Raw genomic sequence first — 230,686 nt, 5'->3', positions numbered from 1 at the left:
GTATGTCGGACGTGCCCTCATAGATCTGGCAGACACGGACATCGCGGTAGATTTTGGCGAGCCCGAATTCCTCCAGATAGCCATAGCCGCCCAGCGTCTGGATCGCACCCGACACCACCGCCTCGGCAGTTTCGGACGCAAAGAGCTTCGCCATGGACGCGGCCTGCAAAGCGGGAAGCCCCGCGTCCTTCAGTGCGGCAGCATGCAGGACCATCTGGCGCGCGGCCTCCAGCCGGGTGGCGAGGTCGGCCAGACGGAAGCCGACCGCCTGATGCTCGACGATCGGCTTGCCGAAGCTCTTGCGGTCACGAGCATAGGCGATAGCGATGTCCAGCGCGCCCTGCGCCATGCCGACCGACTGGGCCGCAATGCCGATCCGCCCGGACTCCAGGTTGGCGAGCGCTATCGCATAGCCGCGCCCCTCCTCGCCGAACAGGGCGTCGGCACCGACCCGGCAATCCTCGAAGCGCAGGCCGCAAGTGTCGGACGCGCCCTGCCCCAACTTGTGCTCGACCTTGTCCACGGCATAGCCGGGCGCGTCGGTGGGCACGAGGAAGGCGGACATGCCCTTGCGTCCCGCCGCCGGGTCGGTGACCGCGATCACCATCGCCACCGAGGCGATCCTGCCCGACGTGATGAACTGCTTCGCCCCGTCGATACGCCAGCCGTCCTGCGTCCGCTGCGCCCGCGTGCGGATGGCGGCAGCGTCGGACCCGGCATCGGCCTCCGTCAAGGCAAAGGCGCCGATGGCCAAGCCATTGACCAGATCCGGCAGCCAGCGTTCGCGCTGTGCCGGTGAACCGAAGGCAATCAGGCCGTTGACCATGATCGAATTCTGGATCGATACGATGGTCGACAGCGCGCCGTCCGCCGCCGCGACCTCGATCAGCGCCAGCGTATAGGAAACATAGTCGGCCCCCGCCCCTCCCAGTTCGGCGGGCGCGGTCATGCCCATGAGGCCCATTTCGCCCAACGCGCGGAACAGCTCGGGAGGATAGCCGCCCGCCGCCTCGAACGCCGCCGAATTGGGGCGGATACGTTCCTGCGCGAAATCACGGACGGTGTCGCGGATCGCGACCTGATCGTTGGTCAGAACCAAAGGGCCTCTCCCATGCTCCCGTTCGCCGGGATGCCTGTTGCCCCATGGATAGCCGACAAAGCCGCGACAGGCTTTGCCCGGCATCGGCGCGCTTTTTCACATTTCTTGCGCGCCCGTTGCCGAGCGGGCGGCGACCGTGGTTCGCAAGGCACCATAAGATATAAGGAGAGGCCCGATGCACCCGGCAAACCATGCCGCACGCCATCCCGACAAGCCTGCCATCATCATGGGAGGGAGTGGCGAATCGATCAGTTTCGCCGAGCTCGACGCCGCCTCGAACCGCAGCGCGCACCTGCTCAGGGCGCTGGGGCTGAAACGCGGCGATGTCGTCGCCACGGTCTTCGCCAATGCGCCCGAGGCCTTCATCCTCGGCTGGGCGGCGCAGCGATCGGGGCTCTACCAGACCGCGATCTCGTGCAAGCTGAGTGCGCGCGACATGGCTTATATCCTGCGGGACTCCGGGGCCAAATTGCTGGTCGTGTCACCCGCTTATGCCGATTTGGCGCGGGAGGCCGTGGCGCATTTACCAACTCTGCTGACCTATCGCTGGACGGCATCGGATACCCGGTTCGCCGATTGGAGCCTTGCTGCCAGCGGCTATCCGGCAACGCCGATCGCGGACGAAAGCGCGGGGACCGATCTGCTCTACTCGTCGGGGACGACCGGGCGGCCCAAGGGCGTGATGCCGCCATTGCCGACCGGGCCGATCGATGCGCCGACGCCGCTGATGCGGATGGGGCAGACGCTCTACGGCATGGGCCCGGACATGATTTATCTTTCCAGCTCGCCGCTCTACCATGCCGCGCCGTTGCGCTGGGCGATGGCGGCGCAGCAGCTGGGCGGGACGGTCGTCGTCATGGAGCGGTTCGAGCCGCAGGCGGCGCTGGTCCTGATCGAGCGTTACCGGGTCACCCATGCGACATTCGTGCCCACGCATTTCGTGCGGATGCTCAAGCTTCCCGATGCCGAACGGCTGGGCCATGACCTGTCCTCGCTGCGCGCGGTGGTCCATGCCGCCGCGCCCTGCCCCGTGCCCGTCAAGCAGGCGATGATCGACTGGCTGGGTCCGATCGTGCACGAATATTATTCAGGCACCGAATGCTGCGGGATCACCGCACTCAGCAGCGAGGAATGGCTGCACCGGCCGGGATCGGTCGGGCGGGCCGTTCTGGGCACGTTGCACATTCTGGACGATCAGGGCCGGGAGTTGGCGGCCGGAGAGACGGGGAATGTCTTTTTCAGCGACGGCCCGACCTTTTCCTACCTCAACGACCCGGCCAAGACCGCCGAGGCCCATAACGCACAAGGCTGGGCGACGCTGGGCGATATCGGGCGGGTCGATGACGATGGCTATCTGTATTTGTCAGACCGCAAGAGCTTCATGATCATCTCGGGCGGCGTAAATATCTATCCGCAGGAGATCGAGAATTTGCTCGTCACCCACCCGAAGGTCGCGGACGCGGCGGTGATCGGCGTGCCGTGCGAAGAGATGGGCGAATTGGTCATGGCCATCGTCCAGCCCGCCGCCGGGCTCACCGGCGACGAGACGCTGGCCGACGATCTCCAAGCCTTTGCCCGACGCGAACTGGGCGGGGTAAAGACGCCGCGCCGGTTCGCATTCCTGGACGAACTGCCCCGCGAACCGACCGGCAAGCTGTTCAAGCGGCTGCTGCGCGACCGCTATGCTGCGTCAGGCTGAGAGGAGGTCTTTCAGCGGCCTTCGGGCGTCGGCCAGGACTTCCGGTGCGATCGTCGCCCCGGCCTGTACCAGTGCTCGGCCCTGGACATAATCCTTGACCGCATTCACCGCGTCGATCGCGATCACCTTTCCTTGCTTCAGATAAACGACCGAAAAGCTGCGCGCCGCCGGATCTCCCCGCAGCACCGCCGCGTCATGCCCGGTCGACAGGCCCACGGTCTGCAGCTTCAGGTCATATTGATTGGACCAGAACCAGGGCACCGCGTCATAGGGGACCGGCCGCCCGACAATATCGCGCGCTGCCGTCACGGCCTGGTCATTGGCGTTCTGGACCGATTCCAACCGGATCATCGCGCCGTCGGCATAGCGGTTGGCATGTGCGGCACAGTCACCAATGGCGTGAATATGCGGCAGACTCGTCCGGCAATAGCCATCGACGACCACGCCATTGCCCGCCTCCGCCCCAGCCAGCACCAACGGTTCGACGGCGGGGATGATGCCGATGCCGACGATCACCATGTCCGCAGGCAGCAGCGCGCCGTCGTCTAGGCGGACGCCGGTCACCCAGTCCTCGCCCTCGATACAGGATATGCCGACGCCCAGCATCAGCGTGACGCCATGCGCCCGGTGCTCCGCCTCGTAAAAGCGGGACAGCGGCTCGCCCGCGACTCGCGCCAGCACCCGGTCCTGCGCCTCGACCAGCGTCACGCTCTTGCCGAACTTCGTAAGCGCGGCCGAAGCCTCCAGCCCGATATAGCCCCCGCCGATCACGACGATCCGCTCCGCTTCGGCCAGTGCGCCCAGCATCCGGTCGACATCGGCCCGCGTGCGAACGGCGTGGATCCCCGCCAGATCATGCCCGGCACAGGTCAGGCGTCGCGGCTCGCCGCCGGTCGCCCAGACCAGCTCGCCGTAATCGATGGACCGGCCGCTCTTGGTTCGAACCGACCGGGCGACGGGATCGACCGATTCCACCGTCTCGCCCAGCACCAGCGAGACGCCGCGTTCGGCCCAGAACGTCTCGGGACGGATGAGAATACGTTCGAACGGCTTTGTCCCGGCCAGATATTCCTTGGACAGGGGCGGACGTTCGTAGGGCGGGTGTGGCTCGGTTCCCAGGATGGCGATGGAGCCATCAAATTTTTCCTGCCGCAACGCCACCGCCGCCTGCGCCCCAGCATGACCGCCGCCGACGATCAGGACATCATAGTGCACAGCGCTCACGGGATCAGCACCACCTTGACGCAATCGCCGCGCTTCTGCGCCTCAATCGCCGCGTTGATCTCCGTCAGCGGGAAGGTCTGGACCAGCTTGTCGAAGGGGAATTGTCCGTCACGATGCGCCGCGATCAGTTCGGGGATGAAGCTCTGCGGATCGCTGTCGCCTTCCATGATGCCGACGACGCGCTGGCCATAGGTGATCATGCCCGCGATGTTGATGCTCAACGCCGCATCGGCCTTGCCCGGCACGCCGACCAGCCCCAGCATCCCGCGCGGGGTCAGCGCGGCCAGCACCGCCTCCATCATCTCGACACGGCCGCTGGTGTCGAAGGCGTAATCCACGCCCTCGGCCACGATCTCGCGGATGGCGGCGGGCACGTCACCCGCCATCGGGTCGATCACATGGGTCGCGCCCAGTTCGCGTCCCAGTTCGCGGCGCTTCTCGACCGGCTCGACCAGGATGATCGTCGCGCAGCCCCGGATCTTCGCCCCCATCACGGCCGCCAGCCCGACGGGCCCGCCGCCGACTATCACGATCGACGACCCCGCACGGCAAGCCATGGATCGCATCACGCCCCCCGCCCCGGTCTGGAACCCACAACCCAGCGGTCCCAAAATCGCCAGCGGTGCGGCCGGATCATCGACCTTCACCACATTGCGCGCCCGGACGATGGCATGGGCGGCAAAGCTCGACTGGCCAAAAAAGTGCGAGGAGATCGCCTCGCCGTCCTTGGAATAGGCCTTCGACCCGTCCTCCAGCCGCATTCCCGCGTAGTTGAGCGGCGGAAAGTCGCGGCAATAGCTGGGCAGATGCTCGTCGCACCGCGAGCAATGCCCGCAGCTTGAAAAGCCTAGCACCACCGCATCGCCGACCGTCAGCCCCTCGACGTCCGGCCCCAGCGCTTCGATAACCCCCGCGCCCTCGTGACCCAGTACGGCGGGCAGCGGATAGGGTACGAACTGGTCGCGAAAGATCAGGTCGGTGTGACAAAGGCCGACCCCCGCGATCCTGACCCGTACCTCGCCCGCACGGGGCGCCTCGACTTCGACCGTCTCCAGGGTGAAATCGCCCTTTGGCTCGCGCGCGACGGCGGCAATGGTCTGCATATATGGCCTCGATCTATTGAATGGTGTGGCGCCAACCGCTGGGCGTGTCCCCGGCATATTGGCGAAAGGCGCGGGTGAAGTGGCTCTGGCTGGTGAAGCCGGTCATCTCCGCCACCTGCGCGATGGAAAGGTCAGACTGGCCCAGCAAGTCGCGGGCGCGATCCAGCCTGGCCTTCATCACATACTGATGCGGCGTCACGCCCGTCGCCCGCTTGAACACGCGACAGAAATGCGAGGGCGTCAGCCCCGCCTGCGCCGCCAGCGTCTCCAGGCTGTGATCCTCCTCGGGGCGCCCGAGAATATCGTTCATGATCTGGTGGATGCGATAGGCGGAGAAGTCCGCGCTGGGGAACGCGCCCTCGCTGCTCGGCGGCGAGCTGCGCAGCGTGTGCATCTTCAGCGCGTCGAGCAGCGTACCGATATAGGCGGTCCGCTCGACCGTCTGCGCCGCATAGAGCTCGCTGAGGATCTGCCGCGTCAGCGCGATGCCCAGTGGATCAGCAAAGGCGAAGCGCATTTCCCGAAACCGCGCGACCGCGCGCTGGTCCTGCAACTGGTCCATCGGGATCGAGACGGTGACGACGTCCAGCTCCCCGTCGATCCGCCATCCCGTACTGCACCCGGCGGGGACGATGGTCGCGCAGCCCGGAATGGATCGCGACTGGCTCCACTGATCGGCTTCCCACAGCCGCGTGTCGGGCTTGCCGCCGACATGGACGACGAAGACGGGATCGACGAGGGCGGGCAATTCATAGCTGCCGATGAACTGCCGCCACCGCGCGAACTGCCAGGAGCCCAGGTTGACGCTGCGGTCCGGCGCGCGGCCGAGCGTGTTGGCGATGATCTTCTCGTTGCTGGGCGAAAGCTCTGCCACGTCCATCTCTCCTCATACAGCCCGCAAAATGACGTCGAGGTTCTTGAGGCCGTTGATGAAGTTCGACCGGAACCGTCGCGGCGGTGCTTGCACCTCGAAAGATGTAACACGATCCGCCAACAAGTCGAACGCGACGCGCAGCTGCATTTCCGCCAGCCGCGAGCCGACGCAGACATGCTGTCCCGACCCGAAACCGACATGCTGCGCGCCCTTGCGGGTGACGAGGAAACGGTTGGCCTCGGGAAACACGCCCTCGTCGCGATTGGCGGAGATGTACCAGAGGACGACCTTGTCGCCCTTGGCGATACGCTGGCCACCGATGACTGTATCGTCCATCGCGGTACGGCGCATATGCATGACCGGGCTGGCATAGCGCACCATCTCCGGCGTCGCGGTCTTCAGCACGTCCCGGTTCTCGCGGATGGTCTCCCACTGGTCCGGGTTCTGGGACAGGGCGACGATGCTATGGCTGAGCGAGTTGCGCGTCGTCTCGTTGCCGCCGACCAGCACCAGGATCAGGTTACCGATGAAGTCGCGGAACGGCACCGCCTGCCCATCGATCTCCGCATTGGCGAGGAGCGAGGCGATGTCGGGGGTCGGCTCCGCGCGCCGCGCCTCGAACAGCTCCTGTCCGAAGGCGAAGAACTCGCCCAGGGTCGCCGCCATCGCCTCGGGGCTCTGGCGGAACTCGGGGTCGTCCTCGCCGACGAACGCATTGGTCCAGTCGTAGAGTTTGGGCCAGAGGTCGATCGACACGCCCAGCAATTCGGCCAGCGTCATCAGCGGCAGTGGAGCCGACAGCAGCGGCACGATATTCACCGCTTCGTTCAGCGGGATCGCGTCGATCAACCTTGTCGCCCGCTCGCGGATGCGCGTTTCGATATCGCCCAGCCGCCCCGGCGACAGCGCGGGCATGATGAACTTGCGATAGCGGGTATGGACCGGCGGATCGCGTGAAATGAAGGGGACGCCGATGGCGGACTCGCCCGCGCCCGTCAGCCCGACTTCATTTTCGTTGAAGATGCGGTGGCCGCCATTCTCGTGCGCCGAGGAGAATAGCAGCGGCTGGCGCGATACCTCCACGATATCGGCATGGCGCATCACGGACCAGAAGCCCGCGCCATCCGTCTCCGGGTTCCAGTGCACCGGATCGTCGCGGCGCAGCGCCGCGAATAGATCCCAGGGAACCCCCGCCTCATAGAGGCCGGGGTCCTTCAGGTCAGGGGTCGTGATCGTCGCCATCTCAGAATGCCACCCGGACAGAGCCGCCGAAGGTGCGCGGTGCGGCGGGAACAAGGAAATTGTAAGGGAAGCCCGCCCCGCGCAGGTCGAGCCCGTAAGCATAGGTCTTGGCGTTCAGCAGGTTGGTGGCGAACGCCTTGATGGTGAAGCGGCCGGTGGTCAGCGCGGCGGTCAGGTTGACCTTGGCGAAGCCCTTTTGCTGCAACTCGCTGTTCTGCTGGCCGGTGCCGACCGCGTTGATGTCGTTGAACGGCGAGAAATACTGGCGCGAGAAATAGGCGACGCTGGGTGATACGGTCAGCCCGTTATTGCCGACCTTGAACAAGGTCAGGTCCACCCCGCCCTGCGCGGTAAAGCGCGGCGCGAAAGGCAGGTCGTTGCCGTCCAGCCGGGTATTCTGGAGCGTCAGTTCCTTGTAGGTCGCATGGAGATAGCCCGCCGACGCGTTGATCGTCACCGCCGGGGTCAGCCGCCACCGCGCCTCGCCTTCGACGCCGTAAACCTCGGCCTTCGGCGCGTTGACCAGGAAGGATACGGGGCCCGGCCGGGTATCCTGTACCTGCTGGTTGATATAGTCGTAATAGAAGCCCGACATGGTGAGGGTCAGGGCATTGTTGAAATAGCGTCCCTTCAGCCCGACTTCATAGGCGTTGACCCGCTCGGGCGCGATATAGTTGATCCCGGCCGACGAGGTGTAACCCCCGCCATTGAACGCGCCCGAACGATAGCCGCGATTATAGCTGGCATAGACCAGTGTACCGCCCTCGAACGTATAGTTCAGGGACACCCGCCCGGTCAGCGCATTGTTGCGGCCGTCCAGCACAAAGCGAGCATTGGAGTTGTACGGGCAGGTGCCGGGCACCCCCGCACAGGGCACGGTGGTCGCCAGTGGCGTCTCCGGGCCGCCGATGTCGCCCGCAAACAGATAGGCATAGCCGTCGCGATACTGGCTGCGATCCCAGGTGTAGCGGGCACCCAACGTCAGGCTCAATCGCTCGGTGAGGTCGTAATCGCCCTGCGCGAAGACGGCATAGGAACGGCGGACCTGGCGATAATGCTGGAAGAAGCCGCCATTGACCGACGGGGCGATCGCTTGGCCGATGTTGAACCGGTTGTCGGTAATCACCTCGTCCCAGCCGTAAAAGCCGCCACCCACCAGTTTCAGCCGGGTGCCATTATAATTGAACCTCGCCTCCTCGCTGAACTGCTGGAAGCTCGACCGCCAGTTGATGTCGAGAATGTCCAGCGGCGATCCGTCCGCCGCCTGCTGTAGATTCTGCTTACCCCCATCGCGCGAGGTAATCGATGTGAAGACGACGGTCGGTGACACGTCATAGGCGATGGTCGCCGATCCGCCATAGGCCTCGGTCCGGTTCAGCCCGATCCGGTTCTCATTGGTCTCGAAGAAGCCGAGGCCGGTACGAAACGCGCCCAGGCCATGGATCGCCGCCTGCGTGCCCTGGTCACGCCCGCCATAGACTTTCAGCTTGATGTCGAGCGGGCCATTGCCGGGCCGCAGCCGCAGCGACACCCGCCCCTGCAACGTGTCCTGCGAATTGCCGTCGCGGCCACCGGGATAGACGTTGTGGATCTGCCCATCGCCCTTGGCGTAGTTTCCGGCGATGCGGACGCCCAGCTGGTCCTCGACCATCGTCGCCTCGACCGCGCCTTGCGCGGTGAGGGTGTTGAAATTGCCGTAGCCCGCTTCGGCATAGCCTTCATTGCCATGCAGGCTCGGCGCCTTGGTGATGAAGTTGATCGCGCCGCCCGTCGTGTTTCGGCCGAAAAGCGTACCCTGCGGCCCGCGAAGCACCTCCACCCGGTCCAGGTCGAACAGACCCATGCCATGCGCGGTGCGGCTGGCGAGATAGACGTCGTCGATATAAACGCCGATCGGCGACGCTTGGTTGGAATTGTACTCGTTCGCGACGCTGATCCCACGCAGCGAGAAATTCGGCTGGGTCTGGCCATATGGGCTGCTGACTTGCAGGTTGGGCACCGCGACCGCCAGATTGGCCGAATTGGTAATGCCCTTCGTCACCAGCGCATCGCCGCCGATCGCGGAAATGGCGATGGGAACGGTGAGGATCGACTGGGCGCGCCGCTGCGCGGTCACGATGATGTCACCCGATGATACGCCGTCCTGTATGGGCGTGGCGGCATCCGCCTGGGGCGTTGCATCGGTGGTGGGGGGCGTGCCCTGCCCCGCGTCGGCGCTTTGCGCCTGTGCCGCGAACGGAAACACGCATGCCGCGCCGACAAGCAGCGCCGCGCTGATCCTGGCCCTCATAGACCTCTCCTTTTTCCGCAGAGACTCTGTGACGGCCTCTTGCTGGATTATGTGTAGATCAGGTCCGGGCGGGCGGCTTTGCATGGACCTGTCGCGCTTTTTGACATTTCTTGCGGAGGCCATGCGTTCCTTGCGCACGATCTGATAGCGCCGGTTTCACGACAGAGCAGGCCGCAATGGATGGCACCGCCGGATATGGAGAGCGAGATGGACTTCGATACGTCGTTCCACATGACGATCGGCGGCAAGCCGGTGTCCTCGGATAGTCTGTTCGATGTGCTCAACCCCGCGACCGAGCAGGTGCTGGCCCAGGCCCCGGACGCCACCCGTGACCAGCTCGACTCCGCCGTGGCCGCCGCCCGTGCCGCCTTTCCCGGCTGGGCCACCACGCCCATCGCCGAGCGCTGCGCGCTGATCGACAAGCTCGGTGACGCGGTGATCGCCCATGCCGAGGACTTCAAGCGCCTTCTCACCGCCGAGCAGGGCAAACCCCATGCCGATGCCTTTAACGAGGTGATGGGGGCCGGGTTCTGGCTGAAAGGCGCTGCCACGCTCGACCTGCCGGTAACGGTCAACGAGGATTCCGCAGACCGCTATAGCGAGACGCGCCGCGTTCCGATCGGCGTGGTCGGGGCCATCGCGCCGTGGAATTTTCCCTTGATCCTGGCCATGTTCAAGGTGGGGCCTGCACTGCTGGCGGGCAACACGATGGTCCTCAAGCCCTCCCCCTTCACGCCGCTGACGACGCTGAAGTTCGGCGAACTGGCGGCGACCATCCTGCCCCCCGGCGTGCTGAACGTCGTGACCGGCGGGGACAGCCTCGGCCCCTGGCTGACCGAGCATCCCGGCATTGACAAGGTCAGCTTTACCGGTTCGACCGCGACCGGACGGCGGGTGATGCAGAGCGCTTCCGCCACGCTGAAGCGGGTGACTCTGGAACTGGGCGGCAACGACGCGGCGATCGTGTTGCCCGATGCGGATGTCGAGGCACTGGCGGAACAGCTGTTCTGGGCAGCGTTCACGAACAACGGCCAGATCTGCATCGCGACGAAGCGCATGTATGTCCACCGCGACGTCTATGACCCCCTGAAAGACGCGCTGGTTGCCTATGCCCGGACCGTGCAGATCGGCGACGGAGCGCAACAGGGCGTGCGGCTCGGCCCTATCAATAACAGCCTGCAATATAAGCGCGTCCTGGACCTGATCCGAGACGCGCGCGACAAGGGCTATCGCTTCCTGCTCGGTGGCGAGGCGGCCGACACACCCGGATATTTCGTCCCCATCACCATCCTCGACAATCCGCCCGAGCACAGCCGTATCGTGCAGGAAGAGCAATTCGGCCCGATCCTTCCCCTGCTCCGCTTCGATGATGTCGATGAGGTGATCGAGCGGGTGAACGCCAGCGAATATGGCCTCGGCGCCTCGATCTGGACCGGCGATCCCGACGCCGCCATGGACCTCGCGGCCCGGATCGCCAGCGGCACCGTCTGGATCAACGAGACCCAGCACCTCACCCCCCTCGCCGCTTTTGGAGGCATGAAGCAATCCGGGCTGGGCGTCGAAGGCGGCACCGAAGGCCTGATGGAATATACCAACGCTCAGACCATCACCCGGCGGCGCTGAGATGGGATTCCCGTCGATCGAACTGGAACGCCGCCGCACGGCCGCGCGGGCCGGTGGTGGCGAGAAGCGCGTCGCCGCGCAGCATGCCAAGGGCAAGCTGACCGCGCGCGAGCGGCTCGACGTGTTGCTGGACGAGGGGAGCTTCGAGGAGCTCGACATGTTCGTCGAGCATAACTGCACCGACTTCGGCATGACCGAACAGATCGTCCCCGGCGACGGCGTGGTGACCGGCAGCGGCACCATCAACGGGCGGCTGGTCTTCGTCTTCAGCCAGGACTTCACCGTCTTCGGCGGCTCGCTGTCGGAGCGCCATGCCCAGAAGATCTGCAAGATCATGGACATGGCGATGAAGGTCGGCGCGCCCGTCATCGGCCTGAACGATAGCGGCGGCGCGCGCATCCAGGAGGGCGTGGCATCGCTGGGTGGCTATGCCGAGGTGTTCCAGCGCAATGTGCTGGCCAGCGGCGTGGTGCCGCAGCTTTCGCTCATCATGGGCCCCTGCGCGGGCGGCGCGGTATACTCGCCGGCGATGACCGACTTCATCTTCATGGTGAAGGATTCGAGCTACATGTTCGTCACCGGCCCCGATGTGGTGAAGACGGTGACCAACGAGGTCGTGACCCAGGAAGCGCTGGGCGGCGCGGTGACCCACACGACCAAGACCGGCGTCGCCGACGTCGCGTTCGAGGACGATATCGAGGCGCTGCTGGCGGCGCGCGACTTCATCGACTTCCTGCCTGCCAACAACCGCGAGGGCGTGCCCGAACGGCCGACGGCGGACGCCTGGGACCGCATCGAGGAAAGCCTCGACACGCTGATCCCCGCCAGCGCCAACCAGCCCTATGACATGCACGAGCTGATCGCCAAGGTCGTGGACGAAGGCGATTTCTTCGAGGTCCAGCCCGCCCACGGCGCCAACATCATCACCGGCTTCGGCCGGATCGAGGGGCGCACGGTCGGTTTCGTCGCCAACCAGCCGATGGTGCTGGCGGGGGTGCTCGACATCAATGCCAGCCGCAAGGCGGCGCGCTTCGTGCGCTTCTGCGATGCGTTCGAGATTCCGATCGTGACCTTTGTCGACGTACCGGGCTTCCTGCCCGGCACGGCACAGGAGCATAACGGCATCATCAAGCATGGCGCCAAGTTGCTCTTCGCCTATGCCGAGGCGACGGTCCCGAAGATCACCGTCATCACGCGGAAAGCCTATGGCGGCGCCTATGACGTGATGGCCTCCAAGCACTTACGCGGCGACCTCAACTATGCCTGGCCCACCGCCGAGATCGCGGTGATGGGCGCGAAGGGCGCGGTGGAGATCATCTTCCGGGGGCGGACGCCGGAAGAAATCGCCGAGCGGACGGCCGAATATGAGGCGCGCTTCGCCAATCCGTTCGTGGCGGCGTCAAAGGGCTTCGTCGACGAGGTGATCCAGCCGCATTCGACCCGCCGCCGCATCGCGCTGGGCCTGCGCAAGCTGCGCAACAAGGACCTGGCCAACCCGTGGAAGAAGCATGACAACCTGCCGCTCTGAGATGGTCGCGAATGGGGTAGCCCTCCCCCATCCCCTCCCGCTTGCGGGAGGGGCGTGCCTGGGGCCAGCGCTCGCCCAGAGCCTCTCCCCTCCCGCGGGCGGGAGGGGCCGAGGGAGGGCTGGCGTTCTCCAGTTGCAAACCGGCTGGAGGCGCGCATGACCACCCTATCCGACTGGGAAGCCCTTGCCACGCGCGAGGTGAAGGGGCGCGACCTCGACTGGCAGACGCCGGAGGGGATCACGGTCAAGCCGCTCTATACCGCCGAGGATGTGCGCGAAGACCCCGGCCTGCCGGGCTTTGCGCCGTTCACGCGGGGCGTGCGGGCGAGCATGTATGCGGGCCGCCCCTGGACGATCCGGCAATATGCGGGCTTTTCGACCGCCGAGGAATCGAACGCCTTCTACCGCCGCAACCTGACGGCGGGGCAGAAGGGGCTGTCGGTCGCCTTCGATCTGGCAACCCACCGGGGTTATGACAGCGACCACCCGCGCGTGACCGGCGATGTCGGCAAGGCTGGCGTCGCGATCGACACGGTCGAGGATATGAAGATCCTGTTCGACGGCATCCCGCTGGATGCCATGTCGGTCAGCATGACGATGAACGGCGCGGTGATCCCGGTGCTGGCCTTCTTCATCGTCGCGGCCGAGGAACAGGGGGTTCACCGATCGAAACTGGAAGGGACCATCCAGAACGACATCCTCAAGGAGTTCATGGTTCGCAACACCTATATCTACCCGCCTGAGCCGAGCATGCGGATCATCTCGGACATCTTCGCCTACACATCCGCCGAGATGCCCAAGTTCAACAGCATCTCGATCAGCGGCTATCACATGCAGGAGGCAGGGGCCACGCAGCTCCAGGAGTTGGCCTTCACCATCGCCGACGGCATGGAATATGTGAAATATGGCGTGGCCTCGGGCCTCGACATCGATAAGTTTGCGGGCCGCCTGTCCTTCTTCTTCGCGATCGGCATGAACTTCTTCATGGAGGTCGCCAAGCTGCGCGCCGCGCGCGTGCTGTGGCACCGGGCGATGACGCAGCTGGGGGCGAAGGACGAGCGCTCCAAGATGCTGCGCACGCACTGCCAGACGTCGGGCGTGTCGCTGACCGAGCAGGACCCGTATAACAACGTCATCCGCACCACCATCGAGGCGATGGCGGCGATGCTGGGCGGCACCCAGTCGCTCCACACCAACGCGCTGGACGAGGCGATCGCGCTGCCCACCGACTTCTCCGCCCGGATCGCACGCAACACGCAGATCGTGTTGCAGGAAGAAACGGGGATGACGAAGGTCGTCGATCCCCTGGGCGGCAGTTACTATGTCGAGAGCCTGACCCAGTCGCTGGTCGACGGCGCATGGGCGCTGATCGAGCGGATCGAGGCCGAAGGCGGCATGGCCAAGGCGGTCGCGGCAGGCTGGCCCAAGGCGATGATCGAGGAGGCGTCGGCCGCCCGCGCCGCCAGGGTCGACCGGGGCGAGGATGTGATCGTCGGGGTCAACACATACCGGCTGGCCGACGAGGCGCCGGTCGAGATCCTCGACATCGACAATCACGCGGTGCGCGGGGCCCAGGTCGCGCGGATCGCAGCGGTCAAGGCCGCGCGCGATGAGGCGGCGTGCCGGGCAGCGCTGGATGCCCTGCGCAACGCAGCCAAAATTCCTCCCCTGCAAGGGGAGGTGGCATCGCGCAGCGATGACGGAGGGGTGTCGACGCTCGAGAGGGGGAACACCCCTCCGTCAGCGGCTGACGCCGCTGCCACCTCCCCCGCTGGGGCAGGAATGGACCGCAACCTCCTCGCGCTCGCTGTCGAAGCCGCGCGAGCACGGGCGACGTTGGGCGAGATTTCCGCCGCGCTGGAGGATGCGTTCGGCCGCTATGGCACGCAGCCGACCCCGGTGTCGGGCGTCTATGGCGGCGCCTACGCCGAGGACGAACGCTGGGCCCGCCTGATCCGAGGCGTCGAGGCGGTCGAGCGCCGTCTGGGACGCCGCCCCCGGCTGTTCGTCGCCAAGATGGGTCAGGATGGGCATGACCGGGGTGCCAATCTCGTGTCGTCCATGTTCGGCGATCTGGGTTTCGAGGTGGTGCCGGGCGCGCTGTTCCAGACACCGCAAGAAGCCGCGCAGGTCGCACTGGCCCGCGATGTCGATGTCGTCGGCGCCTCCAGCCTGGCGGCGGGCCACAAGACGCTGATCCCCGAACTGATCGGCCACCTCCGCGACGCGGGCCGCGCCGATATCAAGGTCATCGCGGGTGGCGTTATTCCCGCGCAGGATTATCAGGCGCTCTACGATGCCGGGGTGCAGGCGATTTTCGGCCCCGGCACCAATCTTGTGAAGGCGGCCGAGGATGTGCTGAGGCTGCTGGGCCATAACATGCCGCCGGAAACGGGCGAATGACAGGACGACACGTGATGACGACGACCACCGCGCTGAGCGCCGAGACGGCAACCCCGCGCACCGACTGGACCCGCGCCGAGATCGCCGCACTGTTCGACCTGCCCTTCACCGAGCTGCTGTTCCGCGCCGCCGAGGTGCACCGCGCGCATCATGCTGCCGATCAGGTTCAGTTGTCGACGCTGCTGTCGATCAAGACCGGCGGCTGCCCCGAGGATTGCGGCTATTGCAGCCAGTCGGCGCATGCCGATACCGGGCTGAAGGCGACCAAGCTGATGGACCCGCGCGCCGTGCTGCAGGCGGCGGCGCAGGCAAAGGATCACGGCTCGACGCGCTTTTGCATGGGCGCGGCCTGGCGCAATCCCAAGGACCGCGACATGCCCGCCATCGTCGAGATGGTGAAGGGCGTGCGCGCCATGGGCATGGAAACCTGCATGACGCTGGGCATGCTCACCGATGCGCAGGCGCAGACGCTGGCCGAGGCGGGGCTCGACTATTACAACCACAATATCGACACCTCGCCCGAGCGTTACGGCGACGTCATCACCACGCGCAGCTTCGGCGAGCGGTTGGAGACGCTGGAGCATGTCCGCGACGCCGGCATCAACGTGTGTTGCGGCGGCATCGTCGGCATGGGCGAGACGCGCGGCGACCGGGTCGGCTTCATCCATGCGCTCGCCACCCTGCCGGTGCATCCGGGCAGCGTGCCGGTGAACGCGCTGGTGCCGGTCAAGGGCACGGTGCTGGGCGATATGCTGGCCGACACGCCACTCGCCAAGATCGACGATATCGAATTCGTTCGCACCGTTGCGGTCGCGCGCATCACCATGCCGCATTCGATGGTCCGGCTGTCGGCGGGGCGCGAGAGCATGTCGGATGCGACCCAGGCTTTGTGCTTCCTGGCGGGGGCCAATTCGATCTTCACCGGCGACAAGCTGCTGACCGCGGGCAATGCGGGCGACGACAAGGATGCCGCACTCTTCGCCCGGCTGGGGCTCACCCCCATGGCGGCGGAGTGCAAGGTGGAATTGGAAGCGGCGGAGTGAGGCTTCCACCGCCCTGTTCCGCGGCGAAGGCCGGGGCCCAGCGGCGGTGAACCATCGATGGCGCGTGGCAGAGGCCTCCCCCCGAGGCGGCACGGCGCGCCATCAGCGTCTTGGAAACTGGACCCCGGCCTTTGCCGGGGAACAGGCGACACGGACCAACGACATAAAAGGAGAGGTATCCCCGTGTTCCAGAAAATCCTGATCGCCAATCGCGGGGAAATCGCGTGCCGGGTGATCCGTACCGCACGGGCCATGGGCATCGCGACGGTCGCGGTTTATTCCGACGCCGATGCGGGCGCGCCGCATGTCCGGCTGGCCGATGAATCGGTGCGCCTCGGCCCCGCCCCCGCCGCCGAGAGCTATCTCAAGGCCGAGCTGATCCTCGCCGCCGCCAAGGCGACGGGCGCGGATGCCATCCATCCCGGCTACGGCTTCCTGTCCGAGCGCGAGAGCTTCGCGCGCGCCTGTGCCGGGGCGGGCGTCGCGTTCATCGGCCCGCCGCCGAACGCCATCGCCGCGATGGGCGACAAGATCGAATCGAAGAAGCTCGCCAAGGCGGCGGGCGTCAATGTCGTCCCCGGCTATCTGGGCGAGATCGCCGATACCGAGGAGGCGGTTCGCATCGCCACCGACATCGGCTTCCCCGTCATGATGAAGGCGTCGGCCGGTGGCGGCGGCAAGGGCATGCGGCTCGCCTGGTCGGAAGCGGACGTGCGCGAGGGCTTCGAGGCGACCAAGCGCGAGGGGCTGGCCAGCTTCGGCGACGACCGCGTCTTCATCGAGAAGTTCATCGAGTCCCCCCGCCATATCGAGATCCAGGTTCTGGGCGACCAGCACGGCAATATCGTCTATCTCGGCGAGCGCGAATGCTCGGTCCAGCGCCGCCACCAGAAGGTGGTCGAGGAGGCCCCGTCGCCCTTCGTCACCCCCGCGATGCGCCGGGCGATGGGCGAGCAGGCGGTCGCGCTGGCCCGCGCGGTCGGCTATTATTCGGCAGGCACCGTCGAGCTGATCGTGTCGGGCGCGGACCCCACAGGCGAGAGCTTCTACTTCCTGGAGATGAACACCCGGCTCCAGGTCGAGCATCCCGTCACCGAGGAGATCACCGGGCTCGATCTGGTCGAGCAGATGATCCGCGTTGCGGCAGGCGAGCCGCTGGCGTTTGGTCAGGACGATGTGACGCTGACCGGCTGGGCGATCGAGAACCGGGTCTATGCCGAGGACCCGTATCGCGGCTTCCTCCCCTCGACCGGGCGGCTGGTGCGCTACAATCCGCCCGCCGAACATTCCGATGAGTCGGTGCGCGTCCGCGTCGATGACGGCGTCGCCGAGGGCGGCGAGGTCAGTATGTTCTACGACCCGATGATCGCCAAGCTCGTCACCTGGGCCCCCACCCGCGAGGCCGCGATCGACGCGCAGATCGCAGCCCTCGACGCGTTCGAGATCGTCGGACCGGGGACGAATATCGACTTCGTCTCCGCGCTGATGCAGCATCCGCGTTTTCGTGCGGGCGCGCTCACGACCGGGTTCATCGCCGAGGAATATCCCGAAGGCTTCCACGGCGCACCCGCGAGCGCTGACCTGACCCGTACGCTCGCCGCCGTCGCCGCCTTCGCCGCCACCGCCGAGGCGGACCGCGCGCGGCGGATCGACGGGCAGCTCGGCCACCGGCTGCAACCGCCAGCCGACTGGACGGTGCGGATCGGGGGCAAGGACCATGCGGTCCACGTCGCGACCGACGGGCTCCGCGTCGACGGCGCGGAGCTCGACCTCGCCATCGCCTATACGCCGGGCAACCGGATGATCGCGGTCGAAGACGAAGCGGGCGAAACCCTCCACGTCCGGATCGCCAGGACCCGCACCGGCTTTCGCCTGACCACACGCGGGGCCAGCCACATTATCCGCGTCCTCCCCGCCCGCGCGGCGCCTTACGCCCGGCACCTGATCGAGAAGGTCCCGCCCGACCTGTCCAGGTTCCTGATCGCGCCGATGCCCGGCCTGCTCGTCCGCCTCGACGTGGCCGAGGGCGACAAGGTCGAGGCGGGCCAGCCGCTCGCCGTCGTCGAGGCGATGAAGATGGAAAACATCCTGCGCGCCGCCAAGACCGGCACCGTCAAGACCATCACCGCCAGGACCGGTGACAGCCTGGCGGTGGATGCCGTCATCCTCGAACTGGAGTGAAATTCAGCACCGATAAGAAGACAGGATTCCTGACCTATTTCTTCCGCGCGCTAAGTCATTGATTTTACGTCACCGTGCAACCCGTCTGTCAGCGAGTTGCGCAGTGAGGGGTACAGTAGGGCGTACAAAGGCGCAAGTCGGTAGCCCTACGTGGGCGCCGCAGGCATCGCTAATTGGCCTCGCTATCCCGTGTCCTATGCGGCTGGCCATCAGTCTGGCCGCTGCCAGCGGCCGCCAAGGCACAGTCGCCTGTCAAAGCTTAAGCAAACTTTTCGCCAACTGGTCAGTTTTCTCGAACAAATCCACCGCGTCTGTTACGCAGTTTGATTTCTTCAGAGCTTGAAGCAATGCTCCCGATGCCATCGTAAGAATTGCGGACGCGGCTGCTCTCCAACCCGCGTCGGCACGATCGCCTGCCCGCTCGTGTTAATGATCGATCGGATGCTGTCCGGATCGTTGGCCTGTCGGGAAACTAGGATGCGCATGTCGTCGCTTAGGCCGATGAGGCCGCGGTCGAACATCCAGTGCGCCGTACCGGACAGCGCCAGGCCGTTGCTAAGGATGTCCGGTCCATCGGCTTCGACTGGTCGGATGTGTGCCGCTTCCACCTCCGCGCGGCCGCCGCCGTTGATCAGCTTCAGGCCAGTGACGGCGCAGCGCTCGTCATATGCCCGCAGGACGATCCGCCGGAAGACGCGATCGCGGACCACGCGCGATACCAGCATGTCGACTCGCTCGCGAACTTCGTCGAAGCCGAACGGCGTGCGCTCTTCGCGGACGACGGACGCCGTTTCCTCGATTCCGATGCGAGGCAGTAGCGGATCCGACTCGGCCAGTCCCGCCTCGACGATACGGTTGAAGTCAGATGGCGACAGGCCGCGGACGGCAGCCTGGGCACGGCCGGAGATGCGGCCGGCCTCGTTGAGCACACCCTGCTCGATCACCGCGCCGTCAGCATCGGCGAACGGGACCGGGTTCGCTAAATCGAGATAGCTGCCGGGCTCGATCAGGGCGAGATACATGCCCGGCGCGCTGGGATCGGGGACGATGCGTTCCACCCGCGCCACAGCGAAATACCCGCGCGTGTTCGGCACTTTGCGCGGTTCGTAATAGACGATCCAGTCGCCGATGCAGGCGCGGGCACGGCTGAGATATTGGGGCGGGAACTGGTACCGCTCGGCCGGCGTGTCGTCGTAAATCGAATCCGAGCGGTGGATAAAAACGCCAAAAGCCATGGATATCCCTTATCGGCCCGCCGGACCCGCATTCGGCAGGTCATCGAGGAATTCCGAGCCCGGCGTCACGCCGGACAGCATCAGCCGGTCCCGCCCGCGGGTCGCCGCAACATACAGAAGGTGCCGCTCCGCATCCTGGATCGCTTCCAGATCGGCAAGGTCACCAATGCCGGTCAGTCGCTCGGCATCGGGCAACACATCCTCGTCCAGCGCCATTACTGCGACCGCGCGAAACTCCAGGCCCTTGGCGTCGTGCATCGCAATAACGGGTGCGGCCACGCCCGCTGCCTTCGCCGCAGCCCGGCCCCGCGCCACCTGCGCTTCACCGCGGACTAGGATCGCCAGTTCGTCTTCTGCCATCCCCTCGGCCACGAGCCCCGACAGCCAAGCCGCCACCGCACCTGTCTCCGCATCGGGGTCGTCGAACAGCTGTACGATCGGCTCCGGTCCATCGAACACCGAGACGGTGCCGCGCCGGCTTTCCTCGATGCCATCCTGATCCGCGATGTCCGGGGCGAGCAGACGATCGGCCGCGCGGCGGATCTGGTGCGAGGTGCGGTAGCAGACTTTGAGTACCTGCGCCCGGCCGCGTACGTCGAGGCCCAGCTTTGCCCAGGAGAAGGGCAGATGGAAGATGCGCTGGCCCAGATCCCCGGTGAAGAACAGCGCATCGCCGCTGCCCGCCTGCCCTACAGCCGCTAGAAAGCGCGCCTGCGCAACCGACAGATCCTGCGCCTCGTCCACCACTACATGGGTGAAAGGCAGCGCGCCGCCTTCGGCGACCCAGCGGGTCAGCCGGAGATAGACATCGGCGGTCGTCACGACGCCGCGCGCTACCAGCCGATCGCGAACGTAGGCGAACACCGCCCAGGCGCTTTCGCGCTGCTTCGGGCCCAGCCGGGTGCGGCGGCCGATCCGGGGAACCGCGGCATAGGCTTCGGCGTCGTGCAGCCCCCAAGCGTCGACCAGCTCGTCCCATTCCTCGTACAAGAACGCCGGGCTGTGCCCGCTGCTATGCCCGGCATCGACCGCCGCCTTAATCGCGGCGCGGACCTGGCTCGCGGTCGCCAGGTTCGGCTGCTGGCCGAAGGCGTTGGCGTACAGCTCGTACGCCGCCTGATCGATCGCGTGCACAAACAGCCGCTGGCGCAGCGCCGGGCGCGCCTCTGTCATCAGCGCGGCCTTGTCGGCAAGGCTCGCGGCTAGCAGCTTCGAGAAGGTGGTGAGCAGCACCCGTGCCTCGGCCCGCTCGGCCAGATGCACCGCGCGGTGCAGGGCGACGATCGTCTTGCCGGTGCCCGCCGAGCCGGAGATCCGTGCCGGCCCCTTCCAGTCGCGCGTCACCGGCGCCCGCTGCGCCGGATGGAGGAACACCGCCCATTGCGCGAAGGGCGCATCGAGCGCGGCCTTAAGCTCCTCCAGCCCGTCCACCGCACGGAAGCGCCGCTGCGCGTCCGGATGCGCGAAGGGATCGGCGCCCGGCAGCGCCCGCATCGCGACATGGTCCTGCAGCCGCCCGCCGGTGGCATGGTCGAGCAGCGCCTCTGCCGCTTCGTCCGGCAGCGCGGCGAACAGGCCGTCGACGCTCGCCTCGTCCGCCGCGCGCACCGCCTCCAGCCAGTCGCGCGGCACGCCGACGTTGAGTAGATCGTCGTCGGAGAGCATGGCGAAGGGGCGATGCGCCGCGGCGGGCGCAGGAGCGGCATCGTCAGCCCTCTCAGTGTAAACGAGACGCTCTTCGGCGCGCTCGACAAGTTCGACCAGCTGCATCGCCCCGGTGCGTTCATGCGGCACCAGTCGCCGCCGCTCGGCCCAGCGATAGGCATCGTCATGATGCCCCACCCAGGCGAGCAGCGTCCGCTCGCCTTCCTTGTGCAGGACGATGCGGATGTCCTGGCTGACGCGAGCGGTCCAAAAGCCGGGGGCTGCCTCCACACGGTGCAATTGCAGCCCGTTTCCGCCTTCGTCGTGCGCAAGGTCGAAGGCGGTGATCTTCACCTGCTTCTGCTCGGCAGCGGTCAAGCGATCGAGTGCCTTTGTGAAGGTGGATGCGTAGAGAAGCATTTACAACCGCGCCACAATGCAGTCGATGCGCCTTTTTCCAAAATTCATTCTGCGCTGCAGATCGCGCTCATACTTCCTGGAGAGCTTCTTTCCATAAGCAATACGCCGCTTCAAAGATTTCATGCTTGGCGAAACAAGTTGATATAGCTCTGCAGCTTTACACGAAAAATACTTGTTTATAACGGCAGGGTGACCCGCTAGGCAGTCCGAGCTCTTGAGGTGACCGTCTTTTGCATTACAGTCAGAGCAAATTGCACAAGTGCGAAACCTCATGTAACGAAAAGCAAATTTCACAAACGATTCAATGACTATTTGAGTGTCTCGGTGCGAAAGATTTAGAGAATTGATGTAGTCTCGAAAGTAATTCAATACGTGATCGTGATGGTAGCCGTGGCCTTCATCAAGCGCAGCGTTGCAGCTGAAGCATCTTTTTCCCTCTAAATACGGGATTTTTCTGCCGAAAGGAATGCTGCTCATTCTCTAAGCCCCCACCACCTTCATCACCTCGTCCCCGAGGTGGTTGATCACCTTCACCGCGACACGCCCGCCCTTCGGCCGTGGGAAGGGCCGCGAGCGGGTGCGCTTCAGGCTTTCCCAGGCGTCGCTATCGATCTCCGCCTTCAGCGTGGTCTTCAGCGCCTTGTAGGGATCGTTGGCGCCCGGGAAATAGGCGTGACGGACGAAGAAGCTCTCGTAGTTATAGTCCGTATCGATGAACCACACGGCGATGTCGTCCGGGTCGCTCGCGACGATCTCGCCGCCCTTGTACATGTCGACGCCGGCCAGCTCGACGCTGATGCAGCCATCGTCCTCGTCATGCACCTGGATGTCCGGTTCGCCGAACACGGTGAACAGGTTGCCGGCACCGGTATTGGCAAGGTCCGGCATGTGCAAATCCGGGTTGATCCGCGCCTGGAGGACGGTGAGCGCGCCCATTCGATCGAACTCGCTGGCATGGGCGTCGAAGTTGAACGAGGCGGCGATCAGCAGGTCGAAGCCCGCCTCCATCGCCTCGCGCGCGGCGGCGGTGAGGTCGGCGCGGGCAACCGTGCCATATTCCGGGCCGACCAGGATGGCGGCGCGGCGCTTGGGACTGTCAGCCAGCGTATCGCCCTCGCCCTCGCTAGCCTGGCGCACCGCGCCCTCAGCGCAGACGAACTTGCCCGGCCAAGGCTTGAGCGAGGAGAAGACCAGCCGATCGGCCTTGTGCGCCTGCTGCACGCCGGAGCGCTTGAGGTTCTCCAGCACCATCTCGGCGAAGTCGGCACTTTCCTCGGCGGCGGCATTCTTCTGGCGGCGGCCCTCGGCGGCCTCCAGCTCGTCGAACAGGCTGTCGTCGACATCGACGGCAGGGACGCGGTGCGGCGACAGGCTCTCGACCGTGAACGGCCCAGCAACGCGCACGCGGGTCTTGTCCTCATAGGGTTGGTCGTAGAGATATTCCGTGTCCGCCTTAGCAGAAATCGAGGCGTCGATCTCTTTCTGACGGGCGATGCGCAGCGCCCACCAGGTGGCGTGGAGCCCGGTGGGGGTATTCGGCGGTGTCCGTGGTTGCAACCGCGTCGAAATATGAGCGTGAGCGTGCTCCCATGCCTCGGCAAGCGTGAACGGCAGACTTTCGATGGTCGCAGTCGATGCGTCCTGCTGCTCGTTCAAGTTGCGCGGGATTTCCCACTCCTGCCAGCTGGTGCCGAGCGCGGCGTTGATCGCTTCGCGCAGCGGTTCCAGCTTTTCCTGATAGGCGGCCCAAATCGTGTCGATCTCGGCATTGTTGGCGATCGACTTCAGGGTGATGTGCGGCACGCGCTTGTAGACGAAGCCCTGGCGGATGCGGCCATAGGTGGGCGTTTCGCGCGGGACGCTCCGGGTGACCTCGGCCTCCTTCAACTGCCCGTCGCGGCTGTCGGCGAGCAGATACCAGGGATAGCGCGCGCCCATGATACGCGCACGGGCCAGCGCCAACGCGACGCGGCTGGTATCCATGGTGATCCAGCGGCGGCCCCATTGTTCGGCGACATAGGCGGTGGTGCCCGATCCGCAGGTGGGATCGAGGACGAGGTCGCCGGGATCGGTAGCCATCAGGATGCAGCGTTCGACAGCCCGCGGCATTGTCTGGACGACATAGATTTTAGGATCAGCGAACCCACTCGTAACAGTATCGTTCCAAGCGGCATCAAGGGGCATTGCTGCGAAGTCATCGAAACGTCGGATATAGCTAAGCGTATTCCCCAACCCAGCAAGCCGGCTTGCTTTCGACAATCGCTCCATCCCGCTTAAGTTTGTCTTCCAGCCGCCCTTCTTGGGGGTGGCAAAAGTCTTTCCGTGAAGTGAGAATGGGAAGAGCGTCGTGGCGCTTGCCGATTGCGAGGTCATATCCCCATATCTAAAAGCTATTGCGTCCGGCGATCTTTCGATACGGTTACCTGATGCATCCATGAAGTATCGGTATTGGCCACCTCCGAGGCCGTCCAAGTCCTTTTGCTGCAGAATACGCCGAAATTTTAGTCGCTCTTTATGCCGAGCATACCAAACGATGTAGTCGTAAGGATCGTCTAAAAAAGCACCACCAAGGGACGATGTTTTTCGATACTTGATGATGCTTACTGCGTTATCATCCCCAAACACCTCATCCATCAGCGCCCGCACGCGATGAACATTCTCATCGCCGATCTGGACGAACACGCTCCCACTTTCGGTCAGCAGGTCGCGCGCCACGGTCAGCCGGTCGCGCAGATAGGTCAGGTAGCTATGGATGCCATCCGTCCAGGTGTCGCGGAACGCCTTCACCTGTTCGGGCTCGCGGCTGAAATGATCGGCCTTGCCGTCCTTCACGTCGCGGCTGGTGGTGCTCCACTGGAAGTTCGAGTTGAATTTGATGCCATAGGGTGGATCGATATAGATGCACTGTACCTGGCCCTTCAGCCCCTCGCGCTCGGCTAGGCTCGCCATCACCTTCAGCCCGTCGCCCAGGATCATCCGGTTCGACCAGTGCTGATCGTGTTCGTAGAATTCGGTGCGCTGGTCCGGCTCGATGCCGTTGAAATCGGCGAACAGGTCCGGCGCCGTCTCGGGCTCGCGGCGGCGTGTCGACGCGCGTTTCAGATCCTCGATCAGCGCCTTGGGGTGGATCTTCTCCTGGATGTAGAGCGGCGGCGCCTCGACGATCAGATCGGACCAGTCCGCCACATCCTTGCCGCGCCACACCAGCTGCGGGTCGAGATCCGGGTTGCGGCGTTCATAGGCGGCGCGGATCGGCGTCTTCACCGCGGGCGGCACGAACGCCTCCAGCTCCGCCGTCGGCGCATTCTTGCGCGACGCCTCGTCATGGGTCAGCGTCTCGACGGTAAGCGGCTTCTTGACCATTATTCGGCAGTCCCGTTCTTTGAAACAGCCTGCCACTGCAGGCAATCGAATTGAAAACACTCTTCCAACTGATCGAAATCGAAGTATTTGATCCCTCGCCGCTCCGGATCGAGTGCCGAAGTAACAAGGGCCAAGCGCCACCGCCGAAGATCGCCGGCCTTTTCTTCCGCCAGCATATCGCATCCTACCTTGCGCTCAGTTCGAGTTATGAAAAACACATCCCTCGATCCGCCCGTGCCCTTCACCTCAATGCACCAGATTTCCCCGGATCCTTTATCTTCGAATTCCAGATCGTAGCCCGTACCGGGAACTTTTTGCTTGTCGATAAAATTATAATTTAGACCAAAATCTTCCTTAATCGCTGCAACTGCAGCCTCCTCAACCTGCTTTCGCAATTCGGGGTCTGTTGAAAAGACGTTCCTGCCCTTTAACGGTTGACCTGACGTCCCAATTAGCACCCTTTGCCTGTAGCGGAGTAACAGTTGGATCAATGCCTCACGCGAATCTACGTCTTCACCATCTGCACGGACGAAGGCAAACGACCGCAAGCTGCGCCCCTTGGGCAATACACAGTCTCTCGCTGCCGCTGGTATGCAAACGGCTGATTTTGCCATGGCCGAGTAAGAGAAAGGGTGCTCGTCGGATCGTGTTGGCAGGCGCTTGACGTCTGGTCTCGTATGGGATACTACTATAGTAGCACCTTCGTACCAGCCGACTACAACTGCCGGCTCATCCCTTCTCGGTCGTGCAACAAAGAAGATCAACCACTTTGATGACCCCTTGTTCGTGGGAAAATTGTAACCATTGGGTGGAAAGTATCCGTAGTAAACGCCCTTGCTCGGAAGAAAATTATACCGCTCATGGCCCGCTTCACCATGGCGCCCGGACAGAGCGCCTCCCGTATAATCATCTGACCAGTCAATCGTGACAACGGCGATATTTCTTGGGCTCGTCATTGGCCAACCTCGTCCAGCCACGCCGCGACCTTTGCGGCAAATTCGGTCGCTATCGTCCACACATCAGTAAACTCAGCGAAGGCCCAGCGGCCATGATCGCCCAGTGCGTTGACTCCTGGGACCCACAGGGTGCGCATCGTTTCCGCCTTGTCCTTATCGTCCTCGTCGCGCGCGCCCTTAATCTCGACAACCAGGTTGAGCGGGTCGTCCGGCCCATGGCCGTCGTCGATACGCAGGATGAAGTCTGGGCGATATCGGCGCGCCTCGCCGCCAGCACTGTATGGCACCTCGAAGCCGAGATTGTGGTTCTTCACCCAGGCGAGCACGCGGGTATGCTGATCGGCAACGCGGCAGAACTCCGCCTCCCAATCGCTGTCGATCACTGCATAGTTGATATGACATCGCCCGCTGGTCGCATACCGGTCCTTGCTCGTCATGAAGCTGACGTGCCGGGTACTGCCCTCGCGATTATAGGGATCGAGCATCGCGATCACGCGACCACCACCCTCCTGCCCCCGCGTAATTGCAGACATAAGACGGTCGGCGACGCGGTCAGCAATGTTGTAATAGAGCAGTTGCGCAGGCTGTGTGCCGCCCGCCAGCACAAGGTGGTCGGTCATCCATTGCCGGACGATCGACTTGGCCTGGAGGATCAGGCCGACATTGGGTCGATCGCCGGCATTGGTCATCCTGCGCTTTACTAACCATTCCGCAAGCTTGAGGTGGATCGTCGCGGCGCGGGTATCAGCTAAGTGGGCTATAGTCAGGTCAGCAGATTCGCCGATGATGCCGGAATTGACCGTCTCGGTCGCGCCGACCAACTCGGGCGTGAGTTCCAGCGTCGAATCAGCGGTAAAACTGGCAGTCAGCTTTTCACTAGGTAGTTCGGTGCGATATCCTTCAACGCGTGGATAGCGGATTTCGGATGCGTCGCGCGCCGGGCTGATCGCATGGACACGCTCCATATTTTCCGGAGGCGAGGGCTTCGACACGACCGGCTGGGCAGTGAAGTCGAACGGAATGCCGAGGACGTCGGCATATTCCACGCGGAACTTACCCGCGTCCGGTCCTTCTGTCTGGAGCTGATAGGATTGGCGCCGCAGCGCGCGGCCAATAACCTGTTCACACAGCAACTGGGTGCCGAAGGCTCGGATGCCGAGCACGTGAGTGACGGTATTAGCGTCCCAGCCTTCGGTCAGCATCGACACCGAAACCACGCAGCGGATGCCTTCGCCGAGCTGCCCCTTTCGGCCAACGGTGTTCATCACTTCTCGAAGGATGGCAGCGTCATCGACCTTTTCGGCTGCGGCACGGTCACCAGTCCGCTGGATCATTTCGTCCTTGAAGCGGGCTATCTCCTCGCTGGCGGCATCGCGAAAATCGGTGCTGATCGCCTCGCCGCTTTCCAATTGCTGGCTGTCGATCAACAACGTGCGCATACGCGGCAGCGCGGACCCTTCTGGATCAAAATTCCAGAACAACGGGCATTTGCCCTTGATCGCGGTCACATTACCGTCCGCATCCTCGATCGTGTAACCCGCGATATAATCGTGGACTAGCTTCGAGGTCGCCGTGTTGTTGCATACCACGATGAAGACTGGGTCGACACCGACACCAGCTTCCTTCCAGATCGCATATGTCTTGGCATAGTGACCGTATAGCGCGTCGATTGCCGTCAACAGCTCATTGGGCAGCTTCTGCGGATCCAGGCCCTTTGCGTTGCCGCGTCCCTTCTTCGGCAGGTGCTTCCCGACATAGTCCCACAGGTTACGAAACATCGGCGTATCGCCGCCAGGAACATTATCCATCACCGGTACGCGTGGCAGTTTAACGATGCCGCACTCGATTGCGTCCATTAGGCTAAAGTCGGATATCACCCAGCCGAAGAGCGACCCCTCGCGATAGCCCGAGCCGCGTAGGAAGAAGGGTGTTGCGGACAGGTCATAAACCATCGATACGCCCAGTTCGCGCTTCACCGCCTCGATGCCTGAAATCCAAAGGCGCGCGGCTTCATTGGCTTCCTTGGCGGCAACGAGCTCGTCGCCCTTCAGCAACTTTTGCTCTTCCGCCGTCAGCGGACGTTCGCGATAGCAGTGATGCGCTTCGTCATTGAGGACGACGATGTTTTTGAGACCCATCAACTCGCCCGCGACACGGCGGATCATCGCGCCGTCGCTTTCGGGCTTCGGGCGGGTACGCAGCGCGGCCTGCTGGACCTTATTAAGCGGCACCTCGTCCTTCTTCTTAAAGGCGTGATAGTTGGTAATCACGATCTTGGCACGGCCAAGGTCAAGCAGCATGTCCTCGGGTACAATCTCGCGACTTTTGTAATAGCTATCTGGATCATTGGGCTGGAGAACGCGCAGGCGGTCCTTGATCGTTATGCCCGGCGCGACGACCAGAAACCCTTTCGAGAAACGCTTCGCATTAGGGTGGCGGACTGCGTTTAACGTCTGCCACGCGATCAGCATCGCCATCACCGTCGTCTTGCCAGCGCCGGTGGCGAGCTTCAGCGCCATGCGCATCAACTCTGGATTTGATGAGAGGTTAGCGGCTTCCAAATGGGTCCAAAAACGTCGGCCCTGGGAGGATGATCGAGGCGCGACCTCGGTCAGCCAGATCACCGTTTCCACTGCCTCGACTTGACAGAAAAAAGGACGCTGATTGGCAAAATCATGTGCTCGCCAGTGGCGGAGGAGACGTGCAGTCGTGGGCGTGACTTGCCATTGACTCTCGTGCAGCTTGCGCCAGCTATCCACTGCCGAGCGAATACCGTTGATTACTTCAGTAGGATTATACTCCTGGCCGCTCTCGTCTGAGAGTAAATCCGGTTGAACGGCTCTACCGCGTACCGTTCGCGCCTTGGGAATAGGGGAGATCAGCGCGCTTTGCCGACGACGCGGCACAATGATGCTGGTCGGCTGACCGCTATCATCCAATTCCCAATGTTTACTTGGTTCGTCGTACGGCGAATTGAGGATCGGCGATTGAAAAAAAATGTCACTCATTTTGCCGTCACCCGTATCGCTTTTCGGTATGCCCCGTGATCACTCTTGCATGGTTCCACTTGCGGGCCGGCGTCAAGGTCTTGACGCCACAAACCAATAGGTTGAGCGATCATCAGCGCGAGCTTAATTATTTGGCATCATCAGATCGGGTTCCAATCTCCATGCTGCAAGGCCTGTCTACCCCATCTAAGAGTCCGTTTGAGAATGGATCTGATCTGGCCCCCGTTTCACCGGACGGATTCAGGCGGTTGCAGAAACCAGTGCGCGATGTTCGCGCGGTGAACGCATTTTGAGCCCTGAATGGGGGTGGTTGTCGTTGTAGTCCTCGATCCATCCGGCAAGCGATGTCAACGCGGTGGGAGCATCAGGCAGCGGCGAGACGCGGACGTAATCGCGCTTGAGGGTATGAACGAAGGCCTCCGAGATGCCGTTGGACTGCGGGCTGCGAACGGGCGTGAAGCAGGGTTTGAGGCCCAGCTGCCGGGCAAAGGTGCGTGTTTCGCGGGCAGTATAGGCCGAGCCGTTATCGGACAGCATCTCGACCGGCACGGGCGCGCGCATACCGCCGAAGCGGGTTTCCACGGCTTCCAGCATGATGTCGCGCACGTCCGAGCCGCTGATGCCCGCATTGGCGATCGCGCGCCAGGCGATGATCTCGCGGTCATGGGCGTCGATGATGAAGGCGCCGCGCACGACCTCGCCGTTCCAGCAGGTGAACTCGAAGCCGTCCGAGCACCAGCGCAGGTTCGAGCGGATCGCCACCACGACGCCGTCATGGCCATAGTCGGCCCGCTCGGTGTAGCGCCGCGCCAGCAGCAGGCGGTCCGCGGCCATGATGCGATAGACGCGCTTGTGATTGACCGGCGCCAGTCCTTCGGCGCGTTGCTGTCGATTGAGGACTGCCGCGATGCGGCGGTAGCCGTAGGTGGGCCGCTGCGCGGCGATCTGGCGTATGCGGGGCAGCAGGTCCGCGTCGTCGGCCTTGGCGTACGGCCCGCGCGTCCGGGTGCGGCCGGTCAGGCGGTCGTACACCGTCGAGCGCCCGACCCCGAGCGTCTTGGCGACCAGGCTCACCGGATAGTCTCCGGCAACGGCGAGTGCATGAGCAAGCTCGCTTTTTTTGGGCGTGAGCGCTCCAGCGCCTCCTTCAGGATCTCGACCTCCAGCGTCTTGCGGCCGAGCTGGCGCTCCAGTTCGCGGATGCGGGTCTCCATCTCGCGGACCTGGCGATTGCTGGTCACGTCGTCGTCGCCGGCGACCGCGACGCTCCCGCCCTCCAGCATCAGCCGCCGCCAGCGGTACAGCAGGTTCGGCGCCACGCCGTTGCGGCGTGCCACCACCGATATGCTCTCGCGACCATCGAGCGTCTCCTCGACGATCCTCAGCTTCTCAGGCGTGCTCCAGTGACGGCGACGACCGCCGTCGGTGATGATTTCGGACACGGACATAAGCCTATGCTTAGGGGATAGCCCCAAGCCTCCTTCTTAGGCTTGAATCCGTCCGGTCGAAATGGGGGCCAGCTCAGGATCAGGCGCATGCAGCCCGGTCGTAGATGACAGTTCGGTTCATGGCGAAGGGTGGCAGAGCCACCGCGTCGCGCCATTGGCGGTCGAAACCGCGTAGGGCCTCGAAAACCTTCATAGCTGTCTCGAAGCCGAGCAATTCTTCGTGTATGGTGCGTATCTGCTCACCGTCGGCTGCCCCCGTCACGACGTCGCAGCAGACAAGATCGGTCGTAAGTTCGTCAAGCTTATAGGCGACGATTGCTCGCACCTCGTCCAAGGACACGGCATCAGCGTCCTTGGCCGTGATGATAGCAAAGCCGTTATCGGTAGTGAAAATTTCAGGCGTCTGCATGGCATATCCGTTCAAGGAGCGAGCCGCCGGAACAGGTTGCTGCCATGGCAAGATGGATCATCACCTCCGGCACGTCGAGGCGCTTCTAATTGTCGCGGATAAGCCTCAACCAGCGCGTCATCCAGCCTAAAAGCCCGACTCATAACTGGAGCTTTGCAATACGTCAGGTCATTCGCGTGATGGATGCGATGACGAGCCATACGCTCGACGACGCAGCGCCGTGGCAGCACCTCGAACCCAGAGACCTCGTCCAACCGCCGGATGATCTCGGCGGTGAAGTCACGCATAGCGGCCGCATCGAGCAGCTTGGTACGAACGTGGGTTTCATCGCCGACCAGGTGCTTGAGCCATGGTCAGCGACGCAGGATGGACGCCTTAAATGGTTCTGCTCACCCGCATCGCCGACGATGGCACAGGCGGCGTCGCGATCATCTTCGACACCGCCGCGCCCGATACAGTGCGGCGCGAGATCTTTGCAGCGGTAAGTACGTACGGCACGACGCCGAGGACGGCGATCAAGGCGTTCATGCCGCAAAGCGTTGTAGCGTTGTCGCCACTGAACAGAGCAAGGTGCTGATGGTACCGTGCTCTTCATCAGGGCGGCACTGGCTTAATTTGGCAATGTTTTGCGAACAATAGATAGAGTGATTGTGGGGATATCTTTCATTGTGAATGACTCAACGTTCGACACCCGCGGTATCTTTCCACCCTCCTAATTTCATACTTTGTTTGATACCGCCGGAGCCCGGGTTGGGCGGCTGTTTCTGGGACTCTTCTGCCGCTCACGGGCGACGTGGCGAACGGCTGGTCTTGTCGAATCCTGACGTTCACCGATCGCACCTCACGATCTCAAGGGCCAACTGGGATTGGCTGGTAAAAGACTGGTAGCCTTTTCGACGAAAATGGTAGAATGCTTCGCTTGCAGTAACCCTTCAATGCAATCGGCGATCATAGAATGACTGCAACGAAAGTGGCGGCAGAACCCGCCCACCTAAAACCTCAAAAATCCTTCCCTCCCGTATAGAACTGGGTATCTTGATTTTTCGCTGCCCAGCGGCAGCCCTACGTTCATTTGCAACTTCTAGAGCAGCTAAAAGTGCAACCTGAAAAAACCAAATGTCGTATTTTCCCCTAACCCAAGCCTTCGGCGTTGAAGGATCTAAGTATCTGTTAAAACGAATTATTGCGGAGAGGGCTGGCAAGCGTCCATTGACAACCACCTTCTTTTTGAATTCCAGAAAACCCTCGGCACAGAGGGAAGGCTTTCCATCAGAAAACGATACGATGCCTTTCAATCCGTTGGTATTACTCAAATTGGGCGAACATCCGCCCTGTTTTGCTGCCAATATCCATGCGATCAATGACCGCACTTCGATGTAAAAACTATCAAATGCCTGTTTTACAAACCTAATCGTAGAAGAGAATTCAGGATTGGCACGGGATAAATGCAACACGTCTTCAAGAATTATTTGTAAAGAATCGATAGAAGATATATCGTTTTCTATTGAGTAATTATCAGTAATGTATGTTGAATCATCAACATAAACCTGACACCCAAGAATATCATCAAAATCTCTGTCAACGAAAAAAAGGCAATTTCTGGTTTCGTAGTCATCAGATTTTATTGCATCCCGAACGTCTATAACGTTCTTCTTTCCACCGCAGTCATATAAATAAATATCACCATTCCCAACACGGCGCCGAGCTTCTGGTATATAAAATAGAGAGTCCTCCTCCCCCTCGAAAAAGAAATGAAAGGAAGTTTGATCGGGGTCGTAAAGTATCTTGAATTGATGAAGCGCTGCAATGTCGGATTTTGCTTCTTCAGCAAGATATTCCGCATAATCATCCATATCACCCATCCTTCATAGAGCGCGAAGTTTTTCGACGAAGGTCGATTGCGGATGATTTTAGCCTGTTTTGATATATGAACGGGCTATGAGTAACAGATAAAACAAAAGAGCAGTGCTTGGAATCCAGTATATCCGTTAAAAATCGTTTTTGCCAGGGAACGGACAGGGATAGCTCCGGTTCATCTATTATAACAATCTGATTATCAGAATCATCTAGATAAAGATGTGAAAACAAAGATACGACTTGCTTCTCACCAGACGAGAGCATGCTAAGGTCAATAGGCCTGCCCCGGTCATCTATGATACTTATAGTAAATTTAGTGTCATCGTACACCATTGACTTGCCGGGATTAAGGTAGGCGTTGCAAACGTCGACGAACTCAGACACTTCTGTTTCTTGAGATGAGATATCGGCACTCGCGCTCATCAGCCTAGAGAAGTAGTGGGCCAGATAGAGGTCATTAACCTCCATATCGGATCGCCTCTTTCCTTTCATATCGACTATTTTCGCACGCAATAGCTCTTTATCTTCAACCGATAAAACCTGCTCGCTCACTCGGCCCAAGATGACAGAAAGCGCGTTTTCATCAAGACTTTCTATTTGAGAAGGAGAATACTGGTCAGCCGTCCCCTTGATTACGTCCCGTAGATACAATCCTGAAAGATTATTGAATTGCGAAAGAGAGTAATCACGGAGAAATCGACTTTTTAAGTCTATATTTGATCGAACGTCTTCCATCCCAAAACTTACGAGATCCACGTAATGTTTTGCGGAGCGTTTTATAGTGAGTGGCGCCCCCGGCCTAACACTCGCACGAAGCCGATCCTCTAGATCTGGAAATATCTCCTTCAGGTCCTTTTCAATGCGTCGGTAAGTTGGGAGGTAGAGAGATCGCCCAGGAAGCCGCTGCGACAGTTCACGTTCAACGTTGATCCGAGGTGCTGAAAATATATCGTCCTCATCCAATGACGAAAACCGCCTGATAAGAGACATTTGAAGATGCCTAACTTCTTCTGTAGGCACCGCTAAGATGTCAGCATATTTATATCGAGATTGAGGGGACATCTTTCTAGATGAGATGAATTCCTCTAATAGTCCTTCAGCACGCAGCTTCTCTAAATAGACGGAAATTCGAGACGATGGCGCAAAATTTCCTACTACTTTATCGAGTTGAGAAAGGCCGGTGATATCAGCGCGAGCCGCTCGAACTTCGTCATCGCCAAACCAAAGGGCAACTTCTGAAAAATCATACTCGGCTAATCGGCTCCATTGCCGGGAAACGAAGAAGTAGAAGATATTAGTTACGCTACTTTTTCCTATACCATTCGGTCCGACCAATACCAGCGCGTCGCTGTTGATATCCAACCTTATGTCGCGGTTTCCGAAAAGTCCCTTAATCTCGAACTTTGTAGGCCTTTGCATTACGCTCCCCCCACCGCATTGCGGACACTCACACCCTTTGTATCCCAACTACCGTAGCGCCAGCCGGTCTAAATTCAAGTAACTCTTAGGAAAATCCACGATTGCCTCCTCTTCTGCCTGTCGTTTGGCGCGCCCGGCAGAAGAGGGCGCCCTGCTGCCGGATGGCTCAGTGCGTCAGGAATGGCGGGTTCCACCATAAGCGGCCATTTACGCGCGCGGCTTGGAACGAGTTATGTTGGTCGGCACCTGCCGCAGGTGAATCATCCCCTTATACTTCCCGTCGATCAGGCTCATTATCCTATCGATAGAGCAACCCGGGATACAGTAGAGGCCGCAGCGGCGGCCTTTCGCAATCCGGACGGTATCCTTTTTGATATTAGGGGCGTTTTTCGTGCCCGGAACACATGCTGGCACCGCCAATACCTCGCGTGCGTCAGCAGAAGGAGCAAGACCCATGCGCGCCATAGCCTATCGCCAGCCCGGCCCGATCGACCGGGACGAAGCCCTTGTCGAGATTGAACTGCCACGGCCCGTTCCGACCGGGCGCGACATTCTAGTCGCGGTTCGGGCGATCTCGGTGAACCCGGTCGACGCGAAGGTTCGCAACGGCGCCGCGCCGTTCGACGGGCGTGCCGAGCGCATCCTCGGCTGGGATGCGGCGGGCGTGGTCGAGGCGGTCGGCCCGGAGGCCACCCGCTTCAAGGTGGGTGACGAGGTCTTCTATGCGGGCGACCTGATGCGCGACGGCAGCAATGCCGAATATCAGCTGGTCGACGAGCGGATCGTGGGCCATCGCCCCCGCAGCATCGGCTTCGCGGAGGCGGCGGCGCTGCCGCTGACGGCCATCACGGCCTGGGAAACCCTGTTCGACCGGTTGAAGGTCGACGACCAGCCGGCCGGCGGTGCCCGCGCCATCCTGATCATCGGCGGCGCGGGCGGCGTCGGTTCCGCGGCGATCCAGATCGCGCGGGCCCGCACCGACCTGACCGTGATCGCCACCGCCTCGCGCGCCGAGACGGAAGGCTGGGTGCGTGACCTAGGCGTGCATCATGTCATCGATCATTCCCAACCGATGGCACCGCAGATCGCTGCCTTGGGGTTAGGCGCGCCTGCCTTCGTCTTCTCGACCACCCATACCGATCGCCATCTGGCCGACATAGCCGAGTTGATCGCGCCGCAGGGGCGCTTCGCGCTGATCGACGATCCCGCCAGCCTCGACATCGTCGCCTTCAAGCGCAAGGCGGTGTCAGTCCATTGGGAATTGATGTTCACCCGGTCGCTCTTCGACACACCCGACGTCGGCGAGCAGGGTCGTCTGTTGGACGCGGTGGCCGAGCTGGTGGACGAAGGGCGCATTCGCACCACAGCCACCGAAACGCTGTCACCGATCAATGCCGCCAATCTGATCGAGGCGCACCGCCGCATCGAGAGCACCACTACGCGGGGCAAGATCGTGCTGGAAGGCTGGGACAGCTGGCAGGCGTAAGCTCGACGCGGGTTCCTACGAAATGCGCGCGCGGGCGGGTCAGGCGAATGCCAACTCGCCCGCGACGATCGCCATGGCATGATCGACGAAGTGCGCCTTCTCGCCGACCGGCGCGACGTAACGAAGTGCCTCGCGCGCCAGTTCGGGTTCGCCTCCGCGCGCGATCATCCACGCGGCCAGATAGGGCGCAGCCAGACAACCGCCTGCCGTCGCGACATTGCCATGAGCGGCGAACGGTGCGTCGATGATGGTGACACCGGCCTCGACCACCCACGGCTTGGTGGTGAGGTCGGTGCACGCGGGCAAATCACCGATCAGGCCGAGCCTGGCCAACAACAGCGTCCCTGAACATTGCGCCGCAATCAACTGCCGGGCCGGATCGAGACGAACCCGGGCCAGCATCGCCGGATCGACGGCAATGTCGCGCGTGCGAACCCCGCTGCCGATCAGCACCGCGTCGGCTTCCTCGACGAATTCGAGCGGCCGTTGGCGATGGACCGTGACGCCGTTCAACGAGGTCACGGTCTCGGTCGGCGCGGTGATGTGCGCGGCCCAGCCATGCGGACGCAGCCGGTTGATGATCGCGGCGGCCACGAACGAGTCGAGTTCGTTGAAGCCGTCGAAGGTCAGGACCGCGACCTGCATCACCCTTGCGTCCGCCCGGAGAACAGCGTCCGCGTCGCTCCGGCGACCCAGACCTGGCCGGTCTCGTCCTGCGAGACATGGATACGCCCGCTCCGCCCGAGGCGCGTGCCCTGTGCGGCGACATAGCTGCCGCTTGCCCAACCGCTGGTGAACAGCCACTGGCCGACCGAGGCGTTGAGGCTGCCGGTCACCGGGTCCTCGATCAGCCCGCCGTGCGCATCGGTGAAGAGCGCGCGCAGTTCGAACGCGACCTCGTTACCGGGCGCGTGCGGCCCGACGATGCCGATGTCGATATGCTCGGGGTGGTGCCGCGACGGCTCGACCGCCAGCACCGCCTCCGCCGACTCCAGCATGACCGCGATCCAGCCGGGGCCATTGTCCGCCCAGGCAGCATCGACGATTGCCGCGCGGTCGATCCGCAGCAACTCGGCGGCCTGAGCGATCTCAGCCTCGGTCGGGGTGCCGCCGCGCAGCAGCGGTGGGGCGGCAAAGGCAAGCCGATCGCCATCGCGCCGGATCGTCACCAGTCCCACGCCGCATTCCTGCACGATCACGCCGTTCCGCTTCGGCTGTCCGCCCGCTTCGAGCCAGGCATGGGCGCTTCCCAAGGTCGGGTGCCCGGCGAAGGGCAGTTCATGCGCCATGGTGAAAATGCGCACGCGATAATCGGCGGACGGATCGGCCGGCGGCAGCAGGAAGGTCGTCTCCGAAAAATTCAGCCAGCTTGCGATCGCCTGCATCTCGTCCGTCGTCAGGCCATCGGCATCGGCGATGACGGCCAGCGGGTTGCCGGTCAGCGGATCGGTGCCGAATACGTCGACGAGGCGGAATGGGCGGCTCACGGGCATCTCCTGTTGATGATGGGGCGTTCTATCGAGCTACGACTGGCGCTGACAGATACGCATCGGTACGATCATGCCGAACTGTATTGGTAAGAACGGCAGTACGATGGCGAGCGCCCCAGACGAAACCCGCACCGGCATGGTTGCCCGCGAAATCCGCGACCGGATCGACGCCCGCACGCTGACGCCGGGCGCACGGCTGCCGTCGATCCGCGCCATGGCCGAGACGAGCGGGGTCGCGCGCTCGACGGTAGTCGAGGCCTATGACCGCCTCGCGGCCGAGGGCGTGATCCGGTCGCGACCGGGATCAGGCTTTTATGTCGTCGCGCCCTTGGCCCCGCTGGCGTTGGATCGGCTGGCCAGTACGAAGGAACGCGAGGTCGATCCGCTCTGGATGCTGCGCCAGTCGCTGGGCGAGCGGCGACACGAACTGATGCCGGGATGCGGCTGGTTGCCCGACGACTGGCTGGCTGGCGACGCGCTGCGCAAGGCAATGCGCGGGGCCGCGCGGGCGGACGATGCCAACACGCTGGCAGGCTATGCATCGCCCTTGGGTTCACCACCGCTGCGGACGTTGTTGGCCCGGCGACTGGCGGATCAAGGGATTGCGGCTGGACCCGACCAGATCCTCCTGACCGATAGTGGCACCCACGCGCTCGATCTGGTCTGTCGCTTTCTGCTCCAGCCCGGCGACGCAGTGCTGGTCGATGATCCGTGTTATTTCAACTTCCTGGCTTTACTGCGGGCGCACCGCGCCAAGGCGATTGGTGTGCCGATGACGCCGACCGGGCCGGACGTCGCTGCCTTTGCAGGGGCTGCCGCCACGCATCGCCCGCGTTTCTACCTGACGAACTCGAGCGTCCATAACCCGACCGGCGCGTCCCTCGCCGCCGCCACCGCGCACCGTTTGCTCAAGATCGCCGAGGCGCATGACATGGTCGTCGTCGAGGACGATATCTTCGCCGACTTCGAACATACGCCGTCGCCGCGTCTGGTGGCGTTCGACGGGTTCGACCGAACGATCCGTATCGGCAGCTTCTCGAAATCACTGTCGGCAGCGGTACGGTGCGGCCATATCGCCGCGCGTCCCGATTGGATCGAGGCACTCGCCGACTTGCGGATCGCGACGTCGATGGCGGGCAGCCCGCTTGCCGCTAACCTGCTTCATACGGTGCTGACCGACGGCAGTTATCGCCGGCATGTCGAAGGCGTCCGCGCCAGGCTGTCCCGCGCCACTGACAATGTCATCAAGCGCCTGCGTGCGGCGGGATGCGAGCCCTGGATCGAGCCGCAGGCCGGCATCTTCCTTTGGGCACAATTGCCGGATGGCGTGGATGCCGTCGATCTCGCCCGCAGCGGCATTGCCGAAGGGATCGTACTGGCGCCCGGGCCGGTGTTCAGTACGGGTGGCGGGTGGCGCAACCACATGCGCTTCAACGTCGCGATGAGCGACGATGATCGGCTGTACGCCTTCTTGCAAAGTACATGAACATGACCCGATGCCCTTTACCAAAAGGCGTCTGGTCAGCCTTGTGGCAGAGCGAACGACAGATATGACGTGCGACCTGACGCCACGGCGGGTAGCGTCAGGTCTCTGTCGTTAGGCTGCCAGCGGTCGGGTCCGAACCGCCGCACGATCGGCAAAGGCGACACCGCGAGCGACCAGCTTGGTGAGTCGCGCCTCGGCGCGGGCGATGCCTTCGTCACGGTCAGCCGGCTGGTTGGCCAGTTGGATCAGTTCGCCAGGTGCGAGCCGGTACGCCTTGCGGATGCCGGGCTGCGGCAAGATGATCGCCCGCGATCCATTGCGGCTCAGATACAGGCGGCAGTCGGTCTGCAGGTGGCAAATGCCGTCGCGAACGGCGCACAGCGTGATGCTGGACAGGTGATAGCCGTCTTCGCCATCGGCAAAATCCAGATATACCAGATCGTTGCCGCTGCTGTGCGCAATGGCACCGATACGCAGTCGCCCTTCGGTTCCGCCCATTTCGCCGGCGAGGATCGCCGCGCCGGGCTTCATCGTGCGGCTGCCGACCAGCATCTGGGCGACTGCCTCGGTGTGGCGGCGGATGATCGCGGTCTTGTCGGTCGTCATTATTGCCTTCTCCATTTTCATCCCCGGATCGGGGACCATCCTTCTCCCTTCGTGCCTTGCCCCCGGCAGGCGGGCGGGACCGCTGCGGTTCCCGCCCGTCATGCTCAACCGTCCCGGTAGCGCGGCACCCAGACGTCGTAGAAACCCTCCCATTCCTGCTGGAATCGCGCCTGCGCGGTTCTGGCGACGAGATCAGGGTGCACCTCGCCCCAGCCAGAAGAGCGATGGACGCGCGCCATGCAGACGACATGAGCGTGCGGACGACGAGCTGACAGTTCGTCCCCAGGCATATGCACCACGGTCATGCTGGTCAGTCGGCGTTGCAGCGCCAGCTTTTCCAGTGTGTACATTCCGACCAGCGAAAGGATGTCGGCAGGTTGCCAGCTATGCGGGAAGCGGTACGTCAGCACGACCGCCAGCAATTTCTGATGCGCTTTGGCTTTGGCGTCGTAGTCGTGGAAGAGGCTTTCCAGCGCGCCGGGCTCGACCGCGACACCGGGCGCCGTGAAGATGCGGTGCGATGCGCAGGTGATAGGCCACAGCCCATCCGCCAGCCAATCCTTATCAGCAGGCTTGCTAGGTTGCAGCTTGGCGCGAGCCAGATCGGCGACGCTGTTCTGCTTTCCCTTCGCACTCTTGCGCAGCAGGGCGTAGCCGAAATCCGGCGTCGAGCCGAGCGGGTCGTCGTACACCATGTCGTCGGCATCCGACGGGCTGATCCAGGGCAGCGGCTTGCTCATCAGCGATCCCCCCAGACGGCGGCAAGGAAGGCATCGGCTCGCGCCAGCCCCGGTGCCAGATCGCAGCCTCGGTCGGCGGCGGACAGCCGGGCCGGCCTCATCGGCCGCAGACGACCAGGGGAAAGGCGGAAAATCGCGTCGCTCTCATCCGGTTCTGCAGGATCGGGCACCAGCCACGCCTCGGAGGTACGCGATAGCCAAAGTCGTCGGACGTGATGCCAGACGGTGCCGTGGCGCTGCCACTCTCCGACCGCGCAATAGAGCGTGCGGCTGCCGATGCTCGACGCTTTCACTACCAGCGCATCGCACCGGGCAATGCGGGTCCCGCGCCCGACGGTGTCGAGATCCCCGCGTGACGGCTCGATCGACGGCACGAGCAGCAGTTCGGCGGCGGCGATGTGAAGAAAATTTCGGAAAGGTAGGGGCAGGATCGGGACCGATCGGTCGATCCGCCAACCGGCGCGCTCGGCGATGGCGAGCGCGCCAGACAGGGCGCGCGCCTTTGCGAGCTCGCGCTCTCGATTTACGATGTACATAGAAGACCCTGATTTTGCGCGGGAACGGCGGGCTGCTCGCCGGCCCCGCACCGTCATTTCGCCTATACGGCACAGCCGCAGGCCCCTTCCAAACCATCATACCGGCCGGCCCGGCCGGTCTATCCTTCGCCTTCGCGATGAAGGCGACGCGCCTGGAGGGCGTAGCAGATTGCCGAGCGTTCCCGCTTCACCGCAGCAGGTGATAGACCGGCGTGATCAGCGTTCGTGCGATCCCTTGCCCCTGATATCCGGAACCGTTGGTTCCGCTTTGCCTTTCGACTTCGCATCGTCAGTATGTGGCCCAAGCGTTCTGGCCAATCGACCAAGCTGACCGGATACGCCACGGGAGGATTGCGGCTTTTCCTGGTTTGGCGGCGATGCGTTCGGTATCTGTCGTTCAACGCCTTCAATCAGGTCGCGCCGACGGACCACACCTACAGGCGACGCAGGTGCAGCTCGCTCGCTGGCCCCCAAGGCCGCGACTTTCCCAAGGCGTCCGGTATCACGCAACGCAGGTACGGCCCGCAGCCCGATAGGCGGTTCCAGCGGCATCTTCACGACATGAGGTATGGGTAGGATAGGCTTGCGCGGGCCTCCATGCCGCGGCGGCGTAATGGATGGCAGATCGGATTGCCGCTGTTGTTGCTCAGCGTACCTTTCGGCCAAGCGCGCTTGCAATTCCGCGTGATAATCGGGATGCGTCAGCACCCTTTGATCCTCCGCGCTCAGTCCCGTCATATCGACTTGGTATCGATCGCCAATAACAGTGACGGCCGCGTTTTTCCGGAGCAAAATTTCCCATGCCTGTTCGCGAAGCAGGGCTTGTTGACGGCGGGCTGCTTTTCGCCGAGCTTCCCGGTTCGCTTCTGCAATGGTCGGCTGAACGGCAGCGGCTTCAATTTCTTTTCGATCTGGCTGATGCGTCACCGATGCCGATGAGGACGGTTCAGCCACTTCCCTTACAGGCGTGGTTTGCTGATCGCCCGTTTTCTTAGCCCCGTCAGTCTCCGAGACTATGGGTTCGATGCTGAAAGGAGCCAGCATCATGCGCGGATACTCGACCATCCCGGACGTCTCGTTCGACGCGCCAGCCAACATTGCCGTCTTTCGCCGGGCGCGCTCGGCGAGCAGAATGCGTTGGATCGGGCGTTCCGCCGAAAATAGGCGCATTAGCGTGTCGATGGCGACCGGAACGCCTTGCCCGAGCCGCACCGAGTCATCCTCGATCACCAACAAGGTGGGGTCCGCCGCATGTTTGGCAAGCCAGGCGTGCAGCCGCTCGCGTTTGCGGTCGTCGTAGCTCGACGGCATCGGTGTGGCGGGTTCCTTCACCCGGTCACGCGGATGGTATGTCATGGCGCGTCTGCGGGTCTGATCCTGGGACGCGGGCTGCGTCGCGGACTGCACGACATGCCACTCGGCCGCCACGCGGGCCTCCGCCTGGGCCAGCGCACGGCGTTCGGCGTCACGCTCCGCTAGTGAAGGGCTGTGCCTCTCGACCCAGGCGAGGTGCTCCAGCGCTGCAGCGCGCAGATCGTCGTCACCAACTCTCTTCTTCACTGACTGGCCGGGCTGAGGCGTCAGGGTACGGATCACCGCATCGGCGCGGGATCGTGCCATTGCGACGACGACATCGGCAAGTTCCGCCTGCAACCGCCGCCGGATCAACCGGCGTTCAAGCCTCTCGCAGCGATCAAGGGCCGCCAACGCATCGCGATCATGTGCCAAGGCCGAACGGGAAAACGCGACTTCCTTCTCCAGCGCTGCTTCGGCGGCTGCTGCTCGCGCCTCGCAGGCAGCGGCCTCGTCGGCGACGATCTTGCGGGCATTGCGCGATCCCACCTCGGTCACGATACCCCGGTGTTCGAGGCCGGTCGCGCGGTTGCCCATATGCTCGAGCGGGGTCATGGCGATGCCGTAATCGGCATAGGTGCCGTGCAGGTACCGAACGATGTCGGGCCGGTCGCCGGCCACCTGATTGACGATGCTGATGAAACGCCGCCGCATCAGGCCCACTACATTCGGCCGCCCACTGCCATCCGTACCGATGTCGGCACCATAGCGGACCTTGGACTGAGCAAAGGGTCTAACGTTCTTGCCGTTCCGACGTTCGACATACTCGAAGTCCCAACACCCATGCTCGTCCAGCCACCGGGCGGGCCGATCATATGCATCGACATGGATGTGAAAATTGCGGCGGTCGTTATGCTGGTCGGGCTGGTGGATCGCGCCGATCACCATCCATCCGTCATCGCCAAGCTCGCCACAGAAGCGGGACAGGATCTCGTGCCGATCATGGACCGACAGCCCGTCGGGCAGTTCACCGACAAAGCGGTGCTGCACCCGCCCGGTGCGACCCTGCTTCCATTGGAACATGTCCTTGCCCGCCGGATGTGCATCGAGCCAGGCAAGCCGGTCGAAGGCTTCCTCTTCGGTTACCTCCGCCACCGGGATTTCGCGATCCCTGAACCGCTTGCCTGTTCTTGCAGCCTTTTCTTTCAGCTCATCGCGTCCATCACGGAGACGACGGCTCATCGCGCGCAGCCAGTCCGGGGCGATCCCCATTCGCTCGAACATTCTGAATCCGTCGACCTGCGCCGTCGATGCAGTCAGATAGTGCGTGCGTGGCGAGGATTCGTACCGTTCCGCCGCCTCGAACAGGCTGCGTTGCCGACTCTGATCCCCCGGGATGTTGGTGAACGTTGCCAACCGATTGGTCTCGGCGCGCAGATCCTGCGCGTCGAGCAGGTCGATCGCCAGATCCCCGATCGGATCCTGCAGGCCGGTTTCCCGTCGGATATAGTCGATATGCGCCGCGATCCCGATCGTGGCGCCGCTGGTGACATAATCGAAATGCCCGCCTGCCGTCATGGCGGCAGTCTTGTGGCCATGCCGGACGCGGCCATCCTTGCGGGTCGGCGCGAACGTCCGGGTGATCGGCTTGACGTCGAAATGCGGTATGCGAAAACCGCCGGACTGGCGGTCGCGACCGGTCAACGGGCTGGCGGTGAAGAAGTCGACGACGCGCTGATCGGTCGGCGCTTTGGCTCGCCGTTTCTTCCCCGTGGCGGTTTGCTCGGATACCCCCTGCACGCGGAAGCGGGCACGGGACAACGTCGCACCGATCGCGTCGCGATCGTCCTGCTGCTGACGCCGCAGCAATGCCCGCACATGATGGGCATAGACCGCGCGCGCGCCGCCATCTGTGCCGGGTGACGCCATATACATATTGTCCCGGACCGGCCGGGATAGGGCAACCCCCTCGACGAACACGTTGCCTCCGCCTTCCGGAAGCCGACAGGCTGGAGGACACCGCCCGCCGCCGATGGTCACGGCGGCGGGCGGCGCACGGCAGGTTGGCCCGCCAATCTGCGTTGTTGCGCCTCCAGCTTTCTCCCTTGTCCTTCTCCTATCCTGGCCCGGGCTCTTTCTTGTGCTTTCCTGCCCCTCCGGCGGCATCGCCGCCGGCCGTTCGTCGCCGCCTTGCGGCTGGGCTATGACCCGCAGATCATTGACCCGCGCAGCCGGGTCGTGACGTTGCGGCGAGTGACGATCAGCACCGCGTCGGTGGTGACCGTCTCGTAGCCCATGGACCTGATGCGCGCGGTATCGACGACCCGAATGGTCAGGTCGCCGGACTGCCAGGCGTCGTGAGTGAACGGGAATAAATCGCGCGCGTCGCGTCGCGGTTTGAGGATGACGATGCGACCGCCAACCTTGGTCATCGCCTTGTCCCCAGCAGCGACGAAGTGGATCGGTCCGCCCCGGCGGGGCGACCAGTAGCAGCCGGTACCGTCAAGGCCAGCCGCCCGCCAATCCGCCCTCGTCGTTGCCTCCAGCACCGCAGGGCGAGGTGCCGCATCCACTGTGGAGATGGACGTCAGCACCGGCACCAGCGCCGCGACGATCCGAAGCGTCAGCGGCCCCCTCATGCATCGAGCTCGATGACGCTGCGCTCGCCCAAAATCCGGTGCGAGCGGGCGACCTGCGCGCCCAGCGCCCGCTGCACCAGCCAGAAGAACCCGGCGGTTGCTGCCTGCGGCCATTCCCCCGCCAGCCAACGGTCGATACGGAACCCGGCAGCAACGAGACCGAGGACGAAAGCGATGCCGGCCCACCACATCGCTAGCCGCGCGGCGAAATAGACGCCCTCGACGATCCATAGCCGGAAGCGCGACGTCGCCGGATGCCAGATCGCCCAGCCGAACAAGGTCAGCGGCGCAGCCACGGCAGCGCCATAGGCCATCGCAGGGTCGAGGTTCGCCGCAACCAGACGATAGGCGAGGAACCCGACCGCGCCCAACAGCAGCGCTGCGCCCGCCGCGCGGAAGAACCCGATCCGCCCGAGCACATCGCCCAGGATCATGCCGATGAGGTAGGGCATATACCGCTCCTGTCAGAAGGATTTGCCGACCGTGCCGAGCCGGGCGCTTACCGCCCGGTCGACCAGTGCGCGCGCCTCGCGGTCTGCAGCGCTACCGGGCAGCAGCATCAGGTGCATGCCGGTCGAGTCGACTTCGAGCGACATGGTCGCGCCGTCCTTGCCTTGCGGAGCGATCAGAACCCCTTGGCGTGGGCCATAGATCGACGGGCCATAGCGGGCGATGACCTCGGCACGGATCTGGGCATAGCTGCGACCAGCTTCCGGCGCGCGGTACCCCACCACGCCGACCCGCCCACCGTCCGGCGTGGGGACGATATTGACCCGGACAGTCTCTTCGCCCTTAACCCCGTTGTAATCGTAAACGCCGGAACGGGCGGACGTCGGCGGTATTTGATTGCGCCGTCTGGCAACCGCTTCCTCCACGACTTCTGCCCAGCTGTTGCCGGGATCAGCAGTCACCGTCCAACCGGTCCTTCGCAAAATCGCCGCCGCGTCGGCCGCCTTCATGCCGGGACGGATGCCGGCAATGTCGAGCAGTTTGGTCGGTTTGGGTGCCGTCTTCACCGACTGTGCTTCGCATGGTGCGCTGGCCGTGCCGCTTACCGCCAGCAGCAGCATGGCGGGGATCGTCGTTATCTTGATCATCTTGCGTCTTCCTGTTTCGCGGACACGCGACATCGTTCGCCGGGGAGTCATCCCGGCGTCGCAGTCCTGACTGTCATGGGTGTTCCCGCTGGCTGGCGGCGTCAGCCCGGAGGCGGTGCGCGGGCGGCGAGGTGACGGGTCACCGCAACACCAGCGTGACGAAGCCCGCGATGTCGGTCGCACCCGCGACATGGCCCGCATCGAAGGCTTGGGCGATGCCGACGCGGAGCGATGACATTGGCGACAGTGCCGCCGACCAACCCAGTTCGACATCAAGTTCACGCGCTTTCGGGACCAGATCGACCACCGCCATCCGCGTTGCCATTGCCCCCGACATCAGGTCGTAGGTGACTGGCAGCACCATGGTGGCCCGCGCACGCTCGACGCGGAGCGGCGAGGACAGGCCAAGCGTCGCGACGCCGCCAAGCAGGCCGCGTGCACCCTCGACCGCGTAAGCGGTGCCGAGCACCGGCTGGTCGAAGCGCATCAGTTCGGACCCACCGCGCACGCGGGTGTTGGCAGCTGTCGCCCGCGCGGACAGCATCAGCCCGGCGACGGTCCGCCGCATCGTCAGCGTCGCCATCGTGGTGGAGGCCCCCTCCAACCCGAGGTCAGGACCGCCGCTCAGCCCCAGCACGCGGCCATGCTCGGCGACGTCGGATAGCTCCAGCCCGATTCCCAGCGGCGTTGTTATTGCGACGGTGCGCTGCTCAGTCCGACGATCACGCGACGTGCCGGAGGCGAACGATGCCGACCAGCCCGAGCCGCTCCAGCTCGACGTCATTCCGACCGGTGTCGCGCCGATCCCGCGCAACGGCGATCCGGCAATGGCGGCACTTTGGCCGATCGCGACGTTCGCGCCCAGCGTGACCGTCTGCCCCCGTGCCGGAGAAAAGGAGGCAAAAGCCGGGCGGTTGGATCGCGCCCCCTGCCAATAACCCGTGGTCGTCGCCGGCGATACAAAGCCGAACCTTGCATCGGTCGGGTTAGGCGTCAGCCAAGGCGGATCGACCGGCGTCAGCATCGCACCGGCCAAGAGCCCAGAGCTCTGCGCGCGGATGCCGGATGCACCCGTCATGTGGAAGTCCCGGCCATAACGGTCGAGCACTGTCATGCCGGCAACCTTGTCGCCCAACGCCGCCGCACCGGCGCCACCACCGAACGGACCCGAGACGGTAAGCGAGGAGTAGCGGGCCAATACGGTCTGCGCGGCCGCGAAGGCAGCAGCAGGCGCCTGCGCCTGCATCGCCTTTTCGATGTTGAGAATGCCTGCGCCAAAGATCGGATCGACGCCCGGCGCACCGGCGTCGGTGGCGGTGTCGAGCAAGATGCGGCTGATCGCCTTGCCGCCAAGCTGCGGCCAATATTGCTTGAGTAGCGCCGCCGCACCGGCGACTGCGGGAGCAGCGAAGCTGTTGCCGGTCACCGTCACAATCGCGCCGCTTTCATCCATGGTCTGCACAGCGTTGCCGCCCGCCGCGATCATGCGATCGGCGAGCGGGCCTGGGCTTCCGTTGGCGCTACGCGGATTGCCGTTGCGGTCGACGCCGATCGCAAACAGGAACCAGTCCTTGTTGGCACGATCTGTGCCGATGAGGTTTTCGGCGAATTGACCGGTGAAGCTGTCTTCGTCGGTGAAATTTGAGATGGACTGTACGAATAGCCGGTCGGCCTGCCGCACGGCGTCCATCGCCGCACGCTGGTCGATCGCCTGCTGTCCGGCGACGCTTCCGTTAGCGCTCAGGTTGATGACGAACGCCCCCTTCTCGAGAGCGTAGCGGATGGCGGGCGCAAGCAGCGCGGGGTTCGGCCCACTTCCTTCCGGCACGGCGCCGGATGTGGGCGTCACGTTCGACATGTCCGGCCCGCTGATCTTGAGCGCCAGGATCGTGGCATCAGGCGCCACACCCTGAATGCCATTGCCGTCGCGGGCACCGGCGGCGACGCCAGCGACCCTTGTGCCGTGACCAATCACATCCTTCACTTCGAAGCGGATCGTCTCAGCGGCGCAGGTGCCGCAGCGGGCAATCTTCTGGTCGAAGGCCGTACTGTCCGGCGAAATGCGCCCGGCGAATTCGCGGCCGGAGGTATCGATGCCGGTGTCGAGGATCGCGATCGTCACGCCCTTGCCGGCGATCCCTCGATCATAGGCATAGGCAGCTTTGGCGGACACGACCGAACCCGATGCTTGATACTCCGCGCTGCTGGCGGATGATGTTGATGTCGGCGACGGCGTGGGAGTCGGTGACGGTGCCGGACTGGGTGTCGGGATCGACCCGGAAGAATTGATGCCACCGCCTCCACCACCTCCACCGCATGCGGCTAGTAGCAGCGTCACCGACGCGGCCGTCGAACTCCTGATGATGGTAAGCCGTCTATTGCGGCTCCCGATAACTGCACCCACGCCCGAACCCCCGTCCGCGTGGTGCCGATCGGCCTTCCCAGCCGGCGGCACCGCCCTGTAGAAACGAGGCGGTGCCGGCCCGTGAGCCGGAGATTGGAAACCTGCAGTAAGACAGGCGCGAGCGTCTTTGGGCTTGTGCCTTGGACATACACGCCCGCTCCCCGGCCGAATAGGATTCGGGCCGGGCGTACGGCTACTTACTGACGAGGTTTCCACGCCTCGGTCCGCCTGCTGGCGAACGCCTCGACCCTAAGCCGGATGCGTTAACAATCTCAAGCGGCGATTAGTGTGGAAGCAAAAACCCTGTGCAAAACACTGTTCACTTCGTCTTGTCCGCTTTCGGCCGGTCAAGGCGACTGGGCGTACGCACTCCGAACCTCAGTCGGTTCGCCGGGCGAATGCGGATCGGCAGACTCGGCTGGATATGCGCGGTCAGTGGCGTCAGGTGTTTCAACGCCTCCAGCTTGATCGACAGTTCCGCCTCGTCGTCATAGGTTCTGGCTGTCTCGGTCTCGCCTTCATGGCCGAAGATGTCGCAGCGGACGCTGTCCGGAACGACGCCCTTCAGGATCGACGTGGCCGTACCGCGGAAGCTGTGGACGTCCTTGTCCTTCCAAGCGCCGCCCGCCTGATGCCGCCAGGGCGTTCCGTTGGGGAACGCCCATTTTCTCCACGGATTGAAGATGCTCTTGTAGAAGGTGCTGGCGAAGCTGGAACTGCCCGGCGATGCCATGTCTGGAAACAGCATGGTGCAGCCCGCCGCACGGATCGCGTGGACATATTCGATGAAGCCCAGCCGGATCAGCTCCGGATGGATCGGCAGCTTGCGGATGGACTGAACATTCTTCAACCCACGGTCTTCCGTGAAATCGATCTGTAGATATGGAATCAGTTCGTCTTCATGCACATCGCTAAGCGGCAACCCGGCCAGCTCCGAGCTGCGACCGCCATAGAGCGGCAGCATGAGCGGCAGCCAGTACCAAGCATCGTGTAGGATCTCGCTTCCGGGCGTCAGGCGGCGATCGATCCCGGCCGCCCCGGTCCAGATCGGGGCCGACAGCAGCCGGCGAACTTCCTGCTTCGTCCAGTTCGCGCGCCTCTCCCGATCACGCTTTTGCTGTTGACGTGCCTTTTTGCCGACGCCTTTCCGGGCCGTCTTGAAGTCGATCGCTTCGGCGGGACGATGGCCTTTCTCCCTGTTCGCACCTGCGGCGTGATGAAGGACGGCCATGATCCAACTGATATGCTTGTTGATCGTAACTTGGGAAATGCCGCGCATCTTCTCCGGCATGGTCTTGGCCCGTGCCAAGCTCGCCGCAATCCCGCCCACGCGTTCCTCGGTTGTACGGCCCCAGCGGTTGGGCAGGGTGCTGCACAGGTCAGTGAAGTCAGTCACATGCTCCTGCGTGATATCCTCTATGAAGACGTCGCCGCCGCACGCATAGTCGAACAGGCGGACAGCGGTTCGAACCTGCTGGATCGTGACTGCGTCCCACGCGCGCTGGCGTTCATGGACTGCGATGCAGGCGTCGGCGGCGTCGACGAGGCGTTGCTTCGCCTTGGCCGGCACCGGCTGGACTGCCACCTGCTCGACCGGGCTGGTCGGTTGCGGCTTGGACGGCTGAGGTGGCGGGACCGACGTCGTTTCCCATGCGAATGGCGTATCGTCCGCAAGCGCGTCGTCGATCCATTCAGCGGGCAAATCCTCGTCCAGGGACAGGTTCGCCGTCGCCTTCCGACACGCAACGGCCTTGGCGGCGCAGATGGTACGGCGCATCTTGTCCAGATTTGCCGCCGTCGGCGCGATACCGAAATTTTCGACATAAGTGCCGATCTGCTCGCCGGAGACAGGGCTTCCACCCTGAAGGTCAAAGACCGTGTCCGCGACGGCCTTGGCGTCGGACAGTTTCCAACCGTTGGCGGTCATGCGGTCAAGGTCATCGAGCGTCCATTTCGCGTCGACTCCGCGCTTGGACAGGAAGGTCCAGGCCTCGGCATAGCGGGAGTTGAGGCTGGCATGATCGACGGCGGGAGTGCTGCTGGCGACCTGATCCTCGAGAATGCGCTTCAACTGCCAGCGCAGTGCGTCGCTGAACACCTTCTTGAGTTGATCCGGGCTGACACCCGTCGACCGCTCGCCATACCCCATGCGCAATGTTTCCGCCGCCGAACCGAGACGCAAGGCGATAACCCGCGCGTCCGTAAAGCTCATCGCACCGATGGGTAACGCCAGCGTTAACCGCACGCCGGCGACCGTCATTTTCTTGCGCCACCAATAGCGACTGCCGCGCAAGCCCACATTCGAAAAGCCCATTCCGCCACCCGAAGGGGTACAGCGAGGGGTACAGTCGGGGGTACAACCGTCCCTGATCGCCGTCGTTAAGACGCGAAATCAGAGACTTGCAAGCGGATGGTCGGGGAGACAGGATTCGAACCTGCGACATCCTGCTCCCAAAGCAGGCGCGCTACCAGACTGCGCCACTCCCCGACAGGGGGTCGCCCTTAGGGGAAGCGGGGCGGTACGCGCAAGGGGAATTTGATCCCGACGCATTCCCCCTACAGGTTCGCCTGCTCCTCACGCGGCAGGTCGGCGTCGGGCGGGTAATAGAGGCCCGCACATTCCTCGCGCAGGCAGCCGCCTTCGATCACGATATCGTCCCGATAGGCGTCACCTATGAAGGAGAGCGTGTCGACATGGCGCGCCTCGAAATACATGGGATGCACATCCTCGCGCCCGGCACCATAGACGACCCGCCCTACCTTCGACCAGATCGCGGCCATGGTGCACATCCCGCAGGGCTGCAGCGTCGAATAGAGCGTCGCGCCGCGCAGTTCCATCTCGCCGGTCCCCTCACAAGCGCGACGGATCGCCATCATCTCGGCATGAGCGGTGGCGTCGGGGAGCTCGTGGGTCTGGTTGCGCTCGGCGGCGATCACCCGCCCGTCCAGGACGATGATCGACCCGAGCGGCGAAGTGGCGGGATCGGAGCCCTTGGACCGCGCAACCGCGATCGCCTGGCGCATCCATTGTTCGTCTTCCTGTGTCATGACCCTTCAACGCCGCAGTCGCGTTGCCGGTCCATGGCCTGGGGCTGGCGGCCTACCCCGACGATCAGCGCGCCAGCCAGCCCCCGTCGACCGCAAGGATATGGCCGTTCACATAGGCCGCCGCGTCGCTCGCCAGAAACACCGCCGCCCCGCCCAGATCGCCGGGGTTGCCCCAGCGCCCCGCCGGAATACGGTCCAGGATCGCCTTGTTCCGGCTTTCGTCTGCCTGGAGTGCCGCCGTGTTGTTGGTCGCGATATAGCCCGGCGCGATGGCATTGACGGTCACCCCCTTGGCGGCCCATTCATTGGCGAGCAGCTTGGTCAGCCCGCCTACCCCGCTTTTGGATGCTGTATAGCTCGGTACGCGGATGCCGCCCTGAAAGGTCAGCATCGAGGCGATATTGATGATCCGGCCGCTCCCCTGCCCGATGATGTGCCGCCCGGCGGCCTGGCACAGGAAGAACACGCTTTTCAGATTGGTGTCGACAACCGCGTCCCAATCCTCTTCGGTAAAGTCGACGGCGTCGGCCCGGCGGATGATCCCGGCATTGTTGACCAGGATATCGAGCCGTCCCAGTTCGGCCAGGGTGGTGTCGACCACCTGTTGCACGGGGGCGATCGTGGACAGATCGGCCGGGATCAGGACGACCCGGCGACCCAGCGCCCGGATCTGCTCCGCCGTTTCCTCGGCGGGGGTGCGCCCCACACAGGCGACCTCCGCCCCGGCCGCGGCCAAGGCCACCGCGATCGCCTGCCCTATACCGGTATTCGCGCCGGTGACGATCGCAACTTTGCCTTCAAGATCGAAGGGATGTGTCATGACTCTTAGGCCAGCTGGCAGATGTCGAGGACGTTCATGTCGGTATAATCCTGGTTCTCGCCCGCCATCGCCCAGATGAACGCATAGGCCTTGGTCCCCGCCCCCATATGGATCGACCAGGGCGGTGAGATCACCGCCTCCTCATTCTTGATGACCAGATGCCGGGTCGCCTCGCCTTCGCCCATGAAGTGCATCACCCGGTCGTTGGCGAGATCGTCCAGTTCGAAATAGAAATAGATTTCGCTGCGCCGCTCGTGAATGTGCGGGGGCATGGTGTTCCAGACGCTTCCGGGCTTGAGCACGGTGAGCCCCATCACAAGCTGTGCGCTGTCGCACACGCCCGGGATGACGAGCTGGAAGATGGTGCGCTCGTTGGATTCCGTCAGGCTGCCGCGCTCCAGCGCGTTGGCATCGGCAATGCCGAGCTTGCGGGTCTGAAACGCCTTATGCGCGGGACAGGACGCCAGATAGAAGCGGGCGCCCTGCCCTTCGAACAGGACTTCCCGAACACCCATCGTGACATAGAGGCAATCCTTGTTACCCAACACAAAGACCTCGCCATCGACCGTCACGCGTCCCTCGGCGGTGCCCACATTGACGATGGCGAGCTCGCGGCGCTCGAGGAAAGGATGACCGGCGGCCGATGCGGGCTCTTTCTGGTCGGGCAGCTTGACCGGGGCGTCACCCACCGCGACGCCGCCGATCACAAACCGCTCGGCATGGGTATAGTTCAGCACGCACTCGCCGGTGCGGAACAGGTCCGGGATCAGATAACGGTCGCGCAATTCGTCGTTGGACACACATGCCATCATGTCGGGATGGGTGGCGTAGTAGGTGCGGTCGTACATGCTCGAAACTCCGATGGTCCTGCGTGAATAGCCGGGCGCGGTCAGCAGCCCAGCCCCAATCGATAAATGCGGTCGGCATTGCGACCGAATAGGGCGCGGCGGTCTTCCTCGCTGAAGTCGGCGACGGCGGCGTGACAGGCGTCCATCTGCGCATCGATGGCGCCGAACAGCCGGTCGGTCGGCAGGTCGCTGGCGAACATCGCGCGGTCGGTGCCGAACAGGTCGATCACGGTGCGGATCGTGTCACGCACGAAGGCCGGCGTCGCGTCGCGCCGGGCAAAGCCGAAGCCCGACAGCTTGACCGACACCTGCGGGCATGCCGCCAGCGCCGCCAGTCCCCGCCGCCATTCGGCCGGGCCGTCCGGGTCATCCAGAACCGCCATCCCCGCATGGTTGACGATCACCGGAATATCCGGGTGGCGGGCGAACAGTTCGGCCAGCGCGGTCATCTGGCCCGGATAGCATTGCAGGTCGAAGGACAGGCCATGATCGGCCAGCCTGGCAAAGCCCCTCTGCCAGGCGGCGTCGCGGGTCACGTCGCGCTCGGTATAGCTTCGCCGGGGATCGGGATGCCAGTTGACGATATGGCGGATGCCCCGCACGCGGGGGTGCCGGGCCTGCGCCGCCAGGATCCTGTCGAGATCCGGAGCGTCGAGCGCGGCGAAGGCGATGATCGCATCGGGGAGCCCCTCGGCATCGGCCAGGCCATCCAGCCATTCGGTTTCCCTGAGCGCATCACCGGGATGCGCGCCCGCATCGACATGCACCGCACCGACGACATTCCACCGCGCCATCTCGCGCCTGTAATCGGCGGGGAGATAGGTCCGGGCGATCGCCTCGACCGAACCGTTGGGGCCATCATCCGCAAAGGGCGGCGTCAGCCACGGATAGCGCAGCCGCTCCAGGTCCCACAGATGGATATGCGCATCGACGAACGGGATCATCAGAAGGTCGTCCGCCCCCCCGAGGTGTCGAAGGTCGCCGCGGTGGTGAAGCTGCATTCCTCCGACGCCATGAAGCACACCATCGCCGCCGTCTCGCTCACCTGCCCCAGCCGCCCCATCGGGATTTTGCCGCGCATATAGTCGACCTGGCTCTTGGGCAGTTGCGCGAGGATCGGGCTTTCGAAGGTCGCGGGCGTGATCGCGTTGGCGATGACCCCCTTGCCCGCCAGTTCCTTGCCCAGCGATTTGGTGAAACCGATTACCCCCGCCTTGGTCGCCGAATAGGCCGAAGCGTTGGGATTGCCCTCCTTGCCCGCGACCGACGCGACGTTGACGATCCGGCCATAGCCGTTCGCGAGCAGATGCGGCACGACCGCGCGGCAGCAATAGAAAACGCCGTTCAGATTGATCTCGACCACCCGTTGCCAACTGTCGAGCGGATAGTCCTCGACGCAGGCCGTCGCGCCGGTGATCCCCGCCGAACAGATGAGGATATCGAGCTTGCCCAACGCCGCCACACTGGCGACGGTGGCATGCTCGACCGCCTGGCAATCGGCAATATCGAAGGATTGCCAATATGTTGCACCGGCATCCTCCGCCGCTTCCGCAAGTTTCTCGCCATCGACATCCCATAGCGCCACCGATCCGCCCTCGGCGACGATCCGCCGCGCGACCTCGAGGCCCAGCCCCGATGCCGCCCCCGTCACGATCGCGGACCGCCCCGCAAAGCGCCCCTCGAAGAAGGTCACGCGGGCAGTTCCATCGCAAAGGGGATGCAGGTCTGCCGCTGCTCGCCCAGCTTCGCGATACCCAAATGCATGGTATCGCCGGGCTTGAGGAAGATCTTGTCGGGCTTCTGCCCCTCGCCCACCCCCGGCGGGGTGCCGGTAATCAGCAGGTCGCCCGGATGAAGGGTAATGAAGCGGCTGACATAGGCGATGCATTCGGCGACCGGGAAGATCATCGTCCGCGTATTGCCGGTCTGCATCCGCCGTCCGTTCACGTCCAGGAACATGTCCAGCTCCTGGCAATCGCCGACCTCGTCCGGCGTGACCAGCCATGGCCCGACAGGTCCGAACGTGTCGCAGCCTTTGCCCTTATCCCACTGACTACCAAGCTCTTTCTGGAACGCGCGCTCAGACACGTCATTCGCCAGGACATAGCCCGCGACGTGGTTCAGCGCATCGGCCTGCTCGACATAGCGACAGGTCGTGCCGATCACGACGCCCAGTTCGACCTCCCAGTCGGTCTTCTCGGCATCCTTGGGGATCATCACGGGGTCGTTGGGGCCGGTCAGGCACGAGATCGCCTTGGTGAAGAAGATCGGCTCGGGCGGCGGCTTCAGTCCCGATTCCTTGGCATGATCGGCATAGTTCAGGCCGATGGCGATGAACTTGCCGATCCCGGCGACGGGGACGCCGTAGCGCGGATCACCCTCGACGAGCGGCAGCGTTTCGGGATCGACCGTGCGCAAGCGTTCCAGTGCTTCGGGCGTGATGGTGGCGGGCGTGACGTCATCGATCACGCCGGACAGGTCGCGGATCCGACCTTGCGCATCGACGAGACCGGGCTTTTCCGCGCCCTTCGGACCATAACGGCAGAGTTTCATGCGAAAATCCTCAATGGGTATAGGGGCGGTGAAGCGGCACGTCGGCGTTGAGTTCGACGCCGAAGCCGGGCTTGTCGAGCGCACTGGCCCGGATACGGCCATTTTGCGGCACCGGCTCGCCCAGCAGTTGCGGCGCGAACATCGGCACCACCTCGGTCGGGCCCGGGTGCATCATCAGGAATTCGGCGAAGGGCGAATTGTGCCGGGTGATGACGAAATGATAGCTATAGACCGATGAGCCATGCGGGATCATCATCACGCCCCGGCTGTCGGCATAGTTGGCGATCTTGATCAGCTCGGTCACGCCGCCGCACCAGCCCACATCGGGCTGGATGATGTCGCAGCAGCCCATGTCGATCAGCATCCGGAAACCCCAACGGGTCGCCTCATGCTCGCCAGTGGTGACCAGCAGGCCCGGCGGTGCCTTTTTGCGCAATTCGGCATAGGCCCAATAGTCGTCGGGGCTGAGCGCCTCCTCGATCCATTTCAGGCCGCATTCGTTCCAGGCGCGATGCGCGAGCCGCGTGGCATAATCGAGGTCGAGCGCCATCCAGCAGTCGTACATCAGCCAGAAATCGTCGCCGCACTTGGCCCGCATGTCGGCGAGCAGGGCGATGTTCTTCTCCATTCCCTCCAGCCCCTCGGCGGGACCGTGGTGGAGCGGCAGCTTGCCGCCGATGAAGCCCAGTTCCCGCGCGATATCGGGCCGGGCGCCGGTGGCGTAGAATTGGAGCTCGTCGCGCACCGCGCCGCCCAGCATGTGATAGACCGGCTCGCCGCGAAGCTTGCCCAGCAGATCCCACAGCGCCAGGTCGACACCGGAAATCGCATTCACGACCAGGCCCTTGCGGCCATAATATTGGGTCGAGAAATACATCTGGTCCCAGATCTTCTCGACCTCGACCGGAGAGCGTCCTTCAAGGAAGCGGGCGAGGTGCTTCTCGACGATATAGGCCGCAGGCTCACCCCCGGTCGTCACCGCGAAGCCGATCGTGCCGTCCTCCGCCTCGATCTCCACGACCAGCGTGCCCAGCACGTTGATGCCGAAACTCTGCCGCGACTGGCGATATTCGGGATAGCGGCTCATCGGCGTGGCGATGTGGTCGTCGATCCAATGGCCCGCGCCCTGATCGTGATAATCCGCGCCCGCACCGCGCGCGACGAAGGCACGGACATGCTTGATCCGCGAGAGGGTCATCGCCCACCCTCGCTGGCTTGCGTCGTTCGGCCACCGCCCCGCATCCGATCCTCCCGGCTTTACTTTCTCACTTTATGGAATAGGATGCTAATTGTTGAGACTTCGGGCGTCAATCGGTTGTTTTGCGAAAACCGATGGCCGAGGTGAGCCGGTGGACAGGATGAGGAGCAAGGCCGTGAAGCTGCTGGAAGGAAAGACCGTCGTCGTCACCGGTGCCTCCACGGGGATCGGCCGGGCGATCGCGATCGGCGCGGCCGAACATGGCGCCGACGTCGCGATCAACTATGCGCGCGATTCGGACGGCGCGGCCCAATGCGTCGCGGGGATCGAGGCGCATGGACGGCGCGCGGTCGCCATCCAGGGCGACGTCGCCGATCCCACCACCGCGACCGACTTCATCGCGCAGGCGGCGAAGGCGCTGGGCAAGGTCGACGTCATGGTGTCCAACGCGGGCATCTGTCCGTTCCACGGCTTCCTCGACATGCCGGTCGAGACGTTCGAGCGGACGATGCGGGTCAACCTGCATGGCGGCTATTATATGTGCCAGGCGGCGGCGCGGCAGATGGTCGAGCAAGGGCATGGCGGATCGATCATCGCGGTCTCCTCCATCTCGGCGCTGGTCGGCGGCGAATTTCAGACCCATTATACCCCGACCAAGGCGGGCCTGCACTCGCTGATGCAATCGGCGGCGATCGCGCTGGGGCGCCATGCCATACGCTGCAACTCGCTGCTTCCCGGCACCATCCTGACCGAAATCAACAAGGAGGATTTGGCCGACGAGGCCAAGCGTCGCTATATGGAGGGCCGCGTGCCGCTGGGCCGGTTGGGCGTGCCGGAGGATATGGTCGGACCCGCCGTCTTCCTGGCCTCCGACATGGCGCGCTATGTGACCGGCGCGGCGTTGCTGGTCGATGGCGGCGCATTCGTGAACCTGCAATAGGCGCGGGCGGGGGATGGCGCTTTCCCCTCGACATGCGGACGTGAGAAAGGCAAACACTTCCACAATATGGTACGCGCTGGCAGCAAATGCGGCGCGTCAGGAGAAGATGTTTCCATGCCCGCATCCGCCAAATCCCCCAAGACCGAAACCGGCGAGACCAAGGGCCCGACGGGCAGCCAGACCCTGTTGCGCGGGCTCGACCTGATCGACGAGGTGTCCGACCGCCCGATCGCGCTGGCCGAACTCGCCGAGCGGCTGGGGCTGACGCGCAGCACGACGCATCGGCTGGCCAGCGCGCTGATCGACCGGCGCTTCCTGATCTTCACGCCGCGCCAGGGCTATCGCCTGGGGCCGAAGCTGCTCGAACTGGGGTTTCTGGCGCAGCAGCAGGCCGATGTCGTCCAGATCGGGCGCGATCATATCGAGGCGCTGGCCGCCGCGTCCGAGGACACGGTCCATCTGGGCGTCCGCGACGGCGACAAGGCGCTGTATCTCGACAAGATCCCCGGTCGCCGCCGCGTCGACATCTCCAGCCGCGTGGGAGATCGCCAGCCGATGACCTCCACCGGGCTGGGCAAGGCACTGATGCTGGACGACGAGGCGAAGCACTGGCGCCAGCGTTTCGACGACGAGCGAGCGGGCGATCCGCATGCGCCCGACTATGACGTCTGGCTGGAGCGGATGCGCGGCTATGTGGGGCTGGGCTGCGCCTATGACCTGGAGGAGAACGAGGATCAGATACGCTGTGTCGCCGCTCCGATCCGCGACGCCAGCGGTCGTATCGTCGCCGCGATCAGCGTGTCGAGCGCCGCGCAATATATGTCGGACGAGCGGATGACCGCGCTGACCGGCGATGTGCTGGGCACCGCGCATGCGATCAGTCGCGACTTGGGTTGGCGGGAAAAAGATCGCCGCTGACCCTATTCCAAATTCCAAAACCCTCTTGCACTATGTGGGATATCGGCACATAGTTTAGGAAAGCGGATCGAAACAGGTCCACGACAGGGCGAGGGAGCGGGTGCATGACGAAGCGTCATCGGACGGCTGTCAGGATAGGGGCGGCCTGCGCGTCGTTGCTGACCGTCGGCGCATCCCCCGCTCCCCTGCCCCCGGCACGGCTGTTCATCGCCAGCGACTCCACTGCGCAGGACTATCGGCCCGACAAATATCCGCAATCGGGATGGGGCACGATGCTCCGCTGCGCCTTCGGGCCCGAGGTGACTATCGCCAACCATGCGATGGCGGGGCGCAGCACCAAGAGTTTCATGGCGGAAGGGCGGCTGGACGCGATCGCCCGCGACCTGCGCCCCGGCGACACGCTGCTGATCCAGTTCGGGCATAACGACGCCAACCAGGCGAAGCCCGAACGCTATGCCCCCATTCCCGAATATGAGAGTAATCTGAAACGGTTCATCGCGGTCGCACGCGCCGCCGGAGCCCGGCCGGTGCTGCTGACCCCGGTCACGCGTCGCGCATTCAAGGACGGGCATGTCGTGCCCAGCTTCCCCACCTATTCGGACGCCGCCAGGCGGGTGGCGGCGCAGGAACATGTGCCCCTGATCGACCTGGCCGCCTTGTCGGAACATTGGATCGACGGGCTCGGGCCGGACGGATCGCGGGTCTATTATCTCCATTATGCGAAGGGCGAGGGCCTGCCCGGCTTTGCCGAGGCGGTGGACGACGACACCCATTTCAGCGAGCTGGGCGCGCGCCGTATCGCCGATCTGGTCGCGGGCGGATTGGCGAGCACCCATTTGCCGATCGCCCGCCATGTGCTGAAGAAGCGCGCGAGCCTGACCCGCGCCACAGCCGCGGGCGGGCCGTCATGCGCCGGCTGATCGCCCTGGCGGCGCTGGCGGGGTCGGCGATGGCCACGGCACAGGCGCCGGTGCGGGACTTCGTCATGGCCGCGAACGCCGACCACCGCTTCGACGGCGATCACGGGTTCGAGGCCGATCCGCACCTCTTTTCGGTCGCGGTGCCGCCAGGCAATTATGCCGTGACCGTCACGCTGGGCGATCCCGCCCGCGCGAGCGACACCACGATCAAGGCCGAGAGCCGCCGCCTGATGCTGGAGGCGGTTCGGACACGCGCGGGCGAGTTCGTCACCCGGCGCTTCATCGTGAATGTCCGCACCCCCGCGCTCGCGCCCCCGCCCGCCAACGCGCCGGGCGGCGATGCCGTGCGGCTCAAGCCGCGCGAGATCGGGTCGTTCACCTGGGACGATCGGCTGACGCTGGAGATACTGGGCCCGGCGCCCGCGCTTCGCCGCGTCAGCGTCACCCCTGTCGAGGTCCCGACCCTGTTTCTGCTGGGCGACTCGACCGTGACCGACCAACCCGCCGAACCGGCCGCGAGCTGGGGCCAGATGCTGCCCGCCTTCCTGACGCCGACCATCGCGGTCGCCAATCATGCGGAGTCGGGAGAGACGCTCAAATCCTTCCTGACCGAACTTCGGCTGGACAAGGTGCTGGCCAGCGCCAGACCCGGCGATATCGCGATGATCCAGTTCGGGCATAACGACCAGAAAGCCCTGTGGCCGCAGACCTATGCCGACGCCGCGACGACCTATCGCGCCTATCTGCGCACCTATATTGCCGAATTGCGGCGGCGCGGGGTGACGCCGATCCTGGTGACTTCGCCCGAGCGGCGGCAATGGAGCGCGGACGGGCATATCCGGCCCAGCCTGGGCGACTATCCCGCCGCCGTTCGCGCGGTCGCGGCCGAGGCGGCGGTGCCGGTGATCGACCTGAATGCGGACTCCATCAGTTTCTATGAAGCCTTGGGCAAGGATCGCGCGCCGCTGGCCTTCAACGATCAGGGTCGTGACGCGACCCATCATGACAATTACGGCGCCTGGGTCCTGGCGCGCGACGTGGCGGAGCGGATGCGGGCGATAGGCTCGCTCGCCCGCTTCGTCCGAGGCGACCTGCCGCCTTTCGACCCGAGCCATCCGCCCGCCCCCGAGACCTTTCGTCTGGCGGCCAGCGGGATGCGCAGCAGCGAACGACCTGCGGGGAATTGACGATGCCCCTCGACCGCCGCACCCTGATCGCCGCCGGACTGTCGATGGTCGCCACGCCCCGAATCGCGACTGCCGCCCCTGCCCCGCGGCGCTTTCCGATCTGGCCAGGCTCACCGCCGGGGATGCCCAGCCCGGCGGTCGCGGACGCCTTCGTCCAGCGCTCGCCCAACGGCCCCGCCGACGACATCGCCTGGCCGCATGTCGCGACCCCGATGCTGACCGTCTGCCCCGCCGCGCGACCGACCGGGGCGGCGGTGCTGCTGATCCCCGGTGGCGGCTATGCCCGTGTGGCGGTAGGACGCGAGCCTTCGCCGGTCGCACGCTGGTTCGCCGCGCAGGGTGTGACGGCGTTCGACCTGCTCTATCGCCTGCCGCACGACGGCTGGGCCGCCGGGCCGGACGCGCCGCTTCAGGATGCACAGCGCGCGCTTCGGGTCATTCGGGCCCGCGCGGGCGAATGGGGCATCGATCCGACCAACATCGCCGCGATGGGCTTTTCGGCGGGCGGGCATCTGGCCGCGCGGCTGGCGGCGCGATCGGCGCTCGTCACCTATGGCCCGATCGACGCCATGGATACGCAGCCGACGACGCTTCTCACCGTCGGACTGCTCTTCCCGGTCATCACCATGGCCCAGCCCTTCGCGCACGCCCAGTCGAAGCGCGAGCTGCTCGGCCGGGACGCAGATGCGCAGCGGGCAGCACGCTATTCGGCGGAGCAGGACCTCCCCGCCGACATGCCGCCGACTTTTCTGGGCCATGCCGCCGACGACCCCGTCGTGCGGGTCGCCAACAGCATTGCGATGTTCCAGGCGGTCCATGCGCTGCCCCGCCCGGCCGAACTCCATATCGTCGAAACGGGCGGGCACGGCCCCCGGCTGATCGCCCCCGACGGCACGCCGCATCCCTGGCTGGCCCGGTTCGCGACCTTCGCCCACCGCCACGGCCTGAAGATCCCAGGAGACGACGCATGACCCGGCCCATCGCCTTTCGCATGATGCTGAAGCCCGGCATGGCCGAGGAATATCGCCGTCGCCACGACGCGATCTGGCCCGAACTCGTCGAGGCGCTGCGCGCGGCGGGCATTTACGACTATTCGATCTTCCTGGACGAAGAGACGAACGCGCTGTTCGCCGTCCTGCGGCTGCATGCCGACGATAGCCGCGACACGCTGCCCGGCCAGCCGGTCATGCAGCGGTGGTGGGACCATATGGCCGATCTGATGGAGGTACGGCCCGACAATCGCCCGGTCGAAGCCCCGCTGACGCCGATGTTCTACCTCGCATGAGCCTGGTCGCCGCCCTGCTGCTGGCAGGCGCCGCCGCGCCGCAGGCTTTGCCGTTGGCCGAGCGCCCGCGCGTCGCGTTCGACCGCCATTCGCTGCTGATCGACGGCAAGCCGACGCTGATCTGGTCGAGCGAATTCCACCCCTTTCGCCTGCCCTCGCCCGACCTGTGGCGCGACATCCTGCAGAAGATGAAGGCGAGCGGGTTCAACACCGTCGCCATCTATATCGACTGGGGCTTTCACAGCCCCAAAAAGGGCGTGTACGACTTCACCGGCATCCGCGACGTGGAGCGGGTGCTGACCATGGCGCGCGAGGAAGGGCTCTATGTCATCACCCGCGCCGGGCCCTATGTGAATGCGGAGCTGTCGCGCGGCGGCTTTCCGGGATGGCTTGTCAATCAACCGGGCAAGGCGCGGACCGACGATCCCGAATATCTGGCGGCGGCCGACGAATGGCTGGACCGGATCAACCCGATCATCGCACGCCATCAGCTGGGGCGCGGCGGGACCGTCATCCTCCACCAAATCGAAAATGAGCTGGCGCTGACCACCCCCGCGCAGGGCCGCTACATGCAGCATCTGTACGACAAGGCGCGGGCCGATGGGATCACCGTACCGATCTTCCACAATGATCAGGGGCGCAACGGCTATTGGGTGCCCAAGAGCTCGGGCGTGCCGCTGACCGTCGCGGGGCCGCAGGAGCTTTATGCGTTCGACGGCTATCCCGGCGGCGTGTGCGGGGTCGACAATGTGCCGACCAAAGGTGCGCCCGCTCCGGACTGGGGCCTGTATGGTCCCGGTGGTGCCAAGGGCGGGGCGAGCGCCTCGCCGCACACGCCCGGTTTCATCGCCGAGTTCGGCGGCGGCTGGTTCGACTATTGGGGGTCGAACGGCATGTATCCGTGCAACGCCGTCCAGCGCGGGACCGGCTATCAGCGGGTCTTCTACGGCACCAACATCGCCAACGGCATCGCGATCCAGAGCATCTATATGGGCTATGGCGGCACGAGCTGGGGATGGCTGCCCGCGCCCGTCGTCTTTACCTCCTACGACTATGGTTCGGCGATCGACGAGGCGCGCAATCTGCGGCCCAAGGCGCTGGAGCTGAAGCAGCTCGGCCAGTTCCTCGCCGCCGTGCCCGATCTCGCCCGGCTGGAAAAGGCCCCGCCCGTCGCCGTCACGGACAGCGATGCGGTGCAGGTCTATCACGACCGCAATCCCGACACAGACGCACGACTGCTGTTCGTCGCACCCAAGCCCTCCAACGCGACCGGCGACGCGCGGTTCACCATCACCGCCGACCTGCCCGACGGACGCTACAGCTTTGCCAGCGAGTTGCATGGCCGCGACGCCAAGCTGCTGGTCGCTGGCGTCAATCTGGAGCGGCAGCGGCTGGTCTATTCGACGTCCGAATTGCAGACGACCATCCGCCACGGCGTGGAGGACGTCGCGCTATTCTATGGTCGCACGGACGAGCCGGGCGAAACGGTGCTGCGCTATGCAGCCCCGCCGAAAGTCACCATCTTGGAGGGACGGGTCGCCAGCGCCTTCGACCCGGCAAAGGGAGACCTTCGGCTGACCTATACGCACCGGGGTCTGGCGCGAGTGCTGATCGCAGGCGGCGGTCGCCCGCCCCTGCTGCTGCTAGTTGGTGAAGTCGCGGCGGCGCAGCGTTTCTTCCGACAGGACGGCCTGCTCGAGCGCGGCCCCACGCTCGTCCGTCATGCGATGCCGAACCGGGGGACGCTAGACCTGACCGGCGATAGCGAGGGCGCCGAGCCGTTGGAGGTCTGGGCCCCACCGGGCATCCGCACGGTGCGCTGGAACGGAAAGGCGGTGCCCGTCGCGCGTTCGGCGAGCGGCAGTCTGGTGGCCCTGCGGCCCCTTCCCGCACCGCAACGCCTGACCCTGCCCGACCTGACCAGCGCGACATGGCGTCATGCGCCGGGATCGCCGGAGACGGGCGTGGACTTCGACGATTCCGGCTGGATCGTAGGCGGGACCGCCCGCAACGTGGCAACCATCCGCCCACCGACCGGCCAGCCCAATCTCGGCGCGGATGCCTATGGCTTTCATGACGGCGATGTCTGGTATCGCGGTCGCTTCACCGGCTCGGCGGACGCGCAGACCGCGACCGTGCATTACGGGGCGGGCGGCGCGGGGATGGTCCAGCTGTTCCTCGACGGGACGCTGATCGGCCAGCATGAACTGGCAGGCGGCCTGCCCCGGCCGATCACCACCGGTGTCGCGGAATTCGTCCTGCCTCGCCAGGCCCAGACGCCCGGCGAGCATGTGCTGGCCGCGATGGTGCGGGTGAACGGCCATAACTGGGACCTCGACGTCGATGACGCGCACAAGGAGCCGCGCGGGCTGATCTCCGTCTCGCTGGCCCGGCCGGGTGGCAAGAGCTTCGCGGTGCCGATCGCGTGGCGGATTCAGGGGCGCGCGGGCGGCGAAGACCTGCGCGACGTCGCGCGCGGGCCCAGCAACAATGGCGGCCTTTATGGCGAACGCATGGGCTGGACCCTGCCGGGCTTTGCCGATGACGGGTGGCAGGCGGTCACGCTGACCGAGGCGAAACCCCATGCCGGGACCGACTGGTATCGCACCATGTTCGACCTGTCGGTGCCGAGCGGCGAGGACGTGACCTTGGGCCTGCAGATCGGCGACCCCGATACGCCGCGCTCGCCGGGGCGCTACCGGGTGCTGATCTTCGTCAATGGCTGGAATATGGGCCAGTTCGTCGCGAATGTCGGGCCGCAGCGGGTCTTCCCCATCCCCGAGGGCATATTGCACCATCGCGGACGCAACACGCTGGCGCTCGCCGTGACGAGCGACGGGGCGCCCGGCAACGTGATCGAGCCGGTCCGGCTCGTCACCCTCCATCATGCGCGCGGCGGCGTCGCGGTCACCGACGTGGCCGCCCCGGCTTACCGCGACCTCTATCCCACCCCCTGATCCTTCGGAGAGCATTCCCGTGGCAGCCCTTACGCACGACATACCCCGCGCTGAGGTGACGGCGCAGATCGCCAGGCTGATCGACAACCTCGTCAACATCCGGGACGAGACCGGCGAGTTCCTGCTCCGTCTGGACGATGGCCGGGTGATCGACACAAAGGGGTGGAACGATTGGGAATGGACCCACGGCATCGGCCTGTTCGGCCTCTACCGTTATTGGGAACAGACCGGCGACGAACAGGCCTGGGACGTGATGCTGAAATGGTTCGAGGACCGTTTCGCGGCGGGCACCCCGACCAAGAACATCAACACCATGTCGCCCTTCCTGACGCTCGCCAATCTCTATGAGCAGACCGGCGACCAGACCTATCTGCCCTATCTCGACATCTGGGCCGAATGGCTGATGGCCGATGACGGCCTGCCCAAGACGGAGGAAGGCGGGTTCCAGCATATCGTCTTCAACGACGAGAACCCGCAGGAGATGTGGGACGACACGCTGATGATGAGCGTCCTGCCGCTCGCCCGCATCGGCCAGATCCTGAACCGCCCGCATTATATCGAGGAGGCCAAGCGCCAGTTCCTCGTCCACATCAAATATCTGTTCGATCGCCAGACGGGCCTCTGGTATCATGGCTGGACCTTCGACGGTCGCCATAACTTCGCGGGTGCGCTGTGGGCGCGCGGCAATTGCTGGGTGACGATCGCGATCCCCGAGATCATCGAGATGCTGGACCTGGCCGAGGGCGATGCCTTCCGCACCTTCCTGATCGACACGCTGGCGGCGCAGGTAAAGACGCTGGCCGAGCATCAGGACGAGAGCGGGCTGTGGCATACGCTGATCGTCGATCCGACCAGCTATCTCGAAGCATCGGCGACCGCAGGCTTCGCCTATGGCATCCTGAAGGCGGTACGGAAGGGCTATCTGCCGCGCCGTTACGAAGCGGTCGGGATCAAGGCGATCCGCGCCGTGCTCGCCAATATCGACGAGCATGGCGAGCTGAAGCAGGTCAGCTTCGGCACCGCGATGGGCGACACGATGCAGTTCTACAAGGACATCGCGCTGACCTCGATGCCCTATGGCCAGAGCCTGGCGATCTGCGCACTGGGCGAATTCCTGCGGACCTATATCTGATGGGCCCCGCCACCGGGTCCCCGCCCCCTCGTCGCGTTCGCTGGTACAATTTCGCCGCCTATGGATCGAACGACATTCTGGGCGCGGGCTCGATGGCGGTCATCAGCACCTGGGTGCTGTTCTTCTACACCAGCTTTTGCGGCCTGTCGGCGGCGCAGGCGACGCTGATCTTCGGCATCGCCCGCGTGCTGGACGCGGTGGCGAGCCCGACCATCGGCTATATCTCCGACCGGTTCGGCGACACCTGGGCGGGCCGCCGGTTCGGCAGGCGGCGGGCCTTCATCCTGGCGGCTATCCCGCTGCTCCCCTCCTTCGCGATCATGTGGGTCGCGGGGCAGAGCTTCTATTATTATCTCGTCACCTATGTCCTGTTCGAGCTGGTCTATGCGCTCGAGATCATTCCGTTCGAGACGCTGGCCGCCGAAATGGCGAGCGATTACCGGACCAAGGCCAAGTTCGCCGGATGGCGGATCATGTGCGGCCAGATTTCCGCGATCCTCGCCGCCATTCTGCCGGGCCGGTTGATCGAGCATCTGGGGAAGGATTCGCCCGACACCTATTTTTATATGGGCCTGTTATTCTCCGCGCTGTTCATGGCCTCGGCAACGATGCTCTATCTGTTCAGCTGGGAGCGACCACGTTCGGCCGAGACCATGGCGCTGGCGCGCGAGCGGATGACCCCGCTGGCCGCGATCCGCGACCTGTACCGCAACCTGTTCTCGACCCTGCGGATCCGGGCGTTCCGGCTGCATCTGGGCATGTATCTGGGCGGCTATATCAGCCAGGACATCTTCAACGCCGCCTTCGCCTATTTCGTCGTCTTCGCGCTGGGCGGCACGACGCTGGCCGTGTCCAACCTGGCCGGGCTGACCTATGCGGTCCAGACCCTCGCCGTCCTGCTGGCGATCAACTTCGCGCTGCGCGCCTCCCCGGCGCGGGCGTACCAGATCGCGGGGGGCAGCTTCGCGCTGGGCGTCCTGCTATTCCTCGGCCTGTGGTGGACCGGCCGAGGTGCCAGCGGCTGGGTCTTCGTGCTGCCGGTCGCCTTCGCGGGCCTGGGGCGCGGCGCGCTCAACTATATTCCCTGGGCCACCTACAACTACATGGCCGATGTCGATGAGATCGTCACCGGCCGCCGCCGCGAGGGCGCGTTTGCGGGTGTCATGACCTTCGTGCGCAAGATGTCGCAGGCCGTTGCGCTGATCGCGGTCGGCCAGATCCTGCAGGCGTCGGGCTTCATCGCCGGTGCGGCCAGCCAGTCCTCGGCGACCGTCCACGCCATCGTCGCGGTGATGGTCGGCGGCACCCTCGCGCTGCTGGCCTTCGGGCTATGGGTGTCGCTCCGCTTCCGGCTCGACCCGGCATCCCATGCCGTGCTGATGGACGAGATCGAACGGCTCCGCACCGGTGAGCGCGAACCCGCCAGCCCCCTGACCCGCGCGGTGGTCGAGGATCTGTCGGGCTGGCGCTATGATCAGCTCTGGGGGCGCAATCCGGTGTTGTGACCGGGTCACTCCGCCCGTTCGGACGGCTTGGTCATGCCCAGATAGAAGCCGGTGTGCGGCGGCTGGTTATAGGCGGTGTTCTGCCAGGCGATCCCGGCGCGATAGACCGGGTCCTGGAGCAGCGTGGTGATCCGGTGCGTCGTCGGCCAGGGCGTCGTATAGATGCGCAACTCGCGATTGTCGGCGCTGCGCCACACCACCTCCTCGCGCCAGTCGCCGATCAGATCGGCCTGTAGCGCGGGGTTGGCCTTGGTCCCGTTATTGGATGCCGCCCCTTCCGCCACCAGCAACGGCTCGGCCTTGGCCGTCGTCCAGTCCCATTTCGAGATGGTCGTCCCGTCGAGCAGTTCGCGAAGAAGGTCGCCGTCCCACCAGATGGCGAAGTTGGTCTGGCGCGGATGCGGGCCGACCGATACGCCGTGGACGTCGTAGAGATCGGGCTGGTTCGATCCCCACATCTCCTCGCCGACATGGCGCGGGTCGATATCGGCGGACAGGCCGCGCCCGGTGTCGCTGGTGGCGGGCTTGGTCCACAGAATCTGCCCGGTCCGCGCATCGAGCAGCGCCGATCCGATCCCGCCATTCCTGCCGACTTGTTCGTGCACGCCGAACTTCTCCAGCCCCGGCCGGGCGGGATCGAGATCGCCGACATGCATCGCATCGCCATGATAGAGCGGCTGCGTCCACAACCCCTTGCCGTCGGCATCGACCGCCATCGAGCCATAGATGACGTCGTCGCGACCGTCTCCGTCGACATCGGCGATGCTCAGCTGGTGGTTGCCGCGATCGACATAGTCCTGATGGCCGGGTTGGTCGGTGTCGAACAGCCAGCGCTCGGTCAGCTGGCCGTCGCGATAGTCCCAGGCGGCGATCGCCGTGCGTCCATAATAGCCGCGACCGAAGACCATGCTGGGACGCCGCCCGTCGAGAAATGCGACCCCCGCCAGAAACCGGTCGACCCGGTTGCCATAGCCGTCCCCCCAATGCGCGGCCATCCAGGCGAAACCCGGATCGTGGCGCGGCCCGCGCGGCGGATCATAGGCCTTGGTGGCCAGCGCCTTGCCGGTCATGCCGTCGAACACCGTCAGATATTCGGGCCCGGTCAGGATTCGTCCGGCGAGCCTGGCGACCATGCGCCCGTCGGCGGTGATGTGCGCGCCGGTCCTGTCGGCCTGCGGCACCTCTCCGTCATGCTGGCGCCAATCGGCCTTGGGATCGCCGATCACATGCCCCTGTCCATCGACCGTGCCGTCGGCGGTCTTCATCGCCACCTCGGCCCGGCCGTCGCCGTCGAAATCCTGCACCAGAAACTGGGTATAATGCGCCCCCGCGCGGATATTGGGGCCGAGGTCGATCCGCCACAGCCGCTTGCCCGCCAGCGTATAGCCGTCGAGATAGACCGGCCCGGTATAGCCGCTCTGGCTGTTGTCATGGCTGTTGGTGGGGTCCCATTTCAACACCAGATCGGGCTGCCCGTCCCCGTCCAGATCGCCCAGCCCCACATCATTGGCAGTATAGCCATAGGCCTCGCCATCCGGGGTGACGCCGCCCGGCGGCGGGTCCAACGGAATCGACGTATAGCCTTTCGCCCAGACCGCCACGGCAGGGCTGACCGCGCCCGCCGCGCCCGGCGCAATCATCCGCACGGCATAGCGGCTGGCGGCGCTGCCCCCGGCATCGCGGAAATTGGTCGAGCCGGTGATGGCCGAGACCGAGACCCTGCGTCCGTCGCGAAACACCTCGAACCCCACACCTGGCGCATCGCTTGCCAGCGAGCGCCAGCTGACCAGCACCCCGCCCCCGATGGCGGGCACCGCGACGACGCCGCGGTCCCATTTTTCGGCCTGACGCTCCGGCGCTGGGGCGGCATGGACCGGACAGACGGCCGCCATCATCACCCATGATGCGATACCGCCCCTGATGCGCCGCCTGCCGATCATGCCTCTCTCCTATCCCAAATAAGCACGGCGATCCGGGTCATATGCCGCCTTTCGCATTGCCTGACAGCACCATAGCCCAACGAGTCAAAATTCCAATCTATATGATTGCATTCCATATTGTGGTTATATACACCAAGGCAGACTGGAGCAGCCCTATAGCGTCAGCCGAGAAACAGCGGCGGCACCGGGGGCGAGAGGGAGGATGCCATGACGGGTTTCGTCGCTATCACCGGGTCGCGTCACGCGGGCGACCGGCACCTGCTACGCGGAATGCTGCGCACATCGGCCTGGGGCGTGCTGGCCGCCGGACTGGCGCTGAGCGCGCCCGCCTCTGCGCAAAACGCTGCGAAGGCCGCCGATCAGGGGAAAGGCGACAAGCTCGACGGGGTCAGCCCCGAGGACATCATCGTCGTCGGCACCCGCGCCTCGCTGCAATCGGCGATCGCCCGCAAGCGCAATGCGGGGACCGTCGTCGACTCGATCGTTGCGGACGATATCGCCAGCTTCCCCGACAAGAATATCGGCGACAGCCTGGCCCGGATCACCGGCGTCCAGCTCAGCCGTGAATTCGGCGAGGGTAATCAGGTATCGATCCGCGGCGTCGAGCCCGACCTCAATCGCGTCGAGATCAACGGCGTCGGCCAATCCTCCGCGCTGGGTTCCCGCGCGGGCGACTTCCGCGAATTCGCCTCCGAGCTCGTCAAGTCGATCGACGTCTACAAGGGCTATCAGGCCAAGCTGACCGAGGGCGGCATCGGCGGCACGATCCAGATCGAGACGCGCAAGCCGCTCGAACTGAAGAATTTCATCGCCAATCTCAATTTCTCCGAACAGCATCTCGACACGACGCAGGACTGGAAGCCCCGCGCGACGCTGCTGATCGGCACGCCCAAATTCTTCATCGACGGGCTGGGTCTCCTGGCCAACGTCACCTATAGCGACGTCTCGACGCGGCAGGATTATGCCAGCAACACCAATTACAGCCGCCTCGCCGATTTCGACCATTCCGACCAGAAGACGGTCGCCAACCCGGCCTATTCGGCGTTCAACACCTATGCCAGCTGCGCGGGTGTCGGCGCGACCGCGACCCAGACCTTCGCCACCCGCCGGGCGGCCTGCGAAAATCAGTTCTTCGACTGGGCGCCGACCGTGCCCCGCTATCGCAACCTGGTTCGCCGCGACAAGCGCCTGTCGGGCGACATCACGCTGCAATATGAATTCTCGAACAATTTTCGCGCCTTTGCGGAAGTACAGTTCAACAGCCGCAACCAGCGGTTGATGGACGTCAACTATTCGCTCGATATGGGGCGCTATCAGCGTTACCAGCTCGATCCGTCGCTCGGCGCGAGCTCGACGCCACAGGTCAAGCTGGGTACATCGACGGTCGACGGCAACCATGTCGTCACCAGCTACACCACGGCCCTATCGGCGGCGAATATCGGCAGCGCGTCCGCCCCCGTCTATAGCGGGTCCGCCAATATCCTGGGCGTTCAGCGCCGCGACTTCCAATATGACCAGAATTCCCGTTACTATATCACCGGCTTCGACTGGGTGGTCGATCGCCTCCGGCTGAAGGGCCTGGCCTCGCGCAGCGAATCGCGGACGCTGGGTGAAACCAACCTGATCTCGATCAGCACCGGCATTGCGGGGATGCAGCTCGACCGGCGCAACGATCTGGGCATTCCGGTCTTCACCTATCCCAGTTCGGTCAATCCGGCCGATCCCAATATCTACACCGACTACAATCGCGCCGGGAACACCGCCCAGGCGGGGCCGAGCGTCCAGTATCGTCCGGGCGACTCGGGCAATAACGAAAACCAGCTGAAGCTCGACGGGACTTGGGCGGCCGATTGGGGGCCGCTGAAGAATATCGAGTTTGGCGGGCAGTTTCGCTGGGCCGACTATTATAATTATGCAGGTGGCGGGTCGCGTCTGCTCACCCCGGCGTCCGGCACCACCCCGGCGGTCTATCAATCGAGCGCCAATGTGTCCTTCACGACCCAGGTCGTCAACGCCGCCACCGTGCCGCAGCGGGTCAATGGCAGCACCTATTATCTGACGCGCGACGAATATGCCGGGCTTATCCGGTCCCTGGGCACCACGACCGGCGGCGCGCCGATGTTCGCGGGGCTGCAAGGCGCATCCTCCTCGATCCCCAATCGCCTCGCCTTCGCCAATTTCTCGCCGTCGCTGCTCAGCCAATATTACGACCTGTCCGGTTTCGACCAGGATCTGGTCCGCGAAGCCAACGGCCAGCCCCAGATTCCCCAGCTGAAGATCGACGAGACGGTCGCCGCCGGTTACGTCCAGGGCGATCTGGAAACCCATGTCTTCGGCATGCGCCTGACCGGCAATGCGGGCGTGCGCTATGTCTATACCCGGGATGTGGGCACGGGCACCAATATCCGCCGCCAGACCCGCTTCACCGCCACGGGCGGCACCGAGACCGTGGTCCTCGGCGCCCAGCAGCTCTCGCTGCGCAACAGCTATGTCGACATCCTCCCCGCCTTCAACGCGGCGCTGGAGATCACGCCCGACCTGGTGTTCCGCGCCAACTGGGCCAAGAACCTCGCCCGGCCCAAGCCGACCGATCTGGTGCCCAACATCAACTGCCTGGACGATGCGACCGTCGCCGCGTCGGATGATGTCTGCACCGCGGGCAACCCCGCGCTCAAGCCCTATCGCGCCGACCAGTGGGAGGTGAACCTGGCCTGGTATTCCAACAAGGATACGCTGTTCAGCCTGGGCTATTACAAGAAATATGAGAGCAGCTTCGTCATCCTGAACGTGCTGCGCACCGGCGTCGACCTGTTCCAGGACGGCGTGACCTATACGGTGCGCCAGCCGGTGAACGGCTTCGGCGCGCTGCTCGACGGGATCGAGGCGAGCGCGCAGACCGCCTTCACCTTCCTGCCCGCGCCGTTCGACGGGCTGGGCGCCAGTGGCAATGTCACCTATGCCCGCGCCCTGCGCACCAACCTGACCAACAGCGCGACCGGCGATCCGCTGAACGACTATCCCGGCCTGTCCAAATGGACCTGGAATGCCAGCGTCTTCTACGACAAGGGATGGCTGAACGCCCGCCTGGCCTATAACTTCCGGTCGGACTGGCTGACGGTCGTCGCCGATTCCAATAACGGGAACCTGCCCATCTATCGCAAGGGCGAAGGCTATCTGGATGCCAAGGTCACGTTCCGTTTCCCCGAATGGCATTATCAGCTGTTCATGGAGATGCAGAACATCAACAAGGAATTTTCCAAGACCTATATCAAGAATATCGGCACGTCCGAGGTCTTCTATCCGGGGCAGCGCTTCTTCGCGGGCTTCAACCTGAAATTCTGAGCCCCGGCGGGCTCACCTTTTCCCTCGACTATGGGGGCCGGGTCCACGCGATCCGGCCCCTTTCTTATCAACCCAGCGGCGTGATCCGCACATCGCGAACCCGCAAATGGCTGCGCGTGGTGCGCAGCGCGAACCAGCCGCTGCGATAGGGGGCGGCATCGTGCATCGTGAAGAGCCGCTGGCCGTCGCGATCGACCGCGATCTCGTGACCATCGGCGATCAGGCGGATATGGGTCCATCGGTTCGGGACCAGCATCGCGGCGGGATCGCTGCGGTCATGTTGGGGCAGGAGCGGCCGATCCCCCTTGCGGCCGACATAGCGGCGCATCCGCGTCGTGCTGTTCCGATTGCCACCGATCCCGACATAATAGGTCTCCAGATCGTCATAGCTGGCAAAGGCCCCGTCGCGTCGCCGGGCCAGCACGGAGCCGCCATTCACCCTGGGGTCGCGCGCCATCCAGAAGGCGTTGACATCGCTGACCGCGTCATGCGCCCCGCCCTCCGCCACCGGCATCACGTCATAGTCGATCGCGACCGGCCCCTTCAGCCTTTGCCGATACCAGATCGTCACCCCGTCCGCCGCGTCGATATCCAGCACTCCGCCCCGAGCGACGACCTGCGCGCCCGGCTCGGCCTCGACGGACCAGCGCGACAGGCCGCCGCGAAAATCGTCGATACGCGCGCCCGGTCCCGTCGCGGCCAGCGCCGTCACGCCCAGCATGGCGCAGGCCCATCGCCTCACGACAGCCACCGGCCGATCAGCGCCAGATTGGCGGTCGCCGCCAGCCCCCATTGGGCGGCGTCGTTGGTCGAGATATCGGGAATCTCGTCCACCGGCTTGAGCACCGCCGGACCGGAGACGCGCACCGCGCCCTTGGCCTGATCGCGCGTGGCACGGTCGCCCGCCCCCAGAAACTCCGCCCAGGCTCGGCGGGCCAGAGCGGGGTCGCGGCGCTGGACGGCGGCATAGGCGGTATAGCGCGAATGGGCCTGGGTCAGCCCCCGCCCCTTGCCCGGATCGCCGGTCTTCGCGCGGAACAGGTCGGTCGGGGCATTATAATAGGCGCAATAGTCCAGCCAGGCCTCGCGATAGGCGGGCACATCGACCAGTTCGAGCAGTTCGGCCATCGTCTCGAACACGCCGAAGACCCCGTTCAAATGGCTCATGCTCACCCGGTCGCCCTCGCCGACAAAGCGTCCCGTGGCGAGGTCGAAGGGCGCGCCGCCCGCAAACCATTGGCGGGGCAGAGCGGCGAGCGACTGCATTCCCGCCACGATCCGGTCGCGCCAGCGCGGATCGCCCGTCCGTTCCCACTCGGTCATCCAGGCCGCGACCAGCGGCCCCCAGACGGTACCGAACTGGACGAAGACCTGTCCCGGCGGCAGCCTGCCCTCCGCGACCACCGCGCCGGTGCCGCCGGGTGGCTCCGAACCGGGCGCGCGGGCCCCGACCTTGCGCCCGATCTCGACATGGCGAAGCGTCTGGTCGCTGTCGATCAGCGCATGCATCAGGTCGCCGCACCGCTCGTCGGCGGTCAGGTAATAATAGATGCGGCGATAGGCGGCGTTGGAGATGCGCGGCTGTTTCGAGCTGTCGCCCCAATGCTGCACCCCGTGACGCGTCCCGAACCCCCGGAAGCGGCCGAGATGATAGACATCGACCTCGCCGGTATGCCGCGTCATCGCCTCCGCCATCCGGAAGACATCGGCGCGCCCGGTCCGCAGATAGGCGTACCACAGCCAAAGGTCGGTCGACAGCTCGCTGTTATCCCATGCGAAACCGCCGATGTCGTAGCGCCAGACATGGCGATCCGCGTCATAGCTGTGCATGACGTCGCCATAATCCCAAAAGCCGTACCAGCGCCGCTGCTCGACTTGCCCGATATAGAAATCCAGCTCGCGCGAGGCCCGCGCCTCGATCCGTCCCGCCGCGTCGCCGCCGGGTGGCCCCGCCAGCGTCCAGGCACCGAACACGCCCGCCGCATGAACCGCTTCGCCGGTCGCAAGCAGCCGAGGCGGCGCCTCGACCTGCGCCGCCATCCGGATCAGCCGCTCGCGGGTCGGCGTCGTGTCGAGCGCCCAGAGCCGGAATTCGGTCGTTCGTGCGATCCCGCGCGCATCGCCCCAGCCGGGCTCATAATCCTCATAGGTGATGTCCAGCCCTTCGTTCTGCCGGGCAAAGTCGGTCATCCCCATCTCGTCGTGATAGAAGCGCAGGTCCATCGCGGGGGCGTCGGGCGCGTGATACCACAGGGTGAAGCGCGCCGCCTCGCCGGTCGCCTCGGCCACGTCGAGCCCGACCGGGCAGCGCCGCCAGAAATCATGCATGGCAAAGGCGACGCCACCGCCCCGCGCGCCCCCCACATAGCCCAGCCCCGCCGCGCGCCCGGCGCCGTCGACCGGCACCCAGCCATGACCGCCGGCGGTCCGCTTACGGATGGTGAATCCGTCGGCATTGGGCTGGCGCAACCGGAACTCGCCCCAGGCCGGGATGTAATCCAGCCGATCGCGCACCGCCGCCGCCATCGTCGCCAACGGCGGCGTCTCTCGTCCAGCAACCTGCGCCTCGCGGAAAGCGCGCCCCGGATCGCGGCGCAATCCCGTCAGCGGCCGGATCGCCTCCGCCCACAGGCCATCGCCCTGCCCGGCGAAGCGGACATGCCGGTCGTGCAGCGGATCGGTCATCGGCACCTGCCCGCTCAGCCCCAGTCCGCGCACGAACCGCCGCGTGGGGTCTCCGTCGAAGATCAGGCTATGGACGATCCGCACCGATGCCGATCCGGCATGGAAGTAGAGGCGCAGCGAAAAGGGCAGCCATTGTTCGTCGGGCGCGGCATGACGTCCCTCGACCCGCACCACGACCCGGATGGGGCCATCCTGTTCCACCGTGACGCGCTCGATCCGCCCCGCATAGCGGAGCAGCCGGGGCGCGGCGCCATCCTCCTCGTCGGCCGCGTCCTGCGCCGTCGCGATGAGGCCGACGTCGCGCATGACCGTCTTGCCGCCTCGCCGCGCCGAGCGGATAATCGCCTCGCCCTGTCGCCCTATCGTCCAGAGCGTATCGCCGACCGTCACCTCGATCCGATCGGCAAAGCTGCGCGCCGTGGCGGAAGAAGACGATGCCTGCCGCGCCCTGCCCGGCTCGACCCGCAGGCTGGTGCCGCGCCCCGCATCGGCAGCCAGGGCATGGCCCGTCCATTTGATCGACCCGTCGGGCCAATAGGCGAGCGGCCAGCTTTGCAGCGGAGCCGATCCATCCCCCGTCAGCCGGTAGGAGGACGACAGTTTCGTCCCCCTGGGCCAAGGCTGGCCCCAGGTCATTCCCTCATGGCTGTCCGGTGGTACACCGTCGAGCCAGCAGGCCGCACCGGCACCCTTGGCGGCCTCGCCGCGAATAGCCAGGGTGGCCGCCGGGGCGGAGGTCTGCCCCATCGTCACGGCCATGCCGGTGGCCGATAGCAACAGGCTCCGCCGGTCGAAATGCACTGGGTCCGCCATATCGAGAATCCATTATCTGGTATCGTTCATCACAATACGAGATATTTTCCGAATGGGAATGCCCTGTGCGATCGGCCGACGGGGCCATCACGATCAGCTCGGATGCGCCTCGCTCTCGGCGATCGCATCATTGGCATCGGGCACGGGGGCCGCATCCGCTTCGGTCAGGCGCATCTGCTCATAGGCAATTTCCAGATCCTGGACACCCGATCCGGTCGGCTGGATCGGCAGGTCGCCAAAGCTCTGGGGTTCGGTCGGGGTGTCGAGTTCGTCGCGCATGTCACTCTCCTGATGGAGATGGGTCAACGCACCGGCCGCGCGAATGGCTCAACACGGCCACCTAGACGATGCCGCCGGTCAGCGTCCCGATCAGCGCGGTAACACCCATGGCCAGCGCACCGAGCAGGACGACACGGATCGCCCCGCGCCCGATCGGGGCACCGCCCGCCCGCGCGCCCAGCGCCCCCAGCACGGCCAGGAGCAGCAGTGCGGTCCCCGGCACCGCATAGAGGACGGCGGCGCGCGGACTGAGCGCGGCAAGCACCGGCAGGATCGCGCCCGAGGCGAAGGCCCCGGCGGAGAACAAGGCCGCCTGCAGCGGATCGGACCCGCCATCATCCGCCAGCCCCAGCTCATCGCGGCGATGCGCGCCGAGCGCGTCATGCGCCATCATCTGCTCGGCGACCTGTCGGGCCAGCCCGGCCTCGACCCCACGCGCCTCATAGATCGCCGCCAGCTCGCGCGTTTCGGCGAGCGGTGCACGGACCAGTTCCGCCGCCTCGCGTGCCAGATCGGCACGTTCGGTGTCCGCCTGCGAACTCACCGAAACATATTCGCCCGCCGCCATCGACAAGGCGCCACCGACCAGCGCGGCGATCCCCGCCAGCAGCACCGTTCCCGCCGTGGCCCCCGGAGCCGCCGCAACGCCGACGATCAGGCTGGATACCGAGATGATCCCGTCATTGGCCCCCAGCACCGCAGCGCGAAGCCAGCCGGTGCGATGGACGAGATGCTGTTCGCCCGTGGCATGGACGCTGGCTTCGCTCATGCGGTGTTATCCTTGCAAGGGGGGCGGACGGGCCGTGCCGCCCGCCCCCGCCGGGCCAGACTTACTCGCCGCCCTTGCGCTCGGTCGCGGGAGCATCGGCCGCAGGCGCATCGCGCTGCACGCGCGACGTCATGCCGGTGGCCGAGGCGTCGTCGAGCATCTGCTGGTCGACGGTCCGCTCGGGCGGCGGCGGCGGGATTTCCTCGGCGGCATTGGTCGCGGGCGCCGCGACCTCGTCCATATTGGCGACCGCCGTCATATTCTCATCGGCCGCGCCGTCGGTCACGGTCAGCTCATTCTCGGCGGCGGCGGCCACCGGCTGCTCCTCCGGCGTGGACTGCGAACAGCCCGCCAGCGTGGGAAGCAGCATGGCTGCGGCCACCAGACCCCAGCGGCGCATGTCATTGGTCTTCATCATCTTATCCCCTTTCGCACTCATCAATTCGCGGTCGCGGCCGCCCGCTCGGCGGAACGCGCCTCCAGCTTGGTCGCCAATTGCGCGTCCCAGCCATATGGGTCCTCGCGGAAGCCCACCTGCCCGTCCGCCCCGGCAAAGGCCGTCCAGTACAGCAGATAGACCGCCACCGGCTCGGCCATCGTCGCGCGCACCGTCTTACCGGAGGCGAGAACGGCGTCGACCTGCGCCGGTTGCCATTCGGGCGTCGTCTTCAGCATCAGCGCGGCGAGATCGGCGGGCTTTTCCAACCGGACGCAGCCATGGCTGGCCAGCCGGTCGAACTTCGAGAAGCCCGACTGGGCGGGCGTGTCGTGGAGATAGACCGCGAAGTCGTTGGGGAAGTCGAACTTGAACCGCCCCAGCGCGCTCTTCTCCGAGGCCTGCTGCAACCGCTTGCTGCCGTCGCCATTGTCGATCACGCGAAAGCCGTTGCGCTTCAGATAGCCCGGATTGGCCTTCTCCTTGGGCCACAGCTCCTTGTTCGCGATCGAGCTGGGCACGTTCCATGGCGGATTGAGCACGATGCTGTGGATCGAGGAAACCAGCATCGGCGTCTCGTTGCCCGGCCGTCCCGTCACGGCCTTCATCGACATGACCGGATTGTCGCCGTCGAATACGGTCAGCACGGCGGCCGCGATGTTCACCTGAACACGCTTGGCCTCCAGTTGCTGCGGCAACCAGCGCCAGCGTTCCATATTGGCCATGATCTGGCGGATGCGCTGGCCGACCGGCACGTTCAACGCCGCGACCGTCTGGCTGCCGACGGTGCCGACCGGGTTGAGGCCGTACCGCCGCTGCGCCCGCCGCACCGCCGCCAGCAGGTTCTCGTCGAAGGTCGCGCCGGCCGCGCTGACGGCGGGATCCTCCATCGCCAGTCGCTTGCGCAACTGCTGGACCAGCGGGCCGCTCGACCCGAAAGCGATGGTCGTGGACGGCAGAGGCGACCAGCCCCCCGCCGTCGCCATGGCCCGGTATCGCGCCAGCCCCGTCACCAGCGCGTCATACCCCGCATAGGGCGGCGGCAGTGAGGCGACCCAGGCCGCCAGCCGGTCCTTCTGCACCGCATCGGCAAAGCCGGGCAGCGGGTCATAGGGCTGCGGCCTGATGCCCCAGTCCTTGGAAAAGTCCGAGGGGTCGAGCCGACCGGCATGAACCGCATGGGCATAGTCGAGCGCCACGCGGGTCAGCGCGGCGGGCGACAGCGCCGACAGATCGCGCTGTGCGCCGGAGCGCAGCCCCTGCGTCACCTCGCCCTTGGCGATCAGGGTGGCGAGCTGGTGCGCCTGGGCATCGGTCAGGCTGGGCATCGCCACCGGCGCGACGATGCTGGGCGGCACAGCCTGGGGCACGGGCTGAACGGTCGCGCCGGGGGGCGTCTGGGTCGAGGGCGCGGGCACCATGACGGGCGGCGGTGCGATCTGCGCCATCACGGGCGCCGCGACCAGCGTGCCGGTCGCAAGGGTGGCCAGAAGCCGGGCGACCGATTGGCCGGAGACGGAAAAACGCGATACGGTCATGTTGGTGTGATAGCCCCTATTCAGTCCAATGTCGTCGCAGGAACGCCCCATGCACGACGCAACCCTACGCCAAGCTGAACCGATCGTCAGGGGGACGGGGTCCTGAAATTTTTGTGGAAGGCGCCGGAACCGCGCTGCCGACCTGTCAGGCCGGTGTCATTTGACGCCGCGCCGCAGGCCGGTCATCTATCGGGAATGAACAGAGCTATTTCCCGCCGCGACACGCTGATCGGGCTCGGCGCCGTTTCCGTCACGGCCTCGACCCAGGGACGGGCCGCCGCGACCGGCGACGCAGGCGCACTGCTCGACCGGCTGGCCTGGCAGCTGCTGGCGCTGGCGCCGGAGCGGGCGACCAGTCTGGGTGTCGATACCGGCGAGCATGCCGGGCTGCGGCGCAGGCTGGAGGATCGCTCGCCTGCGGGCGTGGCGGCGCGGCAGCGTTTTCTTGGCGAGGGCCTGCGCGATCTGGCGCGGGTGCCGCGAACCGGCCTGGATGCCGCGACCGCGACCAGCCTGGCGGTGGTCGAGACCGCCTTTCGCACCGCGCTGGACGGCATGGCCCTGCCCTATGGCGTGGCGACCATCGGCGACTGGCGCAACACGCCCTATGCCGTGATCCAGAATGTCGGGGCGTGGCTGGACGTGCCGCAGTTGCTCGATGGCGACCAGCCGGTCCGCGACAAGGCGGATGCCGAAGCCTATCTGGCCCGCCTCGCCGCCATGCCCGCCCAGCTGGACGGCGAGACGACGCGTATCCGCCAGGCGCGCCAGCAGGGCGTCGTGCCGCCCTCCTTCCTGCTCGACAAGACGATCGCGGGGATGACCGGCACGATCGCGGAGGCGGCGAAGAGCGACGGACCGCTGATCGGTCCGCTGGCGCGCAAGACGGCCGCCATCCCCGGCGACTGGACCGCGCAGGCGGCACGGATCGTCCGCGCCGCGATCATGCCCGCGCTGGAGCGACAGCTGACCGAATTGCGCGCGCAGCGGGCGGTGGCGACCGATGCGGCGGGGATGAACAGCCGCCCGCACGGCCCCGAATGGTATGCATGGGGCCTGCGCGCGGGCACGACGACACGGCGCAGCGCGACCGAGCTGCACGCCATGGGCCGCGCGCGGCTGGCCGATCTGCAGGCGCAGATGGATGCGATCCTGCGCCAGGCGGGACTGACCCAGGGCAGCGTCGCCGAGCGCACCATGGCCTATCAGCGTCGCCCCGGCATCGGCTTCCCGGATGGCGACGCGGGACGGCGCGAGATCATCGCCTATATGCAGGGCCGGATCGACGCGATCCGCCCCCGCCTGCCCGAAGCGTTCCGCCGTCTGGCGCGCGGGCACCTGGAAATCCGCCGCATGCCCCCGGCACAGGAACCGGGCGCACCGGCGGCCTATGGCGGGCCCGGCACGATCGACGGACGCGAACCGGGCAAGGTCTGGGTCAATCTGGGCGACCCGTCGATCCACAACCGCGTCACCATTCCCGATCTGGTCTATCACGAGGGGATACCGGGCCATGTCTGGCAGGGCGAATATGCCCAGCAACTGCCGCTGATCCGCTCGATCCTGGCGTTCAACGCCTATTCGGAGGGGTGGGCCCTCTATGCCGAACAGCTTGCCGACGAGCTGGGCATGTACCGCGACGACCCCGCCGGGCGGCTGGGCTATCTGATGGGGCTGGCATGGCGCGCGGTGCGGTTGATCGTCGATACCGGCATCCATGCGCTCGGCTGGTCGCGCGACAAGGCGCTGGCCGAGTTCATCGCCGCCACCGGCCTGCCGCGCAGCAACGCGGTGAGCGAGGTCGACCGCTATTGCGCATGGCCGGGCCAAGCCTGTGGCTATGAGGTCGGACGCGCAGAAATCGTCGCCCAGCGCGACCGGGCCAAGGCCGCGCTCGGTACCCGCTACGACCTGCGCGACTTCGATCAGGCGGTGGTGGACGGCGGCAATGTACCCCTGGACGTGCTGGCCGCCAATGTGACGCGATATATCAGGGGATAAGAGTGGCTTGCCGGGATCATCTCATACGGCCATGATCGGGCCGCGAGGTGCGCGATGGCGGATACTATCCTGATCTTCTACGGTTCGTACCGGTCCGACCGGCAGGGCATTCGCCTGGCCGACTATCTGGTCCGGGCGTTCGGCGAACGGGGCGCGGAGGCCGAACTGATCGACGCCCAAGCAGTCGGCCTGCCGATGCTCGACCGGATGTACAAGGAATATCCTGCGGGCGAGGCACCCGAGGCGATGGAGCGACTGGCGGCCAAAATCCGCAGCGCCGATGCCTTCGTCTTCGTGACCGGCGAATATAATTGGGGCCAACAGCCGGGCCTGAAGAATCTGACCGATCACTTCCTGGAGGAATGGTATTGGCGTCCGGCCGCCATCGCCAGCTATTCGGCGGGGCGGCTCGCGGGCGCCCATGCCAGCGTCGCATGGCACGGCACGCTGTCGGAAATGGGGATGGTCGTCGTGTCGAGCACGCTGGCGGTCGGCGGCATCGGCCATGCGCTGGACGGCCAGGGGCAGCCGACTGGCGAGGGCGGGGCCGCGCTGACCAAGGCCTTTCCGCGCTTTGCCGACGATCTGCGCTGGTGGGCGGCGGCCGCGCGCGAACATCGGGCCCGCATCGCGCCACCCTATTGACCCTTCATACGCGCGACCGCCCGGCGGACCGGGGGGCAAGTGCGATGCATCGGCGGGCGCTGCGGTTACCTTTGCCGTATCCGGGTGTTAAGTGGCCCTATGGAACAACACGCGCTTGTCTTCGCATTGATCGGTGTCCTGGGGATCGGTGCGCAATGGATTGCCTGGCGAACGGGATGGCCCGCCATCGCCCTGATGCTGGCGGCGGGGGTCATTGCCGGGCCGATCACCGGGCTGATCGTTCCCGAACAAATCTTCGGCGAATTGCTGGAGCCGATGATATCGGTCGCGGTCGCGCTGATCCTGTTCGAGGGGGGCCTCAGCCTCAATTTCCGCGAGTTGCGCAAGACCGAGGGCGCCGTGACCCGGCTGATGATGATCGGCATCCCGCTCGGCTGGGTGCTGGGGGCGCTGGCCTGCTATTATGTCGCGGGGCTGGTCTGGCCGGTGGCGATATTGTTCGCGGGCATCCTGGTCGTGACCGGCCCCACCGTCGTCATCCCCCTGCTTCGCCAAAGCAACATCGCGGCGCGGCCCCGCGCGATCCTGAAATGGGAAGCGATCGTCAACGATCCGTTCGGTGCGCTATGTGCGGTCATTACCTATGAATATCTCCGGCGCGTCGACCAGGGCGGAACCCTGATTTCGGTGGTCGTAGCGCTGCTCGGTGCGGCCGTGGTGTCCGGCCTGATCGGCTATGCGATGGCCCGCGCGATCGCCTGGGCCTTTCCGCGCGGCCATGTGCCCGAATATCTGAAGGCGCCGGTCCTGCTGGTCGCGGTCATCGGCACCTTCGTCCTGTCCAACCTGATCCAGCAGGAGACGGGCCTGCTGGCGGTCACGGTCATGGGCGTCGCGGTCGCCAATATGCGGCTGGACTCGCTGCGCGACATTCATCCGTTCAAGGAGAATGTCACCGTCCTGCTGATCTCCGGTGTGTTCGTCATTCTGTCGGCCTCGCTGAATTTCGAGGTGCTGCGCCTGTTCGAGTGGCGGTTCGCCGCCTTCCTGCTCGCGCTGCTGTTTCTGGTGCGTCCGGCGACCGTGCTGATCGCGCTGGCCTTCAGCAAGATCCCCTGGAACGAGCGGCTGCTGGTGGCGTGGATCGCCCCGCGCGGTGTGGTCGCGGTGGCCGTGTCGGGGCTGTTCGCGCTGCGGCTCGACCAGCTTGGCTATGGCAACGGCAATATCCTCGTCACTTTGTCCTTTGCCGTCGTCGTCGCGACGATCATTGCCCATGGGTTCAGCATCCGCTTCGTCGCGCGCTGGCTGAAGGTCACGGGCGCGATGCAGAAAGGGCTGCTGATCGTCGGCAGCACGCCGTGGAGCATCGCGCTGGCCCGCCAGATCCAGTCGCTGGGACTGCCGGTCAGCATCACGGATTCGAGCTGGCAGCGGCTGTCAGCCGCGCGGCAGGTCGGGATCGCGACCTATCATGGCGAGCTGCTGGCGGAAGCGACGGAGGAACGGCTGGACCTCAGCCAGTTCCAGGTGCTGGTCGCCACCACCGAGAACGAGGCCTATAACGCGCTGGTCTGCAGCGAGTTCGCCCATCATATCGGCCGGGATTCGGTCTATCAGCTGGGCGGCAGCGGCGACGATCATGACCATCGCAGCCTGCCGGGCGCCTTGCGCGGGCGCGCCATGTTCACCGCCGGGCACGGAGTCGAGGATATTTTGCGGCGCGAGGCGGCGGGCTGGACCTTCCGCAGCACCCGGATCAGCGAGCAGTTCAACTTCGACCATGCCCGCTCGGCGCTGCCCGACGAGGCGGACATGCTATTCGTCCTGCGCAAGGACGGCCGCATCCGCTTCTTCACCCATGCCGCGCGGCCCATGCCGCAAAAGGGCGACATCGTCGTGTCCTATGGACCCTCGCGCCACGCGGATCCGGAGGCTAGACTGCAATTCCAGAATGGAGAGGCTGTCGCATGACGACTAAGAGGCTGAACGAACGGGCCGCGCAATCGCTCGCGGCGATGACCCTCGCGCTGGGCATCGCCGCCTGTCAGCCAGCGGGCCCGGCGCCCGCGAACGACACCGCGCAGGCCGAACCCGTCGCCAATACGGCATCGCCGGACAATAGCGCGATGGCGAACGAGCAGGTGGAGACCAAATCGATCATCCGCCCGGACATCGAACCCGCCCCCACCCCATCGCCGACGCCCGAGCCGATCGACCTGACCATCGCCTTCCCCGCCAAGGGCGCCAAGCCCGATGACAAGGGGCTTGCGCAGATCGACGCGTTGATCGCTGACCCCGTCTTCGGCATGGGCGGTGCGATCACGATCTGGGGCCATAGCGATTCCCACGGCTCCGACGCGTCCAACCTGATCGCCTCGCGCCGCCGGGCCGAGGCGGTGCGGGACTATCTGGTCGAAAAGGGCACCGCCGCCGACCGGATCACCGTCATCGCCATGGGCGAGGCCAACCCCGTCGCGCCCAACCGCAAGCCCGACGGATCGGACGATCCGGAAGGACGCGACAAGAACCGCCGCGTCGAGATCAAGGTGGACCTGCCCCCGAAACCCGCCGAGCCGATACCGGCCACGCCGTCCTGAACGACGCCCCCGCCTGGTGGCGGGGGCCATCTCCGCTCCGTCCCTCGGCTGGCGGGGCGGGCGGTCAGCGCTGGGACTGGCCCAGATATTTGCCGAACCATGCCAGTTGCCGGTTCATCACATCGCCCGCCTGGGTCGGCACGCAATGTCCGGCATCGGGATAGATGACGAGGCTGGTCGGCACGTCCTGGCTTTTCAGCGCATTCCACCATTCTACCGACTGGGTCGGCGGCACCTCGATATCGCGCTCGCCGACATAGATGAAGGTCGGGGTGCGTGCGGTCTTGACGTGATAGACCGCCGAGACGTCCTCATAGGCCTTGTAGTCGTCATAGACCGACTTGCCGAAATAGGGGATCATCCAGGTGTTGATGCCGTTGGTCCCGTAATAGCTCACCCAGTCGGACAGCCCGGCGCCCGCCACGATCGCCTTGAAGCGATTGGTCTGGGTATTCGCCCACATCGCCATGAAGCCGCCATAGGAACAGCCGGTCAGGCCCAGCCGCGCATCGTCGACCGGGGCCAGCTTCTCGACCGCATCGACCCCCGCCAGGATATCGCGCAGGTCGCCGCCGCCAAAGTCGCGCTTGTTGGCGGCGGTGAAGGCCTCGCCCTGACCATAGGAGCCTCGCGGATTGGGGAGGAAGCGATAATAGCCCGCATCCTCGAACGCGCTGGCCAACCCCTTCTCGATGAAGCGCGGCGTGCTGGCCGCCGCCGGACCGCCATGGACCTGCACGATCATCGGGGCCTTCACGCCGGGCCGCGCGGACAGCGGCGACAACAGCCAACCCTGGACGGTGAAGCCCTCGTTCGTCCAGGTCACGCTGCGCGCCTGGACGGCGGGCTGTGCGGCGTCATTGTCATGGGTGATCTGGCGCAAGGCGGTGGCAGGCCCCGCATAGATGGCGGGCGCATGGGTGAAGTCCTCGACGACGCTGGCGGCCATTTCGCCCTTCGCATCCCAGGCGATCCGGCCGTCCCCGGCGGAGAGACCCACCGGCCGCGCGAATAGCGGACGTGGGGCGCGACCGGGCTCGATGGCGACGGCCCCCATCTGGTCGTTGCGCAGCGTCGCGGCGCGCAGCCCGCCCTTGGTCCAGGCCAGCGAGGTGAAGGTGATCGGCTGTCCCTTGGTCTGGTCGGTCGGCGTGCCCCCGGCCAGCGGCACCGTCCAGACATCGCCGCCGATCGAACCGAAATCGCTCATCAGCCCGCCGATATAGGCGACCGTCTTCCCATCGGGCGAGACGCGCGGCATGTTGATCTGGGTCGACGGCTTGGCGATCGCCGCGACCGCGCCGGTGGTGGCATCCACCCGGTCGAGCGTCGCCACCCACCAGTTCGCATCGCCATTGCCGAGCGCCGAGGTCACGACCAGCGCTCTCCCGTCGGGGGTCCAGTCATATTCGTAGATATAGCGGCCCTGCGGCGACAGCGGCATCGCCTTGACGATCGCCCCCTCTCCTACCGGCACGATGGCCAGACGCTGTTCGTCATTGGCGACGCCGATCTCCCCGACCTGCCGCGCGCCCGCCTGGGTCGCGCCGATATCCTTGGTCGCGCCCAGCGTGATGAGCATCGCCACGCGCTTGCCATCGGGCGAGAAGCGTGGGGTCGAGGCCAGCCCCTCCACGGTCGCGACCGGGCGTACCCCGTCACCGCGCGCGATCATCAGGGTCACGACGCCCCGATCCCGGTCGCGCGCGAGAAAGGCCACGCCGTCCCCCTTGGGCGTGAAGGTCAGCCCCGAATAGCTGCACGTCGCGCAAGGATCGACCCGGCGCACCACCCGTCCGTCCCCGGCATTGCGCAGCACGACGGCCGGATGCGTGCCGCCATCCAGCTCGATCGTGGCCACCTCGCCACCCGACGGCGCGAGGGTCAGGCCGCCATAGCGATGGACGGCCGCCTGCACCGGAGAAGCGAGAGACGACGCAAGAAGCAGGGCAACGGGAAGACGCATGAAACATCCTTCGAACGAGGCAAGGCGGCGGGGTCTGCAGCCGTCGTTTAAGCCACATCCCGGCGTACGGATAGCCTGTGCTCGCCCGGTGGGAAGATCAGCCCCGGCGGCGCGGCGACCAGCTTCGCCATGCGGCATGCGCGGCAAGCGAAAGGGCGACGATCCCGACCGGCCGCCCCCGGCGTAGCAGGGCAAAACCGATCGTCGCCATGGTCCCGTTCCCCGCCCAGGCCAGCAGGGTCGCGGTCGGGGTGCTGGCCGCCGGTTCCTGCGCCGGATCGGGCTTTGTCGGCGTCACCGGGCCATCGGTTGCGGTTTTCGCCTCGCCCCCCTCGCCTTCCACCTGCCGTTCCAGTTCGGCGTTCAATTCCGCCCCCATCAGGAACACATAGGCGGTCAGCCAGAGCCAGGTGAGCGTGACGATGACCGCGCTCAAGGAGCCATAGGTCGCGCCATAATTGCCGAAGTTCGATACATAGAAACCGAACCCCGCCGTTCCCGCCAGCCACAACAGGGTCGCGCCCACCGACCCCGGCGACAGCCATATCCAGTGCGGATGGCGATGATCGGGGCCGAACCGGAACAGGATCGCCGCCGCCGTGACGACCAGCAGGGCGAGCAGCACATAGCCCCCCAGCCGGATGAGCAGCAGGATCGGGGTCGGCGCGTCGGGGATCAGCCCGCTGAGAAAGGCGAGCAGCATCGTCGTGCCGATCGCGACGAAGATCAACGCGACGCCCCCAGCCACGACCGCGAATTGCAACAGGTTCAGCCGCACGAAGCCGCGCGTCTCCTGGGTATCATAGGCCACGTTCAGGCCGGTGACGATCGCCGACGACCCCTTGGTCGCGCCGTACCAGGCCAGCAACAGCGCGACGACCAGGCCCAGGCCCTGCTTGTTCTTCGAGCTTTCGACCACCGTCAGCAGCTGGTCGGTGATGATCGAGGCGGCATCGCGCGGCAGCGAGGCGAACAGGCCCTCGACATTCTGCCGAACCGTATCCGCGTCGGCGAACAGGCCATAGCTTAGGACCACCGCGCCCAGCGTCGGCACGATCGCGGCAAAGACGTAGAAGGCGATCCCGGCCGCGATGATCCCGATATTGTCGGTGCCCATCTCCGCCCAGGTTCGCCGGAGAATGGCGAGCCAGCCCCGAGGCGGCACCTGCAACGGCGTCCGGGCACCCTCGCCTGCACGATCGTCCGCCCCGGTCATGCCGCCGTCTCCCGCTCGGCCCCGGCATGGTCGAGACAGGCCTCGACCATCGCGCCCAGCGTGCCGACATAGATGTCCGCGCCCAGCGTCCGTTGGATCTCGCGGTCGGTCAGCGCCGCCTCTCCCTCCGGCCACAGCCCGACGAGGATCGGGACAGGCCCGACGCGTGAGCGGATACGACGAACCAGATAACGCAAGTGCGATGGCGAGCCGCCGATCTCCAGATAGGAGATGCACACCATGCGGGCACCCGACGCATCGAGCCGGCCGATATTGGCACGCGACCCCGCCTCGTGCGGCACCCGGTTCGCGCCGAAGCCCCGCTTCATCAGCAATTGCTGAAGCATCGCGGTGACCGCATCGTCGAGCACGCCGCGCCCCGCGATGCACAACACGCCACCCCGCTCCCAGCCGGACGGCGCCGAAGGAAGCGAAGCGGGCGCCGTTTCATCGAAGCCCGAACGGTCGTCGGGCAGCGGCCGCAACAATCCGCCGCGCGGTTCCAGCGGGCTTGCGGTATCGTCCTGATGGTCCAGCTCGCCGACGAGGACGAGCATCGAGTCCACGACGCGCGTCGCGCGGTCGCGGGTGATCGCACCGCGTTCCACATCCGCCGCCGCCAGCTTCAGCGCGGCCAGCGCCACTTCGTCATAATAAGCGGTCAGCGACCGGTCGGCGAGCTGGCTTTCGGCCTGTTCCAGGGCCTCATCGGGGTCTTCGGCCAGCATCCTCTGATAGAAGCTCTCGACCGGGGTCAGCGCGGGGCGATCGCCGAGCAGCACGTCGAGGAATTCCAGGCTGGGGATATGCCGCCCGAGGACGACGAGCAACAAGGTCAGCGGCATCGACAGGACCAGCCCGACCGGCCCCCATATCCAGGTCCAGAAGACCGCCGCCAGCACCACCGACAGCGGCGAAAGCCCGGTCGAATGGCCATAGAGAAGCGGCTCGATCACATAGCCGATCAGGGGCTCGAGGACGATGAACAGCCCAGCGACCATCAGCATGGTCGACCAGCCGGGATCGATCCCCGCGGCGACCACCAACGGCAGGGCGGCCCCCAGCAGCGCACCGATATAGGGAACGAAGCGAAGCACGCCCGCCAATATGCCCCATAAAGCGGGCACCGGCAGGCCGATCAGCCACAGGCCGATCCCGACCGTCAGGCCGAAACTGGCATTCACCGCCAGTTGCGACAGGAAATAGCGGCTCAGGCGTCGCCCGGCATCGTCCATCGCGGCGGTCGTGCGATGCAGGTCGGACGATCCGAACAGCCGGATCAGCCGGTCGCGCAGATCCTCCTTCTGCATCAGGATGAAGATCGCCACGACGAGCACGATCACGAACGTCTCGAACGGGGCGAGGACCGGCTCCAGATAGCCGCCGACCTGTTGCAGGACCGGTGCCTTCTGCTCGACGACGCGGACGTTCAGCGGGTGAGTTCGGGTGCCGCGTACGAGCTTGGGATCGGCGCCCACCGCCGGGGCCGAACTGTTGGCGCCCAGGAACGGCAGGGACCTGGTCAGGAAACCCGTCGCATTCTCCATCTTGGACTGGATGCTGGTGACATAGCGGGGTGCCTCGTCCGACAGCGAAGCCGCCTGGACGCCGACCAGGGTCCCGATACCGCCGAGCACGCCAAGCGCGCTCAGCACCGCGACGAACACGGCAAGGCCCTTTGGTATCCGCAACCGCCGCAGCAGCAGGACGATCGGCGACAGGACGAACGACAGAAGCACGGCCAGCGTGATCGGGATCAGCACGTCCTTGGCGAGGAACAGCCCCGCCACCACGACGACGGCCACCGCCAGGCCGAGCAATCCGTCGCGGCTGGGCACCTTGGCGGCGGTCACGCTGGCGGCCGACGCCTGCTGCCCCGATCGATCGTTCATCTGTTTTCCCTTCGGAAAACGCAAACTCCCGCTGATCGACTTTGGTCCACGCATTCTTACGTGGACGTTCGGGCCCGGTTTCGTCGCCGACGAACCGGCTCGAAAACAAAAGCGCACCGGGCGGACATAAAGTCCGTCCGGTGCGCAAGGGTCAGGCGTACTGGCTTAGAAGTTGAAGTTCGCGCCAGCGCTGAAGTTGCGGCCGACCAAGCCCGCATAATGCCAGCTGCTCAGATAGTTCGGATTGCTGGTATAGGCGGCCGCCGCCAGCGGAGCGCGGGCGTTGGTCAGGTTCTGGATGTTGAAGAAGAAGCGGAACTGATCGTTCACCCGCACGCCCAGGTTCAGGTCGGTGTAGATGAACGGGCGGATATAGCACTGGCTGCTCATCGCGCTGGCGCACGACAGGTCGATGACGTTCGTGACGGGATCCGGGGAAATCTGATCGGCCGCGACCTGCTTGATGCGACCCACATAATAGGTCGTCGCGGTGATCGAGAAGTTGTTCACCTCCAGCGAGTTCTGCCAGTTGCCACGGATGCTCGGCGTACCGCCACCCGACGAGAGCTGGTAAGGCCCAAGCGTACCGGCATATTTCTGCACCACGCCCGCCGGGGTCACCAGATCGAGGCGAAGCACGCGGGTGACGTCGAGGCGGCTGATCAGGCGCGCGCCATTGGCCAGCTCGAAAGCGGCATTGGCCTGCACGTCGATGCCCGAGCTGATCTGATAGTTGGCGTTGACGTAAGGCACGTTGAACACCAGCAGACGGGGCAGCGCGTTCGGATTGTTGGGATCCGGCGCATCGATGACGTTGCACTGATAGCCCGGACCCACCGCCGCCAGCGCGGCGCAACCGGCGGTCGCGTTGGTCTGTCCGTAATAGGCCGCGATCGCCTGGGCGCGCAGCGGGCCGCTGACGATCAGGTTCGACTTCTTGATGTTGTAATAGTCGACCGTCAGGTTGAACCAGTTCACCGGCTTGAAGATCGTGCCGACGGTGAAGCTGCGCGACACTTCGGGCAGGATATTGGCATTGCCGGTCGAGCCGCTGCCGATGCTGTAGGTGCTCGTATAGGCGCTGTTGCCCGGATGCGCGGCGATGAAGCTGGCGGGCGGCGTAAAGGACGAGAAGCCCGAATAGCTGCTGGCCGGGTTGTTTTCCGCGAAGGTCGGTGCGCGGAAGCCCTGCGAATAGGTCGCGCGCAGCGAGAACTGCTCAACCGGGGTGAACTTCGCGCCCACCTTCGGCGAGAAGTGGCTATAGCCCTGCGAATAATGGTCGTAACGGCCCGAGACGTTCAGGTCGAAGTTCCGCAGGAACGGCGCATCGATCTCGAAGAACCCGGCGGTCACGGTCTGACGGCCCTGTGCCGACGAGGTGTTCAGCGAATAATAGCTGAGGTCCGCATTCTGGTTGCGGTTCATCAGCGTCTCGCGACGGATCTGGAAACCCGCGCCGACATTGAGTTCGCCGCCCGGCAGTTCCATCAGCGACTTGAGCAGCGAACCGCCGATCGTCGCCACCGTCGAATAGGACGGCGTGGCACGGTCGGGCGAGATTTGGTTGCGCACCGCCGCCGTGTTCTGCTCCGGATTGACGAAGTTGTACGACCCCGTGTTGATCGCGTTCAGCAGGCCCTGGATGTTGATGAAGCCGCGCTGCGTCACGCTGAAATTGTCACGCGCATAGACGCCGTTCAGACGGAACTTGAACCCGCCGCCCAGATCGCCCGAGATACCGCCGGTCGCGCGGAACACGTCGACATAGCGATGGCTGTTAGCGGGGATGTCGCCGAACAGATAATAGATGCGCGCCGCGCTCTGCGTGGGATCGGCACCGGCAACCGCATAGGGGTTGTTCGGGTTCAGACGGCGATCGGCCGCCGTGGCGCAGTTCACGCCCGCCGAGCAGACATACATCGGCAGGACGATGCCGGGGCTGCTGGAGGCCAGCGCCGCCGAACCGCCGAAGGGCTGGGTCTGGCGGATGCCCGACGGGGTGCCGCGAATATCGACTTCGGAATGCGAATAGCTGCCGCTGGCGAATGCTTCCCAACCTTCGGCCAGGCGGACGTTCAGGCGGGCCGTGGTCGAGTAACGCTCCTGGCGCGGCTGGATGATCGAATATTCGTCGGGCAGGTTGTGCTTGCAACCGGTGCCCTGCGCCGAACCGGACGAGACCGTGAAGCTGCCGAAGGGGCAGGCGCTGGGATTGATCAGCAGCTGATACTGGTTGGTCAGCGGTGCACCGACCTGACCGGCGAGCGGATTGTTGAGATCGGTCTGCCGAACGCGGGTCACGACCGCCTGCGGGTTGGGCTGGACCAGCGAGTCATCGTTGCGGTTACGGTCGAGCAGGCCGCTGGGGGTCAGATCGAGCGTGTTGAACGGGTAGCCGCGCGAGTGGTTGGTGATATACCCGTCATAGGTATATTCGCCGTTCACATAGAAGTTGAAACCCTGTTCGCGATAGTCGCCGAAACCGGCGGTCAGCGTGGCGCGATAGTGCGAGCCATCGGCCTTTTCGGTAGTGCCGCCCTGGACCGAACCCTGAATGCCCTGGACATTCTTCTTGCTGATCAGGTTGACCACGCCGCCGATCGCGTCCGCGCCATAGGTCGAGGATGCGCCGTCCTTCAGCACTTCGATGCGGTCGATGGTGCTGAACGGGATCGAGTTCAGGTCGACATAGGCGTTATGGCCGTCGTCGTTGAGCGGGAAGTTCGCCGAGCGGAGGCCGTCGATCAGCACCACGGTCGACGAGACGCCCAGACCGCGCAGCGACACGGCCGCACCGCCCGCCGAGAAGCCGTTGCGGAAGCCGGTCGAGATCGAGCCCGCGCTGTCGGCCGAGACCGAGCGGATCGCGTCCTGGGCGGTGGTGATGTTCGCGCGCTGGAGCGTCGCGGAGGTCAGGACGGTGACCGGCGAGATCGAACTGGCGTTGGAATCGCGGAACAGCGTGCCGGTGACGACGACCGTGCCGCTCTGCGGTGCCTCGCGCTTTGCCACGGGCGCGGCGGGGCGCTGCTGGATGTTCGCATCCTGTGCGACCGGGGTCTGCGGCGCTTCGGCCTGCTCGGCGGTATCGGTCGCCTGTGGCGCCACCGCTTCCTGCGCATAAGCCGGAGCAGCGATCGCGGTCAGCAGAGCCACCGTCGAAATCCCAAACCGCAGGGTACACAATGCGGAATTCATCAAAGTCACCAAGCCCTTCCCTGTTCACGCAGCGGCGACTTTTGTCGCCAGTTTGATACTCGCCATGATCTGGCACTGCGGTGCGGGAGCGCTTACGGCACGCAAAGTTACCGGCTCGTTAAAAATGATGGACCTGTAGTTACGGAATGCAACAGGTTGAAATCATGGCACTCGACGGGAAGCACCATAGAAATATCTGATTAACGATACATGCAATGTTTCCGAACATGTCACGGCATCGGGACAGGCGTCTGATCGACATGCCGAACCGCCATCGACCCGACGACAAAGCCTTCCCGCGCGAGATCATCAATGGGATTATCCATTGTTCGTCAGAGCGTTGCACAGGACGTGCATATCGGTCGCGGCCTGTCCCGATCACGGCGCACCCGCCTATCGCGGTTCGAGCATCTCCGCGATCTTGTTGCCCAGTTCGGTCATCACGAACGGCTTGGTGACCACCTCCATGCCGGGCGCCAGATGGCCGTTCCCAACTGCGGCATTTTCGGCAAAGCCCGTCACGAACAGGATCTTGAGGTCCGGGCGCCCTTCGCGGGCCGCATCGGCCACCTGGCGGCCGTTCATCCCGCCAGGCAGGCCGACATCGGTAATCAGCAGATCGATGTCGATATCCGACTGGAGGATCCGCAAGCCGGACGGCCCGTCGTCCGCCTCAATCGCGGTATAGCCCGCATCCTGCAGAACCTCGACGATCAGCATCCTGACCGTCTCCTCGTCATCGATCACCAGCACCGTCCGCCCGGCACCATCGTCCGGGATCGCTTCGTCGGGCCCGTCCTCCTGACCGACCTCGCCCATGAAGCGCGGGAGGTAGAGGCACATGGTCGTTCCATGTCCTTCCTCGGTATAGACCCGGACCTGCCCACCCGACTGCCGCACGAAGCCATGGATCATTGACAGGCCCAGACCCGTCCCCTGCCCGATCGGCTTGGTGGTGAAGAACGGATCGAAGATGCGGTCGACAATATCCTTGGGGATGCCGGTGCCGCTGTCGGTGACGCAGACCGACAGATATTGCCCCGGCGCCAGGTCGCGTTCGCGCGCGCCGCGATCATCCAGCCACTTGTTGGCCGTCTCGATCGTCAGCCGCCCGCCGCCGGGCATCGCATCCCGCGCGTTGATCGCCAGATTGAGCAGCGCGCTTTCGAGCTGCGCGGCATCGACCTTCGCGACCCATAGCCCGCCGGCGCCGACCACTTCGACCTTGATCGACGGGCCGACCGTGCGGCGGATCAAATCCTCCATGCCGAAGACCAGCCGGTTGACGTCGATCGGCTTGGGGTCGAGCGTCTGACGGCGCGAAAAGGCCAGGAGCCGCTGGGTCAGCGCCGCCGCCCGCTGTGCCGAGGTCTGGGCGCCGTTGATGAACCGGTCGATCCCGTCGGTCCGTCCCGCCGAAAGCCGGCGCTCGATCACCTCCAGGCTGCCGCTGATCCCGGCCAGCAGGTTGTTGAAGTCGTGCGCGATGCCGCCGGTCAGCTGGCCGACCGCCTCCATCTTCTGCGCCTGACGCAGCTGTTCCTCGGCCTGGGCCAGACGCGCCTGGTCGCGCAGCCGGGCGGACACATCCACCGCATATTGGAACGCACCGACGAAGGCACCGTCGCGGTCGTGCAAGGCGTTGAAGCGCAATTCATAATATGGGCGCATCCGGTCGGGATCGCCGAACGCCTCGACGACCATGAACTCCTCGCCGTCCAGCGCGCGCTGCCAGATGCCGAGCACCGCCTCGCGATGCGCCGGAACGCGCTCCATCAGCTCGGGGAGCGCGTCGCCCACATGCGGGCGTACCCCATAGATGCGCTCAAACTCGACCACATAGGCCGAGTTCAACGCCAGGAAGCGGAAGTCCGGCGACACCACGGCGATCAGTGCGTCGGTATTCTCGATGACATCGGCCCAGAGCTTGCGCTCCGCGACCGCCTCCTCCACCCGGCGCTCCAGCGTGTCGTTCATTTCGCGCAGCTGTAGTTCGGCGCGGCGACGGGCGCTGATGTCGTTGAACAGGATGGCGACGCGGCGCGCCTCGGGCGTCCCGACCCGCAGGGCATAGACGTCGAACCACCGGCCCATCACGTCGGAGCCGTTCTCGAAACGGATCGCCTCACCGGTCCGCGCGACATGACCATAGCGGTCGAACCAGATTTGTTCGAGGCCCGGCACCAACTCGCGAGCGGTGCGACCGACCGCGTCGATGAGCCCCGTCTGTCGCTCAAACGCCGGGTTGGCCTCGACAAAGCGATAGTCCAGCGCGCGATCGCCGTCGAAATCGACCTCGACGATGCAGAAGCCCGCATCGATCGCCTCGAACAGCGTCCGGTAGCGTTCCTCGCTGATACGCAGCGCATTTTCGGCCTCGCGACGCTCATGGATGTCGATGACCGAGCCGATATAGCCCAGGAACAGGCCATCGGTGCCGAAGCGCGGCGATGCGGCGTCGATCGCCCAGCGATAGGTCCCGTCACGATGACGCAGGCGGTATTCGAGCCGGAAGGCTTCCTGCCTGGCATTGGCGGCCAGGAACACATTGGTGGACCAGTCGCGATCGTCGGGATGAACCGCCTCCAGCCAGCCGAAATCCTCCGCGCCCCGGTCGTCCTGGCCGGTAAAGGCGTACCATGCGCGGTTCAGATAGGTGCAGCGTCCGTCCAGGTCGGTCACCCACATCATCACCGGGGCATGATCCGCCATGTTGCGGAACCGCTCCTCCGACTCGCGCAGCGCCGCATCCCTGGCGCGCTCGGCGGTGATGTCGCGTGCCTCGATCACCGTGCCGATGGGCTGGCCGTCATCGCCGAGCAGCGGGCTGGCGGTGAAGGCCACCGGATAGAAGCTGCCGTCCGGGCGGACGAACACTTCCTCGCCGCTCATCTGCGCGCGTTCCGGGAAGGCCCGGTCGATCGGACACTCCTCCAGCGGATAATGCGATCCGTCGGGATGGGTGTGATGGACGACGTCGTGGAGCGGCCGCCCCTGCATCTCGGCGAGTGCATAGCCGGTCAGACCTTCGGCCGCCGCATTGGCATAGACGCAGTGTTGATGGTCATCCATCAGGAACACCGCCATGCGCGTATTGTCGAGCACCGCGTTCAGGCGCCGCTCGCTCTCGCGGTGTGCATGGTCGGCCGCGCGCCGCCTGAGGATCTCGGCCTCCAGCCGCTCCGCCCGCTCATCGCGAAGCGTGATCTCGTGGCGCAGCTCCAGCTGGGTCATGACTTGCCGCGCCAGCACCTCGAGCGTGAGGCGCTGACGCTCGGTGATGCCCTCTGGCCTGGGCTTGGTATCGAGCACGCACACCGTGCCGATCGGCAGCCCGTCCGGGGTTTCCAGCAGGGCCCCGGCATAGAAACGCAGGCCCGGCCTTCCCACCACCAGCGGGTTGCAGGCGAACCGTTCGTCCGTCGTGGTATCCGGTACGACGAAGATGCCCGGTTGCAGGATCGCATGGGCACAAAGCGACACTTCGAGCGGGAGTTCGTCGGCGCCGATGCCGACCTCCGCCTTGAACCACTGGCGATCCGCCGCGATCAGATTGACGACCGCGATCGGCGCATCGAAGATATCGGCGGCGAGCCGGACGATATCGTCAAACTCCACCTCACGCGCCGTATCCAATATCGCATAGCGGTGAAGCGCCGCGACACGGGCTTCCTCGCTCCAGGGCGGTGCGACCTTGGGCCCCGTCATGCGGCGGTCGGTTCGGCGGTATTAACGGTGGGGCGGCTGGTGTCGGATCGCGGGTGCGACCGGAGCGCCGAAGGGACCATAGGCGTCCCCCGCATGGCACCGCCAGCGTTGAACCATCGACCACATCCACTTCCATGCCGCATAGGAGAACCTAACGCTCAAATATCGGCCCCGCTCAATCGAAATCTGACTGCTGCGCTTTTTTTCTTCACCAGGCGGTCGGCGGCAGGGTGGGACACTCCCCTTCCGATGCCGCCAGGGGTCGTCGCCAATCCCGGTAGCCGATCACCGCCAGCCCGATCATCACGGCGTAAAGGCCCGCAGTGGGCAGCAATCCCTTGTAGAGAAACATCCCCACATAGGCGATATCGACCACGATCCAGAGCAGCCAATTCTCCCGGTGACGCCGTGCCGTCCAATATTGGGCGACCAGGCTGAACGCGCTGAGCGTCGCGTCCATCCAGGGCAGCGCCGCATCGGTATGACGGCTGGTGAACCAGCCGATCGCCACCGCACCGAACGCGCCCAGCGCCAGCCCAGCCAGCGCCCTGAGCCGCGACAGCGGCATCACCACGACCGCGCCCGTATCGCGGCGCTCGCGGCTCCAGACGATCCAGCCATAGAGGATGCCCAAGCCGAACACCGCCTGCAACGCCATGTCGGCATAGAGCCGCACGTCGAGGAACAGCTTGAAATACAGCGCGCAGGCAAGGAGGTTGAGCGGCCAGCAGAACAGGCTCCGCCGCGCGGTCAGCCAGATCGCCAGGAAACTGATCGCCACCGCCGCCATCTCGAACGTAGACATCACAATTTCCGCCCCGCCCGAAGCTCCGCAAGGAAATCCCGCCCCGCCGCCGATCCGAACCAGTCCGCATGCCCCAGCAGATACCCCTCCCAGGCCAGCATGGCGGCGTCCCGGTCGCCTACCACCCCGGCGAAATAATCGATTTCCGACAGGGCGAACTCGACATGGACCAGCGGCAACAATGCGATGATGCTTTCCATCATGGCGGGGTCGATGGGGGACATCGCCTCATAGCCCGCGATCAGCGCCAGTGCCGATGCGGGGTCGCCGATGGCGTTATCGTGCCCCTCCCCCAATTCCAGCCACGCAAAGGCGGTCCGTTCGATCGCGATCGCCAGATCATGCGCGGCACAGCTGCGATCGGCCAGCCCAAAGTCGAACACGGTCCGGACCGTATCGTCCGCCGCCCATAACAGGTTGGAGGGGTGCCAGTCATTATGGGTCCACAGGGGCGGCTGGCCTGCGATATACCGGGCCAGCCCCTCGCCCCAAGCGGCGAACAGCGACGACAGGCGGCGGCGCCAGGCATGCCCGGCGAGAAACGCGGCCAGGGCCGGACGCGCGGCGACATAGGCTTCCGCCGCCACCATCGGATCGGCCGCCGACAGGATGCCGAAGCTGGCGACCAGGGGCTGGACGGCACGCGGCGGCGCATCATAGCCGAGCGACGCGCGGTGCAGCCTCGCCAGCGAAACCCCGGCGGCATGGGCATGCGCGAGCGACTGGAACGGCGTCCAGGACAGCCGGTCGTGATACAGATCCGCGCCCGGTGCCTGGCGATGGACCTCATAGGTCGCCTCGCCCAGCGTGACCGCGCTTTCCCCCTGCCCCGTGCGCCATATCTCGGGCACCGGCGCGCCCGCAGCGGCGAGATGCGCGATGAAGCCATGCTCCTCCGCCAGTCCGGCGGCCGTGCGCACCCGGCGATCATGCCGCTTGACGAGCAGCGTGCCCTCCGTCGTGTCGATCAGCGTCGCGGCGGAAAAGGGACGCGGCGAGTGCCAGCGCAGCGCCTCGATCCGGACGGCCCGCGGATAGTGCGCCAGCACGGCCGCCGCTTCCTCGGGCGTGATCGCGGGCCAGGTGGGTGCCTCCATCGCCAGCCCCATGCCATGGACGCGGTGACCGGTGCCCGCCTCGTCCGCTATGGTCACGATCAGAACCCGCGCGAAATCGTCGCGACGACGGCCGATCCGCCGCCGATATAATAGGACGGCGCATTGCCCTTGATGATCGTGCCGCCCCGCCCGACGACATCGCGCGCGTTGGTCGTGACGGACTGGACCCCCGCCAGGACATGCGGATCGGTGACGTTGATCGCATTGACCCGCAGATCGGTCCGCTTGCCGTCGAGCCAATCGGCCAGATGGACGCCGATCGCCAGGTCGAGCGTGGCATATCCCCGGATGCTCTCGTCGTTCATGAACGTCGCATATTGGCGACCGACATATTTGCCCGCGATGCTGCCGAACAGATGCCCATCGTCATAGGTGCCACCGGCGCCGAACTGGAGCGTCGGGCTGGATACCGCCCGCTTGCCCCGCGTCGGCAGATAGTCCCCGCCGACCGGCAGATCGTCATCGATCCGCGCGCGCAGATATTCGCCCGAGACATAGACGCTGACGCCCCTCGCGGGCCGATAATCGATCTCGGCATCGACGCCATAGGACGTCTGTCCGCCCGCGTTCAGCGTCGAATTGACCAGCGCCCCGCCATTGTCGACCACGGTCGCCAGCTGGCGGTTGCGGAATTTGTAGTGGAAGCCGGTCACCGAGGCGGAAAGGCTGGGCCCGATATAGCGATAGCCGAGTTCCTGCGACACCGAATATTCGTTCTTCAACGCGTCCGTCCCGCGTGTCGAGACCACGCCGCCGTCATAGCTGTCGTACAGCGTGAATTCGTTGGGCGCCCGGAAATTGGTCGTGACGTTGGCAAAGACCTGCTGGCGATCGTCGAGATCGTAATGGACGGCGGCGCGCGGCAGGGCGGCGAAGCTGTCGCTGCGCACGCGGGTCTGCGGTCCGGGCAGGTAATTGCGGCCGTTGCGCAGCAGGTTGACGCCCTTGAAGCCGATATCGACCGTCAGCCTGGGGCTCAGCGCGATGCTGTCGGCCACGAAGACGCTTTTCGTCACGGTCACGGTGCGCTGGTTCTCATAGGCGAGCAGGCGGCCATCGGCGGTGCGGATCGCCTTGCTGCGATAGCCCCAGCGGTCGGCCGGGCGTCCGTCGGTGCCGACGGCGGTATAGGTCTGGGTGACGCGGTCGGTGCCATAGTCGAACCACAGCCCTGCGGTCAGCCGGTGGATGCCCGCGCGCAGCGTCAGGCTGGCGACCTGGCCGGTCCGCATCTGATCGCCGGTATAATTGCCCAGCACCGTCGCGACTCCATTCACCGCGCCGGGCAGCGCGATCGGCTGCGCCAGTTCTTCGTTGCCCAGGAAATTGCCGGTGGTCGCGAGCTGGGTGCCATAGGGCGAATTGCCATAGCCGAACTGGAGATAGGTCGTGCTGTCCAGCGTCAGCCGGTCGCCCAGGACCAGATGCACGGGGGCCGAGGCATAAAGGTTGCGGAAGGGCGCTCGGTACAGTTCCCAGTAACGGGTTTCTCCCGGCACATACTCCGCATCATAGTTAAACCCGCGTCCCCGCGCGCGCCAATCGGCCAGGGTGGGGCTGGCATAGCTGGAGGAATTGGCGTCGTTGTACGACAGGGCCAGGCTGGCACGGTTCCCGTTTCCCCATTCGCCCAGCAGCTTGGCATCGACATGCTGGCGCAGGTCATAGCCCGCGCCCCGCCAATTGTCCGCGCGGGTGTTGGAATAGGACAGAAACGCCTTCAGCCCGGTATTTCCGATCGTCCCCGTATCGACCCGGACAAAGGCCCGGTGCATGTTGTACGACCCCAGCGACAGATCGGCGAGCATTCCCCGCGCCGCCTTGGGATCGTCGAGCGACAGCGACAACAGACCGCCCGCCCCGCCGACGGTCGGCGAGGCAAGATCGACCGCCCCCTGGGCCAGCCGGATCGCCCGCACATTTTCCGCATCGGCGAATTGCGACGGATAGGCGTAGTAATAGCCGATGTCGTTCTGCGGCGCGCCCTCCATCAGCACGCCGATCTCATCCTGCCCCAGACCGCGCAGCGTCAGGCTGGAACTGGTCGACAGGCCATAGGGATCGCTGGATGCGACATTGGCGCCGGGCAGCAGGCTCACCAGCTGAAAGGCGTTCAGCGTCGGGGCCTGCTTGACGATGAAGTCGGCGGAAATCTCGCTGACCGCCTTGGGTTCGGTCTGGTCGGGCAGCAGCCCCTCGGGATCGCGGTGGCCGATCACGCGGATATCGGCGGGCGCGTCGCTCGCCCGCTGCGCCGATGCCGCGCCGGGCAGCGCCAGCCACGCGGCCGACAGCAGCAGGGCACCATATCGGATCGTCTTGCGATCGCGCGAAATCAGAACAGCCATCGTCTCTCGTCCACTTCACACGGAAGGACGACGAAGGAACCGCCACCCTCCCTACGCCGGTATCAGCCGGATCAGGTTCGGCGGGTCATGGGCTGCTGCCCATCTCTCGACCGCGCATCAGCGGTTCCCCGGGGATGGCGTCGTCTAGGCGCTTACGGCCCGTAAGCAAATAATTATCGATGGCGGAAAGAAAGACCCGTCCGGGTGTCCGCATCGCACAGCCGCGCGACGAGGACATGCCAGTGCGCCCGGCGGCGCATGGTCTCGACCTGCCAGGTCATGCCGGTCATCCGCAGGAAGCGTTCCTGGATGTCGGCGGCGTGCTGCGCGAAGTCGTAATAGTCGATGCGATGATGCGCCAGGACCAGCCGCCCGCCGGGACGCAGGGCCGCCGCGACACCTCGCGCGACATGCCGCATCGCGATGGGCGAAAGATAATAGAGCAACTCGGCGATGACGATCGCATCATAGTCCCGTCGCGGAAACCGCGCGGGCAAGGCCAAAGGTATCGCCCGTGCTCGCGGCCAGGCGGCGATCGCCCGCGTCGTCAGGCGGGTGCCCTCGACTGTCCCCTCGGTCGCGTCGAGCCGAAGCGCGCGACGGGCGATGGCGCGGCTGTTCGATCCATTGCCGCTGCCCAGTTCCAGGACCCTGCCCCATGGCCCCTGGCCCAGCGCATGCAGGATCGCCCGGCGCTTCACCGCCTCGTCGCGGTTGGAGAAGGTCCGCCATGGGTCGTCGTCCGCCGCGAACTTTGCGGCAAAGCCGCCAAGGTCGATCGCCTTCATCGCCTCACCGGAAGGAAACGCTCGACCGGGTGGGAAAAGGCCGCGAGTTCATGGCGTGCGATCGAAAAGCCCCGAGGATCGTCGGTAATCGCGCCCAGCTGGGTCCGATGCACCCGGATCAGCGCGCGCTTCGCCGCCGCGCCGCCTGGGATCGAGACGGTCCGGCTCCGCGCCGCCAGCCGCTTCTGCGGCGGCCAGACCTGATAGGTCAGACGCCGCCCGCCGAAGCGAAAACCGCCAAGCGCGGTCGCGACCGCCCGGTGATCGGGATGGGCATCCGTGACGGCGGGCCCGACCAGCAGGTCCAAGCCCCGATGCTTCCGGAGCGCCCGGTGCAGCCGCTCGCGGCAAGGATCGCCCTCCGCCATCAGCGCGCCATCGGGCAGCCCGAGGAACGTCACCCGGTCGCTCCGGACGCCCAGACGGCGCAGCGCATGGCGGCTTTCCCGCTCGCGCGCGGCGATCAGACGCGCGGGGGGCCATGTCCGGCTGTCGGGATGCGAGGCGGCGCCATCGCTGACCACGACGACCCAAACCCCGCTTCCTCGCCGCCGCAGCGCCTGGATCAGCCCCGCCGCCCCGATGATCTCGTCATCGGGATGCGGCGCGACGATGACGGCCCGGCGGACGCCGTTGAGGTCCAGCCTCACAGCGACAGCTCCAGCAACCCCTGCGCCACCGCCTGCCCGACCCGGAGGCGTTGCGCGTCGGGCATGGGCTGGCGCAGATAGACCGCCAGATCGGTCAGCATCGCGGAGAGCGGATGGGTGAGGAACTGCCCCGCCAGCCCCACCGCCTCCCGAGCGATCACGATCGCCTGCTCGGCCGCGTCGGCCACCGCCATGCGCGCGGCGGCGACCCGCGCCAGCCGGGCCTCTTCGACCTCCTCCCCGAACCAGCATCGCGCCGTGCGCCGCACGATGGCCGCCGCCACCTCCGCCAGCGCGAACAACCGCGCGAGCCGCGCCGACTGGAACGGATCGTCGGCGCGCCCCGCCTCGACCAGATGGCGGCGGGTCAGGTCACACAGCCCGGCCACGCCCCCGGCATGGACCGCCACGAACCGCAGCGCCCCGCCGCTGAAAAAGGGTTCGCGCGCATAGAGGTTCGGCGCGCCGATCCGGTCGTCCTGCGCGATGACGCCGTCCCGCCAGCGGACCAGATGCGTTTCGGACCGCTGCATGCCCGTCACCCGCCACCAGTCGCGGTCGATCACCGGCGCGACCCGCGCCAGATCGAGCAGCAGCAGTTGCACCCCCTCGGCCGTGTCCGCCGTGACCACGGCGTGGCTCAACACCCCGGCGCCCGAGGCATGGCTCTTGCCCCCGGTCAACCGCTCGCCGTCCAGCCGCAGGGGCTCGCCCGCCAGTCCGGCATTCCAGACGCCCAATGTCGCCCCCTGCGCCAGTATCCCGCTGAGCCGTTCCACCTGCGCCGCCGATCCGTAGCGGCGCACGATCTGCACCGCATCGACATGCCCCTCGACCAACCGCCCGAGCGGCAGATCGCGCCGGCCGATGTCATAGAGCTTGGCCAGCAGCGCGACATGGTCCTCGATCGTCCGGGGATCGCCGGGGGGATGCTCGGCCCAGCCCATGGCGGCAATCGCGCTTCGCAGTTCGTCGGCCATGGCGGTCATGCCGCAATCTCGCACCATCGGCTCTCCAGTTCGGTCAGAAGGTTTTCGGCGTCCGACAGCGACACCTGGCCGGAATGGACGGCCGGTGCCGGGACGATCCGCATCGCGAACGCCTCCGCATTGGGGCAATCGCGCGCGACGCCCAGGACATGGTCCGCCGAAAGGCCCAGCCGCTCGCCGAGCGCGATGCGCCGGTCGACCCGGTCGATCATGGCGAAGCTCTGCCGCGCGGCCGCCTGCGCGCGCCATTGCCAGGCCGCACCGCGCGGATCGGCCATGCGCGGCGGCTCGCCCTGATCCAGCGCCAGCAATTGGCCCGCGAGCCCGCCGCCGATACGCCCATGTCGGCGGGATGAGGTCTCCACGATCATCACCGCGTCCCGACGGACGCGAAGCCCGGCGCGCGCGGCATCGTCGAGCAGGCGGGCGTCCTCTCCCGACGGGATCGGCAGGAACCCGCCCAGCGCGCGATAGGCGGAGGCGCGTATCGCGATATTGGCTCCGCCGCCGAAGTGATGCGTGTCCCGCGCCTCCCATGGCACCGGGTCGATGGCCCGGCGATATCGGTGCAATCGGTCATAATAATGCTCGATGCGGCTTTGCTGCGGATCGGATGCGGCATCGACCCGTTGGATCCGCCCGGCGACGACCTCCGCCTGGCTCAGCCCCCGGCGACCCGCCGCGATCCAGTCGGGCTGCGGCGTGCTGTCGGCATCCGTCGTGAAGAGCAGGCCCTCGCGCCCGGCCAGGACGGACAGCCCCATCGCCAGCGCCGCGCGCCGGGCGGCCCCGGCATTGGGCACAGCATCGCGCCCGCCCTGGGCGACATGCAGCCGAAACGGCAGGGACGGGCCAAGACGATCGACCAGCGCGACACTGCCATCCCGGCAATCGTCCAGATACAGGCATGCCTCCGGCTTCGTCCCATCGACGCGCAGCGCGGCAAGCGCGGCGAACAGCGCCGGCAGCATCGCCTCTTCATTTCGGGCGGGGATGCACATCACCACGGGCGCGTCGTCGAACAGAAGCCTTCTCCCTCCCGCCGCCGAAACCCACCGAAGCCCCGCACGGCCGGGAACGGAGGGCTGATCCCGATCACTAGCATGGGTTTACCCTAAGGCGGCAGGAATCACCTTAATGAATATCAAGCATTTATTTGGAGGGCGATTGGCCGATCCGCGCGTTGGACGGGCACGTTCCCTCAACGATGAAAGACACCATCATGGCCAGTTCGAAGAGCAAGCAGGGCAGCGGCAAGGCCAAGGGCGTATCGCCCGCCCAAGCGCCCTCCCTTCCCGCCGGGGCGGATATGCCGACCCATTATGCCGAGCCCCAGGGCCATGGCGGAGAGACGCACCAGGCCACCGACGACACGGCCCGGACGCTGACCACGCAGCAGGGCGTTCCCGTCGCCGACAACCAGAACAGCCTGCGCGCCGGGGAGCGCGGGCCGACGCTGCTCGAAGACTTCATCCTGCGCGAGAAGATTTTCCACTTCGACCATGAACGCATTCCCGAGCGGGTGGTCCATGCCCGTGGATATGGCGCGCACGGCGTCTTCGAGCTGACCGACAGCCTGGCCGAATATACCCGCGCCGACATACTAAGCGAGGCGGGCGAGAAGACCGAGGTCTTCGTCCGCTTCTCGACCGTCGCGGGCAACAAGGGGTCGATGGACCTGGCGCGCGACGTCCGGGGCTTTGCCGTCAAATTCTATACGAAGCAGGGCAATTGGGACATTGTCGGCAACAATATCCCGGTCTTCTTCATCCAGGACCCGATCAAGTTTCCCGACCTCGTCCACGCCGTCAAGCAGGAGCCCGACCGCGCCTTTCCGCAGGCCCAGTCCGCGCATGACAATTACTGGGACTTCGCCAGCCTGAGCCCCGAGGCGTGGCATATGGTCATGTGGCAGATGTCCGACCGGACGATCCCACGCTCGTTCCGCACGATGGAGGGCTTTGGCGTCCACAGCTTCCGGCTGGTCAATGCCGAAGGCAAGTCGACCTTCGTCAAATTCCACTGGAAGCCGCGCCAGGGCCTGCAATCGGTGCTCTGGAACGAGGCGGTCAAGATCAACGGCGCCGATCCCGACTTCCATCGTCGCGACCTGTGGCAGGCGATCGAGGCGGGCGACTTTCCGCAATGGGATCTGGGCGTCCAGCTGTTCGACCAGGAAACGGCCGACCGCCTGCCCTTCGACCATCTCGATTCGACCAAGCTGATCCCCGAGGAGGACATTCCCGTCCGCATCATCGGGACGTTGACGCTCAACCGCAATGTCGACAATTTCTTCGCCAATACCGAACAGGTTGCCTTCTGCACGCAGAATGTCGTGCCCGGCATCGACTTCTCCGATGACCCACTGCTGCACGGCCGCAACTTCTCTTATCTGGATACGCAGTTGAAGCGGTTGGGCGGGCCGAACTTCACCCATATCCCGGTCAATGCGCCGCGCTGCCCGGTGATGAATTTCCAGCAGGACGGCCATATGGCGATGCGCAACCCCAAGGGGCGCGCCAATTACGAGCCGAACAGCTGGGGCCCCGACGGCGGTCCGCGCGAGAATCCGACGATCGGCTATCGCAGCTTCCCGGCCGAGGTGCAGGGCACCAAGCAGCGCATCCGCGCCGAGACCTTCGCCGACCATTACAGCCAGGCCCGGCAATTCTTCCTCAGCCAACAGCCGATCGAGCAAAAGCATATCGGCGACGCGCTGGTGTTCGAGTTGTCGAAGGTCGAACGGGTCGATATCCGGGCGCGTGCCGTCTCCCACCTCCGGCTGATCGACGAAGGGCTTGCCGCGACAGTCGCCGATGGGCTCGGCCTCGACCTGCCGGAACCCGCAAAGGCGGCGAAACCGACGCTCGACCTGCCTTCCTCGCCCAAGCTGAGCATCCTCGCCAACGGCCCGCAGGACTTCAAGGGGCGGAAGATGGGCATCCTGCTGACCGACGGCAGCAGCGCGGTGCTGTTCGCGGCGGTGACGAACGCGCTCGAGGCCGAAGGGGCGCTGTGGGAAGTCGTGGCGCCCAAGATCGGCGGCGTGACGCTGGACGACGGCACCAAGGTCGCCGCCAAGCAGAAGATCGACGGAGGCCCCTCGGTCCTTTACGACGCGGTGGCGGTGCTGCCCTCCGAAGCGGGTGTCGCGATGCTCGCCAAGGATGCGACGGCCAAGGACTTCGTTGCCGACGCCTTCGCGCACTGCAAGTTCATCGGCCACAGCGCGGCCGCGACCGCGCTGTTCGACGCGGCGGGCGTGACCGAACGGGACGAAGGCTTCGTTGCGCTGGCCAAGCCCAAGGACGCCAAGAGCTTTGTCGACCAGTGCCGCGCGCTACGCTTCTGGCCGCGCGAACTGGCGGTCGACCTGGATACGGCTTCGCTGCAACCCTCGGCCTGAGGCCATACCCGGCGGGAAGGATCGAAAGTCCTTCCCGCCGGTCTTTGCCGGGGCCCGGCCATGAAACCAGCGCGGCGGGCCGTCTCCACATGCTACTTGCGACCGTCCCGTCCCGCACCACCCGATCAGAAGGTTTCGGTCAGCCTGAGCCTTGCCGATCGCGGCTCCAGCGGGTGGAACTGATAGCCTTCGACGCCGTCGTCCGGCTCGCCCGGCAGGCGCGTGGCGTAGTAGTACGCCGATGCGTTGGCATGGGTGTTCAGCATGTTGAAGATGCTGAGCTGGACCGTCGTCCGCGCGCCGAGATGGTATCCGACATCGAGATTGGCCTCGGTATAGCCGGGGTCGTGCGGTTCGCGCGGACCGTCGACCAGCGGATAGGGACCGAGATTGCGGATCTGGAAGCCGCCGAACCAGGGTCCCAGATTCTTGACCAGCGCACCGAAGGACAGGGTCGAGCGCGGTGCGTTGGCGATGAAGCGCCCGGTCAGCCCGAATGGCTTCAAATCCCCGCGATACCGCGCCTTGGCAAAGGCGAGATCGGCATTCAGCTCCAACCAGCGCGTCGGATGATATTGCGACGACAATTCGATCCCGACGCGGCGGCTGGGAGCGGAGGCGCTGTCCTGGCCGACATCGGCATTATAGGCGAGTTCGGATTCGAAATCCTGCCGGAACAGCGCGAACTGCACCGCAAGCCGGCGGATCGCATTCGTCCGCAACCCGAATTCATAGCCAACCGCCCGCGCCAGCAGCGGCGTCCGTCCGGCGGAACCGGGAACCCCCTGCTGCGGCACCGTGCCGAAGACGCCGCGCACATCGTCGCTGTGGAAGCCGCGTCCGGCGCTGATATAGAATTCGGTGGTGTCGAAGGGGCGGATCGCGATGCTGCCCTTGGGCTGGAAGAGCATCTGATGCGCATGGCCCGAAAAACGGGTTGTCCGGCTGGTGTCGGTGGCACCATAATATTCCTCGCGCAGCCCGATCGTGCTGCGCAGCCACGGCGTCCAGTCGGTGCTGTTCTCCACAAAGCCGCCGAGATCGATCAGCGTGACGTCGTCGGCATTGCAGATACCGCCCGCCGCGGGCACCTGCGTCGTCCCGTTGGGGCCCTCGACCGAGCAATAGGATAGCGGCACACGATCCTTCGTGTGAAGCCGCGCGACATAGGCCCGGTCATAGCGCGCCTGCAGTCCGATCGTCGTTACGCTGGGTCGACCCAGCCATTCGTCGCTGCGGCGATAGGCGATCCGGCCGCCCGCCGTATCGCGGTTCTCATATTGCTTTTCCTGGTCGCCATTGACCGGATCGTCGAGATAATGGGTGAAGTCGTTCCACAGGATCATGTCCGACCGGATATAATAGGCACTGGCGTCGATCGCGGCGTCGCCGATCGGCTTGGCGAACCGGGCCGACAGACTGAAACGGTGCGAGCGGCTGCCATCGCTCGGATCGAGCGTGCCGTACGGGTCGATCAACCCTTGCCGGACCGCGCGCCGAGGCTGGTCGGTGGTCAGATTGCCCGTGCTGGCATAATAGAGCGCGGTCAGGCTGGTGCCGTCATTGGTCGTTCCCTGGCTATAGCGGGCGGCGAGATTGACCTTGTCGAAATCGTCGGGATGCGTCCATGGGCCGTCGAGATGGCCATATTCGCCCGCGAGCAGCAGGCGGTGGTCGGGTGCCAGCGCGATCGTCGTCCCGCCGGAGACGCCATAATCGCCCAGCGTCCCGGCGCTGAGCGACAGCGTCGTCGGGATATGATCGACCAGCCGCATATGCGCCGAGCCGACCGCGCCGAAGTCGCCCACCTCGGCGTGATACGGCCCCTTGGTGAAGTCGATCCCCCCGATCAGCATCGGCATGATGAAATTCTGATCGGCATAGCCCTGCCCATGGGTATTGGTCGGGCGATTGATCGGCATGCCATCGAGGAAGCTGGCGAAGTCGGTGCCATGATCGAGATTGAAACCGCGCAACAGATATTGCGATGCCTTGCCCTCGCCCGAATGCGCCGTCACCACCAGGCCGGGGACGGTTTCCAACAACTGGCCGGGCCGATAGATGGGCCGCAGCGCCACTTCGTCGGCCGTGATCCGGCCCTCACTGGCGGTGCTCCCCTTGCCCAGCATGTCGAGGCGCGACGCGGTGACGACGATGTCGCCGGTGTTCGACCGATCCGCCCCTTCGTCCTTCTTCACGCGTGGCGAGGCGGCGGTGGGGTGCGCCGCGTCCGACATGATATTGCCTTTGGCCATGGCTGCGACGCTTACCGACAAGGCAAGCGCGCCGATCACCATCTTTGCCGAATATTTTGCGACTGTCATTCCGCCCTCGTGATAAGTCCGGGGGCGCCCATCCATTCAAGGGTAATGCGAGTCAATATCAGTACAATGACAGCCGGTTCACACTCCGTGCAAACCACTCGCAGCGTTAGGAAATAATATTACATCGCTGATCGGGTCGTCACCAGTCTGCCCCGCCACGCGAAAGCGAGGAACTGCGAAAGCTGGTCCTTGTTGAAATTATCGTCCGCCTCGACGATCAGGGTCCGCCGACCATCCCGGAGCCTCGGTCCCCAGGCCATCCCCTCCAGATTGTCGATCTTCACGCCCCGATATTGCTGCGGCAGGTCGAGCAACACCGTGCGGGTCATCGGAACGGCGGGGCAGGACGGCAGCGCCGGGCAGGACAGGACGTCGGTCGTCCGATCGGTGATGCCGGACACTATGATCCTGGCCCTCACGCCCGTCCGCGAGTCGAAAGGAACGACCCGTTCGATCGACAGGAAATGCCGGTCGTCGATCGCCAGAAGCTCGGAGACGCTATACTGGCCGTCAGGCACGTCATAGACATATTGGTGAAGCGGCCGGCCGCTCCTGGGGTCGAAGCTGGTCAACCGGTGCCGCGTGCCCCGGCCGGGTCCGTCATCGACGGCAAGGTCTTCATAGGCGGGAACCTCGTTGACCGCATAGACCGTCCCGCGCGGCCCGACCGCCAGCCCCTCGATCACTCCATTGGATGCCGCGCCCCGGCTTCGGTTGTCGGCATAGAGATAGGCGGGCGGCAGTGAGAAGCTGCGCAGGATGCGTCCCGCGGCATCGGCCTCATAGATGGCAGGCTGGACCCGCCGCGCGGGGTCGGCGTTCCACGTCCCCTCCGACGACCAGTAGACATGATGTCCACCGGCGTGGCGAATGGCCTCGGGATCGACCACCGGATGATCGGTGGGGAATGGCAGGCCCTGGGCATCGCGCAGCACCTGCTGCGCCTCTATCCGCACGTGCATCCGGTGATGCGCGGAATCGAGCGAGATCGCCAGCCGATAGTAGCGCGGCGGCCGGCCATCCCCCTTGTCGTCCGAAATGGCGAGATAGTCGCCGCCCGGCAGCCGGTCGAGCCCCGACAATCCGCCGATCGGCAGGCCCTGAAAGCGGGTGCCATGGGGGATGGTGGTCGCACCGATCAGTTCCAGTGTCGGGGTTCCGTCCTTTCCGGCCACGGATGCCGTGGCACCCAGCCCGATCGCCAATATCGCCCCGATATTACGCATCACCTTGCGCATGATGACCTTTGCCTTCGTCCCTAAATCAAAGGCCGGGCGTGACGGTGTCTTTCCATCTTACCCGGCCCCTCCTTGTCCCTTCGCGGCGGCGAGCGGGTCAGCCGCCGCCGCGATCCGCCGTCAGAACTGGAAATGCACGCTGGCGATCACCGTGCGCGGATTTCCGAAGTTGAAATAGCCGCCCTTGCTGGCCACCGTTCCCAGGTTCGAGAAATAGGCCTTGTCGAGAAGGTTGACGATGTTGAACTGGAGATAGGTCTTCTTCAGGCCGATCCACTCCATCCCGATCTGCGCGTCGAGATCGACCAGCGTATAGCCCGCCACCTTCACGTCGTTGACATCGGTCACGAAGCGGTCGCCGACATGCTTGGCCGACAGCCCGACCACGCCAAAGGGCAGATTGACCTGCGCACGGCCGCCATATTGCCAGTTCGGCGTATCGACCAGCGACTTGCCCTTGGTCGCGATCGCCACCTGCCCCGTGGCGGCGTTGATGACATCGTCCTTCAGCTTGGCGGTCATGTAGGAGGCAAAGCCATAGAGGGACAGCCAGCGCGCCGGACTGACCGACAGCGAGGCATCGATACCCTTGCTGTCGACCCCGCCGACATTGCGGCTGGCGCTGATCGTGCCGCCGCCCTCGACCGGCGTGGTCACGTTGACGATGCGGTTGTCGTAGCGGATGTACCAGCCGCCCAGCTGGGCCTGGGCGATGCCCATCGTATAGCGAAGGCCCAGATCATAGGAATCGGTGCGTTCGGGCTTCACCTCGTCCCCGCCCAGCCGGATGACCTTGTCGTCATAGGCATAGACATCGGTGCTGGGTGCCGAAAAACCCTTGGTGTAGCTGGTGAACAGGCTGACCGCCGGTGTCATCTGCCAGGTCAGGCCGATATTGGGCAGCAGCGCGCGATATTCCTTGATGCGGCCCGTATAGGGTGGCGCGAAGCCTTTGGTCCGACTGTCCGCCTGGACCTGCGCCTGCGTCTGCGAGGTGCAATAGGCTTCGCTGCCGCTGCCCGGAATGGTGTAGCAGGCATTGTTCATGTTGCGCCGGAACAGCGCCGCGCGAAGGCCGAGGGTGAAGGACAGCGAGTCGTCGAACGGCTTGCCGCGATATTCGCCCGAGAGCTGATGCAGTATCGAATAGGTCAGGCGGTTGCGCTTGTTGAGCACATGGCCCGCCGCATCCAGCATGGCATGGGGATTGCTCGCATCGCTGGTGCTGAACGGCAGCCACGGCGTACCGTCCGACCGCAGATAGCTTGCCTCGCCCGTCTGCGTCGTCCGCGCTCGATCCCAGGTATAGGCCAGGCGCAACAGGTTGCTCGGATCGATATCGTAGCGAAGCCCGGCAATCGCGATCAGGCGATGGGTCTGGGTGTTCGACGGATAATAGGCGCGGACATAGTCGAGCATGTCGCCATCGCCATTCAGATCGCGCCCCGAGGCGACACCGCCGCCCACGCGGCCATATTGGTTGCCATTGGCCCCCTTCTGCCCGGCATCGGCGTCGCTCTCGGCGAACACGGTCGAGCCGCCGCCATTGGCACGGGTAAAGGCATAGCCGCCGTCCATCGAGAAGGTCAGCCGATCGGACAGGGTGAGCAGGCTGTTGAAGCGGAGGTTGCCGGTATCGACGGGGTTCAGACTCGTCTGCCGGGTGTTGGTGCAGCTCGTCCGGTCATCCTGCACCGTGCCCTTCGCGGCCTGCATCTGGGACGGCAGCGCGCAGGTGGTGCTTTTCAGATAGCTGTTGGTCTGGTCGGCGAACAGCTTGTCGAACTGCGCCCGCGTCGGATCGACGCGAACCGGACCGTTCGACGACGATGCATTGGGATTGCCCAGCACGCTGTTGAGGTTGGCGAGCGACGGCGTGCCATATCCGAAATTGCGATGCTGGTAGAAAAAGCCCGCCAGCGACACGAAATCCTTGCCGCCCAGCGGCTGGTAGATTCGGGCGTTATACTGGGCCTTGCGGACCTTGGAATAGCGGTAGAGGTCATAGCTCTGGCTACTGGCGGAGAACCAGGCACGGGTGCCGCTGGCGGTCAGGTCGCCGGTGTTGAGCAACCCGAAGACGCGGTTCATGTTGCCGCCGCCATGCGAATAGACCGCCGTTGCGCTCAGCGTCTCGGTCGGCAGGATGGTGCGATAATTGACCGTACCGCCCGCCGCGCTCGCGGTCGGCGAGTCGACGTCGGTCGACCCGAAATTGACGTTGACCGATTGCACCAGTTCCGGATCGATCTGCTGGCTGGAATAGATCGCATAATTCCCTGCGTCGTTCAGCGGCAGGCCATCGAAGGTGAAGGCGATGCGGCTGGCATCGAAGCCGCGGATGCGGATGCCGCCGCCATTGCCGCCATAGGGATCGCCCGCATTGTAGTTGACGCCGGGCACGAGGTTGATCGCATTGAAGATCGACTGGCCGGGGACGGTATGCTCGATATAGTCCTGCGTGACGATCGCGCGCGCCTTGGGCGAATTGGGCAGGTCCATCACCACCGGCTTGCGGGCGCGTTCGCCCACCACGACGACATCCTGTTCCGCCTTGTCTTCGGCGGCGATCGTGCCCGCCGTCTGGGCAAACACCATTTGCGGGAGCATGGCGCACAGGCACACGCCACCGATACCGGCAAGGCCGGTCCAGTTCTTGATCACATATTCCTCCACGGGAGATTTGGAAGAAGGCCGCCCTATGACCAAGGTTTTTCATTAGTGTGACAATGTTCATGTGTAATGATGATAAATGCAATAGCGGCGCGGCGGGGCCCAGCCGCTTGATCTGCCGGCCAAAGCCCGATTAGGGCATGCGCCATGACCATTTCCCGCCGCGCGCTGCGCCGCTTCATTATCGCGATCGCCCTTCCCGCCCTGACGGTGCCGTTCTCTGCAGGCGCGACCGCACAGGGCGTGAAGGCGCGGCCTTCCGCGCCCCCGGCGGCGGCCAATGGCGGCATCATCCCCCTTCCGCTGAACCCCATCGTACCGCCCGCCCAGCGTGCCTGCACCTCGCGGACGCCGTCCGGGCTGGGCTATACGGTCTTGCGTCCCGGCACGGGTGCGATGCCCGGTGCGGACGCGACCGCGCTGGTCAACTATGTCGGCTATCTGGCCGCGACGGGCGTGGTGTTCGACCAGGCGATGCAGTCGGTCATGCCGGTGGGCGAGGTCATTCCCGGCTTCTCGCAAGGGCTGCAAATGGTCGGTCGGGGCGGCATCCTGCGCCTCTGCATTCCGGCCGCCCTGGGTTATGGCGCGCAGGCCTCCGGCCCTATCCCGGCCAATGCGGATCTGGTCTTCCAGGTCGAAATGCTGGACTTCAAGACCGCCGCCGAGATCGCCGAACTCCGCCGTGCTGCGGCGGCTCCCGAGAAGCCCGCGACGCCCCAACCCTGAGCGCGACATATCGAGGAGCCTGCGCGCTCCCGGCAGCCAAGGTCATCATATGCGATTGACTCGCATTAGCTAATTTGGCAACGGGCTCGGACAGCGAGATACGGCACCGATGGTTCCGGGCCAGGGCTGGCGGGAGCGACGGGCATGCGAAGGATCGAGCGACTGTCGTCTGTGGCGCGGTCTGCCTTGTCCGTCGCTCCGGCAGCATGTGCCGCCTTCGGGCTGGCGGCATGGCCCGCGCCATGACAGTCCTGCCGCCACTGGCCACGCTGTTCGCCGACCAGCGGCGACGGCTGATCGCAGAGGCCTCGCGTGTGACAGGCGACCCCGATTCCGCAGAGGATGTCGTGCAGGAAGCATGGCTTAAACTGGCGCAGCGGGGGCCGGAGCGGCCGGTCGGCGAACCCATCGGCTATATCCGACGCGTGGTCCGCAATCTGGCGATCGATGCCTATCGTCAGCGGCGACGGCAGGAACGGATCATGCCGCCGGATCTCGACGGCGAAAGCTACCGGGTCGCGGCCGCGGCGGCCGATGCGGAACAGGCCGCGATCGCTGCCCAGCAACTCGCCATCGTCGCCGCCGAACTGCGCCGGATGTCCCCGCCCATGCGCCGGGCGGTGGAGATGCATCGCCTGTCGGGGGCGCCCTTGCGCGAGATCGCCGCTGAACTGGGCGTGTCGATCACGACGGCCCATTCGCTGGTCATAGAGGGCGTGGCGCGCTGTCGCCGCGCGCTTCACCCAGCGACGAATTAGTCAGCCGGGGCGAAAAAATGGCGGCCCCGTTCGTCCTCGGAAAGAAGGAAGAGGCTGAAGCCATTGTGAGCAAGGACGAGGGCGAGACATATGACCAGCGCGAGGCGCTGGAATGGATGATCCGGTTGCAGGAGCGACCGGATGATGCCGCCTTGCACGACCGGTTTCGGCTCTGGCGAGAGACACCGGCGCATGATGAGGCGTGGAGCCAGCTCGACCATGTCAGCGCCCTGATCCGGCAGCTTCCATCATCGGGCAGCGTGGCGAGGGTTCCCGCCATACCCGATCGGCGATGGCGACGCGCAGGCCGGACAATTCTGGCCCCATTCGCGCTGGCCGCCAGCCTTACCGCCCTTTTTATCGGCCGCGACCTTTTGCCAATCCCGGCCGCGGCAACGACAACGCGGACCGGCGAAGTCCGGACGTTGACGCTCGCCGACGGCAGCCGCGTCACCCTGGCCCCCCGCAGCGCCATGACGTTCGACGGCGCCCGCCATGCACGCCTGTTGCGCGGAAGCGCCTATTTTCAGGTTCGCCATGATGACGACCATCCGTTCCGGGTCGTCGCGGGCGATGCGGTCGCCACGGATCTGGGAACCGCGTTCGAGGTCGCCATGGAAGACGCCACGACGCATATCGCCGTTCGCGAGGGAGCCGTCGGCGTATCCTGTGCCGGGGGCTGGGAGGATCTCCTCCCCTTGCGGCCCGGCCAGACCGAAGACCTCGACTGCGCTTCGGGCTCCCGGCACCGGGGCGAGATGCCGCCCTCCCGCGTCGCCGCCTGGGCCACGGGAAGGCTCGTCATGATCGATCGCCCCCTGGCGGCGGCGATCGCGGCGCTGCGGCCATGGCATAAGGGATGGCTGATCGCCCGCGGCCCCGGCATGGCGCGCCATGTGACCGGCGTCTACGATCTGCGCCATTCCGACCGCGCCCTCGCCGCGATGCGCCAGGCTCACGGCCTGTCCATCACCCGGATCACGCCGTGGATCACCATCGTCCACGCCTACTGAACGACGAACCCCAAAAAAATTTTTGAAACCACCCGAAAATCCGAGCCGCCCAAACGTCCAACTCATGAATGCGAACAATACGCATTAGCATTTATGCCGTGTGACAATGGGGGATCATGTGAAGAGCGGACGGATCGGTTTTCGATGGAAGCGGCTGGGCATCGGCTTGATGCTGTCGGCCTCGACGATGGGGGTCATGGGCGCACCGCTGGCGGCTCAGGGTCGGCCGGACGAAATCAGCCTTGCCATCCCCGCACAGCCGCTGGCCGACGCGCTGGCCCTGTTCGCCCAGCAGGCACAGGTGCAGTTGAGCGTCGATGCGGGCCTGCTCGCCGGGCTGCGGTCACGCGGGGCGTCGGGCCGCATGGACCGCGCCCGGGCCCTGGATCATCTGCTCGCCGGGACCGAACTCGACTGGCAGCTGTCGAACGGAGTCCTGACGCTCCGGCGTCGCCCGGTGCGGTCCTCAGGCGGCACGCAGGCCCCGGTGATCACCGACGCCCTGCGTGTCGAGGGAGACGATGCCCCCCGCAATGTCGCGGCGACGCGCGCCGAGCGGGGCCATGACGCGGTCTTCGACGCCGATTTCTCCAGCGGCTACAAGGACCGGGCCGAGATCGAACGCTATAAGGGCGTCACCACCTCCGACCTGCTGAGCGGCATGGTCAATGTCCTGAGCGGCGATGCGCGCAACAGCGGCGCGCTCGACCCCAGCATTCGCGGTATCCAGGGGCCCGGCCGCGTGCCCGTCGTGATCGATGGGACCGAACAGGCGCTGACCGTCTGGCGTGGCTATAACGGCGCGAGCAACCGGGCCTATGTCGATCCCAGCCTGATCTCCGGGCTTCAGGTGCTGCGCGGCCCGACCGATCGGGGCAATATCCGAAGCTCGACGGGCGGTACGGTCGTCATCAACACGCTGGACGCGGACGACGTGCTGCGTCCGGGCCGGACCTTCGGCCTCGACGTGCGGCTGGAGGGCGGCAACAATGCGACCGACCCGCGCCTGCCGACGTTGCTGACCGGGCGCGACTATCGCACCGTGCCCGGCTTCCCGCAAAACTCGCCCAGCTTCGCGCTGCGCGACCCCTCGCTGCTGATCGTGCCGCGCACCCGCGACGACAATCACTTCTTCTCGCTGGGGGACCGCGCGGTGCGGGTTGCGGCGGCGTTGCGGATCGAGGGGCTCGACCTGTTCGGGGCCTATGCCTATCGCGAGCGGGGCAACTATTTCTCCGGGACGAGCGATCCGGATTATTACCGGCAGACGCAACTCCCCTCCAGCAATCTCAACCGGATCCGCCGCATGGCGCTGGGCTTCGCGCCGGGCGATGAGGTGCCCAACACCTCCAGCGATCTGGAGTCCGTGCTGCTCAAGGCGACCTGGCACATCGCCGACGACCAGTATCTGCTGGTCAGCCTGCGCGACAGCGTGACGCGATATGGCGAGATCATGCCGTCACGCATCCTGATCGATACCGGCAATGCGCAATGGCCGCTCAGCAAGGTCCATGCCCGCGCCTATAATGCCGAATATAAGTGGCAGCCGGAGAGCCGCTGGATCGACCTGAAGGCCAATCTCTGGGCCACCGACACGACCAGCGACACCTATAATTCCGGCGGCATGCCCAATTTCGCGACCTTCGCCCAGCCGATCCTGGTCGACAATGCCCGCGCCAATGCGATCAACAACCGCTATGGCTTGAACGCCGCCAACACGGTCCGGCTGGGCTCGACCTTCGACCTGACGCTGAGCGGCAATTGGCAGCATGAGAAACTGGCGTCGCGCGACGTCTATGATCCGGCGCGCTTCCAGGGATGGCGGCAATTCCCGCGTGCGGGACGGCGCGAGGAGTTCCTCGTCCGGCTGGACGGCGAATGGCGCCCCGCCAGCTTCCTGAAGCTGAACGCGGGGGTCAGCTATGCCGGTTACTGGGCGGTGGACGATTTCGCGCGGAGCCAGATCGCCAAGGGCAATGCCAACCTGAATTCCACCGTCTATCGCGGCTATAATTCGTTCTTCAACGTAAAGGGCACCGGCGCCGATTTCGCCAAGCGCTACTGGCGCAGCCTGTTGACCGATGTCGATCCCAAGGAGGTCGACGCGCTGATCGCCCAGCTGCTGCCCGAATATCTCGCCAATCCCTATGAGGTCGCGTTCGAGGAGCAGGGGCCGACATGGAGCCCCGATGCCCAGGGACGCTATGCCCGGAACGGCAATCCCTGTCTCAACGGTGCGATCAGCCAGATCGCGGGCAATGACGGGACGTGCCGTCTGCAGAGTATCGTCGAGGTCGTTCCGATCACCGCGCCGCGCCGGTCGGATCACCGCTGGGCCCCCAGCCTGTCCGCCACCGTCTATGCCGACGAACAGACCCGCGCCTATGCCCGCTATATCGAGACGTGGCGCTTCCCGAGCATGTTCGAGAGCACGCTGGGCTTCTCCGCATCGTTCAACCCGCTCGCGCAACTTCAGCCGGAGCACGCCAAATTATACGAGATCGGGTTGGTCCGCGACCTGCGCAGCCTGGTACACCTCAACCGCGAGGATCAACGCGCCGACATCAAGCTGACCTTCTATCGCAACCACATCTCCAACGTGGTCGAACGGTCCACCAACCTCCAGTTCAGCAATATCCGGGAACAGACGATCGCGGGGATCGAGGCCGAGGCGCGGATCGATACCGGCGGCTTCTATACGCAGCTGGGCGCAGCCTTCATGACCACCAACCAGGTGTGCGACGAAAGCGCCGCCGCGCTTGCCGACAAGAAGAATGGCAGCGTTCCCAACTGCGTGAAATATGGCTTTCCCGACGGTTTCCTGCTGACCCAGGCGACGCCGGAGCAATCGGTCAACTGGACGATGGGAGGGCGCTTTTTCGACAAGCGGCTCGAACTGGGCGGGCGGCTGACCTATTATAGCCGCTACAATAATCCCTTCTTCGAAAAGATCGCGAACCTGCCGCGCGCGCAGCAGATCGACGTTTATTCGCTCAACGTGCCGTTCAGCTGGGGCGCGATCGTCACCGCCGACGCCTATGTCCGCTACAATCTGAACAACCGTTTCTCGGCCGAGCTGGTCGGGACCAACCTCAACGATCGTTATTATGCCGACCCGCTGACCCGTTCGCTGATGCCCGCACCGGGGCGCACCGTCCGGTTGAGCCTGACGGGCCGCTTCTGACGATCCCGCCATTCGACCCCGCCGCCCTCGTCCTTCCTGAAAGCCGGACGAGCGGCGGGGCCGGATCGATGCGCCCGAAGCGATCGGACGCACACAACCGCAGGAGCAATAGCATGACCTCCATCCAGATGAAGACCATCCTTCTCGCCGGCCTCGCCACCGTCCTGGCCAGCGGCGCGGCGCAGGCGCAGTTCGCCGGAGGATCGAGCGATATCAATAAGGTGACCGTGGGTGTCAGCGATGTGAACGGTGGCCCCCATGTCGCGGGCCGGGCCGGGATCGGCGTGCCGGGTACCAGTGGACGGCGCGTCGATTTTCAGGGGCTCAGCCTCTATGCCGTGCCCGATCTGAACGGGGTGCGTCATCTGAACATGGCGACGAGCAACACCCAGGATCATAGCAGCTATGGCGACTTCCGCTTCGCGCGGGTCGGTTCGGCGGACCTGTGGTTCGGCGAATGGTCGCAGACGGGCAATGCCTCGGCGGGGGATCACACCGTCTATTATGTCGGCAACACCAGCGGCACGACCGTCCCGACCAGCGGCACTGCGACCTACACGGTCAAGGGGATCAGCGACTATGGCAACAAGGGCGCGCTGACCGGCACCCTGACCGCCAATTTCGGCTCGGGCACGTCGGGTACGCTGCGCGGCAGCCTGTCCAACGCGTCGACCGGCGCGGGGGTCGATATCGGCACGGCGCGGATCATCGGGGCCAGCTTCTCGGGCAATGGAGGCGCGGCGACCCAGTCGGGAACAACGGTTGCGTCGGGCGGCGCGGTGAGCGGTCGCTTCTTCGGCGCCGATGCGGCGGCACTGGCCGGGACCGTCAAGTTCGACGGCGCGCGCCAGCATGACACCGCCTTCGGCGGCACGAAGAACTGACGCAAGGGTCGGGGCTCCTGTCTCTCCCTTGCGGGAGCCCCGGCTTTGCCTAGCCCCTATGCGCCATATCCTCCTTCTCGGGTTTCTCTCGCTGTCGGCGTTCCTGTCGTCGGGCGCCGTCCATGCCCAGACCGCGCGTAGCGAAGACGATCGCCTTCGCCTCGACCCCGGCATCGACCGCCGCCCAACCGCCCGCGAACGCGCAGCCATCGACGCGAGCGATCGGCCGACCAGCATCACCATCGATGGTCAGACCTACAGCGTCGCCAACAATCCTGACGATCTCGGCCGCGCGCTGTATCTGTCGGTCGCGCGCAGGCAATGGCCCGATGTGCGCCGCTTCCTGCCCGCCTATCTGGCGCTCGCCAATCCCGATCCGATGCTCGTCGCCTGGGCGCGGGGCGGACTGGCGCGCAGCGAGGGGCGGCTGGGCGAGGCCGAACGGGCCTATCGCGCGCTGCTGGCGATCCAGCCCGACTTCCTGCCCGGTCGGCTCGAACTCGGTCGCGTCCTGTTCGAGAACCGCAAGGACCGCGAAGCCCGCACGCTGTTCCGCGACATCCGGGCCGAGCTCGCCGATCAGGGCGAGCGGGCCGCCGGGGTCCGCCGCTCAGTCGACACCTTTCTCTCGGTGCTGGACCGCCGACGCGGCTGGCAGGGGATGATCGCGCTGGGGCCGGGTTACAGCAGCAACCTGAACCAGACCTCGGCCAGCCAGACCTGCCTGCTGATCGGCCAGGACGGCCGCTGCCTGATCGACCGGACCCTGCCACCCGCCATCGCCTCGGTCGGCGTCAATGTCGAGGGCAATGCCAGCCGCCGGATACCGCTTGGCGGACAGGGTGGGCTGCTCGCCCGCGCCTTTCTCTATGGCGACATCTGGCCGGGCCATGGCACCTATGACCAGGCGACGCTGAGCGCGCAGATCGGCTATGATCATCAGACCGCGCGATATAGTCTGACCCTGTCGCCGACCTTCGACCTCGCGGCGTTCGGCCATCGCCTGCTCTACGCCGCGCCGGGCCTTCGCGCCGAGGCGATGGTCAGTCCGTCGCCCAGCACCGCGATCCGTGTCGAGCTGGGGCGGCGGCAGTTCGATTACCGCGGTGGCCATGACGATCTGGATGGCGCCCTGAACGAAGCCAATGCCACTTTCTGGCTGTCGCTTCGGGGCGGATGGACGCTGTTCGGCGGGGTGGAGGGCGGCGACAAGCAGGCCGCCGCCCGCGCCAATGCCTATCGCCATGTCGGTGCGCGGATGGGCGTGGCGCACGGCTTTTCGGATTGGGCGGACCTGACGCTGATCGGCTCCGTCCGCCAGCGGGATCATCGGGGCTATAGCGATCTGCTGGGCGCGGTGCGTCATGACCGCGAGACGAACCTGACCGCCGTGCTGCGCCTGCCCAGGCTGCGCCTCGCCGGGCTGACCCCGAATATCCTCCTTCAGCACAACCGGGTGACGAGCAATGTCGACTGGCTCTATTCCTTCCGCCGCACCGCTGCGAGCATCAGGCTGGAACATGGCTTTTAGCGGCGGACGAGACCGAAGCGGCTACCGCCAGCCCGTCCAGGCGCGGGCATTCGGCACCGTGACGCTCTTGGTCGGCATGATGGTCGGCGCGCTGCTGTTCAGCATTCGGTGGATCGCACCGCCGATCCCCTCGGTCGATGCCGGACAGACGGCGGTGTTCCTCGCCCAGTCCATTCCACTCGCGCCGGTCGTGGAGCCCAGCACCTCCCCCTCCCCGCCCCGGTCACAGTCAAAGTCCCCGCTACCGCCCGCGACGACCGATACAAGCGCCCCGACGCCGACTGCCCCGATCTCTCCTGCCCCGATCTCTCCTGCCCGCGCCATGCCCGCTTCGCCGCCTGCCCCCGCTTTCCAGCCTCAGGCAACGGGGATGGTGACCCCGGTCGCAGGCCCCGCCATGCCCCCGGCATCCGCCCCGGCCACGCCCACCAGCCCAACGTCATCGGCCAGCGCCGCCGCCGACTGGCGCGCCAGGCTGCTCGGCCATCTCAAGCGCTACCGACACTATCCCCGCCAGGCCGAGGCGGCCCGCCAGCAGGGCGTCGCGCGCATCGCCATCACCCTGCGCCGTTCCGGCGAGGTGACGGCGGTCGAGCTGATCCACGGCAGCGGCTTTCCGCTGCTCGATCAGGAAGCGTGCGCCACGGCCCGCCGCGCCTCCCCCGTGCCGCCCGTCGAGGATGGCATTCCCGGCGATCCCGTGACCGTCGAAGTCCCGATCGATTTCGCGCTTCGGCGCTGAGCCTTCCCGCCGTTTCCGCCGGTCGACGGAGAATCCGGGGCCGTCGCGATCGTCATAACCTGTCTCATCGACGCCGATAGCTCGCCTAGCCGCCCGGCAATATATGCTTTTCTCGCAACTCCCATCGATTTGGTAGGCTTTGACCCGTGGCGCCGTGTGGTGCCCGGTGAGGAGCCGTCCATGACCTCGAACCGCTGTCACGATCCGCCTGTGCGGCGGGCCAGTCGCGCCCGCCTCTAACCTCTGAACCATGATCGGGACCGGCAAGGGTTCGATGCCATCCGTGCGTCGGCGGCCGATGCCCGCGCCTTGGTCCCATTGCCAGAACCATAAGAAAGCCAATCCATGAAAAGGGGATTTCCGGCGGCGATGACGCTTGTCCTGAAGCGCCGCTGCCTGTTGCTGGCCGCCACGGCCTTGATGCCGTCCAGTGCCGGAGCGCAAGTCGTTCTCGCCAGCCATGCCGTGCCCGCGAGCGGGGCCACCGAGAATGCCGAGCCCGAAGCCGCGCCCGATGGGTCCGGCGACGTCGTCGTTACCGCCCGGCGGCGCGAGGAGCGGGCCCAGGACGTCCCGATCGCGCTCAGCGTCGTCGGTGCCGAGCAACTCGGCCTGCGCGGCGATTACCGGCTCGACCAGGTGCAGCAGCTGGTGCCGTCGCTTCAGGTCTTCAGCTTCAACCCGCGCAATACCAACATCAATATACGCGGGCTGGGCTCCAACGTCGCGCTGACCAATGACGGTCTGGAGAATGGCGTCGGCGTCTATATCGACAATGTCTATTACGGCCGCGTCGGGCAGAGCCAGTTCGATCTCGTCGATCTCGACCGGGTCGAGGTGTTGCGCGGGCCGCAGGGCACGCTGTTCGGCAAGAACACCACCGCCGGCGCGATCAACATCTCCAGCCGCCTGCCGCAATTCCAATGGCATGCCGATGGCCAGGCCGATATCGGCAATTACGACTATCGGCAGTTGCGCGGCTCGGTCACCGGCCCGTTGATCGACGGCCTGGCCGCCTTTCGCCTGAGCGCCGCCTATACCACGCGCGACGGTTTCCTCTACGACACGACCACACGCCGCCGCGTCCATGACTATGAGAATGCGACGGTGCGCGGCCAGTTGCTGCTGACCCCGGCCCCGGCGCTGACCATCCGCATCATCGGCGACTGGGGGCAGCAGGACCAGTCCTGCTGCATCAACCTGCCGGTGCGGACCTTCGCGACCTATGACAATGGCAGGGCGATCGCGAACAACTTCGAACAGCGGCTGGCACGCTTTCCCAACTATACGCCGCTACCGCTTGATCCCTTTGCCAGGCGTACCGATGCCAATTCGCCGTTCCAGGCCAATATGGACACCTGGGGCGTGTCGGGACAGGTCGATTACGATCTGGGCGGCGCTGCGCTGACGTCGATCACCGCGGCCCGGCAGTGGAACTGGTTTCCGCGCAACGACGGCGACCTGACCGCGCTGTCGATCAACACGCAGGGGCATATCCTCAACTTCCAGCGCCAGTTCAGCCAGGAATTGCGGCTCGCCTCGACCGGCTCGCGCGCGCTCGACTGGGTACTGGGCGTCTATTATTTCCAGCAGGTGGTGCGCGGCTATGGCCGCACCGAATTCGGGTCGGATGCCGCGCTCGCGCTCTTTCCGACCGACGATCAGACGGTGGCGAGCATCGCCACCAACGGCCTGCTGTCCGCCTACCGGTCCGATCCACATACCAAGAGCGGCGCGGTCTTCGGCCAGGCGACCTGGCACATCAGCCCCGCGCTCAGCCTGACCGGCGGCCTGCGCTACACCCATGAGGAGAAATGGGGCAGCTATGCCAATGATCGCCTCTTCGCGCAGCCGACCACCGGGCTGACCGCGGCGCAGATCGCGCGCGTCGCGGCGATCCGCAACGCGCTGGTCCCGAACCAGGCCTTTTCGGTCGACACTGACGACGACAGCGTCTCGGGACTGGCGACGCTGGGGTGGAAGCCGGGCGAGGACATGCTGGTCTATGCCACCTATTCGCGCGGGGCGAAGTCGCCGGGGCTGAACCTCACCAATCTGCCCAGCGGCGTCGATCCCATCGTCAGGACCGAGACGGTCGACAATTTCGAGGTCGGGCTGAAGTCCCAGTTTCTCGACCGGCGCGTGACGCTGAACCTCGCCGCCTATCAGACCAATGTCACCGATTATCAGACGACGATCGTCCAGCAGGTGGTCGGCACCAACACCTATATCAATTACATCGCCAATATCCCCAAGGTCCGCTCGCGCGGGTTCGAGGGCGATCTCGCGGTGCGCGCGGCCGACTGGCTGAGCCTGACCGGCTCGATCGCCTATACCGACGCGACCTATCGCGACTATCCCAACGGCCCGACCCCGGTGGAGGCGCTCAACCCGACCGCCGCCAATCCCGGCGGCTCACCCGCGCGCGACTTCACCGGCCAGCGGCTGGCGGGCGTGCCGAAATGGGCAGCCTCGGTCGGCGGCGACGTCACCCGCCCGATCGGCGGGGGTGCGGAGGCCTATCTGCACGGCGACTGGTCGTACCGCTCCTCCTATTACACCGTCGCCAGCAACAGCCGATACGGGTTGGTCCCCGGCTATGGCCTGGTCAATGCACGCGCCGGGGTCCGGCTGGGCGAAGACGGCCGCTACGACCTGTCGGTCTGGGCGCGCAACCTGTTCGACAAAGACTATTTCCAGACCTTGAACGTCGTCAATTACGGGCTCGTCTCCGCCATTCTGGGCGATCCGGGCACCTATGGCGCGACGCTCAAGGTCCGTTTCTGACGGAGACGGCGATGGCCAGCATTCCCCTGCCCGCAATCGAACGCGATCACCCCGTGTCCCGACCGGCGGCACCCCTTGCCGCACCACGCCAGCGTTACGGCGCGGCACGGCTGAGCGCCTTCGGATCATTGGAGGTTCCCGCCTGGGGTGCGGAGTTGGCGATCGCCCTCTTCGTCCCGCAAATCTATGCGAGTCACTACGGCATTCCCTTGGCCGCGCTCGGGATCATCCTGTTCCTGGTCCGCCTTTGGAGCGTCGTCACCGATCCGATCGTCGGTGCCCTGAGCGACCGCAGCCGCACCCGTTTCGGTCGCCGCAAACCCTGGATCGCGGGCGGCGGGCTCCTGTTCGGGCTGGCGTCCATCGCCCTCTTCTTCCCGCCAACGGCTCCCGGGCCACTCTATCTGGCGACGACGCTGTTCGTGTACACCATCGGATGGACGATGATCGAAGTGCCGTCCTGGGCCTGGGCAGGCGAGGTGTCCGGCGACTATCACGAGCGCACCCGCATCATGACCTATCAACAGGTGCTGCGGTCGATCGGCCTGTTGCTGATCCTGGTCCTGCCGACGCTGATGGATCGAGGAAGCGCGGCTGCGCCGAACGCGAAGCTCCATGTATCGGGCGCCTTCGTCCTGGCGACGCTGTTGCCCACGCTCCTCCTGACCCTGTCCGCGCTGCCTGAGCCCGCGCTGCCGAGCCAGTCGCATCACCGCATCGGATTCTGGCGGACGGCCACGATCGTCTTTCGAGACAGGCTGCTCCTGCGCGTGCTCGCCTCCGACCTGGCGGTGACCGCGGGCCAGTCGATCCGCGCCGGGCTGATCGCCTTCTTCTGCATCAGCTATATGGGTCTGGCGCAATGGGCGAGCGGCCTGTACCTGCTGCAATTCGTCTTCGGCGTCGTCGCCGGGCCGCTCTGGCTGGCGATCGGGCGGCGGCTGGGCAAGCGCGAGACGGCGATCACGGGCGAGCTGGTGCAGGCGGCGATCAATATCGGCCTGCTCGCGGTCTTTCCCGACACGCTGTGGCTGCTGGTCGCTCTGGCGGTGGCGCAGGGGCTGACCCAGGGCTCGGGCAACCTGATGCTGCGCGCGATGGTCGCGGACGTCGCCGATGCCCATGAACTGGCGACGGGGCACAATCGCACCGGCCTGTTCTTCTCCGTCTTCAGCCTGGCGTCCAAGGCGGGCCCCGCGATCGGCATCGGCCTCGCGCTCCCGCTCCTCGCCTGGGTGGGTTTCCGGCCCGGAGGGCATAGCGCGCCCGCCGCGCTGGAGGCCCTGAAATACGTCTTCGCGCTCGGCCCCGCCGCCGCGCACATCATCTCGGCTGCGCTGATCTGGCACTTCCCGCTCGACCAGACCCGCCACGCCGCGATCCGCCGCGCGCTCGACACCCGCGCGGCCTCCGTTCCCGTCGAAGCCTGAAGGAGTGTGTGACATGACCGTGATCCAACACCAATTCGATAACGCCGCCGACGCGCAGAGCCCGCTCGACATCGTCCCCGTCGCCGGGCGGATCGGCGCGGAGATCCGGGGCGTCGCCCTGTCCGGCGACCTGGACGACCTGACCGTCGATGCGATCAAACGGGCGCTCGGCCGCCACAAGGTGATCTTCTTCCGCGGCCAGACCCAGCTGGACGACGAAGCGCACGAGGCCTTTGCCGCCCGGCTCGGCGAACCGCTGGCGCATCCGACCGTCCCGGTGGCGGAAGGATCGCGCTTCCTGCTCGAACTCAACTCGCGCGAGGGCGAGGCGGCGTCGCAATGGCATACCGACATCACCTTCCTGCCCGCCTTCCCCGCCGCGTCGATCCTGCGCGCGCTGGTGATCCCGCCGGCGGGCGGCGACACGCTCTGGGCGAATGCCGTCGCCGCCTATGAAGGTCTGTCCGCCCCGCTCAAGGCCCTGGTCCACGACCTGCGCGCGGTCCACACCAATGCCTATGACTATGCCACCGCCAGCCCCGAGGCATCGTCGGAGGCGATCCGCCGCCACCGCGAGATATTCGCCTCCACCGTCTATGAGACCGAACATCCGGTGGTGCACGTCCATCCGGTGACGGGCGAAAAGGCGCTTCTGCTGGGCAATTTCGTCAAGAGCTTCGTCGGACTGAGCCGTGACGATTCCAACCGGGTGTTCCAGATCCTACAGGATCAGATCACCAAACCGGAAAACACCGTCCGATGGCGCTGGCAACCGGGCGATGTGGCGATCTGGGACAATCGTGCGACCCAGCACCGTGCGATCGCGGATTTCGGCAGACAGAAGCGCCACCTGCGCCGCGCGACGATCGCCGGATCGGTGCCGGTCGCGGTCGACGGCGGCTCTAGCCGCGCGCTGAAGCCCGAGCGACTGCTCGAAGCCGCCGAGTGATCCCTTCCGCCGGCATCCCCGCGACACGGGATGCCGGCGGCTCCTTGCCCAACGTTACCGACGGCATGGCCGCGCGCGCCAGGACGCGCTGCATGACCGATTTTTCATGATATATTGTCTCTGCCACGCGCATGGTGCACAGGTGCCGGACATCCGAGCATCGAGGTATCCATGTCGCTCCCACCATCCGCCCCGATCCTGATCGAGGACCTGTCGGTCGCCTATGGCGATCATCGCGTTCTCGACGGGCTGTCCCTGGCCGTGGGATCGGGCAGCATCACCGCGTTGCTGGGCGGCAATGGCGCGGGCAAGTCGACCACCCTGTCCACCCTGCTCGGCTTTACGCGCGCGCAATCGGGGCGGATCGCGGTGTGCGGCGTCGATCCCGGCACGGCCCCCGACGCGGCGCGTCGCCACATCGCCTATCTGCCCGAGAATGTCGCGCTCTACGAGCATCTCTCGGCCATCGAGAATGCCGATTACCTGTTGGCGCTGAGCGGCGAGCGGCAGGGTCGCGACGCGATCGTCGAGGCGTTGCGGGCCGCCGGGTTGCAGGAGCGCGCCTGGGACCAGCGGCTGGTCGGTTTCTCCAAGGGCATGCGGCAGAAGGTGGCGATCGCCGTGGCGCTGCTCCGCGCCGTCCCCGTCCTGCTGCTCGACGAGCCGACCTCCGGGCTCGATCCGCGCGCCACGGCGGATTTCAACGCGCTGGTGTCGGCCGTGCGCGAACGCGGCACCGCCGTGCTGATGGTGACGCACGATCTGCTGAGCGCCGCCGATGTCGCCGACGACATCGCTTTTCTGGAGGCCGGTCGGGTCACCCACCGGGTGACGGCGAACGGGCCGGACCGGTTCGACGTGCGCGCGCTCCATGCCCGGTTCCAGGTGAGCGGGGAACGGATCGCGGCATGAGGATCGTCCGCCTGATCGCACGCGACGAATTGCGGCTGATGCTGCGCAACCGTGTCGCCCTGATCGCCTTTGCGCTGATCGTGCTGCTGACCCTGGTGGCGGTCGCGAGCAGCTGGTCGCACCAGCGCGGCGTCGCCGAACTGCGCGAGCGGCATCAGCATGAGGCCGAACACGCCTTCGACGCGCAGCCCGACCGGCATCCGCACCGGATGGTCCATTATGGCCATTTCATCTTTCGTCCGCTCAGCCCGCTCGCGGCGTTCGATCCGGGTGTCGACGCCTTTACCGGCAACAGCATGTTCCTGGAGGGCCATCGACAGAATAGCCCGAATTTCGGCGATGTCCGGCAAAGCTCGCTGCTGATCCGCTTCGGCCAGCTGACCCCGGCCTTCGTGCTTCAGATCGTCGCCCCGCTGCTGCTGATCTTCCTCGGGTTCGGCAGTCTGGCGCGCGAGACGGAGCGCGGCACGCTGCGCCTGCTGATGTTGCAGGGGGCGTCGCGGCGACAGGTGGTGGCGGGCAAGCTGCTCGCGCTGGGCGGCGTGGCGCTTGCCGCCGCCGCACCGGCGATGCTCGGCCTGCTGGTCATCGCCGGACAGCCGGGCGCGCTGGGCCTGCCGATGCTGGTGATCGCGCTGGGCTATCTGCTCTATCTGGGCCTGTGGGTCGTGCTGATCCTGCTCGTCTCGGCCTGGGTCCGCCGCAGCCGCGATGCGTTGCTGGTGCTGGTCGCCTTGTGGGCGGTGACCACGGTGCTGCTGCCCCGTGCCGTGCCCGACCTGGCGAGCGGGGCCGTGCCCTTGCAGAACCGCCTGCAGACCGATGTCGCCATCGGGCGCGACCTGCGGCGCATGGGGGACAGCCACAATCCCGACGATCCCCATTTCGCGCAGTTCAAGCAGGCGCTGCTCGATCGCTACCATGTCAAGCGGGTCGAGGATCTGCCGGTCAACTATAAGGGGCTGCTCGCGCTGGAGGGGGAGCGGCTGACCTCCGAACTGTTCGACCGCTATGCCGCGCAGAGCTTCGCCGCGCAGGCCCGGCAGAATGGACTGGTGAACGCCGCCGGACTGCTCAGCCCCGCCATCGCGCTGCGCGGACTGTCGATGGCGGCGGCCGGCACCGACTTCGCCGCGCATCGCCGGTTCCTCGAACAGGCCGAGGTCTATCGCTATGCGCTGGTCCAGCGGCTGAACCGGATGCAGGCGCAGGATGTCAGCTATGCCGACGATACCGCCACCGATGCGGGGGCCGACCGGCGCAAGCGGATCGGTGGCGCGCATTGGCGGGCGATCCCCGATTTCCATTTCATCGCCCCCACCGATGCGACGCTGGCACGCGCCGCGCTGCCCGGCCTCGCCATATTGAGCCTGTGGCTGATCGCCGCCCTGGCCTTGCTGGGGCTGGCCACCCGCCGACTGGGAGCGCGCCGATGACCTTGTGGCGGCACGAACTTCGCTTGTTGCAGCGCCAGCGGCTGAGCGTCCTCGCGCTGGCGCTGCTCGCGCTGTTGACCATCGCCGCGCTGGGGACGGGCATGGCCGAGGTCGCTCGCCAGCGGGCCGCCATCGCCGCCATTCCGCCCGCCCAGGCCGAGGATATCGGCGCGGTCGCCGACTATGTCGTCCGGACCAGGGACGCCGGAAGCGCGGCCTATTACAGCTTTCACGCCACCTGGGACGCGCCCGCGCCGCTGGCTTTCTCGGCGCTGGGCATGCGCGACGTCGCGCCCTACATCCTGCGCGTCCGCGCGCTGGGGCTGGAAGCGCAGATCTATGACGGCGACACCTTCAATCCCGAGGTCGCCCTGCCCGGCCGGTTCGACTTTGCCTTCGTGCTGGTGTTCCTTGCCCCGCTGTTCGTGATCGCGCTGTTCCACGATCTGGTGTCGGGCGAGCGGGAGGCCGGGCGGCAGCGCATGCTCGACGCGTTGCCGCGCGGTGGTGCAGCGCTATGGCGGCGGAGGACCGGGTTGCGCCTGATCCTGCTATGGGCCGCGCTCGGCCTGCCGTTCGCGGTGGCGGCGGCGGTCGAGGGGGTCGCGATCGACGTCGTCCTGCTCGTGCTGGGCGTGATCGTCGCCTATCTGCTGTTCTGGATCGGCCTGGCCGCGCTGGTCGGGCGGTTGCGGTGGAGTTCGGTCGCCAATGCCGCGACGCTGGCGGCTGCCTGGCTGGTGCTGGTGCTGATCGTGCCGACGCTCGGCAATGTCGTCATCGATCGCGCCATTCCGGTCGGACAGGGTGCCGAGATCGCGCTCGCGCAACGCGAGGTCGTCAACCATGCCTGGGACATTCCGCGCGAGGCGACGATGCGCCGCTTCTATGCCACGCATCCCGAATTGGCGGACTCCCCGCCGCTGGGGAGCGACTTCCACTATAAATGGTATCTCGCCTTCCACCAGAATGGCGACGAGAGCGTCGCGCCCAAGGTGCGGGCCTATCGCGCCGCGCTGGAACGGCGCGACCGGGCGGGCCGCGCCTTTGGCTGGGTGTTGCCCTCGGTCGGGGTGCAGGCGCTGCTCACCCGGCTGGCACGGACCGACCTGACCGCGCAGCTGGCCTATCAGGATCGCATCCGCGCCTTTCATGCCCGTCTGCGATCCTTCTATTACGGCTATGTCTTCTACGACCGGCCGTTCGGCCGGGACGAGTTCCGGCGCGCGCCCCGGTTCGACGACCGGGCGGGAGGCTGAGCCTCAGTCCACTTCCCGCGCCACCGGATATTGCAGGACATGGGGGTGCCCCGGCCCGGCCTGCGCATAGAGCCAGGCCAGCCGCGCATCGGGGTCGGCGGCAAAGCCCGGTTCGTCGCGCAGCCTGGTCTCGAACGCGGCCTTCACCTCGGGCTGGGTCGCCAGGACATGTTCGCCCAGCCTGGCGAGGACGAAGGCGTCGGTATCCGGCGCCGGTGCCAGCATCTCGGGAAAGAAGCCCCAGGCCAGGAAGGAATCCTGGCTCTCCGGCTCCAGCAGCGCGGCGGCCAGCAGGCCGAGTGGCTGGTCGGCGGGCACTCGCACGCTGCCCGCGGGCATGGCCTGTTCGGCCCGTAGATGCTCGAAGCGCGCGGTGATCGGATAGCGGCCCTCCTTGGGCTGCGTCACCTTGGGATCGATCAGCCGGACCCTATCGACCGTCAGCGTGCGGGGCGTGGCGATCGTCTCGAACGCGATGCCGTGCAGGCGCAGGCGGTCGATCACCTCGGTCTGCGCGGGCGGCACCCACCAGGCTTTGGGCAGGCGGACCGTCTCGACCGGCTGCTGGCCGATGATCGGCATGCGAAAGGAGATGGGCTTGCCCAGCCAGCGCTGCTCCCGGCGGCCCGAGGCGGGTGACAGATAGGTGTCGAACGCCACGCCCTTGAAATCCTCCACCCATCCGATCGGCTTGGGCGCAGGCTGCCAGCGGGTCAGGAGTTCGGCCGGGCGGCTGGCCCGGTCCTCGGCCTTGGCGGCGGCGATGCGGGCGGCATCGGTCCCGGCGATCCTCAGAGCGGCCTCCATCAGCACATAGGTGCCCAGCACCCGCCGACGATAGGGCTTCAGCATGTGGTTCTCGACCAGCACCGTCGGCATGCCGATGAAGTCGCCATAGCCCGTCGAATAGCGCGGCCCTTCGGGGCTGTAGCGTATGCCCTTGTCGGGCTGGCGCGTGTCGATGGGGCTGGGATAGATGGTCGGAACATGCCCTGCGGCCGTCAGCGCCTGCGACACGGCCGGGCCGAAGCGCTTCTCCAACCACCCGGCCGTCGCACGATGCCGCGCATATTTACCCCAGCCTGCATAGGTGAAGGTCACGTCATACTGCATGTCGAAGCCTTCGCTGACATGGCAGTCGATATAGAGGATCGGGTCGAACGCGCGGATCAGGCCGATCATCGCGCGCGACTCCGGCGCGTCGAGCTTGGCATAATCACGGTTGAGGTCGATATCGCGCGCATTCGCATCGCGGCCCTTTTCGGCCGGGCCGCGAATATGCGGATAGTTGTACGCGCTGCGCTGTTCGTGGCCGTCGATATTGTAGATCGGCACGAACACCAGATCGACCGTGTCGAGCAGGCTGTCCTTGCCGCGCAACGCGATGTCGCGCAGCAGCATCAGCCCGGCATCCTTGCCGTCGATCTCGCCCGAATGGATGCCGCCCTGGATCAGCACGACCGGCTTGCCGGGCCCGCCCTTGCTGGCGCGGACATAGATCATCTCGCGCCCCTCGGTCGTGCGGCCGAAGCTCTGCACGGAAATCAGCGGCGATGCCGCGTCGAGCCGTTCCAGCCATGCGCGGACCTCGGCATAGCGCGGCGTGGTGCGGAAGGCGGCGGCCTCGGCCGGGGTGATCCAGGGGTCGTCCGCCGCGACGATCAGCCGCTCGCTCGCGCCCTTCCACGGCATCGTCGGCGGCAGGATCCTGGCGGACAGATCGTCCGACCCGACCTGCTCCGCCAGAGCGGGAAGCGGCGTCATGGCGATCAGGCCAAACATGGTGCCCGCGCGCAGGGCATGAAGGATATCAAGGCGAGAGTGGTTCACGATCATGGTCCTGTCGTCCGCCATCACCGATGGCGTGGAAGGCCGCCTGCTGGCGCATCCTCGCCGATAAGACAATATATCGTTTCCTATGCATCCCGTTGGTCGGTCTGGCAAAACTCGACTTAAGCCGGGAATGGCGATGCTCCGGCACGTTATTCCGGGTGAGCCGTTTGCTGCTGATCCCTTTCAGCAGGAACCGACATGACCGACGATCCCCGCACCAGCCAGCCGACGCATTTTCCCGACGAGCCGCACCAGCCCAGCCCCGGCCTGACCACCGCGATGCGCACCAAGCCCGATCATGGCGAGGGGAGCTATGTCGGCAAGGGGCTGCTCACGGACCGGATCGCGCTCATCACTGGCGGAGACTCAGGCATCGGCCGGGCCGTCGCCATCGCCTATGCCCGCGAGGGGGCCGACATCGCCATTTCCTACCTGGCCGACGAACAGGCCGATGCGGAGGAAACGCGCCGCTGGGTCGAAAAGGCGGGACGGCGTTGCCTGTTGCTGCCCGGCGACATCCGCGACCGGGATCATTGCGCCAGCCTGGTCGAACGCACCGTCACCGAGCTGGGCGGGCTGGATATCCTCGTCAACAACGCCGCCGCCCAGACCATGAACGAGGGGCTGGACAGCATCGACGATGACGAGATGCAGGACGCCTTCGCCGCCAATGTCTTTGCGATGATCCGTCTCGCCAAGGCGGCCGCGCCGCACATGAAGCCAGGCTCGGCGATCATCAACACGACCAGCGAGCAGGCCAAGATCGCGAACAAGACGATGATCGTCTATGCCGCGACCAAGGGCGCGATATCAAGCCTGACGGTAGGGCTTTCCAACCTTCTGGCGGGCGACGGCATTCGCGTGAACGCGGTGGCGCCCGGCCCGATCTGGACACCCATCCAGCCGATCGCCAAATCGCCGCAGGAGTTGGAGACGCTCGGCCATGACACGCCGATCAGGCGCGCCGGACAGCCGGGCGAACTGGCCCCCGCCTATGTGCTGCTCGCGTCGGCCGAGGGCAGCTACATGTCCGGCAACGTCGTCGCCGTCACTGGCGGCGTCCCGATCTCCTGACCCCCGAAAGCCGGGCCTCGACCGGCGGCCTGTCCGCCCATGGCCGAGGCCCGCGCCGGATCGCGCATTGCCCCGGCCCTTGGTGATGCTACGGGTCCTTTCCTTCACGGATTGGAGACGGAGATGACGGTCACATCCAGGCCATGGGACGGCGCGGCGGTCGGCCAATGGCTCGACCACCGGATCCAGGCCGCCAGGCTCGACCAGGCGGCGGCGGACCGGCGGGGCTATGAGGCGCAGGACGACTATGACAAGGCGGCGGCCGAGGAATGGGTGTGTCGGGCATTGCAGGCTGGCGGCAAGGCCGATGACCAGGCAGCCTTCGCGCTGCATGTGAAAAGCTTGCTCGCGCGGGAAGAGTACCGGACGACCGGCATTTATGATGACCGGCGGTTCGACCGGAACGTCCGCGCCACGCTTCGCAGGATCGCTAAGATGACCAAGGCGAATGAAGGCTTCGAGAACCGACTTCGCTATCAGCGACCCGCCTGAACGTCGTCAAACCCGTGGCGAGCGCGGCGCGGCCTAGTCGCGCCGCGCCATCGCGATCAGGGTCGGCGCATCGACCGTGAACTTGAACCCGAAGACGAGCGCATTGCCAATATGGGTCTTGCGGAACGGGGCGCCGCTCTGGTCCGGGTTCAGGATATACTGGATGTTGGGCGACAGGCGGATGGCGGGGCCGATCTGGGCGCCATAGGCCAGCTCCATCATATATTGGTTGCGGCGAATGTCGCCATTGCCCCCGGCGGACAGGCGTGCGGCGCGCATCCGGGCCATCGCGAGGTCGGAAAAGCTCTGCTGGTTGATGACGAAGCCGATCGTATCGCGATCGCGCCAGGCAAAGGTCCCCGTCTGGAGCAGGCCCAGTTCGAGGAAATGCCGCTCCTCGACCCGGCCCGACAAATTAGTCATCGCGACGCCGAACACCGCCAGCCCCCGGTGCGAATTCATGTCGGGGCGCGTCAGCATCTGGTCGAAACGGGCATAGAGGCCGCTGCGCCCCTTGCGCGTGGCGGACGGGCGACCGCTCAGGATCGCGATGCCGCCCCGGTCGTCGAGCAGCGGATCGGCATAATCGCCGCGATCGACCCAGCCGCCCAGGATGTAATGGCGCGGCAGGCGGTCGGTCTTGAAGTCCGAGGCATAGCCGACCTCATAGGGCACGATGAAGCCCGTGCCGCCCTTGAAGCTGAGGCTGAAGCCATTGTCGTCGGCCCGCTTGCGGTTCGGGTTGACCTCATAGATGCCGGCATGGGCGAACCAGTTGTCGGCGATGGTCAGCTTGGCGCGGGCCATCCAGCTCGATGCCGGGAAATAGGTGAAGTTGCTGTTCTTGAAGACGAAGGTGGGATTGCCGCAGGCGGAATTCGTCTGGAAATTGCAGTAGAGCGGCGAGTTCAGGAAATGGATGTTCGCCTGGCTCTTGCCCGCCTCGATATCGAGCCGGTTGTCGAACAGCCTCTGTTCCCAGGTCAGGATAGCCAGATGGGTGTTCTGCGTGCCCCATACCTCCTGCACCGAGGTATTGTTGCCGATCGCGATCTGCGACAGGCTCTGGCCATGGCGGTTGGTGATCGCGAGGTGAAGGCCACCGCCGCCGATGCCCGCGATCTTGTCGAAGTCGAAATCGGCCCCGACATAGATTTGCCCGGTATAGGCGGCCTTGCGCTCCAGCCCGCCGGTGACGTTGGCGGCGGCTTCGCCCGTATAGTTCAGCGCCAGGGTGATGCCGTCATCGGCCAGCGGCTGCCAGGTCTCGTCGCCCTTCCTCCGCTGGCCCAGGACCAGCGGCACGGCCTTGGTCGCATGTTGAGAGACCTGCGGCGTCGTGGGATCGGACGTGATCGGCGACCTATCCTCGGCGACCACCGTGGCGGCCGGATCGACCGTACGCGACCAGAGCGGGGACACCGGCAAAACGGCCGCCCCGACAATGACACCCAGCTTGAATCGGACCTTGTCCATCCGCATCCTCACCATCATGTTATAGAAAACGTTTTCTCGAATGTTCGCGTTAAATAGCCCAAGCATTCAGGCTATCGTCCTGTAGAACGATTTCCCGCCAAGACCAGTTTGTCGCCCCCTGGGAGCGGCCTTCTTCCGCCCCGCCCTTATCCCAAGGCAGCAAGCGGCAGGACGGCGTCCCTCTCTTCCACATCGCACAGCGTGGCGACCTCGGCAGCATCGCCCAGCACCACGCCAACCCGCTGGTGCAGGCCCGTCGGCTGGATGTCGAGAATGCGCATCTCGCCATCGATCGCCGCACCGCCCGCCTGCTCGATCAGCATCGCCATGGGATTGGCCTCATACAACAGCCGAAGCCGTGCCTTGCCCGGATGGCGGTGATCGGCCGGATAGAGGAACACCCCGCCCCGTTTCAGGATGCGATGGATGTCCGCCACCATCGAGGCGGTCCACCGCATATTGTAATCGCGGCCCAACGGCCCCTCGCTGCCCTGAACCCGCTCTTCGACATAGTCGGCGATGCGCGGCGACCATTGCCGCCGCCGCGCCAGGTTGATCGCGAACTCGCACGTCCCGGCGGGCAGCCGCATCGGACCGTCGGTCAGCCGCCACGAACCGACCTCCCGGTCGAGCGTGAATTCATAGACGCCGGTGCCGATGGTCAGCACCAGCAGCGTCTGCGGACCATAGATGGCATAGCCCGCCGCCACCTGATCGCGGCCCGGCTGGAGGAAATCGGCCTCGGTCGGCGTACGCCCGGCGCAATCCTCCGGCGCGCGCAGTACCGAGAAGATCGTGCCGACCGACAAGTCGACATCGACATTGCTCGACCCGTCGATGGGATCGAACAACAGCAGATATTCGCCCTTCGGGTAGCGATTGGGAATGTGATGGATCGTCTCCATCTCCTCCGACGCCATCGCCGCCAGATGCCCGCCCCATTCATTGGCGTCGAGCAGCAGTTCGTTGGCGATCACGTCCAGCTTCTTTTGGACCTCGCCCTGGACATTCTCCTCGCCGAGACTGCCCAGCACTTCGCCCAGAGCGCCCTTGGACACGGCGTGGCCGATCGTCTTGCAGGCGCGCGCGACCGTCTCGATCAACAGGCGCAGTTCGGCGGGCAGCGCGGCATCAGCGCGTTGCTGCTCGATGAGGAACCGGGTGAGCGACATGCGTTGCATCGTGGTCAGGCTCCGAATAATGTCGGCGGCGCTGTTCGCCCGCCCGTGATATGGATCATGCCGTCACCGAGGGAGACGGGGCGGACATGGGCGAGACGCTGGAACCGCGAGAGATTAGTCGCCCGGCCAGCACGACTTTCCGGGTGGCGGCATCGGGATGGTCGAATCGATCGATCAGCATTGCCATCGCGGTGCGGCCGATTTCCTCGACGGGCTGCTCGATCACCGACAGGCCGCCGCCGACAATGTCCATCCACCCTTCATTGTCGAACCCGACAAGCGCGATGTCGTCGGGCACCGACAGTCCGTGCTCGCGCAGCGTGCGCAGCACCGCCAGCAAGGTCACGCCATTGCTGGCGACCAGCGCCTGGGGTCGGTCGGCGCGCGCGAGCAGGTCGGCCATGACCTCCGCCACCTCGCCATCGCCATGCGGCACCGCGATCGCCTCGGCCACCAGACCCAGCCGCTGCGCCGCGGCCTCGAACCCGGCGCGACGCTCCATGCCGGTACGGCTGGTCGCGCCGAACAGGCCCGCGATCCGGCGAAAGCCCCGATCGTGGAGATGCTCGACCAGCATCTCCGACATCGCACCATTGTCCAGGACCACGCAGTCATGCGCGATGCCAGGCGCCGCGCGATCGATCAGCACCATGGGATAATCGGGCTTCGTCCGGGTGATATTGGCCAGCCCGTCGCGGGTCGGCGCCAGAATGACCCCGGCCACCCGCTCCTCCTGCATCAGTTGCAGATACATGGCCTCGCGCGCGGGGTCCTCGTCGGTGTTGCACAGGATGACCCGCTGTCCGCGACTATAGGCCAGATTCTCGATCGCGCGGGATACGGCGGTGAAGAAGGGATTGCGGATATCGGCGACGATCAGCCCGATCGTATTGGTATGACGCGACCGCAGCCGCCGCGCCGCAAGATTGGGGCGATAGCCCGTCGAGCGCACCGCCGCGAGAACACGCTCGCGCATCGCCAGATCGACGTTGCGACCCGCCAACACGCGCGATACCGTGGCCGCGGACACGTTGGCGACGCGGGCGACGTCTTTGATACCCACGCTCATGGAAAACGTATTCTCCTCTCCGCGCCGTTCTCTACGGCTCATTTCCATCCTTCATGTCGCGTAAGGCGATTCGTTGCAAGGCCCATTGACAAAGTTGCGGGAAAACGTTTTCCAGTCGGGCAAGCGAAGAACTGAGACTCGCGGCGGAGAGGCCAACAGAGACATGCACACCCAGTCCCCATCACCCGTGATCGGCCCGGAGCTGATCCGCCTCGCCGTGACGGCGACCGACAAGAGCGATGCGATCCGCCAGGCGGGCCAGCTGCTGGTCGCCGCCGGTTGCGTCGCGCCGGGCTATGAGGAAAGCATGATCGCGCGCGAAGGCGTCGCGAACACCTTTCTGGGCGCGGGCGTCGCCATTCCCCATGGCCTGGGCGAGGACAAGGGGCTGGTGCGGCGCGACGGGATCGCGGTTCTCCAGTTCGTCGACGGCATCGAATGGAATCCCGGCCAGATCGCGCATCTGGTCATCGGCATCGCCGCCAGTTCGGACAGCCATATCGCGATCCTGCGCCGCCTGACGCGGCTCATCCAGGACGAGGCGCGGTTGCAGCAACTGGCGAAGACCAGCGACCCGGCGCTGATCGCCGCCGCACTGAGCGACGATGCGCGCGATCAGGGCCAGGCGCGCCCTCCGGCCGAGGATCTGGACGAGCGGGTGAGCTGGACCATCGACTATCCCGCCGGGCTGCACGCACGCCCCGCCGCCGCCTGGGCCGAAGCGGCCAAGGCGCTGCCGGTCGCGTTGCGGGTCCGGCATGGTGCCGAGACCGCCGATCCGCGCAGCCTGGTGGCGCTGTTGCAGCTGGGGCTGAAAGCGGGTGACACCGTCAGCATCTCCGCATCCGGTCCCGCCGCCGCCGGCGCGATCGAGACCTTCCGCGCCGCGATCAGCCGCCTGACCGGCCGCGAAAAGGCGGATGCCGCCCGCGCGGCGGAAAAGGCCGCCGCCGCCATACCCGTACGCGGGTGGAAGCCCGTCGGCACCCCGGCGATGATCGCGGGGGTGGCCGCCAGCCCCGGTCTCGCGATCGGCAAGGTCCATGTCCTGGCGGCGGCCGAACTGGACGTCCCCGACCAGCCGGTCGATCTGGCGCGCGGCGGCGCGCTGCTCGACGAGGCGCTGGTGCGCACCCGCGCGCAGATGACGACGCTGATCGAAGAGACCACGCGGCGTCTGGGCGCGGGGGATGCGGCGATCTTTAAGGCGCAGGCGACGCTGCTTGACGATACCGATCTCATCACCCTCACCTGCCAGTTGATGGTCGAGGGGCATGGCGTCGCCTGGTCCTGGCATCAGGCGATCGAGCGGATGGCGGGCCAGTTGTCCGCGCTGGGCAATCCGGTGCTGGCCGCGCGCTCGGCCGATCTGCGCGATATCGGTCGGCGCGTGCTGGCCCAGATCGATCCCGGCCTGGGCCTGGGCACGCTGGACGACCTGCCGCAGGAGCCGTGCATCCTGGTCGCGGCCGACCTCGCGCCGTCGGACACCGCCGCGCTCGACACCCGCCGCGTCGCGGGCATCGCCACCGCGCTGGGCGGCCCCACCTCGCACAGCGCCATCCTCGCCCGGACGCTCGGCCTGCCGTCGGTGGTCGCGGGCGGCGCGGAGCTGTTGTCGCAGGCGGCGGGATCGATCGCGATCGTCGATGGCGATACGGGTCGCGTCTGGCTCGATCCCTCGGAGGCCGATCTCGCCTCCGCGCGGGGCTGGATCGCCGAGATCGCGGCGCGGCGCGCGGCGGAGGAGGCCGAACGCAGCCGCCCCGCGGTGACGCGCGACGGCCATCAGGTCGCGATCGCCGCCAATGTGAACCGGCCCGATCAGGTGGCCGAAGCGCTGGCCCAGGGTGGCGAGGGTGTCGGCCTGATGCGTACCGAATTCCTGTTCCTCGAGCGCGGCGACAGCCCGAGCGAGGACGAACAGTTCGCGGTCTATCGCGCGATGATCGATGCGCTCGACGGCCGCCCGCTGATCGTCCGCACGCTCGATATCGGCGGCGACAAGCAGGTGCCGCATTTGCATCTGCCCAAGGAGGAGAACCCCTTCCTCGGCGTGCGCGGCGCGCGGCTGTTGCTGCGCCGCCCCGATCTGCTGGAGCCGCAGCTGCGGGCGCTGTACCGCGCGGCCAAGGAGTCGGGCGATCTGTCGATCATGTTCCCGATGATCACCTCGGCCGCCGAGCTGGTGGCGTTGCGCGAACGGTGCGAGGCGGTGCGGGTCGCGCTGGACGCACCGGTCGTGCCGATCGGCATCATGATCGAGGTGCCCGCCGCCGCCGTGCAGGCCGATGCGCTGGCGGCCCATGCCGATTTCTTCTCGATCGGCACCAACGACCTGACCCAATATACGCTGGCGATAGACCGGCAGAACCCCGAGCTCGCCAGCGAGGCCGACTCGCTTCATCCGGCGGTGCTGCGCCTGATCGCCATGACCGTGGCGGGCGCGCGGCGGCATGATCGCTGGGTCGGGGTGTGCGGCGGGCTGGCGGGCGATCCGTTCGGCGCGGCGCTGCTCACCGGACTGGGCGTGACCGAATTGTCGATGACCCCGCGCGACCTGCCCGCGGTAAAGGCCCGGCTTCGCACCAGCGAGCTTCCGGCGTTGCAGGCGCTGGCGGCGCGGGCGCTGGAAATGGAGAGCGCGGCGGATGTGCGGGCGCTGGATGCCGCCCCGACCGGCGACCGACTCGAAAGGAATGCCGCGTGATGCGCATCGCCACCGTCACCTTCAATCCCGCGATCGACCAGACGATCACGCTGGATCGGCTGATCCCCGGCGAGGTCCATCGCGCCCGTTCCGTGCGACAGGATGCGGGGGGCAAGGGTATCAACGTCGCCAGCTGCCTTGCCGACTGGGGCGTGCCGGTCAGCGTGTTCGGACTGTTGGGGCAGGCCAATGCGGCGCTGTTCGAAACGCTGTTCGCGCAAAAGGCGATCCAGGATCGCTTCCTGCGCGTATCCGGCGATACCCGCGTCAACATGAAGCTCGTCGACGATGCCGACACCACCGACATCAACATGAGCGGCGCGGCGGTCGAAGAGGCGCAGGTCGCCGCCGTCGAGCAGGCGGTGGCGGACTTTGCGGGGCCCGACACGCTGATCGTCCTGTCCGGCAGCCTGCCGCCGGGATGCCATCCCGGCGTGTATGCCGACATGATCCGAACCCTGAGCGAGCGCGGCGCCAAGGTGCTTCTCGACACCAGCGGCCCTGCTTTGACCCAGGCGCTTCGCGCGGCCACCCTGCCCGCGATCGTCAAACCGAACCGGCGCGAACTGGCCGCCTGGTCGGGCGAGCCGCTCGACGGCCTGGACGATGTCGTACGCTGCGCCGAGACGCTGCTCCGGCGCGGGGTCGCGCTGGTCGTCGTGTCGATGGGCGAGGATGGCGCGCTGTTCCTGTCTGACGAAGGCGCGATCCTGGCGAAGCTGGCGGCGGGGCCGCTGGCCAGCACCGTCGGCGCCGGGGACGCCATGGTCGCGGGCCTCGCTGCCGGGCTTGCCGAAGGCGCATCGCTGGAACGCATCGCCAGACTGTCGACGGCCTTCGCGGTCGCCAAGCTGGGCCGCACCGGCCCGCACCTGCCGAGCGGGGCGACGATCGATTCCCTGGCCGGGCAGGTCATGATCCGCCAGGTCGCCAAGACCGGCCCGGCGATGACGGGAGAGGACGCATGAAGCGGATTTTTGCGATCGTCGATGCGCGCGAGTCCGGCGTCACCGGCGTACTGGCGGGCGAAGCGCTGCGCCGGGCCGCGCGCGATATCGGCTCGCCGATCGAGATCGAGCTGCGCACCGCGCAGGGTATCGTCAACCCGGTCTCACCCGGACCGGCGGAGAGCGGCGACCGCCTGCTGTTCGTCGGCGCCGCCGACACCGCCGATGCGGCGACCCGCGCCCGTGCCGACCATCTGGTGACGCTGGAGGCGGTGCTCGCCGATCCGGCCGCCGCGCTCGACATGCAGTCCGACCGCCCGGTCGCCGGTCGGGCCCGGAAAATCGTCGCCATCACCTCCTGCCCCACCGGCATCGCGCACACCTTCATGGCGGCGGAGGGGTTGCAGGAGGGCGCGCGGCAACTCGGTTATGACATCCATGTCGAGACGCAAGGGTCGGTCGGCGCGGGCAACCCGCTGACCCCCGGACAGATCGCCGAGGCCGATGTGGTCCTGATCGCCGCCGATCGCGAGGTCGATCGTGCGCGGTTCGCGGGCAAGCGCGTGCTGGTCAGCAACACGAAACCCGCCATCACCGGCGGCGCGGCATTGATCGAGAAGGCGCTGGCCGAGGCGAGAGTCCAGGGCGAGGCCGCCAGCGGCGATGCGCCCACCGCCTCCCCAGCGAGCGAGCGTGCCGGGCCCTATAAGCATCTGATGACCGGCGTGTCGTTCATGCTGCCCTTCGTGGTGGCGGGCGGGCTGCTGATCGCCCTCGCCTTCGCGCTGGGCGGCATCCACGCCAATGACGATGCCGCCGCGGGCACGCTCGCCCATGCCCTGTTCACCATCGGGGCGAAGGCGGGCTTTGCGCTGATGGTCCCGGCGCTGGCCGGATATATCGCCTATTCGATCGCCGACCGGCCCGGCATCGCGCCGGGGATGATCGGCGGGATGCTCGCCAGCACGCTGGGGGCTGGCTTTCTCGGCGGTATCGTGGCGGGCTTCATCGCGGGTTACGGCGTCGACGCGCTGAACCGGGCGATCCGCCTGCCCAAAAATCTTCAGGGCCTGAAGCCCGTGCTAATCCTGCCGCTGCTCGGCACGCTGCTGACCGGGTTGCTGATGATCTATGCGGTGGGCACGCCGGTCGCGGCGGCGCTGGCCTTTCTGACCGAATGGCTGCGCGGGATGCAGGGGTCCAACGCGGTCCTGCTCGGGCTCATCCTGGGCGCGATGATGGCGTTCGACATGGGCGGCCCGGTCAACAAGGCGGCCTATGCCTTTTCGGTCGGGCTGGTCGCGTCGCAGGTCTATACGCCGATGGCGGCGACCATGGCGGCGGGCATGACGCCGCCGCTCGCCATCGCGCTCGCGACACGGCTGTTCCGCACCCGCTTCACCGCCGACGAGCGCGAGGCGGGGGCCGCCGCCGCCGTCCTGGGGCTGGCCTTCATCAGCGAGGGCGCGATCCCCTTCGCCGCGCGCGATCCACTCCGGATGATCCCGTCGCTGATGGCGGGGTCGGCCGTCACCGGGGCGATCTCGATGGTCGCCGGTGTCGAACTGCGCGTGCCGCATGGCGGTGTGTTCGTGCTGCCCATTCCCGGCGCCGTCACGCATCTGGCCGCCTATCTCGTGGCGATCCTGGCCGGCGTGGTGGCGAGCGCGCTGCTCATCGGCGTGCTGAAGCGTCCGGTGGCGCAAGGATGATTTCGGGGCGGTCGTGACCGGCCGCCCCCCACGCCCGGTATGAGGCACGGCAATCCCGCCGATGAATGCCGCACCACGTCCCGTGCCGGGCAAAAGGGACGTTCGGGCCGATGCTTACCCGAGTTGCAACCCGTCGCGGGATCGCGCAGGAGGGACGCCACATAAAAGGGCTTGGGACAGAATATGGGGGTAAGGCGCCGGGCCTTTGGGCAATTGCCGCTGCTTCGCGAGCGCAGGGCGCTGGCCTATGCGGCGGTGCTGCTGCTGTCGGCCATCGCCTGGTGGGTGCGCTGGGCGCTCGATCCGGCCTTTCCGCCGGGCTTTCCCTATCTGACCTTCTTTCCGGCGGTCATCATTTCCGCGTTCCTGTTCGGGCGCGGTCCGGGCACCGTTTCGGCCATCGTCTGCGGCCTGCTCGCCTGGTATTTCTTCATTCCGCCGGTCCATACGTTCGATTTCGAATCGCGTACGCTGGTGGCCCTGGGCTTTTACGCCGGGGTCGTTGCGGTCGATATCGGGCTGGTCGATGCCATGCAGCGTGCCAATGAACGCTCGTCCCGACTGGCGGCCGAGCAGCGGCAGCTGGCCGAACGGACCGAGCTGCTCTTCCACGAATTACAGCACCGGGTGTCCAACAACATCCAGATGGTCGGTGCCATGCTGTCCCTCCAACAGCGGCAGATCGTCGACCCGATCGCGCGTATGGTCCTGACCGACGCGTCCACCAAATTGCAGCTGATCGGACGGATCCAGCGGCAGCTCTACTCGACCACCGGGGAGCAGGTACCGCTGGACATCTTCCTCCGCGACCTGATGACGGACCTTTTCGCCGCCGACAGCAAACCGGGCATCCTGCACCGGATCGAGGCCGTGCCCGGCATCCGCCTGTCGCCCGATGCGGCCATTCCGCTGGCCCTCATCATGGCCGAAGGCATCGCCAATGCGATGGAGCATGGCTTTGCCGACCGGGAATTCGGCCAGCTCGTCGTCACCCTGACCCTGGAGGACGATATCATAGAGCTTCGCGTGATCGACGATGGGGCGGGCTTGCCGCCGGATTTCGACCTCCATCGATCGGACAGCCTCGGCCTGAAGCTGGTGCGCAGTCTGGCGAAGCAGATGGAGGCGGAGATCAGCATCCGGAACAACAGGTCATCAGGCGCGATGTTGCGCCTCTCGCTGCCGAACAGCGCCGATCAGGGGTGATCGGCAAGGAGCCGCATGCCGTGCGAATGGGTGTGTCCCGTCGAACCTGTCAACGCGCATGCTCCTCATACACCGCCAGCGTCCGCGCCAGGGCAGCCTGGTCGAGCATCACGCGCTCGACATTCTGCCGCAGCTCATGCGCCAGCGCGCGGGTCGTCGCGACCGCGTGAGGCAGGGCCTCACCCAACGCGTGGAGGATCTTGAAGGCGCGGATAGCGACCTCTTCCTCGCCTGCCCCCTCCCGCACGATCGGCGTGAAGCCGGCGCGGATCATCTCGTCCACGGACGGACGCGGGACATGGACGGGCGGCAGATCGGCGTCCGCTGACGGCGCCTGGGCGGGCAGCTCGCTCAGGGTGCGCAACAACGCATTCAGCACCTCGACGGCGGTGCCGGGATCATTGGTGGCGGGCGCCAGAGCCCGCCCCGCAATCTCACCAAGGGCGATCTGTCCGAGCCGGGGATCGTGATCGAAATCGCGGTGCCGCTCAATCACGAAGGCGTCCGACAGGTCGTCGTCGCACTCCCCCGTTCCCCCGACCACATGGAGCAGCGGACGCCCCTTGTGCACCAGCGTACCGGGGATCGCCTCCACATGGACGACGAGGTCGTGTTCCCGGGCCAGTGCGGCCAGTCGACCGATATCGACATGCGTCACATAACCGATCGTCTGCGACCGCACCAGCCGCGCATGGGCGGGAACCGGGATGGCCGGTCGTCCGCCCAGATATGGGTCGCTCGCGAACGCCTGCATGGCGGACCCTGCCGCATCCTCGACCCGGTCGATCACGTCCGACATGCGCCCGAACGCGGCGAGATGGGCGATCCAGCGCAGCAGGGTCACGACAACCAGCGCGACGAGCAGGACCGTGGCGATGAGCAGCAACACGCGCCCCTGCCCGCCATAGAGGCGGGTTTGCAGGCCGATAATGCCGACCACGGCAAAGATGAACGCCCCGAGGAAGGTCGAGAGCGCATTTTGCGACATGCGATCCGAGATCAGCAACTGGGTCGCCCGCGGCGTCGCCAGCTGGGTCGCGGACGAATAGGCGCTGACCATCGCCGTCAACGAGAAGGTGGTGACGGCGAGCATTGAGGAGGCGATGATCTCCAGGACCGTACCGACCGCATTCTGGCCGATATCGCCGGTGAAGTGATAGGGGACCGTTCGGGCAACGATCCCCGCAAAGGCGGCGACGACCACGCTGGCGGCACTGATGAGCGCGGCGCGGAACCAGATCTTGCGTGCGATACGATGGAGGAGCCATCCGATGCGGGCCTTCGAGATCATCGGGTCCTGCGTTTCCTTTTTCTGCCTGTGCCACCCTTGTCGACGCCGATCCCTTCCACCGCGTCGCCCGGATGGAACGCGGGCGCACGGCAGAGGGACGGCATCGTCTTCGGCAGCTTATACGCAGACGGCCGACCTTTGGCTCACCGCCCCTCAGCGACGGGACGATTTTTCCATGCCGCGCCCCGCCGATTACAGCCCGTTCAGCATCTTCAGGCCCGCGCTGTAGATCGTCGGCATGCCATGCTCGATATAGAGGGCCCGTGCATAATCCTTGATGACGTCGATGCGGTAGGCGGTCATGGCGTCGCCGAAGCGAAGCACGACATAATCACCCTCAAGCGCCGCCAGCAGCGCGCGCTGCTCATCGGCGTCGAGACGGCGTGTCTCGAAATGCAGGACCATCGGCGACGCTCCATGGGCGAGAATGTCGAGGATGATGGCCCTATCCATGCTCCCAGCGTCGACGACGAGCATGTCCGCCGCGCGTCCGCCGGTCTTGGCCAGCATGTCCTGATAGGTGACGACCGGCACTGCCGCCTGCTCGATGCAGGACGAGCCTGGGATCATGCTCGTCTTGCCGTTGATCGCCTTCTTGCCATTGCGAGCCGGGGAAGCGCCGACCGCCTGGGCCAAACCCGTTGCCGCGACTGTTATCGGGTCGACTGCATAGACCCTTCCCTCACCCGTCCCGTATCCGAAGGGCAGGAACATCGCGTTGCGGTTGTTGCGATAGCCACGCTCCAGGGCGGAGAACCTGTGCGCATCGGGCTCCAGCAGAACTGCGGGCGGATCATAGTTGACCATCACCGGCCGCAGCGGGTCGACCGGCATGCCCTCGCTCGCGCCGATCCGCCACACCATATGGCCGCCATCGCGGTCGAGCAGCCAGGCCGCGACCTTGCCGAATTCGAATGCGAGCCGGTCGTCCGCATCGATCGACATATCGGGTTGCAAAATCGCCGCCATGCCGACGCTGCCGGTGCGGATCTCCCGCATTCCCTGGATCAGAATGCTGACATCCTGTGACCACTCATCGTCGTAACCTGCTAGGATCGCGGCGGGTTCTTCCAGATCGCCCTTGCGGAGCAGATCCATCGCCTTGTCCTTGCGCACCTGCTCGGGCAGCCAGGAGCCGCCCCAGACGTGGATGCCATAGGTGTTTTCCAGCGTCCGTCGGCGCCCCGATGCCAGCGGCTGGTCGTAAAGATACGGGTAGAATGCCTCGGTCCCGAGCCGGCGATGGGCGTGCCGCTTCAAGAAAGCTCCGAACAGCCAGGGCCCGGTCGAGATATTGACCCGTGTCTCATCGAGATCATGGGTCATGATATGATCGAGCAATTCGCGGAAGATCGCGTGCCCCTTCGGCGCGCCGATGAAACCGATCGAGCAATAGTCGGTCGAGGCATCCTCGTTGCAGACGGTCAGCGTCCGCGACATTTCGGCGGGGTCGAAATGTCGATGCGGCATGACGTTGCAATCGAGGCAAATACCGCCGAAGCGATAGAGGATTTCGTAGCGTGCGATGTCGGCGCGCATCGGAAGGACCGAGACGGACTCGATCTTCTCGCACGACATGGTCAGTTTCGCGACGTCGGCGTCGGTCCAGGTGATGAAGCGCGCATCCGGAAACTGCCGCTGCCATGCCGCCCAATAGGCTTCGTAATGCGGCGGGATCGGCTTGTCTCCGAACCAGACGCGGTGGAACAGCCCCTGCTCCAGATCCGGGTCATGCACCGCCACCGGGGCCTCGGGCTGCGCCTCCGGAACGGCGGAGACGAGCGCGTGTTGGTGGATCACGTCATAGGCGCCGCGCGTCGATCCCCAGAGCTGGTGCGCATAGACCGGATCACTGCCGTCATAGGCGATGCCGGTGAAATGCTCCGGGATGAAATAATGGCTGGGATAGATGCGCAGCCGATTATAGCCATAGGCACGATAGGCGTCGGTCACACGTTGCGGGCCGACGCTCTGCCACGCCATCCGGTCGGTGACGCTGGTCTCGGCGGCGATATCCTTGATGATCTGGCCGACGAACGGGTTTTCGCTCTCGCACCCGAAATAACCCGCCGCGATCAGGCCCGGACGCGCGACTTCGCTCTCCCAACAGGCAAACGCTTCGCAGTCGAGGAGGTGCTCGTCGAGCGGGCGGACGCAGATGCTGTCGGCATCGACCAGAACGCCGCCATGGTGGTAGAGGATTTCCCAGCGCATCATATCGGCGACGCCGTTGAGTTCGCGCGACCACATCGCATCCATATGCGCGCGGTTGGCCCATTGGCAGGCGGAAAAGTCCTGATTGCCCCACAAGCGGAACTCCCAGTCGGGATGCATCGCCCGCCAGGTATCGATGCAATTGTCCGGCCGCTTGGCTTCGTCGCCGACCCAGATGACGTGGAGGCGCTTGGGGATCATGGCGGCAATACCTTCTGGCTTGGTCGGGATATTTGCCGAAGGGTAACCGGACGTGTTTAAGATTGTGTTGTCGCAATCGGAACGGAAAGAATCCGGGCACGAGCGCCGCCCGTGCCGCGCAGGGCATGCGATATTCGCGAGCGAGGTGTCAGATCGTCAGGCCGACGAAGATCGCGCCGGTCCGGCCACGATCCTGCGCCGCTTCGAAAGCGTCGTTGATCCGGTCGAGCGGGAAGCGGTGGGTAATCAGTTCCTGCGTCTTCAGCACCCCGCGCGCCACCAGATCGATCACCTCGACCTGTTCGGCATGGATGTCGTAAAAGGCGAAGCTGGCGCTGGGATCAGGGTGATCTCGGACATCTGGATACGCTGCCACTCCAGCGGGATGGCGATGGCGCCATCGTCGAAACCGCCGACGATGACGACCTTGCCGCCGCGCCGCACCAACCGCGTGGCGAGCGGCAGCGTATCGGGCATGGACTCGCCACCCGCGCATTCGAACACGATGTCGGCACCGCGATCGTCGGTCATGGCGCCGATCGCGCCCTGCGGGTCGTCGTCGTCCGAATGGACAATGCGGTCCGCGCCCAGCCGCGCGGCCAGCGCGAGCGCGTGCGGCATCCTGTCGATGATCGTGACGGTCGCGCCGCTGGCCTTGGCGAGCATCAGCTGGCCCAGCCCGATCGGCCCCGCCCCGATGATCGCCACCCGCGATCCGATGGTCAGGCCCGACAGATGCTGGGCATGCAGCGCCACGGCATAAGTATCCAGCAGCGCCGCATCGTCGAACCCCACGCTGTCGGGCAGGCGGTGGAACTTGTGCTGCGGGCCGACGACATATTCGGCATAGGCGCGCGAAACGCTGGCACGGCGGGTCGGATAGAGGTCCGGGCAGCGATTATATTGCTGCACCCGGCACCAGTCGCAATGGCCGCAGCCAAGGACGGATTCGACCAGCACCCGGTCGCCGACCGCGACGCGGGTGACCGCCGAACCGATCTCGACGACCTCCCCCGCCAGTTCATGGCCCATGATACAGCAGTGCAGCTCTTCCTCCGCCTTTTCCCAATGGCGCAGGTCGGTTCCGCATATGCCCGCCATCCGCACCCGCGCCTTGACCCAATCGTCGGCGGGCAGGCGCGGCTCCTCGACTTCGGCGATCTCGAAACGGCCATTGGCGGTCTTCCGGGCGGCTTTCATGGCATGTCTTCCGAATGGGCGGCGACCGGGTTCCGGCCCGCCGCGATGGTGGTCGATGTCAGGCCCCTGTCCCCCATGCGAATGGCGCCCCCCGCCAGGGCGGCGGTCAGCACCCGGCCGTCGCGCAGCCCCGCATTCCATCGCTGCCGCACCGAGCGGGGCGAGAAGTCCAGCGCCTTGCCCGCGACCTCGTCCTGCTGGTCGGCATAATGGAGCTGGACCAGCGTGACCGAGGTCTCCTGTCCATCGGAGGCGGTGGCATAATGGTCTCGCCAGCGCGTCAGGGTCCGGCGGGACTGTGCGGCGAAGGCCAGATCCTGTGTTCGGCTGATCATCCCGCCGATGCTCGGCGCGCGCGGCCCGGCCAGCGGCAAGAGGTCGACCGCGATGCACAGCAGCGGCGCGTCGCCGGGCCGGGCCAGCACGGGATCGAGCGGCAGGTTGGCGGACAGCCCGCCATCGACGTAGAGCGCGCCCTCGACCGCAACCGGAGGAAAGGCGGGCGGCATGGCGCAGCTCGCGCGGATATGGTCGGGCGCGATCCGGCCGCGCCCGCTGTCGAACACGACCTCCTCGCCCGTATCCAGCGCCACCGCCTGCACCATATAGCGAACCGCGCCGTCATTCAGACGGTCGAAATCGACCAGCCGGGCCAGCGTGCAGGCCAAGGGCGTCGTGTCATACAGCGCGGGCGTATCGCGTGTGGCCAAGGCGGTGCCGAGCGGCGCGAACAGCCCCCGCCGCCCGCCGAGCAGCGTCGCGATCACCTCGCCGCTGCGCCGCCAGCTGTCGATCATCGCGTCCCATGCTAGCACGCCCACAGGGTCGCTGGCTTCGGGACGCCACAGGTCGGACAGCCGCGACAGCCGGTCTTCCGGCGCGTTACCCGCGATGATCGCGCCGTTGATCGCCCCCGCCGAGGTGCCGACGATCCAGTCCGGCGCGATACCGGCATCGTGCAATGCCTCATAGACACCCGCCTGATAGGCGCCCAGCGCATTGCCCCCGGCCAAGACCAGGGCGATACGCAGATCGGGCGGCATGGAAAGCGTCATCCATCGACAAACCCGCGAACGCCCGGATGGTCGCGCGAGGAAACGTCAATATCGCGAATTCTCAATGATATAGATCAGCATTACTGATAGCCGACGGCAACCCGCGTCGCAGGCGGGACGTTGCCCCGGCACCGATGACCCTGGACCCGCAAGCCGAACTGACTGATGCCGACCGAGAGCGCGGCTTGCGGCTGCTCGTCATCGAGGCGGGGTTTTCCGGCGGCGCGGCGGCACTCACCAGCGGGGTGATCCTGACCGCCTTCGCGCTGCATCTGGGCGCGTCGAACGTGATGGTCGGCATCCTCGCCGCGATGCCGTTCCTGGCGCAGCTGCTGCAACTGCCCGCCATCCAGCTGGTCGAGCGATGGCGGCGGCGCAAGCGGATCGCCGTCCTGTCCAGCCTGATCGGGCGGACCATGTTGGCGGTGATGGCGGCACTCGCCTTTTTCAGCGGGACGGCCGCGCTGCTGATCTTCCTGGCGGCGCAGATGCTGTTGTGCGGGCTGGGCGCAGTCGGCGGATGCGCGTGGAATGCCTGGATGCGCGATCTCGCGCCCGACGACCGGCTGGGCGATGTCTTTGCACGGCGGACGGTCTGGCTGACCGCGATCAGCCTGATCCTGGGCCTGGCGGCCGCGCTGGCGCTGGACTGGACACGGGCGGGTTCATTCGCACGAGACATGGTGTTCGCCGCGATGTTCGCGACCGGCTGCCTCACCGGGCTGATCAGCGCGCGGATCGTCGCGATGATGCCCGAGCCGCGGATGCCGCCCGCCCCCGGCCCCATCGCGCTGCGCGCGCTGCTGTCCCAGCCGCTGGGCGACCCCAATTTCCGCCGGTTGCTGGTCTTCGTGGCCAGCTGGCAGTTCGCGATCAATCTAGCGACGCCCTTCTTCACCGTCTTCATCGTCCGCCAGTTGCATTTCGCGGTCAGCTTCGTGCTCCTTCTCAGCGTCGCCAGCCAGCTCGCCAATATCCTCGCGCTCCGGCTCTGGGGGCGGCTGAGCGACCGGTTCGCCAACAAGTCGGTCCTGGCGGTGTGTGCCCCCGCCTATATCCTGGCGATCGTCGCGATGATCGGCGCCTCGCAACTGGGCGACCGGGGTGCGGTGAAATGGTGGCTGATCGGGCTTCACCTCATCATGGGCGCGACTATCGCCGGAGTGACGCTGGCCAGCACCAACATCGCGCTGAAACTGTCGCCCAAGGGGTCCGCCACCGCCTATGTCGCGGCCAATGCGATGACGACCGCCATCGCCGCCGGGATCGCGCCGATCCTGGGCGGCCTGCTCGCCCAATTCTTCGCCGCGCGCCAGTTCGAGCTGCTCGCGCGGTGGCGCAGCCCGAACGGCATCTTCACCCTGCCGATCACGCTGACCGCATGGGACTTTTATTTCCTGCTGGCCGGGCTGATCGGAATCTATGCGATCCACCGGCTGTCGCTGGTGCGCGAGACGGGGGAGATCGAGCGGCGGGCGATGGTAGGGCAGGTGCTGAACGAGACGCGGCGTAGCATCCGCAACATCTCCTCGGTCGCGGGCCTGCGTGCCGCGACCGATCTGCCCGGTACGCTGCTGCGCGATGCACGCACGCGCATCCGCCTGAAACGGGCGCAGGCGGCGCGGGCGGCACGAATGCGTTGACCCAGTTTAGCGGAACGGCATTTGCCAGGAACTCCGCTCTTTTCCAGTGGGTTGGGGATCACACCCGTCACACTTTCGGAATTGTGTCATGCCCCGAACCGCGACGGCCGAAGCGCCGCCCGCCATCAGCCCCCATCTGCTGGACCTGCGCGAACTGCTGCGCGACGAACCCGCCCCGCTGGCCGATTTCACGATCGGCGACCTGACGGTCGGGCTGCACCGAACCGACGCATCGGTCTTCGCGATCGTGCGGCGCAGGGGCAGTAGCGGCGGGCTGGCGGTGCGGGCCGCCTTTCTGTCGACCGGCTTCGACTGCGCGGTCCTGCCGCCGGAAGAGGGGGAGGTCGCCCGGCTCCGCGTGACCAGCGCGATGGGCGAACATATCATATCCTGCATCGCCGGCCGGCTGGCGGTGGAGCGGCTGCGCATCGCGACGCGCTTCACGCCCGCCCGGCCGATGGTCATGCCCCCCGCCCCGCGCGACCTTTATCCCTTTGGCACGGGCGACGATCCCTTGCGCGCGCAAGGGGTGGTGGAGGCGCCGCAGCGCGGGCTGAATACCGGCCTTGTCTATTTCCGCATCGATACGCCAGCCTTTGGCAACATACTCTACATCCAGAATCTCACCGCCTCGAACGCCTATTTCCGCGCCACCGGAACCGTCCCGCGCGAGACGGTGGGGGGCAGCTGGCCCGAACTGGGCTATGCGCTGCCCGTCCCCGATGCCGAGGCCGACCCCGCCGAGGTCGCGCTTCCGGCGGGGGAGAGCGTGACGCTGTCCGACACGATCCTGGTCTTTCGCCACCATGCCCCGCCGCACGAACGCGAGTCCGCGCGCCAGTTCGTGCAGATGCTGGGCAGCGCCTATGACCTGCTCGACCCGCCGCCGGTCGCCTATCGCGACTGGATCGACCGCGCCGAGCGCGCCGCGCGTGATCTGGACGAAGCGCCCGACGCCACGATCCGCCATTACGGCCATCGCTATGTCCATCCCTATACGGGGGCGGAATATCCCGACATCATGGTGCAGATGTCGGTGATCGCCGCGCTCCACCGTTGGGGCAAATGGCGCGGCGAACCGCATCCGCTGGAGGCGACGTTCAAGGCGGGGCTGCCGCGCTTCTTCGACGAGGGGCTCGGCACGTTTCGCCGCTATCTGCCCAATGTCGGCAAGGACAAGAATGCCGATGCGGTCGACAGCTGGTATCTCTATCACCCGTTGCTGAACCTCGGCACGCTGGCGCTCGACGGCGATGACGAGGCGCGGGCGCTGTTCCTGAAGGCGATCGGCTATGGCGTGCGCGTCGCGCGGCATTTCGACTATCGTTGGCCGATCGAATATGACGTCACCGACTTCTCGGTCATCACCAAAGAGGCCCCGGTCGACGGGCGCGGGCAAACCGATGTCGGCGGCATCTATGCCTGGGTCATGCTCCAGGCGTTCGAGCTGACCGACGACAAGACCTATCTGGACGAGGCGCGCGCGGCGATCGATGCGGCCATCGGACTGGGCTTCGCGATCAACTATCAGGCCAATCTGACCGCCTGGGGGGCCGCCGCCTGCATGCGGCTGTGGCGGATCACCAATCGCGACGTCTATCGCGAACAAAGCTATGTCTATCTGGCCAGCTTCCTGCACAATGCGGTGATCTGGGACAGCCGGATCGGGCATGCCGCCCATTACGAGACGTTCCTGGCGGTCACCTGTCTTCAGGATGCGCCGTACATGGCGATGTACGAATGTTTCGACAGCTATGTCGCGTTCGAGCGCTATCTGGACGATGGCGGCCCCGACCTCGACCCGGAGGCGCGGATGCTGATCAGCGAATATTGCCGCTATGCCCTGTCGCGCGCCTGGTATTACTATCCCGACGCGCTGCCGCCCGAGGCGATCTCCGAGGAGCAGCGCGAGCCCAACGGCCATATCGACCAGGGGCTCTCCTTCCCGCTGGAGGACCTGTATCCCGATGGCCAGCCCGCCGGGCAGGTGGGACAGGAGGTGTACGGCGCGGGGGCGGCGTTCATCTTCGCCTCCAGCGCCTTCCACACCGTCGAGGGCGCACCCTTCCGCCTCTATTGCGACATGCTGCTCCGCGCGGTCGAGCGGGTCGGGGACCATGCTCTGTCGATCCTGCTCGACGGGGGCGAGACGCGCACCGCCTGGCTGCGCCTCGTCCGGCTGAAGCGGCGCACGCTGACCGACAGCCGCGTCACCACCGCCAGCGGCGAGGCCATCGCGCCCGATGCCGTCGACGCCGATCGCATCGATTACTGCGTGCCCGCCCATGGGCGCCTGATCCTGACCTGGGAATAGCCAATGACCAAGAACCCCACCATGTTGTCCGGCCGCCGCATCCTGCTGACCGGCGGCACCACCGGCATCGGCCGGGCCGCGCTGAAGGCTCTGGCGGCCGAGGGTGCGCGCGTCCTGACCTTCGGGCGGCATCAGGACGCGCTCGACGCGGCGCTGGCCGGGATCGATGGCGATGTCACCGGGATCGCCGAGGATGCCGCGACGCAGGAGGGTATCGACCGCGTCTTCGCCGCCGTCGACGACCGGCTGGGCGGCATCGACATGCTGGTCGCGTGCGCCGCACTGGGCGCGCAGCCGATCCATGAGATGGCCGACGACGATTGGCGTTATGTGATCGATGCCAATCTGACCGGCTATCTCGCCTGTGCCCGCGCGGCCATCCTGCGGATGCAGGACCAGGGCGGCGGCCATCTGCTGTTCGTCGGATCGATCAGTACCGAGATCAAGGCCGCGGGCGAAAGCGTCTATGCCGCGACCAAGGCTGGCATCCAGGCCTTTGCGGAGACGCTGCGCAAGGAGGTGGCGGACAAGCGTATCCGGGTCAGCGTGATCCAGCCCGGATCGGTCGACACCGAGATGCAGGAATGCAGCGAGGAGGAAAAACAGGCCGCCGTCGCGGACGGACGGATGCTGCCTGCCGAGGATGTCGCCGACGCAATCCTGTTCGTGCTCAGCCGATCGGCCAATTGCGACATCGTCAATCTGCGGATCGAACCGCTGATCCAGAAGACGGCCTGACGCGGATCATGTCCCTCGACGGCCAGCGCCGCGATTGGCGGCCAGCATCGTGAATTATGGTGATCATATGAACGTAACAGAGCCCGACGAGACTTCTTTCAAGGCGGATGGGTCCGATGCCGTGTCCGGCATTTCGCGCAACGCGATGCTCGACCTGCTCGGCATGCTGCGTTCGATGGATTACGACTTCATCGCGCCCACCCCGGCGTCGCAGGCGCGGGTGATAGCGCGACCCGATCGGCAGGTCGGCGCGACCGTGGCCGACCTGCTGGGATGGTCCCTGCCCTGCCGCCGCGACGCCCTGCCCCCTGCTCTCCTCGCGATCCTTGCCGCGCAAGGGTTGCTGGAGGAGCGTCCGGACGGACTGGTAACCGCCGCCATCCGCGTCTCGAACGTGCTGGGGCAGCTGTTCCTTCATTCGCGCTATCCGACCACGGCACGCGATGCCGTATTCCTGGGCCCTGACAGCTACCGCTTCGCCGACTATATCTCACGCCACCTGGCCGGGTTGCCGACTGAGGCCCGCATCCTCGACTATGGCGCCGGAGCCGGGGTCGGTGGCATCGTCGCCGCATCGCTGCACGGCAAGGCGGAGCTGACGCTGGCCGACTTGAATCCCAAGGCTCTGCAACTCGCGTCGATCAATGCGACCTTCTCGGGGATCGCCAACCATGGCGTGATGGCGCAGACACCCGAGGAGGTCGACGGGCCGTTCGACCTGATCGTCACCCATCCGCCGTTCATGATAGATCCCGTCCGCCGTGCCTATCGCGACGGCGGCGATCTCTATGGCGGCAGGCTGTCGGTCGACTGGACGCTGATGGCGATCCGCAAACTGGCGCCGGGCGGCCGCTTCCTGATGCATACGGGCGTGTCGATCGTGGGTGGCCGTGACGTGGTTCGGGACGCGATACAGCACGCAATTCCCGCGACCGGCTACCGCCAGGATTACCGCGTGCTCGATCCCGACATCTTTGGCGACGAACTGGACAACGCACCCTATGCCGAGGTCGACCGCATCGCGGCGATCGGATTGTGCGTCGAGCGCGCGACCGCCGACCATGACTGACCTCGCGCGGCCATTTCACCGTCATCCATGAGCGAAAAGCCGAACAGAGACGCGGGCGACGATGGGCATGGCCCCATGACGCGGGCCGCTAATCATCGGCTGGCCTCCGTGCCATTCGAGCGAAAATTCGGCCGCCCGCCGCTTCCGCCCCACCATCCCGACGCGCGGATCAACGACGTCATCTATGACCGGATGATCGATCCGCACTGGTCCGCATCGGAGCAGGCCTTTGTCGATAAGCAAACCGCCAAGGTCGAGGCACATCAACGTTGCCTCGATCTTCATATCCCGGAGACGCTGGCCGTCATCCCGGTCGAGACGCTGGCCTCGCCCGAAGACCTATTCGACCGGCTCCGCCCCTTTATCGGGACCGATGCCCTGGCCAAGCCGACCCATGCCAGCGGTGGCGTCACCTTTTTGCGGGATCTCGCGGACCCTGCGGCGCTGCGCGACCTGTATGATCTGGCCTCGATGGATTACGCGTCGATCCTGCGGGAGATGCAATATTGGCGCCTGCCACGAAAGATCATCGTCGAGACAATGATCCCAACGCACATGGCCGGGCCGCCCGACGATTACAAATTCCACTGCATCCATGGCGAGCCGCTATTGTGCCAGATCGACCATGGCCGCTTCGGGCAGCCCTGGAGTCGCCTGTTCCGCGTGCCGCACTTCGATCCGATGGATGAAGGCGACGGCCTGAGCGCGCCGGACGGCTTCGCCAGGGCGGCGAAGGACCGACTGAAACGGATGATCGCCGCTGCCCGAGCGCTGTCGGCGCCGTTCGCCTTTGTACGCGTCGACCTGTATGACGGTCGCGACGGCATCTATTTCGGCGAGCTCACCTTCACCCCCGCCGCATCGCTGGGCATCGCGCCGTCCAGCGCCGGTGTCCACCGGGAGGCCGAGACGCACCGCATCTACAGCCGCATCCTGATGGACGCGCTGCGCAGGGCGAAGCAGGCGGCCTAGCCCCCTTCGATCAGCGCCTTGATCCGCGTGGCCATGGCTTCCATGGCAAAGGGCTTGGTCATGACATGCATGCCCGGTTCAAGCTGCCCGTTGCCCACCGCTGCGTTCTGGGCGAAGCCGGTGATGAACAGGACCTTCAGATCGGGTCGGGTCACACGGGCGGCATCGGCCATCTGCCGACCGTTCATGCCCCCGGGCAGACCGACATCGGATACCAGAAGGTCGATCCGTGCATCGGATTGCAGAACCTTCAGCCCGGCGGCGCCGTCCGCCGCCTCGATCGCGGTATAGCCCAGTTCCTCCAGCACGTCGGTCACCAGCATGCGCACCGATGGTTCGTCGTCGACGACCAGCACGGTCTCGCCCGATATGGCGCGGGGGGCATCGGCCAGATCGGCGTCATCGTCGTCCGCCTCGGCGCGGCCGATATGCGCGGGCAGATAGACGCAGACGGTCGTCCCTTCGCCGGGCTGGGAGTGGATACGCACGCTGCCGCCCGACTGGCGCGCGAAACCATAGATCATCGACAGGCCAAGGCCGGTGCCGACGCCGATCGGCTTGGTGGTGAAGAACGGGTCGAACGCCTTGGCGACGACATCGGGGGTCATCCCGATCCCCGTATCGGACACGCAGACCGCGACGTAGCGCCCCGGCTCCATCTCGTGGAACCGCGCGGTGCGATCGTCGAGCGAGCGGTTGGACGTTTCGATGGTCAGCCTTCCACCATCGGGCATCGCATCCCTGGCGTTGATACAGAGATTGAGCAGCGCGTTTTCCAGCTGATTGGGGTCCACCAACGTGGTCCAGAGATCCACCTGCGTCACATAGCGGGTATCGATATCGGGCCCCGCCGAGCGAACGATCAGCTCCAGCATGTCCTCGATCAACCGATTGGGGTCGATCAGCCTGGGGTCCAGCGTCTGGCGGCGGGAAAAGGCGAGCAGGCGGTGGGTCAGGGCGGCGGCACGCTTGGCCGCGCCGTGCGCCGCCGCGTTATATTTCTCGACATCGCCGATCCGCCCCTGTGCGATACGGATCGCCATCATCTCCAGGCTGCCCGTGATGCCGGTCAGCAGATTGTTGAAGTCGTGCGCCAGCCCGCCGGTGAGCTGCCCGACGGCTTCCATCTTCTGGCTCTGGCGCAATTGCTCCTCCACGCGGCGATGATCGGTCATGTCGCGGCCGATCGAGTAGAACAGTTCCGCCTCGGGCGCGGTGGTCCAGGAGATGACGCGATAGCGGCCGTCGCGTCCGCGAAACCGGTTCTCGAAATGCGCCGCTTCCTCTCCCTTGGCGAGCCGCGCAAACTCGGCGGCCGTCGCCTCGCGATCCTCCGGATGGATCAGGTCGAAGAAATTGCCGCCGAGCAGTTCCTCCTCGGTCCAGCCCAGCATCGCCGTCCAGGCGGCATTGACGGTGTGGAGGCGACCATCGGCGCTGCACACGTCCATCAAGTCGCCCGACAACTGCCATATCCGGTCGCGTTCGCGGGTGCGCTCGGCGATCTCCTCAGACAGCGTGTCGTTCCGCGCCCGCAACGCGATCTCCGCCGCCTTGCGCTGGCTGGCGTCCTTGAAATAGACGGCCAGTCCGCCGGTCGTGATCGGATGGATGTCGATGTCGATCCATTTGCCCAGGATCGGCGACTTCGCTTCGAGGCGGATGGCAGTACGCTCGACCATCGCGCGTCGATGGGCATGATAGGGTTCGCTGCCGACCGCCTGGGGAAACTCGTCCCAACAGATCTTACCGATCAGGTCGCCGGGCGCCCGCCCCCAGAGTTCGCCCGCCTTACGGTTGATATAGGTGAAGCGCCCTTCCGCATCGACCGCGTAAAACGGGTCCTCGAGCGACTCGGTCAGTTCGGCCAGCATCGCATGGGCGCCGCTGGTCGCCTTGCGGCTGTCCTCCAGGTCTTGGACCGCGCGACGCTGATCGGTGCGGTCGCGCAGGATCTTGACATAGCCGCCTTCCTCCAGCCGGAGCGGCATCAGCTCGCCCAGCGCGAAGAACTTGCTGCCGTCGCGCCGTACGTGCCAGCGTTCGCCGGCGGCGCGTCCCGCTTGGTCGGCCTGCTGCATTTCCCGGCGCGGCACGTCGGCCGCACGATCCTCCGCCGTGAAGATGATCTCGCCCGGCTGGCCCAACGCTTCTCCCGCAGACCAGCCGAGCACATGTTCGGCCCCGTCGTTCCAGCTCGTGATGACGCCTTCGGAATCGAGCGATATGATCGCATAGTCCATCGCGCTTTCGATAATGGCATTCGCAATGGCGGCTTTACGCTTCATCGTCTGTCAAACTCGTTGCAATAGGTCCCGCATCGATCGGCCCGGCCCCGGACATCCGGCCGATCACGTCTGCTCCGCGACCCAGTCGGCCACCTGACAGGCGGCGAAGGGGGAAAACAGCACGGCGCCATCCTCTTGCCCTTCGACGTTGCGAGGCCCCATCACCGTCAGATAGGGCAGCGTCCGGTGGTTCAGCATCGCGATCAGTCGGGCGCGATCCTGCGAGGCCGCGGTGTCGAACAGGATGGCGGCACGCACGGGCTGCGTCGCCAGGACCTGCACGCCTGCGATGGGTTCACCAACGGACCGATCATCGAAATGCCACGCTCGCAGAGGACGCTCGCCACGTAATCGGTGACGAAGTTCGTCTCGGCCGCCAGCAGGACGACCGGCCTGACGGCTTCGTCCGCTCGCTGGTGGTTCATGCCGCGCTGCGTCCTCCCGCCAATGCGGCGACACCCGGCATCGCGGCCTCGTCCAGCATCGGCTTCAGCCGCCGATAGGTCGCCAGCGCCTGCCCGACGACCTGGTCCATATTGTAATAGCGATAGGTCGCCAGCCGCCCGACGAAACTGACATGCGGCTCGGCCAGGGCCAGCGCCTCATAGCGTCTGTAGAGCGCCTGGTTCTCGTCGCGGGGGATCGGGTAATAGGGGTCGCCCGTCGCGCTGGGATATTCATAGGTCAGGCTGGTCTGCGGCGCGACCTGCCCGGTCAGATGCTTGTATTCGGTGATGCGCGTATAGGGGACGGCCTCGTCGGGATAGTTGACGACGGCGACGGGTTGATGCCGTTCCTCGTTCAGCGTCCGATGCTCGAAGCGAAGCGAGCGATAGGGCAGCCGACCGTATCGATAGCCGAAATACTCGTCGATCGGCCCGGTGAAGACCAGATGGTCATGCGGATAGGCGTCGCGGACATCGGCATAGTCGACCCCCAGCAACAGGTCGATATTGGGATGGTCGAGCATCGCCTCGAACATTCGGGTAAAGCCCTGCGCCGGCATCGCCTGATGGCGATCGCCGAAATAGCGGTCGTCGGTACAGGTGCGCGTCGGCACCCGCGCGGTGACCGACTTGTCGAGTTCGGACGGGTCCATGCCCCATTGCTTGCGGGTATAGCCCTGGAAGAAGGTCTCGTAGAGTTCGCGGCCGACCTTCGACACGACGACATCGGCGGATGTGCGGATCGGATCGACCGGCTCGGCGCGGGACGCCAGGAACGCCTCGACCTCCGCATCGCTCGACAGGTCCAGCCCGTAGAGCGCGTTCAGCGTCGTACGGTTGATCGGCATCGGCACCTGTTTGCCGCCGACATCGGCCAGCACGCGATGCTCATAGGGCCGCCAATCGGTGAAGCGCGACAGATAGTCGAATATCTCGCCCGAATTGGTGTGGAAGATGTGCGGGCCATAGCGATGGACCAGGATGCCCGCCGCATCGTGATGGTCATAGGCATTGCCCGCGATATGCGAGCGCCGGTCAACCACCAGCACGCGCTTGCCCCCATCGGCCGCCAGCCGCTCCGCCATCACCGCCCCGGCGAACCCCGCGCCGACGACCATCACGTCATAGCGATCGTGCCGCGGCGGCCAGGTGACGGGGGACGCGATCGGCTCATGCCGGTTGCGCCCCGCCATCTCCGCCTCGATCAGCGCGGTCATCTCCAGCGCCGTGCTGCTCCACGAACCGCGTGACAGCTGCCGGTCCGCCTCGTCGCGCCAGCTGTCGCCTTCGGCCCGCAAAGCCATCGCCGCTTCGCAGGCGGCCGCAAAGGCGGCGGGCGTGTCGGCGATGGTCACGCCCGCCAAGGCGCCATAATGGCGCACGACATCGGTGATCGGCGTCGAGACGACCGGGCACCCCGCCGCCAGATATTCCGGCGTCTTGGTCGGGCTGATGAACCGCGTCGCCTCGTTGATCGCGAAGGGCATCAGGGCGACGTCCCACCCCGCCATATAATCCGGCAGCGCGCCATAGGGCCGCCCGCCCAGATAATGGATGTTTGCGCGACGCGGCAAATCGGCTTCGTCGATCTTCACGACGGGGCCGATGACCACCAGCGACCATTCGGGATGGGCATCCGCCAGGGCGGCGAGCAGGGCAAGGTCCATCCGCTCGTCTACGACCCCGGCAAAGCCGAGCCGTGGACGCGGCAGCGACGCCTGATCCGCCGGTTCCCCGCCCCCCGACCGCGCGCGTCCGAAATGCGCCGCGTCGATGCTGGAGGGAAAGGCGTGGACATTGGAATGGCGGCTACGCTTCGCCTCGTACAGGCTGGTCCCGCCGGTAAAGACCAGATCGGCCCGCTCGATCAGCCGCTGCTCCCGCTCGAGAAGCTGTGGCGGCGCGCCCTTGAAGGCCGAGAGTTCGTCCATGCAGTCATAGACGATGCATGCCGCCCGGACATGGTCCGAAAAGGGCAGCATCATCGGCGTGTAATACCAGCGAACGACCGGGCCGGTCACACCCTCCAGCTCGATGTCGAGCAGGGCCGCCAGCGCCTCGTCCTCCCGGCCTTGCAAGGCCGCGTCGAGTTGCGGGGTCAGCACCACCACGCCGCTTTCCGGGCATGTCCGGCGGTGCAGTTCGGATGGGCCGGGCCGATATTCGGGTTCCTCCCAGAACAACACATCCTGCGTCGCGGCGAAGCGCGTCATCAGATGCTGCGGCCGTTGGAAGACGAAGGCCCAGCGAAGATGGCTAAAGCAGATCAGCGTCGATCGCGGACGGCGGTGGTAAAGGCTATTGGAGCCATGGGCGGCGCTCGACAGCTGGGCGGTCACGGAAGCTCCTTCTAGGTCGCTGTTACAAAACAGAAACATCCCGCCGCTTCGCCGCGTTCCGCCTAACCTACTGTATATAAATGCAAATCAGTCAGTTTCCCGGAACGCCCGCAACGCCGGTCCGTTGGGCCCAGGGGAGACAGCGATGGATGGCCTGGAACTTTGGGGTGGCGTGGAATGCACCGTCAATCGCACCGCCACGGGCTATCGCGATCAGATCCGCCTGAGCGGGCATCACGACCGGATCACCGACCTCGACCTGTTTGCGGGCCTGGGCCTGTCGGCGATACGCTACCCCGTCTTGTGGGAACGCGTGATGGCGGACGGACGAACGCCCGACTGGGCGTGGACCGACGAGCGGCTCGCGCGGCTGCGTTCGCTGGGCATCCGGCCCATTGCCGGGCTGGTCCATCATGGCAGCGGCCCGCCCCATACCCATTTGCTCGACAACGGGTTCGCCACCGGCCTTGGTGACTATGCGCGGCAGGTGGCGGAACGCTATTCCTGGATCGAGGACTGGACCCCGGTCAACGAACCGCTCACCACGGCGCGCTTCTCCGCCCTGTACGGCCATTGGTATCCCCATGCGCGCGACGAAGGGGCATTCTGGCTGGCGCTGCTCAACCAGATCGATGGCACGCGGGCCGCGATGCGGGCCATTCGCCGGGTGAACCCGGCGGCCCGGTTGATCCAGACCGACGATCTCGGCCGCACCTATGCCACGCTGGTCCTGCGCGAACAGGCGGCGTTCGACAATCTGCGCCGCTGGGCCGGATGGGACCTGCTGTTCGGGCATGTCACCCCGCATCACCCTTTATGGGAAAGGATCAACGGCTTCGGGTTCGGTGACCGGTTGCGGCGCATCGCCGACGCCCCCTGCCCGCCCGACATCGTCGGGGTGAACCATTATCTGACCAGCGACCGGTTTCTCGACCACCGATTGCAACGCTATCCGCCGCGCAGCCATGGCGGCAATGCCCGCCGCGCCTATGCCGATGTCGAGGCCATACGCGTCCTCGATCCCCCGCCCCCCGGACTGGCCGGGGCGCTTCGCGAAGCCTGGGACCGTTATGGCGTTCCCCTGGCGGTGACGGAGGTGCATAATGGCTGCACGCGCGAGGAGCAGTTGCGATGGGCGGCGGAGGCGTGGGACGGCTGCGCCATGCTCCGGCGCGAAGGCGTCGATGTCCGCGCCGTCACGGCGTGGTCGCTGCTGGGCTCGCAGGATTGGGATCGCCTGTTGACCGCGCCCGGCACCTATGAAGCGGGTATATTCGACATATCGGGTGGCACGCCGCGCCCGACCGCCCTGGCGTCGCTGTGGAAAGGACTGCCCGCCGCCGCCGAACGCCATCCGGTCGCCCGCGCGCCGGGGTGGTGGCGGCGACAGGATCGGCTCGTCTATCCGCCGATCCGCCATCCCATCAGGACGCCACCCTCGCACGCAGCGCACGCCGATCCGGTTCTATTGATCTGGAGCAGCGACGAGACGCTGGTCCAAGGCTGGTCGCGGATATGCGAGAAGCGCGGCATCGCCCATCAATGGGCCAAATGCGAAGCGCAGGGAGCAGACATCGCTGCGATGCTGGATCATATCCGGCCATGGGGCCTGGTGCATGCCGACGCCCCGAGCACAGCCGATGCGATCGGACTGGCGCGGGCCTGTGAGAGCAGAGGGATAGCGAGCCTCCACCTCGTCCCCGCGCCTGACGGTCACGCCCCGCATGACGCCTTACGAGCCGCAGAAGACGAAATCCCACCGTCGTTCCCCGCCAGCGCCTTGCTCATCCCCTGGGAAGGGAGAGCCTCGATCGCAGACCCTGCGCGAATGAATATTGCGCTGGACCTGCTGATCGACGGCCAGGGCGGCCTGCACGCTCCCATCCGATCCCCGGCATCGGAGCCCCCCGAAACCGCACGACAGACCGCCGCTATGGGAGCTTTTGGCGACGCCGCTCAAATTTGAGCGAACGGCATCCCTCCTCCGGTATTTCCCAATTCCCCGATCATCACCCCATCGCCGGAGATTTTCATGCCGAAGATCAAAGAGATGATGAAGCGGCAACAGGTGCTTGCCGATTTCGGCGATTTCGCCATCCGCTCGGAGGACCTCGACGCGGTCCTGACCGAGGCCTGCCGCCTGGTGGCGAAGGCACTGGGTACGGACCGCGCCAAGGTCCTCGAAATTCAGGAGGAACGACAGCAACTCTTCGTCCAGGCCGGTGTCGGCTGGGCGAAGGATGTCGTCGGACATGTCCACCTGTCGATGACGGAGGCGTCGTCCGAAACCTATTCCATCAATGCTGGCGAACCCGTGGTTTCCCAGGATATTACCAAGGAAGACAGGTTCATCATCCCCGCATTCATGAAAGAGGCCGGCGTCGTCGCGCTGGTCAACGTACCCATATTGGTGCCGGGCAGACGCCCCTATGGCGTCCTTCAGGTCGATGCGACCGGCCCGCGCACATTCGGCGACGACGAAATCCAGTTCCTGCGGACCTATGCGGCCATATTGGGCCCGGTGATCGACCGGCTCCGCAAGGTGGATCGCCTCCATGCCAGCGAAGAACGTTTCCGCCGCATCGTCGAAACCGTCCAGGACTATGCCATCTTCACGACCGATGCCAAGGATCGCATCGACAACTGGTTTCCGGGTGCTGAGGCCGTCTTCGGCTGGACCGCCGACGAGGCGGTGGGGCAGCTCGGCAGCATCGCCTTCACCCCCGAGGATCGGGCGGCGGGAGAGGACAAGCGGGAGATCGAAACCGCGCGCCGGGACGGCTATGCCGCCAATATCCGCTGGCACCTGCGCAAGGACGAACGACGGATCTTCATCGAGGGGGCCGTGTGGGCGCTTCTCGACGAGGGCGGCACGGCTCGCGGCTTCGTCAAGGTCGGCCAGGATGTGACCCAGCGCAAGCGTGCCGAGACGGCCCTGCGCGAAAGCGAGGAGCGGCTTCGCAGCGCGGTCGAAGTCGGTCAGCTGGGGTTATGGGACTGGAACGTCATCACCGGAGAGGTCCACTGGTCCGACGAGCATTTCCGCATGGAGGGCTATGATGTCGGAGAGGTGACGCCCAGCTATGAAGCCTGGTCGTCGCGCATCCATCCCGAGGATCGCGCGCGGACCGAGGCGGCGCTTCACCAGGCCATGGAACGGCAGGAGGAATTCGTCCATGAGTTTCGGGTCGTCCATCCGGACCACTCGGTCCATTGGCTTTCCGGTCGGGGCAAATTCGATCATGATGCCGCCGGTCGCCCCGTCCGCATGGTGGGTGCGGTGGTGGAGACCACCGATCGCCGCGAATGGAAGGAGCGTCAGCAGATCTTGGTCAAGGAATTGCAGCACCGCACCTTCAACCTGATGGGCATGGTGCGCTCGATGGCCGATGCGACCATCCGGTCGAGCGTCGACCTGAAGGACTTCCGCGCCAAATTCCGTGACAGGATCGAGGCGCTGGCCAGGGCCCAACGCCTGTTGTCGCAATTGCGCGACGACGACCGGGTGACCTTCGGCGACCTCATCCAGGCGGAGCTGGATGCGACCGGCGCGCTCGATGCCGCGCGCCCGCGCGTCACGCTGGACGGCCCGCACGACGTCCCCCTGCGGTCCGGCACGGTGCAGACCTTCGCAATGGCGCTGCACGAGCTGACGACGAACGCGGTCAAATATGGCGCGCTCAGCCAACCGGGCGCGCATCTTGCCGTTCGCTGGCGGGTCGAGGACGGCGCGAACGGGGAACCGTGGCTGCATGTCGACTGGCGGGAGAGCGGCGTGAACATGCCCCCTGATGGCCAGGCGCCGGGCGGCACCGGCCAGGGCCGCACCCTGATCGAAAAAGCGCTGCCTTATCAATTACAAGCAGAGACGACCTACGTTATGGCGGCAGATGGAATTCACTGCTCCATTGCTCTGCCGGTATCCAACCGGAGCCCATTGGAGTCGCGTGATGCCTCTCACCAATCGCCGGATCCTGATCGTTGAGGACGAATATATGCTGGCCCAGGATCTCCAGCTGGAACTGGAAGAGGCCGGCGCCATCGTCATAGGCCCCGAAGCCTCGGTCCCCTCCGCCCTGTCCCGCATCGAACAGGAAGACCGGATCGACGCCGTGATCCTGGACGTCAATCTGGGCGGGCAATTCGCGTTCCCCGTGGCCGATGCCCTGACCGCGCGGCACATCCCGTTCATATTCGCCAGCGGGTACGAGGACGACGTCGTGAAGAGCCGCTACCCCGACGTCGTCAACTGCGCCAAGCCGTTCGTTGCCAGACAACTCCTGCATTCGCTGGAGAATGTCCTGCCCTGACCTTCCGGGCCCATTTGCGCCATCGAAGCCGACGAGTAGCGCGATCGCACATACGGGGCATGGACCCGATGGACTTGATCCGGATCACGTTGCATGATCCGGAAAGCGCGGGGGTGTAGAGCGGGGCGCGCGACCTCGCCAGCGGCGCCAGGGGCGGATTTGACAGAGCTCGCATCGTTCCGGCGTGGCATCCGGCATGGCGGTCAGGAGGTCGGATTGGCGTATTCCTCGAATGTCGGCGGCCAGCACTTCGTCTTTCGCGATCTCAAACACCTCCTGGCCTGCGCATCGCCGCTGCGCTCCGGCGACGAACTGGCCGGTATCGCCGCGGAAAGCGCGGCGCAGCGCATGGCGGCCCGGTTCGTCCTGGCCGATCTCCCGCTCGACCGGTTTCTGCACGAAGCGCTGGTCCCCTATGAGGAGGACGAGGTCACCCGCCTCATCATCGACGGGCACGATCCCTCGGCCTTCGCGCCGCTCGCGCATCTGACCGTCGGGGGCTTTCGGGACTGGCTGCTGTCCGAACAGGCGGACACGGCCATGCTGGCGGCGGTCGCGGGCGGCCTGACCCCGGAAATGGTCGCCGCCGTATCCAAGCTGATGCGCAACCAGGATCTGATCGCGGTGGCGCGCAAGGTCCGCGTCGTCACCGCCTTTCGCTCGACGATCGGGCTGCCGGGACGATTGTCGACGCGGTTGCAACCCAATCATCCGACGGACGATCGCCATGGCATCGCCGCGAGCGTGTTCGACGGGCTGTTGTTCGGGGTCGGCGACGCGACGATCGGCATCAACCCGGCGACCGACAATGTGCCCAACGCGATCGACCTGATGAAGATGCTGGACGATCTGCGCCAGCGTTACGACATCCCGACGCAGACCTGCGTGCTGACCCATGTCACCAACACGATCGACATCATGGCGCGCGGCGCCCCGGTCGATCTCGTCTTTCAATCCGTGGCGGGCAGCGAGGCAGCCAATCGCGGTTTCGGCATCGACCTGGCCATCCTGCGCGAGGCGCACGACGCCGCGCGGTCGCTGCGTCGCGGGACGGTCGGCGACAATGCGATGTATTTCGAGACGGGACAGGGTGCGGCGCTGTCCGCCGACGCGCATCACGGCGTCGACCAGCAGACGATGGAGACACGCGCCTATGCGGTCGCCCGCGCGTTCGATCCGTTGCTGGTCAACACCGTCGTCGGCTTCATCGGCCCCGAATATCTTTACGACGGCAAGCAGATCATCCGGGCCGGGCTGGAGGATCATTTCTGCGGAAAGCTGCTCGGCCTGCCGATGGGGTGCGACGTCTGCTACACCAACCATGCCGAGGCGGATCAGGACGATATGGACGTCCTGATGACGGTGCTGACCCAGGCGGGCTGCACCTTCCTGATCATGATGCCCGGCGCCGACGACATCATGCTCAACTATCAGAGCCTGGCCTATCACGACATGCTGTACCTCCGCTCCGTCCTGGGCGTTCGCGCCGCGCCGGAGTTCGAGGCGTGGCTCGACCGCATGGACATGCTCGCCCCCGACGGCACGATCCGCTCCATCGGCCCGGACCAGTCCCGGCTGCGGGCATTGGCGGACATGGGGGCGGATATGGGGGCAGCCCGGCCATGAGCGACGATCGCGACCGGTCCCTGACCGAAGACGCCGCGCCGCGCGATCCATGGACGATCCTTCGCCGGGCGACCAAGGCCCGTATCGGCCTGGGCCGCTCGGGCAACGCCATACCGATGGACGAGGTCCTCCGGTTCCAGGCGGCCCATGCCATGGCGCGCGACGCGGTCCATGCCATGCTCGACGTCGCCGCGCTGGAGCGGGACCTGGCGCCGCTGGCCGCTATCGCCGTTGCCAGCATGGCCCCGGACCGCGCGACCTATTTGCGACGGCCCGACATGGGACGCCTGCTGGCGCCGGACGATGCGGAGCGGCTGACGACCCTGCGCGGCCCCTTCGACATCGTGTTCGTGGTTGGGGACGGCCTGTCCTCCACGGCGGTACAGCGGCACGCCGCGCCGATGATCCATGCCTGCCGTCAGGCCCTGCCCGAGCTGTCGATCGCGCCGGTCGTCATCGCGCGACAGGCCCGCGTGGCCATCGCCGACCCGATCGGGGCCGCGATCGGCTCACGGCTCAGCGTCATCCTGATCGGCGAGCGACCGGGCCTGACCGTGTCGGACAGCCTGGGCCTGTACCTCACGCACGACCCGCGTCCGGGGCGGCGGGATTCGGAACGCAACTGCATCTCCAACATCCACCGGCATGGCGGCCAGAGCTATGAGCAGGCGGCCCGGACGCTGGCATGGCTGGCGCGCGAGGCGCTGCGCCGGTCGCTGTCGGGGGTCGCGCTGAAAGAGGGACAGAATGCGGATACCCTGGAATCCCCGGGGACCATGCCGCGCATCGCAAGCGAATAATCGTAAGGGGGCTTATGACGCACGGGTCAGACACGCATCTCAAGAAATCGCTGAACGCCTTCCACCTCTGGGGCATCGCCGTCGGCCTGGTCATATCGGGGGAATATTTCGGCTGGAGCTATGGTTGGGCGACGGCCGGGACGCTGGGCTTCCTTGCCGTCACCGCGATCGTCGCGGCGATGTACATCGCCTTCATCTTTTCGTTCACCGAATTGACGACCGCCATTCCGCAGGCGGGCGGCCCCTTCGCCTATGCCTATCGCGCCTTCGGCCCCTGGGGCGGCGCGATTGCCGGTTTCGCCACGCTGATCGAGTTCGTGTTCGCCCCGCCCGCTATCTCGCTTGCGATCGGTGCCTATCTCGCCGTCCAGTTTCCGTCGCTTGATCCCAGGACGGCAGCACTGGGGGCCTATGCGATCTTCGTCGCGCTGAACATCGTCGGGGTCGGGATCGCGGCGACCTTCGAGCTGTTCGTGACGATCCTGGCGGTGGGCGAATTGCTGGTCTTCATGAAGGTGGTCGCGCCGATCTTTTCGCTCGACCATTTCGTCGCCGGGGGCTGGGCGGGCAGCGATACGCCCACGCTGCGATCGCTCGGCGGCATGTTCGCCGCCATCCCCTTCGCGATCTGGTTCTTCCTGGCGATCGAGGGCGTGGCGATGGCCGCCGAAGAAGCCAAGGAGCCGCGCCGGACGATACCGATCGCCTATGTCACCGGCATAGTGACGCTGACCGCGCTGGCCTTCGGCGTCATGATCCTGGCGGGCGGGTCGGGCGATTGGAAAGCCCTGTCCAACCTGAACGACCCGCTGCCCCAGGCGATGCGGCGGGCGGTGGGCGATTCCAGCGGCTGGCTGCACATGCTGGTCTGGCTGGGTCTGTTCGGCCTCGTCGCCTCGTTCCACGGCATCATCATGGGCTATGCCCGCCAGATGTTCGCCCTGGCGCGCGCGGGTTATCTCCCGGCTGCGCTGGGGCGCCTGCATCCCCGGTTCCGGACGCCGCACATCGCCACGATCGCCGGCGCGGCGGTCGGCGTCCTGACGATTTATAGCGACGGCTGGATCCGCTTCGGCGGGCAGCCGCTGACCGCGAGCGTCGTGACGCTGTCGGTCTTCGGCGCCCTGACCATGTACATCATGTCGATGCTGTCGCTGTTCCGGCTGCGGCGGCGCGAGCCCGACCTCGTCCGGCCCTATCGCGCACCCGGCTTCCCGGTCGTGCCCGGCTTTGCCCTGGGCATGGCGGCGGTCGCGGCCGTGGCGATGGTCTATTACAATACGGCGATCGCGATGCTGTTCGTCACGGTCATGCTGATCGCCGTGCTGCTGTCGGTCCGGCTGCGCGCGACCGCGTCACGCGACCATGACAACCCGACGGACATGGTCGCCGCCAGCGACGCGTGACGGACCTCCCGGTGTCGCGACATGGGTGCGGCACCGGCTGCCTCGCCGCGGCCTATCGCTGCCGCGTCTCCCACCCCTCGGCGCGGTAATAGTCCGCGTTCGAGGAGGCCAGCATCGGTCGGCCCAGGATATGGTCGGCCGCCTTTTCGCCAATCATGATCGTCGGCGCGTTGAGATTGCCGGTCGTGATCGACGGCATCACCGAGGAATCGACCACCCGCAGCCCCTCGACCCCATGCACCCGCAGCGCCGGGTCGACCACCGCCATGGGATCGGACGCCGCGCCCATCGCGCAGCTGCACGAGGGATGATAGGCGCTTTCGACATGGGTGCGGACGAATGCGTCGATCGCCTCGTCGTCCATGACCGCCGCGCCGGGCTGGATCTCGCGCCCGGCGAACGGTGCCATTGCCGGTTGCGCGAAGATCTCGCGCGTCAATCGGACACAGGCCCGCATCTCCACCCAGTCGTCCGGATGGCTCATATAGTTGAAGCGGATCGACGGCTTCTCCGCCGGATCGGCGCTGCGCAGGCGGACATGGCCGCGGCTTTTCGACCGCATCGGTCCGACATGCGCCTGGAACCCATGGCCCGTCGCCAGCGACGATCCGTCATAGCTGACCGCCAGCGGCAGGAAATGATATTGGATGTCGGGATAGGCGATGCCCGCGCGGCTGCGGATGAAGCCGCAGCTCTCGAAATGATTGGTCGCGCCGAGGCCCTTCTTGCCGAGCAGCCATTGCGCGCCGATCAGCGCCTTTCGCAGCGGATTCATCGCAGGGTACAAGGTGATCGGCTTCTTGGATTCGATCTGGAAATAGAATTCCAGATGGTCCTGCAAATTCTCGCCCACGCCGGGCAGGTCGTGGACCGGGGAGATGCCGTGCGCGGCCAGTTCCGCCGCCGGACCGATGCCCGACAGCTTCAGCAGTTGCGGCGAATTGATCGGCCCGCCCGCCAGGATCACCTCACGCCGGGCATGGATCGTCGTCTCCACCCCGCCCCGACGATAGACGATCCCGGTCGCCCGACGCCCCTCCAGCACGATGCGGGTCGCCAGCGCATGGGTCACGACCGTCAGGTTCGGGCGGCGCATGGCGGGCTTCAGATAGGCATTGGCCGCGCTCCAGCGGCGTCCGCGATGGACGGTCATGTCCATCCGCCCGAACCCTTCCTGCTGACGGCCGTTGATGTCGGCGGTCTCGGGATAGCCCGCCTCGCGCGCCGCATCGATAAAGGCCCGGTAGAGCGGATTGGCCAGGCGGCCATAGCTGGTATGGAGCGGCCCGGAATCGCCGCGCCACGCATCGCCGCCCTCCTCCCGAGTCTCCGCGCGCCGGAAATAGGGCAGGACATCGCGATAGCCCCAACCCGTCGCGCCCTCCGCCTCCCATCGGTCGAAATCCGCCGGATTGCCGCGCACATAGACCATGCCGTTGATCGAGGACGACCCACCAAGCACCTTGCCACGCGGGGTGTGCAGCCGTCGTCCGTCCAGATGCGGCTCGGGCTCCGTCTCGTAGCGCCAATTGTACCGCGCCATGTTCATCGGAATCGACAGCGCGCTGGGCATCTGGATGAAGACCGAGCGGTCGGACCCGCCCTGCTCCAGCACCAGCACCGAATGGCGCCCGCCCTCGGTCAGCCGCGCGGCCAGCACGCACCCGGCCGAGCCCGCGCCGACGATGATGTAATCGAAGCTGTCGGTCATCGCAGATCCGCTCAATAGGGGCAGTCGATGTCGGTCATCGCGACATAGACGCTCTTCAGACGGGTATAATGTTCGATCGCGGCCAGACCGTTCTCGCGGCCCAGGCCCGACGCCTTGTAGCCGCCGAAGGGCAGTTCGATCGGCGTGACGTTATACTGGTTGATCCAGCACGTCCCGGCCTCCAGCCGTGCGATCACGCGGTGCGCCCGCGTGATGTCGGCGGTGAAGACGCCCGCCGCCAGCCCGAACTCGGTGGCATTGGCGCGCGCGATCACCTCTTCCTCGTCATCGAACGGCAGCACCGTCATGACCGGGCCGAACACCTCGTCCCGCACGATGGAGGCCCGGTCGTCCTCGGCGACGAAGATCGTCGGGGCGACGAACCACCCGCGCGCGAGATCGCCTTCGATCAGGCGCTTGCCGCCGGTCAGCAGCCGCACGCCCTCGCGCCTGGCGCGCTCGATATGGCCGAGCACGATGTTCATCTGGGTTTCCGTCACCAGCGGACCGATCTGCGTCGCGGGATCGAGCGGGTCGCCGACGACCAGGCGGGTGGTGCGCGCCGCGAGACGTTCCAGAAAGACGTTCAGCACCGACCGATGCACGAAGACGCGCGTGCCGTTGGAGCAAACCTGTCCCGTCGAATAGAAATTGGCGAGCATCGCGCCCGACACCGCATTGTCGAGCGCGGCATCCTCGAACACGATCAGTGGCGACTTGCCGCCCAGCTCCAGCGTCACCGCCTTCAGCCCCGGCGCGGCGGCGGCCATCACCGCGCGGCCCGTGGGCACCGATCCGGTCAGCGATACCTTGGCGATGTCCTTATGCGTCACCAGCGCGCGGCCGAGCGGACCATAGCCCTGCACGACCTGGAAAATGCCGTCGGGCAGCCCGGCATCCCGGAAAACCTCCTCCAGCGCGGAGGCGGTCAGCGGCGTCTGTTCGGCGGGCTTGAAGATCATCGCATTGCCGCAGGCCAGCGCGGGCGCCGCTTTCCAGCACGCGATCTGCAACGGATAGTTCCACGCGCCGATCCCGGCCACCACGCCCAGCGGCTCGCGCCGGGTATAGCCGAAAGCCTCGGCTCCCAGGTCGAGATGCTGTCCCGCCACGGTCGCGGCGACGCCCGCATAATATTCCAGGCAATCCGCGCCGGACAGCACGTCGACCGCCTCGGTCTCCTGGACCGGCTTGCCGGTGTTGAGCGTCTCGATCCGCGCCAGTTCCAGATTGCGTTCGCGCAGGAGATCGGCGGCCCGGTGCAGGATGCGGCCACGATCGCGCGGGGCGAGCGCCGCCCAGGCGGGTTGCGCGGCACGGGCGCGCGCGACGGCGGCGTCGAGGGCCCCCTTGTCCGTCACCGCGATCCGGGCCAGCACCTCGCCGGTCGCGGGATTGCACGGCACGATCTCGCGACGCGGCGGCGGAGCGGCCGGTATCGCGGCCAGGCGGCTGTCGACGAACGACCCGATCAGCGCGCACGCGCTATCGCCGTCGATCTCGCTCCACTCCGACAGGGCTCCGCGAAGCCACACCCCGTCGATCATCGCCGCGATGGTCGCGGCCAGCGCGGGCGCCTCCTCGGCCGACACCAGCGCGCGGAGCGGATGGCGCAGGTTGGACAGCATCCGCCGCTGATACACGCGCTGGATACGGAACAGGCGAGGTTGGTGGCGCACATGCCCCCAAAAGGCCAACCAGACCTTGCTGGTCGCGCCGTCGAGCTCCTCGGGCGCCAGGTTCGTGTCGATCACCGCCTGAAGCCGCTCGCGCGGGCCCTCCGCCTGCGCCAGCCGTAGCCGGAGCCGGGCCCCGAGGCGCGTGGTCAGCGCCCGGAACACCGCTTCGAGCAGGCCTTCCTTGTCGCCGAAATAATGGGCGACGAGCCCCGGCGACACGCCCGCGCGCCCGGCGATCTGGACGAGGGTGGTTCCGACGAACCCCAGCTCGGCCAGGCTGTCGATCGTCATCTCGACCAGCTGGCGGGCGCGACCATCGTCGGCGATCGGCGAAGAACGGGCAATGACCATGTTCTGAAGACTCGTTCAATTGAGCAAGGCACGGAAATCACGATACCTAGGGTTATATGGCGTTTCCAGCCAAGGTGACCAGCCTGTTCGTTGAACGCTTGGTCAATCGCTGTCAACACCTGCGACCGATTCGCAGGGGCCAGGGCCGCCATGGCTTCCCCCTCACCCCGGAAGCACCGAGAAATGATGGGCGGCCGCGATGATCGCTGCGGCCAGGGCCAGCGCCGCATAGGGGCGTATCCCCGCACGCGGCGGATCGGCCGGCCGCGCGCCATCGCCGCGCGCCGCCGCCGGGAACCGGCCCCCGTCCTGGACATAATGGCGAAAGACGAACACCGGCAGGATCATCGCGGCGGCGACCAGACCGTTGCGCAGCGTGCCGGGGCCCCACACTTCCGCCCCGGCGCCCAGCAGCGCCAGATTGACGAACCCCAGCATCGCGCCGACCGCGATCAGCCAGTTCGGCGCGCGGAACGGACGCGGCCAGTGCGGACGGTCGATGCGGTGGATCCACCCCGCCTGAAGATTGAGGAAGATGAAGATCATGTAGCAGACGTTGGACACCATCAGGACCATGAAATAGTCCGACATCATCAGCAGGATCAGGTTGAAGCCCAGGTCCGTCCACATCGCCGCCGTCGGCGCGCCGTGGCGGTTCACCCGCGACAGATAGCGTGGCAGCCAGCCGTCGACCGATGCCTGGTACAGGGTGCGCGAGGACCCCATCATCGACGACATGACGATCAGCAGCAGCGCCAGGATGAACATCGCGACGAACAGGTTCGTGACGATCACGCCGCCCTTCACGATGCTCGCCAGCGCCAGCGCCACGCCCGTCCCGTCATAGATGGCGGGATTCATCAGTCCGCGCAGGCCCAGCGACGCCTGGAACGCCAGCGGCACCAAGGTGAAGATCGCCAGGCACATCAATCCCGCCGAGAAGATCGCCTTGTACGTGTCGCGCGCCGGGTCCCGGAACTCCCGGACATAGCAGACCGCGCCCTCGAAGCCGTAGGTCGACCAGCCCGCCCCGAACAGCCCCGCCGCCAGCACCGTCAGTCCTGCGGCATTCCAGCTGCCAAAGCCGATATGCCCCGCCGCATCGCGGACGATGGGGACGAGCGGAAACAGGTTCGCGGAGGGCAGATCGCCCGTGACGATCGGCACCAAGCCGATGAGCGCGAGCGGGCAGAGGCAGGCGAGCGCGAGCACCTTCTGCGTTCGCGCCGCCCGCGCCGCACCCTGATGCTGCAATAGGAAGGTCATCAACAGGAAAGCGGCGCCGATGATCGCCACGGCGTTGATCCGCAGCGTCAGTCCGGGCCGGATCGCGCCCAGGTCCAGCAGCGTCAGATGCCATGTGTTGATCGCCGCCCCCGCCGGAAACAGGCTGGTCAGGACATAGGCCGCGGCCAGCCCCGTGCCCAGCGCCAGCACCGGCGACCAGGCCAGCCAGTTGCACCATACGGAAATCGGCGCGACGAACTTGCTGTATCCGATCCAGGCCGCCGCGCCATAGACCGATGCCCCGCCGGACTTGTCGGGATACAGGCCCGCAATCTCGGCATAGACGAAACATTGCAGGAAGCCGATCAGCACCGACAGGATCCACACCGCCCAGGAGGCCTGGCCGACCACCGTCGCGACGCCCCCCATGGTCAGCAGCACCCCGGCGGGCACCCCGCTGATCGCCCAGAATGCGCCGCGCCAATCGAGCGCCCGTTGCAGCGTCGGGAGGCGCCCGCCCGCCACCCTGGGCCGGACGCCGACGTTCGCCTCGCCGTCCCAGCGTGTCGCCATCACCACATCGTCCGCCATTTCGCCCCCCCTCGTTCGTCAACGGGTCGATCGTCGTCTCGCCGGGGCGGATCAGCCGCCGCCCCGCCATCGCCCCGCAGCCCCCGACAGGCCCCACGCACGCGCCGTCGCCCGCCATGTGGCGGCGGCACAGGGTCCATCGAGCGCAGGCGGGAATGGGTCGCGGCGACCGGATATCGCCGCGATCTGCATCAGAAGCCGCGCCGAAGCGTGACGAACCACTGGCGGGGTGCGCCAGCGAGCAGGGTCTGGTTGTCGCCGCTGGCGGTGAAGCCATTGGTCCCGACGGTCGAGATGTAGCGCTTGTCGGTCAGGTTGGTCACGCTGCCCTCGATCGCGACGCCGTGGAGCGCTCCCGCATCCTCGCCGAAGCGATAGCCGATGCTGGCATCGACCAGCACGCGACCCGGCACCGACTGGTCGTTCAGATAGGTGAAATAGCGTTTCGACAGATAGTCCGCACCGGCACGGGCAAAGACATGGCCGTCGTCATAGACGACCTCGCCCTTGACCATATGCTCCGGCGTATCGACCACCGTCTTCCCGGCGGTCGCGGTCAGCACGGCACCGGCGGCGTTCTTCACATCGTCCTGATAGGTGGCGTGGTTATAGGAATAGCTGGCGAACAGGCTGAGCGGCCGGACGATGCGATAGAAGGCGGACACTTCCGCGCCATAGCTGTGCACACTGCCCGCATTGTTCAGCGTGGGCGGATTGCCCTGGATGCCCGACCCGTTGGCGAAGCTGAGCAGCCGGTTCGAGAAGTCGATGAAATAGCCCACCGCCGACAATTGCAGCCCGCCGCTGCGCAGTCGCCCGCCGCCCTCGATCGTCTTCGACGTCTCGGGCTTCAGGGTCGAACGGATGCCGTTGAAGCCCGCCTGGGTCGTCGCGAACGGGCCGGTCGTCGCCGAGGAGACGAAGGCGCGCATATTCTCGGTGTAGCTCGCGAAGAGTTCGGCTGCCTCGCTCACATGATAGACCGCACCGACCTGCGGCAGGAACCAGTCCTCGGCCTTGATCCGGCCGTTCACCAGGCTGCCGACCAGCAGGTTCGCCTGGTTCTTGACGCGCATCCCCTTCCATCCGCCGTTCAGCGTCAGATTGCCGAGGGTCAGCGTGTCGGCGACATGATATTGCAGGGTCTCGGTGTCGTATTTGCCGTACCACTGCGTCCGATACGGGTTCGACTGGAATTCGAGCGCGTTGCGGTTCGGGCTGGTCCCGTCGTTCATGCCGTAGAAGCGGCGCGCCTGTGTGAAGCTGTTGCTCTCATACCAGGCGCCGACCTCGAAGCGGTTCGCCCCGGTCTCGTAGAACAGGTTGCTCAGATTGCCCCCGCGGCTGATGCTATATTCGGTGACCCGAAAGCCCAGCGGCGAGGCGAGCCCCGTGGTCGATGTCGAGGACGCGGCCAAGGGCGTTCCATCCGGCCCCAGTGCACCGGCGGGCGTCGCCGAATAGGGGGTGATCCACGATCCCTGCCCCTTGTTGTAATGATAATAGCTGGTCGAGACGATCGACAGTTCATCGGTCAGCTTGCCGTCGAAGGTCACACCCCCCAGCACGTCGCGGCGCAGACCGGCCGCGTTATAATAGGCGTCGTCGGGTGTCCCGAACCCGCTGGGATAGGTGAGGCCCGCACCCGTCCAGGGCGCGACGAAGCCTGCCGACGAGCCGTTATTCGCCTTCTGATAGCTCGCGAGCGCGGTCTGGTTCTGGTAGACGCGCGCAATCTGCAGCGCGAGCGAATAATTGTCGGTAATATTGTCGTTGTTCAGGCCCCGGCGCCGGATGATGTCATAGCTCAGGTCCTGATAATCATTCTCGCGCCGGTCGGAATAATCGACAAAGGCCGTGATGCTGCCGCGCGCGCCCATGTCCTTCATCAGCTTGGCATTGACCTGCTGCTGGCGCTGGCGGCCGAACCCCTTCCACTTGTCGGTGGTGAGATAGGCGTAGCTGAGATAGCCCTTGACCCCGCCGCCCAGATCGCCGGTGTCGAGCCGCGCGAAGCCGCGCCACGTATTGTTGCTGCCATAGGTGCCCGACCCGACGATGTCGAATGCGTCGGACGGCTTGCGGCTGACGAATTGCAGCGTGCCGCCCAGGTTGCTGGTCGACGCCGTCCCGAGCGCACCCGCCCCTTGCGCGACGGTCGTGCTGGCGAGGTTGTCGGAAATGATCGCACGGCTGATGTGCAGGCCGTTGACATTGCCATAGCTCATGTCGCCGAGCGGCACCCCGTCGAGCGTGAAGCCGAGCTGGTTCTGGTTGAACCCGCGCAAGCTGATCCGCGTCGACCATTCATAGGCACCGAACGCATCGGCCGATTGGAAATTGACGCCCGGCAGCTTGGCGATCGCCTTGAGCGGCGACGTGCCGGGGGTGAGGCGCTCCATATCGATGGCCGCGACCGTCTGCACCTGGCGCGCCTGGCCAAAGCCCAGCACGACGATGTCGCCATGGGCGGCCTCGGCATCGCCCGAATTACCCTGCGCACCGGTGACCGGCTTCGGCGCCTTGGCGACATCCTGTGCCTGGGCCGCAACGGCCATTGTGAGCATGCCCGTTCCCGCAAGCAGATAGGCAACGATCTTAGTCATCCCACACCCCCCAAAATGTTCCGCGACGGCCCGATTCGGCATTCAATTGTTCGCATCCGCACAAATTTTTGCAAGATGGTTTCACAAACGTTGAACGACCGATCAGCATCTTCCATGGGGCATATTAGCGAACGTTATGGCCGCTATGCCCTTAGGGCCGGGCAAGGTGCGATGCCGGGGAGCAGGACATTGCACAGGGCCAGAATGATCTTGTCCAGCATTCCTTGATTGTTTATTCAATGCAGCGATCGCGAGTTGGACCGACAGGCCCGGCTGCGCTTGGAGGCCGACATGGATCAGCACAGTCGCCGTCATTTCCTGTCCTCGATGGCGGGCGCTGCCACAGCTTGCGCGATGCCACCGTCCATCGCGCGGGCCCTCGCGCTGCCCGCCGATCGCCGAAGCGGGACGATCGCCGATATCGACCATGTCGTGATCCTGATGCAGGAGAACCGGTCCTTCGATCATTATTTCGGCGCCCTGTCGGGCGTGCGAGGGTTCGGCGATCCGAGGCCGCTGACGCTGCGGTCGGGGCGCAGCGTCTTTCACCAGCCGGGCGCCGACGGTCATGGGATCGTCCCGCCCTTTCACCTCGACACGTCGCGTACGCGGGGCCAGCTGCTGAAGAGCCTGGATCACAGCTGGAAGTCGGACAGCGCCGAATGGGCCGCCTATGACTGCTGGGTGCGGCACAAGACGCCCATGACGATGGGCTATTTCCGTCGCGCCGACATACCCTTTTACTATGCGCTGGCCGATGCGTTCACGATCGGCGATGCCTATTACGCCTCGCTTCACGGTCCGACGAACCCAAACCGCATGTATCTGTTCACGGGAACCAGCGGCCTGACCGTCGGCGATTCCGGTCCGCAGGCGGTCGACAATGCCGATGACGGCAACTGGACCGGCGACGCCGCCCGCGACCGCCCCGACTTTCCCGGCGCGCGCTGGACCACCTATGCCGAGCGGTTGCAGCGGGCGGGCATCCGCTGGAAGCTGTACCAGGAACATGACAATTACGGCGACAACAGCCTCGCCTATTTTGCGGCGTTTCGGGGCCTTTCTCCGCAGGATGAACTGTATCGGCGCGGCCGGGCGATCGTGCCGGGCTCAACGGCGGCGAACGCGGCGGAGACCACGGCCCAGCATCTGGTCGACGCCTTTGCCGCCGATGTAGCCGCCGGGACCCTGCCGCAGGTGTCCTGGATCGTCGCTCCCCAGCGTTATTCGGAGCATCCCGAGGCCCCACCGGCACTTGGTGAATCGCTGGTGTCGCGGGTGATCGACGCGCTGACCGCGAACCCGGCGGTCTGGGCGAGGACCGCCCTGATCATCACCTATGACGAGAATGACGGCTTTTTCGATCATATGCCGGGGCCGCTCCCGGCGCTGACCCCGGCGGCCGGGCGGTCGGGGATCGATGTGGCGGGAGAGAGCTATCGCGGGCAGCCGGTCGGACTGGGCGTCCGCGTCCCCCTGATCGTGGTATCGCCATGGACGCGGGGCGGATGGGTGAACAGCCAGGTCTTCGACCACACGTCCGTCCTGCGTTTCCTGGAACGGCGGTTCGGCGTCATGGAACCCAATATCAGCCCGTGGCGGCGTGCGGTCACGGGCGACCTGACGAGCATGTTCGACTTCGAGGACCCCGATGCGTCGGCGCTGCACGCCTTGCCATCGACGCGCGATGCCGTGGTCCGACTCTCCCGTCAGGCCCGCCTGCCCGATCCCGTGCCTGGCACCGTCGGCGATCCGCCCGTGCAGGAGCCGGGAGGCCGTCCGGCGCGGCCATTGCCCTATCGGCTGGCGGTCGACGAAGCGGCAGCGCCGGGCCTGGCGTTGCGCTTCGCCAATACCGGGACAGCCGCCGCCGTCTTCGCAGTGTACGACGTGATGGGAATGGCGGGGCCATGGCACTACACTGTCCTGCCCGGCACCAGCATGTCGGATACGCCGCACGGCCTTCCCGCGCACGGCGGCTATCGACTGGAAATCCATGGGCCAAATGGTTTCCTGCGCGGGCTTTCCGGGACGATGGACGGACCGCCGGGACTGCACGCGTCCCTGGCTGAGAGAGGTGACAGGATCATGCTGACGATCACGCATCACGGCACCGCGCCCATCCGGGTCGCGGTGACACCCCCTGCCGGTACCGGCCATCCCGAACAGACATGGCGGATGGCGCCCGGCGCGACCCGCACCATCGGCTATGACGTGGCGGGGAACGACCATTGGTACGACCTGACGGTCGCGATAGCGGGCACGGCATGGACCCGCCGCTTCGCCGGTCATGTCGAGACGGGGCGTCCCAGCCGCAGCGATCCCGCGATCCGGACGGGAGCGTCGGCATGAAGCGGCTCGTCATGGCACTGGCATCCGTCGCCCTGGTCGGTGCCGCCCCCGATCCGCTCGCCAACTGGACACCGGCCGAGCGGGCCGCGATCGATACGACGCTGTCGCACGCCCAGCCCGGCGACTATGCGACCTTCGACGCCGACAATACGCTGTGGGTCAGCGACCTCGAGGAATCGCTGCTGCCATGGCTGGAAAACCATGGGTTCCTGCAGGCGGACCGTCTCGATCCCATGCTGAAGCCGGTGCCGATGCTGCCGGGGGAAAGCCTGTATGGCTATTATCATCGGCTATGCGAGGTCGATGACAATCTATGCTATCCTTGGATCGCCCAGGCTTTCTCGGGCCTGTCGCTGAAGCTGTTGAAGCAGCAGGTCGACGCGATGATCGCCGACGGGCGACCGATCCCGGTCCGCTACCGGGTGGGCGATCGCGAGGTTGCGGGCACGGTCATGCCGCCCCGCATCATGCCGGGGCAGCGCCAGTTGCTCGCCGCCCTGCGCGCGCGGGGCGTGCGGATCTATGTCGTCACCGCCTCGCTCGAGGAGCTGGTGCGGATGGTCGTCTCCGATCCGCGCTATGGGCTAGACGTGCCGCCGGACCGGGTGATCGGCGTCACCATGCTGCTGCGCGATCCGGAAACCGGGGCGGTGACGACCGCCCGGCAACAGATCGCCAAGGGGCATTTCCTCGACGGCGTCTATTCCGCCGAGCATCACGCCGACATGGTCCTGACCCCGACACTTTGGGCGCCGCTCACCTGGCATGAGGGCAAGGTCGCGGCCATCCGGACCTATATCGACCCGGTGCGCCATCCGCTGCTCGCCGCCGGGGACAGCGCCAGCGACTGGCCGATGCTATTCTATGCCGACGGATTGCGGATCTGGGTGGAACGTCGTGCGACGCCCAACACCGCCCTGCTCGCGCGGCGCCATTTCATGGCCGACGGGTCGCATGGGCGCGAAAGCGGCACGGGGGCATTCGACCAGCACTGGATCTCCCCCTTCCAGACCGATCTCGCCCGCGGCGATTGAACAACGCTTTGCCCGCAGCGCCCGAAAGGCCTGCGGGCGAACGCGTCGTGATGGAGGGCAGGATCAGCGGGCGGCTAGGCCCCGACCTGCACATCGCCGCGCGGAACGGAGCAGCAGGCGAGGATATATCCGTCCGCGATATCCTCATCGAGGATGCCGCCATTGTGGTTCATGTCGACCGCTCCGGCGGCCAGGCTGATCCTGCAGGTGCCGCAAAGCCCGGACTCACAGGCGGCCGGGATGCGCACGCCGACCGAGCGGGCGATTTCGAGGACGGTCTGGCCTGCGGGCGCGACCGCTGCGACGTCGGATTCCAGGAACCGGATCGTCGCCGCATCGGCATCCGGCGCGGCCTGCTCGGCGGGTGCCTCGCGGGTCGCCACCGGCAAATCCCCGAAACTCTCCTGATGATAGCGCGCCATGTCGTGTCCCGCATCGGCGAGGATGCCGCGCACGGCGCTCATGAAGCCATCGGGGCCGCAGCAGAACACCTCGCGCGTCAGCATATCGGGCACGAGGATGGGCAGCCGCGTGGCGTCCAGACGGCCGCGATGCCCGGTCCAGGCCCCGCCCGGCGGCGTGTCGCGCACGATCATGCTCAGCGCCAGCTTCGGCATCTGCCGGTCGAGCAGTTCGAGTTCGTGCCGGAAGATCAGTTCGTCGGGACTGCGCGCAGCGGTGACGAAGGCCACGTCGCTGTCCGGCGCGACATCGGCGATCCAGCGGAGCATCGCCATCATCGGGGTGATGCCCGATCCCGCCGACACGAACAGATAGCGCGACGCCGGATGGGCGACATGGGTGAAATGCCCCGTCGGACCATAAGCGCGCAGCCGCATGCCGACGCGCAGATGATCGAACATCCATCGCGTGCCGATGCTCTCCGCCTGCGCCTTGACCGTCACCGCCACCGACAGGGGACGCGATGGCGAGGACGACAGGGTATAGGTGCGCAGCAGCGGCCCACCCTCAATCGGGAGTTCCAGCGTCACGAACTGGCCCGGACGATAGCGGAACCAGAGGCCGGGATCGGCGCGGAAGACGAAGGTCCGGACCGTCGGGGTTTCGGCATGGACGCCGATCACCTCCAGTTGGTGGAGCCGGTCGTTCCACACGCCCATGTCATCGAGATGCAGATGCGGCCCCCCGGTCATGCCACGCGCCGGACATGGCCCCGCCCGGCCCCGCCCAGCCGTTCCTCGACGGAGCGCGCATACCAGTCGACGAACTGGATCACGCCGCCTTCCTGCAAGGGCGAATAGGGCCCCGGTTCATAGGCGGGAGAGCGGATGCCCAGCGCATTCTCCTCAACGATGCGACGATCCTGGTTGTTGGTCTGCGTCCAGACATGGGTCAGCCGGTCGAGGTCATAGTCGACACCCTCCACCGCATCCTTGTGGACCAGCCATTTGGTCGTCACCGCCGTCTCGTTCGGCCCGATCGGCATCACGCGGAAGGTGACCGCATGGTCGATCAGGACGTGGTTCCACGTCGTCGGATAGTTGAAGAGCATCAACGCGCCGATGCGCTCGGCCGCCACCCCGTCCGACAGCCCGCGCGCCACCGCCCGCGCTCCGTTCATCGTATAGCTTTCGGCATCGCGCAGCAGCGGCGCACGGATCGCGCGGAACTGGCCGCTGTCGTGCATGCGGAATTGCGCGGGCAGTCCCGCCGCCTCGCATCGCGCCCAGTGGTTGGCCATCTCGGGGTCCTCGCCACCGCCCGCGACGCCGGTGACGTTCGGCGATTCCGAATAGGTCTTGCACAGTTCGGGATGACTGCCCGCGCAATGATAGCATTCGCGGTTGTTTTCCCACACCAGCTTCCAATTGCCCTTCTCGACGATGGTCGACTGAAAGGCGATCTTCGCATCGGCCAGGTTATGCGGCGCGAAATAGGGGCGCATCAGGTCGCTGAAGGGCGCAAAGGCGGGCGGCTCGGCCGCGAGGCAGACGAAGATATAGCCTGCGACACTCTCGCACGCGACGGGCTTCAGCGAATGCAGGCTGCGGTCGAAATCCTCGCCCATCTGGCGCGCGAAGGCCAGCGAACCGTCCAGATTATAGGTCCATTGGTGATAGGGGCAGACCAGCTTGGCAGCGACGCCCCGTTCCGCGCTGCACACCCGGCTGCCCCGGTGGCGGCAGCTATTGTGGAAGGCCCGGATCGCCCCATCGCGATCGCGCAGGACGACGATCGGATAGGCCCCGACCTGCATCGTGAAATAGCTGCCCGGCTTGGCAAGCTCGCAGTCATGCCCGGCGAACAGCCAGTCGCGATACCAGATCAGCTCCAGATCCAGGTCGAAGAAATCCTGGTCGACATAGAAGGGCTGCGGCAGCGAATATCCCGCCTTGCGGGACCGGATCAGGTTCAGCATCTCGCTACGGGCGTTCACCTTGCCATCCTTCTTCTCATGGTGGTCCCGACCGACGTGAATCACACGGGCGAGCTTCGGGGATCATTGTCGCAACGCTGATTTTATGAGCAACCCGGCATTTGCTAATAGTCGCTGGCGTCAGCTCTTCGGCTTGCGGTTTTCGGGGTCGTAGAGCGGGCGATAGCCGACCGAGGCGACCTCCACCGGGTAACGCTCCCCGAAATACTCGACCTCCAGCTTGCGCCCCTCCTGGCACAGTGCCCAGGGCAGATAGGCCAGCGCGATATTCTTGCCGATCGAGGGGCCATAGGCGATCGAGCTGGTGTAGGACCGCCGCCCCAGTTCGTCGACCGGCACTTCGCCCGTCTCGGGATCGATCACCGGCAGGATGCCGACGGGATAGCGCTTCACCCCCTTCGCATCGACATTGTCGGTCATCACCAGCGTGCACAGCTTGGCGGGCTGATGCGCGCGCGCGCGGTGTTCCAGATGCTTCGCCTTGCCGCGGAAATCGGCTTCCTTGGCCTTGGGGCGCGCCAGATCGGCTTCGAGCAGATTATAATGGGTCAGCAGGTCGGCATTCTGCAGGCGCAGGCTTTTCTCCATGCGCCGCGAATTGGCATAGGTCTCGATGCCGACCGCGATCACCCCGGTCGAGCGCAGCGCATCCCACACCGCCAGTCCGTCCTCATAGGCCATGTGCAGCTCCCACCCCTGTTCACCGACATAGGAGATGCGGAACGCCATCACGTCCCTGCCCGCGATGCGAACGGTGCGGATCGCGGCGAAGGGGAAATTCTCCAGCGACAGCGCGTCGGGGTCCTCCACCACCTTCTGAAGATTGACGCGGGCGTTCGGGCCCCAGATGCCGATGGTGACGTACTTCTCGGTCACGTCGGTGACGGTCACGTCCAGCCCACGATCCTGCGCGACGCGGCGCATATAATGAACGTCGCGCGGCCCCGCATCGGCGCCGTTCACCAGGCGGCAGCGGTCGGCGAGGCGGAAGACGGTGAAGTCGGCGCGGACATTGCCCTCGTCATCCAGGAAATGGGTATAGACCCCCTTCCCGATCGTCGCATCGCCGCCGACCTTCGCCGCGCACAGCCACTCCATCAGCGCGACGTGATCCGGCCCCTCGATGTCGGTGATGTGGAAGTGGGACAGGTTGATCAGGCCGCAATCGGCGCTGAGTTCCAGCTGCTCGGCGTTGGACACGCGCCAGAAATGGCGATTGTCCCACTCATTCTCGCGCACTGGCACCTGATCGGCATATTTTTCCAGCAGATGCTCGTTCGCGGCATAGCCATGCGCGCGTTCCCAGCCGCCCAGTTCCATGAAATAGCCGCCCAGTTCCTTCTCACGCTCCCAGAAGGGCGAACGGCGGATGCCGCGACCGCCCGAAAAGGGCTCGCGCGGGTGGACCGGCGGATTGTAGATCTTGGCGGCGGTCTCGAGGCAGCGTTCCTCGATGAACTTCGCCTCCAGCTGGAACGGGTTGAACCGCGCATAATCGATGCTGGCATGGTCGATCGCGGTGCGCCCGTCGGTCATCCAGTCGGCGACCAGCTTGCCCATGCCCGGGCCGTCCTTCACCCAGATACCGACCGCATACCACAGCCCGCGCACCTTCTGGCTCTCCCCGATCGACGGACCGCCATCGGTAGTGGTCTGGAGCAGGCCGTTGAACGAATGCCCCTCGTTATAGCCCAGCTCGCCCAGGATCGGGGTCAGTTCGATCGCGCGTTCCAGCGGTTCGAGCACCTGTTCCATCTTCAGGTCGCGCTGCGACGGCGAGAGGCGCGCCTCCTCCTTCTCCAGCAGGTCGCGCGGATGGACGAGGCGGGGCGCGTGCTCCTCATAATAACCCCATTCGATCTGCCCGCCCTCGGTCGTGCGGGGATCGCCGGTATCGCGCATATAGGCCGAATTGCCCTGATCGCGCAGCAGCGGATAGCCGATGTCCTTCCCCGTGCCCTCGAACGCCTTGTACGGACCGAAGAAGGTCAGCGGGTGGTCGACCGGGAAGACCGGCAGATCCTCTCCCGCCATCTCGGCGATCAGGCGGCCCCACAGGCCGGTGCAGACGACGACATAATCGGCCATGATCGTCCCGCGCGTCGTCACCACGCCCTTGATCCGCCCATCCTCGATGATCAGCGACTCCGCCTGGTTGTTGGCGAAGACGGTCAGCTTGCCCGCCGCGACCGCCTGGTCGACCAGCTTGCCCGCCACGGTCTGCGACCGGGGGACGACCAGACCGGCATCCGGGTCCCACAGTCCGCCTTGTACCAGGCTTTCCTCGATCAGCGGAAACTTCGCCTTGATCGTCGCGGGATCGACCAGCTCCGCGCGCGTCCCGAACGCCTTGCCCGAGGCGACCTTGCGACGGATCTCGTCCATCCGCTGGTCGTCGCCGACCCGCGCGACCTCCAGCCCGCCAATGCGGGAATAATGGCCCATCTTCTCGAAGAAATCGATCGAGTAGAGCGTCGTCCAGGTCGACAGATAGTCGTGACTGGTCGCGTAGCAGAAGTCGGAGGCATGGGCGGTCGAGCCGATATCGGTCGGCACGCCCGACTTGTCGATGCCGACAATATCGTCCCAGCCGCGTTCGACCAGATGATGGACGACCGATGCGCCGACGATACCGCCGACGCCGACGATCACGACACGGGCCTTTTCGGGAAGCGCTGCCATTCTCTACTCCTATCGGTACGGGGTCGTCGCGGGGATCATGTCGTGCATCCGCCCGGCCTTCACGGCGCGAACACCACGGTGCGGTGGCTGTTGAGCATCACCCGCCCTTCGAGATGATATTTGACGGCGCGGGCCAGCACGCGCGATTCGATGTCGCGACCCGCCGCGACGAAATCCTCGCTGGTCATCATATGGCTGACCCGCTCGGTTTCCTGTTCGATGATCGGCCCCTCGTCCAGGTCGGGGGTGACGTAATGGGCGGTCGCGCCGATCAGCTTGACCCCGCGCTCATGCGCCTGATGATAGGGCTTGGCCCCCTTGAAGCTCGGCAGGAACGAGTGGTGGATGTTGATGACCCGGCCATAGAGCCGTTCGGACAGCTCGTTCGACAACACCTGCATATAGCGGGCGAGCACCACCAGTTCCGCCCCCGTCTCCTCGACCAGGGCGAGCAGCTTGGCTTCCTGCTCGGCCTTGTTGTCCTTCGTGACCGGCCAGTGATGAAAGGGCACGCCCTCGATCTCCGCCGCCCTGCGCGCCACGTCGTGGTTGGAGACGATCGCGACGACCTCGGCGTTCAGCCAGCGAACCTTGATCTGGTACAGCAGGTGATGCATCGCATGGTCGAACTTCGAGACCATCACGATGATCTTCGGACGCTCGGCGACATCGACGATCGTCAGATCGAGGCCGAAGCGCGCGATGGCGGGGTGCAGCACCCCCTCGATCGCGTCGCGCGTCACCGCCTCGCTCACCGTCACCGCGATCCGCAGGAAGAAATGATCCGCCTGCCGATCCCAGAACTGGTTCGATTCCAGGATATTGGCCCCCAGCCCCGCCAGCGCGGTGGTGACGGCGGCCACGATGCCCGGCTGGTCCTTGCAACCCAGCCGTATGACATAGGATTTCTCGGTCATGGAAAGGCTTTCGCTAGGGCTCAGAGCTGACGTTCGAGTTCAGGCAGCACCTCGAAAAGGTCGCCGACCAGGCCGTAATCGGCGACCTGGAAGATCGGCGCGTCTTCGTCCTTGTTGATGGCGACGATCACCTTGGCATCCTTCATCCCCGCCAGATGCTGGATCGCGCCGGAGATGCCGCAGGCGACATAGAGGTCGGGCGCGACGATCTTGCCGGTCTGTCCGACCTGCCAGTCATTGGGCGCATAGCCCGCATCGACCGCCGCGCGCGACGCGCCGACCGCCGCCCCCAGCCGGTCGGCGAGCGGCAGGATCGTCTCGCGGAACTTCTCCGCCGATCCCAGCGCGCGACCGCCCGACACGACGATCCGCGCGGCGGCCAGATCGGGACGCTCGCTGGCGGCGAAGCGATTTTCGACGAAGGTCGACAAGCCCGGCGCATCCGGTACGTCGACCGTCACGATCTCGGCTAGGTCATCCCGGAAAGCCGCCGCCGCGAAGGCCGCCGTGCGGACCGTCACCACCTTGACCGGGTCCGCCGACCGCACCGTCTGCACCGCATTGCCCGCATAGACCGGCCGTTTGAACGTGTCGGGCGCGACGACCGCCACGATCTCCGACAATTGCATGACGTCCAGCAGCGCGGCCACGCGCGGCAGGATGCTCTTGCCGTTGCTGCTCGCCGGTGCGACGATCGCGTCATAGCCACCGGCCAGCGACACGATCAGCGCGGCGGTAGGTTCGGCCAGCCGGTGTTCCAGTGCCGCCCCCTCGGCCAGCAGCACGCGCCGCACCCCGGCCAGTCGGGACGCGGCCAGCGCCACATCCCGCGCACCCAGGCCCGCCACCAACAGGTCGACCTCGCCCCCGATCGCCGACGCGGCGGTCAGCGCGCGCGCGGTCAGTTCCGAAAGGGTCGAATTGTCGTGTTCGGCCAATAGAAGAATGGACATTGCTCTCGCTCCCCCCTTCGCGATCAAAGGATGCCGGCCGCTTCCTTCAGCCTGCCGACCAGTTCGGCCGCCGAACCCAGGCGCACGCCCGGCTCGCGGACCTTCGGCTCCTCGGTGGTCAGCACCGTCAGGCGCGGCGCGACGTCGACGCCCAGGCTGTCGGCGTCGACCTCTTCGAGCGGCTTTTTCTTGGCCTTCATGATGTTCGGCAGCGAGGCATAGCGCGGCTCGTTGAGGCGAAGGTCGACCGATATGACCGCGGGCAGAGCGACCCGGATCAGCTGAAGGCCGCCATCGACCTCGCGCTTCACATCGGCCACGCCGTCGGCGACGGCGATATGCGATGCGAAGGTCGCCTGCGACCAGCCCAGCAGCGCCGACAGCATCTGCCCGGTCTGGTTGGCGTCATCGTCGATAGCCTGCTTGCCGAGCAGGATCAGTCCCGGCCCCTCGCGCGCGGCGATCTCCCGCAACAATTTGGCGACCGCCAGCGGCTCGGGCATCGTGTCGGTCTTTACGAGGATCGCCCGGTCCGCACCGATCGCCAGCGCGCTGCGCAGCACGTCCTGCGCCTGGGCCGGGCCGATCGAGACCACGACGATCTCGGTGGCGATCCCGGCTTCCTTCAGCCGCACCGCTTCCTCGACCGCGATCTCGTCAAAGGGGTTCATCGCCATCTTCACATGGGCGAGATCGACCCCCGATCCGTCGCTTTTGACGCGAATCTTCACATTGTGATCGACCACGCGCTTGACGGGCACCATCACCTTCATTCCGCCGCCCCCTCGCCAGAATAATCGTGCCGAACCGGGTGAAATCCCTTTCGACAACAGTAGGTTTGCGACGGGGTGCGCTGAGGCGGAAAGAATATTTGCGTCAAATGGACACAAACTCTACGACATGCCGTCCGAAGTTTATCGGCCGACCGGAGAACGGAATGGATCGCCCCCCACCGTCGGTGCTGAGCGCGTCGCTGCAACGCCGTGCAAAGGGGCTGCGATTGTCGGTCGGTTTCATTCTCGCGCGGCGGTTCACGCTGTGCGCCTTCGCCAACTTCGTGGACGTCTTGCGGCTCGCCGCCGACGAGGGCGATCGCAGCCGACATATCTTGTGCGACTGGAAAATCCTGTCGGGCAACTCCGCCGCCATCCCCTCCAGTTCCGGCATCGCCATCCAGCCCGACGAACAGCTGGGCGACCCCACCCGCTTCGACTATATCGTCGTGGTGGGCGGACTGGTCGATGAAATAGACGGCTTCGACAGCGAATATGTCGCCTATTTGCGCAAGGCCGCCGCGCTGGGCGTGCCGCTGGTGGGGGTGTGCACGGGCGCGTTCCTGCTCCACAGCGCGGGCGTGCTGGCCGGGTATAAATGCTGCGTCAGCTGGTTCCACCACCGCGACTTCCTGGACCAGTTTGACGGGCTGGACCCGGTGTCCGACCAGATCTTCATCGTCGACCGCGACCGGCTGACCTGTTCCGGGGGCGCGAGTTCGGCGCATCTCGCCGCCTATCTGGTCGACAAGCATGTCGGGCGGGCGCAGGCCAGCAAGAGCCTGCACATCATGATCATCGACGAGGCGCTGACCGGCGAAAAGGCCCAGCCCGGCGCGATGCTCGATTATCGTACCGACGATCCCATCGTCCTGCGCGCGCTGCTGATCACCCAGCAGAATATCGAGACGCCGCTGTCGGTCGCCGACATCGCCCAGCGCATGGGGAAGAGCAAGAGGCAGCTGGAACGCCGCTTCAAGACGGCATTGGGGGTATCGCCGCAGGCGGCGTTCATGGACATTCGGCTGTCGCTCGCGCGGCACATGCTGGAAAGCAGCGCCAAATCGATCACCATGATCGCGGTGGAGTGCGGCTTCTGCGACTCCTCGCATATGAGCCGCATGTTCCGGCGGCGCTTCGGATGTTCGCCGCTGGAATCCCGCCACGCGCTGGCCAACGGCCGCGCCGTCGCCAGCGCCGCATGTGATTGAGGCGCGGGCAGACGAGACTTCACCCTATGAGGGCGCCCCCTCCCAGGCCATGGCGTCCTCGATCCAGGGAAACATGCGGATCAGCGATTCCACTTTCCCGCCCCGCAGGATCGCGGCGGCCTGAAGCGCCATGTCGCGCGGCAGGTCGCCGAATTCGCCCTTGCGCGCCACCAGCTGGATGCGACGGCGAAAGCTCCCCCGCGGCATCGGCAACACCGTCAGCGCGGGCAGAAGCTCGATCTGACTGGCCAGGCACAGCGGGGTGGCGATGCTCCACCCTTCCAGCGCGACGACGGTGGACAATTGCTGATGGGTGGAATCCACTTCGATCACATTGGGAATGCGCAGCTTCATCCGGGCGAGCTGGCGTTCGATCCGTTGCCCCATCGCCGACAGGAGCGAATAGCGGACAAATGGCAGCTGGGTCATCGCCTCGATCGAAACCGGCATGTCCGCATAGGCGGCGGGCGCGACGATCACGAAGGGTTCCTCCATGATCGGGTGATGCTCGATCTCCTCGACATCCTCCAGCTGGCTGGACCCCGTGATCAGCATGTCGATGCTGCGCGCCAGGAATTCGCGGTGCTGGACCAGCGAGATGCCCGATCGCATCTGCCATTGCTGCGCCCGCGACCCCAGCGCGCGCAGCAATGGCGCGGTCAGGTGGTTGGCGATGCTCTCGGCCATGGCGACGACGACGCATTCGGCGGTCTGCGAGGATTGCTCGCACACCTCGCGTGCCAGCATCCTGGCCGCCGCGACCAGTTCCGCGCCTTCGCGCCGCAACAGCTTGCCCGCCGGGGTCAGCGCCAGCGGGCGCATGGTGCGATCGAACAGACGCGTATTGAGCGCCATTTCGAGCTTCGAGATGATCTGCGACACGGCCGATTGCGTCATGCCCAGATGCCGCGCGCTCTGGGTCATGCCGCCAAGCTCGGAGGTCAGGATGAAGACCTCCACGGCGTTGAGGTCGAAGCCGGGCGTCAATCTGGCGGACATTGGCATTACCGTCCCATGTGGTGGAGGATGTCGGCGACACCGTCCGGTCGGATCATCAGGATCGCGACCTCACGGCGCCGCGGATGCCCCGCCCGGCAGCGCGACGACCCGCACGTCATGGCCAAGCCCCTCAAGCCACGCGACCATCGGCGCGAACGGCACCGCGATGGTCGCGCTGTTGCGCAGCGGATGGACGGCGATCCGCTCGGCGTGGCGGAAGCTCTCGTCAAAGACCAGCGACACCGGGCCGGGCGGCTCGTGCGTGACCGCCAGCGGCGTCACCGCGCCCGGCGTCACGCCCAGCAGCTGCTCCATCTCGTCGGGCTTGCCGAACGAGAATTTGCCCGCACCCAGCGTCTCGGCAAAAGCCTTCAGGTCGGCGCGCCGGTCATGCGGCAGCACGATCAGCCAGAAACGCTTCTGCTTGTCCTTCAGGAACAGGTTCTTGGTGTGCGCGGCGGGCAAGGCGGCATGGATGCCCGCGCTCTCCTCGACGGTGAAGACGGGCGGATGCTCGATCTTCTCCATCGCGATCCCGGCGGCCTCGAACTGGGCGTAGATTTCGTCTTCGGTCATGATCCACTCGTCAACATTCGGGGAAACTCACCGCCAGGCCGCCTTGCGACGTCTCCTTGTACTTGGCGTGCATGTCGGTGCCGGTGCGCATCATCGTCTCGATCACCTGGTCGAGCGAGACGATATGCGTCCCGTCGCCGCGCAGCGACAGGGATGCCGCATTGATCGCCTTGATCGCACCAAAGGCATTGCGCTCGATGCAGGGCACCTGCACCAGCCCCGCGACCGGATCGCAGGTCATGCCCAGATGATGCTCCATCGCGATCTCGGCCGCATTCTCGGTCTGCGCGTCGCTGGCTCCCATCACCGCAGCCAGACCGGCGGCGGCCATCGCGCTGGCGGTCCCGACCTCCCCCTGACAGCCGACCTCCGCGCCAGAGATCGAGGCGTTGAGCTTGGTCAGCACCCCGATCGCACCGGCGGTCAGCAGGAAGTCGTGCATGCCCGCGCGGTCGGCATCGGGCCAGAAATCACGGTAATAGCGCAGCACGGCGGGCACGACCCCGGCGGCGCCGTTGGTCGGTGCGGTGACGACGCGCCCGCCCGCCGCATTCTCCTCGTTCACCGCGATGGCGAACAGGCTGATATGGTCCATGATATTGTGCGGCGCCTGCCGGTTGCGGAAACGGTCGCCGGCCAGCTTCTGGCGCAGGGCGGGCGCGCGGCGCGGTACCTTCAGCCGCCCCGGCAAGACCCCCTCGGTCTGCATCCCCCGGTCGATGCAGCTCATCATCACCGCGATGACCCGGTCCAGATAGGCATCCAGTTCCTCCTCCGAGGCGCGCGCGCGCTCGTTGGCGCGCATCACCTCGGCGATCGACAGGCCGTGCCGACGGCAGATGGCCAGCAACTGCGCGGCGGTGCGAAACGGAAAGGGCGGCTCGCCCGGATCGTCCTCGGCCGCATCTTCCCCGAACCGTTCCTCCGGCACGATGAACCCGCCGCCGATCGAGCACCAACGCTCGCTGACCAGGGTCTCCCCGTCCCGGCCCAGCGCGACGAGACGCAGCGTGTTGGGATGGACCGGCGTCTCGCCGTCGCGGTCGAAGACGATGTCGGCGTCGGGATCGAAGGCGATCGCCCGTCCGGCCACCACCAGGCTCCGCGCGGCACGGGCCTGCTCGACGACCAGGTCGATCTGCTCCGGCTCGATCGTGTCGGGGAGAAAGCCCGCAAGGCCCAGCATGACCGCCTTGTCCGTCGCATGGCCCATGCCCGTCCAGGCCAGCGAGCCCAGAAGGTCGACCCGCACTCGCTCGAACGCCAGGCCCCGCAGCCTTGCCGCAAAGCCGTGCGCCGCCTTCATCGGCCCGACCGTGTGCGACGAGGAAGGCCCGATGCCGACGCGAAACAGGTCCCGCACGCCCAGCATCGGCCTACGCCTCGGTCTCCGCGACGTGGAGCAGCCCCTCGACATAGCGCGCGAAGGACCGCCACGTCTCGAGATGGAAACGGTCCGGCGCGCGGCGCCAGAGGATGATTTCCGCCTTGTCGTACATGGTCCGCGTACACATCCCGACCGGGAAGGCGCGAAGCGACAGGTCGAGCGCGCAGCCGCTTGCCAACAGCGTCTCGGCGGTCACGCGCCCGCCCGCAATCTCCAGCGCGACCTGCCGATGGCTGACATCGACCAGCGAACACACGGCATCGCCCAGCCGCGCCTGGAGCGTCGCCACCCAGTCATCGCGCGCATCCGCCGCCAGGAGCAGCCATTCGTCCGGCCCCAGCCAAAGGGCCGCGACATCCGCCTCGATCGCCGAGCGGCAAGCCTCGCGCGGCAGGACGATGCCGAGCCGCTCGGCGACCAGGTCGAGGCTCGCCGCCGGACAGCGCAGCACGGCGCGGCCGAAATGGTCCAGCGGACGGACCGACGCGCTACCGGCCGCGAAAGGCGAAGCGGGGGAGAGATCAGACATCGATGCGGGTGCCTTCCGGATCGTAGAAAACGGGGGAGACGATCTCGACCGCGATCGGCCCGCCCGGCATGGGCACGTGTAGCGTCTCGCCCAGACGCTGGCGGCCGCCGCGCACCAGCGCCAGCGCGATCGGTGCGTCCAGTACGGCGCTGCGATAGGCGGAGGTGACATGCCCGATCGGCGTCGTGGCCGCCGACGGCGCCACGATCTGCGCGCCCTCCTCCAGCACCGTTCGACCGTCCAGGCTCTTCAGGCCGACCAGCTGCTTGCGATCGGGCACCGTCATCGCGGGACGGGCGAGCGAGCGTTTGCCGACGAAATCGGGCTTCGCCTTGCCGATCGCCCAGGACAGGCCGACATCGTCGGGCGTGACCGTCCCGTCTGTTTCCTGCCCGACGATGATATAGCCCTTTTCGGCGCGCAGGACGTGCATCGTCTCGGTGCCATAGGGCACCATGTCGAACGCCTTGCCGCGTTCCCATATGGCTTCCCACACCATGCGACCATGACCGCTCGGCACGTTCACCTCGAAGCCCAGCTCGCCGGTGAAACTGACCCGCATCAGCCGCATCGGCACGCCGCAGATGCGGGCATCCGCGATGCTCATGTGCGGGAAGGCGGCGGCCGATATGTCCAGCCCCTCGATCAGCGGCGCGATCACCTCGCGCGCCTTCGGGCCCTGCACCGCGATCACCGACCATTGCTCGGTCGTCGAAGTCAGCCAGACGTTCAGGTCCGGCCATTCGGTCTGGAGATAATCCTCCATCATGCCCAGGACCCGCGCCGCGCCGCCGGTGGTCGTCGTCACATGGAAACGATCCGTCGCCAGCCGCCCGACCACGCCGTCGTCCATCACGAAGCCGTCCTCGCGCAGCAGCACGCCATAGCGGCACTTGCCGACGCCCAATTTGGTCCAGGCATTGACGAAGAAGCGGTTCATGAACTCCGCCGCATCCGGCCCGACGATCTCGATCTTTCCGAGGGTGGAGGCGTCGAAGATGCCGACGCTCCGCCTTACGCCCACGCATTCGCGCGCGACGGCGGCGTGCAGGTCCTCGCCGGGACGCCGGAAGTAATGCGCGCGGCGCCAGTTGCCGACATCCTCGAACGCCGCGCCTTGCTCCCTGGCCCAGTCGTGGATCGCGGTGATCCGCGCCGGATCGAACAGGTCGCCGCGCGCATGGCCCGCCAGCGCCCCGAACGTGACCGGCGTATAGGGCGAGCGGAAGGTGGTCAGCCCGATCTCCGGGATCGACCGCCCCGTGGCCTCCGACACGATGCCCAGCGCGTTGATATTGGACAGCTTGCCCTGGTCGGTCGCCATGCCCGTGGTCGTGTAGCGCTTGACATGCTCGATCGACAGGAACCCCTCGCGGGTCGCCAGCAGGATGTCGCGGGCGGTGACGTCGTTCTGCCAGTCGACGAACGCCTTGGCCTTGCCCAGATCGCGCGACGTCGGGGCCGCGCCCATATGGCCGCCATGGCCTTGCACATGGCGCAGCGCGACGGAGGGAAGCACGGCCGGGCCTGACGCCGTAAAGCCCGCCGCCGACGCCGCGTCCCGCCCCGCCGCAATACCGTCGGCCAGCGCATCGGCCAGCGCGAACCGGCCTCGGCACGCGCCCGCCGATCGCTCCGCCTCGGCCGAGACGTCGGGCAGATAGGCCTGGAGCCCCTCGTCCCAGGCCAGCTTTCCGCGCGATTGGGAGAAGAGGTGGACGCTGGGCGTAAAGCCGCCCGCCATCAGCACCGCATCGCAGTCGTGACGCACGGTCTTGCCCTGCGCGGTGATGGTGATGGACGCGACCCGCAGGCCGCCGGTCGTCCCCTCGATCCTGGCATCGGTCGCGACCGGCAGTCCCGCCGCCTGTGCCGCCCCCGATGCGGCGGACGGCGGGCGAATGTCCGCGACCATCGCGACCGTCACGCCCGCCGCCGCCATCTCGTGCGCGACGCGATAGGCATTGTCGTGTGCGCCGACGATGACGACGCGTTGCCCGACCGCGACGCCATATTGCTGGAGATAGGTGCGCGCGGCGTCCGCCAGCATGATGCCGGGCCGGTCATTGTCGGGGAAGACCAGCGGCCGCTCGATCGCACCTGTGGCGAGCACGACCTGCCGGGCGCGCACCTGCCACAGCCGCTCGCGCGGCATGCCCTCGGCCGGGTTCGCGAGATGATCGGTCAGCTTCTCGGTCAGCCCGATCCAGTTGTGCGGATAATAGCCAAAGGCGATCGTGCGCGGCAAAAGCGTAACGCCCGGCAACGCGGCCAGTGCCGCCAGCTCCCGCGTCAGCCACTCCGTCGCCGACAGCCCGTCGATCATGGTGTCGGCCGCCGCCAGCAGCGATCCGCCGATCCGGGGGCGATCGTCGCACAGCATCACCCGCGCGCCCGCTTCCGCCGCCTGCCGCGCCGCCGCGATCCCCGCCGGTCCGCCGCCGACCACCAGCACGTCGCAATGCGCGTAACGCTGCGTATAGTGATCGGGATCGGGATCGGACGGCGCAACGCCCAGCCCCGCCGCCTCGCGGATGCGCGGTTCGTACAGCCGGTCCCACGCCTTTTTGGGCCACATGAACGTCTTGTAGTAGAAGCCCGCCGGAATGAAGCGGCTCAACAGCCGATCATTGATCGCCATGCGGTCACATTCGAGGCTCGGGTGCCGGTTCTGGCTGACCGCATCCAGCCCCTCATAGAGTTCGACCTGGGTGGCGAGCAGATTGGGGGTATAGCGTGCCCGGTCGCGACGAATGCCCACCAGCGCATTGGGCTCATCCGCGCCTGCGCCCATGATGCCGCGCGGCCGGTGATATTTGAACGACCGCCCGACCAGGTGCACGCCGTTCGCCAGCAATGCCGAAGCGAGCGTGTCGCCCTCCTGCCCCGTATACCCCTTCCCGTCGAAGGTGAAGCGCAGCGTGCGTCCGGTGGTGACGCGGCCCGGCGCGATGCGATGATGGCCGGTCGTCATGCCCGCTCTCCCTCGGGCGGCTGTTCGCCCACCTTGTAGGTCGCGACGAACGCGTCGGTCCGCGTGTCGCGGATGGCGTTGAAGAAACGGGCGCAGCCATGGAGGTGACGCCAGCGCTCGGCATGTCGCCCCTTGGGATTGGACCGGGTGTAGAGATAGGTGCTCCACTCCGCATCGGTCAGCTCGGCCGGCCGGGCCGGACGCTCGATATGCGCCTCTCCGGCATAGCTGAACTCCAGCTCGGGCCGCTCGCCGCAATAGGGACAGGGGATGATAAGCATGGTCGCGCCTCTCAGTGGGCGACGGCGGCGGCCGCCGCCTCGTCGATCATTTGGCCGTCGCGGAATCGCTCGATCGTGAAGGGGGCGTTGATCGGATGCGGCTCGTCGCGTGCGATGGTGTAGGCCAGCAGATGCGCGGCGCCGGGCGTTGCCTTGAACCCGCCCGTGCCCCAGCCGCAATTGACGTACAGGCCCGGCACCGGCGTCCTGGCGATGATCGGCGAGCGGTCGGGCGTCACGTCGACGATCCCGCCCCAGCTGCGCAGCATCCGCATCCGCCGGAACTGCGGGAACAGCTCGCAAATCGCCTCCAGCGTGTGCGTGGCAATGTGCAGGCCGCCTCGCTGCGTATAGCTGGTATAGGCGTCGGTCCCGGCCCCGATCACCAGCTCGCCCTTGTCGGACTGGCTCATATAGGCGTGGATGGTGTTGGACATGACGACACAGGGGAAGATCGGCTTTACCGGTTCCGACACCAGGGCTTGCAACGGATAGCTTTCCAGCGGCAGCCGGACGTCCGCCATGCCCAGCACCACACTGGTATGCCCCGCCGCCGAGACGCCGATGCGCTTCGATCCGATGAAACCGCGCGTCGTCTCCACCCCCGTCACCGCGCCGCTCGCGTCGCGGCGGATGCCGGTGACTTCGCAATTCTCGATGATGTCGACGCCCAGCGCGTCGGCGGCGCGGGCATAGCCCCAGGCCACCGCATCGTGCCGCGCGGTGCCGCCCCGCCGCTGCAACGCGGCGCCCAGCACGGGATAGCGCATGTCGGGCGAGATGTTCAGCGGCGGACAAAAGGCCTTGGCCTCCTCCGGCGTTAGCCACTCATTGTCGACGCCGTTGATCCGGTTGGCATGGACGTGCCGCTTGAAGACCTGCACGTCGTGGATGTTGTGCGCCAGCATCATCACGCCGCGCTGCGAGAACATGACGTTGTAGTTGAGTTCCTGGCTCAACCCCTCCCACATCTTCAGCGCATGGTCGTAGAGCGCGGCGCTCTCGTCGAAAAGATAGTTGGAACGGATGATGGTGGTGTTGCGCCCGGTATTGCCGCCGCCGATCCACCCCTTTTCGACCACCGCGACATTCCGGATGCCGAACCGGCTGGCCAGATAATAGGCCGCACCCAGTCCATGCCCGCCGCCGCCGACGATGATCGCGTCATAGGAAGGCTTGGGGCTGGCGTTGCGCCACTGTGGCTTCCACCCCTTGTGACCGCCCAGTCCCTCCCGGAACAGCGAGAATGCGGAAAAGCGCTGCATCGTCCCTCCCCTTCCCGGCCGTCAGCCGCGCGCCGTCGCGTAGATCGGATAGCGGGCGCACAGCGCGACCACTTCGCCCCGCGTCTGCTCGATCAGCGCATCGGGCACGTCCCCGGCGGAGGCGGCGTCGAGGATGCGGTTGATCAGCCGCGCGACCTCCTGAAAGGCGGCGACATCGAAGCCGCGGCTGGTCAGCGCGCCGCTCCCGAGACGGATACCAGATGTCACGGCGGGTTTCTCCAGATCGAACGGGATGCCGTTCTTGTTGCAGGTGATGCCGGCGGCATCCAAGATCTGTTCGGCACGCTTGCCGGTCAGGCCCTTGGGCCTCAGGTCGACCAGCACGACATGGGTGTCGGTGCCGCCGGACACGATGGTATAGCCGTTCGCGGCCAGCGCGGCGGCCAGGGCCTGGGCATTGTCCACGACGCGCCGGGCATAGTCCCGGAAGGACGGGCGCAGCGCCTCGCCGAACGCGACCGCCTTGGCCGCGATGACATGCTCGAGCGGCCCGCCCTGGATGCCGGGGAAGATGGCCGAGTTGACCTTCTTCGCCAGCGCCTCGTCATTGGTCAGGATCAGGCCGCCGCGCGGTCCCCGCAGCGTCTTGTGGGTCGTGGTCGTGACGACATGCGCATGGTCCAGCGGATTGGGATGGACACCGCCCGCCACCAGTCCCGCGAAATGCGCCATGTCGACCATCAGCACCGCATCGACCGAGTCCGCGATCGCCCGGAACCGCGCGAAATCGATCTGGCGCGGATAGGCAGAGCCGCCCGCGATGATCAGCCGGGGGTGATAGTCCCGCGCCAGCTCGGCGACCGCGTCATAGTCGATCCGCTGATCCTCCTCGCGCACGCCGTAGGGAATCGCGTTCAGCCACTTGCCCGAAAAGGTCGGCGCCGCGCCATGGGTCAGATGCCCGCCATGCGCCAGGCTCATCCCCATCAGCGTATCGCCGGGCTTCATCAGCGCGAACTGCACCGCCATATTGGCCTGGGCGCCGGAATGCGGCTGGACGTTGGCGAACCGCGCGCCGAACAGCGCGCACGCCCGGTCGATGGCGAGCTGCTCGGTCACGTCGACATGCTCGCAGCCGCCATAATAGCGGCGCCCCGGATAACCCTCGGCATATTTGTTGGTCAGGACCGAACCCTGCGCCTGGAGCACCGCCGTGGAGACGATATTCTCCGACGCGATCAGTTCCAGCTTGTCGGATTGGCGCACCCATTCCGCCTCGATCGCCGCCGCGACGGCGGGGTCGGCGTCCCGCAGCGCTCCGCCAACGAACGGAGCGCCAGCGTCCTCCCCGCAATTGTCCAAGGTCATCATGTCCAAGCTCCCCCCGACGCTTTGGGCAGGATGATGCCTCGCCCGCCCCGCCGCCGGGATGCGTGCGCCGCACGCCCCGAAGATTTGCGACACGGCGCACGCGGGTGGACCGGCGGCGCCCTGCGCCAGAAGACAAAGCCACAGCCCGGCGATATGAGCGCGGGATGAGCCGCCTGCTGTTGTTCAACAAACCCTTCGGGGTCCTATCGCAATTCACGGACCGCGGATCGCCGACGGTCCGCGCGACCCTGTCCGACTTCATCGCGGTGAAGGGCGTCTATCCCGCCGGAAGGCTCGATCGGGATAGCGAGGGCCTGTTGCTGCTATGCGATGACGGGCGGCTGCAGGCGCGCATTGCCGATCCCCGCTTCAAGATGCCCAAGACCTATCTCGTACAGGTCGAAGGCGATCCGCAGGACCAGGAACTGGAGGGCCTGCGGCGGGGCGTCCGGCTCAAGGATGGCATGACCCTGCCTGCCGAAGTCGCGCGTATCGACGCGCCGGACCTGTGGCTGCGCGATCCGCCGATCCGCCAGCGCAAGTCGATCCCCGACAGCTGGCTGAAGATCACGATCCGCGAAGGCCGCAACCGGCAAGTGCGGCGCATGACGGCGGCGGTCGGATTGCCCACGCTGAGGCTGGTCCGCTGGTCGATCGGCGACTGGTCCGTCGCCGGGATCGCGCCGGGCGCGTTCGAGGAGGTTTCTCCGCCGGGCAAATCGGAGCGATGACGCTGTCTGGCGGACGACCGGAGGCATTGCAGGCCGCGCCCCTGCCCGTTGCCGGTTGCCGCCGACCGCGAAACCTGATTTGAGGCTTCGCCCGGAGGCGACTTGACGGCTTCCGCCCGGCTCATACGAGCTGCGGATGGGTTGCCGCCATCGTCTCGCGATCGGCTTTCCCATACGGCAGATCGCATTAGGCCAATCGGCAGAGTTTTGGATTTCCATGAATTATCGCCATTCCTTCCATGCCGGCAACAGCGCCGATGTCGTGAAGCACAGCCTGCTGATCGCCCTTGTCCGGGCCTTGCAGCAGAAACAGGGTGCACTGACCCTGATCGACACCCATGCCGGTTGCGGGCTTTACGACCTTGGCGGCGAGCAGGCGCAACGCACCGGCGAAGCCGTGCAGGGCGTGGTGCGGGCCTTTGCCGATCCGAACCCGTTGCTGGACGACTATCGCGCCGCCGTGCAGGCGGTGAATGACGGAGCGGAACCGCGCCTCTACCCCGGCTCGCCGCAATTCCTGGCGCAGCTGCTGCGCCCGCAGGACTTGCTGATCCTCAACGAAAAGCATCCCGAGGATGCCCGTGCGCTACGCGGCGCGATGCGCGGTACGCCCGCGGCCGTGCATGAGCGCGATGCCTATGAGCTTTGGCTGGCGATGCTGCCGACCCGCACCGGTCGCGGCGTCGTGGTGGTCGATCCGCCCTATGAGCAGACCGACGAACGCGCCCGCATCACCGCGACCCTCGCCGCGGCGCACCGCAAATGGGCCCATGGCGTGACGGTCATCTGGTATCCGCTGAAAGACCGCGCGACGCATCAGAGGTGGAAGGACCAGCTGCGAAGGCTCGGCATCCCGAAATTCCTGTCGGTGGAACATTGGCTGTACGATGCCGATCAGCCCGGCATCTATAACGGCGCGGGCCTCTTCATAGTCAATCCGCCCTATGCCTTCACCCAGGCGCTGCCGCCGCTGCTGGAAGCGCTGCGCGCCGCGCTGGCGCCGGAAGGACATAGCGGCGTGATCACGGCGGACTGGCTGAACGATTGAGGGCAGAGCGCAGTCCCTGCTCCTTGCTTTCCTCCAGCGGCACCATCTCACCGGGCGGACGTTGACCGCCGCATGAAGACGATCCGATTTCCCGACGGTACGACCGTCCCCGCGCTGGGCCAAGGCACCTGGATGATGGCCGAAGACGCCGCCCGCCGATCCGACGAGATCGCTGCGCTACGCGAAGGGCTGTCGCTCGGCCTGACCCTGATCGACACCGCCGAGATGTATGCCGACGGCGAGTCCGAGCGCCTCGTCGGCGAGGCGATTGCGGGCCTGCGCGACGAAGTGTTCCTGGTCAGCAAGGCCTATCCGCAAAATGCCTCGCGCGATCGGCTCCAGCGGGCTTGCGAGGCGAGCCTCGACCGGCTCGGCACCGACCGGCTCGACCTGTACCTGCTGCACTGGCGGGGCAATGTGCCGCTGTCCGAGACGGTCGAGGCGATGGAGCGGCTGGTCGCGGCGGGCAAGATCCTGCGTTGGGGCGTCAGCAACCTCGACATGGACGATATGGCGGAACTCGTCGCGAGCGGCGGCGAACGCTGCCAAACGAACCAGATCCTGTACAACCTGACCCGGCGCGGTCCGGAATATGACCTGATCCCCTGGCTCGGGCAGCATCGCATGCCGGTCATGGCCTATAGCCCGGTCGAGCAAGGCCGCCTTCTGGCGCATCCCGAGCTTGCCGCCATGGCCAGGGAGCGCGGCGTCACGCCCGCGCTGCTCGCCCTGGCCTGGCTGCTGGGGCGGGACGGCGTCCTGCCCATCCCCAAGGCCGGATCGGTCGCGCATGTGCGGGACAACCGCGCCGCACTGGACCTCACCCTGTCCGACGCCGAATTGCACCGCCTCGACTGGCTCTTTCCGCCCCCACGTGGTCCCGAACCACTCGCGATGCTCTAGGTGCGAATGTAATCGAGGAGCGCCCGCAACGGTGGCGGCACCAGACGGCGTCCCGAATAATAGAGGAACGGGCCGGAGAAGGACTGCCACCAGTCGGGCAGCACCGGTTCCAGCGCGCCGCTGGCGAGCACCGGCCGCAACCAGTCTTCGAACAGGTGGATGATCCCGCCGCCCGCGATGGCGATATCGACCAGCAGATCCGCCGCGCCGGAGACGCTGGCGATCAGCGGTCCCTGCGGCTCGATGCGCACGATCTCGCCGGACCGCTCGAACTCCCATGGACTGGTCAGCGCGCCACTGGTGAAGCGGCCTCGCAGACAGGCATGGTCGAGCAGGTCGCGCGGATGGCTTGGTCTCCCCCGCGCGTCCAGATAGGCGGGTGCCGCCGCCGTCGCGAAACGCTGGCTACGCGGGCCGATCGGCACCGCGATCATGTCCTGCTCCAGCCGCTCGTCATAGCGGATGCCCGCGTCGCAGCCCGATGCCACCATGTCGACAAAGCCGTCCTCGGCGACGATCTCGACCTGGATGTCGGGATAGGCGGCCAGGAAGCCGGGCAGGATCGCGGGCAGCACCAGCCGCGCCGCGCTGACCGGCACGTTGAGCTTGAGCGTCCCCGCCGGGCGGTCGCGGAACAGGTTCACGACGTTGAGCGCCGCCTCCACCTCGCCCAGCGCCGGGGCCAGTCGCTCGATCAACCGCGCCCCCGCCTCGGTCGGCACGACGCTGCGCGTAGTGCGATGGAGCAGCCGGACGCCCAGCCGCGCCTCCAGCCGCCGCACGGCTTCGCTTAGCGTCGAGGCGCTCGACCCGACGGTGCGTGCCGCATCGCGAAAGCCACGCGCCTGGGCGACCGCCAGGAATGCGTTGAGATCGGCAAGGTCCGCCTTCATCGTTCGGTTTTCCGTACAGCCCGTACGGATCACTCCGGCTTATCGCGATGATCCGCAAGCCGTATTTCGGGGCCAGCACAGGAGACATGACGATGACGATCGACCAGGCAGGCACCTATTCCTTCGCAGGGCGCCAAGTGAAGCGGCTGGGTTACGGCGCGATGCAACTCGCCGGACCGGGCGTGTTCGGTCCGCCGCGCGACCCCGATGCCGCGCTCGCCGTCCTGCGCGCCGCCGTCGAGGCTGGGGTCAACCATATCGACACCAGCGACTTTTACGGCCCGCATGTCACCAACCGGCTGATCCGCGAAGCGCTGTCCCCCTATTCCGACGACCTGCTGATCGTGACCAAGATCGGCGCGCGGCGCGGTGACGATGCATCCTGGCTGCCCGCGTTCGAACCGGACGAACTGACCCGCGCGGTCGAGGACAATCTGACGAACCTGGGGCTGGAGACGCTCGACGTCGTCAACCTGCGGCTGATGTTCGACGTCCACGGTCCGGCGGAAGGGTCGCTCGCCGCGCCGCTAAGGGCGGTCGCGGACCTGCAACGCCAGGGGCTGGTACGTCATATCGGGCTCAGCAACGTGACGCCGACGCAGTTCAAGGAAGCCCGCGACATCGCCGCGATCGTCGGCGTCCAGAACCAGTACAACCTCGCCCACCGCGACGACGATGGCTTTATCGACGCGCTGGCGGCGGAGGGCATCGCCTATGTGCCCTTCTTCCCGCTCGGCGGGTTCAGCCCGCTCCAGTCGGCGGCGCTGTCCGACGTGGCGGCGCGGCTCAAGGCGACGCCGATGCAGGTGGCGCTCGCCTGGCTGTTCCAGCGTTCGCCCAACATCCTGCTGATCCCCGGCACCTCGTCGGTCGCGCATCTTCACGAAAACCTCGCCGCAGCCTCTCTGACGCTGCCCGAGGATGCGGTGGCGCAGCTGAACGCCATCGGCGGGTAATCAGGCCGGTCGATTGGCGAGCACCGCGTCGAGCAGGCCGGGAAAGCGCTGGTCGAATTCGGCGCGGCGCAGCGTGTTGATCATCTCGCGTCCCGCCTGCGTCGTCTCGATCAGCCCGGCTGCGCGGAGCAGCTTCAAATGGTTGGACAGCGTGCTCTTCGGAATGGACTCGCACGGGGCGGCGTCGGTGCAGCTCAGCCGCTCGGTCGCGGCGAGCCGCGCCACCATGGCCAGCCGATTGGGATCGGCCAGCGCATGCAGCGCCAGATCGAGCGGGACGTCCTCCAGCCGGGGATGGGTGAAGCGGGGCATGCGGCAGATATAGGGCCCCAAGGTAGATTTAATAGTTCGGGATTATTGAACCTTTGAAGTGTGCCCCCATCTCCCACCTGCCGACAGCGCACGACATCGTGATCGCGGGCCCAGTTTTGGAGAATGCACATGCCCCTTACAGGCAAGACAGCGCTCGTCACCGGCGGATCGCGCGGCATCGGCTCGGCCATCGCCAAGCGGCTGGCAGCGGATGGCGCGACCGTGGCGATCACCTATGCTGGCAACAAAGCCGCTGCCGACGAAACCGTGGCGGCGATCGAACGCGCGGGCGGCACCGCCTTCGCCTTCCAGGCCGATGCCGCCGATCCGGCCTCGCAGCGCGCGGGCGTCGAACAGGCCGCCGCGGCCCTGGGCGGGATCGACATCCTGGTCCACAATGCCGGTGTCGCCGAATTCTCGACGCTCGCCGAGGATACCGACGAGACCTATGATCGCCAGTTCGGCGTCAATGTGAAGGGCCTCCATGTCGGCACCCGCGCGGCCCTGCCGCATCTCCGCGACGGCGGCCGGATCATCCTGATCGGCAGCATCTCGGGCGAAATGGCCTTCCCCGCGACCACGGTCTACAGCGCGACCAAGGCAGCGGTGGCGGCACTGGCACGCGGCTGGGCCAAGGACCTCGCGTCCCGCAACATCCTGGTCAACACCGTCCAGCCGGGACCGATCGACACCGACATGAACCCCGCCGACAGCGAATTCGCGGGGCAGGTGCTGCAAGCGATCCCGCTCGGCCGCTATGGCAAGGTCGAGGAGATCGCAGGTGCGGTCGCATTCCTCGCCGGACCGGATGCGAGCTATATCACCGGCACGACGCTCAACATCGATGGCGGCGCGACGGCATAAGACCGGTGATCGCCCCTCGGTCGGAGGGGCAGCCGACAATTGGGCGGGTATGATCCGTAAACTCTGCCCCGATACTCGCCAGCCCGTCCGACCGATCGCTGGATAAGGCCCTGAAAACACGACGCGCGCTGCCCTTCCCGTGACGGCAGCGCGCGTCGACTTGCGTCCATGCCTCATGGCAATGGCGGAATGATCTGCCAAATGACGGCCTCGTCACGGGCGATCCTGCGCGATCGAAGATCGCGGCGGGCTTGCCTCAACCAGTCCGGCAGGACATGCTCGTGTCTATGGCGACCCGTCACGTCCGATCCGTCTTTCTGAGCGCTGCGCTGGCTTTGCTGGCGGTGTCCGGGCTGATCGGCTTGTCGGGTTGGCATAGCGCCATGGTGCATGATGAAGATGCCGTCCATGCCGTCGTCATACTGCACGACCATGCCGGGTCGCACAGCGATCCCGATGCGCCCATTCATGCGCTTGCGCATACGGTCGGCCAATGGGTCGTCCATGCCGGCGTCACGCCCCTCACGCGCATGATCGACGCCCCCGCCATCCGCTGGACGATCGCCACGGAAGACCGGCTCGGAGGTATCGCCCCCGCGACATTGCTGAGGCCCCCGCGCCGCTGAGCCCGGTTGGGCGCTTCGGCGCCAACAGGCTTCCCATGTGGCAGGAACAGCGAAGATATGAACGGTTATATTGGCCGGGCGCGCATGATGGCGCTTGCCGGTACGCTGGCGGCGCTATGCCCTGCCGGTGCGAGCTGGGCGCAGACCGCGCCTCCTTTCCCGGAATTGCTGCGTCGGGCACGCGATGCGCCGCGCGTTGCCGTGCTCGACGCCGATGTGGCGCAGGCGCGTGGCCATGCCGAACAGGCGCGGGCGCGCCCCAATCCGTCGATCAATCTCTATGGCGAGAATTTCGCGGGCGACCTGCGCACCAATGCCCGCGACCAGCAGCAGACGACGTTTCAAATCGACCAGCCGATCGAACTCGGCGGCAAGCGCGCCGTGCGGATCGCCGCCGGGGATGCCGCAGTGGCAGCCGCGTCGGCGCGCGGGGTCGAAGGGCGCAGCGCCTTCGCGACCGAACTGGCGCGTGCCTATGCGGCCGCCGAAATCGCGGACCGTCGCATCGCTCTGGCCGAGGATGAGGTCGAGGAAGCGACCGACGTGCTGAAGGTCGCCCGCGCGCTGGTTGCGGCGGGCAAGGAAGCCCGATTGCGCCAGGTCCAGGCCGAGACCGAGCTGCATACGATGGAGTCGGACCTGGAAATCGCCCATGCGCAGCGGGTCGGTGCGCTTGCGCGGCTGGCGGCACTGGCGGGATCGCCCACGCCCTATACGGGTCTGGCGGAGTCCCTCATCGATCGTGTGATTGCGCAGCCGCCGAGCGGTCCGGTCGACCCGCTCCAAAGCGCGACCGTGCGGCTCGCCATGGCCGAACGCGAGGCCGCCGCCCAGGCCGTCACCGTGCAGCGGCGGCACGCGACGCCCGATATCACCGCCCAATTAGGGGTACGTCAGCTGCGGGTCGCCAGAGGGCCCGCCATCGTCGCAGGCGTGACGATTCCCCTGCCGGTGTTCGATCGCAATCGCGGCAATATCGCCGCCGCCCAGGCTGAGTTGCAGGGCCGCGAGGCGCGTGCCGCCGCCGCCCGACTGGAAGCCGAAGCAGGCGCCCATTCCGCACGGGCCCTGATCGCGGCGACTGACGCGCGGGGTGTCGCGGCACGCCGGACGCTCGCGACGGCGGAGGAAGCCTATCGGCTGGCCCGCCTTGCCTATGAGGCGGGCAAGGCCCCGCTGAGCGAGCTTCTGAGCGCTCGCCACAATCTCGGCGCCGCGCGCGGCGTCATTCTGGACGCCGACATCGCACGCTTCGACGCGCGCGCCTCACTCGCTCGCCTCGCAGGCCTCAGCATTACCGGAGAACCGGTCCAATGACCGCCCGATATCGTCTTTACGCAGGGACCACGCTCGGCCTGGCGGCGGCGGCCACGCTCGGCTTCGCCGCCGCGAAGCTGACCCAGCCCAGCGCTCCCCCCACCCCTCCCCCCGCCTCTCCGTCTTCGACCAAGACCGGGCCCCGCGACACGCTGGCCATCTCGCCGCAGGCCATAACGGCCTCGCAGATCGCCGTCTCGGCCGCAGGCACGGGGGAACTGGACCAGGCCGTGATCGCCACCGCCACCGTGCAGGCCATGCCGGACGGGGATGCCATATTGACCGCCCGCGTGCCGGGAACCGTCACGCGCATTCTCGTCCGCATGGGGGACACGGTACGCGCCGGACAGACGCTGGCGTTGATCGAAAGCCGCGACGCCTCGCAGATCACCGCGGATCGCGCCACCGCCATGGCCCGCGTCGGGCTGGCCCGGCGACAATTCGCCCGCGAGCGCGGGCTGCTGGCGCAGGGCGTATCGCCGCGCGCAGACTATGAGGCGGCGGAAGCCAATCTCGCCGTAGCGCAGGCCGATGCCCGTCGCGCGAGTGCGGCGGCGAGCGCGGCGCGGGTGACGAGGGACGGACGCTCCGTCGCCGTCACCAGCCCCATATCCGGGCGCGTTACCCTGACCGAGGCGAAGCTGGGGCAATATGTCGCCGCCGAGGCCAATCTGTTCCGCGTCGCCGATCCCCGCCGCCTGGAGATCGCGGCCGCCGTACCCCCGGCGGAGGCCGCGCGAATCCGGGACGGCGACCGGGTGGAACTCGTCACCCGCGAAGGGCAGACCGTTGCGGGCCGGGTCCGCGCCGCGACCGGGGTTGTCGATCCCCAGTCGCGCACCGCCACCGTCATCGTCACTCCGCTTGCCTCCACGGCCGCGCTCGCGCCGGGTCAGCTCGTCCAGGCCCATATATTCGCCAGCGGCGGTGCCGCGCGGAATAGCATCATGATCCCGCAAGACGCGGTGCAGACGCTGGGCGAGCAGGAGGTGGTCTTCGTCCGCACGGCGCAGGGCTTCCGCGCGCGGCCGGTCAGGATCGCGGGCCGGGCGGGCGGCATGGTCGCCATCGCCGACGGGATCACGGCGGGCACGAAAATCGCCACGACCAACGCCTTTCTGATCAAGGCGGAACTCGAAAAGGATATGGGGGGCGAGGAATGATCGCCGCCATCCTGTCCGGCTCGGTCCGGCTGCGCTGGCTGGTCGCGGTCCTGACGCTGGCCGTTATCGCGGTCGGCGCGTGGCAGATCACGCAGCTTCCGATCGATGCCGTGCCCGACGTCACCAATCGCCAGGTGCAGGTCAGTACCTTCGTTCCTGCGCTGGGCCCGGTCGATGTGGAAAAGCAGGTGACCTTTCCCATCGAAACGGCGCTGGCCGGCATTCCGGGTCTGGAAATGACCCGCTCGCTGTCGCGCAACGGCTTCAGCCAGATAACGGCGGTGTTCACCGATGCCACCAGCATCTATTTCGCGCGCCAGCAGATCGCCGAGCGACTGGCCCAGGCAAGGGACAGCCTGCCCGCCGGGGTCCAGCCCAATCTCGCTCCGCTAAGTACCGGCCTGGGCGAAATCTTCTTCTATTCGATCGCCTTTCGCCATCCCGATGGGCGTGGTGCGCCCCGGATAGACGGCAGGCCGGGCTGGCAGAGCGACGGCAGCTATCTGACGCCCGAGGGCGAAAGGCTCACCACCGAACTCGCCAAGGCTGCCTATCTTCGCACCGTGCAGGACTGGATCATCCGGCCGCAGATGCGCACCGTGAAGGGGGTGGCAGGGGTCGATTCCAACGGCGGCTATGTCAAACAATATCTGATCGAGCCGAACCTGTCCGCGCTGGCCGCCTATGGCGTTTCCATGACCGAGCTGGCCGATGCGGTGGAGCGCGCCAATGTCTCGGCGGGGGCGAATTACGTCCGCCGCGCGGGCGAGAGCTTTCTGGTACGCGCCGACGCGCGGCTGAAATCGGTCGAAGACATTCAGGACGCGGTGATTGCCACACGCAATGCCGTGCCCGTCCGGGTGCGCGATGTCGGCCAGGTGACGATCGGCGGCGCGGTCCGCACCGGCTCAGGCAGCCGCATGGGGTCCGAGGCGGTCATCTCGACCGTGCTGATGCTGGTCGGCGAGAATAGCCGCATCGTGTCGACCGCCGTCGCCGACAAGCTCGTCCGGATCAACCGAACCCTGCCCCCGGACGTCTTTGCGGAGCCGGTCTACAACCGTTCGAAACTGGTCAATGCCACCATTGCCACCGTACGCAAGAACCTGTTCGAGGGCGCACTGCTCGTCATCGTCATATTGTTCCTGCTGCTCGGCAATGTCCGCGCCGCGCTGATCACCGCGGCCGTCATCCCGATCACCATGGTGATGACCGCGACCGGCATGAACATGCTGGGCGTCTCGGGCAATCTGATGAGCCTTGGCGCGCTTGACTTCGGACTGATCGTCGACGGGGCGGTCATCATCGTCGAGAATGCGCTGCGCCATCTGGCCGAGCGGCAGCATGTCGAAGGACGGCTGCTGACCCGCGCGGAACGGTTGGAGACCACCGCCGCCTCGGCGCGCGAGATGATCCGGCCGACCGTCTATGGCCAGGCGATCATCTTCCTGGCCTTCGCGCCGCTCCTCACCTTCCAGGGGGTGGAGGGCAAGACCTTCGCACCCATGGCGATCACGCTGATGATCGCGCTTGGCTGCGCCTTCATTCTTTCACTGACCTTCGTACCCGCGATGATCGCGATCTTTATAAAGGGGCGCGTCGAGGAAACCGAAGTGCGGCCGATCCGCTGGTTCAAGGCGCGCTATGCCCCCGTGCTCGCCCGCGCGATCGCCCGGCCGCGTCCCTTCGTGCTGGGCGGGGCGGCGGTGTTCGTGGCCGCGATCCTGGGCTTCGGGTGGCTGGGTGAGGAGTTCATGCCGCAGCTTGACGAAAAGGATATCACCGTCACGAACTTCCGCGTGCCCTCCGCCTCGATCGACCAGTCGACGCAGATGCAGATGCGGATCGAGAATGCGCTGAAGACGCTGCCCGAGGTGGCGCTGGTCTTTTCCAAGAACGGCAATGCCGATCTGGGCACCGATCCGATGCCACCCAACGCGTCGGACACCTATGTCATCCCCAAGCCCGAGAGCGAGTGGCCCGCCGAGGTGCGGACCAAGGCCGACATCATTCGCCGGATCGAGGAACGGATGAAGCAGGTCATCGGCAACCGCACCGAGATCCAGCAGCCGATCCAGATGCGGTTCAACGAGCTGATCGCGGGCGTTCGCGCCGATGTCGCGATCAAGCTGTATGGCGACGACCTCGATGCCATGGGGGACGAAGGGCAGAAGATCGCCGATGCCGTGCGCACGATCCCAGGCGCGGCGGATGTCAGCGTCGAACAGACCGACGGCGCGCCGACCTTCGACGTGCGGATCGACCGTCAGGCGGCGGGGCGTCTGGGCCTGTCGGTCGATGCGGTCGCGGCGACCGTCGCGGCGGCGCTCGGCGGACGCGAGGCCGGTTTGCTATTCGAGGGGGATCGCCGCTTCGCGGTCGTCGTGCGCCTGCCCGACGTGCAGCGCGACGATATCGACACGCTGGGCGCCATCCCGGTGATGCTCCCCGCCGCCGAGGGGCAGACCGCCCGCTCGGTTCCCCTGCGCGAAGTGGCGAGCTTCCACTATACCCAGGGGCTCAACCAGATCAGCCGCGAGAATGGCAAGCGGATGATCACCGTGCAGGTCAATGTCCGAGGCCGCGACCTGGGCGGCTTCGTTGCGGAAGCGGAGGCGCGGATCGCGAAGATGACCCTGCCGCCGGGCATGTACACCGAATGGGGCGGGACCTTTCAGAGCCTGCAATCGGCGCAGCTTCGCCTGATGCTGGTGGTGCCGATCTGCTTCCTCGCCATCTATGCGCTGCTGTTCATGGCGCTTGGCGGTTTCGTGCCCGCCCTGATCGTGTTCTCGGCGGTGCCGATGGCGCTGGCGGGGGGCGTTTTCGCGCTGCTGATACGGGGCATCCCTTTCTCGATCACGGCGGCGGTCGGCTTCATCGCGCTGTCGGGGGTGGCAGTGCTGAACGGACTGGTCATGATGAGCGCCATCGCCCGCCACCGCGAGATGGGCGAGGCGGACGACCAGGCCATTGCCGAAGGCGCGATGGAGCGGGTGCGTCCCGTCCTGATGACGGCGCTCGTCGCCTCGCTGGGCTTCGTGCCGATGGCTCTGGCGACCGGCACGGGCGCGGAGGTGCAGCGGCCGCTGGCGACCGTGGTGATCGGCGGCCTCATCACCTCGACCGCGCTGACGCTGGTCGTGCTGCCCGCGATCGCGGCCTGGGTCTCGCGCCGCACCAGGGCACCGGAACGCTCCGGCGCGGAACGCCTGGCCCGGACCTGATCCGGGGCCTGCCTCCGGTCGCCGCCGGGGGCAGGCAAAGGACGTGCTTTGCATCGCCGCCACGGCGGCATCTTGTTCGCATGGACGACGAAAGACGGTCAAAGCTGCGGTCGATCCACGACTAGCCTCTGGTGACATTGGCAAAGGAGTGATGACGTGGCGAAGCGAACGACGCTGATCTGGTCCACCGTCCTGTCCGCAGGGCTCTCGATCCCCACCATGGCCGACGCCCACGGCATCTGGTTCGCGCAGCGCGCCAAGCAGATCGCCATCATCTACGGCATCGGCGGCGACGACCTGGAGGCGGTCAAGCGCCAGCCGAATATGGAAAGCGTGCAGGCCTGGGATGCCGAGTTGAACCCGATCCGGGCGCAGCTCCGCACGGCAGGGCCGGTCGTACTGGTGGACACCGACGCCCCGCCGACGATCGTCAGCGCGGTCCTTCAGAACGGCACTTGGTCCAAACTGCCCGATGGCGAATTCGTCAAGAAACCCAAGGACGAGGTGCCCAATTCCGTCAAGAGCGAGACGACGATCAAATATGCCACGATGATTAAGGGGCCGCTGGCAAAACCGGTGCCGTTGATCCCCGCGCAGACGCTGCAGATCGTGCCGGTCGGCACCCTGCCCGACAAGCTGGGCACGCCGATGACCTACCGCGTGTTCTTCAAGGGCAAGCCTGTCGCGGGCGCGACGATCATCAACGACATGGTCAACGACCCCGACGCGGCCGAGATCGCGACCGGACCCGATGGCGCCGTCACCCTGCCGGTGCGCAACCAGGGGTTGAACGTCCTGCGCGCCGTCTATGTCTCCCCGTCCGATCAGCCGGGCAAGATCGACCGTTACGAACACACCGCGACGCTGTCCTTCACCTTGCCGCACGCGCCCGAGAAATGACCCCTGACCGCCAGCGGAGACCGATCATGAAATACGCCATCGCTTGCCTTTCCCTGATGCTCGCCGCGTCACCCGCCCTCGCCCATGGCGACGACAAGCCCCGTCATGGCGGGCAGGTGGTCGAGATCGGGGACACCGTGTTCGAACTGGTCCGCGCCAGGGGCGGCGTATCGCTCTATGTGATGGAGGATGGCGACGAGGTGCCCGCGTCCGGAATGTCGGGCAAGCTGGTCGTGACCACGGGCGCCAAGAAGACCGAGATCGCGCTGACCCCGGCCGCGCGCAACCAGTTCGTCGCCAAGGGCGCGGTCGTCGCTTCCGGATCGAAGGTCGGCGTCCTCCTGATCGACCGTCAGACCCAGGCGCGCCAGACGGCGACCTTCGTGATCCGATGACCGGCGGGATGCGACGCAGGGTGCTGCCGCTGGTCGGCATCGCCCTGGCGGTCGGTTGTCACGGCATGGCCGCCGCACACGGCGTCGCCGAAGGGGACAAGGCGTTCATCCAGAACAATCCGGGGATCAATATCATCCCCTATCTGTATCTGGGCGCCAAGCACATGGTCACCGGATACGACCATCTGCTGTTCCTGTTCGGCGTCATCTTCTTTCTCTATCGGCTGAAGGATGTCGGCACCTATGTCACGCTGTTCGCCATCGGGCACAGCACGACCCTGCTCGCGGGCGTGTTCTTCAACATCCACGCCAATCCCTATCTGATCGACGCGATCATCGGCCTGTCGGTCGTCTACAAGGCGCTCGACAATCTGGGAGCGTTCCCGATGCTGATCGGGTTTCAGCCCAATCAGAAGGCGGCGGTCCTGATCTTCGGTCTCTTCCACGGCTTCGGTCTTGCGACCAAGCTCCAGAGCCTGATCGCGTCGCGCGACGGACTGGTCCCCAATCTCGTCAGTTTCAATGTCGGGGTCGAGATGGGGCAGTTCCTGGCCCTGTGTGCGATCCTGTTCCTCATGACGCTATGGCGGCGCTCGCCGAACTTTGCGCGCCGCGTCGTCGTCGCCAATACCGTGCTGATGAGCGCGGGTATCGTCCTGACCGGCTATCAGTTCGCCGGTTTCCTGATGGAGAAGGCCGCATGACCGCCACGCTTGCCACCGATTCCGCTGTCGCATCCCCCCGCACCGTCGGACGCGCCTTGCTCGCCGCGCTGGGCGCGGGCGCCGCGATCCTGACCCTGTTCGTCCTACCCGCCGAATATGGGATCGACCCGACCGGGGTCGGCCGCCTCCTGGGCCTGACACGCATGGCGAATGGCGGCGAGGAGACGAAGGACGCCCCTGCCCCCGTGATCGGCACGCCCGCCACCATCGCGATACCAACCCAAACCCAGGCCAACATCGCCCGCGTCACGCCCTTCCGCACCGACGAGAAGACCGTGACCCTTGCCCCCGGCAAGGGCGTCGAGGTGAAAGCACGGATGAAGGCGGGTGACAGCTTCAACTTCCGCTGGAACGCCTCCGGCCTCGTCCGAGCCGACATGCACGGCGAGCCTATCGGCGGCGGCGAGACCGACTTCACCGACTATTGGAAGCAGAAGAATGTCCGCTCCGGTCAGGGCAGCTTCACCGCGCCCTTTGCCGGCACGCATGGCTGGTACTGGAAGAACCGGGGGGCGGTGCCGGTGACTCTCGTCGTCCGGCTCGACGGCTTCTACGACAGCGCATTCATACGCGATTAACCGCTTCGGGCGGGGCGTGGCCGATCACATGGCGGAGATCGGCGGCTCGCAAATTCCCGCCCAGGCCACCAGCCCAACGATCGCCACGGCGGCGGCCAGTTCCAGCGACAGGCTGATCCGCAAAGCCCGCAGCCCCTTCCGTCCGGATGCGATCAGGCCGGGGGTCAGCCAGTATCGGTTCGCGGAGGCGAGCATCAGCATGGCCCCGAACAGCGCCAGCTTGGCGATCATCAGCCGACCGTAAAGGCTCTCGGGCAACCGTGTGATCCCATCGACCCCGATCAGCATCGCGGCATTGACCAGTCCCGTGGCCAGGATAGCGGCAACGATCACGCTGCCCACGCCCGCAAAGCCCGCCAGCGCTCGTGCCGCCGCCTCGTGATCGGACCCGCGGCGGACGACAAGACCAAGAAAGACGATCAGCGCACCGATCCACGCTCCGACCGCCAGCATATGGACGATATCGGCACCCAGATGGATCCAGCCGACCGCGCCGGAGTCCATGGCACCATGCCCGTTCCAGGCCAGGGTCGCCGTAGCGCCCGCCGCGAACAGTGCGACGACGGACCGCGGCACGACCGACCGCACCAGCAATGTCAGAAGCAGGGCCCCGAGCAGCATCAGGCGCATCACAAAGGCCAGCCCCGGCGCGGTGTCCCGGAGGAGCATGGTCAGCAGGTCGCCACTCAGGGCGGCATAGTCGCCGCCGGTCATCGCAACGGCCAGCAGGACGAAGCCGATGGCCGACGCAAGAATGGCAAGGGCGGTGACCGCTACCAGCGGCCACCGCCCTCCTTTTGCGAACAGGGCCAGTCCGAACAGTCCGGGGAGGATGGTCAGCGACAATCCCCGCGCAAGGATCAGCGCGGCCTCCGCCATGGGTCAGCCGACCTGAATCTTGTAGCTGCCGGTGATGCGATGCGTGTCGGCCGACACGACATGCCAGTCCACTTGATACTGGCCGCGCGGCAAGGGTGACGCAGGAACCAGGACCAGCGAACGCCCGTCCGCCCCGACCGAGGTCTTCACGGGGATGGCGTGCCCGGCCATGCCAGGCATGATCATGGTCAGCTCGGCCCCCGACATCGGGGCGATCAGCTTTTCGGAGAAATTGAGGACCAGAGTGCGCGGTGCCGTCGTGACCGTGGTATCGGCGGCGGGACTGGCGCCGAGCAGCTTGGGATGCGCCAGGACGGGGGCGGACAGGGACGCGGCCAGGGCCAGGCCGAGCAGGATGCGACGCATGGGATCAAACTCCGATTGGGGGGGTGAAGAACCGTTGCCCTTCAATACGCGGGCGGAGCGGCCGCCCCTCACCCGACATGGTTTTTTCGGACCAGGCCGGGGGGAAGACGGCCGCGCACCGATCAATAGGAATAACCGATCCGGACCACGAACTGGCGCGGTGCACCCGGCAGCGTCCACAGCCGCGAATAGGAACTGGGGAAATAGTGGACGTTGAACAGGTTGGTGACCTCGCCCGAGATACGCAGCCGGTCGGTTGCCTCGAACGCCGCCGTCATGCGGGTCAGCGTATAGGCGGGCAGATAGTAGAAACTGCCATTGGCAAAGCGGTAGCCGGTCTCGCCCAGGCGCTTGCCGACATAATTGACACCCGCACCCACGGTCAGGCGCTTTTCACCAATATCGAAATCCTTGAAGACCAGCGCGCTGCCGCTGTTCTTTGCGATGTTGATCAGCGGATCGCCTTCGCGCAGGCCGAAGCCGAAATTGGGGTCGAGCGCATCCTGCGCCACTTCGGCGTTGATATAGGCATAGTTCAGCTGGACCCGGAACCCGGCGGGCAGCTGGCCCGACAGCTCGGCTTCGACGCCCTTGCTCCGAGCCTTGCCGACCGCCAGCGAGAAATTGGCGTTGATGGGATCTGCGGTCAGGACGTTGTTCTTGTTGGTCTTGAACAATGCGACCGTGCCGGTCAGCCGCTGGTGGAGCAGCGAAACCTTGGCCCCCGCCTCATAGGAGGTGGTACGCTCGGGCACAAAGGCGTTGCCGTTCGCGTCCGTGCCGTTGTTCGGGCGGAAACCACGTCCGTAATTGGCGTAGAGCGAGAATTGCGGTCCGAACAGGTATGTCGCCCCCACCGAGGGGCTGAACGCGGTGCGGAACTGCTGTGCGCGGCGGCGCGAGACACGGTCGTCAATGATCTGCTCGAACTGGTCGTAGCGACCGCCGGCGCGCAACTTCAGTCCGTCCGTGACGTCGATCTGATCCTGCAGATAGGCACCCCAGCTATATTGACGCTCCAGATAGCTCTGGAACGCGCCGGTGCTGGGCAGCTTGCCATAGGCGGGGTCGAAGATGTTGATGCGGTTGCCCGCCGCCAGATTTCCGGCCGCCTGCGATGCGACGGCTGGCGGGCGGTAGCGGTTCTGGACAATGTCCAACTCATAATCGTCCCAGTCGGCGCCGACGATCATATGATGGGTCAGCGGCCCGGTATCGAACGTGCCGCTCAATTCCCCGCGGAAGGTCAGGTCGGTGGTCTTGTAATCCCGGTCGCGTCGCTGGCGCGAAAGAGTGATGCCGTCGGCGTAGAGCCGCTGGCGCCCTGCGGCCAGCTCCGCTTCGGTCGACACGCCCCGGAAGAAGGTGTCGCGATAGCCGACGCCCAGGATGATCGACCAGTTCCTGTCGAAATCATGCTGCAACTGGGCCTGGTGGCCCATGGCGCGGACATGGACGGGTCCATCGCCCGGCTCGCCGAAAAAGCGGTTGCGCGGAATGAGAGACAGATCGCCGGTCGGCACGACGATGCCGCGATCGAAGGTCACTTTCTGGTCGATGAACTCGAACTCATAGCTGGCCGAGCTGTCCTCGCCCAGTTTGACGAGGAAGGAGGGCGTGACCGTGATCTTCCGGCTGGAATTGAAATCACGGAAGCTGTCAGCCGATTCCGCCGCGCCCGTCACGCGCATCGCGATGCGTGACGACAGCGGCACGTTGAAGTCGCCCTCGCTGCGAAAGGTGTTGAAGCTGCCCGCCGACAGGATCGCGCCGCCGTGCAGGTCGAAGCCCGGCTTCTTGGTGATGATGTTGACCGTACAGCCCGGCTCGCCGCGCCCGAACAGCGAGGAATTGGGGCCTTTCAGCACCTGGATCTGCTCGACATTCGAGGTGTCGCGCGATCCGCCATAGCCGCGCGCGGCGTTGAACCCGTTGACCAGATAGTTGCTCGCCGAGCCTTCGTCCCCCGAAAAGCCACGACAGGCGAACACGTCGAACAGGCCGCCGAAATTATTCTGGCGGGCAATGCCGGTCGCAAAGTCCAGTGCGTTGTCCAGCCGGGTTACACCCGCATCGCGCAAAGTCTCGGCCGACAGGACCTGGATGCTCTGGGGCACCTCGATCGTGGGGACGGCGGCGACATATTGCTGGCGCTGGCCCTGCACGACGATGTCGGCCTGCTGGGGTTCCTCGGCGATCGCCGCAGTCTTGGGATCGCCCTCGGCCGCCCCCGCCGCCGGACGAAACGCCACCGGCACCGTCTGCGCCGAGACCACCGTGGATGTCGTGATCGCCAGAGCGGCGACGCTGAACGATAGCAGATGTCGATAGCGCATATATTTTCCCCCGAAATGATAGTGGCAGTCGCATCGTCCTCATCGTGACGGCGCCCTGGCCTTCGTCGCGGTCTTCGTGGACCGGCGGGCCATTGTGTCGCCCTCTCTGCGATGCCGGCATCATGGGCAGCAGCGACAAGCATTTTATTGCGAAGCCGTGACCGGATCGGAACGAAATGCGGATTTGCGCGCACCTCACCGACACGATCTTGCCGCCGGAGGAGGCGGGTCTGCCGGGGCGCCGTCTTCAGGCGGGCAGTAGCATCCGGGCCAGTTGGGCGAACCACGCGATGCCAGAGGGAATGACCGCATCGTTGAAGTCATAGCCGGGGTGATGCAACGGCGCGGCATGGCCATCGTCGCGCTGCCCGAGCCACAGATAGGCGCCCGGCCGCGCCCGCAGCATGAAGGCGAAATCCTCCGAGGTGAAGGCGGGATCGGCAGCAAGCTGCGCATCCGGGCACACCGCGCGAGCCGCCGCCAGCGCGATGTCCGCGCTGTCGGCGTCATTGATCGTCGCGGGGTAGTAGCGGATATAATCGACCGACACCTGCGTCTCGCTCACCCGCGCGACGCCCTCGCAGATCGCCCGCAGCGACGCCTCGATGCGGTCCTGCACCGCCGCGGAGAATGTGCGCACGGTGCCGGTCAGCCTCACCTCCGCCGGGATGACATTGTGCGAATCCCCGCCAGTGACCTTCGTGACCGACAGCACCGCGCTTTCGGTAGGGGCGACGCGGCGCGCGACGATCGTGTTCAACTCGCCGATCAGGGTGGCAGCGGCCAGTATGGCATCCGGCGTCTGGTGCGGCATGGCGGCATGGCCGCCGCGCCCCGAAATGGTGATGTCGAAGCGGTCCGCCGCCGCCATGATCGGTCCGCGCCGCGTCCGGGCGCTGCCCAGCGGCAGGTCGGGCCAGTTGTGGAGCGCGAACACCCGGTCGCAGGGGAACCGGTCGAATAGCCCGTCCCGCACCATCGCATCCGCACCACCCAGCCCTTCCTCGGCGGGCTGGAAGATGAAATGGATCGTGCCGGAGAAATCGCGGGTCCGCGCCAGAAACCGCGCCGCCCCGATCAGCGTCGCGCTGTGCCCGTCATGGCCGCAGCCATGAAAGACGCCCGGCGTCGTGCTGGCATAGGGCAGCCCCGTCGCTTCCGCGAAGGGCAGCGCATCCATGTCCGCGCGGAAACCGATCGCACCGTTGCCGGGGCCGTGGCGCAGCGTGCCGACGACCCCCGTGCCGCCGATCCCGGTTGTCACCTCCAGCCCCGCGGACCGGAGCGCATCGGCGACGATCCCTGCGGTGCGATGCTCATGAAAGCCCAGTTCCGGATGCGCATGAAGATCACGCCGAAGCGCGATGAGATGGTCCAATTCCTGGGCGTCGATGGGCATAAGCAGACCTTCCGGCAACGTCAGCCGCGATCCTCGAACAAGGTTTCGATAGGGTCGTAACGCTTCACGATCGGCGACTTGAGGACGATGTAGCTGAAATATTTCTCGATCCCGAAATCGCTTTCGAGAATGGACTCGATCAGTTCCTGATATTGCGAGACGTTGCGCGTGATGAACTTGATCAGATAATCATATCCACCGCTGACCAGATGACATTCCACGATCTCGGGCACATTGCGTGCGCGTTGCTCGAAACGGGAAAAGTCGCCGGTGCGATGATCCTTCAACGTCACCTCGGTAAAGACGGTCAGCGTCTCGCCCAGCTTGGCGAGCGCGACATGCGCGCCATAGCCGGTGATATAGCCCGCCTTCTCCAGCCGCTTGACCCGCGACAGGCAGGGGCTGGGCGACAAGCCCACCGCATCGGCCAGGTCGACATTGGTGATCCGCCCGTTGCGCTGCAGCTGCGCCAGAATACGAAAGTCCAGTCGATCAAGTTTGGGCGCTGACGTCATGGTGGCGGATATACCCCTTCATTCCCCGTACGAACCGCGATCATCGCAGCGCGGCCCGCACCTCCTGTTGCTCGGCGACATCATCCAACGTGCGCGTCAACCGCGCAAGCAAGGTCGCCATATCCGCCTCGTCGCAACTGATCGCGGGGGCAAGCCCGATCGTCCCGTCGGCAAAGGCGCGGAAGATGATGCCGCGGGCATAGCCTGCCTTCGCCAACCGGTCGGGCAGGCCCAGCGCCGGGTCGAAGCGCGTCTTGGCGGCCTTGTCGGCGACAAGCTCGATCCCCGCCAGCATCCCCGCCTGTCGCACGTCGCCGACCAGCGGATGATCGGCGACCGCCGCCAGCCCGGCGGCCAGTTGCGGCGCGCGGGCGAGACCGTTGGCGATGATACCGCCTTCGTAAAGGTCGAGCACCGCCATCGCCACCGCCGCCGCGACCGGATGTCCCGAATAGGTGGCGCCGTGCCCGATCGGCAGGTGATTGTCGGGACCGTCGGCGATTCCGTCATAGACCTCCGCCGACATCAACACCGCGCCCATCGGCACGTAACCGGCGGTCAGCCCCTTCGCCAGCGTCATCAGGTCGGGCGACACACCCTCATGCTCGCAAGCGAACATCGGCCCCGTCCGCCCGAAACCGGTAATGACCTCGTCGACGACCAACAGGATGCCGAGTTCGGTGCAGGCCGCGCGAATGGCGGCCAGCCACCCCTTGGGCGGTACGATCACGCCCGCCGAACCCTGCACCGGCTCGGCGAAGAAGGCCGCGACATTCTCGGCCCCAAGCTCGGCAACCTTGTCCTTCAGCGCAGCGACGTTGGCGGCGATCACCGCCGCCGGATCGTCCCCGGCCGCATGGCGATAGGGATAGGGCGTCGGAATGTGATGCTGCCAGCTGTGCGGCAGGTCGAACAGGCGGTGGAAGGCTGGCAGGCCGGTGATGCCCGCGCCATTCGACGAAGAACCGTGATAGCCCTTGTCGAGCGCGATGATATGCTTCTTCGTCGGACGGCCCCTGGCGTTCCAATAGTGAACGATGAAGCGCAGCGCGGAGTCGACCGAGTCCGATCCCCCTTGCGTGAAATAAACGCGATCCAGTCCCTTGGGTGCCAGGCCCGCCAGCCGCTCGGCCAGCCGGATCGCCGGTTCGCTGGCGTAGGAGAAATAGCCGGTCGCATAGGGCAGGCGCCGCATCTGTTCGGCGGCCGCCTCGACCACGCTGTCGTGACCATAGCCGATATTGACGCACCATAGCCCGGCAAAGGCATCGAGCAGGCGATGCCCGTCGCTGTCGGTCAGGTACATGCCCTGTCCCTCGGTCAACACGGTCGCGCCCCGCGCCTCATGCCCGCGCCATGACGTGACGGGATGGATGAGGTGGCGGCGATCCGCCTCGATCAGCGAATTGGAGAACATGACTGGCCTTATTGTCTTGAATGATGCCAGCTTAGGCGTCCGGTACGGCGGAAGGGGCCGCTCGCCCCTTTTCCGGCATGGGAAGCTGCCGAGTTTTCCGACCCGGCGGCAGATTATGCCGCCCCCGTCCTCAACCGATCGCCGCCGCGATCGCCTTGCCGCATTGCACGGTGTCGGCGGATCCCTTCAGGTCGCGCGTGCGGCCGCCCTCGCTGGCCAGCACCGTCTCGATCGCGGTGACGATGGACGCCGCCGCCGCCGTCTCGCCGAGGTGATCGAGCATCATCGCCGCGCACCAGATCTGGCCGACCGGATTGGCGATCCCCTGCCCGGCGATATCGGGCGCCGAGCCATGGACCGGCTCGAACAGCGACGGAACCGCGCGATCCGGATTGATGTTGCCGCATGGCGCGATGCCGATCGTGCCGGTGCAGGCCGGGCCCAGATCGGACAGGATGTCACCGAACAGATTGGAGGCGACGACCACGTCGAACCGGTCGGGATTCATCACGAACTGCGCGGCGAGGATGTCGATATGATATTTGTCGGTCCGCACCTCCCGATATTTCTCGGCCATCTCCGCGACGCGACTGTCCCACCAGGGCATGGTGATCGCGATACCGTTGGATTTGGTGGCGGAGGTCAAATGCCTGGCAGGCCGCTTCTGCGCCAGTTCGAACGCATATCGCAATATGCGGTCGGTGCCGGTACGGGTCATTACCGTTTCCTGAAGCACCACCTCACGGTCGGTACCGGGAAAAGCGGTGCCGCCGATCGCGGAATATTCGCCTTCGGTATTCTCCCGCACGATCATCATGTCGATGTCGCCGGGCTTCCGCCCCGCCAAGGGACAGGGCACGCCCGGCATCAGCCGCGCCGGGCGCAGATTGACATATTGGTCATACTCGCGCCGGAACTGGATCAGCGAATCCCACAGTGAGATATGATCGGGCACGGTGTCGGGCCAGCCCACCGCGCCGAAGAAGATCGCATCGACACCGCCGATCCGCGCCTTCCAATCCTCGGGCATCATCCGACCGTGGCGGACATAATAGTCGCAACAGGCGAAATCATGCCATTGCTGCTCGACGGTGAAGCCATAGGCCGCCGCCGCCGCCTCCAGTGCGCGCACGCCCTCGGGGACGACTTCCTTGCCGATCCCGTCGCCGGGGATCACCGCAATCCGGTAATGTCTCACAGGCCCTTCAATCCCCCCCAATGGAATGCCTTGGTTTCCAGATATTCCTCGATCCCCTCGCGCCCCCCTTCCCGGCCGAGCCCGGAAGCCTTGATCCCGCCGAAAGGCGCCATTTCCATCGCCAGCGCTCCCGTGTTGAGACCGACCATGCCGAACTCCAGCGCCTCGCCCACGCGCCAGGCTCGGTGCAGGTCGTCGGTATAGAAATAGCTGGCCAAGCCGAACGGCGTCGCATTGGCGAGCGCGACCGCCTCTTCCTCGTCACGGAAGCGGAAGATCGGGGCGACCGGCCCGAACGTCTCTTCGGAGGCCAGCCGCATGCCGGGCGTCGCTTCGGTCAGTACCACCGGCCGCGCAAACCGCGCATCCCCGTTCACACCGTCGGGGGCAGCGGCGATATGCGCGCCCTTGGCCAGCGCGTCGGCAACATGCTCGGCCACCTTGGTCGTGGCGGCGACGTTGATCAGCGGACCAATGGTCACCCCCGCCCGCCGCCCATCCCCGACGCACAGGGCGCGCACCGCCTCACCCAGCTTTTCCACGAAACGATCGTGAATGCCGTCCTGCACGAACAAGCGGTTGGCGCAGACGCAGGTCTGTCCGGCGTTGCGGAACTTGGAGGCCATCGCCCCGGCCACCGCCGCATCGACATCGGCATCATCGAACACGATGAAGGGCGCGTTGCCGCCCAGTTCCAGGCTCAACCGCTTCAGCGTGTCCGCGGACTGCCGCATCAGCAGCGCCCCGACCCGCGTCGATCCCGTAAAGGACAGCTTGCGCACCACCGGCGAGGCGGTCAGCGCCGCGCCGATCGCCTGGGGCATGCCGGTGACGATGTTGACGACACCCGCCGGTATCCCTGCGCGTTCGGCCAGCCTGACCAGCGCCAGCGCCGTGAAGGGCGTGAGCTCGGACGGCTTGATGACGACGGTGCACCCCGCCGCGAGCGCGGGCGCGACCTTGCGGGTGATCATCGCGGCGGGAAAGTTCCACGGAGTGATCGCTGCGCACACACCCACGGGCTCGCGGGTCGCCAGGATGCGGCGGTCGGTGGTCGGGGCGGGGATCATGTGCCCCGCGATCCGCCGCCCCTCGCCCGCAAACCATTTGACGAAACTGGCGGCATAGCCGATTTCCCCCTTTGCCTCGGCCAGCGGCTTGCCCTGCTCAGCGGTCATGATCGCGGCCAGTGCATCGACATGGTCGAGGATCAGCCGGTGCCATGCCTCGAGCAGGGTCGCGCGATCGTCCGCCGTGCGGCGCCGCCATCCGGGCAACGCGGCGGCGGCGGCGGAGATCGCCGCCTCGGTCTCGGCCGTCCCCGCCGCCGGGATCGTCCCGATCGTCTCGCCGGTCGCCGGATCGGTCACCTCGAGCGTCGCGCCGTCGTTCGCGCCCGTCCAAGCTCCATCGATCAGCATCGTCTCGACCAGCAGGCCGGTCGTGCGCAGGTCCTGAGCGGTCAGCATAGCGCCTGGCTCACGATCGCAAAGGCGGTGCCGGGTGCGGTGCCTTGCGGCTCCCCGCCCCGTACCATCGTCACCACCCGGCCAACGCGGACCAGCCCCAGTTCCTCCAGCCACGCCCCAAGCCCGCTATCGCCCGGAATGTCCAGCCGGATGAATTCACCGCTGCGCGATCCGATCCACTGGGCGATCAATGCCTTGGCGCGGGTCGCGTCGGGCGCGATCACCGGCCCGACGACATAGCCGCGTCCGAACCGGCGGAAGAGCGCCGCCCCGGTCACCGTATCGCCATGCGTCAGCACGACGCCGTGCGCCTTTTCGCGCAACAGCGTCATGACCGACGGACGATCGAGGCCGGTCGCCGCGTGGACCAGCGAGTCGACGACCGCGCCGTCGCGCTCCCCCATCGGCCGGATACGCTCGCCCGGCTCCAGTGGAACCAGCGGGGCCTGAAACGCCGCCCCCTGATGCTGGAGGATTTCACCGACGCCGCGAAAGCCGAGCTTGCGATAGAGCGGCAGCCCATCCTCGGTCGCGTTCAGCATGATCGCAGCGTCGGGGCCCAGCGCGGCCGCAATCTGGTCGAGCACCGCGTCCATCACGATCCGGCCGAGGCCGGCCCCGCGATGACGGCGCGAGACGATCACCATGCCCAGCGTCGCGGTGGCCGGGCCGGCCCGCCACCACATCGTCGTGCCGATGATCTCACCGTTCAGCTCCGCCACCGTGCCGGAGCCCACGGCCAGCATGTCGGCAAGGTCCTCCGCTCGGTGCGGCCATTGTTCGGCCTTGGCCAGCAGGTGCAGCGCGGCGACATCCTGCGGGGTCATGGCGCGAAGCCGCATCGTGCGATGCTCGACCTCGGCAGGGGGCAATTCGGCGCTTGTTGGCATGGTTTTGCGTTCCATCGAAATCCTCTCCCATTCTTTTATCGCAGCCATGATGCAGGAGGTGCGTCGCTCACCGCCTTCCGAAGCATTTCACGTGTGATTTGGATGCCTGCACGGAATATCCTGCCGCATCGGGTATCACACCCCCATGTAGCTGGTCCCGTCGCCTCTCGCGGCGATTTCCCGTTGAGAAGGGTGCGGTATGCTGTGCGGTCCCGATGGGTCGGATCGGCACATAAGGCCGGCCGACGATGCAACTAAAGTGATACCATGCCGACGCAGCGTAGCAGACTATGCCGTGTCGGAGCCGCGTCGGGCGGCCCGGCGCCGGGGGGACGCGAAACCGCACGATGATGCTGGAATCCTATTGGTTGGATAGCGGCGAACGCTTTGCGCAGGATGGGGTGCCACCACTCCCCGCCCGGGCGACGGTCGTGGTCGTCGGAGGCGGGTTCACCGGCCTTTCCGCCGCCCGTCAGCTGGCGATGGCAGGGACGCAGGTGATCCTGATCGAGGCGGGGCGTATCGCGTGCGAAGCATCGGGTCGCAATGGCGGCCAGTGCAACAACGGCATTGCGGGCGACTTCGCTGCCCTCAGCGCCCGCTTCGGGCGTCAGCGCGCCACCGACCTCTATCGCGCCTTCGACGCCGGGGTCGACCGGGTGGAGGCGATCGTGAAGGAGGAAGCCATTGCCTGCGACTTCACCCGCAACGGCAAGCTGAAACTGGCCGACAAGCCCGACCATGCCGTCAAGCTCGCCCGCTCCGCCGAGCTGCTGGCGCAGACGGTAGAGCCGGACATCCGCCTGCTCGACCGCAACCAGCTGGCCGGGGAAATCCGCTCCGATGCCTTTCATGGCGGGCTGGTCTTCCCGCGCAGCGCCTCCCTCCATATGGGTCGCTTCGCCGCGGGGCTGGCGCGCGCCGCGACCCGCCACGGTGCCAGGCTATATGAGAATACGCCGCTGACCGGGCTGTCGCGGGTGCCGGGCGGACGGCACAAGCTGGTCACGCCGCGCGGTACGATCATTGCGGATGACGTCCTGCTGGCGACGGGCGCATCGATATCCGGTCCGTTCCGCTGGCTGCGGCGGCGGATCGTGCCGATCGGCAGCTTCATCGTCGCAACCGATCCGCTCGGGGATCTGGCCGACACGATCATGCCGGGACGGCGCAACGGGACGACGACACGCAACATCGGCAATTATTTCCGCCTGACCGCCGACAACCGGCTGATCTTCGGCGGCCGCGCCCGCTTCGCGCTCTCGACCCCGCGCAACGACGTGCGCAGCGGAGCGATCCTCGCGGCGCGGATGCGCGAGATCTTTCCCGGACTGGCGGGGGTCCGCATCTCACATAATTGGGGCGGGATCGTCGACCTGACCGCCGACCGCCTGCCGCGCGCCGGAGTTCGCGACGGGGTGCATTATGCGATGGGCTATAGCGGCCATGGCACGCAGATTTCGGTGCTGATGGGCGAGGTGATGGCGCGGATCATGACCGGGGCCAGCCCCGCCGAGGCCAATCCCTTCCACGGCATCGACTGGCCGGCCGTCCCGGGGCATTTCGGCCCCCCCTGGTTCCTTCCGCTGGTCGGGGCCTATTACCGCTATCAGGACTGGCGGCATTGATCGGGCGGCGCGACGCAATTCGCCTGATCGGCGGCGGCGGCCTGTCGCTGGGCCTGGGCGCATGCGGCTTTACGCCCGCGCGTCCCGAACCAGCGGGCGGGCGATTGCGGGTGGCGGTCGCGGTCAGTTCGACCGCCGACACGATGGACCCGGCGCGCCAGACGGTGGTGTCCGACTTCTGCCGCTGCGCGATGGTCTATGACGGGCTGACCCGGCTGGACGCACGGTCCCGTCCCCAATTTGCGCTGGCCGAGGCGATAGAGAGCCAGGATTCGCGCGACTGGTCGATCCGGTTGCGACGTGGCGTGCGCTTCCACGACGGATCGCCACTCACCGCCGCGGATGTCGTCTACTCGCTGAACCGCCATCTCGACCCGGCAGTGGGGTCGAAAGCGCGAATCTTCGCCCAGCAATTCGCATCGGTCCGTGCCGATGGGCCGGATCATGTGCGCCTTGTCCTGGAAAGCGCCAATTCCGACCTGCCGACGATCCTGGGCATATCGCAATTCCAGATTGTCCGCGACGGTACCCGCGACTTCCGCCATCCGGTCGGCACCGGGCCGATGCGCATGGTCGAGTTCGCACCCGGCGTGCGCTCGCTCGCGGTGCGATGGCCCGACTATTGGCGGCGCAAGGTGCGGCTGGGCGAGATCGAACTCTTCTCCATTTCGGACGACAGCGCGCGGATCAATGCGCTGTTGTCGGGCGATGTCGACCTGATCCACGCGATCAATCCGCGTATTGCCCATCATCTGGAGCATGCGGGTTTCGACCTGCTGGTGACCAGGTCCGGCGGCTATACCAACCTGATCGCCCGGCTGGACCGGGGGCCGACCAGCCATCCGGATTTTGTGGCAGGCCTGAAGCTGCTGCTGGACCGCGAGACGATGCGCAATGCCATTTTCCGCGGCTATGCGACGATCGGCAACGACCAGCCGATCGCGCCGACCAACCCCTATTTCGACCCCAGCGTGCCGCAGCGCGCCTTCGACCCGGACCGCGCCCGCCATCATTTCGCGCGAGCCGGGATGATCGGCGCGCGCCTCCCCATCGTCACCTCGGCGGCGGCGGACAAGTCGGACGACATGGCCGTGCTGATCCAGAATGCCGGGCGACGCGCAGGGGTCCGGTTCGATATCCGGCGCGTGCCATCCGATGGTTACTGGACCAACAGCTGGATGAAGGTCCCGCTGGGCTTCGGCAACGTCAACGCCCGCCCGACGGCGGATATCATCTTCACCCAGTTCTTTGCCTCCGACGCACCGTGGAACGAGAGCGGGTGGAAGAATGCGCGTTTTGACAGCCTGCTTCGGGCCGCGCGCGGCGAGACGGACGAGGCACGCCGCAAGTCGCTCTATGGCGAGATGCAGCATCTGGTCCATGACCAGGCGGGCATCGGCATTCCGCTGTTCCTCAGCTCGCTCGATGCGCACAACCCGAGGGTGAAGGGCCTGCGACCCATGCCGCAGGGGGGATTGATGGGCTTCGACTTTGCCGCCGACGCATGGATGGAGGGCGCATGATCCACTCTCCCCTCATGGTGCTGATCGGCCGCCGGGTGGCTGCGGCGCTGGCGACGCTGATATTCGTGTCGCTGGCGGTGTTCGCCATCGCACAGCTGATGGAGGGCGATGTGGCCGAGGCGATACTGGGCCAGAGCGCTACGCCCGAGGCACTGGCGGGCCTGCGCCAGGCCATGCATCTCGACCAGCCCGCCTGGCGACGATATCTGGAATGGGCGGGCGGCGTATTGACCGGCGACCTGGGCCATTCCCTGATCACCGGCCTGCCGATGCGCGAGATGATCGGGACGCGATTGGTCAATTCGCTGACGCTGGCCGGGCTGACCGCACTGGTGTCGGTGCCGCTGGCCCTGGCGCTGGGCATCATGGCTGCGGTCAGACGCGGTACCGCATTCGACCGGGCTATCAGCATCGCGACGATCGGCATCGTGTCCGTACCGGAATTCCTGATCGCGACGCTGGCGGTCATGCTTTTCGCGGTGACGCTGCGCTGGCTCCCCGCCCTGACCTCCACCCGCGACGTTCATTCGATCTGGGACCTGGTCCGGGTCTTCGCGCTGCCGGTATTCAGCCTTGCCTGTTTCGTCATGGCGCAGATGGTCCGCATGACCCGCGCGGCGGTGATCGACGCGCTCGACACGTCCTATTGCGAGGCGGCCCGGCTGAAGGGCTGCTCACCGGCCCGTGTGGTAATGCGCCATGCCTTGCCCAATGCCATCGGGCCGATCGCCAATGCGATCGCGCTCAGCCTGTCGACCTTGCTGGGGGGCGTCATCGTGGTCGAGATCATCTTCAACTATCCCGGCATCGCGCGACTGATGGTCGATGCGGTCGCCACCCGCGACCTGCCGCTGGTCCAGGCGGTCGCGATCATCTTCTGCACCGCCTATCTCATCCTGGTGACGACCGCCGATGTGGTCACGATCCTGGCCAATCCCCGGCTGCGTCACCGATGAGGAGGTTCACGAACAGCGGCCGGATCGGCCTGGCCCTCGTATCGGCATGGATCCTCGTCGCGCTGCTCGGCCCCGGCATCGCGCCCCATGGCGTGGGCGAGGTCGTGCATCTCGACGTGTTCGACGGGGTCAGCCGCCGCTTCCCGCTGGGCACCGACTATCTAGGTCGCGATATGCTCAGCCGGGTGCTGTACGGCGCGCGCTATACCGTCCTCATCGCCTTTGTCGCGACCAGTATAGCAGCGATGTCGGGCATCCTGCTTGGCCTGGCCGCCGCGGCCGGCGGGTGGATCGACATGGCCCTGTCGCGAGCCTTCGACATCATTATCGCCATCCCCAGCCTGATGCTGGCGCTGGTGGTGATCGCGGCGACCGGCGCTTCGATACCCGTGCTGATCGGCACGCTGGCTATCATCTATACCCCCGGTGCCTTCCGCACCGCCCGCGCGCTGGCGGTGGGCGTCATGGCGCTGGATTTCGTCGCCGCCGCCCGCGCCCGCGGCGAGCGTCTGCCCTATATCGTCGTGCGGGAGGTGCTGCCCAACGTCACCGGCCCCCTCGCCACCGATTTTGGTCTGCGCTTCGTGTTCATCGTCCTGCTGCTCAGTGGCCTGTCCTTTCTGGGCCTGGGTGTCCAGCCGCCCCAGGCGGACCTGGGCGCGCTGGTTCGCGAGAATATTGCCGGGCTGGGCTTCGGCGCGCCCGCCGTGCTGTTCCCGGCGGTGGCGATCGCTTCCCTTACGATAGGAATGAACCTGGTGATCGACTCCCTTCCCGGGCGGCGGCGGCGATGACCGACGTGCCGCTTGCCCGCATCGACCATCTGCGCATCACCGCCGTCGGCGAAGACGGACGCGAGATCGTGATCGTACCCGATGTCAGCCTGTCGATCACGAAGGGCGAGGTGCTGGCCCTGATCGGGGAGTCGGGGTCGGGCAAGACGACCATCGCCCTGTCGCTACTTGGCTATGCGCGTCCCGGCTGCCGGATCGCAGGCGGCGTGATCGAGGTGGCAGGCCACCGGCTCGATGGCGCAACGCCCGAACAGCTGCGTCAGGTGCGTGGCCGCACCGTCGCCTATGTGGCACAGAGCGCCGCCGCCGCATTCAACCCGTCGCTGACCATCATGGCGCAGGTGATCGAGCCCGCGCTGATCCACGGTACGCTCGACCGCGCCGCCGCCGAGGAAAAGGCCAAGGCTCTGTTTCGCCGCCTCGCGCTCCCCGACCCCGATGGCGTCGGTGCACGCTATCCGCATCAGGTATCGGGCGGGCAGCTCCAGCGGCTGATGGCGGCGATGGCGCTGATCACCGACCCTGCCCTCGTCATCTTCGACGAACCGACCACCGCGCTCGACGTCACGACCCAGATCGAGGTGCTGAAGGCGTTCAAGGACGCGGTGCGAGATCTGGGAACCACCGCCGTCTATGTCACCCACGACCTTTCGGTCGTCGCCCAGATCGCCGACCGCATCGCGGTACTGCGCGGCGGCGAGGTGCAGGAACTGGGAACGACCCCGCAGATCCTGTTCGCCCCGCGCCACAGCTATGCCCAGGCCCTGGTCGCGGCCGCCGCGCCCCGAGCCCGCATCGTCCCGCCACCGACTGACGAGGCGCCGCTGCTCGATATGTGGGGGATCGTGGCGGGTTATGGGGGGACGGGGCCGGACGGCGCGCCTCGGACCAAAATCCTCGACGGGATCGATGTCTCGATCCGGCGTGGCCAGGTGCTGGGCGTCATCGGCGAATCTGGCTGTGGCAAGAGCACGCTCGCGCGGGTGGCGGCAGGGCTGCACGCGCCCTCGGCGGGCCGCATCCTGCTGAACGGCCATCCTCTCGCACCGCTCGTCCGGCACCGGTCGCGCGACGAGCTTCGCCGGGTGCAGATGGTTTTCCAGAGCGCCGACACCGCGTTCAACCCGTCGGTCAGCA

General features: G+C 66.1%; 173 protein-coding genes, 1 tRNA gene and 1 riboswitch (2 of these 175 running past the window's edge). Of the genes, 75 read left to right on the top strand and 99 right to left on the bottom strand.

Going from position 1 to position 230,686, the window contains the following annotated elements; genetic code table 11:
- Positions 1–1,099: the 5' portion of an acyl-CoA dehydrogenase family protein gene (locus QE385_RS02275; RefSeq protein WP_307098665.1), read on the bottom strand. The gene continues 44 nt to the left of window position 1, outside the view; 1,099 of the gene's 1,143 nt are visible here — the first part of the coding sequence; its start codon is at positions 1,097–1,099; the stop codon falls past the left edge of the window.
- Between the two features lie 175 nt (positions 1,100–1,274).
- On the opposite strand from QE385_RS02275, the gene QE385_RS02270 reads away from it, so the two are divergent.
- The gene (locus QE385_RS02270) at positions 1,275–2,798 is read left to right on the top strand and encodes an acyl-CoA synthetase (protein ID WP_307098663.1); all 1,524 of its coding nucleotides are present in this window, start codon (positions 1,275–1,277) and stop codon (positions 2,796–2,798) included.
- Here the strand turns inward: QE385_RS02270 and QE385_RS02265 are convergent.
- From QE385_RS02265 to QE385_RS02245, 5 genes are read right to left on the bottom strand one after another with little or no spacing between them, the layout of a single operon-like run.
- Positions 2,790–4,022, bottom strand: a complete 1,233-nt coding sequence (locus QE385_RS02265; RefSeq protein WP_307098661.1) for an NAD(P)/FAD-dependent oxidoreductase — start codon at positions 4,020–4,022, stop codon at positions 2,790–2,792. The genes QE385_RS02270 and QE385_RS02265 overlap by 9 nt on opposite strands.
- Positions 4,019–5,125: an NAD(P)-dependent alcohol dehydrogenase gene (locus QE385_RS02260; protein WP_307098660.1), complete on the bottom strand. Its 1,107-nt coding sequence runs from the start codon at positions 5,123–5,125 to the stop codon at positions 4,019–4,021. Before QE385_RS02260 ends, QE385_RS02265 begins: the two co-directional genes overlap by 4 nt.
- Before the next feature lie 13 nt (positions 5,126–5,138).
- Positions 5,139–5,999: a helix-turn-helix domain-containing protein gene (locus QE385_RS02255; protein ID WP_307098658.1), complete on the bottom strand. Its 861-nt coding sequence runs from the start codon at positions 5,997–5,999 to the stop codon at positions 5,139–5,141.
- A gap of 12 nt (positions 6,000–6,011) precedes the next feature.
- Entirely contained in the window at positions 6,012–7,241 is a 1,230-nt protein-coding gene (locus QE385_RS02250; RefSeq protein ID WP_307098656.1) for a cytochrome P450, read from the bottom strand.
- 1 nt (position 7,242) lies between these two features.
- Positions 7,243–9,531, bottom strand: a complete 2,289-nt coding sequence (locus QE385_RS02245; RefSeq protein WP_307098654.1) for a TonB-dependent receptor — start codon at positions 9,529–9,531, stop codon at positions 7,243–7,245.
- 207 nt (positions 9,532–9,738) lie between these two features.
- Here QE385_RS02245 and QE385_RS02240 point away from each other — a divergent pair, with 207 nt between their 5' ends.
- The 5 genes from QE385_RS02240 to QE385_RS02220 all read left to right on the top strand — a co-directional run bounded on the left by QE385_RS02240 (position 9,739) and on the right by QE385_RS02220 (position 18,309).
- On the top strand, positions 9,739–11,154 hold the full coding sequence (locus QE385_RS02240; RefSeq protein ID WP_307098652.1) for an aldehyde dehydrogenase family protein: 1,416 nt from the start codon (positions 9,739–9,741) through the stop codon (positions 11,152–11,154).
- Between the two features lies 1 nt (position 11,155).
- Positions 11,156–12,682 (top strand): acyl-CoA carboxylase subunit beta, encoded by a 1,527-nt coding sequence (locus QE385_RS02235; RefSeq protein WP_307098651.1) that lies wholly within the window; start codon positions 11,156–11,158, stop codon positions 12,680–12,682.
- Between the two features lie 156 nt (positions 12,683–12,838).
- Positions 12,839–15,085 (top strand): methylmalonyl-CoA mutase, encoded by a 2,247-nt coding sequence (scpA, locus tag QE385_RS02230; protein ID WP_307098649.1) that lies wholly within the window; start codon positions 12,839–12,841, stop codon positions 15,083–15,085.
- 14 nt (positions 15,086–15,099) lie between these two features.
- A complete protein-coding gene (gene bioB, locus QE385_RS02225) occupies positions 15,100–16,128 on the top strand; it encodes a biotin synthase BioB (protein ID WP_261269035.1) in 1,029 nt (342 codons plus the stop codon).
- Positions 16,129–16,311: 183 nt separating this feature from the next.
- Entirely contained in the window at positions 16,312–18,309 is a 1,998-nt protein-coding gene (locus tag QE385_RS02220; RefSeq protein WP_307098647.1) for an acetyl/propionyl/methylcrotonyl-CoA carboxylase subunit alpha, read from the top strand.
- 332 nt (positions 18,310–18,641) lie between these two features.
- On the opposite strand, the gene QE385_RS02215 is transcribed toward QE385_RS02220, so the two are convergent.
- The 8 genes from QE385_RS02215 to QE385_RS02180 all read right to left on the bottom strand — a co-directional run bounded on the left by QE385_RS02215 (position 18,642) and on the right by QE385_RS02180 (position 31,079).
- Positions 18,642–19,544 (bottom strand): HNH endonuclease, encoded by a 903-nt coding sequence (locus QE385_RS02215; RefSeq protein ID WP_307098645.1) that lies wholly within the window; start codon positions 19,542–19,544, stop codon positions 18,642–18,644.
- A 9-nt stretch (positions 19,545–19,553) separates the two neighbouring features.
- Positions 19,554–21,566, bottom strand: coding sequence for a 3'-5' exonuclease (locus QE385_RS02210; RefSeq protein ID WP_307098643.1), 2,013 nt, complete (start codon positions 21,564–21,566; stop codon positions 19,554–19,556).
- 522 nt (positions 21,567–22,088) lie between these two features.
- Complete coding sequence (locus QE385_RS02205; RefSeq protein ID WP_307098640.1) at positions 22,089–24,971, bottom strand: site-specific DNA-methyltransferase; 2,883 nt, start codon at positions 24,969–24,971, stop codon at positions 22,089–22,091.
- A complete protein-coding gene (locus QE385_RS02200; protein ID WP_307098638.1) occupies positions 24,971–25,519 on the bottom strand; it encodes a protein NO VEIN domain-containing protein in 549 nt (182 codons plus the stop codon). Before QE385_RS02200 ends, QE385_RS02205 begins: the two co-directional genes overlap by 1 nt.
- A 404-nt stretch (positions 25,520–25,923) precedes the next feature.
- Complete coding sequence (locus QE385_RS02195) at positions 25,924–28,935, bottom strand: BPTD_3080 family restriction endonuclease (protein WP_307098636.1); 3,012 nt, start codon at positions 28,933–28,935, stop codon at positions 25,924–25,926.
- 240 nt (positions 28,936–29,175) lie between these two features.
- Positions 29,176–30,383, bottom strand: a protein-coding gene (locus QE385_RS02190; RefSeq protein WP_307098189.1) for an IS3-like element ISGbe2 family transposase whose coding sequence is annotated in 2 segments (ribosomal slippage) — positions 29,176–30,059 and positions 30,059–30,383 — 1,209 coding nt in all. Because the reading frame shifts where the segments join, the coding sequence is not laid out codon by codon here.
- A 79-nt stretch (positions 30,384–30,462) separates the two neighbouring features.
- A complete protein-coding gene (locus tag QE385_RS02185; RefSeq protein ID WP_307098634.1) occupies positions 30,463–30,792 on the bottom strand; it encodes a hypothetical protein in 330 nt (109 codons plus the stop codon).
- A gap of 11 nt (positions 30,793–30,803) precedes the next feature.
- Positions 30,804–31,079 (bottom strand): hypothetical protein, encoded by a 276-nt coding sequence (locus QE385_RS02180; RefSeq protein ID WP_307098631.1) that lies wholly within the window; start codon positions 31,077–31,079, stop codon positions 30,804–30,806.
- A 92-nt stretch (positions 31,080–31,171) separates the two neighbouring features.
- On the opposite strand from QE385_RS02180, the gene QE385_RS02175 reads away from it, so the two are divergent.
- The gene (locus QE385_RS02175; RefSeq protein ID WP_307098629.1) at positions 31,172–31,369 is read left to right on the top strand and encodes a hypothetical protein; all 198 of its coding nucleotides are present in this window, start codon (positions 31,172–31,174) and stop codon (positions 31,367–31,369) included.
- Positions 31,370–31,724: 355 nt separating this feature from the next.
- Here the strand turns inward: QE385_RS02175 and QE385_RS02170 are convergent, their stop codons facing one another.
- Complete coding sequence (locus QE385_RS02170; RefSeq protein ID WP_307098627.1) at positions 31,725–32,645, bottom strand: DUF4435 domain-containing protein; 921 nt, start codon at positions 32,643–32,645, stop codon at positions 31,725–31,727.
- Position 32,646: 1 nt separating this feature from the next.
- Positions 32,647–34,011: an AAA family ATPase gene (locus QE385_RS02165; protein ID WP_307098625.1), complete on the bottom strand. Its 1,365-nt coding sequence runs from the start codon at positions 34,009–34,011 to the stop codon at positions 32,647–32,649.
- Between the two features lie 511 nt (positions 34,012–34,522).
- Between QE385_RS02165 and QE385_RS02160 the strand changes: the two genes are divergently transcribed.
- Positions 34,523–35,554, top strand: a complete 1,032-nt coding sequence (locus QE385_RS02160; protein ID WP_307098623.1) for a zinc-binding alcohol dehydrogenase family protein — start codon at positions 34,523–34,525, stop codon at positions 35,552–35,554.
- Positions 35,555–35,593: 39 nt separating this feature from the next.
- Here the strand turns inward: QE385_RS02160 and QE385_RS02155 are convergent, their stop codons facing one another.
- Positions 35,594–36,199 (bottom strand): DJ-1/PfpI family protein, encoded by a 606-nt coding sequence (locus tag QE385_RS02155; protein WP_307098621.1) that lies wholly within the window; start codon positions 36,197–36,199, stop codon positions 35,594–35,596.
- Positions 36,199–37,041, bottom strand: coding sequence for a PhzF family phenazine biosynthesis protein (locus tag QE385_RS02150; RefSeq protein WP_307098620.1), 843 nt, complete (start codon positions 37,039–37,041; stop codon positions 36,199–36,201). The genes QE385_RS02155 and QE385_RS02150 overlap by 1 nt, the downstream gene beginning before the upstream one ends.
- A 106-nt stretch (positions 37,042–37,147) precedes the next feature.
- On the opposite strand from QE385_RS02150, the gene QE385_RS02145 reads away from it, so the two are divergent.
- A complete protein-coding gene (locus QE385_RS02145) occupies positions 37,148–38,530 on the top strand; it encodes a PLP-dependent aminotransferase family protein (protein WP_307098617.1) in 1,383 nt (460 codons plus the stop codon).
- A 111-nt stretch (positions 38,531–38,641) separates the two neighbouring features.
- On the opposite strand, the gene QE385_RS02140 is transcribed toward QE385_RS02145, so the two are convergent.
- The 17 genes from QE385_RS02140 to rhmD all read right to left on the bottom strand — a co-directional run bounded on the left by QE385_RS02140 (position 38,642) and on the right by rhmD (position 56,312).
- Positions 38,642–39,136, bottom strand: a complete 495-nt coding sequence (locus tag QE385_RS02140) for a hypothetical protein (RefSeq protein ID WP_307098615.1) — start codon at positions 39,134–39,136, stop codon at positions 38,642–38,644.
- Between the two features lie 104 nt (positions 39,137–39,240).
- Positions 39,241–39,876, bottom strand: coding sequence for a hypothetical protein (locus QE385_RS02135; RefSeq protein WP_307098613.1), 636 nt, complete (start codon positions 39,874–39,876; stop codon positions 39,241–39,243).
- A complete protein-coding gene (locus QE385_RS02130) occupies positions 39,876–40,412 on the bottom strand; it encodes a hypothetical protein (protein ID WP_307098611.1) in 537 nt (178 codons plus the stop codon). Before QE385_RS02130 ends, QE385_RS02135 begins: the two co-directional genes overlap by 1 nt.
- A 216-nt stretch (positions 40,413–40,628) precedes the next feature.
- A complete protein-coding gene (locus QE385_RS02125; RefSeq protein WP_307098609.1) occupies positions 40,629–43,634 on the bottom strand; it encodes a MobA/MobL family protein in 3,006 nt (1,001 codons plus the stop codon).
- Positions 43,635–43,906: 272 nt separating this feature from the next.
- Positions 43,907–44,344, bottom strand: coding sequence for a hypothetical protein (locus tag QE385_RS02120; RefSeq protein WP_076715672.1), 438 nt, complete (start codon positions 44,342–44,344; stop codon positions 43,907–43,909).
- Positions 44,341–44,796 carry a hypothetical protein gene (locus QE385_RS02115; RefSeq protein ID WP_307098606.1) on the bottom strand — a complete coding sequence of 152 codons (456 nt, stop codon included), beginning with the start codon at positions 44,794–44,796 and terminating at the stop codon, positions 44,341–44,343. The genes QE385_RS02120 and QE385_RS02115 overlap by 4 nt, the downstream gene beginning before the upstream one ends.
- 12 nt (positions 44,797–44,808) lie before the next feature.
- On the bottom strand, positions 44,809–45,441 hold the full coding sequence (locus tag QE385_RS02110) for a hypothetical protein (RefSeq protein ID WP_307098604.1): 633 nt from the start codon (positions 45,439–45,441) through the stop codon (positions 44,809–44,811).
- Between the two features lie 139 nt (positions 45,442–45,580).
- Positions 45,581–47,614, bottom strand: a complete 2,034-nt coding sequence (locus QE385_RS02105; protein ID WP_307098602.1) for a S8 family serine peptidase — start codon at positions 47,612–47,614, stop codon at positions 45,581–45,583.
- Between the two features lie 550 nt (positions 47,615–48,164).
- The gene (locus tag QE385_RS02100) at positions 48,165–50,159 is read right to left on the bottom strand and encodes a hypothetical protein (RefSeq protein WP_307098599.1); all 1,995 of its coding nucleotides are present in this window, start codon (positions 50,157–50,159) and stop codon (positions 48,165–48,167) included.
- Between the two features lie 97 nt (positions 50,160–50,256).
- Positions 50,257–50,333, bottom strand: a tRNA-Pro gene (locus QE385_RS02095).
- 68 nt (positions 50,334–50,401) lie between these two features.
- Positions 50,402–50,893, bottom strand: coding sequence for a nucleoside deaminase (locus tag QE385_RS02090; protein ID WP_307098597.1), 492 nt, complete (start codon positions 50,891–50,893; stop codon positions 50,402–50,404).
- A 64-nt stretch (positions 50,894–50,957) separates the two neighbouring features.
- The gene (gene kduD / locus QE385_RS02085; protein ID WP_307098595.1) at positions 50,958–51,713 is read right to left on the bottom strand and encodes a 2-dehydro-3-deoxy-D-gluconate 5-dehydrogenase KduD; all 756 of its coding nucleotides are present in this window, start codon (positions 51,711–51,713) and stop codon (positions 50,958–50,960) included.
- A gap of 5 nt (positions 51,714–51,718) precedes the next feature.
- Positions 51,719–52,561 carry a 5-dehydro-4-deoxy-D-glucuronate isomerase gene (gene kduI, locus QE385_RS02080; RefSeq protein ID WP_307098593.1) on the bottom strand — a complete coding sequence of 281 codons (843 nt, stop codon included), beginning with the start codon at positions 52,559–52,561 and terminating at the stop codon, positions 51,719–51,721.
- A gap of 41 nt (positions 52,562–52,602) precedes the next feature.
- Positions 52,603–53,505, bottom strand: coding sequence for an amidohydrolase (locus tag QE385_RS02075; protein ID WP_307098592.1), 903 nt, complete (start codon positions 53,503–53,505; stop codon positions 52,603–52,605).
- Positions 53,505–54,254 carry an SDR family NAD(P)-dependent oxidoreductase gene (locus tag QE385_RS02070; RefSeq protein ID WP_307098590.1) on the bottom strand — a complete coding sequence of 250 codons (750 nt, stop codon included), beginning with the start codon at positions 54,252–54,254 and terminating at the stop codon, positions 53,505–53,507. The genes QE385_RS02075 and QE385_RS02070 overlap by 1 nt, the downstream gene beginning before the upstream one ends.
- Positions 54,251–55,114, bottom strand: a complete 864-nt coding sequence (locus QE385_RS02065; protein ID WP_307098587.1) for a fumarylacetoacetate hydrolase family protein — start codon at positions 55,112–55,114, stop codon at positions 54,251–54,253. The genes QE385_RS02070 and QE385_RS02065 overlap by 4 nt, the downstream gene beginning before the upstream one ends.
- Positions 55,115–55,124: 10 nt before the next feature.
- Complete coding sequence (gene rhmD / locus QE385_RS02060; protein ID WP_307098585.1) at positions 55,125–56,312, bottom strand: L-rhamnonate dehydratase; 1,188 nt, start codon at positions 56,310–56,312, stop codon at positions 55,125–55,127.
- 175 nt (positions 56,313–56,487) lie between these two features.
- Between rhmD and QE385_RS02055 the strand changes: the two genes are divergently transcribed.
- The 9 genes from QE385_RS02055 to QE385_RS02015 all read left to right on the top strand — a co-directional run bounded on the left by QE385_RS02055 (position 56,488) and on the right by QE385_RS02015 (position 67,156).
- Complete coding sequence (locus QE385_RS02055; protein WP_307098582.1) at positions 56,488–57,252, top strand: SDR family NAD(P)-dependent oxidoreductase; 765 nt, start codon at positions 56,488–56,490, stop codon at positions 57,250–57,252.
- 114 nt (positions 57,253–57,366) lie between these two features.
- The gene (locus QE385_RS02050; protein WP_307098580.1) at positions 57,367–58,170 is read left to right on the top strand and encodes an IclR family transcriptional regulator; all 804 of its coding nucleotides are present in this window, start codon (positions 57,367–57,369) and stop codon (positions 58,168–58,170) included.
- 104 nt (positions 58,171–58,274) lie between these two features.
- Positions 58,275–59,090, top strand: a complete 816-nt coding sequence (locus tag QE385_RS02045; protein ID WP_307098578.1) for a rhamnogalacturonan acetylesterase — start codon at positions 58,275–58,277, stop codon at positions 59,088–59,090.
- A complete protein-coding gene (locus tag QE385_RS02040) occupies positions 59,078–60,277 on the top strand; it encodes a rhamnogalacturonan acetylesterase (protein WP_307098576.1) in 1,200 nt (399 codons plus the stop codon). The genes QE385_RS02045 and QE385_RS02040 overlap by 13 nt, the downstream gene beginning before the upstream one ends.
- Positions 60,278–60,279: 2 nt before the next feature.
- Positions 60,280–61,248, top strand: coding sequence for an alpha/beta hydrolase (locus tag QE385_RS02035; protein ID WP_307098574.1), 969 nt, complete (start codon positions 60,280–60,282; stop codon positions 61,246–61,248).
- On the top strand, positions 61,245–61,562 hold the full coding sequence (gene rhaM, locus QE385_RS02030) for an L-rhamnose mutarotase (RefSeq protein ID WP_307098572.1): 318 nt from the start codon (positions 61,245–61,247) through the stop codon (positions 61,560–61,562). Before QE385_RS02035 ends, rhaM begins: the two co-directional genes overlap by 4 nt.
- Complete coding sequence (locus QE385_RS02025) at positions 61,559–64,519, top strand: beta-galactosidase (RefSeq protein WP_307098569.1); 2,961 nt, start codon at positions 61,559–61,561, stop codon at positions 64,517–64,519. The genes rhaM and QE385_RS02025 overlap by 4 nt, the downstream gene beginning before the upstream one ends.
- Positions 64,520–64,538: 19 nt before the next feature.
- Positions 64,539–65,651, top strand: a complete 1,113-nt coding sequence (locus QE385_RS02020; protein WP_307098567.1) for a glycoside hydrolase family 105 protein — start codon at positions 64,539–64,541, stop codon at positions 65,649–65,651.
- Entirely contained in the window at positions 65,651–67,156 is a 1,506-nt protein-coding gene (locus QE385_RS02015) for an MFS transporter (RefSeq protein WP_307098565.1), read from the top strand. Before QE385_RS02020 ends, QE385_RS02015 begins: the two co-directional genes overlap by 1 nt.
- A 5-nt stretch (positions 67,157–67,161) precedes the next feature.
- Here QE385_RS02015 and QE385_RS02010 read toward each other — a convergent pair whose 3' ends face one another.
- The gene (locus tag QE385_RS02010; RefSeq protein WP_307098564.1) at positions 67,162–69,096 is read right to left on the bottom strand and encodes a rhamnogalacturonan lyase; all 1,935 of its coding nucleotides are present in this window, start codon (positions 69,094–69,096) and stop codon (positions 67,162–67,164) included.
- A gap of 207 nt (positions 69,097–69,303) precedes the next feature.
- Here QE385_RS02010 and QE385_RS02005 point away from each other — a divergent pair, with 207 nt between their 5' ends.
- Positions 69,304–72,438: a TonB-dependent receptor gene (locus tag QE385_RS02005; RefSeq protein WP_307098562.1), complete on the top strand. Its 3,135-nt coding sequence runs from the start codon at positions 69,304–69,306 to the stop codon at positions 72,436–72,438.
- Between the two features lie 67 nt (positions 72,439–72,505).
- Here the strand turns inward: QE385_RS02005 and QE385_RS02000 are convergent, their stop codons facing one another.
- From QE385_RS02000 to QE385_RS01975, 6 genes are all read right to left on the bottom strand, one after another.
- On the bottom strand, positions 72,506–73,159 hold the full coding sequence (locus QE385_RS02000; RefSeq protein ID WP_307098560.1) for a DUF6250 domain-containing protein: 654 nt from the start codon (positions 73,157–73,159) through the stop codon (positions 72,506–72,508).
- Positions 73,160–73,176: 17 nt separating this feature from the next.
- Positions 73,177–75,936, bottom strand: a complete 2,760-nt coding sequence (locus tag QE385_RS01995) for a Tat pathway signal sequence domain protein (RefSeq protein WP_307098559.1) — start codon at positions 75,934–75,936, stop codon at positions 73,177–73,179.
- Between the two features lie 93 nt (positions 75,937–76,029).
- Complete coding sequence (locus tag QE385_RS01990; RefSeq protein WP_307098557.1) at positions 76,030–76,215, bottom strand: hypothetical protein; 186 nt, start codon at positions 76,213–76,215, stop codon at positions 76,030–76,032.
- Positions 76,216–76,276: 61 nt separating this feature from the next.
- On the bottom strand, positions 76,277–76,984 hold the full coding sequence (locus QE385_RS01985) for a VIT family protein (RefSeq protein ID WP_307098555.1): 708 nt from the start codon (positions 76,982–76,984) through the stop codon (positions 76,277–76,279).
- A gap of 61 nt (positions 76,985–77,045) precedes the next feature.
- Entirely contained in the window at positions 77,046–77,402 is a 357-nt protein-coding gene (locus QE385_RS01980; protein ID WP_307098553.1) for a hypothetical protein, read from the bottom strand.
- A gap of 20 nt (positions 77,403–77,422) precedes the next feature.
- Positions 77,423–78,958, bottom strand: coding sequence for a murein L,D-transpeptidase (locus QE385_RS01975; protein WP_307098550.1), 1,536 nt, complete (start codon positions 78,956–78,958; stop codon positions 77,423–77,425).
- Positions 78,959–79,153: 195 nt separating this feature from the next.
- On the opposite strand from QE385_RS01975, the gene QE385_RS01970 reads away from it, so the two are divergent.
- The 4 genes from QE385_RS01970 (at position 79,154) to QE385_RS01955 (ending at position 84,165) form a co-directional block, all read left to right on the top strand.
- Positions 79,154–80,959, top strand: coding sequence for a DUF885 family protein (locus QE385_RS01970; RefSeq protein WP_307098548.1), 1,806 nt, complete (start codon positions 79,154–79,156; stop codon positions 80,957–80,959).
- 54 nt (positions 80,960–81,013) lie between these two features.
- On the top strand, positions 81,014–81,604 hold the full coding sequence (locus QE385_RS01965; protein WP_307098546.1) for an NADPH-dependent FMN reductase: 591 nt from the start codon (positions 81,014–81,016) through the stop codon (positions 81,602–81,604).
- Positions 81,605–81,703: 99 nt separating this feature from the next.
- A complete protein-coding gene (locus tag QE385_RS01960; RefSeq protein WP_307098543.1) occupies positions 81,704–83,539 on the top strand; it encodes a sodium:proton antiporter in 1,836 nt (611 codons plus the stop codon).
- A complete protein-coding gene (locus QE385_RS01955; protein ID WP_307098541.1) occupies positions 83,536–84,165 on the top strand; it encodes an OmpA family protein in 630 nt (209 codons plus the stop codon). Before QE385_RS01960 ends, QE385_RS01955 begins: the two co-directional genes overlap by 4 nt.
- 64 nt (positions 84,166–84,229) lie before the next feature.
- On the opposite strand, the gene QE385_RS01950 is transcribed toward QE385_RS01955, so the two are convergent.
- The 12 genes from QE385_RS01950 to QE385_RS01895 form a co-directional block, all read right to left on the bottom strand.
- On the bottom strand, positions 84,230–86,131 hold the full coding sequence (locus QE385_RS01950; RefSeq protein WP_307098539.1) for a prolyl oligopeptidase family serine peptidase: 1,902 nt from the start codon (positions 86,129–86,131) through the stop codon (positions 84,230–84,232).
- A 97-nt stretch (positions 86,132–86,228) separates the two neighbouring features.
- Positions 86,229–87,347 (bottom strand): YihY/virulence factor BrkB family protein, encoded by a 1,119-nt coding sequence (locus tag QE385_RS01945; protein ID WP_307098537.1) that lies wholly within the window; start codon positions 87,345–87,347, stop codon positions 86,229–86,231.
- Positions 87,344–89,239 (bottom strand): AI-2E family transporter, encoded by a 1,896-nt coding sequence (locus QE385_RS01940; protein ID WP_307098535.1) that lies wholly within the window; start codon positions 89,237–89,239, stop codon positions 87,344–87,346. The genes QE385_RS01945 and QE385_RS01940 overlap by 4 nt, the downstream gene beginning before the upstream one ends.
- A gap of 165 nt (positions 89,240–89,404) precedes the next feature.
- Positions 89,405–92,440 (bottom strand): TonB-dependent receptor domain-containing protein, encoded by a 3,036-nt coding sequence (locus QE385_RS01935; RefSeq protein ID WP_373424706.1) that lies wholly within the window; start codon positions 92,438–92,440, stop codon positions 89,405–89,407.
- Positions 92,441–92,833: 393 nt separating this feature from the next.
- Positions 92,834–96,148 carry a PAS domain S-box protein gene (locus tag QE385_RS01930; RefSeq protein WP_307098530.1) on the bottom strand — a complete coding sequence of 1,105 codons (3,315 nt, stop codon included), beginning with the start codon at positions 96,146–96,148 and terminating at the stop codon, positions 92,834–92,836.
- A 208-nt stretch (positions 96,149–96,356) separates the two neighbouring features.
- Positions 96,357–96,953, bottom strand: coding sequence for a nicotinamide riboside transporter PnuC (pnuC, locus tag QE385_RS01925; protein WP_307098528.1), 597 nt, complete (start codon positions 96,951–96,953; stop codon positions 96,357–96,359).
- Positions 96,953–98,062, bottom strand: a complete 1,110-nt coding sequence (locus tag QE385_RS01920; RefSeq protein WP_307104514.1) for a phosphotransferase enzyme family protein — start codon at positions 98,060–98,062, stop codon at positions 96,953–96,955. The genes pnuC and QE385_RS01920 overlap by 1 nt, the downstream gene beginning before the upstream one ends.
- A gap of 47 nt (positions 98,063–98,109) precedes the next feature.
- Positions 98,110–100,419, bottom strand: coding sequence for a TonB-dependent receptor (locus QE385_RS01915; protein WP_307098527.1), 2,310 nt, complete (start codon positions 100,417–100,419; stop codon positions 98,110–98,112).
- A 31-nt stretch (positions 100,420–100,450) separates the two neighbouring features.
- Positions 100,451–100,560: riboswitch (TPP riboswitch) on the bottom strand.
- Between the two features lie 32 nt (positions 100,561–100,592).
- Positions 100,593–101,207 (bottom strand): class I SAM-dependent methyltransferase, encoded by a 615-nt coding sequence (locus tag QE385_RS01910; RefSeq protein WP_307098523.1) that lies wholly within the window; start codon positions 101,205–101,207, stop codon positions 100,593–100,595.
- On the bottom strand, positions 101,204–101,857 hold the full coding sequence (locus QE385_RS01905) for a PIG-L deacetylase family protein (protein ID WP_307098521.1): 654 nt from the start codon (positions 101,855–101,857) through the stop codon (positions 101,204–101,206). Before QE385_RS01905 ends, QE385_RS01910 begins: the two co-directional genes overlap by 4 nt.
- Entirely contained in the window at positions 101,854–102,846 is a 993-nt protein-coding gene (locus QE385_RS01900) for an acyl-CoA dehydrogenase (protein WP_307098519.1), read from the bottom strand. The genes QE385_RS01905 and QE385_RS01900 overlap by 4 nt, the downstream gene beginning before the upstream one ends.
- Positions 102,843–103,847 (bottom strand): glycosyltransferase, encoded by a 1,005-nt coding sequence (locus QE385_RS01895; protein WP_307104511.1) that lies wholly within the window; start codon positions 103,845–103,847, stop codon positions 102,843–102,845. The genes QE385_RS01900 and QE385_RS01895 overlap by 4 nt, the downstream gene beginning before the upstream one ends.
- A 221-nt stretch (positions 103,848–104,068) precedes the next feature.
- Between QE385_RS01895 and QE385_RS01890 the strand changes: the two genes are divergently transcribed.
- Positions 104,069–106,252 carry a catalase gene (locus QE385_RS01890; protein ID WP_307098518.1) on the top strand — a complete coding sequence of 728 codons (2,184 nt, stop codon included), beginning with the start codon at positions 104,069–104,071 and terminating at the stop codon, positions 106,250–106,252.
- Positions 106,253–106,377: 125 nt separating this feature from the next.
- On the opposite strand, the gene QE385_RS01885 is transcribed toward QE385_RS01890, so the two are convergent.
- The 3 genes from QE385_RS01885 to QE385_RS01875 all read right to left on the bottom strand — a co-directional run bounded on the left by QE385_RS01885 (position 106,378) and on the right by QE385_RS01875 (position 112,478).
- Positions 106,378–108,576: a TonB-dependent receptor gene (locus tag QE385_RS01885; RefSeq protein ID WP_307098516.1), complete on the bottom strand. Its 2,199-nt coding sequence runs from the start codon at positions 108,574–108,576 to the stop codon at positions 106,378–106,380.
- A 119-nt stretch (positions 108,577–108,695) separates the two neighbouring features.
- On the bottom strand, positions 108,696–109,814 hold the full coding sequence (locus QE385_RS01880; protein WP_307098514.1) for an esterase-like activity of phytase family protein: 1,119 nt from the start codon (positions 109,812–109,814) through the stop codon (positions 108,696–108,698).
- Between the two features lie 120 nt (positions 109,815–109,934).
- On the bottom strand, positions 109,935–112,478 hold the full coding sequence (locus QE385_RS01875) for a TonB-dependent receptor (RefSeq protein ID WP_307098511.1): 2,544 nt from the start codon (positions 112,476–112,478) through the stop codon (positions 109,935–109,937).
- Positions 112,479–112,634: 156 nt separating this feature from the next.
- Here QE385_RS01875 and QE385_RS01870 point away from each other — a divergent pair, with 156 nt between their 5' ends.
- From QE385_RS01870 to QE385_RS01845, 6 genes are all read left to right on the top strand, one after another.
- Entirely contained in the window at positions 112,635–113,216 is a 582-nt protein-coding gene (locus tag QE385_RS01870) for an FKBP-type peptidyl-prolyl cis-trans isomerase (protein ID WP_307098508.1), read from the top strand.
- Positions 113,217–113,458: 242 nt separating this feature from the next.
- Positions 113,459–113,974 carry an RNA polymerase sigma factor gene (locus QE385_RS01865; protein ID WP_307098506.1) on the top strand — a complete coding sequence of 172 codons (516 nt, stop codon included), beginning with the start codon at positions 113,459–113,461 and terminating at the stop codon, positions 113,972–113,974.
- 17 nt (positions 113,975–113,991) lie between these two features.
- On the top strand, positions 113,992–114,987 hold the full coding sequence (locus QE385_RS01860) for a FecR domain-containing protein (RefSeq protein WP_307098504.1): 996 nt from the start codon (positions 113,992–113,994) through the stop codon (positions 114,985–114,987).
- Between the two features lie 118 nt (positions 114,988–115,105).
- Complete coding sequence (locus QE385_RS01855; RefSeq protein ID WP_307098502.1) at positions 115,106–118,171, top strand: TonB-dependent receptor; 3,066 nt, start codon at positions 115,106–115,108, stop codon at positions 118,169–118,171.
- 113 nt (positions 118,172–118,284) lie between these two features.
- Entirely contained in the window at positions 118,285–119,055 is a 771-nt protein-coding gene (locus tag QE385_RS01850; RefSeq protein ID WP_307098501.1) for a Slam-dependent surface lipoprotein, read from the top strand.
- Positions 119,056–119,113: 58 nt separating this feature from the next.
- Complete coding sequence (locus tag QE385_RS01845) at positions 119,114–120,586, top strand: porin family protein (protein WP_307098500.1); 1,473 nt, start codon at positions 119,114–119,116, stop codon at positions 120,584–120,586.
- Between the two features lie 21 nt (positions 120,587–120,607).
- Here QE385_RS01845 and QE385_RS01840 read toward each other — a convergent pair whose 3' ends face one another.
- Positions 120,608–120,910, bottom strand: coding sequence for a hypothetical protein (locus QE385_RS01840; protein WP_307098498.1), 303 nt, complete (start codon positions 120,908–120,910; stop codon positions 120,608–120,610).
- A gap of 46 nt (positions 120,911–120,956) precedes the next feature.
- On the opposite strand from QE385_RS01840, the gene QE385_RS01835 reads away from it, so the two are divergent.
- The 7 genes from QE385_RS01835 (at position 120,957) to QE385_RS01805 (ending at position 130,101) form a co-directional block, all read left to right on the top strand.
- Positions 120,957–121,328 carry an energy transducer TonB gene (locus QE385_RS01835; protein ID WP_307098496.1) on the top strand — a complete coding sequence of 124 codons (372 nt, stop codon included), beginning with the start codon at positions 120,957–120,959 and terminating at the stop codon, positions 121,326–121,328.
- A 345-nt stretch (positions 121,329–121,673) separates the two neighbouring features.
- Positions 121,674–124,115: a TonB-dependent receptor gene (locus QE385_RS01830; RefSeq protein ID WP_307098493.1), complete on the top strand. Its 2,442-nt coding sequence runs from the start codon at positions 121,674–121,676 to the stop codon at positions 124,113–124,115.
- An 11-nt stretch (positions 124,116–124,126) separates the two neighbouring features.
- Positions 124,127–125,545, top strand: a complete 1,419-nt coding sequence (locus QE385_RS01825; RefSeq protein ID WP_307098491.1) for an MFS transporter — start codon at positions 124,127–124,129, stop codon at positions 125,543–125,545.
- Between the two features lie 13 nt (positions 125,546–125,558).
- A complete protein-coding gene (locus QE385_RS01820; protein ID WP_307098489.1) occupies positions 125,559–126,494 on the top strand; it encodes a TauD/TfdA family dioxygenase in 936 nt (311 codons plus the stop codon).
- Positions 126,495–126,665: 171 nt separating this feature from the next.
- Positions 126,666–127,406 carry an ABC transporter ATP-binding protein gene (locus tag QE385_RS01815; RefSeq protein WP_307098487.1) on the top strand — a complete coding sequence of 247 codons (741 nt, stop codon included), beginning with the start codon at positions 126,666–126,668 and terminating at the stop codon, positions 127,404–127,406.
- On the top strand, positions 127,403–128,842 hold the full coding sequence (locus QE385_RS01810; protein ID WP_307098485.1) for a DUF3526 domain-containing protein: 1,440 nt from the start codon (positions 127,403–127,405) through the stop codon (positions 128,840–128,842). The genes QE385_RS01815 and QE385_RS01810 overlap by 4 nt, the downstream gene beginning before the upstream one ends.
- Positions 128,839–130,101, top strand: a complete 1,263-nt coding sequence (locus QE385_RS01805) for a DUF3526 domain-containing protein (protein ID WP_307098483.1) — start codon at positions 128,839–128,841, stop codon at positions 130,099–130,101. Before QE385_RS01810 ends, QE385_RS01805 begins: the two co-directional genes overlap by 4 nt.
- Before the next feature lie 3 nt (positions 130,102–130,104).
- Here the strand turns inward: QE385_RS01805 and QE385_RS01800 are convergent, their stop codons facing one another.
- The gene (locus QE385_RS01800; RefSeq protein ID WP_307104509.1) at positions 130,105–131,865 is read right to left on the bottom strand and encodes a M14 family metallopeptidase; all 1,761 of its coding nucleotides are present in this window, start codon (positions 131,863–131,865) and stop codon (positions 130,105–130,107) included.
- A 267-nt stretch (positions 131,866–132,132) separates the two neighbouring features.
- On the opposite strand from QE385_RS01800, the gene QE385_RS01795 reads away from it, so the two are divergent.
- Both QE385_RS01795 and QE385_RS01790 read left to right on the top strand, forming a co-directional pair.
- Positions 132,133–133,008, top strand: a complete 876-nt coding sequence (locus QE385_RS01795; RefSeq protein WP_307098481.1) for an SDR family oxidoreductase — start codon at positions 132,133–132,135, stop codon at positions 133,006–133,008.
- Between the two features lie 123 nt (positions 133,009–133,131).
- On the top strand, positions 133,132–133,500 hold the full coding sequence (locus tag QE385_RS01790; protein ID WP_307098479.1) for a hypothetical protein: 369 nt from the start codon (positions 133,132–133,134) through the stop codon (positions 133,498–133,500).
- A gap of 33 nt (positions 133,501–133,533) precedes the next feature.
- Here QE385_RS01790 and QE385_RS01785 read toward each other — a convergent pair whose 3' ends face one another.
- The 3 genes from QE385_RS01785 to QE385_RS01775 all read right to left on the bottom strand — a co-directional run bounded on the left by QE385_RS01785 (position 133,534) and on the right by QE385_RS01775 (position 137,226).
- Positions 133,534–134,976, bottom strand: coding sequence for a carbohydrate porin (locus tag QE385_RS01785; protein WP_307098478.1), 1,443 nt, complete (start codon positions 134,974–134,976; stop codon positions 133,534–133,536).
- A 146-nt stretch (positions 134,977–135,122) separates the two neighbouring features.
- Positions 135,123–136,157, bottom strand: coding sequence for a class 1 fructose-bisphosphatase (locus QE385_RS01780; protein WP_307098476.1), 1,035 nt, complete (start codon positions 136,155–136,157; stop codon positions 135,123–135,125).
- 55 nt (positions 136,158–136,212) lie between these two features.
- Entirely contained in the window at positions 136,213–137,226 is a 1,014-nt protein-coding gene (locus QE385_RS01775) for a LacI family DNA-binding transcriptional regulator (protein ID WP_307098474.1), read from the bottom strand.
- 163 nt (positions 137,227–137,389) lie between these two features.
- On the opposite strand from QE385_RS01775, the gene ptsP reads away from it, so the two are divergent.
- The 4 genes from ptsP (at position 137,390) to QE385_RS01755 (ending at position 143,801) form a co-directional block, all read left to right on the top strand.
- Positions 137,390–139,936 (top strand): phosphoenolpyruvate--protein phosphotransferase, encoded by a 2,547-nt coding sequence (gene ptsP / locus QE385_RS01770; RefSeq protein ID WP_307098473.1) that lies wholly within the window; start codon positions 137,390–137,392, stop codon positions 139,934–139,936.
- The gene (gene pfkB, locus QE385_RS01765; RefSeq protein ID WP_307104508.1) at positions 139,936–140,904 is read left to right on the top strand and encodes a 1-phosphofructokinase; all 969 of its coding nucleotides are present in this window, start codon (positions 139,936–139,938) and stop codon (positions 140,902–140,904) included. The genes ptsP and pfkB overlap by 1 nt, the downstream gene beginning before the upstream one ends.
- The gene (locus tag QE385_RS01760; protein ID WP_307098471.1) at positions 140,901–142,595 is read left to right on the top strand and encodes a PTS fructose transporter subunit IIC; all 1,695 of its coding nucleotides are present in this window, start codon (positions 140,901–140,903) and stop codon (positions 142,593–142,595) included. The genes pfkB and QE385_RS01760 overlap by 4 nt, the downstream gene beginning before the upstream one ends.
- 183 nt (positions 142,596–142,778) lie before the next feature.
- Positions 142,779–143,801, top strand: coding sequence for a sensor histidine kinase (locus QE385_RS01755; protein ID WP_307098469.1), 1,023 nt, complete (start codon positions 142,779–142,781; stop codon positions 143,799–143,801).
- Positions 143,802–143,850: 49 nt separating this feature from the next.
- On the opposite strand, the gene QE385_RS01750 is transcribed toward QE385_RS01755, so the two are convergent.
- The 5 genes from QE385_RS01750 to QE385_RS01730 all read right to left on the bottom strand — a co-directional run bounded on the left by QE385_RS01750 (position 143,851) and on the right by QE385_RS01730 (position 149,750).
- Positions 143,851–145,092 carry a DUF2254 domain-containing protein gene (locus QE385_RS01750; protein WP_307098467.1) on the bottom strand — a complete coding sequence of 414 codons (1,242 nt, stop codon included), beginning with the start codon at positions 145,090–145,092 and terminating at the stop codon, positions 143,851–143,853.
- A gap of 192 nt (positions 145,093–145,284) precedes the next feature.
- Positions 145,285–147,507 (bottom strand): glycosyltransferase family 32 protein, encoded by a 2,223-nt coding sequence (locus QE385_RS01745; RefSeq protein ID WP_307098465.1) that lies wholly within the window; start codon positions 147,505–147,507, stop codon positions 145,285–145,287.
- A 148-nt stretch (positions 147,508–147,655) separates the two neighbouring features.
- Positions 147,656–147,799 carry a hypothetical protein gene (locus QE385_RS01740; protein WP_307098463.1) on the bottom strand — a complete coding sequence of 48 codons (144 nt, stop codon included), beginning with the start codon at positions 147,797–147,799 and terminating at the stop codon, positions 147,656–147,658.
- On the bottom strand, positions 147,796–148,707 hold the full coding sequence (locus tag QE385_RS01735; protein ID WP_307098461.1) for a zinc-binding dehydrogenase: 912 nt from the start codon (positions 148,705–148,707) through the stop codon (positions 147,796–147,798). Before QE385_RS01735 ends, QE385_RS01740 begins: the two co-directional genes overlap by 4 nt.
- Positions 148,704–149,750, bottom strand: a complete 1,047-nt coding sequence (locus QE385_RS01730) for a patatin-like phospholipase family protein (protein ID WP_307098460.1) — start codon at positions 149,748–149,750, stop codon at positions 148,704–148,706. The genes QE385_RS01735 and QE385_RS01730 overlap by 4 nt, the downstream gene beginning before the upstream one ends.
- Positions 149,751–149,896: 146 nt before the next feature.
- On the opposite strand from QE385_RS01730, the gene QE385_RS01725 reads away from it, so the two are divergent.
- From QE385_RS01725 to QE385_RS01705, 5 genes are all read left to right on the top strand, one after another.
- On the top strand, positions 149,897–151,405 hold the full coding sequence (locus tag QE385_RS01725; protein WP_307098459.1) for an MFS transporter: 1,509 nt from the start codon (positions 149,897–149,899) through the stop codon (positions 151,403–151,405).
- Positions 151,406–151,493: 88 nt separating this feature from the next.
- On the top strand, positions 151,494–153,719 hold the full coding sequence (locus QE385_RS01720; RefSeq protein WP_307098457.1) for a hypothetical protein: 2,226 nt from the start codon (positions 151,494–151,496) through the stop codon (positions 153,717–153,719).
- 3 nt (positions 153,720–153,722) lie between these two features.
- On the top strand, positions 153,723–154,457 hold the full coding sequence (locus QE385_RS01715; protein WP_307098456.1) for an SDR family oxidoreductase: 735 nt from the start codon (positions 153,723–153,725) through the stop codon (positions 154,455–154,457).
- Positions 154,458–154,578: 121 nt separating this feature from the next.
- Positions 154,579–155,526 carry a methyltransferase gene (locus QE385_RS01710; protein WP_307098454.1) on the top strand — a complete coding sequence of 316 codons (948 nt, stop codon included), beginning with the start codon at positions 154,579–154,581 and terminating at the stop codon, positions 155,524–155,526.
- Between the two features lie 75 nt (positions 155,527–155,601).
- The gene (locus tag QE385_RS01705; RefSeq protein WP_307098452.1) at positions 155,602–156,498 is read left to right on the top strand and encodes an ATP-grasp fold amidoligase family protein; all 897 of its coding nucleotides are present in this window, start codon (positions 155,602–155,604) and stop codon (positions 156,496–156,498) included.
- Here the strand turns inward: QE385_RS01705 and QE385_RS01700 are convergent.
- The 3 genes from QE385_RS01700 to glf form a co-directional block, all read right to left on the bottom strand.
- Positions 156,495–158,786, bottom strand: coding sequence for a PAS domain-containing sensor histidine kinase (locus QE385_RS01700; RefSeq protein ID WP_307098451.1), 2,292 nt, complete (start codon positions 158,784–158,786; stop codon positions 156,495–156,497). The two genes, QE385_RS01705 and QE385_RS01700, sit on opposite strands and share 4 nt — an antisense overlap.
- Before the next feature lie 63 nt (positions 158,787–158,849).
- The gene (locus QE385_RS01695; RefSeq protein WP_307098449.1) at positions 158,850–159,044 is read right to left on the bottom strand and encodes a hypothetical protein; all 195 of its coding nucleotides are present in this window, start codon (positions 159,042–159,044) and stop codon (positions 158,850–158,852) included.
- Between the two features lie 163 nt (positions 159,045–159,207).
- Positions 159,208–161,571, bottom strand: a complete 2,364-nt coding sequence (gene glf / locus QE385_RS01690; RefSeq protein ID WP_307098447.1) for a UDP-galactopyranose mutase — start codon at positions 161,569–161,571, stop codon at positions 159,208–159,210.
- Between the two features lie 145 nt (positions 161,572–161,716).
- On the opposite strand from glf, the gene QE385_RS01685 reads away from it, so the two are divergent.
- The 6 genes from QE385_RS01685 (at position 161,717) to eat (ending at position 169,713) form a co-directional block, all read left to right on the top strand.
- Entirely contained in the window at positions 161,717–163,537 is a 1,821-nt protein-coding gene (locus QE385_RS01685) for a family 1 glycosylhydrolase (RefSeq protein WP_307098445.1), read from the top strand.
- 66 nt (positions 163,538–163,603) lie between these two features.
- On the top strand, positions 163,604–165,556 hold the full coding sequence (locus tag QE385_RS01680; RefSeq protein WP_307098443.1) for a PAS domain S-box protein: 1,953 nt from the start codon (positions 163,604–163,606) through the stop codon (positions 165,554–165,556).
- A complete protein-coding gene (locus QE385_RS01675) occupies positions 165,522–165,881 on the top strand; it encodes a response regulator (RefSeq protein ID WP_307098441.1) in 360 nt (119 codons plus the stop codon). The genes QE385_RS01680 and QE385_RS01675 overlap by 35 nt, the downstream gene beginning before the upstream one ends.
- A 216-nt stretch (positions 165,882–166,097) precedes the next feature.
- Positions 166,098–167,507 (top strand): ethanolamine ammonia-lyase subunit EutB, encoded by a 1,410-nt coding sequence (locus QE385_RS01670; RefSeq protein ID WP_307098439.1) that lies wholly within the window; start codon positions 166,098–166,100, stop codon positions 167,505–167,507.
- A complete protein-coding gene (gene eutC, locus QE385_RS01665; protein ID WP_307098438.1) occupies positions 167,504–168,307 on the top strand; it encodes an ethanolamine ammonia-lyase subunit EutC in 804 nt (267 codons plus the stop codon). The genes QE385_RS01670 and eutC overlap by 4 nt, the downstream gene beginning before the upstream one ends.
- Positions 168,308–168,321: 14 nt before the next feature.
- Entirely contained in the window at positions 168,322–169,713 is a 1,392-nt protein-coding gene (eat, locus tag QE385_RS01660; RefSeq protein ID WP_307098436.1) for an ethanolamine permease, read from the top strand.
- A gap of 52 nt (positions 169,714–169,765) precedes the next feature.
- Here the strand turns inward: eat and betA are convergent, their stop codons facing one another.
- From betA to QE385_RS01640, 4 genes are all read right to left on the bottom strand, one after another.
- Positions 169,766–171,424, bottom strand: coding sequence for a choline dehydrogenase (gene betA, locus QE385_RS01655; RefSeq protein WP_307098434.1), 1,659 nt, complete (start codon positions 171,422–171,424; stop codon positions 169,766–169,768).
- An 11-nt stretch (positions 171,425–171,435) separates the two neighbouring features.
- Positions 171,436–173,454, bottom strand: coding sequence for a betaine-aldehyde dehydrogenase (gene betB / locus QE385_RS01650; protein WP_307098432.1), 2,019 nt, complete (start codon positions 173,452–173,454; stop codon positions 171,436–171,438).
- Positions 173,455–173,616: 162 nt separating this feature from the next.
- Positions 173,617–175,272, bottom strand: coding sequence for an APC family permease (locus QE385_RS01645; protein WP_307098430.1), 1,656 nt, complete (start codon positions 175,270–175,272; stop codon positions 173,617–173,619).
- 191 nt (positions 175,273–175,463) lie between these two features.
- Positions 175,464–177,878 carry a TonB-dependent receptor gene (locus QE385_RS01640; RefSeq protein ID WP_307098428.1) on the bottom strand — a complete coding sequence of 805 codons (2,415 nt, stop codon included), beginning with the start codon at positions 177,876–177,878 and terminating at the stop codon, positions 175,464–175,466.
- 291 nt (positions 177,879–178,169) lie between these two features.
- On the opposite strand from QE385_RS01640, the gene QE385_RS01635 reads away from it, so the two are divergent.
- Positions 178,170–180,230 (top strand): phosphocholine-specific phospholipase C, encoded by a 2,061-nt coding sequence (locus QE385_RS01635; protein WP_307098426.1) that lies wholly within the window; start codon positions 178,170–178,172, stop codon positions 180,228–180,230.
- Positions 180,227–181,264: an HAD family hydrolase gene (locus QE385_RS01630; RefSeq protein WP_307098424.1), complete on the top strand. Its 1,038-nt coding sequence runs from the start codon at positions 180,227–180,229 to the stop codon at positions 181,262–181,264. The genes QE385_RS01635 and QE385_RS01630 overlap by 4 nt, the downstream gene beginning before the upstream one ends.
- A 74-nt stretch (positions 181,265–181,338) precedes the next feature.
- On the opposite strand, the gene QE385_RS01625 is transcribed toward QE385_RS01630, so the two are convergent.
- From QE385_RS01625 to QE385_RS01600, 6 genes are all read right to left on the bottom strand, one after another.
- Positions 181,339–182,418 (bottom strand): hybrid-cluster NAD(P)-dependent oxidoreductase, encoded by a 1,080-nt coding sequence (locus QE385_RS01625; RefSeq protein WP_307098423.1) that lies wholly within the window; start codon positions 182,416–182,418, stop codon positions 181,339–181,341.
- On the bottom strand, positions 182,415–183,662 hold the full coding sequence (locus QE385_RS01620) for an SRPBCC family protein (RefSeq protein ID WP_307098420.1): 1,248 nt from the start codon (positions 183,660–183,662) through the stop codon (positions 182,415–182,417). The genes QE385_RS01625 and QE385_RS01620 overlap by 4 nt, the downstream gene beginning before the upstream one ends.
- A 120-nt stretch (positions 183,663–183,782) precedes the next feature.
- The gene (locus QE385_RS01615; protein WP_307098417.1) at positions 183,783–186,344 is read right to left on the bottom strand and encodes an FAD-dependent oxidoreductase; all 2,562 of its coding nucleotides are present in this window, start codon (positions 186,342–186,344) and stop codon (positions 183,783–183,785) included.
- A gap of 59 nt (positions 186,345–186,403) precedes the next feature.
- Positions 186,404–187,261 carry a formyltetrahydrofolate deformylase gene (gene purU, locus QE385_RS01610; RefSeq protein WP_307098415.1) on the bottom strand — a complete coding sequence of 286 codons (858 nt, stop codon included), beginning with the start codon at positions 187,259–187,261 and terminating at the stop codon, positions 186,404–186,406.
- Between the two features lie 20 nt (positions 187,262–187,281).
- Complete coding sequence (locus QE385_RS01605) at positions 187,282–188,214, bottom strand: electron transfer flavoprotein subunit alpha/FixB family protein (protein WP_307098413.1); 933 nt, start codon at positions 188,212–188,214, stop codon at positions 187,282–187,284.
- Between the two features lie 23 nt (positions 188,215–188,237).
- The gene (locus QE385_RS01600; protein ID WP_307098412.1) at positions 188,238–188,987 is read right to left on the bottom strand and encodes an electron transfer flavoprotein subunit beta/FixA family protein; all 750 of its coding nucleotides are present in this window, start codon (positions 188,985–188,987) and stop codon (positions 188,238–188,240) included.
- A 164-nt stretch (positions 188,988–189,151) separates the two neighbouring features.
- Between QE385_RS01600 and QE385_RS01595 the strand changes: the two genes are divergently transcribed.
- Positions 189,152–190,198, top strand: coding sequence for a GlxA family transcriptional regulator (locus tag QE385_RS01595; protein ID WP_307098410.1), 1,047 nt, complete (start codon positions 189,152–189,154; stop codon positions 190,196–190,198).
- A 24-nt stretch (positions 190,199–190,222) separates the two neighbouring features.
- Here QE385_RS01595 and QE385_RS01590 read toward each other — a convergent pair whose 3' ends face one another.
- The 8 genes from QE385_RS01590 to glyA all read right to left on the bottom strand — a co-directional run bounded on the left by QE385_RS01590 (position 190,223) and on the right by glyA (position 199,541).
- Positions 190,223–191,197: a LysR family transcriptional regulator gene (locus QE385_RS01590; protein WP_307098407.1), complete on the bottom strand. Its 975-nt coding sequence runs from the start codon at positions 191,195–191,197 to the stop codon at positions 190,223–190,225.
- A 69-nt stretch (positions 191,198–191,266) separates the two neighbouring features.
- On the bottom strand, positions 191,267–191,773 hold the full coding sequence (locus tag QE385_RS01585; RefSeq protein WP_307098405.1) for a prolyl-tRNA synthetase associated domain-containing protein: 507 nt from the start codon (positions 191,771–191,773) through the stop codon (positions 191,267–191,269).
- A gap of 10 nt (positions 191,774–191,783) precedes the next feature.
- Positions 191,784–193,145: an L-serine ammonia-lyase gene (locus tag QE385_RS01580; protein WP_307098403.1), complete on the bottom strand. Its 1,362-nt coding sequence runs from the start codon at positions 193,143–193,145 to the stop codon at positions 191,784–191,786.
- A gap of 4 nt (positions 193,146–193,149) precedes the next feature.
- Positions 193,150–193,689: a sarcosine oxidase subunit gamma gene (locus tag QE385_RS01575; protein ID WP_307098401.1), complete on the bottom strand. Its 540-nt coding sequence runs from the start codon at positions 193,687–193,689 to the stop codon at positions 193,150–193,152.
- Positions 193,682–196,663 carry a sarcosine oxidase subunit alpha family protein gene (locus QE385_RS01570; protein WP_307098399.1) on the bottom strand — a complete coding sequence of 994 codons (2,982 nt, stop codon included), beginning with the start codon at positions 196,661–196,663 and terminating at the stop codon, positions 193,682–193,684. The genes QE385_RS01575 and QE385_RS01570 overlap by 8 nt, the downstream gene beginning before the upstream one ends.
- Positions 196,660–196,944, bottom strand: coding sequence for a sarcosine oxidase subunit delta (locus tag QE385_RS01565; RefSeq protein ID WP_307098397.1), 285 nt, complete (start codon positions 196,942–196,944; stop codon positions 196,660–196,662). The genes QE385_RS01570 and QE385_RS01565 overlap by 4 nt, the downstream gene beginning before the upstream one ends.
- A gap of 11 nt (positions 196,945–196,955) precedes the next feature.
- On the bottom strand, positions 196,956–198,209 hold the full coding sequence (locus QE385_RS01560; RefSeq protein ID WP_307098395.1) for a sarcosine oxidase subunit beta family protein: 1,254 nt from the start codon (positions 198,207–198,209) through the stop codon (positions 196,956–196,958).
- Positions 198,210–198,230: 21 nt separating this feature from the next.
- The gene (gene glyA / locus QE385_RS01555; protein WP_307098393.1) at positions 198,231–199,541 is read right to left on the bottom strand and encodes a serine hydroxymethyltransferase; all 1,311 of its coding nucleotides are present in this window, start codon (positions 199,539–199,541) and stop codon (positions 198,231–198,233) included.
- 164 nt (positions 199,542–199,705) lie between these two features.
- Here glyA and QE385_RS01550 point away from each other — a divergent pair, with 164 nt between their 5' ends.
- The 3 genes from QE385_RS01550 to QE385_RS01540 all read left to right on the top strand — a co-directional run bounded on the left by QE385_RS01550 (position 199,706) and on the right by QE385_RS01540 (position 202,223).
- Complete coding sequence (locus QE385_RS01550) at positions 199,706–200,272, top strand: pseudouridine synthase (protein WP_307098390.1); 567 nt, start codon at positions 199,706–199,708, stop codon at positions 200,270–200,272.
- A gap of 217 nt (positions 200,273–200,489) precedes the next feature.
- Positions 200,490–201,320 carry a 23S rRNA (adenine(2030)-N(6))-methyltransferase RlmJ gene (locus QE385_RS01545; RefSeq protein ID WP_307098387.1) on the top strand — a complete coding sequence of 277 codons (831 nt, stop codon included), beginning with the start codon at positions 200,490–200,492 and terminating at the stop codon, positions 201,318–201,320.
- Positions 201,321–201,392: 72 nt separating this feature from the next.
- Positions 201,393–202,223, top strand: coding sequence for an aldo/keto reductase (locus QE385_RS01540; protein WP_307098385.1), 831 nt, complete (start codon positions 201,393–201,395; stop codon positions 202,221–202,223).
- Here the strand turns inward: QE385_RS01540 and QE385_RS01535 are convergent.
- Complete coding sequence (locus QE385_RS01535) at positions 202,220–203,116, bottom strand: LysR family transcriptional regulator (RefSeq protein ID WP_307098383.1); 897 nt, start codon at positions 203,114–203,116, stop codon at positions 202,220–202,222. The genes QE385_RS01540 and QE385_RS01535 overlap by 4 nt on opposite strands.
- Before the next feature lie 92 nt (positions 203,117–203,208).
- On the opposite strand from QE385_RS01535, the gene QE385_RS01530 reads away from it, so the two are divergent.
- A complete protein-coding gene (locus tag QE385_RS01530) occupies positions 203,209–204,072 on the top strand; it encodes an aldo/keto reductase family oxidoreductase (protein ID WP_307098381.1) in 864 nt (287 codons plus the stop codon).
- On the opposite strand, the gene QE385_RS01525 is transcribed toward QE385_RS01530, so the two are convergent.
- Complete coding sequence (locus QE385_RS01525; protein WP_307098379.1) at positions 204,073–204,384, bottom strand: helix-turn-helix transcriptional regulator; 312 nt, start codon at positions 204,382–204,384, stop codon at positions 204,073–204,075.
- Positions 204,385–204,513: 129 nt separating this feature from the next.
- On the opposite strand from QE385_RS01525, the gene QE385_RS01520 reads away from it, so the two are divergent.
- The 9 genes from QE385_RS01520 (at position 204,514) to QE385_RS01480 (ending at position 214,179) form a co-directional block, all read left to right on the top strand.
- The gene (locus tag QE385_RS01520; RefSeq protein WP_307098377.1) at positions 204,514–205,248 is read left to right on the top strand and encodes an SDR family oxidoreductase; all 735 of its coding nucleotides are present in this window, start codon (positions 204,514–204,516) and stop codon (positions 205,246–205,248) included.
- A 287-nt stretch (positions 205,249–205,535) separates the two neighbouring features.
- Positions 205,536–205,874 (top strand): hypothetical protein, encoded by a 339-nt coding sequence (locus tag QE385_RS01515; protein WP_307098375.1) that lies wholly within the window; start codon positions 205,536–205,538, stop codon positions 205,872–205,874.
- Positions 205,875–205,931: 57 nt separating this feature from the next.
- Positions 205,932–207,191 (top strand): TolC family protein, encoded by a 1,260-nt coding sequence (locus QE385_RS01510; RefSeq protein WP_307098373.1) that lies wholly within the window; start codon positions 205,932–205,934, stop codon positions 207,189–207,191.
- Positions 207,188–208,354 (top strand): efflux RND transporter periplasmic adaptor subunit, encoded by a 1,167-nt coding sequence (locus QE385_RS01505; RefSeq protein ID WP_307098371.1) that lies wholly within the window; start codon positions 207,188–207,190, stop codon positions 208,352–208,354. The genes QE385_RS01510 and QE385_RS01505 overlap by 4 nt, the downstream gene beginning before the upstream one ends.
- The gene (locus tag QE385_RS01500; protein ID WP_307098370.1) at positions 208,351–211,581 is read left to right on the top strand and encodes an efflux RND transporter permease subunit; all 3,231 of its coding nucleotides are present in this window, start codon (positions 208,351–208,353) and stop codon (positions 211,579–211,581) included. Before QE385_RS01505 ends, QE385_RS01500 begins: the two co-directional genes overlap by 4 nt.
- A 156-nt stretch (positions 211,582–211,737) precedes the next feature.
- Positions 211,738–212,481 carry a DUF4198 domain-containing protein gene (locus QE385_RS01495; RefSeq protein ID WP_307098368.1) on the top strand — a complete coding sequence of 248 codons (744 nt, stop codon included), beginning with the start codon at positions 211,738–211,740 and terminating at the stop codon, positions 212,479–212,481.
- Positions 212,482–212,507: 26 nt separating this feature from the next.
- Positions 212,508–212,876, top strand: a complete 369-nt coding sequence (locus tag QE385_RS01490) for a hypothetical protein (protein WP_307098366.1) — start codon at positions 212,508–212,510, stop codon at positions 212,874–212,876.
- 8 nt (positions 212,877–212,884) lie between these two features.
- Positions 212,885–213,580 carry a HupE/UreJ family protein gene (locus tag QE385_RS01485; RefSeq protein WP_307098364.1) on the top strand — a complete coding sequence of 232 codons (696 nt, stop codon included), beginning with the start codon at positions 212,885–212,887 and terminating at the stop codon, positions 213,578–213,580.
- Positions 213,577–214,179, top strand: a complete 603-nt coding sequence (locus tag QE385_RS01480) for a hypothetical protein (RefSeq protein ID WP_307098361.1) — start codon at positions 213,577–213,579, stop codon at positions 214,177–214,179. The genes QE385_RS01485 and QE385_RS01480 overlap by 4 nt, the downstream gene beginning before the upstream one ends.
- A 24-nt stretch (positions 214,180–214,203) precedes the next feature.
- On the opposite strand, the gene copD is transcribed toward QE385_RS01480, so the two are convergent.
- From copD to QE385_RS01435, 9 genes are all read right to left on the bottom strand, one after another.
- Positions 214,204–215,058 (bottom strand): copper homeostasis membrane protein CopD, encoded by an 855-nt coding sequence (copD, locus tag QE385_RS01475; protein ID WP_307098359.1) that lies wholly within the window; start codon positions 215,056–215,058, stop codon positions 214,204–214,206.
- A 3-nt stretch (positions 215,059–215,061) separates the two neighbouring features.
- Positions 215,062–215,424: a copper homeostasis periplasmic binding protein CopC gene (gene copC, locus QE385_RS01470; RefSeq protein ID WP_307098358.1), complete on the bottom strand. Its 363-nt coding sequence runs from the start codon at positions 215,422–215,424 to the stop codon at positions 215,062–215,064.
- Between the two features lie 122 nt (positions 215,425–215,546).
- Positions 215,547–217,760, bottom strand: coding sequence for a TonB-dependent siderophore receptor (locus QE385_RS01465; protein WP_307098357.1), 2,214 nt, complete (start codon positions 217,758–217,760; stop codon positions 215,547–215,549).
- A 247-nt stretch (positions 217,761–218,007) separates the two neighbouring features.
- A complete protein-coding gene (locus tag QE385_RS01460; RefSeq protein WP_307098355.1) occupies positions 218,008–219,159 on the bottom strand; it encodes a M20 aminoacylase family protein in 1,152 nt (383 codons plus the stop codon).
- A gap of 20 nt (positions 219,160–219,179) precedes the next feature.
- Positions 219,180–219,674, bottom strand: a complete 495-nt coding sequence (locus tag QE385_RS01455; protein ID WP_267433172.1) for an Lrp/AsnC family transcriptional regulator — start codon at positions 219,672–219,674, stop codon at positions 219,180–219,182.
- A gap of 40 nt (positions 219,675–219,714) precedes the next feature.
- Positions 219,715–221,091: an aminotransferase class III-fold pyridoxal phosphate-dependent enzyme gene (locus QE385_RS01450; RefSeq protein ID WP_307098353.1), complete on the bottom strand. Its 1,377-nt coding sequence runs from the start codon at positions 221,089–221,091 to the stop codon at positions 219,715–219,717.
- Positions 221,092–221,221: 130 nt separating this feature from the next.
- Positions 221,222–222,289 (bottom strand): tartrate dehydrogenase, encoded by a 1,068-nt coding sequence (locus QE385_RS01445; protein WP_307098350.1) that lies wholly within the window; start codon positions 222,287–222,289, stop codon positions 221,222–221,224.
- Positions 222,286–223,758: an NAD-dependent succinate-semialdehyde dehydrogenase gene (locus QE385_RS01440; protein ID WP_307098349.1), complete on the bottom strand. Its 1,473-nt coding sequence runs from the start codon at positions 223,756–223,758 to the stop codon at positions 222,286–222,288. The genes QE385_RS01445 and QE385_RS01440 overlap by 4 nt, the downstream gene beginning before the upstream one ends.
- Positions 223,752–224,663, bottom strand: coding sequence for a GNAT family N-acetyltransferase (locus QE385_RS01435; protein WP_307098347.1), 912 nt, complete (start codon positions 224,661–224,663; stop codon positions 223,752–223,754). Before QE385_RS01435 ends, QE385_RS01440 begins: the two co-directional genes overlap by 7 nt.
- Before the next feature lie 332 nt (positions 224,664–224,995).
- Here QE385_RS01435 and QE385_RS01430 point away from each other — a divergent pair, with 332 nt between their 5' ends.
- The 5 genes in view from QE385_RS01430 to QE385_RS01410 are tightly spaced (each overlapping or abutting the next) and all read left to right on the top strand, a layout consistent with a single transcriptional unit that may run on beyond the window.
- Positions 224,996–226,276 carry an FAD-binding oxidoreductase gene (locus QE385_RS01430; protein ID WP_307098345.1) on the top strand — a complete coding sequence of 427 codons (1,281 nt, stop codon included), beginning with the start codon at positions 224,996–224,998 and terminating at the stop codon, positions 226,274–226,276.
- The gene (locus QE385_RS01425; RefSeq protein WP_307098343.1) at positions 226,273–227,799 is read left to right on the top strand and encodes an ABC transporter substrate-binding protein; all 1,527 of its coding nucleotides are present in this window, start codon (positions 226,273–226,275) and stop codon (positions 227,797–227,799) included. The genes QE385_RS01430 and QE385_RS01425 overlap by 4 nt, the downstream gene beginning before the upstream one ends.
- On the top strand, positions 227,796–228,755 hold the full coding sequence (locus QE385_RS01420; protein ID WP_307098341.1) for an ABC transporter permease: 960 nt from the start codon (positions 227,796–227,798) through the stop codon (positions 228,753–228,755). The genes QE385_RS01425 and QE385_RS01420 overlap by 4 nt, the downstream gene beginning before the upstream one ends.
- On the top strand, positions 228,752–229,549 hold the full coding sequence (locus QE385_RS01415) for an ABC transporter permease (RefSeq protein WP_307098338.1): 798 nt from the start codon (positions 228,752–228,754) through the stop codon (positions 229,547–229,549). The genes QE385_RS01420 and QE385_RS01415 overlap by 4 nt, the downstream gene beginning before the upstream one ends.
- Positions 229,546–230,686, top strand: partial view of an ABC transporter ATP-binding protein gene (locus QE385_RS01410; protein WP_307098337.1) — the 5' portion only. Its footprint extends 650 nt past the window's final position; only the first 1,141 of its 1,791 coding nucleotides appear in the window; the start codon lies at positions 229,546–229,548; the stop codon falls past the right edge of the window. The genes QE385_RS01415 and QE385_RS01410 overlap by 4 nt, the downstream gene beginning before the upstream one ends.

This window comes from Sphingomonas sp. SORGH_AS_0950, assembly GCF_030818415.1.
Lineage (GTDB): Bacteria > Pseudomonadota > Alphaproteobacteria > Sphingomonadales > Sphingomonadaceae > Sphingomonas.
The sequence above is the reverse complement of the archived record's forward strand: the minus strand, read 5'-3'. Positions and strand labels throughout refer to the sequence as shown.

Bases quoted from the DNA above. Each gene is read 5' to 3' on its own strand.
- QE385_RS02270 (WP_307098663.1), top strand. From the start codon at position 1,275: ATGCACCCGGCAAACCATGCCGCACGCCATCCCGACAAGCCTGCCATC.
- QE385_RS02260 (WP_307098660.1), bottom strand. From the start codon at position 5,125: ATGCAGACCATTGCCGCCGTCGCGCGCGAGCCAAAGGGCGATTTCACC.
- QE385_RS02250 (WP_307098656.1), bottom strand. From the start codon at position 7,241: ATGGCGACGATCACGACCCCTGACCTGAAGGACCCCGGCCTCTATGAG.
- QE385_RS02245 (WP_307098654.1), bottom strand. From the start codon at position 9,531: ATGAGGGCCAGGATCAGCGCGGCGCTGCTTGTCGGCGCGGCATGCGTG.
- QE385_RS02240 (WP_307098652.1), top strand. From the start codon at position 9,739: ATGGACTTCGATACGTCGTTCCACATGACGATCGGCGGCAAGCCGGTG.
- QE385_RS02235 (WP_307098651.1), top strand. From the start codon at position 11,156: ATGGGATTCCCGTCGATCGAACTGGAACGCCGCCGCACGGCCGCGCGG.
- scpA (WP_307098649.1), top strand. From the start codon at position 12,839: ATGACCACCCTATCCGACTGGGAAGCCCTTGCCACGCGCGAGGTGAAG.
- bioB (WP_261269035.1), top strand. From the start codon at position 15,100: ATGACGACGACCACCGCGCTGAGCGCCGAGACGGCAACCCCGCGCACC.
- QE385_RS02215 (WP_307098645.1), bottom strand. From the start codon at position 19,544: ATGGCTTTTGGCGTTTTTATCCACCGCTCGGATTCGATTTACGACGAC.
- QE385_RS02205 (WP_307098640.1), bottom strand. From the start codon at position 24,971: ATGGTCAAGAAGCCGCTTACCGTCGAGACGCTGACCCATGACGAGGCG.
- QE385_RS02195 (WP_307098636.1), bottom strand. From the start codon at position 28,935: ATGAGTGACATTTTTTTTCAATCGCCGATCCTCAATTCGCCGTACGAC.
- QE385_RS02185 (WP_307098634.1), bottom strand. From the start codon at position 30,792: ATGCAGACGCCTGAAATTTTCACTACCGATAACGGCTTTGCTATCATC.
- QE385_RS02180 (WP_307098631.1), bottom strand. From the start codon at position 31,079: ATGCGTGACTTCACCGCCGAGATCATCCGGCGGTTGGACGAGGTCTCT.
- QE385_RS02175 (WP_307098629.1), top strand. From the start codon at position 31,172: ATGGTTCTGCTCACCCGCATCGCCGACGATGGCACAGGCGGCGTCGCG.
- QE385_RS02170 (WP_307098627.1), bottom strand. From the start codon at position 32,645: ATGGATGATTATGCGGAATATCTTGCTGAAGAAGCAAAATCCGACATT.
- QE385_RS02160 (WP_307098623.1), top strand. From the start codon at position 34,523: ATGCGCGCCATAGCCTATCGCCAGCCCGGCCCGATCGACCGGGACGAA.
- QE385_RS02155 (WP_307098621.1), bottom strand. From the start codon at position 36,199: ATGCAGGTCGCGGTCCTGACCTTCGACGGCTTCAACGAACTCGACTCG.
- QE385_RS02145 (WP_307098617.1), top strand. From the start codon at position 37,148: ATGGCGAGCGCCCCAGACGAAACCCGCACCGGCATGGTTGCCCGCGAA.
- QE385_RS02140 (WP_307098615.1), bottom strand. From the start codon at position 39,136: ATGACGACCGACAAGACCGCGATCATCCGCCGCCACACCGAGGCAGTC.
- QE385_RS02135 (WP_307098613.1), bottom strand. From the start codon at position 39,876: ATGAGCAAGCCGCTGCCCTGGATCAGCCCGTCGGATGCCGACGACATG.
- QE385_RS02130 (WP_307098611.1), bottom strand. From the start codon at position 40,412: ATGTACATCGTAAATCGAGAGCGCGAGCTCGCAAAGGCGCGCGCCCTG.
- QE385_RS02125 (WP_307098609.1), bottom strand. From the start codon at position 43,634: ATGGCGTCACCCGGCACAGATGGCGGCGCGCGCGCGGTCTATGCCCAT.
- QE385_RS02120 (WP_076715672.1), bottom strand. From the start codon at position 44,344: ATGAGGGGGCCGCTGACGCTTCGGATCGTCGCGGCGCTGGTGCCGGTG.
- QE385_RS02115 (WP_307098606.1), bottom strand. From the start codon at position 44,796: ATGCCCTACCTCATCGGCATGATCCTGGGCGATGTGCTCGGGCGGATC.
- QE385_RS02110 (WP_307098604.1), bottom strand. From the start codon at position 45,441: ATGATCAAGATAACGACGATCCCCGCCATGCTGCTGCTGGCGGTAAGC.
- QE385_RS02100 (WP_307098599.1), bottom strand. From the start codon at position 50,159: ATGGGCTTTTCGAATGTGGGCTTGCGCGGCAGTCGCTATTGGTGGCGC.
- QE385_RS02090 (WP_307098597.1), bottom strand. From the start codon at position 50,893: ATGACACAGGAAGACGAACAATGGATGCGCCAGGCGATCGCGGTTGCG.
- kduD (WP_307098595.1), bottom strand. From the start codon at position 51,713: ATGACACATCCCTTCGATCTTGAAGGCAAAGTTGCGATCGTCACCGGC.
- kduI (WP_307098593.1), bottom strand. From the start codon at position 52,561: ATGTACGACCGCACCTACTACGCCACCCATCCCGACATGATGGCATGT.
- QE385_RS02075 (WP_307098592.1), bottom strand. From the start codon at position 53,505: ATGATCCCGTTCGTCGATGCGCATATCCATCTGTGGGACCTGGAGCGG.
- QE385_RS02065 (WP_307098587.1), bottom strand. From the start codon at position 55,114: ATGAAACTCTGCCGTTATGGTCCGAAGGGCGCGGAAAAGCCCGGTCTC.
- rhmD (WP_307098585.1), bottom strand. From the start codon at position 56,312: ATGACCCTCTCGCGGATCAAGCATGTCCGTGCCTTCGTCGCGCGCGGT.
- QE385_RS02050 (WP_307098580.1), top strand. From the start codon at position 57,367: ATGCCCGCATCCGCCAAATCCCCCAAGACCGAAACCGGCGAGACCAAG.
- QE385_RS02045 (WP_307098578.1), top strand. From the start codon at position 58,275: ATGACGAAGCGTCATCGGACGGCTGTCAGGATAGGGGCGGCCTGCGCG.
- QE385_RS02040 (WP_307098576.1), top strand. From the start codon at position 59,078: ATGCGCCGGCTGATCGCCCTGGCGGCGCTGGCGGGGTCGGCGATGGCC.
- QE385_RS02035 (WP_307098574.1), top strand. From the start codon at position 60,280: ATGCCCCTCGACCGCCGCACCCTGATCGCCGCCGGACTGTCGATGGTC.
- rhaM (WP_307098572.1), top strand. From the start codon at position 61,245: ATGACCCGGCCCATCGCCTTTCGCATGATGCTGAAGCCCGGCATGGCC.
- QE385_RS02025 (WP_307098569.1), top strand. From the start codon at position 61,559: ATGAGCCTGGTCGCCGCCCTGCTGCTGGCAGGCGCCGCCGCGCCGCAG.
- QE385_RS02015 (WP_307098565.1), top strand. From the start codon at position 65,651: ATGGGCCCCGCCACCGGGTCCCCGCCCCCTCGTCGCGTTCGCTGGTAC.
- QE385_RS02010 (WP_307098564.1), bottom strand. From the start codon at position 69,096: ATGATCGGCAGGCGGCGCATCAGGGGCGGTATCGCATCATGGGTGATG.
- QE385_RS02005 (WP_307098562.1), top strand. From the start codon at position 69,304: ATGACGGGTTTCGTCGCTATCACCGGGTCGCGTCACGCGGGCGACCGG.
- QE385_RS02000 (WP_307098560.1), bottom strand. From the start codon at position 73,159: ATGCTGGGCGTGACGGCGCTGGCCGCGACGGGACCGGGCGCGCGTATC.
- QE385_RS01995 (WP_307098559.1), bottom strand. From the start codon at position 75,936: ATGGCGGACCCAGTGCATTTCGACCGGCGGAGCCTGTTGCTATCGGCC.
- QE385_RS01990 (WP_307098557.1), bottom strand. From the start codon at position 76,215: ATGCGCGACGAACTCGACACCCCGACCGAACCCCAGAGCTTTGGCGAC.
- QE385_RS01985 (WP_307098555.1), bottom strand. From the start codon at position 76,984: ATGAGCGAAGCCAGCGTCCATGCCACGGGCGAACAGCATCTCGTCCAT.
- QE385_RS01980 (WP_307098553.1), bottom strand. From the start codon at position 77,402: ATGATGAAGACCAATGACATGCGCCGCTGGGGTCTGGTGGCCGCAGCC.
- QE385_RS01975 (WP_307098550.1), bottom strand. From the start codon at position 78,958: ATGACCGTATCGCGTTTTTCCGTCTCCGGCCAATCGGTCGCCCGGCTT.
- QE385_RS01970 (WP_307098548.1), top strand. From the start codon at position 79,154: ATGAACAGAGCTATTTCCCGCCGCGACACGCTGATCGGGCTCGGCGCC.
- QE385_RS01965 (WP_307098546.1), top strand. From the start codon at position 81,014: ATGGCGGATACTATCCTGATCTTCTACGGTTCGTACCGGTCCGACCGG.
- QE385_RS01960 (WP_307098543.1), top strand. From the start codon at position 81,704: ATGGAACAACACGCGCTTGTCTTCGCATTGATCGGTGTCCTGGGGATC.
- QE385_RS01955 (WP_307098541.1), top strand. From the start codon at position 83,536: ATGACGACTAAGAGGCTGAACGAACGGGCCGCGCAATCGCTCGCGGCG.
- QE385_RS01950 (WP_307098539.1), bottom strand. From the start codon at position 86,131: ATGCGTCTTCCCGTTGCCCTGCTTCTTGCGTCGTCTCTCGCTTCTCCG.
- QE385_RS01945 (WP_307098537.1), bottom strand. From the start codon at position 87,347: ATGACCGGGGCGGACGATCGTGCAGGCGAGGGTGCCCGGACGCCGTTG.
- QE385_RS01940 (WP_307098535.1), bottom strand. From the start codon at position 89,239: ATGAACGATCGATCGGGGCAGCAGGCGTCGGCCGCCAGCGTGACCGCC.
- QE385_RS01935 (WP_373424706.1), bottom strand. From the start codon at position 92,440: ATGAATTCCGCATTGTGTACCCTGCGGTTTGGGATTTCGACGGTGGCT.
- QE385_RS01930 (WP_307098530.1), bottom strand. From the start codon at position 96,148: ATGACGGGGCCCAAGGTCGCACCGCCCTGGAGCGAGGAAGCCCGTGTC.
- pnuC (WP_307098528.1), bottom strand. From the start codon at position 96,953: ATGTCTACGTTCGAGATGGCGGCGGTGGCGATCAGTTTCCTGGCGATC.
- QE385_RS01920 (WP_307104514.1), bottom strand. From the start codon at position 98,062: ATGGGGCTGGCGATGGAGGCACCCACCTGGCCCGCGATCACGCCCGAG.
- QE385_RS01915 (WP_307098527.1), bottom strand. From the start codon at position 100,419: ATGGCTGTTCTGATTTCGCGCGATCGCAAGACGATCCGATATGGTGCC.
- QE385_RS01910 (WP_307098523.1), bottom strand. From the start codon at position 101,207: ATGAAGGCGATCGACCTTGGCGGCTTTGCCGCAAAGTTCGCGGCGGAC.
- QE385_RS01900 (WP_307098519.1), bottom strand. From the start codon at position 102,846: ATGACCGCCATGGCCGACGAACTGCGAAGCGCGATTGCCGCCATGGGC.
- QE385_RS01895 (WP_307104511.1), bottom strand. From the start codon at position 103,847: ATGTGCATCCCCGCCCGAAATGAAGAGGCGATGCTGCCGGCGCTGTTC.
- QE385_RS01890 (WP_307098518.1), top strand. From the start codon at position 104,069: ATGGCCAGTTCGAAGAGCAAGCAGGGCAGCGGCAAGGCCAAGGGCGTA.
- QE385_RS01885 (WP_307098516.1), bottom strand. From the start codon at position 108,576: ATGACAGTCGCAAAATATTCGGCAAAGATGGTGATCGGCGCGCTTGCC.
- QE385_RS01880 (WP_307098514.1), bottom strand. From the start codon at position 109,814: ATGCGCAAGGTGATGCGTAATATCGGGGCGATATTGGCGATCGGGCTG.
- QE385_RS01870 (WP_307098508.1), top strand. From the start codon at position 112,635: ATGACCATTTCCCGCCGCGCGCTGCGCCGCTTCATTATCGCGATCGCC.
- QE385_RS01865 (WP_307098506.1), top strand. From the start codon at position 113,459: ATGACAGTCCTGCCGCCACTGGCCACGCTGTTCGCCGACCAGCGGCGA.
- QE385_RS01860 (WP_307098504.1), top strand. From the start codon at position 113,992: ATGGCGGCCCCGTTCGTCCTCGGAAAGAAGGAAGAGGCTGAAGCCATT.
- QE385_RS01850 (WP_307098501.1), top strand. From the start codon at position 118,285: ATGACCTCCATCCAGATGAAGACCATCCTTCTCGCCGGCCTCGCCACC.
- QE385_RS01845 (WP_307098500.1), top strand. From the start codon at position 119,114: ATGCGCCATATCCTCCTTCTCGGGTTTCTCTCGCTGTCGGCGTTCCTG.
- QE385_RS01840 (WP_307098498.1), bottom strand. From the start codon at position 120,910: ATGGCGCGGGCAGGAGAGATCGGGGCAGGAGAGATCGGGGCAGTCGGC.
- QE385_RS01835 (WP_307098496.1), top strand. From the start codon at position 120,957: ATGGTGACCCCGGTCGCAGGCCCCGCCATGCCCCCGGCATCCGCCCCG.
- QE385_RS01830 (WP_307098493.1), top strand. From the start codon at position 121,674: ATGAAAAGGGGATTTCCGGCGGCGATGACGCTTGTCCTGAAGCGCCGC.
- QE385_RS01825 (WP_307098491.1), top strand. From the start codon at position 124,127: ATGGCCAGCATTCCCCTGCCCGCAATCGAACGCGATCACCCCGTGTCC.
- QE385_RS01820 (WP_307098489.1), top strand. From the start codon at position 125,559: ATGACCGTGATCCAACACCAATTCGATAACGCCGCCGACGCGCAGAGC.
- QE385_RS01815 (WP_307098487.1), top strand. From the start codon at position 126,666: ATGTCGCTCCCACCATCCGCCCCGATCCTGATCGAGGACCTGTCGGTC.
- QE385_RS01810 (WP_307098485.1), top strand. From the start codon at position 127,403: ATGAGGATCGTCCGCCTGATCGCACGCGACGAATTGCGGCTGATGCTG.
- QE385_RS01805 (WP_307098483.1), top strand. From the start codon at position 128,839: ATGACCTTGTGGCGGCACGAACTTCGCTTGTTGCAGCGCCAGCGGCTG.
- QE385_RS01800 (WP_307104509.1), bottom strand. From the start codon at position 131,865: ATGACGCCGCTTCCCGCTCTGGCGGAGCAGGTCGGGTCGGACGATCTG.
- QE385_RS01795 (WP_307098481.1), top strand. From the start codon at position 132,133: ATGACCGACGATCCCCGCACCAGCCAGCCGACGCATTTTCCCGACGAG.
- QE385_RS01790 (WP_307098479.1), top strand. From the start codon at position 133,132: ATGACGGTCACATCCAGGCCATGGGACGGCGCGGCGGTCGGCCAATGG.
- QE385_RS01785 (WP_307098478.1), bottom strand. From the start codon at position 134,976: ATGGACAAGGTCCGATTCAAGCTGGGTGTCATTGTCGGGGCGGCCGTT.
- QE385_RS01780 (WP_307098476.1), bottom strand. From the start codon at position 136,157: ATGCAACGCATGTCGCTCACCCGGTTCCTCATCGAGCAGCAACGCGCT.
- QE385_RS01775 (WP_307098474.1), bottom strand. From the start codon at position 137,226: ATGAGCGTGGGTATCAAAGACGTCGCCCGCGTCGCCAACGTGTCCGCG.
- ptsP (WP_307098473.1), top strand. From the start codon at position 137,390: ATGCACACCCAGTCCCCATCACCCGTGATCGGCCCGGAGCTGATCCGC.
- pfkB (WP_307104508.1), top strand. From the start codon at position 139,936: ATGCGCATCGCCACCGTCACCTTCAATCCCGCGATCGACCAGACGATC.
- QE385_RS01760 (WP_307098471.1), top strand. From the start codon at position 140,901: ATGAAGCGGATTTTTGCGATCGTCGATGCGCGCGAGTCCGGCGTCACC.
- QE385_RS01755 (WP_307098469.1), top strand. From the start codon at position 142,779: ATGGGGGTAAGGCGCCGGGCCTTTGGGCAATTGCCGCTGCTTCGCGAG.
- QE385_RS01750 (WP_307098467.1), bottom strand. From the start codon at position 145,092: ATGATCTCGAAGGCCCGCATCGGATGGCTCCTCCATCGTATCGCACGC.
- QE385_RS01745 (WP_307098465.1), bottom strand. From the start codon at position 147,507: ATGATCCCCAAGCGCCTCCACGTCATCTGGGTCGGCGACGAAGCCAAG.
- QE385_RS01735 (WP_307098461.1), bottom strand. From the start codon at position 148,707: ATGAAAGCCGCCCGGAAGACCGCCAATGGCCGTTTCGAGATCGCCGAA.
- QE385_RS01730 (WP_307098460.1), bottom strand. From the start codon at position 149,750: ATGCCGCCCGATCTGCGTATCGCCCTGGTCTTGGCCGGGGGCAATGCG.
- QE385_RS01725 (WP_307098459.1), top strand. From the start codon at position 149,897: ATGACCCTGGACCCGCAAGCCGAACTGACTGATGCCGACCGAGAGCGC.
- QE385_RS01720 (WP_307098457.1), top strand. From the start codon at position 151,494: ATGCCCCGAACCGCGACGGCCGAAGCGCCGCCCGCCATCAGCCCCCAT.
- QE385_RS01715 (WP_307098456.1), top strand. From the start codon at position 153,723: ATGACCAAGAACCCCACCATGTTGTCCGGCCGCCGCATCCTGCTGACC.
- QE385_RS01705 (WP_307098452.1), top strand. From the start codon at position 155,602: ATGACGCGGGCCGCTAATCATCGGCTGGCCTCCGTGCCATTCGAGCGA.
- QE385_RS01700 (WP_307098451.1), bottom strand. From the start codon at position 158,786: ATGAAGCGTAAAGCCGCCATTGCGAATGCCATTATCGAAAGCGCGATG.
- QE385_RS01685 (WP_307098445.1), top strand. From the start codon at position 161,717: ATGGATGGCCTGGAACTTTGGGGTGGCGTGGAATGCACCGTCAATCGC.
- QE385_RS01680 (WP_307098443.1), top strand. From the start codon at position 163,604: ATGCCGAAGATCAAAGAGATGATGAAGCGGCAACAGGTGCTTGCCGAT.
- QE385_RS01675 (WP_307098441.1), top strand. From the start codon at position 165,522: ATGCCTCTCACCAATCGCCGGATCCTGATCGTTGAGGACGAATATATG.
- eutC (WP_307098438.1), top strand. From the start codon at position 167,504: ATGAGCGACGATCGCGACCGGTCCCTGACCGAAGACGCCGCGCCGCGC.
- eat (WP_307098436.1), top strand. From the start codon at position 168,322: ATGACGCACGGGTCAGACACGCATCTCAAGAAATCGCTGAACGCCTTC.
- betA (WP_307098434.1), bottom strand. From the start codon at position 171,424: ATGACCGACAGCTTCGATTACATCATCGTCGGCGCGGGCTCGGCCGGG.
- betB (WP_307098432.1), bottom strand. From the start codon at position 173,454: ATGGTCATTGCCCGTTCTTCGCCGATCGCCGACGATGGTCGCGCCCGC.
- QE385_RS01645 (WP_307098430.1), bottom strand. From the start codon at position 175,272: ATGGCGGACGATGTGGTGATGGCGACACGCTGGGACGGCGAGGCGAAC.
- QE385_RS01640 (WP_307098428.1), bottom strand. From the start codon at position 177,878: ATGACTAAGATCGTTGCCTATCTGCTTGCGGGAACGGGCATGCTCACA.
- QE385_RS01635 (WP_307098426.1), top strand. From the start codon at position 178,170: ATGGATCAGCACAGTCGCCGTCATTTCCTGTCCTCGATGGCGGGCGCT.
- QE385_RS01630 (WP_307098424.1), top strand. From the start codon at position 180,227: ATGAAGCGGCTCGTCATGGCACTGGCATCCGTCGCCCTGGTCGGTGCC.
- QE385_RS01625 (WP_307098423.1), bottom strand. From the start codon at position 182,418: ATGACCGGGGGGCCGCATCTGCATCTCGATGACATGGGCGTGTGGAAC.
- QE385_RS01615 (WP_307098417.1), bottom strand. From the start codon at position 186,344: ATGGCAGCGCTTCCCGAAAAGGCCCGTGTCGTGATCGTCGGCGTCGGC.
- purU (WP_307098415.1), bottom strand. From the start codon at position 187,261: ATGACCGAGAAATCCTATGTCATACGGCTGGGTTGCAAGGACCAGCCG.
- QE385_RS01605 (WP_307098413.1), bottom strand. From the start codon at position 188,214: ATGTCCATTCTTCTATTGGCCGAACACGACAATTCGACCCTTTCGGAA.
- QE385_RS01600 (WP_307098412.1), bottom strand. From the start codon at position 188,987: ATGAAGGTGATGGTGCCCGTCAAGCGCGTGGTCGATCACAATGTGAAG.
- QE385_RS01595 (WP_307098410.1), top strand. From the start codon at position 189,152: ATGGATCGCCCCCCACCGTCGGTGCTGAGCGCGTCGCTGCAACGCCGT.
- QE385_RS01590 (WP_307098407.1), bottom strand. From the start codon at position 191,197: ATGTCCGCCAGATTGACGCCCGGCTTCGACCTCAACGCCGTGGAGGTC.
- QE385_RS01585 (WP_307098405.1), bottom strand. From the start codon at position 191,773: ATGACCGAAGACGAAATCTACGCCCAGTTCGAGGCCGCCGGGATCGCG.
- QE385_RS01580 (WP_307098403.1), bottom strand. From the start codon at position 193,145: ATGCTGGGCGTGCGGGACCTGTTTCGCGTCGGCATCGGGCCTTCCTCG.
- QE385_RS01575 (WP_307098401.1), bottom strand. From the start codon at position 193,689: ATGTCTGATCTCTCCCCCGCTTCGCCTTTCGCGGCCGGTAGCGCGTCG.
- QE385_RS01570 (WP_307098399.1), bottom strand. From the start codon at position 196,663: ATGACGACCGGCCATCATCGCATCGCGCCGGGCCGCGTCACCACCGGA.
- QE385_RS01565 (WP_307098397.1), bottom strand. From the start codon at position 196,944: ATGCTTATCATCCCCTGTCCCTATTGCGGCGAGCGGCCCGAGCTGGAG.
- QE385_RS01560 (WP_307098395.1), bottom strand. From the start codon at position 198,209: ATGCAGCGCTTTTCCGCATTCTCGCTGTTCCGGGAGGGACTGGGCGGT.
- glyA (WP_307098393.1), bottom strand. From the start codon at position 199,541: ATGATGACCTTGGACAATTGCGGGGAGGACGCTGGCGCTCCGTTCGTT.
- QE385_RS01550 (WP_307098390.1), top strand. From the start codon at position 199,706: ATGAGCCGCCTGCTGTTGTTCAACAAACCCTTCGGGGTCCTATCGCAA.
- QE385_RS01545 (WP_307098387.1), top strand. From the start codon at position 200,490: ATGAATTATCGCCATTCCTTCCATGCCGGCAACAGCGCCGATGTCGTG.
- QE385_RS01540 (WP_307098385.1), top strand. From the start codon at position 201,393: ATGAAGACGATCCGATTTCCCGACGGTACGACCGTCCCCGCGCTGGGC.
- QE385_RS01535 (WP_307098383.1), bottom strand. From the start codon at position 203,116: ATGAAGGCGGACCTTGCCGATCTCAACGCATTCCTGGCGGTCGCCCAG.
- QE385_RS01530 (WP_307098381.1), top strand. From the start codon at position 203,209: ATGACGATCGACCAGGCAGGCACCTATTCCTTCGCAGGGCGCCAAGTG.
- QE385_RS01525 (WP_307098379.1), bottom strand. From the start codon at position 204,384: ATGCCCCGCTTCACCCATCCCCGGCTGGAGGACGTCCCGCTCGATCTG.
- QE385_RS01520 (WP_307098377.1), top strand. From the start codon at position 204,514: ATGCCCCTTACAGGCAAGACAGCGCTCGTCACCGGCGGATCGCGCGGC.
- QE385_RS01515 (WP_307098375.1), top strand. From the start codon at position 205,536: ATGGCGACCCGTCACGTCCGATCCGTCTTTCTGAGCGCTGCGCTGGCT.
- QE385_RS01510 (WP_307098373.1), top strand. From the start codon at position 205,932: ATGAACGGTTATATTGGCCGGGCGCGCATGATGGCGCTTGCCGGTACG.
- QE385_RS01505 (WP_307098371.1), top strand. From the start codon at position 207,188: ATGACCGCCCGATATCGTCTTTACGCAGGGACCACGCTCGGCCTGGCG.
- QE385_RS01500 (WP_307098370.1), top strand. From the start codon at position 208,351: ATGATCGCCGCCATCCTGTCCGGCTCGGTCCGGCTGCGCTGGCTGGTC.
- QE385_RS01490 (WP_307098366.1), top strand. From the start codon at position 212,508: ATGAAATACGCCATCGCTTGCCTTTCCCTGATGCTCGCCGCGTCACCC.
- QE385_RS01485 (WP_307098364.1), top strand. From the start codon at position 212,885: ATGCGACGCAGGGTGCTGCCGCTGGTCGGCATCGCCCTGGCGGTCGGT.
- QE385_RS01480 (WP_307098361.1), top strand. From the start codon at position 213,577: ATGACCGCCACGCTTGCCACCGATTCCGCTGTCGCATCCCCCCGCACC.
- copD (WP_307098359.1), bottom strand. From the start codon at position 215,058: ATGGCGGAGGCCGCGCTGATCCTTGCGCGGGGATTGTCGCTGACCATC.
- copC (WP_307098358.1), bottom strand. From the start codon at position 215,424: ATGCGTCGCATCCTGCTCGGCCTGGCCCTGGCCGCGTCCCTGTCCGCC.
- QE385_RS01465 (WP_307098357.1), bottom strand. From the start codon at position 217,760: ATGCGCTATCGACATCTGCTATCGTTCAGCGTCGCCGCTCTGGCGATC.
- QE385_RS01460 (WP_307098355.1), bottom strand. From the start codon at position 219,159: ATGCCCATCGACGCCCAGGAATTGGACCATCTCATCGCGCTTCGGCGT.
- QE385_RS01455 (WP_267433172.1), bottom strand. From the start codon at position 219,674: ATGACGTCAGCGCCCAAACTTGATCGACTGGACTTTCGTATTCTGGCG.
- QE385_RS01450 (WP_307098353.1), bottom strand. From the start codon at position 221,091: ATGTTCTCCAATTCGCTGATCGAGGCGGATCGCCGCCACCTCATCCAT.
- QE385_RS01440 (WP_307098349.1), bottom strand. From the start codon at position 223,758: ATGCTGACCGCTCAGGACCTGCGCACGACCGGCCTGCTGGTCGAGACG.
- QE385_RS01435 (WP_307098347.1), bottom strand. From the start codon at position 224,663: ATGGAACGCAAAACCATGCCAACAAGCGCCGAATTGCCCCCTGCCGAG.
- QE385_RS01430 (WP_307098345.1), top strand. From the start codon at position 224,996: ATGATGCTGGAATCCTATTGGTTGGATAGCGGCGAACGCTTTGCGCAG.
- QE385_RS01420 (WP_307098341.1), top strand. From the start codon at position 227,796: ATGATCCACTCTCCCCTCATGGTGCTGATCGGCCGCCGGGTGGCTGCG.
- QE385_RS01415 (WP_307098338.1), top strand. From the start codon at position 228,752: ATGAGGAGGTTCACGAACAGCGGCCGGATCGGCCTGGCCCTCGTATCG.